The following is a 230,686-nucleotide window of genomic DNA, read 5'->3' as shown; positions in this document are numbered from 1 at the left end:
ATAAACATTGATATATTGGTATATTACCATAAATATAGGATTAGAAGTTATTTCATACACATAAAAACTTTTACTGTTAGGAGTGCTAAAAAAGTGAAAGGTATTATTCTCGCTGGAGGTAGTGGTACAAGGTTATATCCTTTAACAAAAACAATTTCGAAACAACTATTACCGATCTATGATAAACCGATGATTTATTACCCTCTATCTATATTAATGTTAGCTGGTATTAAAGAAATTTTAATTATTTCTACACCTGAAGACATTTCAAAGTTTGAACAAATTTTTGGTGACGGATCAAAATTAGGACTCTTTATTTCATATGCAACTCAGCCTTCTCCTGATGGATTAGCACAAGCATTTTTAATCGGAGCTGATTTTATCGGCAATGATAATGTTGCCCTCATTTTAGGAGATAACATTTTTTACGGTCAAGGATTAACCCCTCTTCTTCAAAGGGCTGTTACTAAAAATTCGGGCGCAACAATCTTTGGATATTATGTGAATGATCCTCAACGTTTTGGTGTTATTGAATTTGATAACAATCAAAAAGTAACCTCAATTGAGGAAAAACCTAATATACCAAAATCGAATTATGCAGTAACAGGATTATACTTTTATGATAATCGCGTTATTGACATTGCCAAAAGCTTAATCCCCTCTTCTCGTGGTGAGTTAGAGATTACAGACATTAATAAAAAATATTTACAACTAGACGATTTACACGTAGAAGTTTTAGGACGTGGTTACGCTTGGTTAGATACAGGGACACATGAATCTTTATTAGAAGCATCACAGTTTATTGAAACAATAGAGAGGCGTCAAAGTTTAAAAGTTGCTTGTTTAGAAGAAATCGCATTTCGTATGGGTTATATATCAAAAGAGAAACTGTTAACATGTGCTAAACAATTACAAAATAATCAATACGGACAATATTTGTTTAAAATTGCTCATGAAGTGAACATAGAAAAACATATTACATCTCATGTAGAGGAGTCATCATGATGAAATTATTAATAACAGGTGGGGCTGGCTTTATTGGAAGCAATTTCATTCGCTATATTATAAATAAATACCCGAGCTATCATATTATAAATGTAGATGCCTTAACCTATGCAGGTAATCTTGAAAATTTGAGAACTATTGAAAATAAAACATCTTACACATTTATAAAGGGTGATATTTCAAACAGTACATTTATTAACCATTTGTTTGAAACAGAACGATTTGATTATGTATTAAATTTCGCTGCGGAATCTCACGTTGATCGTAGCATTATACAGCCCGGTATCTTTGTACAAACAAACATTCAAGGTACCCAGAATTTATTACATGCAGCTAAACAATACAGGATAAAAAAATACATTCAAATTTCAACTGATGAAGTGTATGGTACTTTAGGCGATAACGGGCTTTTCACAGAAGAAACACCACTTGCACCAAACAGTCCTTACAGCGCAAGCAAAGCAAGTGCTGATTTACTCACACGTGCCTATTATGAAACATTTGGATTACCGATTAATATTACACGTTGTTCTAACAATTATGGACCTTTTCACTTTCCGGAGAAATTAATTCCGTTAATGATTATTAACGCTTTACATAACAAGCATCTCCCTATATATGGAGACGGACTACAAATACGCGATTGGCTACATGTAGAAGATCATTGCCGTGCTATAGACCTTATTCTACATAACGGTTGTATTGGCGAAGTGTACAATATTGGTGGAAATAACGAGTATACAAATATTGAAGTTGTAAAAGAGATCCTATCATACCTCAAAAAGCCGGAATCACTCATTCAATATGTAAAGGACCGTCCTGGACACGACAGGCGTTATGCAATCAACTCTACAAAGCTTCAAACAGAGCTAGGTTGGTTCCCTATTCATAACTTTCATACAGGGATACAACAAACAGTCCAATGGTATATAGAAAACGAACATTGGTGGCAAAAAATTATTTCAGGAGAATATAAAAAGCATTATGACACACAGTATCATTCAGTATAAAACATTCAAAAATCTTAATTTCAAAATAAAAAGATGAAAGGATTGTATACAATGGAAAGTTTCACACCTGTAAAAAGGCACCTAATGTTCCCTGAGCCGATACTTGTCGCTCGCCCTTCTCTGCCACCATTTGAAGAATATACAAATACAATTCGGCAACTTTGGGATAGTCACTATATTACGAACAACGGGCCGTTCCATCGACAATTTGAAGATGAGTTACATTCCTATTTATCCGTCCCACATAGTACTCTATTTGTGAACGGTCATATGGCCTTAGATATCGCGGTGAAAGCTATGCAATTAGAAGGTGAGATAATCACAACTCCTTTTACGTTTATATCCACCACCCATGCTATTGTAGCAAACGGATTGACACCCGTTTTTTGTGATATTTGTGAAACTGATTATAATATCGATGTTACAAAAATTGAAGCGCTAATTACAAAACGAACATCAGCTATTATGCCTGTCCATGTATTCGGACATCCTTGTAACGTATATGAAATTGAAAAAATCGCAAAAAAATACAATTTACAGGTAATTTATGATGCGGCCCATGCTTTTGGTGTACGTGTAAATGGCGAAAGCATCGGTTCATTCGGGGACATGAGTATGTTTAGTATGCATGCAACGAAAATTTTCCATTCAATTGAAGGCGGTGTGCTTACATATCGCGAACCTCAATATACAAAAACATTAAATCAATATAAAAACTTTGGTATATGTGGACCCGAAAATGTAGAGTTAGTTGGTTTAAATGCGAAAATGAACGAATTTCAAGCGGCAATGGGACTTACAAACTTAAAATATATAACTACTGAAATTGAAAAGCGAAAGCAAATTACAAAACTATATCGTGAAAAGCTAAAAAAGGTTCCTGGTATTCGTTATGTAGAAGAAGCCAAAGATATTCAATATAACTATTCTTATTTTTCAATTGAGGTGGATGAACATCTTTACGGTTGCACACGTGATGAATTATACGAAAGGTTAAAAGAGTATAATGTGTTTACACGAAAATATTTTTATCCACTTACGACTGATTTCACATGTTACAATAAACAATTCGATTCATGGGGGACTCCAATTGCAAAGCATATAGCAGAACGTATTTTAGTGTTACCTCTATATGGGGGATTATCATTATTTACTGTTAAACAAATTTGTAACATTATCGAAGACATACATTATAACAACTTATAAGACGAAAACAGAAAGGATTTATCAATATGCATAATATAGAGCAAATTAAAGAATCTATTAAACAAAACATTAATTTATTTATAGAACAGGATATGAATAACGAAGCCAACATGTTATTAGAACAATTACAAAAGATTGCACCAAATGATACTATTATTTATTCAATGCGAGCAAAGGTTTCTTTAAAAGAAGGTAAGTTAAAAGAAGCCAAACAATTACTACAAATAGGAATGAGAATTAACTTTAAAAACCCTGAATTATTATTCCAATTTGCACAACTAATGGAGCGTGAAAGAGAATGGGAAGAGGCCTCTTTTTACTATCGAAAAGCTGCTGAATATACAAACGATAGTTTATTACAAGAATGTATATCCCATTCCCTAATTCATGTGAATGAACATATAAAAAAAGCTAGTAATAAAAAGCTAGTATCTAACACTCACTCCCCTAAAGTTAGTGTTATTGTAGCTTCTTATAATATGAAAGGTTACTTACAAGAAACTGTTGATAGTATACTACGTCAAGACTATAAAAATATAGAAATTATCGTTTCTGATGATTGCTCTACTGATGGTACCGACGAAATGATGAAGCTGTATAAAAATAATTCTAAAGTAAGGTATATCCGTAATTCAATTAATTTAGGTGCCAAAGAAAATAGTCGTAAGTTATTATATGAACTGGCTCAAGGGACATACATATTAGGGATAAATCACGATGACTATTTAACTCAAGATGACTATATTAGTAAAGCGGTAACATTGCTAGAAGAAAACCCAAACGTTTCACTTGTATTTGCGAATTTAAAAATATTACATACAAGCTCAGGAAAAATAAGCTATACAAATGTGGATATACCAAAGATTACAAATGGGATTGATTACTTTTTACATTATGAAACAGAGAGATACCCTCATATTACTAGTGTATTAACATCAATGTATCGCCGTAAAGATGCTTTGAAAAGAAAATGTTTCTTAGAAGAGACAGAATGCCAAGATTTATTCTTGTATTTAAATATGATGCTGATAGGAGATATAGCTTTTATACCCGATTATGTTGGTGTATATCGAATACATGAAAATAGCATAAGTGCAAATATGCCGATGGAAACAGATCTTTCTACAATAACAGAGCTTGAAAAACTATATGATGAAGCTATACATATGGACCTAGATAAAGCTAAACTACAGCAATGGCTAACCAATCGGGTATATGCCTTCATCCAATGGCGTTTTCTTAGCATTTGGAGTAAAGACCGTTACAGCGCTTTACAGTTGCTTTCAAGTGTTTTTGAAATATATCCAGAAGTCTACCATGCAATCGCAAATCGTTTACACTGGAAAGATTAGACTATGAATCTTAACATTGGGAGGTTTTAATAATGAAAGTTGGTATCATGCAACCTTATTTTTTCCCCTATATTGGATATTTTCAGCTTATTCAACATGTTGATCACTGGGTTGTATTTGATGATGTCCAGTTTATTCGACATGGTTGGATTAATCGAAATCGTATTTTACATCCCACAGAAGGATGGCAATATGTTATCGTACCATTAGAAAAATATAATCATAAAGGGTTAATTAAAAATGTTCAAATTAATAATTCGACAGATTGGAGATTAAAAATTATTAATCAATTGACTCATTATAAGAAAAAAGCACCTTATTATACACAATGTATACATTTAATTAAGGAAGCTTTATATAATGATACAACAAGTATCACAGTACTAAATACACATATATTAAAAACAATATGTGACTATTTGGACATACCATTTTCACATGAAATTTCATCACATCGTAACTTTGATTATACAAATGTACAGGATGCAGGAGAATGGGCATTAGCTATTAGTAGACAATTAAATGCCACTGAATATGTAAATCCAATTGGTGGAAAGGAATTATTTGATGATCAAAAATTTAAACAGAAAGGAGTTAAGTTATCGTTTCTTCAAAGTAACATGGAACTTGTTAATTATAAACAAAGCTACCGTTCATTTGAACCTAATCTCTCTATTATTGACTTACTTATGTTTTGCTCAAAAGATGAAATAAAAAACATACTAAATTATTATGAGGTGACAAGTACATGATACATAAAGAGATTGGTGGTTTTTTTGAATTAGAGTTACCCAAAGCAGTCGAATACCATTCATCAGCTATTCGACTTAATAAGGCAAGAAGTGCATTATATTACTTATTAAAAGCAAAGAAAATTAAAAAAATATTTCTCCCATATTACATGTGCTATTGTATTTTAGAACCTATTTTAGATTTAAAAATAAATTATGAATTTTATAATATTGACGATAACTTTTATCCAATCTTTAATAGATCCTTGGGTAATGATGAATATCTCTTATATATCAATTATTTTGGAATTTGTTCAAGAAATGTAGAGGAAATCACCCATCATATTAAAAATGTTATTGTAGACAATACACAAGCATTCTTTGAGCAGCCAATTAAAAACATAGATACAATTTACTCGCCACGAAAATTTTTTGGTGTTCCAGACGGTGGATATCTATACACAAACGTAACATTAAATGAAAAACTCTCGAGTGATTATTCCTACAGCCGACTAAATTTTTTGGCAAAGCGAATTGATTGTTGCGCTAATGATAGTTACATATTATATCAAAAAAATGAAGAATTACTTATCAACGAAGAACCAAAGCGTATGTCAAAGTTAACGCAACGTATATTACAAAGTATTGATTATGAAAATGCGAAAAATCGTCGTAATGATAACTTTTTTTATATACATAATCAGTTAAAAGAAATTAATGAAATAACTTTAAATATAAATTCTTTAAATGGTCCAATGGTTTACCCCTTCTTCATCCGTCAAGAAGATGTAAAAAAGCGGTTAATTGAAAGAAATATATATGTCGCAACATATTGGAAAGAAGTCTTACAATACACAGATTCAAGTTGGTTCGAACACGAGTTAACTCGGTATCTCATTCCAATACCGATTGATCAAAGATATAATGAAAAAGAGATGACTCACATCATAGAAACTATAAAATACATACTCTTTTAAATAAACTTGGAGGATTATATATGAAATTTAACGTCCTTGTCTTTCCATGTGGTTCACAAACAGCCATTGACATAAACTTCGCACTGCGACACGCAGTACGAATTAATCTTTATGGTGCTTCCAGTGTGGATGATCATGGTAGCTATATTTATAAAAACTATATCGGTAATATCCCAAATATCTCAGAGGAAAATTTTTTCAAACAATTTAATGAGGTATTAAAAAATAATAAAATCGATTTTATTATTCCAACACACGATACAGTTGCTCTACATCTAAAAGAGCATGAAATGCAATTATCTGCTACTGTTATTGCAGCAGATGTAGACACTGTAAAAACATGTCGCTATAAATCATTAACCTATAAAAAATTTATGGATCATTCATTCACCCCAACAATATACGATTCTCCTTGTTCTATTACAAAATATCCTGTTTTTTTAAAGCCAGATGACGGGCAGGGTGGAAAAGGAACATATATTGCAAATAATATAAAAGAAGTAGAGTTTCATATTAACCAAAGTCCTAAATTATTAATTTGCGAATATTTGCCAGGCGAAGAAGTCAGTGTTGATTGTTTTACAGATCGGCACGGATTATTGCGTTATATCAGCCCACGCACTCGTAAGAGAATATTAGCAGGTATAAGTGTTAGCTCTACATTAATAGAGCTAACGGAAGATATTCAGTCTATTGCTGACACCTTAAACCACCATCTCTCATTCCGAGGGTATTGGTTCTTCCAATTAAAACGGGACAAACTAGGGAACTGGAAATTATTAGAGATATCTAGTAGAATGGCTGGAACATCTTCCTTAACTATTGGAAAAGATGTGAACTTGGCACTACTTTCTATTCTTGATTTTGCCAATTTTGATATTACCATTCAGCCAAATGAATATTCACTTGAGATTGATAGAGCTTTTATAAATCGTTATAACATTCGCATTCAATATGAACGTGTTTATATTGATTTAGATGATACTCTCATTATAAATGACAGAGTCAATACACAGTTACTACAATTCCTATATCAATGTGTAAATGATAAAAAGGAATTGTTGTTAATTACCAAACATGAATATGACGTACAAGAAACCTTACAAAAACATAAGATTTCACCTTTTCTATTCCAAGAAATTATTCATATAAGTATAAATGATAAAAAATACAAATATATGAAAACAGACTTACCTGCTATTTTTATAGATAATGCTTTTGCAGAACGACAAGAAGTACGACAGCAATTAAACATGCATGCCTTTGACGTAAACAATATTGAATGTTTAATTGATTGGAGAGGATGACATAACATGTTTCATATTATAAATAAAAAACAAATATTATTACAACAAAAACAACACTTATTCCAAAGACTCTATAATCCTTCTACTCCAATATATATTATGGGGAAAAATCATTATACTGATCAACTTTTACATTCCTTTTCAATTGAGGGAATAACCGTAAATGGGATTATTGATGATTATACAAGCAAGAAAAATCATAAAAATATTCCTATATATAAACTATCAGAAATTAATCCCACCAGTTTAATTGTCGTATGTGTACTTGATGGTAAGTTAATTACTGCACTAAATCATTTAAAAGTAAACAGATTTTCTCATATTTTAACATATTTTGATCTTGTTTCTTATAATAAAGAAAAATTTCCACAAGTTAATTTTTGTAAGAATAACGAAATAGATATAGAAACAAATATTGAACAATACAAATGGTTATACAATACATTAGACGACGATTTTTCTCGTCAAACGTTACTTCATATTACTGACTTTAGATACAATTTTGATCCAACATCATTGGAGTTTTTCTCCTATAAGTTACATGAACAATATTTTGATGTATTCGACTTTAATGAAAAAGAAGTGTTTGTTGACTGTGGAGCATACGATGGTCAAACAACAAAGCAATTTATTACATTAAATCCAAGCTACGAGGCGGTGCATGTTTTCGAACCTTCTCCCAATCAATATAAAACTACAAAAGGCTTGCTAGAAGCTCACTCAAATGTACATGTTTATCCGTTCGCAACATATAATCAAAGTATAAACATGATTTTTAACAACGATAGTGGCTCTGCAAGTGGAATTTCAAATGAAGGTGGTATCACTGTTGAAACAGCACGTCTTGATGATATAATTCATGAACGCGTTACATACATAAAGCTTGATGTCGAAGGTGCCGAATATGAAACATTAATTGGTGCAGAACAACTCATTAAGACATATAAACCGAAGTTGGCTGTATGTGTATATCATAATCAAGAGGACTTTTGGCGTATTCCACAGCTTATATTACAATATAACCCGAGCTATCGTATCCTTCTCAGACACTATACAGAAGGCTTTCTAGAAACCGTTATGTATTTTACATAAAAAAAAGGCTCCCTTCACTATTGAAAATGGAGCCTTTTTTTATTTATGTACACATTATCCTATTTCACTTTTAACCAGTTACTATCCGAAAATTGTTGAAGAGCTTCTAAAACAATTAAACTTCTATCTTTCGTCTCTAGATTAATCGCATATTTATAAAAACGAAAATCTTTCTTAAACAATGCTATCGCCTGTAATGCAATACGGTTTGCTTCTTCCTTATTATCTTGCGCAATTAACCATTCAATGATGTTTACATATCCTTGCTTCGAAATATGGTTTTCATCAGCTAACTGATAAAATTCTAAAGCAATATCTTCATAACCATTCTCATAAAATAAATCGGCTATTTTTGCATATACTTGCTTCGGGAATATATTTGCGTAAGAAATTAATCGTTCTGCAAACTCTGATTTTTTGAAGCGTAATGCTTTTTCTAAAATTGCTACATATTCACCCTGCTTTATTTTCTTTCCACGTTTTGTTTCAGTAAATAAATACTCAAACACATGCTTGAATTTAGAATTTACAATTAATTTTCTTACTTTTTCACTTTTTGTTTTTTCATATAACATAATAAGATCCGCAATATTTAATACGTTCTGGCGTACTCCATATATCAACTCTTCTTCATCAAAATCAAGCGTATCTTCATTCATAATCATTTTTGCTTTTAATTGTAATGCATGAACAATTGCATCAGTTTGATTTAAAAAGTCCTCTGTAAGCAATAATGTCAATTTCCCTAACCCTTGATTTAATAATTTTTTCAGTACTTCAATACGAATGTGATCTTTCTCAATAAGATTACGTGTATTTACAAAGTCATATATTTCCTCTGGCGTATGGAATTTACTCAATATCAACAAACTTTTTACAATTGCCTCTACACGTGAGCCACTTTCATTCAATACTTCCGCATAATATTTCAACGCTTCCAAATCTTGCTTTTCAACTTCGTATATTTGGGCAATCCTTGTGTATGGCAGAACAGCTTGCGCTCCAGCGTGGAAAATAACATTATCATATTTATCGCGCTGATTAATAATATTCATATATACTTCTTTTGCATCATCAAAGCGTTTTTGAGTAAAATAAATTTCTCCCTTCCAAAATGGAAAATCTGGTGCAGAAGGAAATATCTTCTCTGCATCAACAATAAGGTTCAATGCTTCTTCATAACGCTTTAATACTACTAAACTTTCAACAATAAAGTATAAACATCTCCCAACCCAATTTTGGTATACACTTTCTTTATGTTTAAAAGCCGTTAAAAATGCATCTAAAGCTTCCTTCGTTTTATTTAAAGCTCTAAGTTCTTGGCCGTAATTAAAATACGCAAATCCTTTGTTTTTTTCCGTCTTCAACATCGTTTTAACGATAGTCATATTTCTCGTTCGTTTATTTTTCTTCTCAACAATATGCTTTAGATAACCGTAATGATATATTTTTAAAGACAAAAGTGCTAACTGCTGATTTCCCTCTTGATTCATAAATTGTTCGTGGATAGCACCTTCATAACGAATTTCTTTATTATTTCTATATATACGCGCCATACGATTTACAGATACTTCTTCACCAAGCTCATCACTAAAACTTTGAATTTCTACTGCATATGCATCATATTGATTATGATAACCCTTCATTTCTTCAATAGCTTCTTTTAAATCTTCACGATCCACACACTCATCCGCATCAATTGCCAAAATCCATTCTCCATTTGCATGTGATGCTGCGAAGTTACGTGCAGCAGCAAAATCATCAATCCACTTGAAATCATACACTTTATCTGTAAACTCTTTTGCAATCTCTTTTGTTGTATCTGTTGATCCTGTATCAACGATAATAATTTCATCTACTTCATCTTGAAGAGACTCTAAACATCTTCGTAACATATCTTCTTCATTTTTTACGATTAAGCATGCTGATAAAAATGGTTTCATTTTTAATAATACTCCTTTTATATATATAAATTAAAATCCTATAATCATTATATTATTATTTAATGCTTTTTTTAATATTTTTTTATAAATACATGCTATTTCATTAAAAAAATGAAAAAAGCCACCTTTTCCAGGTGACTTCCTTCCCTCCTCAAGACATCGAAACAACTTGTCCTCTCGTCTCTACAACTAGCTCCATATTCGCTTCACTACCACTATTGTATAAACCAAGTTTCTGTAGATTCCCTTTACAACCATCTAAGAAGGATGGTAATGTACGAATTTGATCAGCATCAGAGCTCGTAATGAAATGAACGATATCGTTTGTTACGTCTTTCATTTCTAATAATAATTCAGCTTTTTCTTGTTTTAAACGCTCATTTTCACTTCTTAATGCGCTGATTTCACGCTTTAATTGTTTTATATCACTATCATCATGTTTTCTCGTAACAGCAATTGTAGATAGGTGATAAATCCCTTCCATTAGTTGCTCAAGCTGCACATCTTTTTTATCATGTTCCACATCAATAACCCGAAAGTTTTCTACAATCCCTGATAGCATTGCTACTAAATTCTTTTGTTTATTTCCTTTTGGTGTTTTCTTTACTTTTGCTTTCGATGCTACTTTCATTTCCTCTGCTTGTTTTCTTTTTCTACCTGGCTTTTGTTTCATCGTTGTTTCAAATAACATTTCACCACTTTTTAACTTATAATATGTGTTCTGCATTTGACTTGATGTCTTTGAAAAAAAGCCTAGTTTTCCTTTACTTAAATACGACGAAATATCCGCAACTTTCATACCATATTTTTGACAAAATTGGTATGTTAAGAATAAAAGCTCCAACTCCGATTTCAGCCACGTAATATTTTCTTTCTCGTAGCCGATAACTCCACCTATTTTTCTAATATCTTTTTGAAAGTCTTGTAGTTTCGTATATAGTTCTTGTAACTCATAAGTCGATATTAAAAATTCTTTTTCTATTTTTTTTATTTCTTCTTCGTGTTGTGCCTCATTCATTTCAGTAACCATATGTTTTAAATGTGGTAAAACTTCCAACGCTTTATTGTTACCCATTTTTTTTGCTTCCCCCTCATACTCCATAGTCCCCCATATCGTTTCTATCTATCTTTTTCTAAAAATAACATTTTTTTCATATATCCATATCATATAATATTTCTAAATTATCCGTCAAATAAAAAACATACAAAAATGTATGGAAAGTATAGTAACGTAAAGAAGAGACCTCCCCTCAAAGAAAGAAGCCTCTTTATACTTTTTATTTTATAAAACGTATTTATCTACAAGGCCAATTAATTCTTGAATATCCGGTTTACTTACTTGCGCATTTGCACCAACAGCTTCACCTTTATGGTATAGTTCATTTGTAATTAAAGAAGAGAAAATAATAACTGGTAGTTTATGCATCACTTCATGATCTTTAATCACTTTCGTTAAATGATGACCGTCCATTTTTGGCATTTCAATATCTGTAATAAGTAAGTTAATATGCTGGAACATATTTTCTCCTTGTTCCTTCGCTAACTTTTCAATTTGTGATAATGCTTCTGCACCATTGCTGAAGAAGTTAATTTTCGTATAACCTGCTGTTGTTAACGTTTCTTCTAACACTTGGCGAAGCATTGCTGAATCTTCTGCAATATAGATAACTTTTTCAGCTCGATCGAATTTTTCTGCAAGCCCGGACAATTTTTTCGTCTCATAGCCTGTGTTGCTAATGTCACAAACGATTTTTTCATAATCTAATAATAAAATAATTTTCCCGTCTAGTTTTACAATGCCAGACGTTGTTTCTTCTAATCCCATCGATAATGAAGCTGGTTCATCAATTTGTTCCCATGAAATACGCTGAATACGGTGTACTTCATCAACGCGGAAAATAACCTTCATTTGATTTAGCTCTGCAATAATAAACTTCGTATGTTCTAATTGCTTATTAGATTGTAAATTTAGTGCAGTCGCCAAATTAATAACTGGTAAAATTTCACCACGTACTTGCACAACGCCTTCTACCGCACCATGCGCCTCTGGAACTAATGTAACAGGGAACGGATTAATAATTTCGCGTACTTTCATGACGTTAATACTAAATAAATTTTCACCAATTGTATATGTAACAATTTCTAACTCGTTTGTACCACTTTCTAGTAAGATACTTTGTGCTTGTGACATAAAATCAATTCCCTTCGGTATTTATTCCTGTATAAATGAAGATAATGTATCTAATAGTAACTCTTGTGCTTCTACAATCTCAGTTGGTGATACTTCCCATTTTTTCAACAGCTCTTTTTCCACTTGAAAGCGTAATTGCTCATCCATCTCACATAAGACAATTTGCTTCGTCTCTTCATCAACATCTAATAATGCCAACGTATAAATTTCAACACTTCGAATTTTTTGGAATAGCTGATGTAAAACAGTTGGCGCAATATGCTTTAACTTCTCAACATGAATCGCTTTATCGGAAAATAACAATTCATATTGAATAAAAGAAATATTTTCCTTAATCACTTTAAAATAGCAGTTATTTTTTTTATCATTGACGAAATAACCATTTGGATCAGCTATAATACTTTCTACTTTGCGAATTAACTCTGGTAAGCTATTTGCTGACAAAACTGTACGCTGTTCAATAGCGTTTGGTAAAATAAATGTAACACGATATTTATTTTGAGTCATTCTGTCATCCCCCCATTTTCTATAAATAGGAAGTTAGCTAGAAGTATTGTTATACTTCTAGCTAACTTCTATTTTATGAAACAGATAGCAATTCTATATTATTAAACCAAAATGCCATTTGCTGCTCTTTAATACTTGGGAGCATAATGAAAAATTCACGACATTTCATTTCATTTGCAAATACTTGATACTTTGTATGCCCTTTACTTACAAGGCCGATAAAATAAAATTCATGAACGCGCCCAATGATAGCTTGTTTTTCCCCAAATGCATACGGTGGAACTGTTTTAACAGCAAACTGATCTGGTAAATAACAATGCTCTTCTTGTTCAAGCTTTATAATTTGCTTTGCTAAATCTTGTTTATCTTGAAAAAACGGTGTCTGTAAAATTCGTTCGTGTCTAGTCATTTGAAAAGAAGCCCTTTCTATCTATTTCACTGACTCCTTATTATCGAATTAAATTTACGATATCATTTAACACTTCGTCAGCTACTTTAATTACTTTTGTATTTCCTTGGAATCCACGCTGATATAACATTAAGTCAACGAACTCAACGGATAAGTCTACGTTTGAACCTTCTGTTGCTTTTCCTTTTACGTTATCAGAAACACTGATTGACCGCTGCCCTGTTGACGGTGTTTCAATATAATTTCCATTTCCTACTTTCATTAAACCGCCTTCATTTGGGAACGTTGCAACAGCAAGTTGTCCTAATGGCTTTGTACTTCCATCTTCATATGTCGCCATAATATAACCACCATCAGATATAGAGTAGTCTTCAATATACGTCGCACCATTTCCGTTAAATTCAGAAGGCTTTAACTGTGTCTTTGTTGGGTGATTCGTTAATTTACTAAGATCTAATGTGAAATCCTTTGTTCCATTAAACCTAAATGTTATTGGGCTCCCACTTGTAATTTCTCCAACATTGTTAAAAGCAATATTTCCACTCGCACCTGAAGATACTGGCTTATATGTCGTTTCACCTTTTGTAACGTTCATTTGTGATATATTGTAAGAATAATTATGATCACTCGTTTTCTTAATTTCTACCAATACTTTATATTCATTTCCAGCATCATCAAATACTTTTAAATCTTGTGTTATCCCCTCATCAACTGTATTAATATTCCCTCCAAGTACACCTTTTGTTGATTGCGTTCCACCGATTGCTTCCCCAACTGGAACCCTTAAAGGTCCTGCTTGGGCTGTCATATCAATTTCCCCTGTTTGAGGATTTGTAGGATATGCAAATACATATTGTCCTTGTGAATTTACAACATAGTAATCATCTGAAATACCAAATGTACCCTTTCTCGTATATTGAATGTTCCCACCATTACTATCTCCTACTGCAAAGAAGCCTACTCCTTCTATTGCTGCTTCCATCTTTCCACCTGTTAATGTAATTGAACCGGTATTAAAATCCGTTGATGTTCCACTTAATTTCACACCGTTACCAATACTTGTTGGGTTTGTACCAGCGGAGCTATCATTTCCTTTTGCACCGATTGTGTTGTTATATAGTAAATCATCAAACATTGCTTTTTGCCTTTTATAACCAACTGTTTGTGCGTTTGCAATATTGTTTGATGTTACGCTTAATGCGTTTTGCGTTGCGTTCATGCCTGTAATACTTGTATATAGTGCTTTAATCATATTATTTGTACACTCCTTTTATGAATTTGTAACTTCTGTTACGTCTTCGTTATTTTCTTCTTTCTCTTCTTCAGGTTTTTCTACAATAATTTCTTGATCTGACACACTTTCTACAAACTGTAATGGTACGATGCGCTCACCAATGACAAGCTGTACTTGATTATTCGCCGCTAAACGAACTGTATCCACTTGACCAACTACTTCTTTCCCTTCACCGTCAACGCCCCTTACATATTTACCAAGAAATTTCATCCCACCATCTAACGCTGTCATTTGCATCGTTGCTTTTAACGTATCAACAGCTTCTGTCATATTTTGGACTTGCTCCATGATAGACATTTGTGACATTTGGTTCATCATTTGGTTCATATCCATTGAATTGAATGGATCTTGATATTGCAAACTTGTAAGAAACAGCTTTAAAAAGTCATCTTTTCCCATAACGCCTTGATTTTTTTTCGTTGCTGCTTGCTCAGTCGCTGCATTTTTCGTTGCTTGCGTTTGAATATGATTTGTCGTTGTCGTATTTAAGCCTACACTTGGCACGGTTTATTCCTCCAATAATCCAGCAAAGTCTTGCTCTTGTTTTTGTTCATGCTTCATTACATCTTGCTTCTTCTTCTGTGATTGCTGACGTTCTTGCTCTTCACGCTTCTCATTCTTATCAGAATAACTTAGCTCAATATGAATCTCTTTTTCTTTTAATCTTAACTTTAATTCGTCCAATACAATTTCAATGCTCTTTTTCACATCGTGTTTATCCATTTCAACATGCACTTGAATTTGATCACCTTGTTTCCTCATGTAGACCGTTAGTGCACCTAACTTCTCTGGATTTAATTGAAACAAAACTCGCTCTTGCTTCACAACAAATCGTTGTAGCATATCGATTTTTGCTTCTAATTTCTTTCCTAACTCAGGAAGCGAAGCAGTTTCTGACTGCATTGTTTTATCACTTTTTAGCGATTGAAGATTATCGATGAAGCTGCCTTTCACTTGACTGTCAAGAGGAGCAATTCCTTCATCTACTTCTCCAGTTATATCATCTATAAGTGGCATTTGATGAATCTTTTCTTTTAACAATTCATCTATCTCATCCAATCCTTCTTTTCCGTAAGCCGATGACACTTCACCTTGCACATCTTCTGCATGATATGAGTTACTGTTTTTCATCAAACTGTGCATTTCTGTTTGTACAATCCCTTGAAACTGTAACAACTTTTGTAACGTTTCAACTTTGTTCAACATAACTTCAAGCGTATCTTCTAAACATATAGCTTTTTCGATATTCAACTTTCCTAAAAATGATTGAAGTGCCTCTATTTCATGTTGTGGTAACTCACTCATTTTTATATTGCCATATGACTGATACATTTCTTGTAATTTTTGTATGTATTGATATAACAATTCTGGTTGTACACGTAATTGTTCTAACGCAACAATTTGATCGGAGACAGACAATAATACAGCTTCTAACTCTTTATGACCAAGCTCTTCTTTTCTAGCAGAATCCCCTTCTACTTTTGGAAGTTTTGAGATTTTTGGAACTGCTTCTTGTTCTTTTTGTTCCTCTTGTTGTGCTTTTCTTTTTTCTACACCTGTCGTATCTTCACTCTGTTTTTCATTCATTGCATTTGCAAAAGGTGACAACTCATCTTTTTGCTGAACTTCCCGTTGTGAACTTTTTTGCGGAGGCAAATTTTGCTGCACCGGCAATACAGGCAGTACAGAATCAATCATCTTATTCACCTCATCCATTCATACACATTTTCAAGTCAAGTAATTGTTTCTCTTCTCGTTGTTCTTCTTGTTTTAAGAACAGTCTTGTATTTTCTTGAAACATATTTTCAATGACTCTTTCTTTTTCCTTCATTTGCTCTAACAAATTTTCATTTTTTTGAATAAAACTATTTATTTTTTCTATTTTCCGATTCCATTCTTCCATTCTCTCAGGCGAAAACGTGTGAGAAGATAACATCCCAGCTGAAACATGCATTCCAGTTTTCAACATACTACGAGAAGTAACAACATAACGATCGTATTCTTTCTTTTTCTCAATACTCCGTTTCTCTTCTGTTAATTCGTGTATCTCTTTTAAAATTTGCTCTTTTTCTTGCTCAATTTTCCACATAATCGTATTATACTGCTGCTTATTCATCTGTCGTTACACCCCTCTCTATTATAACGCTCTCCTGCTATATTATATAGTTTTTTCTAACAAAAACTATGAAAATTATAAGACAAAAGACCCCATAAATATGAGGCCTTTTATACAACAGATTCCATCGTTTTTATTATATCTGTAAACTTATAATAATCTGTTCGGCCTTGCTTTAAAAACGCATGAATACCATCTATTTTATTCTTACATTCAAAGATATACGCGTTTTCACTATTTTCTTGTATCGTTCCAAGTTTGAAATACAGTTCATTTTCTTTATAAATAGAGAGTGTCTTTCGTATTTCATTCGCAAGTTGCCAATGCTCTGGCGACACAATTTCTTCCATAATACGACTAACAGAATCTAGAACGGAAATAGCTGGGTAATGGTTTAATGTTGCAAGCTCACGTTTTAATACGATATGCCCATCTAAAATACCACGCGCTAAATCAGGTACTGGACCATTTAAATCATCTCCATCAACAAGCACTGTATAAATACCTGTAATAGAACCATGTTGTGTCTTTCCAGAACGCTCTAATAACTTTTTCATATAGCTTTCCATCAATAATGTTTTACCACCAATCGGTAGTTCTTTCACCGCAATATCAACACTACGACGTGCATCTGCAAATCGTGTTACCGAGTCCATCATTAACAGAACGTTTTTTCCTTGATCACGAAAAGACTCCGCAATCGATGTTGCAAGTTTTGCGGCCCGAAGCTGCATGAGATGACTCTCATCAGAAGTGGCTACAACAACAATGCTTTTTTTCATGCCTTCTTCCCCAAGCTCTTTATGAATAAAGTCTTTTACCTCACGTCCACGTTCACCAACTAAACTGATTACATTTATATCCGCTTTTGCATTTTTAGCAATCATACCAAGTAAAGTTGATTTCCCGACACCTGACCCAGCAAAGATTCCTATTTTTTGCCCCATACCAATTGTAAGCATGGAATCAATAGATTTAATACCTGTTTCAAAAACATCCGTAATCTTTTCACGTTCAAATGCATGAATTGGTGGTGCATCTAACTTTATTTTTTGAAACGGAACATGTTGTTCTCGTTCGTTCAACACTTGACCATTTGCATTTAATACTTTTCCAAGTAGATAATCCCCTCTTGGAACTGTAACATCTTCATCCATTAAAATGACTGCATCGCCGTAGCAAACTTTTTCTGTTTGCTCAAATGGTAATAACATGTTGTTTTCCTTTTCGATTGCGATCACTTCACAAAGAACATTATGCTCTCCAACAAGACAAACATCACCAATTTTTGCTTTTGGCCCTTTTGAAATAAAAAACTGCTCTTGCACACTATGAACTTTCCCTGCTTTTACATACAATGGTTTTTGCATAAATGCATGCCATTTTTCATGTTCTTTTCGCAATTGCTCTTTCATGTTAGTTGCTCCTCAAACATTTTCTCCTCTTCTCTTCTTTTACGAAGATTTTCAAAAATATCCAAGAACTGGAAATGGAAAAACTCTTTTTCTTCTTCTAATACAAATTCACCAAATTGTAATGAAAAATCATATTTCCATTCTACGAGCTGTAAAAGCCAATATTCTTTCGTTTGTTCTTTCTCTTTCTCAATCTGTTCAAACGTATCAGGATGCACAGTAATAATAAGTTTCTCAAACGATGTTGGTAATGTTTGAACAATCCCTGTTAAAATAGGGAGAACTTCAAGCTGACGAGCATCAATCGCTTGATTCACAATTTTTTCTGCAAGCTGAAATGATTGATCCCACAATAGATTGCCCCATTCATATACTGCCTTCTTCTTTTCCTGCTCTAACAAAATTCGCTCTTGTTCAAGCTCCCTTATCTCTTCTGCTTTCTGTTGTTCAAATAATTCACGTTCTCGCATAAACGCTTCGTACTGCATTTGTAATTGCTGTTCATTTTCTCTTAGCTGCTGCATTTCCATTTGCACCATTTGTTGCTGCTGCAAAAGCTCAGTCACGTCGATTTTCAACTCTTCTGCTTCTTCAGAAGTTATATCAGGGATCGCTTTTGGAAATTGCAACTCGTATGTTTCATGAGAAAAAGAAACAGAATTCTTCGGAATTCTGTTCTTAAATAAGGACATCATCATCACCTCTTTGAACGACAATTCTTCCTTCTTTCTCCAATCTCTTCACTGTACTTGTAATGATCTGCTGTGCTTTTTCAGCATCAGTTACTTTAATTGGTCCTATACCATCTAATTCTTCTAAAATCATTTCTTTACGATTAGAAGACATACAGATGAACAATTTCTCTTTAATTTCTTCTTTTGCAACTTTTAATGCTTTTGCAATAACTGCATTATCCGTAAGCTCTTCTAATACGCGGCGAAGCGCAATATCATCTAAGCGCAATAAATCTTCAAAGACAAACATGTTTTCTTTAATTTTTTCAGAAAGTTCATAGTCAAGTTGATCTAATTTTTCAAATACCGTCTTCTCAACACCACGAGATACGTTATTTAAAATGCTTACAATTGTTTTCAATCCATCTGTTTTATTAATCGCACTAAACGCCATGTTATTTAATTTCGCTTTTAATAAGTCACCAATTTGTTTAATTAGTTCGGCATCAACTTGCTCTAATTTTGCAATGCCTCGTACAGTTTCCACTCGTTTATGATCTGGTAGCCTTTCAATAAGTTGCGAAGCAAGTTGTGGCTTAATATACGAAGCGATAATTGCAATTGTTTGTGGTGATTCATCATTTAACACCGTTAACAATGGCTCTAAATCAGTGAGCGAGTTAAGAAACTCAAATGGATTATCTTTGTTGTACCACAGATCTTCTAACAACTTCTCCAAATCTTCTTCACGCATGTTTTTAAAAATTCGACGAATGTATTCTTTATCTGGCGTAACAAGATTTAATTCTTTTACATTTAATTCATATAAAAATTGTCCCAGTACATTCTCTAATGTTTCTGGCTTATACACGCGAAATTTTGCAATTTCGCGTAACAACACTTCTCTTTCCTCATCTGTCATATACTCAATGACTTTCGTTGCCACATCTTCCTCTAATACACGAACAAGAATGGCAGCTTTCTCTTTAGAGGATACCTCATCAAACATATTGTTTATCCTCCCTTATTGTCCATTTAACCACTTTTTAATAACTTTTGCTGTTCCTTCTATATGCTCTCTTGTTACTTCTTGCACTTCTGCATCAAGAGTCGGTTCTTTCGGTTCATCGGACTCCTCTTCGATCACAAATAGATTTTCTGACGTAGCAGCTATTTCTTCTTCTATTTCTTCTTCTTCAAACTCATCTTCCATTTGCTTCTTTTTCTTACGCTTTAGTACAAAATATGCAATTAAACTACCGATTAATAAACTAATACCTGTAATTGCACCAATTAACCATAAACTAATACCTGTTTCCTCTTTCGGTGCCGGCTCTCGTTTAGGCGGTTCTTCAAAATCAACTGTTACAATATTGACTTGACCATTTGTAAAGTTTCCATCTTGGTCAATTTGTAAACCAGCTGCTGTTCCAATTGCTTCTTTAAAAGCATCGATATCAATATTACGCTTTGCTAACGTTTTATTATCAACCCACACAACAACATTTGTTTTCGTTAACTCTGGATGCTTCTTTACTGTTTCAATTGTTTTATCAATCTCATAGTTTTCAATTTTATTTCCAGTTTGTTGGTCATAGACTGCATCACCATTGTTATTATTCCCATTACCGTAGTTAGGTGGCTGACCATTTGCTTGAATCCCCGCTGGATCCTCTTGCGTTCCTTCCGTTGCAGTAGAACGTTCTTCTTGTTCTTGTTTACTACGTAGAACACCTTCCTTACCATATGTCTCTGACTGTTTAGTAACTTCATCAAAATTTACAGCAACTTTTGTATTTACTTTAAATTCCTCTAACTGGAAAACTGTCGTTAACGTTGATTCAATATCTTGCTTTAATTTATTTTCAATTTGATGCTGCATTTCAAGCTCTTTTTCATAAGAAGAAGAACCACTATTGCTAGCCTCATCAGCACCTTTTGAAATCACACCTTTTTTACTATCAATCACGCTTACTTCCTCTGCTTTTACTCCCGGAACCGCTGCACTAATCATATGCTGAATACCAACTACTTGGTCATTTGTCAACGTTTGACCACGCTTTACACCAACTGTAACAGCCGCTGTTCCTTTCGCTTTCTCTTCATCAAAAATTGTTTCTTTTTCTGGTAAAGTGATTTGTACGTTTGCGCTTTCCACTAGTGGAAAGTTTCTAACAATATCTTGTTCTAGTTGTTTCTTCGTACCAATGATTTGTTTCATTTTTTTATCTTGTTCACTAGAGCCTAATGAACTCTCTAATAAGATCTCTTCCCCGCTCTTTGAATTAAACGGTAATCCCATTCCTGTCATTTCGTTTCGGACCCATGGGGCATCAGCTGTAGGAACACTGATGGATCCATCTTGCTCTAACCGATATTCGACGCCCAATTTTGATAGTTCGGCAATAATTTCTTGCTTGTCTGTATCATTTAAATTTTGATACACAGCAACATATTTATCTGGCAAGGTAAAATATAAAAGTATCCCCGTCACAATCGCTAAAAGCGCGGCACCAAATACCATCTTATGCCACATTTTTAACGATTGGAAAATGCTTTTTATCTTTTCCATTTACACACACCCGTTCATTTATCTATATTTGCATACTCATCAGCTGTTTATAGTTTTCAATTAAATTATCACGAACGAGAGCAGCTGTTTTCATTTGTGATTCTGCTTTCTTTTGTTGCATTAACACTTCATGTGTCTCTCCAACACCATGCGTTAATAAGTTATACACTGCATTTTGTGCATTACTTTGTGTTTGATTCATATCTTCCAATAATTCGATAAATTTTTTACCCTCAATAGCCTGTGAAGATGGTTTCTGCGTAGTAATTGGCTGAATCCCTTCAAATAACTGTGGATAGGATATTGGTTGAATCTTCATCTTATATCTCTCCTTTTAGCCGCGTCCAATTTCTAAATCTTTATCAAGCATCTTCTTGTTTGCATTTAAAACACTCATATTTGCTTCATACATCTTTTGTGCAATCATAATATTTGTCATTTCTGCTGTCATATCAACATTCGGATATCGAACATATCCCTCTTCATTTGCATGTGGGTGTGAAGGATCATATACTAAATTTTCATTTGGGTCTTGCTCGATTTTTTTTATTTCCACACCGGTATGTATATCATTTTGTAGCATACTTGCAAAGCCATCATTTTGTCCTAACACTACACTACGCCTGCGATATAATTCTCCATTTGGAGCTGCCGTCGTGTTTGCATTTACAATATTGTTTGAAGTAACTTCCATCCATTTTCTTGCCGCAGTTAATCCTGAACCACTGGCATTAATTGCATGAAACATGATATTCTCTCCTTTTCCTAACGTCCTCTTGCTGCTTGATTAATCGCGTACTGTGTATTAATCGCTTGTACAGAAATACCATATAATTGATTAGTTTTTAACAACTCAATCATTTCTTTTGAAGTATCTACACTATTACCATCTTGGTTTTTTGCAAGTGAGTTATGTTGGATTTTTGCATATGTATTCGTTGTGCTTGCTACTGGCAAATGCATATCGCTCGTTTGATAAAATGATGGATTTGTTTTTAAATCCGCTTCATTTTTTTTATACAAATTACCGCCGTTTTCCATTTGCTCAACAAATGTCACATCTTGCGCTTTATAGCCTGGCGTATTTGCATTCGCAATATTACTAGAAACGGTATTACGTTTTGCCACTAAGTAGCTCATATAATGGCCTACACTACTTGTGAAATCTGGCATTGGTTCACACCTTTCTCTTCTACCATCCAATGTTCATTCGTATACATCTTTTTTCTAAAATGGCTCCGAATCCCTTTCTTGAATGTTTTTCTATTATTTTTTTATATACATCTATTTATTAAAATAATACTTTATAGTCCATCTTTCAATACTTTATATCATTTTCCTAATATTTATCTTTTAAAATAATAAAATGAATCATAAAAATAAAAGAAAAGCGACGTGATAATTCTTTAAATACAATCGCTCTTCTTTTATTTTAAACGTCAATACTTTCCATAATGAGAGTTTGCTTTCATTCTACTGTCATTTACCAAAATCATTTCTTCTAAAACACTTTGTTTCATTTTAATTCCTTCTGCTGTCTTTGTAATGAGTTCCGTAACCTCATCCACAACTTGTAACCTTTTCTGTTCATCTAACGTTACGAGCCATTTATTAAATTGCTCACTTCTGTTTTTAAATTCTTCTTCCGATACAATTAGCTCATAACCCTCACTAAAAGAACTAACAAACGCTTCATACTCTCTACTATTCATGTTCCAATACTCCGCGATAACCATCAATTAAATCTTGTAAAACTTTCTCAATCGCATCGATTTCTTTAGCTTGACGTGTTATTTTCATTTCTGTAATTTGCTTACTAAGCCAATCATATAAATTATATAAACTATTATACAGATCTTCTGTAATATCAGGATTCAATTGTAACTTTAATTCTTCAAAGATAAGATCTAATTTATCAAGAACTTCCGATGCTTCTCTTAACTTAAAGTTATTTAATAGCTCCTCTGCTTTCCGAAACTCTACAATACATCGTTCATATACGAAAATTGTATTTTTAATTGGATTACTTGTCATAATATTATTTTGCATATATCGTTGCCACGCTTGCATACATTCACGTCCTTACTCTTTAATCCTCTTTCTTTTGACCTGTCATTGCTTTAATTGTTTTTAATTGCATATCTAAGAAAGCTAATTCACTTTCTAACTTTGAATATTTATCAATGATATCCCCTTGTCGCTGTTTATTCAGTTTATCAATATCATTTATTTTATCATCTAATTTCCTTACTTGACTTTCAATACTTTTAGATCGTTCACCAATGATTCCTTCATCACCAAATATTTTCTCTAGCTTCTTTTCCATATCATAACCAATTCCATTGAAACCAAAGAAAAATTGTTTTGCCTTTTCCGGGTCTTCTTTAAAAGCATTTGTTAGTTTCTCTTCATCTAATGTCATAATTCCAGTCTTATCAACTTGAATACCAAATGTTGATAAAAAGTCTTTATCCTTAGAATACGTAAACATACTTGTCATTGCATTACGAATGGTAAAGGAAACGGTAGATCCTTGCATAACCCCATTTTCACCTGCAAACAAGTCTAAAGTAGATACCGCTTTATTATATTCATCTTTCATTCTTTTAATTAAATCGATAGACTCTTTCACATCAGATTCCTGAACCGTTAGTTTAATTGGCTCTGTTGTTACTTTCTCCAGATTAATTGTAACACCTGGAAGTGAATCAATTTTGTTAGAATTCCCTTCTTCTTCCACACCATTAATCGTATATTTTGCATTTGTAGCAGCTGTTATTTCATGAGCAACTGTTGTACCATCATCTTTTACAAATCCCATCTCTTTTAATAGCCCTTCACTGCCATCAATTAGCTGAATTTGTCCACCTTTACCTGCTGTTGTTGATGTTAAAAATATTTGTCCACCTAAAGAATATGCAGATACACCGTAACCACCGTTATTAATTTTATTAATAAGATCTTTATAAGTCATATCCTTTGTTACTTCTACTTTTTCCCCACCTATTGTAAAACTAGCATCTTTATTAATCTTATCATCTAAATTAATTTTTTTTGTAGAATCGGTTGTAATTTGATGCCTTTGGGCAATTTGCGATACAGTAATTTCATACGTACCAGGAATAGCTTTCCCCTCAGCTTTTGCAGTTAGAAACCCATCTTTAGAAACTGTTGTTGCCTTTTCATTCCCCGTAAACTTTGTAAAGTCTTTAAACACTTGCATAAAACTATTGAATTCTTTTTTCATGCTTGCATAAATATTTTTTTCATCAGTTAATTGCTGTTTTTGACTCAAATACGGTGATTTCTTCATCTCTAACGTCTGCATTTCGAGTTTAACAAGATCCCCAACATTGATCATATTATTACCGAGATTCCAAATTTGTTGGTTACCACCTATATTCGTAATTGAACCAGCCATATTTATTCACTCCTCTTTTACATGTAATCTAACATACTTATTTTATTCATCGTACTAACTGCCTTTAATGTCGCTTCATACGTTGCGTTTGCATAAGCCAAATCAGTGATTGCCGAAGATAATTCAACATCTTCAATCTCTTTTTTCGTCTCATGAAGCGCTAAATTTTGTTCATTTAAAATTGTTGTAAACGTACTTAATGTATTTGTAATTGAACCCACTTCTGTTACTTTATTTAAAACATTATCAAAATTTTGTTTGTTTGCATCCATTAACGCTTCTGCTGCTGCTCTATCACCAGTATGAAGTGCATCTTTTAATTTTGTTAATGTTTGAATCGTAGGCGTCAATAAGCTCTCTCCATTTTGAAATGCCTTTACTTTATAGCCATCATTTAAAGTCCAGTATACATCTTCTACTCCACCTTGATATGTACCATCCTCTGCAAATGGTGGCTGTGTGGTACCTTCACCGCCAAATAAATAACGACCTTCTTCCTTCGTATTTGCTAAATAGACAACTTGTTTTAATAATTCATCAATTTCTGTACTAATTGCCTTTAACTCATCAGGGCCATTTGTTCCGTTTAACGCCTGTACCGTTAATTGATTCGTACGATCCAACGCTTTCGCAATGCCTTGTAATGAACTTTCCGTATGCTTTAAGATATTTTGTGAATCTGTTACATCTTTTTTCATTTGCCCAATATTTGATATAGAGTGTTCAATTGCAAATGATTTACTTGCTGAAAGTGGATCATCGCTCATCTTTAAATGTTTTTTCCCAGATGTAACTTGATTCCTATAATGTTGTTGCTGCATATTCAAATTCATGAGCTCACGCTTTGCCCAGCTCACATTTTGATACGTAGATACTCTCATAAAATCCCCTCTCATTTTATCTATAATTTTTTATCATTTTATGAGCTTGATTTATCTCATAATAGAAAACAGGCTGTCAAATACTTCATTCAAAGTATTAATCGCTTTTGAATTTGCGATAAAGTATCGCTGATATGTCATTAAATTTACCATTTCTTCATCTATATTGACGCCTTCAATTCCTGATTTTTGTTGTCCAATCCCTTCTAATAAATCACCATGAATCTTTTGAAAGTCAGATACCTTCTTTGCATCTGAGGCAACTTGTACAAGTTGTTTATCAAGTGTTTGCTTGAATGTCATATTGCCTCCATACTGCTCATCTCCCAGTACGGCAAGTTTATTCGCCGTTTCCACAGACATTTTCATTTGTGAGACGTCCTTTACAAATACCGGATTTAATTCTAACTTTGTTGCATTCTCTCCAACAAAAAAGTCTTTACCTGTTATTGTATTTACATTATCTTTTAAGGAGCTCATTAACATTTCAAAATCTTTTCTATAACCAGCTACTGTTTTTTTCGCATCCATTGCGGCTAGGATACTTCCCCCTTGCAGCGAAACAGTAACCCCTGAGATTTGAATCTCATTTGTCTTTGTATCTAAATCCAATTTATAAGTGTCTTGACCACTGACCGTTAACATACCGCTAATCCTTACAGAAGCAATTTCCGGATTTGTATGTTCGTAAGCAACCTCAATATTTGCATATTGTGACATTTCCTGAATAATAAGATCGCGTTCGTTTAATAATTGGTTTGGTATAGGTGAAATCGCCTGACCAATTTTTCGATTCGCTTCTGCCAAATTTTCTGCTAAACGATTAAATTCATCTGTATGACCTATAATATCTCGTCCTGCTGTAAGCTCTGCGTTTTCAAAGTCCTTAGCAATTCGGTTCACTTGATTTGTAAACTTACTCGTTTCCGCAATAAGTGTGTGATAATAGTTTGGATGCTCTGGATTTTTTGCAACTTCACGGAAACCATTGAAAAAATTGTCCATTAAACTAGATAATGAATTTTCTCCTGGCGTCCCAACCGCCGATTCTACTTGAGACATAAAGGAACTAAAATATGAATAATACGCTAAATGCGATAGCTGTTCGTTATATTGACGTGTTTTTACTTCATCTGTCACACGTTCTATATTTTCAGTTTGTACACCATAGCCAATTTGTCCCCAATGAGAACCTCCATTTGTTCCACCAACAGATTTATAATTCACCTGCTGCCTTACATAGCCAGGGGTATGAACATTAGAAAGGTTTTGCTGTGTTGCTTGTAACCCTAACTGCGCTGCTAACATACCAGATAACGGTGTGTTATAATCGGATAATCTCATTTGTTATTCACTTCTCCTTTTTTACAATAACTCATTTATAAAAACTTGTGAGTTATGGCTTCTCTCCATGTTATATTCAGAAACAGAATCGACAATACTTTCCGTAGTTCTTAATAGTACGTTTAAGTAATATTGATTTTTAGAAAGTACCATTTTTACGTTTTCCTCAAGCGTTGTCACACTCTTTTGTAATTCTTTTAGTTTTTCTATTTCTTCATTAGAGAAATATGAAAATAAAGAACTTATTCGAACATCTGTAATTCCCTTTTCTCTACAGTTTTGTTCCAAAGTCTCCTGAAACGATTGTCCAAGAGCCTTTACACGTTCAATAGATTGTAACTGCTCTAACTGCAACGGCTGTACCGCCTGTAAATCTCGTTGTTGTAATTCTTTATAAATATTATCTCCAAGTATGTTTATATTTTCATATATTTTTTTGATGTTGTGAAGCTGTTCATATATTGTATTGTACATGTTGATCTCCTTTTTATAGTACTAAATTGACAATCAGTCCATGAATTTCACCAATTTGATTTAGCATTTCTAAATGACCTGTTTTCGTATTAATGACATTTAAAATATCATCTAAATCTTTTAATCCATTTTCGACTTCTTGTACAACAGTCATTTTTTGTGAATAACCATAACGGGGATGGCGTGATGTAACGTCTTTATATTGAAGTAAATGATCCACATAAAAATTCAAAAATGACTTTACCGTACTTTTGTATTCCATCACATTATCAAGTGTCATTTCCAATTCAATTTTTTCTTTTATTGCTCCAATATTATCAACAAGCATTTCCATTTGTTCCAACAACTGGTCTTGCTTATTTTCCGTATGTAGATGGTTTTCAAAAGATACTCCTGCTCTCTGTCTTCCCTCTGTTTGCACTTGATTTGCAGGAGGAAGGTGCGATAAAACAGGATTATAAGTTACAGAACGTAGCATGTTATCACCTATCATTTTTTTATTTCTTAAATCGTAAAATCTATTTATTTATAATTATACTCTGTAAAACGTGAATTTGCAGTTATTTTTTATAAAAGATATGTTACAATTTAGCATGAGGTGGCACGTATTTATGAAAATTTTCCTTTGTGGTTCTAATCAATTATCAACATTTGACCGGGCAGAAATAAAATCTTTCTTACACGAATATGCTCACAAACATGAAATTCACATATTATGTTACAAAACTATCGAAAGCGAAGTACTACGCTTCTTTGTGGAAAATGAACACCTAGCATCACATTTGTTTATTTACACGATTCAACCGTTACATACGTTTACTGAGGAGTTTCAAAAAGTTGTCTCCTTTCTCTATGAACAAGGTGCTTATATCCGTTCTTTCGACCATGAAAATGCAGCAATTTACCGTTCAATATACGTGTCTTTTGTAAAGCAAATCGTCGAAGATATGGATTTAGTCATTTGCTTCTATAACGGTGATAAACATACAGCTATCATTCCTATTGATATCGCAAAAGAAATACAAAAAGATGCGATTATTTATGATTTACCTGGTACACAAGCAACAAAAGCAAACGAAACATTTGAACAAAAACTTCGCATGTAAAGCATATAAAAGGAGGGGGCACAATATTGTAGTATTGTGCCTATATACTTATGAATATAGAACACGATTATCAATATTTTGTAACGAACTTTAAACAACGCTTCAATATCGATATTTCACTATATAAACAGGATAGAATGCAACGGAGAATCGATTCTTTTATTCAAAGAAAAGGATTTTCTAATTACAAAGCATTCTTGCAAGAGTTACAGACAGATGCTACTCTTTTCATACATTTTATTGACCATATTACCATTAATGTTTCTGAATTTTATCGCAATAAAGAGCGCTGGCACACACTTGAAACGAAAGTGCTTCCGAAGTTACTCGCACAAAATCCTGGGAATTTAAAAATGTGGAGTGCTGCTTGCTCTTCTGGAGAAGAACCGTATACATTATCTATGATTTTAGAGAAAAATATGTATCAACGTCAGTTCACCATTCACGCAACAGACCTTGATACGCTCATTTTAGAAAAAGCGAGACGCGGCATCTATCATGAACGCTCACTAAAAGAAGTACCAGAAGCAATGAAAACAAAGCATTTCATAAAAGATAACGATACTTATACAATCAACCCTAATATAAAGAAAAACATCACATTTAAACAGCATGACTTATTAATGAAACCTTTCGAAACAAATTATGACCTTATTATTTGCCGCAATGTGATGATCTATTTTACAGAAGAAGCAAGGGCACACTTATATGAAAAGTTTAGCCGCTCACTAAGAAAAGGCGGCGTTTTATTTGTCGGAAGTACAGAACAAATTTTAACGCCTGAGCGCTATAATCTTCAGCGTTTCGATACATTTTTTTATGAAAAAATATAAAACTTCAATCAATAGAGAAAAAAGAAAAGGTCACATGTTACATGATGACCTTTTCAAATTGCCTATGATAGCTTATAGTTACTCATTAAAATGAACACTACACTCATTTTCATCCCCCGATTAATCTTAATATAAATATAAAAAGATTAAACCCCTACATAAATACATATACAAATCATCCAAATGAGTAGTAAAAATAATGCTGCTGACCATTTTCGTTCTTGCACTTCCTCTTTCCATTGCTGCATTAGCTTTGTCATAGACATCTCTGCTAATGCTCTCCACATCGCCGCATGCTTCTCAGTACGCCTAGTAGAAAGATCCTTATTCCATACCTCTTCCTGCTCTAATTCCTTTATGTACATCGTAACCAAAGATATAACGCGATACACTTCAGACGGATCACGTTCTACCATTTGCAAGAGTTGACTCACATCTAATAATGTCAGATTAAATTCCTTCCCTTTATGTGAAGCAAATATAAAATCATATGTACCATCTAATAACGGAATATCTTCCATTTGCGCTTGTTTCATCACTACTTGTATATGATTGAGAAGCTGTTTCGTTATCTGCTCGGAATGTTGCTTCGTTTGTAACATCATTTCAAATTGTGAAAATAACTTTACAATCGTTTGTAATTCTTTTGTGATAACATTTTTTGCGATACCTACACTAGAAAGATGATGTAAAACAACTCCTAGTTTGTTCTTTTCTGTAACGATATTATGCTGAAAAGCAAAGGTGACGTTTTCTTTTCTCACTACTGCTTCTTGTTTTTGCATTTGTAAGTAATGAGGATGCTTCACGGGATCAAACTTATTTTTTCCGGTAGTCATATTGTTGATTTCCATTTTGCATCCTCCCTTTCTTACACTTACTCCCACGACTTATTATGCTTTAAAGCAGCAAACAACAAAAACAAGCCCGCAACGATTGAAAATAAATAAGAAGGATTAAATCCATCTTCCTCCACTTTTTTTTCTTGTTGTTTTTTTTGCTCTGTTTCTTTATTTCCGTCATTCTGCTCGGAAATTACTTGCTTAGTCTCCTCTTCCTTCTGCTCTTGTTGTTCTTTCGCTTCTACTCGTCCATCCTTATCCTTTTGGACAGCAACCAACTCGTCTTGTTGCGTCTCCTTAGGCTCGGTTATTATAACGGTTACTTTTTCTTTTTCAGATGGTTCCTCACTTGCGTCTTTCTCATCATCCGGTTCTACAACTACTATCTCTTCTTCCTTCTGTTCAACGATCAATTTATAGCGAGTAGACACAATGGTACCATTTCCTGCAGCATCTTTCATTTCAACAAAAAGTTCATATGTACCTGGCTGTAACGCTTCTGTAACTTCATATGTACCAGTCCAAGAAGAATTCCCAAGGTTTTGAAGCGGGAATACAATATGCCCGCCTTCTCCCTCTATGTACATATGTACCTCTTGTACATTCGAAACACTATCCGTTACCTTTGCTTCCACCGCAAATGAATCACCTGTTGTTACTGAAACGATTTCTTCTTCATTCAAAATAAGAATTTGTTCCAAAATAGGTGGCTCTTTATCTAAAGTAGGCTGTTCATTAATGATTGTTATAAGATTTATTTCCTCTTCTTGTAACTTTTCTTCATTACTGAAACTTTTCATGTATATATACCAACTTCCGCCTAAATCGTATGGCGAAACAGTATAAGAAGCAATCCAACTCTTTGTTTGTTCGTCAAACACAAAAGATAGTACTCGCCTTTGTCCATATGGATGATCTTCTTTTTGCAATTGAAGAACTCCATTTATGTTTGTAACAAGCTCATTTTTTGGTTTCACAGCAATCTGCACCGTTTCTCCTACTTGAAACTTGTCTGCCGAAACGGTAACTTCGCCTATTTCCGTTTCAAATACTTGGTCATATTCATTTTCTTCAGTTGTGCTAGTATGTATCTCTACCGGTTCCGCGGCCGTACTTGGCACAGGGAACATGGAAAGTTGCGAAATGACAAACAACCCCATCAGAAAACACTTCACGCTTCTCATAATTCAAAACCTCTATAAATCTATTTTAAATGCCTCCACAACCAAACCTTTTCCATTAAAAAAGAAAGGAATTCAAGCTCATCCCTCTTTTTATAACATTTTCGTTACCTTCACACCAAAGAAGCCGCCTATATTTACGAGTTCTCCATATGCCATTAATAGACCATTAACGTGTATATGGATCGGCTCATCTATATCTTCGTCTAATGTCATTGCTTCATTTTCATGTAAACTTAAAATATCTTGAATCGTTTTGGTTGTACTTCCAAATACAAATTTTACATCTACCTCTACATTTTGCAAGAGGCTATTTAATGTTAAGGGTGTTTTTTTTTCTGTTACCTCTTGTAACATAACCGGTTCATATACTACTGCTGGACTTTCTGTCACTGGTTCACTGTCTACTGTTTCAGTTTCTTCCTCAATTTCCTCTGTCCCAAGAATCCTTCTTACCATAGCCTTTGCTTCTGATAATGGTAAAATTTGATACATTTTTGAATGAACACGATTTGCAATATCAAGGTTAAATGTAATTTGGACAAGTTCGTCCGTTTCACCGCCAATATATTGCATCTCTTCTTCTAACGTTATAAATTTAACAGTTGGTGGTGTAATATCCATTTTTTCACCAAACATTTCAGACATAGACGTTGCCGCGTGTCCCATCATTTGGTTCATAATTTCTTTAATCCCACTCATTTCTAATTCTGTCAACTCTTGATTTGGATCGATATCTCCTGTTCCCATCATCATTAAATCTACCATTGTTAACGCGACTTCTTTAGAAAATACAAACACATTTTCATGTTGTAATCCTTCTACAAAGTCGACATTCAAAATAACAAATGGTACAGGGACATCATTGTAATGACGAATATTAATTGTTTCTACATTCGGTACACTAATTACAACGGATTGATTTAATAAAGTCGATAAAACCGTAGATGCTGAGCCGATAGAAATATTCGCAATTTCTCCAAGAACATCCTTTTCCACTTGTGTTAATCGTTCTACTACAGTGGTTGCATTATTCAATTCTTGCTCAACACTTACTTCTACTTGTTCAGGTTCTTCAACTACTTCTCCTAAAAGCTTACCAGTCATTTTTTTAGCATGCTCTAGTGGAATAATTTGTACAAGTTTAGAACTAACAAGATCATCAATTTTCAAATCAAAGGCAACTTTTACAATGATATTACTTTCATCACCTGTAATCTTCTCGAATTCCTCAGTTAATTTCACAACTTTAATAGCTGGTGGTGACATATCAACTGCTTCTTGAAAGAACTCAGTCATAGATGTCGCTGCAAACCCCATCATTTGATTCATTGCCTCTTGTACTGCACTCAGTTCTAATTCTGTTAACTCTCTTCCTTCTTCTACTTCTCCCGTTCCCATCATCATTAAATCTGCGATTGCCAGGGCAACATTTTGTTTTAATACAAGTAAATTTTCCATATCCAATCCTTTTGTAAATTGGATATTTAATACAACATGAGGGATTTCCACTTCACTTGTATCGTATAAATCTACCGCTTCTACACGAGGTGCCGTAATACTTACTGGTTTATTTAATAATGTTGATAGTATGGTAGATGCTGAACCAAATGATATATTTGCAATTTCCCCAAGAATATCACACTCTTGTTGCGTTAATACATCCTCGTACTCTCGTTCAGCTACAAGTACACCACCATTTTCTTTTGTATACTGCTCAGACATTTGGCTAAGCCTCCTCATATCGCTTTCTCTATTTTTAAATCTGACTTATTTACAAACAATGTCCTTCTAAAATTAAATAAGAAACAAGATAAGAACACAACTATATTTTATATATTTTAACAAAACTATTACAAAATAATTATATCGAACCGAAAACTCCCCAACACTACACGTTGAGGAGCGATTGTTATATTATAAACCTTCAGGGTTTAAAATAAGGACTACCCGTCCGTCACCGAGAATTGTTGCTCCAGAGAAGTAGTTTGCACTATCTGTGAAGAAATCACCTAATGATTTTAATACTATTTCTCTTTGGCCAATAATTGTGTTTACAATCAATCCATAGCTACGATGTGTGTTTCGTACAATTAACACCGGAACCATTTGATCATCATATGAATCAAATACTTCGTTTAACGATTTTTCACCAAACACTACACTTAAATGCTTTACTTCAATAATTTGGTTGCGATAATTTAATACGTCTTTCCCTTGCAACGTTTGAATATCTTCTTTCCTAATACGAATTGCTTCCACAATATTTCCAAGTGGTACCGCATAACGCGTTTCATTCGTTTGCACTAACATCGATTGAATGATAGAAAGAGTAAGTGGTAATTCAATACGGAATGTACTTCCCTTTCCTTCTTCCGAATCAATAATTAAATAACCACCTAAACTGTGAATCGTATGTTTTACAACATCTAAACCGACACCGCGGCCAGAAAGATCTGATACAACTTCTGCCGTACTAAAACCTGGTTGGAAAATTAAATCATATATTTCACGGTCTGTTAGTTTATTTGCTTCTGCTTCTGTTACTACACCATTTGTAATTGCTTTTTTTAGTACTTTTTCTTTCGAAATTCCATTTCCATCATCAGTAATTTGAATTACAACATGATTTCCACTATGAAATGCCTCTAATTTAATAATACCTGTTTCGCTTTTCCCAACATTACGACGATTCTCAACCGTTTCAATTCCATGATCAATCGCATTTCGAATTAAATGGACAAGTGGATCACCAATCTCATCAATTACAATTTTATCTACTTCTGTATCTTCACCAGTAATTTGCAGGTCAATTTGTTTTCCTAGCTCTTTCGCTAGTTTGCGCACCATACGCGGAAAACGATTAAATACTGTTTCAATTGGAACCATTCGCATGTTGAGTAATACATTTTGAATATCTCTAGAAATATCCCCTAGTCTATTTAAATGCTCAATTAATTCTTTATTTTGAATAGAAGCTGCAAGTTCATCAACTCTTCCACGCTCGATGACAGTTTCTTCAAACATGTTCATTAATCGTTCAATTTTTTCTAATTGCACACGAATAGAACGGTTTTCTCCCCGTGTATTTTTTCCTTTTCCTTGCACATTAGCTGGTTCGTTTGTAGTTTTTTGCGGAGTCGTTTTTTCCTCTTGCATCGTATGTACAGGTTTTTCATTTTCTACAGTTTGTTCTATTTGTTTTATTTCTACTTTTTCAATCTCAGATACATGAAGAACAGTTTGCTTAATTTCTTCTTCACTTTCCTCTGTCTTCATATATACAGTAAATTCAAAATCAAATGTGTCTGCTTCAATTTCCTCTACTGTTGGAACTACTTTTACTACTTTTCCTAGATTGTGAAGCGCTTCAATGCACATAATGGCACGTACAGCTTTTAATATCGCTTGCTTTTCTATCGAAATATGTATTTCACATAGATCCTCAACAATTGTATCTTGTTCACCATTTATTTCAAGCGACTTTGCATCAGAAACTGCTTCTCTCTTTAGTAACGCTTCTAGTTTTCTCTTTGTACCATTAACGTCAATATTTCCCATACCACCCTGCTGTACATCCGCAACCATCTGCTCCAAGTTTTCAATACATTCAAAAATAACATCTACTACATCAGCACTCACACTAACATTCCCGTGACGAATTTCATCCAGTACATTCTCCATTTTATGTGTTAAATCGGCCATTTCCGTAAAGCCCATGCTTGCGGACATTCCTTTAAACGTATGTGCTGAGCGGAAGATTTCACTAACTACATCCACATTCCCTGGATTTTGTTCTAAAACAAGAACATTTTCATTTAGCGCTTGTAAATGTTCTTCAGATTCTTCGAAAAATATATTCAATAAATCAGTTTGCATCTTAATCCCCTACCTGTCTGTTCTCAAAAACCTTTAAATTTATGTATCGAGATTTACCGTTTTAAAAACTAATATTAAAGTAACATTACACTACATGGGATCATTTTTTCTCACAAAGTATTAATCGGCTTTCACAGGCTGTACATTCCAACTAAATTTTTTCGATTCCTCTCAATCTTAAAATTGGACTTCTACAGAGCAAAACTATCGTAAGAAATAGAAAAAAGAGGCACCTTCTTTTTTGCTTTTATCATACTTCTGCTATACTCGGTGCCTCATTCTCTATTTAACTTGCAGCTACTTTTGTTAATGCTTCAATTACGCGATCTGCCTGGAACGGCTTAACAATGAAATCTTTTGCCCCACTTTTGATTGCATCTAACACCATACCTTGTTGTCCCATTGCAGAACAAATAACAACTTTTGCATTTGCATCAATTGTAATAATCTCTTTTAGTGCTTCTAATCCATCCATTTCTGGCATTGTAATATCAAGAGTTACAATGTCTGGTTGTAATTCTTTATACTTTTGAATTGCCTCAATTCCATTCTCCGCTTCTCCAATCACTTCAAAGTCCGGACTACTCTTTAATAAATTCTTAATCATTGTGCGCATAAACATTGCATCATCTACAACTAAAATTTTGTGTGCCATTAACATTTCTCTCCTTCTATGTATAAAAATATCTTAATATTAAATGTTAGCATTCCTAACTATTATACAAAAGATAATGGATACATTTAAAGATTTTTTTAAAAGAATAACTAGATTTTTTTAATTTGCTTTAATCGAAAAGATTTTAACCCTAAGTTACTCTTTAATATAAATGACAACACGGCGATTTTTCTTCCAATTTTCTGGTGAGTCATTTTCAGCAACCGGCCTTGTATCAGCATAACCTACAGCTACTAAACGATCTGCAGCGATATTGTAATCTTTCGTAAGTAAGTGAATCATGTTTGCTGCACGTGCAGATGACAATTCCCAATTCGATGGAAATTTCTCTGTTTGAATAGGTCGACTATCCGTATGACCTTCTACAACGATTGAATTAGGGATAGATTGAAGAAAGCCTGCCAATTGTCCAATAATTATTTTTGCCTCTTCCTTAACAGTTGCATCTCCTGTATCAAATATTAAATTATCAACGATTACGATACTTACCCCATCATCTTCCCGATACACATTCACTTCATCAATTTGATTTTCAGATACATATACTTTTAACTTTTCATATAGTTCATCTAATCGTTTTTTCGAATCAATAATTGTAGAAACCCCATCATCTGGGATAAACTTATCATCCTTCTCCATCCCTTGTGAATCCACTGGTTTTGTCTCTTTAAACTGCTCTAACATTTTTGCAAATTTCACTGTATCTTGTGTTGATGTTGCAACTAACAAGACAAAAAAAGTAAGTAGTAACATTGTTAAATCAGTAAAAGTTGTCATCCATCGTGGTGATGTTTTCTCTTTTCTTTTAATCATCATTACACCCCTAAGATTAGGCCACCTTCTTATCTCGCATATCTTTTTGTACTTTATTTTCATATACAAATGCATCTAGCTTTAGTTTTAACTTTGATGGAATTTGACCTCGGTACAACTCCGAAATAGCTTCAATCACAAACTTTTTTTCAACATATATATCTTCAATTCCTCTATACACTTTATCAGCAAGTGGAATTGCAACCATATTCGCTATGACGGAACCATATAATGTCGTTAACATCGCAACTGCCATACCTGTTCCAATCTGAGCTGTATCTTCTAAGTTTTGCAGCATGAGAATAAGTCCAATTAACGTACCGATCATCCCCCACGATGGCGCAAAATCACCAATTTTATCAAGGAAATTAGCGCCTTTCTTGAGTTCATGCACTTCTGTTTCAATATCACGCATTAATACTTGCTTTAATTCGTCTTCATCGTAACCACTTAACATTAAAAGAATCCCTTTTTGAATAAACGGATTATTCATTTTCTCACCATCTGCTTCAAGGGATAACAACCCATGCTTTTTCGATTTTTTCGAAAAATCGACGAACAACTCTGTTAATCCTGTTAAGTCTTCCTCACGTCTGTTTAATACAAAAAAGATACTTTTTATACATTTTTTTATTTCATCAAACCTATATGCAACAACCACTGTCGCCAATGTCCCACCTATTACAATTAAAACAGAAGAAACATCCAAAAAGTTTTTAAAGCCTTTTACCCCACCCCCACCAATAATAATTGCTGCTGCAATAAGTCCAAAACCAACTACAATTCCAAATGGGCTCGAAATATCAATTCTGCGTTTTTTCTTATGTTGCCTTGCAAATAGTTCGTTTTCATCCCCCATACATCAAACCTACCTTTTCTGTTTTATAAAAAAATATTTTTAAATTAAATAATAGCTCTGTCTCTTATTATACGAACCTTATCTAGTTATCGCAATATACTCATAAAATTGCCACATTTAATTTTCGTGAAATTTATATTACAATAATGACAGTATGTATAGTAAAGAGAGGACGGTTTATATGGAAAAAAATATCTTACAAGTCATCGCACTAGCAGAAAAGTTAAAATACGAATTGCGTCACAGTTGGCTATCAAATGGCCGTCAAGAAAGTGTGGCAGAGCATACATGGCGTATGTCGCTTATGGCCGTTCTCGTTCAGCCATATTTGGATCAACCGGTGCAAATGGAAAAATTACTAAAAATGATTATTATTCATGATTTAGTAGAAGCAGAAGCTGGTGATATTCCTGCTTTTGATACGATGAATAGTGAAGAATTAAAGAAGCAGAAGCAAGAAAATGAACAAAAGGCAATTTTAAATATTAAACAAACATTATCTGGACCACTTGGCGAGGAACTATATGATTTATGGATGGAATTTGAGGAAAAAGAAACGTATGAAGCAAAAGTAGCAAATGCTCTCGATAAGCTCGAAGTAAAAATTCAACATAATGAGGCTCACATTGATACTTGGATTCCAATTGAGCATAAACTTGTCTTCCAAGTCGCTCAGCATACAGAATTTGATTCTTTCCTCTCAAAACTACAAAAACGAATTGAACAAGCAGGCGAACAAAAGTTAATTGCAGCTGGCATTGATGTCGAAGCGTGCAAACAGTAACAGCTCACACAATGTGAGCTGTTTTTTTATGTTGTTAAACCCCTATTGTCGAATAATAGCAAAATAAAGAGAATTCCTTTTGTTTACGTTCTAATTTTTTAGAATGTACAATAAATTTAGAATAAAGAAAGGAGTTCCTCTTATGAATGAGAACACAATTACGATTTCAGCAGAACAACAAAAGTTAATTGCCAGCGCAATTCGCATTCAAATTTTACATATTTTGAACGAAGAGCCACTCACTGCAAAGCAAGTAGCAACAAAATTAAACAAATCTCCTGGAAGTATTCATTATCATGTGCAGCTTTTATATGAAGGCGGGTTATTAGAATTAGTTGATACGAAAGAGAGACGGGGCATCATTGAAAAATATTACAAAGCAAAGGCCGTGCATTTTTCTATAGAAACAGATAAAGAAGTGAACAACGAAGCAGGCGTATCCCGCACCGTATCTCATCTCTTTTTAAACGAAGAAGAACATGCACAATTAATGTGGGAAGTGACACAAGTATTACTACGTTGGGAAAGTAAAGTCGTGCAAGAAACAGTTTGTAAAAAAGAATATCAGCTTACATTTGAAGTCAAACGAAAAAAGGAAGAAAGTGATTCATAATATGACAAAAACAAAATTTTTACTGTTATTCGGAAACGGTATTTCCCGCTTAGGAGATTTTATGTATCTTGTTGCGCTTAACTGGATGGTGCTTGAAGAAACTGGGTCAGGCACAGCAGTGGCCGGCTTATGGCTCATTGGTCCAATCGCCGCCTTTTGTACAAATTTTTGGGCAGGAAGTATTGTGGATCGCTCCAACAAACGTGCAATTATCATTATGATGAATGTCATACGTGCCCTTCTTGTATTCTGCATTCCACTATTTAGTTCCATCTGGCCAATTTATGCTTGTATTTTTCTTATTCATATTGCAAATTCCTTCTCGGGCTCAGCTTCTTTTGCTTATACAACAACGATTATCCCTCGCGAAGAACGACAGCAATTTAATGCTTGGAATAGTTTAGCGACCTCTGGCTCTTTCGTTACAGGACCTGCCATCGCTGGTATATTGATGGCCTTATATTCACCACAGTTTGTAATCTTTTGTAATGGAGCATCCTTTCTTATTGCAGCAATTGCGATATACTTTCTCCCTAACCTTTCGCCAGGGGAAATTGATAATAAGAATGATGAATCATCGATCTTTCAAAAACTGCACGAAGACTGGCGAGAAGTTTTTTCCTTCGCCCGTTCTGCAACGTACATTGTACTTATCTATGCACTATTTCAAATGACAATGCTAATTGCAACAGCGTTAGATTCACAAGAAGTTGTCTTTTCTAAACAAGTGCTTCAATTATCTGAAACACAATACAGTATGCTAGTTACCCTTACTGGAGCTGGTTACGTTCTCGGTTCGTTCCTCGCTTCTTTATTGGCAAAAAAATTACCTCTTCAATATGGTATAAGTGTTGGTATGGTCGTAACAGGGATTGGATACGTCATTTACGCCTTTTCTCAATCCTTTATTGTAGCAGTAAGTGGTTTTATCATTCTTGGCCTCTTTTCATCTATCGCTAACACATCGTTCTTAACATTTTATCAAAATAGCATTCCTCTTCCTATGATTGGAAGAATCGCTAGCGTGTTTGATGGGATACGATATATTTTACAAGCTATATTTGTTGTCATCATTGGTGCTCTTGCTGAAATATTATCTGTCCAAACCGCAGTAATTAGCAGCGCATTACTCATTTTACTTTGCTCTTGTATACTCGCATTTTCCGTTATGCTTCCTTCTCGGGGAAAACATTACAGTACGGAACAACCTTCAGTAGATGCTTCATAAAAAAAGCGGCGTATATATTAGCCGCTTTTTCATTATTTTTTATTAAATCCTCTCTTACTCAAAAACTCCTTCATATGAAGTCGCTTCTCCCCCGATATGAACTGACTCATCGATCCAGTCCACGTTACATTCTTCTTATTTGTTACTCTTGCTTGATAATATTCATTTGTCACTTCATCATACTGATCTAATAACTCACTATATTTTTCTTCATCATATGTATTTTCATGTAAAATTGCAGAAACCGGTAATCTTGGTTTCACCGCATTCGCTTCATCTGGCACACCAACTGTCATACCGAAGACAGGATATACTTTATCCGGTAAGCGAAGTAATTCACTTACTTCTTGTGGATTGTTACGAATACCACCAATGTAACAAATACCGTATCCTAATGATTCTGCTGCTAATGCTAAATTCTGTGCGAAAAGAGATGCATCAACAGTCGCAACAACAAAGTTTTCCGTTGTTTCATTTTGAATTTCCGTCTCATGCTTTTTACATGCATGCTCTAATCTTTTTAAGTCGGCGCAAATCACAAAAAATGCACTGCAATCCTTGACGTGACGATTCCCTGACAAATCTGCTAATTTTTCTTTCACCATTTCATCTGTTACGTAAACAACAGAATACGCTTGTACAAAATGCGAAGACGCTGCATGCTGCGCTGCTATAATCATTCTTTCTACAGTTTCCTTTGAAATCTCGTCTTTTTTATACTTTCGAACAGATGCATGACTCTCCATCTTCTGTATCACTTCATTCATCCTACTCCACCCCTATCTTCTGAATACTCAAAAATTAACATATCTTTTCTATATAAACAAACGATATGCTTATACTTACAAAAACATCTCATATTTTAAGGGCTGTATGGACATATTGAGTAACGTGAAACAATTATGAGAGGTGGGATTATTGATTCTTTTTATTTGCAAATTAATTTTCTTTTTTTTACTCTTTATTGTCGCTATTAAGCTACTCGGAAAATCGGCTCTTGCCCAATTAACACCTCATGATTTTGGTGCAATTATTTTCTTATCTTATTTAGCATTTGAAGGGGTTGAAGTACAGAGTGCGTTCCAAGGATTTCTCGGAATTCTTATCATCACAATCCTCCATCTCCTCATTACCAAACTAAGTCTGTTAAATAAGTTAAATCCTTTCATTCTCGGTCAACCAACGATTCTCATTAAACATGGGAAAATTTTATTTGAAAATGTAAAAAAAAGTAGATACCCGATTGCAGAGTTACTTTCTAACTTACGGGTGGCAGGATATCCAAATGTCGCTGATATTGAATATGCGATTTTAGAAGCAAATGGAGAAATTAGCGTTTTACCAAAAAGAGAGCTTATTCCACTTGCACCAAAAGATATTGGGATGGACGTACAATATGCCGGCTTACCAATTGCTCTCATTGTAGATGAGCAAATTCAACATGATAATTTAAAATTAATTCATAAAGATAAAACATGGTTACAAAGCGAGTTACATAAAAAGGGATACGAAACGATTCAAGGCATTGCATTTGCTTCTATTCGAGAAACAGACAACTCCTTAACAGTCAGCTTAAAAAACGAGGATGTTCCATAATTGGAACATCCTCGTTTTTTACTATGCTCTCTTCTTTTCTTCTACATACACAGGGACTGGATTAGACAATCTATTCAGCCCAAAAACAATGCACGCTGTTAACAATTCAGCAACAGGCATAACAAGCCAAATACCGTTTACACCAAATAACATTGGCATGATCCATAAAAGTGGAATAATAAAGACTAAACCGCGGCTTATAATGATAAACGTTGATTTTCTCGTTTGTCTTACCGACTGGAAATATTCTGCATATACAATGTTATATCCTAAGCATACATATTGTAGGAAGAAAAGACTAATTCCTGTTACTGTGAATTTTATCAATTGTTCCGACTGTATATCAAATAACAACGTAAAATATTCCCCGAAAAATAATCCGACGCAAACAGCGATAACTCCAAGCCCTAGCGCAATTTGAATTGCAAATTTTAACCCTTCTCGTAAACGATCAAACAATTTTGCACCATAGTGAAAACTTGCGATTGGCTGAAGTGCTGCTCCAACGCCAAAGAATAACAATAACGTCATCGAATGAATACTGTTAACAATTGCGTATGAGGCAACACCTTGCTCCCCTGCAAATCGAATGAATGCAATGTTAAATCCAATTGTTACGACAGCAACTGTAATTTCCGTCACAAAACTCGGAAATCCAATTATCATAATTTGCTTTGCTACAGGCCACTGTAAGCGAAATTTTGTAATCTTTAAAATGCTGCCCTTTCTAAAGAAATGGCTAAGTAAAACAAGGAATCCAATTGCTGCTGATAAAATTGTTGCTGAAGCGGCTCCTGTTACACCCCAGTCAAAAATAAAGATAAAGATGTAATCCAATACCATATTTAGTACAGCCGTCACAACTAAGCCAGCTGTCGCTAAATTCGGATTTCCATCGTTTCGTATAAATGTACTTAACACATTTTCTAATACATACACCATGCCAAACATTAATAAAATGTGTAAATAATCTAAAGCATATGGCAAAATAACTTCATTTGCACCAAAAATATATGCTAAATCTTCAATTCGCCACAATGAAATAATCATTAAAATACCAACAATTCCAATGGCAATTGTCATCGACTGCATAAAGATAGACTGTGCTTTCTTTATGTTTTTCTCACCTAATGCAATTGAAAACAAAGTACCTCCGCCCATTCCAATCCATAATGAAATGGAGAAGAAAATCGCAAATGCAGGAACAGCTACGTTCACACCCGCTAACGCTTCCGCTCCAACTCCGCGACTAATCATAATCGCATCGACAATAATATTAACCGACATTAATACCATACCAAGTACAACAGGGATTAAGTACGAAATAAATAATTTCTTTATCGGCGTTTCTCTTAATTTCTCAGTTGTTTCCATCATTTTTTGTTTCTCCTTTACCGCTCACTGTTTCATATTGTAAACCTTCAAGTAACTTGAAGGTCAATGAGTTAAAAAAGAAAATGTATATAATTATGATGGGAAAATTCTAAAACAAGAATACATGTAGAATTTACTACTATATCGCGCACTTGCAAACAGGTACTTGTATTTCAGTGACTTGCTGCAGAGGATCTTCTGTAACAGACCAATCAACGAGTCCTAATTCAATGGCATCCCCGCAAATTTCATAACCATTCCGCTCAATTTCCTGTAAAATCAGTTCATATGTAGCTCCCGTTTCCTCATATGAACCATGATGATATGCACAAGCATACATTCCCGCTTCAAATGTTTCTAACTTCTTTTCAATAGGCATATAATCAAGTAAAATAAAAACCTTTCCATACAATTGAAACTCTAAGTTTAATACAGCTTCTTTCGGCACTGTAACCCCAATATCTCCAGAAAATAAACTAACGTCTAATAATGGTAAATTGCTCTGCAAAGAATGAATGTAATACTCAAACATCTCATCCGTTGCATTTGGAGCGACTGGAAGAGATGTAATATTCCTTTTCGGCAACTGCTTAAACGAAACAACATTTGGCTCCCTACAAAGTGCTTCTGTAATTAAATCAATTTTATGATTCATTTTTGCTAGTATATATTCAATTTCTTTCTGCTTTTGTAACATCATGTTTCGTTGTTGTTCTAACATATTTACTGCAAGTGTTGGCGTCCGCTCATCAATATAAAGTTTAATATCTTTTAAAGGAATATTTAAATGTCGCAAAAACTTAATGGTATCTAACATTGAAAATTGATCAATTGTGTAATAACGATATTGTGTATTTTCATCAACAACTGCTGGCTGAAAAATCCCTTTTTCATCGTAATAACGCAAAGTTGACTGCGGAATACGATGCATTTTTGCCATTTCACCAATTGTAAAACGTTTATGTAATAACATAGGCATTTCTCCGTTCTTTTCTCATTTCTTTCATTATATCAAAAAAGAAAGCGAGCCTATCATAATAGACCCGCTTTCTCAATTAACGAATACGCTCCATTGCTGCTTTTAACGTCCCGACAATAAATGCAATTTCCTCACTTGAAATCACAAGCGGCGGCGCTAACGTTAATACATTGTTATAACCCGCTGTCGTCATTCCATTCCGCCCAATAATAAGCCCTTTTTCTTTACAAGCATTCACAACACTCGCAATTTTATCATTATCAATTGGCTCTTTCGTCTCTTTATTATTTACTAGCTCGATACCAACTAGTAAGCCTTTTCCACGAATATCACCAACAAAAGGATGATTACTCATCTCTTTCTTTATTTCTCCTAATAGTAGCGCACCCATTTGCGCAGAACGTTCGCTTAACCGTTCGTTTTCCATAATCTCTAAATTTTTCAGTGCAAGCGCACAAGCAGCAGGGTTCCCGCCAAACGTATTAATATGACGGAAAAATTCATATTCTCCTTTCCCTTGGAACGCTTCATAAATTTCTTTCTTCACAGCTGTTGCTGATAACGGTAAATAGCCACTCGTTAGTCCTTTTGCCATCGTAATAATGTCTGGCTGTACACCATAATTTTGAAATCCAAACGGTTTTCCAGTCCGTCCAAAACCACAAATGACTTCATCACTAATGAGAATTGCTCCATGTTTCTTACAAAGTTCATGAATTGCTTTCATATAGTCCTCTGGCGGCATTAAAATCCCTCCGCCTGTAATAAGCGGCTCCATAATAAAACCTGCAATTGTTTCGCTAAGCTCCCAATTCATCACGCGATCTACTTCTTTTACACATTCTACTTCCTCAATCGGCTGCTTATCAATGCCTGGCGTTCGGTAACAATCAGGAGCCGTAACATGTAAAAAGCCAGCTGCAAATGGCTCATATTGATATTTTCGCTGTGCTTGGCCAGTTGCTGCCATTGCCGCCATTGTATTACCATGGTAAGCGCGGTAACGGGAAATGAATTTAAAACGATGTGGTTCTCCTTTATATGCATAGTATTGGCGCGCAATTTTAAACGCTGTTTCATTTGCTTCTGATCCACTATTTGAGAAGAAAATGACATACTCTCCGCCAAGCCATTCATTTATCTTTTCAGCCAGTTGAATTGCTGGCTCATGTGACTGTGACATTGGGAAATAAGATAGCTTTTGTAACTGCTCATACGCCGCCTCTGCCAGCTCTTTTCTTCCATAGCCACTATTAACACACCAAAGGCCACTCATTCCATCTAAGTAGCGCTTCCCTTCGCTATCTTCAACCCAGCAGCCTTCTGCTTTTGATCCGATCATGACTTGCTTTGGACTATGTGGGCGCATTCCATGCCATACGTACTGTTCATCTTTCATTAACAGCTCTTCTGATTGCTTCGTTTTCACCATACATTCCACCTTCCATTACAACTTTGTATTTTTGCAAAGCTGCAGATGCCTCATGATGATGTAAAGTATGCTCTGCTTATTTTCATTCCACGAAAACAGCTTAAATCCTACTTATATCTTCACAAATTTTTAAGAGCTTTCCGAAAAACGGAAAGCTCTTGTTTTTAATGGGAGGACGCGTCACTTATACCATGACCTGTATTAGATTTCACAAGAATCTCATCAAATTTCTCTTCCTTCTCTTTCGTACTAGAGAAGATTGTCCCTAAATATGCCGCTAAAAAGCCAAGTGGAATTGAAATGATTCCTGGTGTTGAATATGGGAATATTGCTTCCCCAACAAAAATTGCTTTTCCTGCCTCTGGACTCCACACATTCGGGCTAAGTGCAACAAGTACAATTGCTGAAATTAATCCAACTAACATTCCGGAAATTGCTCCTGTTGTATTAAAACGCTTCCAGTATATTGTAAATAAAATAACTGGTAAGTTCGCACTCGCTGCAACCGCAAACGCAAGTGAGACAAGGAATGCAACGTTTAATGTTTGTGCAAACAACGCTAGCACAATCGAGAATACCGCAACACCGATAGAAGCATAACGTGCCATCGATACTTGCTCTTTTTCCGTCGCCTTACCGCGGCGAATAATTTCATTATAGAAATCATGTGCAAACGCTGATGCTGCTGTTAATACAAGGCCTGCTACAACCGCTAAAATTGTCGCAAATGCAATTGCTGATACAAAAGCAAATAAGAAATCTCCGCCTAACGCTTTGGCTAATAAAGGTGCTGCCATATTTCCAGCTGGATTTGCTTCTATAATAGCTGCGTTGCCAACAAATGCTGCAGCTCCAAAACCAAGGAAAATAGTCATAATATAAAACGCACCGATAAGCCACGTTGCATATACAACTGACTGACGAGCTGTTTTTGCATCGCGAACAGTAAAGAAGCGAACGAGAATGTGTGGCAAACCAGCTGTTCCAAGAACAAGCCCTAAGTTTAAAGATAATGTATCTAAACCATCTTTATACTTTACCCCTGGATTTAAAAACGACTCTTTTAATGGTGTTGCTGTTTTCATTTGCGCAAACATTTCAGTCACACTAAAGTTAAACTTCGCAAATACGATAACCGAAATAAGAAATGTACCAGCCATTAATAAAACAGCTTTTACAATTTGTACCCAGCTTGTCGCTGTCATACCACCAAAAATAACGTAAACTGTCATCAATGTCCCAACAATTAACACAGATGTTGTATATTCGATTCCTAATAATAATTTAATAAGTGCTCCTGCTCCAACTAGCTGTGCAATCATATAAAAAATTGAAATGGTCATTGTGTTTAAAGCTGCAACGCCGCGTACTTTCTTCGCATCAAATCGTGCTGCAATCATATCTGCTAACGTATATTTCCCTAAATTCCGCAGCGGCTCTGCAACAAGATATAACACAACTAAATACGCAACAAGAAAACCGATGCTATAAAAAAAACCATCAAATCCAGTTAAAGCAATCGCTCCTGCAATTCCAAGGAAAGATGCCGCAGACATATAGTCACCAGCAATTGCTAAACCATTTTGCCACCCCGTTAGCCCCCCACCAGCTGTATAAAACTCGCTAGCATTTTTTGTTTTTTTCGATGCAAAATATGTAATGACGAGCGTTCCAAGAACAATGACTAAAAATAGTAAAAATGCTGTTATATTCAAATGTTATCTCCTCCCCGTCTTTATGTTTTGAAGAATTTTTTCTGATAATCGATCAAAACTTTCTGCTTTTTTGCTATAAATCATACATAAAGCCCAAGTCATCACAAATTGGGCAAACGCAAACACCCAAGCCCACGTTACATCTCCAAATGCTTTGTTATTTAACACCGTTGTATACGATGTTAAAATTGGTAGTGAAATAAAAAATACAAAAAAGAAAATACTCATCGGTACAATAAATTTTCTTTTTTTCGCTAATAACTGCTGAAATTCTGCTGATTGCACAACTGATGTGTAATCAATTTCATCTTTCACCTTACGAGCTGATGTATCTTTACTCATCTCCGTTCTCTCCTTTCCTCCATACAATGCTTTAATTTTTAAATATTCTGAATCTTAAACCCATTGTAGACAATCTACCTCTTTCTGCAAACATTTTTCGATAGACAATTTTCGCTATTATCTCCCATTTTTTCAATATATTTTATTACTATAAACCACTCCTCTCTCTTGGAAATTTTCATTATAACGTTCAAACTCATAACCTTTGTTAAGATACTTTTATATTTCATACCCAAAATTAGAAAACGCTAGCATAGTATCTATTCAATATTATAAAATAGCGATAAAATGTTTTGTAGATAACATTTTTATTTCGAATACTATGCTAGACTAAAAGGAGCGAAAAATAATTAAATGAAAAGAGAAGACAGAGTACAACTTTTAGAAAGAAATATTTTTTATATGGATACATGTAATTCATTTGAGAACCTCATGCAAAAGGTTGAAAATGAAGCAGATATATTTGAATTGATTAATATAATGACTAATTTTATATTGAAGAACCAAATGTACTTAAATAGCAAAGAATTTAATGATTTATTTTTGACGATAGAAACGTTTGTTAATTTTTCTAATAGCAATAATTACTCAACTACTAATATGAAGGAGAAATACGAGGATATTAAAGTAAAATTCCGAAAACTATCCGAGTATATGAGAAGAAAAGTCCAAACCAATGTATACTTTTGGAGTACGGATCCATTGCAGTTAAACCTTCATGTGCGAAAAAAAAATTATTTAAATTGTAAAAAAATACATTCAAATTGCGATTTATCAATGTTAAAAAATAAAAATGAAGAGCTACATATATTGCTTGTTGATAAAATATATCATGAACAATTTTATAAGGATATTAAAAAAGTCGGTTTTGATAAAATCCTTATATATGAGGATTTTATTAATGAATTATATAACTCTACTATCCTTATGTATTATAAAAATTATGACTACAATTATTTAAAAAACATAATGGAATACACTAAAAAAAGTGTAGATATAGATACCCTAATAGTGGGCTTATCATATTCTTTATTTGGCATAGAAGCTGCAAAATTACGAAAACAAGCGGTAAACTTATCTTTAGCTTCACAAGATATGTACTATTCATTCAAAATTTTGAAAGAGCTCATTGATAAAAATAAATCTATTAAAAATTGTATTATCGGCGTTGCTTATTACAGTTTTCATTTTGATTTATCAAAAGGTAGTGAGGCATTCAGAATTAAAGATGTATATTATCCACTATTTAAAGATAGACATCACTATGAAATTCTTGATGAACAAAATAACAGAGAACATGATTCACTTGAAAAATTCGTCTCTAATGAATCACGAATACTTTTGGATATAAACTCTTTAGAAAGTAAGATAATGGATCTTTATTACAAAAACGAAGGGTTATCTTATTTTAATAGTCACATAGTTAGAAAGAATGCTAGTTTATTAGGAGATCAGAGTTTACTAGATTTAACTGTGGAGAAAAAAATAGTTTTAGGTAAAGATAGAGCACAGAGACATAATAAAGCGCTTAAACATAAAGAAACGGTTAAAGAAAATGAAAAAGTTTTTTCGGATATGCTAAAGTATTTAAATAAAAAGAATATAAAACCGATTATTGTTGTATTCCCTACAACAGTATATTATAAGGACCACCTTGATAGTGCATTCAAAGAAGAATTTTATAATAAGCTGAATACTTTTAAAAAAGAGCATATATTTAGCGTTGTTGATTTATTTGAAAGAAATGACTTCAATGAAAATGATTGCTTAGACTTAGATCACTTAGATTTAGAAGGTGCAATTAAGGTAACCAACATTTTAAATAACCATCTTACCTAATACATAATATCTTGTAAAATACTAGAGTTAACATAGTCATATGGACACAACTTAGTTAAGTCCTTACAATGGATTTCAAGAAGACGGTGTCCATATGGCAAACAAGAAATTTAAAGAAAAATTTAAAAGATGGTTGTTGAATTATATCATTCAGAACGTTTAATGAGGAAGAAATGACTCCAAAAGATCTAAAATGAATACAGAAAGAAACACTTCTCCTAAAAAAGGAAAATGAGATTAAAAAAGAAACACACTCTATTCGTACAATGTGTCAAACTCTTGGAATAGCGAGAGGTTCTTATTACCAATCTCAGCACAAAACAGATTCAAAACGTAGTTATAGAAATGAAGAATTAACCAAAAAGATTATACCATTTCATCAAAAGAGTGGAAATCATTATATTGTACCTAGGGTTTATCAAAGCCTATTAAAACAAAGGCTTCGAGTAAGTATACAATATGTACAACGGCTTATATAGAAGGCAAATACCCGTTCTAATATCTTTTAAACAAATACAAACCACATTCCTCAAAATCAACTATAGAAGAACGAATAAACCTATTAGAACAAGACTCTTCTACAACAACAATTAATAGGATATCACTTATATTCACACGCAAAAAGACTCATTCTACATACTGAGTTAGGAACACAATATACAAGTCAAGAATTTCAAGTCTTACTCCCGTAATTATAAAAATCAATCCTTATTTCTCACCATTCCCCCCCTTTTTTTAAAAATAAAATCCCTAATTATTATATAATATAGACGATAAAATATTTTTAAAATTTTTATAGGATAAATATTCCTTAAGCTTTTTCAAGCATTGTACGTGATCAAAAAACAAAAACCTACTCATCAGATGTTTTACAATACCTAATAAGTAGGTTTTACAACGTCCCCCCTAATTCAAAACGTAGAAGTATTGTTCTTTTCTTTCTCTAAATTCCGTGCTGTTTCACTCAGTTTTACATCTTTTCCTTCCTTATATGTCCCAAATAAAAAATCATAAAACGGATTCGATACACCAAACCAATAATTTTCATTTTTGTAATGATGCAATATATGTTGTTTTTTCAGCCATCGTCCAAAACGTGTTATGGGACGAATTGGACGATGGGCAATGTAGTGTTTCCATTCATACATGAGGAACATTCCAATCATACCAATGCCAAATGAAAGGACAATGGTTATGCTTCCTGTAAAAAGATACAGTGCATACAGCCAAATTGCAAAGAGTGGTAAACTATACCATATCGGTAAGAAAAGTAATCGTAAATCATCTGGATATACGTGGTGATCATAATGAAGACGTTTTAATAACTTTAATAAAATTGGATTTTTTGGCGGTTTTAAATGAAATAAAAAACGATGTGTTACATATTCATTAAGTGTATAAAAAATAATACCTACTAAGAGTGACAGCAATGCCGTTCCTGTAAATAACTTTTCTTGTAATACAATAAAAAAGGCAAGCATGATTCCAAACATAATGATAATATCATGTTGCAAAAAGAATTCTTTTATTACTCGCTTCATCTCATTCTCCTCCTTGTTCATGAAAACAGCCGTAACGAAAAGCGTTACGACTGGTCCAACTAACAATTCATGGATGATCAAGTCCCACGAATTAAATTTTTACTTTATAAATCTCTTTTACTGTTCATTTATATGAGGCAATTTCTCATCTGTAACGGCTGTAAAACTTCTATCTCCAAAAATATTATCTCTCGGAATAATATGTTCAACTGCAAATACAGTTACTTTCCCATGTTGCACTTCACCTATAATAAGACCAAATTCTTCATTATTCACAGCTAACGTTACTTGTTTCGTTTGAAGTACACGTTCGGTAACGGTAAGAATCGCTTCATATAATGCATCACGATTCGTAACCTCTTTTCGAAGTTTTGGTGACAATGTAATGATAATTTCTTTTCCTTTGACTATGGTTCGATACATAAAAATCTCCCCTTCATGTTATATAAACAATTGCAAAGCTTTGTAAGCGAAATGAATCGAATATGCTACTAAAATAACACCTGCCCCTGCTGTAATGTAACTCAGCGCTCTTGGACGAAATAATGTTCGTCCAAAATGAACCGAAAAAGCAATATTAAGGTTCCACAAAATGATTCCTACTACAATACAAAAACTATATAAAAGCGCTTCTGTTTGACTGACTTTTGTTAATAATGAGCTAAGTGTACTTCCATATACACCAAACCAAAACACAAGGTTAAGTGGATTCGATATCGCAATCAAAAATCCCATCATATACGAATGGTGAAGTCCACCTATCTCTTCTTTTTTATATTCCATATCTTCCTTAGAAATTCCTTGTTTTACATTTTGAAAACCGAGATAAAATAATAAAAAGAAACCGAAGCAATACATCACCGCTTGTACATATGTATACATAAACATAGAAGAAAGACCAAAATAAATAAGAAGCATAAATAAAATATCGGCGCTCATTCCACCAATTCCAACAATCCAAGCGTGCCAAAACCCTTTCTGAACACCACGTTTTATCATTTCAATATTAATTGGTCCAACGGGAGCAGCTAGTGAAACTCCAAGTACAATTTGCTGTATAATAACTCCAAACATCACGTTATCCTTTCTGTCCTTTTTTATTAATACATAGTGAGAACTTTATAAAAATATACACAATTAAAATTTCCTTTTTTACATAAAATATACAAAAAAGCGAGGCTATCCTCGCTTTTTGTATATGCAGTTTACTTTTCTATTTTATGATAAAATGGACATTTTCCTGCACTCGGCTCACAATCATCACCAATAAAGTATTGTTTCCATTCTCGATGATTCGGATCACCGTAGTGGCTAATGTTCGGATGCTTTGGTAACTGATCCCATTTCTCCACACGTTCTCGTACCATCTGCCTTGAATAAGCCCCTTTTGGACGATCACCTTCTAATCCATCGAAAATAATACGTGGCTGAAACCCAACGACCATGGAATCCCCAAGATTTCTCGTTCTTCTTTGTTTATAAGCAGGTGCATTGGCAAATGCAAACATCGCTTCTCCTCCAAAAGAAAATTCCCATAAATGATGATCTGGATTTTCTGGAATATGATTTGGCCACGGCCTTTCATCTTTTTCATGTAAATACTGCAGTATTCTCCAAAAGTATGCTCGGTAATATTCAAGAGAACATATTTCTTTTTCCGGCTCAACAAACAAGAAAAATCCCCTTCTCACACTCGTATCCTCTTCCATTAAACGCAAAAATGCAAGCATCGTTTCTGGTAAGTGCTCCCAATCGTTATGAGCTAAAAATGAATAACGTAACTCGTTTTTCTTAAGCGCCGTTAAACCAAAATAACAAGGAAATTCCTTATCTAATACAACGCTTGAAAATGTATGAAACTCTTCTCCTACCCAAGATGGAATATCTTCTCTTATTTTCATATCTGTATTATCCAATAAGTATGATTGTTTCATTTTATCACTCCCCTATGTAAAGCTCTCGTTCCACTATACGAATAAAACAGGTTGTACTATACCACCCCTAACATTTATGATATTTATGAACAAAATAAACAAAAAATAAAACGCTTACTTGACTAAATTCTCCCATATCGTGTATATTGGGATTATCATTTAGCAGAATATTCGAGAATATAGCAATTTTAATTTTTGAATTTGCTTATCTCCCTTTATTCCTTTAAATGAGAAAGTTATTTGTCTTTTAGGAGGAAATGTAACATGCAAGGAAAAGTAAAATGGTTTAATAACGAAAAAGGTTTCGGTTTTATCGAAATTGAAGGTGCTGAAGATGTATTCGTACACTTCACAGCTATCCAAGGCGACGGTTACAAAGCTTTAGAGGAAGGTCAAGAAGTTTCTTTTGAAATCGTAGAAGGAAACCGCGGACCTCAAGCTGCTAACGTAGTAAAACTGTAATTCGCTATATAACAGGAGGTTACCTTTTCGGTAACCTCCTTTTCGTGTTCTCTTGTATATTTCTTTTTGGCCAAGCGGAAACTAGTTGAGACGAGAATGTAAAGGAGGATATACAATGGGTTCACCTGTAAATGATTTTGAAGAAGTAAAGTTTCGCGTCGAAGCGGCTCAAAAAATGGTTGGTTCCGCAACAGTATCAATGGATCCTGAATCATTACAGTACGCTACAACGGTAGTAGAAGCAGCTCGCTCACAACTTGAAACAATGAAGGAAGTAGCAACCGATTTAGACACTCCATTCTTAACAGAACAAGAAGCAAAACTAGAGAAATGTGAACATCAACTTCATGAAGCAAAGCATTAAAAAACATCCAGAGACAATTCTCTGGATGTTTTCCTGTTTTAAGATAATCGTTCTCCGTACTCTTTTAGTTTCGCTCCAACTGTACACTCACGAATACAAAAGGAGTGGGCGTAATATTTATTATGTTCTTTTCGAAAGTGTTTTTGCAAAAAGCAACCATCGCAATACGTTTCTAATAAATCATTTACTTCTGTAATTAACTGTTTACGTTCCACTCCGCTTGCACTCCTATTCTGTAAGTTCTATATGACTATCAATACTTGTTCCTTCTAATGCTTGCGTTGCTAATTGATGGGCTTCTTTATTTTGTTTTCGAGAAATAGGTTCACATACAAGTTTTATCTTTAACTGTTCCCCAATTTGCTGAATTTGATCTAAATAATGATTAAAGCGCTCTTCATAACATGGCCATTCGCCAGATAATTGTTGTAAAACAACATGCGAATCGCCACGAAGAGTAACAGTTTCATACTTCACACCAACTTCTTCAAGCATATGCATACCATATAAAAGAGCTGCATATTCCGCTTCATTATTATCATATATTCCTTCTATGTAAGCATTACGGCGCATACGATAAGTCTTTTTTTGTTTTTGATAATACAAACTAACTCCAATACCTGCTTCTTTCGTATTAGTATCATAACCACCATCAAAGTATATAATGACTTCTTGTGGTTCTTCTTCCACTTGCTTACTTAATTTCTTCGCTTCCTTCTGTGTCCACTCTGTTCCTCTTTCATCATAAAAGAACAGCTCTTTCACTCTACCTGTTTTTTCAAAATCAACAGCCAATTGTAGCGCTTCTTCTAGTGAAAAGTAATCTGTTTCCAAATTTGTTTCTAAACCTGTTTTGGCACGATACAACCACGTAATTTTATATTTCATCGTACTTCCCCTTTTTCATGCAATTTAATAGCCCTCATTCCAAATATTACATGACCATTTTATCCTATTTTACCAGCCTACGTATCTTTCTATTCGAACAAAAAAGCTTTCCCCTTATTAAAGAGGAAAGCTTCCATTACACAAATCGTTTAAATTGTACACGTTTATTTAAATAATACATAAGCGGCGCACCAACTGTCATAACAATAAGTTCACCAGCTGCACATGTAAACCATGTAAAGAAAAATGGTAAATCAAATGCCATATTTAACTCAATTGCAATGAAGAACATCGTAAACGTAAAGACAAGTGTGTTAAAAGCCATACGTGCCCATACTCCTTCAATAAAACGCATCGAGAAAATTGTACAAAGTAATGCAACGATTGATTGTCCTACTCCAAATACAAGATCATATGCAACCATGGGTGAGAAAAATAAGTTTGTTAAAAATACACCTAATACGATGCCATAAATGTACTTTTTATTAAATACGATGAGATGGTTAAACATCTCAGAAACACGAAATTGTATATTCGTAAACCCAAATGGTTGAATTAGCATGGACACAGCGATATATAATGCCGCTAAAATTCCATTACCAACTAGTGTTTTAATATTCATGCTGCAAATCTCCTTAGTTTTTTTTACGTGGGATGGTTTCGAACCACGAAATAATATAGCAATACCGAATGTATATTTTAAGGGAAAGTCATACATCCGTCAACTACTCTTTTCATCGTAAAACTATTCTTTTTTTACATGAGAACGTATAATAGAATAAAGTGAAACTTCACTGAGTGGAGGTTTTCTTCATCCCCCACTGAGTGTCAGCCCGACTAATCGGGCTTTCACGGGCTGTTAATGCGGGATAAAAAAGATTTGTGTTTTAAATTAAAGAGAAGGTTACTCCATGCATTGTAGCTGTCATTATCTTTGACTGTCTCACAATGTATTTTCAAACATACGGAAATAATGAGAACCTACCTACTTTATTCTCTGTTTTCATGATTTTCTACATATTTATTAATCCTAGGAGGTTCCATTTTATGATCGCTACAATTGAAAATGAAAAAGTAATTGTTTCCATCTCTGCAAAAGGTGCAGAACTACAAAGTATTCGCTTAAAAGAAGACAATACAGAATATTTATGGCAAGGAGATGCAAAGTACTGGGGAAGACGAGCTCCTGTACTATTTCCAACTGTCGGTAGGTTAGTAAACGATACCTATTTCGTTGATGGTAAATCCTATTCATTAACGCAACATGGTTTTGCTCGTGATTTAACTTTTACAATCCTAGAGCAAACGGAAACAAACATTACATATAGTGTAACAAGCAATGAAGAGACGCTACAAAAATATCCATTTGAGTTTCAATTACTTATCTCTTACACATTAGAAGAAACATCTTTACGCGTTACATATGAAGTACGAAACAAAAATAAAAACAACATGTACTTCTCAATTGGTGGGCACCCTGGATTCAATTGTCCACTTCGTGAAGGCGAGACGTTTACAGATTATTATTTATCCTTTAGTGAACAAGAAACACTTGAAACAAGCATATTAGAAGGTCCATTTCTTTCAGATAAAAAGGTTGTAATTGCTGAAGAAACGACAGAGTTACCACTTACATACGACTTATTTAAGAATGATGCACTTATTTTTGAACATATGAAAAAACAAGAAATGACAATCCGTTCTCACAATCACAATAAATTTGTGAAATTTTCCTTTGAAGGATTCCCATTTGTTGGTGTATGGACACCCGGGGAAGGTGCACCGTTTTTATGTATTGAACCATGGTATGGTATCGCTGATGAAGTAAATCCAGCAAAAGATATAACAGAAAAGAAGGGAATTCAAAAGCTACAAGCGAATGAAGCATTTACATGCCACTATGATATAACAATCGGTTAATTGGAGGTTTTTCGTTTGATTGAAGTATACATTGATGGTGCATCAAAAGGAAACCCTGGCCCGTCCGGCGCTGGGGTTTTTATTAAAGGCACTGACAAGCCCGTTTCACTATCCGTTCCACTTGGCGTTATGAGCAACCACGAAGCAGAATATCACGCTTTTTTGCTCGCATTAAAATATTGCCGGGAACATAATTATAGCATTGTATCATTTCGAACAGACTCTCAGCTTGTCGAACGTGCTGTCGAAAAGCAATACGTCAAAAATCCACTATATGCACCCCTTTTAGAAGAAGCTTTAGCACTAACAAAAGAGTTTAATCTTTTTTTTATTAAGTGGATTCCAAGCAATCAAAATAAAGTTGCAGATGAATTAGCCCGTAAAGCCATTTTGCAAAATTAAAGGAGGGATTATTGTGAAGAAAGAGTGGATTGCACCTCTTGCGTTATTATTTGTTGCCTTCATTTGGGGGGCAACATTTGTTGTCGTTCAAAATGCGATGTCTTTTGTTGGACCATTTTCCTTTAACGGGGTCCGCTTTTTATTAGCTGGATTCATTTTACTTGCTATTCAGCTCATTTTAATGAGAAAGAAACGAGAGAAACATATTGGACATAGTGCACGAGCAGGATTCATCGTTGGTTTTTTTCTATTTAGTGGCTATTTACTACAAACATTTGGGCTATTATATACAACATCATCCAAAGCAGGATTTTTAACAGGACTTAGTATCGTAATGGTGCCAGTATTGTCATTTCTTTTCTTAAAACAGAAAGTAACTATTTCCATTATACTAGGAATTACTTCCGCTACAGCCGGTCTTTTTTTTCTAACAGCTGGTGACTCTTTTAATCTAAATAAAGGAGATTTTCTCGTGCTAGGATGCGCGGTTGCGTTTGCAGCACATATATTGGTTAACGGCTACTTTTCCAAAACAATTTCTCCGCTAATGCTAAGCACAACACAAGTGTTAGCAGTTGGAATCTTTTCATCTATTTGCGCTTTTTTATTTGAAGATTGGGAAAAGTTATTCTCCACCGCATTATGGACGAATGCTTCCTTTTTATTTGCTGTTTTATTAACAGCAATTTTTGCAACATCACTTGCATTTTTCATTCAAACATCAGCACAGAAACATACCTCTCCAACACGCGTAGCAATTATTTTTGCCATGGAGCCTGTTTTTGCTGCCTTTACTGGTGTCCTTGTCGCAAATGAACAATTATCAATCGCAGCGATTTTGGGTTGCATTTGTATTTTCTTAGGCATGATTTTTGTAGAGCTTCCTCATAAACAAAAAAAAGAAGCGCAGGCTGCATAAAGTTACGCTTGTAACTTTCGCATAAAAGCCTTAGCGCTTTTTTTATCGGTAATTTCCTCTTGTTTCAAACGTTCTAATAAAGCGATGAAGTAACTTCCATCAAACTCATATTGGTGCTGAATCGTAGCCTCAATCGCAACATTCACAATGATATCTGAAGCACCTGTATATCCTTGTCCAAACATAATAAATCCTTTTGCTTCATCCGATAGCTTAAATCCTTTTGTATGTAAAAATGACAGATAATCTTGTACAGTTTGCATGATGTCCCTCGCTTCACCAAAAATCCCCTACTTTTCTATCATACATCGTTTTTCAAGTGATGAGAATAAAATTTCACGAAAAAGTCCCACCAGCTATAAAAACCGATGAGACTTTTTCATGTACTACACACCTTGTATATTACTCCATTACAGGCTTCCTATTTGATATATGCCTTTTTTCGATTTTTTCTTCGATCGCTTTTATACTATCTTTATTATTTAACAACATTTGTTTATTTTCTAGTAATAATTGTTCAAATGATTTTCTTACTCTTCTTCTCATCTTCGCTTCCTCCTCCATTGTTAGAAAACTTATGAATACATTATCTATATAAAAGATAAATAATTATCTGATAACGTAATCATAAAGGACTGTTGTGAAATCCATTTGAACTCCCAATGAAAATCGCGAATTTTTTAATAAAAATGTCCAAAGTGTGAACACTTTGGAAAAAGGAAAATACATGGTTCATCACCATAAGTCGGGGTGAAAAATAGAGAGTAGTTCACTCCACTTCGAGTGGGCGCTTCCCTCCCTATTCCCGTAGGAGTCGCCACTCTCCGTTCCGTGTATGAAAAATGATTCATTTTCAAAAAATCACCCCATGTTACGATAATGGACCAAATACATATAACTCTTTCTTATTTATAGTAAATTGTGATGATTCATTTTATAATTTAAATAATCAGAATTTTCTTTTTCTGATTCAAAGGAGGTTCTTCTTGTGAATATTTCTTTTGGAAAAATAATTAACTTAGCTGCAATAATATTGAGTTGTATAGCGTTGGCTCTAACTATTGGTTCCATATTCGGTCAGTTATCATATTTTGGATACTGGGCGCCTGCGATATGGGGTGGTTCTTTGTTAGTAGCGATTTCTGTTACAATGTTTGGTCTTAAAAAAGAGGGAAGTAAATTGGCGATAAGATTTTTAAAGATTAGCTTAGGGGCAATTGCCTTATTGTATATAGGGACTTATGTTCTTTTTATTTTGCAACCTTTCTATTTACGTTGAACTTCTCCGTTGTCATAGGATAAAGTGAAACTTCAATCAGTGGGGTTTTCTCCATCCCCCACTGATTGTTAGCTCGACCAATCGGGCTTTTATATTCAAAAGCGAAGACGACTGTTCACACGACAAGCACAAGATAAACCTTGGCGTGGCGAAGTTTGCCACAGAAAGAATTATCTTGTGGCTCGGGTGCTTAGGAGTTGTAGCTAGATTCGGGCTGTTTATCTCCCACCTAAACTCCTCTGAATCCTCTAAGTTTTGAGGTGGAAGTCTTACAGTCCGTTAATGCGGGATAAAACAAGAATCTTTACATTTTTTTCAATATACAATCCAAACTTTATGCAATCTCTACTTTAAATCCAGATAGTTTTATATTAGATGTTTAGTTAATGATATCAACTACATCTTAGAAATACGAATCGCTATAAATACTGTTGTTTATTAAGTTTTTAATTCCCTCTGTATCTAAATGCCTTTTTATCGCATATGCCTCCTTAAAAATCTCCTAACTATAAAAGAGAAGAGAACGAAGGTTTCATCAAAATAAAAAAGAAAAAACTGATCGAATCAGTTTTTTCTTAAGGTTCAGCATTGACGCTGTTTGTATAACATATGTTGATGCCGTATTCCCATTAAATTTTATCGTAAAACGTTCCATTGAAAAGTAAAACAATATCACCAATCGCACCGATACAGAAAAAGACAAAATAATAACTTGCGGTTGTGATCTCTTTATTAAACAGTTCTTTAAATGCTTGTACAAAGATTTTCTCAAACTTAAACCAACTGAGTATCCAAGCAATCAGTAAAAAAGTAATAATGGTCATCTTCTTCTAGAACCACCCTTTTACAGCATATTCACAAATATCTCTGGTCTTCCCCAATTCATCTGCTCGCAAACAAATCGTATTTTCTCTTCACTAATTGTGTGCAGACTGTCTTCTAAGGAGCAAGAAACAGGAACTTCACAATGAATTTGTGCAAGCTGTAATGATATATGAAGATTTTCTAAATCGCCTTCAACCTTTGTACGCTGTGCTTTCGTTAGAGAGGCGATATTTTCTAAAACAGCTGCAACAGTACCGTGCTCTTGAATAAATTTATAAGCTGTTTTTTCTCCAATTCCTTTTACACCTGGGTAGTTATCACTTGTATCCCCCATAAATGCTTTTGCATGAACAATTTGCCACGGTTGTACACCCTTTTCCTCTACAATTCGGTCTGGTGTATAGTGCTCATAATTTCCAATTCCTTTACGAAGGAGCATCACAGTGATGTTCGTATCGACAAGCTGTAATAAATCTGTATCTCCTGTTAAGATGACAACTTCCGCTTCTTTTTCATACGCTTTCGCTAACGTTCCAATACAATCGTCTGCTTCATAACCTTTCATTCCAATTACAGGAATAGATAAATGAGATGTCATCTCTTGTACAAGATCAAATTGTGGAATTAACTCTTCTGGCGGAGCAGCTCGGTTTGCTTTATAGTTTGAAAATGATTCTGTTCGAAACGTTGTACTTCCCATGTCCCAGCACGTTATAATGTGCGTTGGTTCTACCGCTTTCGCCGCTGTTAATAAATGCTTCATGTAACCATGGATACCATTTGTTGGTGTCCCATCTTGACGCTTCATAAATTGCCCATATACACTCGTTGCATAAAAAGCACGAAATAATAATGCCATACCATCTACTAATAATACTTTTTTCATAATACCTCTCCTATTAACAAAAATAATAACCTCACGTCATGACGTAAGGTTATATATGAATGCAATCACCATGCTACATATCTTTTTTCAACTATATCCATTATACAACGTTTTTCTCCATTTAGCATCTGAATCGCTTCTAGCCATAATTTTTAGAAAATGAATATAAGCAAGTAAGAAATGAAATATTAAAGTGAGCGCAAACGAATAAAGTGAAACTTCACTCAGTGGGGGTTTTCTTCATCCCCCACTGAGTGTCAGCCCGACCAATCGGGCTTTTACAGGCTGTTAATCTCTCACCTAACCTTCTCTGAATCCTCTAAATTTTGAGGTGGGAGTCTTACAGCTCGCAAATAGCGGGATAAATAATCAATTCAAAGCAACAGAGGAGAAATGAAAGCAAATGAAAAACAAGACAGTCTTCAAACTCTTTACTTTTATTTTTATATGTAGTTGTTTTATCCCACAACTCGTACACGCACAAAAATGGGAAGATAGTAACACACCAATTAGTTTTCAAATTGAAATGCTACCTTGGAATGAGGTTAATAAAATCATTCCAAATAAAACAAAGTTCTCCGTCATAGACGTTGAAACTGGGTCATCTTTTCAAGTTCAGCGCAGAGCGGGAAGCAACCACGCTGATGTGCAACCGTTAACAAGAAAAGATACAAAAATTATGAAGAAAATTTATAACGGAAAATGGAGTTGGAAACGAAGAGCGATTATCGTATTAACAAATGATGAGATGCTTGCAGCCTCTATGCATGGTATGCCGCACGGTGCAGGTGCACTGCAAAATAATTTCCCCGGTCATTTTTGCATTCATTTTTATGGGAGCACTACACATCGCTTGAAAAAAGAAGATTTCGCTCATAAATTGATGATATTTAAAGCAGCGGGTAAAGTTGATGAATATATAAATACGGCGCATCCTGCTGAACTGATAAAGATTTTTGAATCCGCTGTGAATCAAAATGACAAGAAAATACTACAAATGACCCTCTCCAGTACAGGGAACACTAAAGAAATCAATAAGGTTATTAAAAAGATTACAAACATAAAAATTACCATTCCCCCTGCGACGTTGGAAAAAGATATAAATTCTATTGTACGTGTTGAAATTCCTGTCAAAATAAATATGTATACAAAGGAAAACGGAAAAGAAAAAAGAAGTGGCATATTAATCATAAAAAGAAATAGCATGACTCACCACTGGGGAATTGATCAAGAGTCGATATACACATGTTTAAAATAAAGTGAAACTTCACTCAGTGGGGGGCTTCATTCCCCACTGAGTGTTAGCCCGACCAATCGGGCTTTTACGGGCTGTTTATCGATTGAGGTGGGAGTCTTACAGCACGTTAATGCGGGATAAATAAAAACCTTACGTATAAAACGTAAGGTTTTTTTAAGCCCCACATATGCCGTTCTCTCCAGATGTCCATAAACCCGCTCTCGCAGGTGGATGTTCTCACAAATACTTTCATCTTCCTTTTCGATTGAAAGGCTTGATGGCTATATTCAAATATCGAACTTCCGTATTACACTCATTGGTTTAAGACATACAAAAAATTACGTACATCGTAGGAATATAAAAGTCATGTTAAGTAAAATAAATCCCCGCATGTGCCGCCACTCGTAAATGTCCAAAAACCCGCTACTCGCAGGTGGATGCCCTCACAGCTGCCTTCATCTTCCTCCTCAGCGGAAGGCATGATGTCGGCTACTAAATATTGAGCTTCCATATTACTATCATCGGTTTTAGACATAAATAAGTACGTACACCGCAGGATTTTTATTTATTTGTCGCTATCTTATCACATTGCACGCAATGTGTAAAATAGAATGTTTTCTTCGTATTTCTTGTTGGTGTACCTATTGTAATACAAATTTTTTACGTATGCAATAGATTACTTCGCCTCTTTTTCAATTTCATTTTCAGCGTAAGAAATCCAATCACTCCAGCTTCCTGCATATAGCTTTACATCTTCAAAACCAGCCATTTTTAAGGCAAGTACATTTGGACATGCCGTTACACCTGACCCGCAGTATACAATGATTTCTTTCCCTTTTGGTAATGAAGCGAAGCGTTCTATTTGCGCTTCCTTCTCTTTAAAATACCCTTCCTCAGTAAGACCATTTTTCCAAAAGTCGTTTTTCGCTGTTGGAATATGTCCAGCTATCGGATCAACCGGTTCCTCTACTCCTGCATAACGCTTTTCTTCTCTCGAGTCAATTAGCGTCATATCTTCTTGACGAGTTATTTTCGCTTTTAATTCATCCATAGAAACCAACAAGCCGTGCTGCACAGACGGTTTAAAAACCGCCCTATTAAATGATGGAATAGCATCTGTCACTGAAAACCCACGCTCTTTCCAAGCTGGAAAACCACCATTTAATACATATACCCGTTCATGCCCTAAATATGTTAGTAACCACCAAAGACGTGATGCCATTGCGCCACCTTGGCTGTCATATGCAACCACTGTTACATTTTCATCGATTCCGGCTTTAGATAATTTCTCAGAAAGCTGTTCTACATCCGGAAGAGGATGTCTTCCACCATGCTTTGTCACTGGACTTGATAAATCTTTATTCAAATCAAAATATAATGCCGATGGAATATGTCCTTCTTCATAACTATCTTTTCCTTCGTTTTCATTTGCTAAATCAAAACGACAATCGATAACACGAACAGAAAGATCATTCATATGCTCATACAACCAGTCAACGGTCACTAACATATTAGTGACCTTCTTTCATTTTTAAGCGTTCCACATATTCCATTACCATATCTTCTGTTACAATTTTACGCTGCGGTGCAACGCCTCTCTTTGCAAGCTCATTAATTTGTGTTGTCACCATATTAATTGTTTCTACCGAAAAAGACTGCCCTTTTACAGCAAGAGATACTGCCGCTTCAATCGCTGCCTCACGCTGCGCCTCTAATTGTAAAAAAGTTGTTACAATCTCATTTTGTTTACGTGAATGTGCTGTAATTGCTTTATGTACTTCTGCCATCATTAATCCCCCTAGCATAATCCATTGTTAGCCGAATTATGTCACGACAAACAATATCATTTTCAATAATCTCTTCTTCATAATGCTTCGAAAAGTAGTCAAAATCAATACAATTTATTCGAAATCCATAAATTTGTCCGTTCTTCTTTGTTCTAAACACCCCTTGTCTTCCATAAGTAATACAAAGGAGGGATTCACCATGGACAACAATGAAAAGAAATGCAACGTCATCGCAATCGATGGAAAGAAAAAGAAAAACGGCTCATATTCCTATCCTCAGCTAATGGTAGATGAGAGAACATATGAGTTCACTTCATTCGTCTTATGCGGAGATACTCCTGATGGTAGACGACTTGTGCTTACTCATATGCTTTCTACAGATGAATTTGCTGGATTTGTAAAATCGTTAGATGCTGTCTTACAAAAGAAAATAGAACGCATCTTTTTTTCATAATTATCCTTTTATATATTTTTCAATTTCAGCCAATTCTTTTTCTAGCTGCTGTTCCTTATGTTCATAGCTTGATACATCAATTGTTTCTACTAAAGCAAATAGTAAGCTCTCATAATACTCTGTGACACGTTCTTCCATCGCTTTTTGTACCAATGTAGAACTTTCTTCCCACTCTTTCTTATAGTGACCGCTAAACAATTGCTCTTCTTCCGTTATATAATCTGTTACAAATGGATCCAGTGTTTGCTTTACCTCTTCTTGCATCGCTGCTTTATCATTTTTTTCAAAGAAACTTTTTTCATTTTTAAAATGTGATAGTGCTTTTTTAAATGGCTTTTCATCAACGTGTGGAAACGGTTCATGATGCAAAAGCTTACGATACTCATATATTACTTCTACTTGTATTGGTAAGTCTTTATTATACGTCCTACACTGCGTGCTCATTTCCGTTTGCACTTTGTGTATTGCGTCATTCATCCACTTTTCAAGTCGCAATGAAGTCGCTCTCATTTCTTGCTGTAAGTCATGCTTCATAAATACAAGTAATTCAAGTAAGCATTCTGTTAATTTTTCTTTTACATTTCCATCTGTTCTCAGTGAAGCTGGATTAATAAATTCTGTAAACACATCATTGTAACGAAGGAATAAGCGTTGTTTTACATAATACAACAGCTCTCGCAATTCATTTTGCAGCGCTTTTTCCTCTGTTACAGTGCTATAAGATGCAATCATACGAAGAAGTTCTTCTCTTGTTCCTTCATATTGTTTTCGTTTTCTTTCCTTCTCTTCATTCCCTTGCTTTGCTCCGTCAATCATATCTACAATTAACTGCTTTGCACTTTGCACAGCCCCATATACAGAATGAACCGAAACAAGCATTAAATCTTTCATCATAAATGATGTAAACGATTGTTCAAACTTTGCAATACCAGAATCCTCTAATATACCGTACATTTCTTTCTGCACTTCTCGCTCTTGCTTTTCTTCTAAAGCGCATAAACTTGAGATTGCAAATAAACGTGGGTTACGAATACCATACTGAAGTAATTGATCGGCAATATATCCTTTTACCGTTTGTAACTCCTCTTGCGACTGCGCTAAATCAGCTGCATTAATTAAGAAGAACATTTTATCAAGAGCAAACGTATCTTTTACACGTCCAAGTTGAATTAAAAACTCTCTATCCGCTCTTGAAAAGACGTGATTGTAGTAGGTAACAAATAAAATTGCATCTGCATTTTTAATATACTCAAACGCAACATCTGTATGACGGGCATTAATCGAATCTGCTCCTGGTGTATCAACAAGTGCAACACCTTGCCTTGTAAGCTCACAATCATAATATAATTCCATATACTCAACAAAGCATGACTTCTCTTCATTTGCTACATAACCTGCGAACTCGTCTAATGTGACCCGTACCTTCTCTCCTAATCGAGTGCCCGCTTCTTTATAGCCGCGCTCTACTGCTCGAAGGAAACTAAATGTTGTCTTTTGTTTCCCATTTGGTGCTGGATACTGAAGTACATCATCAATTTGCTCAAGCGCTTCTTCTAATGATGTAACATCACGATGGAACATCTTATATACTGCTTTTAAATCTTCAAATAGTGCTTCTTTTGATTTAAATTGTATAACGACCGTTCCATGCGGATTTTCAGCTGTAACAGGTAAAATTTGATTAATTGTTGCTGTCGTTGGGTTTGGAGAGACCGGCAGTACTTTTTCTCCTAATAACGCGTTTGCAAAAGATGATTTCCCTGCACTAAATGCCCCAAATAACGCAACTGTAAATTGCTTCGTTTCAATTCGTTTTCGTTTTTCCAATATTTCTTTATATACATGTCGAAGAGCTGGAACTTGCTCTAGTGTTTGCTCTACATTTTTTACATGTTCTGTAATTCGAGCGATGTTTAGTTTTGTTTCGGAAGCTACTTCTCTTATAATAGGCTCGCTTTCCTTTGTTTCCTCAGATTCCATTTGTAGCTGAAACTTCGCGCTTTTCATACTTTTTGTTGTTTGCAACACTGTTTCAACATCAATAGGTGCTGAAGCTTCAACTCTCTCTTCCCATATGTCTTGTAAATATATTTCATATCGTTCATATTCTTCCATGAATTGTATTTTCATATCTTTCGCTTGTTTTAGCGCTTCATATTCTGCTACTTCTTCTACAACTGTCTTCATTTTAAAAGCAAGCTGCTTCTGCATTGCTGGCAAGCCTTCTTCTAATATAATTTGCGCTTCACGACGATATTGTTTTTTCAATTCATCCGCCACATCTTTTGTATATTGAAGTAAGTAATCTCCCGTAAACCCAGCACCTTGCTTAATCGTTCCTTCAAGCAAATTCGTACCAAATTCAATTTTTAAATCATATACCTTATTTCCAAGTTCATCTGTAAACGAATCTTTCTCTTTCAAAAATGATGCAATATATTCCTTTACATGAAAATCTAACTGCGTTTCTACAGTTTTTTGTAAAGCATCATAAAAAGCCCGTAAACGACGGTCTTTCTCTTGCTCTGTTTTTCCTTTTGCGAATAAGAAACCAACTTTAAATTTTGTTAATTTTGTTTCTAAATATTGATTTGCTAAATCACGCATTTCAAACGGCATTAAATATGCATCATCTAAAATCTTTTGTAAACCATTAAAAAACTGCTCTTTCGCTTCATCTATTTCTCGTGCCATCCCATTGTTTTTTTCTTGTAACTTCTCTAATCTATTTACAATTTCCTGAATCGATAATGTAGATGATAGCTCTTTTTGAAACGGTTCTAATTGTTTCTCATATCCTGAAAGTACAGAAGACATATGTTCTTGTAATAAATACGCCACTTCCCGTCCCATACCAATTTTCACATATGCTTCTTTTTCTCTTACAATCGAAGAGAGAAGACTTTCAAGTTTATTTAATTCGTTATGCGAATGATTTTGCATCCGTAGTGATGTGTAAAAAATCCCATCCACTTCTATATTCCAGTTCGCAAATGATTGTGAGACACTTTGCTGATAAGCATTAAATGATAATTCATTTTCTTTATGCTTATCAATTTGATTGATAACGAGATACACCGTTTTATCACGTTGTTTCAATTCTTTTACGAACTGCAAATTCACTTCTGATTGGACATGGTTGTAGTCCATCATATAAAAAATAATATCCGCAAGGTGAAGCGTTGATTCCGTTGCTAATTGATGAGCATCATCTGTTGAATCAATACCAGGTGTATCAACAAGCACGACACCATCCGGAAGGGTTGCGTCTTCCCTGTAAATATGTATACCAATGACCTCATCTCCATCTTTACAAAGACGCTTTAATTCATCAGCAGTATACATTCCATCATATTCATACTCTTCGCCCGATTTTAATGAAACAATAACCCGACTCTCGCCTTTCTCTATTTTCACAACGTTTGCGCTCGTTGGAATTGGACTTGTTGGCAACAATTGATCTTTATATAAATAATTCATCATTGTTGATTTACCAGCAGAAAAATGCCCACAAAACGCCATCATTAGCTGCTCTTTTTTATATTTTTTCGCAACTTCTAACAGCTTTTCACTATTTTCAATGTCCCCCTGTTTCTTCCATTGTTCATAAAAACAAACGAGTTTTTGTAGACTGTTTGTTTGCACTGTATTTGTCATCCCCTCGTGCCCCTTTGTCCCAAGTTGTATTCCTCTTTTATAATACTAAATTTTCCGTATCTTCTCACTAAAAAAATCCCTTTCATTTCAACTCTGTTCTGAAATGAAAGGGATTTTATGTATTTGTATTCATTTTGTTTCTCCAATTCGTTTTCGTACATATTTTGTAATGAGGACATATGAAACCAATGTTATCGCAATACATGTATATACCATATGCTTCACTCCTCACTTTTTTGATAATAATTATCATTTTTACAAATATTTTATTATTAAGAATGTATATCCATACGAAAAATAAACGGAGGATTTCTCCTCCGTTTATGAGAAGTTTGACAATACCTGTTTTGAAGGAGGTAGTAAACTTGCTGTGCATCATTATTATAACTCCTTAACATAACCTTAATTATACTTAAAAATTGGTAAATCCTCTTCTGATATCTATCTCTCATCATTTATAATAAAAGTGCTTTAAAACAAAAGGAGGCTTTTCATGATACAAAGTATTCAAAACAACGAAAGGATTCATTCCGTCGATATTATTCGCGGCTTTGCAATCCTTGGTATTTTCCTAGTAAACTGGCCAGTAATAGCTGGGATTGAGTCGCGTGAGTTAACCGGTGTTTACGAAGGAGTAGACAGCTATATCCGTCTATTTTACGATTTATTTGTACAGACGAAATTTTATACTATTTTTTCTTTCTTATTTGGACTTGGATTTTACATTTTCATGACGCGAGCAGAAGAAAAAACAGATCGTCCAAAGCTATTATTTGTAAGACGCTTACTTGTCTTATTGTTATTTGGTTTTTTACATTATGTATTACTATGGAATGGCGATATTTTACATACGTATGCACTATGTGGATTTTTCTTATTACTCTTTTATAAACGCCAGCCCGGAACAATACTTGTTTGGGCCATTATTTTATTAGTTTTGTCCCAAATTTTCATGTTCCTAACAAGCTTAATTTTATTCTTTATCCCACCTGAAGAGCTAGGTGAATTGGCAGCGCCTGTAATTCCATTACAAGATTGGATATTACAAGTACAAGATCGTTTTACTGAATTTTATTCCGAGGCACTTCCTAGTTTTCTAATCATGTTCCCTGAAATATTAGCACTATTTTTGCTTGGTTTATATGCTGGAAAAAAAGATATATTCCGCCGCGCGAAGGAACTTGATGCACAGCTAAAGAAGTGGCAAATTATCACTTTCATCGCTTCTTTACCGATTTTAGGAATTATGATTTTCTATTTCAGTAAAGTTGATTCTTATGCACCAATGAAAATGAGTGGTCTCACAATGTTAAGTGGAAAAACATTATTTATTTTCTACATCGTCACATTGCTACGTTTACTTCAACATGAAAAATGGCAAAAAGTATTTAAACCATTCCAATATGTTGGACGTATGGCATTAACGAACTATATCTCGCAAACAGTTATTACATTACTTGTGTTCGGTTTACTCGTAAAAATGGACATTGTATTCCCGTTATGGGGCGGAACACTGTTTTGTATCGCTCTGTTTATTTTACAAATATTCATTAGCCGCTGGTGGTTAGCACACTATCAATACGGTCCTCTTGAATACGTTTGGCGCCTTGGCACATACGGAAAGAAAATGCCATTGAAAAAGAAAAGCAACATCTCGTAATGAGATGTTGCTTTTTTACGCTTCAGACACTGCTCGCTGCAATGGAACCGTTTCTTCACTTTGCTTCTTTTGTCTGCTCGGTACCATATTAAAAATAATGTTCAGCAGAACAGCCGATGCACTTCCTAACACAATTCCATTATCCGTTAAAATGCGAATGCTTTCTGGAAGCTGCGAGAATAATGTTGGTACAACTGTCACACCAAGACCAATTCCAACAGAACAAGCAACGATTAATAAATTTTCTTGTTTTGCAAAGTTTACAGCACTCAGCATTTTAATACCATACGCCATAACCATACCAAACATTGCTAACATCGCACCGCCAAGCACTGGTTTTGGAATAATTGTCGTCAAAGCTGCAATTTTTGGAATGAATCCTAATACAATTAACATTCCACCACATGTATAAATGACAACCCTGCTTCGTACACCTGTTAATTGTACAAGCCCTACATTTTGCGAATATGTCGTATACGGAAATGCATTAAATACACCGCCGAGCACCATTGCTAATCCTTCAGCACGGTAACCTTTCGTGAGTTCTTTTTCACCAATCTTTTTCTCACAAATATCAGAGAGTGCAAAATATACACCTGTTGCTTCTACAATACCAACGCACGCAACGAGAATCATCGTAATGATTGGGGCAATTTCAAAAGTTGGCGTCCCAAAATGAAACGGCTGCACCCCATGAAACCAGTTTGCATCTGCTACTGCTTGTAAACTGACTTTCCCCATCATTGCCGCAATAATTGTTCCAAATAGTAAGCCTAATAAAATAGAAATAGAACGAATAAATCCATCAAAAAAGCGGTATATCATAATGATAAATAGTAAAACACCAAATGCTAACATTAAATTTTCTAAGCTTCCAAAGTCTTTACTTCCTACACCACCAGCCATATCATTCATCGCAGCTGGTACTAATGTAATTCCAATTACCGTTACAACAGAACCCGTTACAACAGGAGGGAATAACTTAACGAGCTTTCCAAAAAGGTTTGCAAACAGTAGTACAAACAATCCGGCCGCAATAATCGCTCCATATATAGAAGACACACCATACTGTTTACCGATTGCAATCATCGGTCCAACCGCTGTAAACGTACAACCAAGCACAACTGGAAGACCAATTCCGAAGAAACGATTGGATACTGCTTGCAAAATTGTAGCAACGCCGCACATTAATAAGTCAATCGAAATTAAGTATGTTAGCTCTTGTTGATTTAAGCCTAAACCGGTTCCAACAATAAGCGGAACGATAATCGCACCAGCATACATCGCTAACATATGCTGCATACCAAGTGAGGCAACTTTTAACGGGGTGTTTTTCATCCCTATTTCACCTCCGCAGTTTCATGCGAAACGAATGTGACCGTACCATGTTCTAACGATGCAATTTCTGCTAGTGATTCAATACGAATTCCGCTTTCTCGTAATTTCTTTCCTCCATCTTGAAATGCTTTTTCAATGACAATACCAAGTCCCACCACAGTAGCACCTGCTTGTTCTACTAAACTCATTAACCCAAGTGCTGCTTGACCATTTGCTAAAAAGTCATCAATGATTAATACACGATCTCTTTCATCAATGTGATTTCTTGATAATGAGATTTCGTTCGTTTCTTGCTTTGTATAAGAATATACTTTTGCCGTATACATATTATCTTGTAACGTTAATGATTTACGTTTTCTAGCAAATACAACTTTCACACCGAGCTCAAGCGCCGCCATAACAGCTGGTGCAATACCTGATGATTCAATTGTTACAACTTTTGTTATGTTTGCTTCTTTAAAACGCTCTGCAAACTCTTTTCCAATTTCTCGCATAAGCACTGGATCAATTTGATGATTTAAAAATGCATCCACTTTTAACACATCATCAGATAATACATTTCCTTCTTGTAAAATTTTCTCTTGTAATAATTTCATGGTAAGTCCCCCTCTTATGCAAATAAAAAACTCCAAAAGCCGCCACCACTCGTTACAAGTGAGAGACGTACTTTTGGAGTTTTGCAAAAGATATGAAACTACAAAAATATATTCGTCCTCACTCATAGTCAAAGCATTTACGGTGCTTCGGTAGAAACTTGCAGGCCATATTCCCGCGATTATATGAGTGTCGCTAACTTATTCAGTTATTTATAGAAGGATTATAACGTAGTCTTCTTACTTTGAAAAGCTTTTTTTAAGAAAAAGACGTACAAAATAAGAATTTCTTTACATTTTGTTCGTTTTCTGAAAATACATACAACAGTCTACTAACTGTTCTTTCTTAGCATGTATACATCATCTTTATAAATTCAAACCGACTTCCATTCGTTTGTTGCACAAACGTCCCAACTATTTCAAAGCCCGCTTTCTCATATACTTTTATCGCTCGTTCATTAAACGCCGCTACAGACAACGTTAAAAATTTCGGATTATATTTTCTCATACTAAACATCATCCCAGCTTTCACAAAAGAGAGTCCTTTTCCACTCCCTGTTAAACTCGGTGCCATACCAAGTCCCATGTCAATAATATTATCTTTTGCTTGATAAAAAGAAAAAAATCCAACAAGCTCTCCCTTATCCATAACCGTAAAGTATTGATCTCCACGCATTTCACTATTCAAAAACTCAGCTAAATCTTCTTCATCTGCTTCCATATTGTAAAACGCATATTTCCCGTCGTAGTGCCAATGGTATGCGATATGCTCCGCTTGCTTTTCTGTCATCTTTTGAAACGTGTATGGCATGCTACCACTCCTTTATCGAATATAAAAAGGGCGAATAAAGTTCCGCCCTTTTTACGCCTTTTATAATTTATAAATCTCTTTATACTTCGCTTCTAAGTAATCAGCTAAATAATTTGCATTTAGCCCTTCACCTGTTACATCTTGTAAAATTTCTAACGGTTTTTTCGTTTTACCATATTGATGAATATTGTTTGTTAACCATTCACGGATTGGCGCGACATTTCCTTCTTCTAACAACATATCAAAGTTTGGAATTTCTTCTAGCATCTTATGCTTAAACTGCGCTGCGTACATGTAGCCAAGTGCATAAGATGGGAAGTAACCAAATGATCCATCAGACCAGTGCACGTCTTGCAGTACACCTTGCGCATCATTTTCTGGGCGAATTCCTAGGTAACTCTCCATTTTATCATTCCAAGCAGTTGGTAAATCTTTCACTTCCAATGTACCATCAAATAACTCTTTTTCTAACTCATAACGAACCATAATATGAAGCGGATATGTTAATTCATCTGCTTCAATACGAATGTAAGATGGTTTTGATTCATTAATTGCATCGTAAAAATCATCTACAGACAAACCTGCAAACTGATCGCCCGCATATTGCCCCAGTAAATCATAGTTTTTCTTCCAAAATGACTTATTGCGACCAATGAAGTTTTCAAAGAATAACGATTGTGACTCATGGATCCCCATTGATGTTCCGTCACAAAGCGGTGTACCTTCTAATTCTTTTGAAATATTTTGTTCATACACAGCGTGGCCACACTCATGAATTGTACCAAACACCGCCATACGAAAATCCTTTTCATCATAACGCGTTGTAATACGAACATCACCGCGGTTTAATGTAATAGCAAATGGATGCACCGTTTCATCTAAGCGCCCTGCACCGAAGTTATATTGTAACTGCTCCAATAACTGCAAGCTGAATTCTTTTTGTTTCTCTTTTGAAAAATGTTTAAATAACACGTCTGTTTTTAACTGCTTATCAGACTTTGCAATGTCTTGTACAAGCGGTACAATACGCTCCCGCAATTGTCCAAATACACGGTCTAACACTTCTACCGTCACACCTGGCTCGTACATGTCTAATAATGTATTATACTTATATGTTTCATAGCCCCAATATGTAATAAATTTCTTTTTAAATTCAACAATTTTCTCTAAGTATGGGCGGAACATTTCAAAATCAGACTGATCACGCGCTTCTTCCCATACACTCTCCGCTTTTGCTTGTAACTTTACAAACTCTTCGTATTCATTCTTTGGAATCTTCTCATTACGATCGTACTCTTTGCGGCATTCTTCAACAATTTTTCTCGTCGTTTCAGACACTTTGCCTTCCGCAATTAAAGATTCTAATCCCGTAATATACGATAGCATCTCCTTTGATGTAGACATTTCAAATACTTCTGTCGAAAGCATACCAATTACTTCAGAACGCTGATCCACACCTTGCTTCGGTGCGCCTGTATGTAAATCCCAAAAGATAAGATTTAGCGCTTCCTCATAATTCATCATCTTCTTTACGTAAGCTAAAAACTGTGTTTCCATTTCATGTACAACTGCTGTCATATGTAAAAGCCCTCCTTTTTTACCCTCATTTCCTATTCGACAGAAACATTATAATTCCTTCTAAAATAGAAATAAGCTTGGCATACGCCAAGCTTATTGTAACACTTTCCCTTCAACAGGAAGTACGCGCTTTACAGGTTCGATTACTTTTTCATCTTCATTTTCCGATAAGAATAATGAAATATAACCACTATCTTCACTTGTACGAATTAAACGACCAATTCCTTGACGAAGACGTAAAATCATATATGGTACATCAACATCCCAAAATGGATCGTTCACATGCTTGCGCTTCGCTTCAAACACAGGATCGTTTGGAGGGAATGGAAGTGACCAAATGATTACATGAGATAGAGATGAACCTGGGATATCTAATCCTTCCCATAAGTGTACGGCACATAGTACTGTTTCTTCTTCATTTTGGAAACGAGAAACGAGCTGACTAATTTCTTGATCGCCTTCATATAAAAATGGTACTGACATTTGTTCTTTACTTACATATTCTTTAAACGCAGATAACTCTTCCTTCGTGCGGAATAAAATTAACGTGCGACCATTTGTCTTTTGAATTTCCTCTAATGCGTACTGACATTTTCTTTCCCATGCATGTTCTTCTGCATACGTTGGTAAATATACCTTCATTTGCTCTTCATATTCAAATGGAGATGCAACTGAGAATGATAAATAATCTTTTACCCCTAAACTATTTGCAATAAATGAGAACGATTCATTTTCTGATAATGTTGCTGAAGAGAAAATGTAAGGAATTTTTTTCGAGAATACTTTCTCTTGTAACACTTCCTCTACTGCACGCGGCATAATTACTAACGTGAAGGAATCATCATTTTCTTCTCCCCACGTAATAACATTTTTCTCATGCATAAATAAGCGAAGTGAATGTTCTAATACGTCTAAATGCTCATCGACAATGTTTAAATCGTATGTGTTTACTGTATGCATTTCGCTCTCGAACACAAGAGCATCTCCAACTTCCCCAATTTTTGCATAAAGCGCCTTAGCTTCTTTCGTAATTTTTTCTGATAGCGTCACTTTCAGGCGATCAGATCCCGAAATTTCTTCTACACTTTCCTTTAACGCATCAAAGAAGCGTTCTGTTTGTAAAATTGTTTCTTCCACTAAATGAGCAAATTCTTCACGAATATCATTTTGCAATAAACGTGTTAATAATTGCTCCATCATCGTTTGTTTCAAACGATATGTTAACGCTTTTTGTGCTGCATATTCTACTAAATGTCCTTCGTCAAAAATAACGCAGCTACTCTCTGGAAGAAGTGGAATTTGCCCTTCACGTTTACGGGCATCATATGTCCAAATATGATCCATATAGAAGTCTTGTGAACAAACAATTAAGTCTGCAGCTTTTCGGTAATGTTCACGTGATAATGTTTGCCCGCAGCGATGGCGTGATTCACATGTGAAACAATCTTGGAAATAGTCCCAAGATACTTTTGACCATTCTTCATCATTTAATGCTGGATATTCTTTACGATCTCCGTAATGAGTAAAGTTTTGCATCGTTCCATGATCAAAAACGAACTGTGGCAATTCATAATATAAATCTTCAATCACTTCTGGAGCTCGTCCGCTCATAACATCTTCTAATTTTTGTAAACATAAATAGTTATCCATCGATTTCGCTAATCTCACATCTACTGATAAACCTAATGCTTTCGATAACTTTGCAATATCGCCTTCTTCTTTTACAAGCTGCTCAATTAACGTTTCATCAGCACACGCGATAATTGCCGGCTTCCCTGTATAACGAGCGTAACAAATTGCATATAAAAGATATACAATTGTTTTCCCTGTTCCTACGCCAGCTTCTGCAAACATGACTTTCTTTTCTTGAAATGCTCTTTCTAATTGGAATGCCATAAAGATTTGCTCGTCACGCTCTTCAAATCCCTTTTCTGGCAAAATGTCATAAAAGACATCTCCAATCCATTCATTTAATTTATCATAAAAATTATCTTGCTTTCCAACTTCAAATGGCAACCTTTGCTTCGTAAACATCCTGACCCTCCAGCAACAAATTTTCTATCATAAAAGATGGAGCAACTGTAAAAACACAGCTGCCAGCCCCCCTGATCCATCTTAATGAGCGTAAAAAAGTTTTCCTGGAACCCAGGAAAACTTTTTAGCGTATTAATGATTGTAAATAACGCTTATCTATTAGCGTGTCGTATGATAGTGCTGATAAATATTCATCTTGCGCTCGTTCGATTCCTTCAGCAGCTATCCCTTGATTTATCATTTCTTTTTCTAGTTCGTCGCTCGTTCTATGAATGGCTTTTTGAATCATTGCAAATTGCGAACCGTCCATATCACTGCCTCCTTTAGATTATCGCATAATAACAAGTATATGCGCGCTAAAGAAGTTTTATACTACACGCGTGGCGGACGCTTTCCAAAGTATTGATAATAATCAGTACGAATAAACCCGTTAAATAACTTACGCTTTTTGGAAGCATCTTGACCATAACATTTTTCAAATGCTTCATAGCTCGTTAATAAGTATAAAGACCACGTATCAAGCGGGCGGAATACTTCACCAAGCTCTTTATATAACTGCTCCACAAGAGGCTTATCACTTAAACGTTCTCCGTATGGAGGATTCGTGACTACATATCCATATTCCTCTTTTGTTGTGAAATCTTTTACTTGCATTTGCTTAAATGTAATCAAATCACTAAGTCCAACTTCATCGGCATTATCTTGTGCTACGCGTACCATACGGTGATCGACATCGGAACCGATAATTTGCAGTGGTTGATCATATTTCGCTAAATCTTCAGCTTCTTGACGAGCTTCGTCCCAGTTTTGTTTACCAATCCACCCCCACTCATCAGAAGCGAACTCACGGTTAAATCCTGGAGCAATGTTTTGGCCAATTAATGCTGCTTCGATTGGAATTGTCCCAGAACCACAGAATGGATCCACAAATGGACGGTCTGGCTTCCAATTCGTTAGCTTAATTAAAGATGCCGCTAATGTTTCTTTCAATGGTGCTTCACCTTGTCCAACGCGGTAACCACGCTTATGAAGTCCAACACCACTCGCATCAATTGTAAGTGTTGCCACATCTTTTAATAGCGCTACTTCAATGCGGAATAACGGGCCATTTTCTTCAAACCACGTTGTGCGCTTATATGTGCTCTTCATTTTTTCTACAACTGCTTTTTTTACGATACGTTGACAGTCTGGCACACTAAACAATGTAGATTTGATCGACTTACCAATTACCGGAAACTCTCCATTTTCAGGAATGTAATCGCCCCAATTTAATGCTTTTGTTTTTTCAAACAATTCATCAAACGTTGTCGCTTTAAACTCTCCAACTTTAATCTTTACACGATCTGCTGTACGCAGCCATAAATTACTGCGACAAATCGCTTTCTCATCTGCTTCAAATATTACTTTTCCGTTCTCTACTTGACACTCATAGCCAAGATCACGAACTTCTCTCGCAACAAGGGCCTCAATCCCCATTGCTGCTGTTGCAATTAAAGTGATTTTTCCCATTTTCATTCTCCTTATATGTATCATCGTTTAAAATGATGGAGTTTTCTCATAGAGATGTCTTTACCATTCTAACTCACAATTCAATACTTCATACAAATAAAAAGCCCTCCTCTTGCAAAGGAGAGCTGATCAATTACATAGTTGGTTCATAACGTTTTGTAAGCCATGTTCTGTTCCTTTGTACTACAAACGGCCCACGCCTCGTACTCCGGTGGCAATCATCTATCTACAGAGAGAAAACTCTGTCCTTTTCCATCGTTCATTTCCTTGGAAAAGATTCCCCTACCATAATTTGGGTTTCTCGCTCGTGGGGTTTACCTCGTTCCACTCCCATCATTTCTTCTGGGACTTCGTCACTGTGGCACTTTAAAGGTAGTCAAGCCATATCCAAAGGACTTAGGCTTTTTCCCTGCCGTTAATCCAGCTTAACGCCAGAATACCCTAGCTTATGAATTCGCTAGGCACGAACACTACGACCATCTCAGGTCGTGCGAGCATGGACTTTCCTCTACAACATTTAAGTTGCAGCGATTACCCAAACGTTATGACAACCATTAGTATAGTAGAAACAAATCAATTTTGCAACGTTTTTTCGATGTAAAATGCTACAAATTTATTTAGTTTCTTCTATTATTCGTATAACTTGCTACCAAATACAGCTTTTTCTAGATTAGATAGACGTTTTAAAATGTCCGTATTTGTATTGTTGTACATTGGTTGTGGAGCTGGAGTAGCAACAGGCTGCACTACTTGATTTTGTGTTGCAACTGCTTTTTGTTGTTCCACTTCTTGTTTTAGACGGGCATTTTGTTGCTGTAATTGCTCAATTTCTTTATGGAATGCCTCATAGTCTTTAATGATCGTGTCTAAAAATTTATCAACTTCCTCTTGTTGATAACCACGCATTCCAATTTTAAATTCTTTTTCTAAAATGTCTTTTGCTGTTAATTTAATTTTATCCGAAATCATTTTTCCACCTCAAGTCTTTACGAAAACATTCATTACTTAAATTTTTTCAGAAACCATCTTTTTTGTCAACAACTTCCCTTATTATGAACAATGTTTTTATTACTCATTTTTCCACTGCTCCTCTTCTATTATATCTTGTAAATCTGAAAATGAAATGAAAGAACAGCGATAATTTTCTAACTCTGCCTTTTTCTTTGCTGCAGCCGCCATATATTTTGGACTTCCTGGCTTTTCTTCATCATAAAGGGCTAACAGTGCATCACTTTTCTCAATAAAAAATTGTGTCTTCAGTCGAAACTGTTCTGGATTCTCATATTTTCGTTTCGTAATACTATCAATATGATCAGCTTGCGATAAAATAAACTCATAATATTCTTTATTTTTTTCGTTCCAATTCTCCTCCTGTTCGAGAAATGGTGTAAATACACCAAGCTTTAAATCCGGATATTCCATTTGTAAATCAAAAACCACTTCGGCAGCCCATAACTCCACCCCTAATTGCCCACTAATAATAACCCACTCTATCCCTTCTTCAACAAAAGAAAGAAGCCGTTTATAAATCGCCTTTTTTATGTATTCTACGCCGGGATGATCATTTGAAAATGCACCGATTTCAAATGGCTTATATCCTGTTATGGCTACAACTTTCATTTCAACACACCTTTCACGAAAGAAAAGAACTAGCACAGCACTAGTTCTTTTTTCATTATACTTACTTTTTGAAAATGCCGCCTACATTTGGTCCTACATTTGGACCTGTCGGTAAAATTTGCGGACCGACATTTGGACCTACGTTTGGCATAAACGGTGAAATTTGTGGTCCTACATTCGGCATAAACGGTGAAACTTGTGGTCCTACATTATCCCATACTCCACCAACATGACCTGGATCACTTGGATCTACAACATTCACATTCGAATGTGTTTGCGGGAAGAAGTGCTGATTTTTAATCATTTGATGATGAACGTGTGTTGTGTGAGTTGGATGAATGTGAGGGACGACCGTTGTTGAGAATGTATGTGTTTCGCAATGTTTTGTCGGATGAACAATTGGTGGTGTCGTTGTTATTGGTGAAACAGGTTTATGCCCTCCAAAACATGGCTTACAAGGATGACAAGGATGACAATGATGATGCATAGTTTTTCTCTCCTCTCTCATATTCAAAATCTTCTTTCACTTTACAATATGAGAAAGTGGTAAAAGCTGTTTGTTATAAATACCTATTTCTATAGTAGAAAGTTGTGCACAAAACTGGTTTGGTACTTATTCATTTAAAAAGCAACTGTAGAAACGTGACGGTCACACCGTAAACTCTTCCTTCTGTCGTATGATGTTCATAACAACCCCACATATACGTCTGTCTCATTCAGCAATTTTTTCTTCCTATATTATCAATATGTTATCATTTCACAAAAAATCCGCCTACTTGTTTAATAATACCTGTAACTTGATTCATCGTGTTCATCATTTGCCCCGCTGTTCCTACCATTTTGTTAATGTCGTAATTTCCGTCCGATGTTTTAAACTGTGACATAATATTTGAGAACTGGTTCGGTTGCTGTTTCATTTGGTTTTTCTTATTCATCGCAGGATATGGCGTATACGGCGCGTATGGTGGATGTGGTGAATACTGATACGCAGAAGTTTGAAAAGGCTGTTTCGGCGGATAAAACATAGGCTGATTCATAAATGAAACTTGAAATGGTTGAAAATAATTCGCTTGATTCCCATAATACGGTGAAAAAGGATGCATATTATAACTGTAGTATTGATTTTGCTGAAACATACATTCTCCCCCCTCTGTAATTGTTTCTACCTATACAATATGAACAAAGAAAATAAAAGGTGTAATAATTCATATGTCTATCCTTGTCGGAAGTTTAAATTTTTAAAAAAATAAGAATTTAAACTTTTTTATGCTACGATGAATTGGAGAAGATTCTTATGAGGGGGAATCAATATGATGTTAAGGGAGTTAAAACAAGCGTTTTTAATGAAAAAGGGATATGTTCCAGAAAGTATGGATGAATTGCTCGATTTTGCAAGGCATCACTATTTATCAGGGAAAATTTGTTTATCTGATTACAGAACTTTAATTCGCGAATTAGAAATAAGCGGAGCAAAAATACCAGAAGAAAATATTGTCACTGAAGCATAAAAAACAAGAGGGGATTCCCCTCTTGTTATATACATTGATTCACAACAGATTGCAATGTATATAAAATAGCCTGATGCGTTTCATGAAACCTTTTCTCATTTGTCCTCTTTGCAAAACATTGCAACGCATTATTTTGCAGATTCTCATGTACTTGTTCAACTTGTGCGGGATGGATATATTTAGGTTTCTCACTCCTTATCCAATCTAGCGCTAACCCTTTCCATTCTTCTAACGCCGCATCAACTTTATTTACGAAAGGTTTTATTTCCTTATAAAAATCCACTTCGCGATCTATATCCATTTGCCTCTCTTGTCTCATTTCTATCGTTTCATCATTGTATTTTATTAATTGCTCTGTAATTTGTACTAGCTTTACATATGTCACTATTCCACCTACTTATGCTGTAACTACCACGTTTTGAAACGTCTGTAGCCAACTCCCTTTCTCTTCATGATGTACCATTTTTGACTCCATATGCTGTATATGCATTTCTGTTATCTCTACTTTATTATTTACAAACTCACGTTTATCTTTGAGTGCATGATTAACTCTAAGGGAAATATTCATTTCAAGCAAATCAAGAGTACTTAACATTTGATCCATCGTTTGTATAATCGCTTCTTTGGGAACTGCTTTCATCCTCAAACCGCCTCCTTCTTTGCCTTTGCTTTGCCATGTTAATTCGACGATATACATCTTACTCCTTCCACCTTGACAAAACTAGTTTTAATTCGGCAAAGAAAGTGATTTTTTGTATGAAAGAAAGTAAAATGGCAACGCTATAGACGAAAGGAGGTGCTCGTGATGGCAAAGACTAGAAATGAACAAAAGAAACCGCAGCAACGCTCACAAAAAACACCTGAAACAGGGAATCCGAAATTAGATGGCCCAAATCGTCCTGCTACATAAAGTGAAACTTCACTCAGTGGGGAGGTTCTCCATCCACCACTGAGTGTCAGCCCGACCAATCGAGCATTAACGAGCTGTTTATCTCCCACCTAAACTTCTTCGCTTCTCTCAAGTTTTGAGGTGGGAGTCTTACAGCTCGTTAATGCGGGATAAAATATAGTACACATGCCCGCTGTATAAAACAGCGGGCTTTCTTATTATATCATGTAAAAAAACTACTGAATGACGAAAATAAATGTAATTGCTGTTGCTTTTGTAAAAACCATCCCGTAATATCAACCTCTCCTTCTGGTTCTTGAAAAGTGAACCATTTCCCGACATCTATACTTTCATGAAACCAATCTTTCGTATTACTTCGGTGATGAGGGATAACAAAGAAAGCCTCACGCAGCTGTGGTGTATCTTGTTCTTTTTCAAGAGGAAAATACTGTTCATAATCCATCCTCGATCCTGTATGTACTGTTTGAGATGAAAACTTTTGAAAATACGTCTTATAACGTGGGTGAAATACAAGCCAAGCTAACTTCTTTCCTAGTTCAATTCTTTTCATTAACATTTCAAATTCATGTACTGAAAATCCGTACAAATTCCCTTCCATAGTTGGAAAGACAACCGCACTAAAGTGGAAGAGTTCTTGAAATTTAAATAGTAACGTTTGAAATACATTTTTCTTAAAAAATGGATGTTCAATAATAGGTTCTTGAATGATATTTTGTTCATTAATAATAAGCGAAGTAATCAAATGCTGCTCATTTTTTTCCTCCCAAAAATATTGCCACTCTCGTTCCATAAAAATAGATACAGAAAAAAATTGAAGCAAATGAAATAATGGCTGTTTCTTTTTCTTACTATACTCATACAATAAAAGTTGTGGATATGCATCCGCAAAAATGAGCCAATTTGCCCGCTCATACGTAAGAAATAGTTGATGGCGTACCCTTTCAGATAGAACTTTCGGATAGTATTTTCCCTCTAAATCTGTCATATTCCATCCTGCATTTCTTGATACCATACTCGCTAAAAATGACCAACCAACCTCATGGTTACGTCTATAATACTCCTGATAAGCGTGTGTACGGGAAACGTTATCAATATTAGCAAGAGCGGTTTGTTGTCGAATTCGAAAGACCAACTGCTTTTCTTCAGATGTACAAGAAAAAGCACCCCGTTTTTTCCTTATTTTCTCATATTCATTTTCTATGAACATCGCTATGCTTTTCACCTCTCTTGAAAAAAATCGCCTATTTCACATTTTTTTTGGTATAATCACCTTTGTAAGTGATTCTATGCAAGTTGGAGTGGATACAAGATGACCATTCGTTATCCAAATGGAAAAAGGTATATTCAAACACCAAAAACTCATAATCCACCGATAAAAAAACATACTTATAGTAATAGAGGTATGTCCCTTGAGGAGGAATTAAACGAAACGAATCAATATTACTTAACTCAAGGCGTTGCTTGTATGCATAAGAAACCGACCCCTCTTCAAATTGTAAAAGTAGACTATCCAGCTCGAAGCGCAGCTGTTGTAAAAGAAGCATACTTCCAGCAGCCATCTACAACGGATTACAATGGCGTATACAAAGGAAAATATGTTGATTTTGAAGCAAAGGAAACAAAAAATAAAACGAGTCTTCCTTTGCAAAATTTCCATCTTCACCAAATCGAACATATGAAACGTGTTTTGCTACATAAAGGCATTGCATTCGTTATTATTAAATTTACGCTTCATGATGAATTTTATTTACTAGAAGCAAAACATGTTATTTCATTTTGGGAACGAAAAGAGACAGGTGGAAGAAAATCAATTACAAAGAAGGAAATTGAAGAACACGGTTTCTTATTACCATCGGGTTATCACCCCCGTATTGACTATGTACGTGTACTAGACATGCTTTATTTTTCGTGATAGAGTCAAAAACAAGGCTCTTTTTTCGACTTTTGGGGGAGAAAATGAAAGGTAGGAGAAAGTATAATGTCAGAAAATTATCGTTCTCGTACAGAACGAAAACAAGTTCAAAAACAAAAAAAAGAACATAATAAACCAGAAACAAAAAAGAAAGAGAAGAAAACTTCCTTTTTTCGTAAATTTTTAATCGCTTGCTTACTAATTGGTATCGTCGGTCTTGTAGCTGGTGTTTCCGCATTCTTTATTATGATAAAAGACGCACCAAAATTAGATAAAGCAAAGCTCATCAACCCACTATCAACAAAATTTTACGACAAAGATGGTAACTTTATTTACGAATATGGAGCCGAAAAACGAACTAACGTCACTTACGATCAAATTCCAAAAGTAGTTGAGGGTGCCTTTTTAGCAACAGAGGATTCTCGCTTCTATGAACATAATGGAATTGACTACAAACGAACTGCAAAAGCTGTATTCGAAAACGTAACAGAAGGCTTTGGTTCTCAAGGTGGTAGTACGATTACACAACAAGTAATTAAAAACCACTATTTAACAAGAGATAAGCGGGTAAAACGAAAAGTACAAGAATGGTACTTAGCTTATAAATTAGAACAAGAGTACTCGAAACAAGAAATTTTAGAAATGTACTTAAACCAAGTCAATTTCGGAAACCGTTCATACGGTATTGCGACAGCAGCGAAAAACTATTACAACAAAGATTTAAAAGATTTACAATTACACGAAGCTGCGATGTTAGCTGGACTTCCGCAAAGTCCAAACCGTTATGACCCAACAAAAGAAGAAAATGTTCAAAGAGCAACAGAACGCCGTAATACAGTACTAAAACTAATGAATCGTCACGAATACATTTCAAAAGCTGAAATGGAAGCAGCGATGCAAATTCCAGTAACAGAAGGCGTTCAACCTCCACAAGAATTAAAAGAAATGCCATACCAAGCATTTTTAGATGCAGCAGTAAAAGAAATAGAAGCAAAATTAGAAAATGTAAAAATCGGTACAGATGGTTTACAAATTTACACAACATTAGACCCAGCAGCACAAGAATATGCTGACAAAATGTTAAACACAGAAGAAATCATTAACTATCCAAACGAAAAATTCCAAGGATCTTTCGTCTTTATGGATACAAAAACAGGTGAAGTTCGTGCACTTGGTAGCGGACGCGGTGAACATAAGGCGACATTTAAAGGGCATAACCAAGCGCTTGAAATGAGAAAACAAATTGGTTCGACAATGAAACCAATTTACTCTTTCGCTCCTGCTATTGAGTATTTAAAATGGTCAACATATCACCAACTTGACGCTTCTCAATATAAATATAAAAGTGGTCAAGTAGTTAGCAATGCTGGGCGTCAGTACGAAGGTACGATGTCGATGCGCAAAGCGTTAGAACAATCTGTCAACATTCCCGCTCTACATGCTGCTAACGAAGTGAAAAAAGAAGTTGGCGAAAAGAAACCACAAGAATTTGCAGAAACATTAGGTTTCTCCTTTGCATTTGAAAAAGACAAACAAGCTGTAGAATCTACGCCACTTGGTACGAATTCATCTTCCCCAACGGAAGTAGCTGGTGCTTATGCAGCGTTCGGTAATGATGGTGTATATAACAAACCACACTTCGTAAAGGAAGTAATCTTCCCTGATGGTAAAAAGGTTGACTTTACACCTGAAGAGAAACGTGTGATGAAAGATTATACAGCGTTTATGATTACGGATATGTTACGTGGTGCCTTAGAAACAGGAGGTACAGGTACAGCCGCAAATGTTCCATCTCTAGACGTAGCCGGTAAAACAGGTACAACAAACTATAGTAAAGAGGATTTAAGAAAATACAACTATAACTCTGGGGATGTTCCTGACAGTTGGTTTGCAGGCTATACACCTCAGTACACAATGGCTGTTTGGACTGGATATAATAGCATGGCAGACGGTTCTATTAAACCTAATCAAACACGTATTGCACAGCAAATGTTCAAATCTATGATGACGAAGTTTGGTACAGATAAGTCTAACTTTAAACAACCAAGCAGTGTCGAACGCTTAAATGGAGAGTTGTACATTAAAGGTGTTAAAAAAGATCACGTGAAAAAGACTGAAGTAGAACCACCAGCAGGCTTTAATGCTGCTTATGACGCTGCAAGTAAAACTGTTAACTTAAGTTGGTCTGCGTCGTCTGATAAAGAAGTATCATATAATCTTAGCTATAAATCAAGTGACGGTGAAAGCGGAAGTGTGCCAATAAATGGTACGAGTGCTAAGTTAGGTAACATTAGACCAGGTATCACATATACATTCTCACTTACTGCGAAAAAAGGAAATGGATCAAGTAAAGCAGTGACTGCGTCTGTAACAGTTCCTGGTGGTGAACCACCTAAAGAGGAAGAGGCAACTGACGAGGATAAAGAAGAACAAGAACAACCTTCGCCTCCTCAACCACCAGCTGATGGCCAGCAGAGTGGCGGCCAAGGTAATGGCCAGCAAAATGGCGGCCAAGGTAATGGCCAGCAAGGTGGCGGCCAAGGTAATGGCCAGCAAGGTGGCGGCCAAGGTAACAACCAAGGTGGTGGCCAAGGTAACGACCAAGGTGGTGGCCAAGGTAACGACCAAGGTGGTGGCCAAGGTAACGACCAAGGTGGTGGCCAAGGTAACGACCAAGGTGGTGGCCAAGGTAACGACCAAGGTGGTGGCCAAGGTAACGACCAAGGTGGTGGCCAAGGTAACGACCAAGGTGGTGGCCAAGGTAACGACCAAGGTGGTGGCCAAGGTAACGACCAAGGTGGTGGCCAAGGTAACGACCAAGGTGGTGGCCAAGGTAACGACCAAGGTGGTGGCCAAGGTAACGACCAAGGTGGTGGCCAAGGTAACGACCAAGGTGGTGGCCAAGGTAACGACCAAGGTGGTGGCCAAGGTAACGACCAAGGTGGTGGCCAAGGTAACGACCAAGGTGGTGGCCAAGGTAACGACCAAGGTGGTGGCCAAGGTAACGACCAAGGTGGTGGCCAAGGTAACGACCAAGGTGGTGGCCAAGGTAACGACCAAGGTGGTGGTGGTGGTACTACTACCCCAACCACTCCTGAAACTGGTAATAACACTACCGCTGAATAATAAAAAGGACATCTTCTCTAACGAGAAGATGTCCTTTTTTTCATAAGTAACGTTTTCGCATATAACTTTTCCATTTCTTCATACAACTGCACAAGCTGAATGAATGCATGATAATGGTCAGGATGTTCTATAATGTATACATATCGCTCTGTAAAATTGACTGGTTTTACTTGTAATTCTTTCACGTGATCTTCTAATTGCTTGATATTTATAACTGGTGTCTCATTTAGCCAGTGTACAATCGATAAAATGTGCGCGGCAAAATGAATGATTGGCTGCCTTGCTGCTTTTCGGTTACGATTTCGAAACAACGTACCGATTGCTGTTTTTTCCTCTTTCCAGACGTTCAATACTTTCACTATACTATGTTCTATATCATCCCACGGACTATAGTGATGCTTCATATCAAATAAAAAATAAGTATGACGAATTAACTCTTCAAATGAATCCCCTACTTCATATTCAATAACGGACATATTTTCGAAAAAAGGCGCACGCTGAAACTCATCCCTTACTTCAACTTGCTGCTTCACGTTTCTTCTCCTTCATACGCTTTTTCCCTTCGCGGCAAAGCTCTAATAGTGGGCATTCTCCGCACTGCGGTCGCTGTGCTTTACAGTGATAACGTCCAAAAAAGATCATACGATGATGCGTCACGCCCCACTCATCCATCGGTACTTTTTTCATTAATGTTTTTTCAACCTCTAATACAGAATCTTTCCAACGACAAATGGCAAGTCTCTTACTTACACGCTCTACATGAGTGTCAACTGCAATCGCTGGAATCCCAAAGGCCACTGATACGACAACGTTTGCTGTCTTTCTTCCTACCCCTGGTAACTTTGTCAATTCATCTCGATCTTGCGGTACTTCTCCCCCATATTCATCCATTAAAAGGCGGCATAGCTTTTGAATATTTTTCGCTTTGTTACGATACAAGCCAATCGAGCGAATATCTTGTTGTAATTCTTCTAAAGAAACACTTAAATAATCTTCTGGTTTTTTATACTTTTGGAATAGCTGTTTCGTTACTTTGTTAACAAGCACATCTGTACACTGCGCTGATAATGCAACCGCAATAACAAGTTCAAATGGATTGTCATGAACGAGCTCACAATGCGCATCTGGATACATTTCACCCATCACATCTAGACAATGTCTAATTTGTGTTTTATTTAACATCTAACTCCTCCTACTACTGCTCTAACCAATTGTAAAATTGAACTTTCCCTGTATATTTCGTTTCTTGCCTCGTCACTTGCTGCGTACGCTGTTGCTGATTCGCACGGAATTTCCGTCCTTGATCTTGTGCTTGATCAATGGTTTTTATTCCGTTTTTACGCCATTCAAATAAAATACGATCAATATAACGGAAATTCATTTTCCCGCTCATTACAGCCTCACGAAGAGCTGCTTGAATAAGCTGTGGATCGTGCTGATCTTGATCTTGCCACATCGCTAATGTCTCACATTCAAATGGCGATAATGGTCTTCCAAATTCTTTTTCAAAAATGACGTATAAATTTGTTTGCTGTTTCTTTTTTTCTTTTTGTTCTTCTTCTATATTCTCATTCATTAAAAAGTGCAAGATTTTTTCCCAAAGCGGCTGCAGAGAATAACTTTCACAAATCATTTCTGCCGATTTTTGCCCACCTTCTAAAGACAAAAAGCCTCTTTGAACTAGTGTTTGAATGATTTCCATACATTTCGTTTCCGTCACTGTCATACGTTCCGCTATTTCACCAGGGGTTGGGAACGAGTTCCCAGACTCTAAAAACGTATGAACATGAAGAAGCACCATAAATTCCAATTCATTTAAACCGAGCTTTTTATAATGAAGCATTAACAACTTTGGAATGACAATACTTCCTTGTTCGAACCATTCTAACATAATTTTTTTCTTCATAACGAAACACCTCGCTCTCTAGTATATCACACATGCCCGCTTTTCTTTTTGGCACAATTCGACAAAAAACCTCCCTGTATAAAAGGGAGGTCATTTTATTAAGAAAAAGCAGAATAACAACTTTTACTTTCCAAAGAAGTTAACCTTTAATTTTGTTATTCATGAACGTATGAATTCTCTCTAACGCTTTTTCTAATTGATCTAAAGATGTTGCATAAGATAAACGCACGTTATTTGGTGCTCCAAATCCCGTTCCTGGAACAAGCGCTACTTTTTCTTCTTCTAACAGCGCCGTTGCCCATTCATCAACCGTATTATAACCAGCTAATGCAACAGCTTCTTTTACGTTCGGGAACAAGTAAAATGCACCTTGTGGTTTAATGCAAGTGAACCCAGGAATTTGAATTAATTTATTATAAATGATGTTTAAGCGCTCTTCAAATGCCTTTCTCATCACTTCTACAGGTTGTTGAGAGCCTGCATAAGCCGCGATTGTACCGTATTGTGCAATCGAAGTAGGATTTGATGTACTATGACTTGCTAAGTTCGTCATCGCTTTAATAAGCTGCTTATTTCCTGCAGCATATCCAATGCGCCATCCTGTCATAGAGTGAGACTTTGATACACCATTAATAATAATTGTTTGTTCTTTTAATTCATTAGAAAGCTGAGCAATTGAAGTATATTGTGCATCACCATAAATTAATTTTTCATAAATTTCATCAGAAACAATTAAGATGTTATGCTCTAAACATACTTCTCCAAGTTGTTGTAATTCTTCTTTGCTGTAAATCATTCCCGTCGGATTACTTGGAGAGTTAATAATAACAGCCTTCGTCTTGTTCGTAATTACTTTACGTAACTGTTCTGGCGTAATTTTATAATCGTTCTCTTCTAATCCTTCTACATAAACTGGCTCTCCACCTGCAAGCTTTACTTGCTCTGGATAACTTACCCAATATGGAGTTGGAATGATAACTTCATCACCTTCATCAAGTAATACTTGGAATAATGTATACAATGCATGTTTTGCACCATTACATACAATGATTTCTGATGGATCGTATGTAATATGTTGATCACGTTCAAACTTTTTCACAATCTCTTGCTTTAGTTTTACTAATCCACCTGTTGGTGTATATTTCGTATGACCTTCTAACATCGCTTGATGAGCAGCATCCATAATGTGCTCTGGCGTATTAAAATCAGGTTCCCCCGCTCCTAATGCAATTACATCATATCCTTCTGCTTTTAGCGCCTGTGCCTTTGCTGTAATTTCTAACGTTGAAGACGGTGTTAAAGCTGATACTCGCTTCGCTAATTTCATCCTCGGTTCCCCCTGCATCTATTTTTCAATACTGTAAGATCCAGCATATTTCCCATCTTTAAATTCTAAATAATAATACGTATAACGATCCTCTTGATCAATATATGTAACTTCCCATAATGGAACATTGTTTTCAGCACCTAATTTCACTTTCACAAATTCTTTTGGCTTTGCTTCTGCTTCTGCCGCTACAATTTGTTTCGCTTCTTTTTCAGAAATGCCTTCATTCTTCTTATGAACAAGAACATCTCCTTTTTTCTCAGGCACCCAAACGATACATTGATCTCCCTTTTCATTCACACCTTCTACAACAGCATATGACGTTTTAAAGTGATAGTAATCGATATTTGTTACTTCTGTCAGTTTCCCTTTTTTCTTCGCAGTTTCAACTATTTTCGATTCTTTCGGCAACTTTTTATCCATCGTTGTGTTATAAAGGTATGCACCATATAAAATGACAACTAAAACAATAATACTAACTCCAAATATCCACTTTTTCATTGTATCACTACGTTCTATATATCGTAAATATTGCAGTTTCTTTGTCTTCTTTATCTAGCGCTAAACCAAACATTAAATCTTGCCTCTTTAATGTACGATTTAAGCTGTCAACAACTTTATACAAATCAGACGTATATGTAACACGTGTCGTTGATAGTACTTCAATTTTCTTTTCCATGAAAACTCCTCCGTTACACAAAATTTCTACTTATAGAAGAAGGGACTGTGGTTACAATAAGACTACATTCTTTACCCCTGCTTCATCACCCATCTATTATAGCAGGACATGAATTGCAAAAAAAGGTTTCAATGTGAAAAGCAATGTATTTGTATACATGATGTCAGAAAATAAATTTCCTCCTACCCACACAAAACGCCTGAAGCTTGTCCCTTCAGGCGTCCTTTTCTTTCTTTGACAACTATTCCTTGTCGATATGTTGTAATAATTCCTGTAATGATCCTTCATATAACGGAACATGAGGAATGGACTGTAAAAACTGTTTTCCATAGTAAGAAGAAGTGAGACGACGGTCTAATACAAATACCGTCCCCTTATCTGTACTACTGCGAATCAATCTGCCAAACCCTTGTTTAAAGCGAAGAACGGCTTGTGGAAGAGCAAGGGTCATAAATGCATCTTCTCCTTTTTCTTTTAGCTCCTCACTTTTGGCTTGCATCATTGGTTCTTTTGGTGATGTAAATGGCAAACGAACAATTACAAGACAACTCAATGCATCACCGCGTATATCAATCCCTTCCCAAAAACTACTCGTTCCTAGTAAAATTGCTTTGTCAAACTCTTGAAACTTTCGAAGCATACGACTACGACTACGATTATGTACACTTTGTGTTAATAATAAAAACTCAGCTAGCTCTTTCTCTTCTTTTAACAGTTCATATGCTTGCTTTAACATTTCATACGATGTGAATAAGACGAGCATACGACCATTGGTTGCTTTTGCAATCTTCATAATATGATGGGCAACTTCCCGCACATACTGTTGTTCGCTCGCATATTTAATATGCGGAACATCTGTTGAAACGAGTAACTTCACTTGTTCTTCATATAAAAATGGTGACGGAATAGACAGCATAGTTGGTATAAAATCCGTTAAACCAAGTTCATTCTCTATATATTTAAAAGAACCGTCTACAGTTAACGTTGCTGATGTGAAAATAACACTGCGCTTTTTTGCTAAAAATTGATCTGCAAACGTTTCACTTATATCTACTGGCTGTGCATATAAAATGGTCGAATGAATGGTTCCTTTTGCTTCTGCTTCTATCCATGTAACTGCATTTGTTTCCTCTAATACTAGCTTCCTAAGTGTATTTGTTTCTTTTTGAAGCATATCGATTAAATGTAAAAACTCACCTGTAATTAGGTGCATTTCCCATTCATTTTGTTGTTCTAATCGTTCACCTTGCACAGTTAACAATGTGAGTAATGATGAAACTTCATGTACAAAGCGATTTGTCAATTCTGTAATACTACTCCATAACTTTCCATGTTCTTTCTGTATATGATAACGGTAAACAAGCGGAACGTTTCCTTTACTATCCTCTTGATTTGTTTTCCGAAAAATAAATGTACGCAGCAAATGAAACAGTTCGTCTGCATCAATTTTTACTTCTTTTAACATTCGGTTAATCTGTTGAAACGCAGAACGATTTGCTATATGTGACTGCTTCATCATATCGTATACCCTATCAAGGATATCTCCTGTTTCTAACATACCTATCCTTGATAAAATTTGTTGGAAATACATACATGAAAACTGTTCCCCAAACGCCCGACTCGCAGCTTCTGCAATATGATGTGCTTCATCCAAAATAATATGTTCACAAGAAGCAAAAATCGGCTCTTCACTCACAAAGTCTTGGAACAATAACGTATGATTTGTAATGACAAGATCTGCAAATAGTGCTTTATTTTTCGCACGTTGGTAAAAACAACGATTAAACCAATAACTTTGCCCACCTTTTGGACTATAAGCATTGCTACAAATACGATTCCATAACAACTTTCCACCAGATGTAATGCTTAATTCATCACGATCCCCTGTTTCAGTCTGAAGAAGCCATACTAAAATCTTTGCTTTCGTTAACGCATCATCATAATGTCTTTCTTCTTCACGCAGGGCATGTTCAAATTTATGCAAACAAAGGTAATGCTTTCTTCCTTTTAACATCGCTACTTCAAAAGAAAACGGTACGTTTTTTTGTAAAAGCGGAATGTCTTTCTCAATTATTTGCTGCTGCAGTTGAACCGTTTGCGTACTAATCACAACAGGTTGATCATTTGCTTTCGCATGATAAATACTTGGCAATAAATAAGCTAACGTCTTTCCCGTCCCTGTTCCAGCTTCAATTAAGGAGAAACGCGAATCTCTTAGTGCCTCATGCACTTCATTCATCATGAGCTGCTGTCCTTCTCTTTTTTCAAAGAAGGATATATTTGTGCGTAAATGTTCTGTAACCTCTTCGGTAAATGACGAAAAGTTTGAAAGCTTTGCATCACTCATTTGTATATTGTAATCCCTCTTACGAAGTGCGATATTTCGATATATATCATATTGCTTATCATCATCTGTCCCATGCATCATTTTATGTAAAATATATTCCGACATAATGTCTCCAATATTACTTTGAAGTACATCACTTAATTCATATAACGATTGCAACGTCACGAGTGGTAAGCTTTTCATCTTTGAAAGAAGTTGCAAAAAGATTTCCGCTGTCACAAGAGCATCACTGTCTGCACGATGTGGCTGATCATGTGTAAATCCATACATGGTTGCTAGATCACGTAATTTATAACTATCAGCTGTTGGCAACAAAATGTGAGCCAGTTCCACTGTATCGATTTTTGGACATGTTATATTTTGAAAACCAGCTTGTTTTAATTCCTCTTGTAAAAAATTCCAATCGAAATGAACATTGTGGGCAACAAAATACGCATCTTGTAATAACTCAGCTACCATTGGAGCTATATCTTCAAATAAAGGGGCTTGCTTTACAAGTTCCTCATCAATTCCTGTTAATTCTGTAATAAATGGCGGAATGTCCCGCTTTGGATTCACAAAAGAAGAAAAGATTTCAAGGATTTCTCCATTTTCCACAACAACTGCTGCAATTTGTGTAATTTTATCTTTCCCATCTTTCCAGGCATTCCCTGTCGTCTCTAAATCGACTACGACATAACGCTTACTCATCTATGACACCTCAATTTCTTACATTCCCAAAGCAAAATACATATAGTGTTACTATACCACGTTTTCTGTTATCTTAATGGAAAGATACGAAAAAGAAATGGTTAAAAACTTAAAAAACTGTTCTTTTTTGGTGGGAGAGAGCATCACGCCGTGTGTAGTAACGGGCCTTTTTTCGCCACATCCCTTGTTTCAAACAAATAGTAGCCTGTGAGAGCGATTGTTTTTTATTTTCCATTACAGTTGAGATGCTTAAAAGTGCATAAAAAAATGTAACTGATAGTATCAGCTACATTTTTTAATCGTTTTATTTGTTTCGTATTATGAAGCAATCTCAAATTTCAGGCTGTTTCGATTTACTATGATATATTCACCTGTTGATTTATTCATTACTTGAGACACTTCCTTAGTATGTGTTATCTCAAACCAATCATTTTGTATATCCACCAATAATTTTATTTCTACATCATTTTCGCCATACTTTAAACCACTATAAGATAATTTCGTCATCGTCATCATTCCTTTCTTAATGACCAATACCCTTTTTACATTACCTACTTTATTATACTATACTTTCGTGGAATTGATATAAAGTACAACTACACTGAACTAGAAACCAAACGGACTTTTGCAGGCTGTTTATCACCCATACACTTCTTCGCATTCTCTTAAGTTTTGAAGCGGAATATTACAGTCTGTTAAAACGAGAAAGACTACCTCTAAAAAGAAGTAGTCTTTCTTACTTTATCTTATAAAATTGTTCCTGCCTTCTCTGCACCAAGCATTTCGACAATTTTATTATCGTCATCTAACACTGCAATTTTCGGTTCATGTGATGCTACTTGTTCTTCTGGTACTAAGCCGTAACAAATAATAATCACTTTATCACCAGGCTGAACGAGGCGTGCTGCTGCACCATTTAAACAAATGACACCTGTATTACGTTCTCCTTTAATTACATATGTTTCTAGACGAGCACCGTTATTATTATTTACAATTTGTACTTTTTCATTTTCCACAATGCCAACTGCGTCCATTAAATCTTCATCAATTGTAATACTTCCTACATAATTTAAATTCGCTTCCGTTACTGTACCACGGTGTAACTTCGCTCTCATCATCGTTCGAAACATAAAATCCTCTCCTTATTCAACCGTAAACGTTATATTATCAATTAAACGAGCTTTCTCAAACTTAACTGCAATGGCAATAATAATACGCCCTTCTATATGCTCTATCTTCGTTAAGTCCGGATACGCATATATATCAGCATAATCAACAGTACCGTTTGTATTTGCTTCGATATATTCTTTTATAAAGGTTGTAATTTGTTCTGGGCTTTTCTGCCCTTGCTCAATCTTCTCTTTTGCCAGACATAAGCTTTTATATAAATGCGGCGCTTCTTCACGTTCCTTTTCGGATAAATACACATTACGTGAGCTGCGTGCTAATCCGTCCTCTTCACGCACAGTCTCGACCGAAACGATTGTAACAGGAACATTAAAATCAGTAACAAACCCTTCAATTACTGCAACTTGCTGTGCATCTTTCATCCCAAAGTACGCACGATTTGGCATTGTAATATTAAATAGTTTTAGTAATACAGTTGCAACACCAGCAAAATGTCCTGGTCGTTTTTCACCGCATAATACATCCGTTCGTTTTACAACTTCAAGTGTGGTTGTTCGCTCTTTCGGATACATTTCATCAGCAGATGGATAAAATATATAGTCTACTCCAGCTTCCTTTGCAATTCGTTCATCACGCTCAATATCACGCGGGTAACGATCAAAGTCTTCATTCGGCCCAAATTGCAATGGATTTACAAACACGCTTAAAATAACGATATCATTTTCTTTTCTTGCTTGCCTTAGCAAGGTTGCATGCCCTTCATGTAAATACCCCATCGTTGGAACGAAACCGATTTGTTGTCCTTTACTCCGAAGTTCTATTGTAATTTGCTGCATCTCTTGTACTGTTCGAATCATTTGCATTATGCTTTTCCTCCGTATAACGCTAAACATTCTTCTTCCTTCATCGTAAAGGAGTGAGCCTCTTCTGGAAACGACCTCGTTTTCACTTCACTCACATACTGTCCAATGCTGCGTGCAATCTCTTCTTGTACAGATGTATATTGCTTCACAAATTTCGGAACGCGCTCGACGCCGTACGTAATGATGTCATGATAAACAAGTACTTGACCATCAGTTCCATTACCAGCACCAATACCGATTGTTGGAATCGATAGTTCCTCTGTCACAAGATTTGCTAATTGCTTCGGCACACATTCTAATACGAGCGCAATCGCACCTGCTTCTTCGCATCGTTTTGCATCTTCTAACAGCTTCTTTGCACTTTCTGCATCTTTTCCTTGTACTTTGTAACCACCTAATACGCCAACAGATTGCGGTGTTAAACCGAGGTGCGCAACGACAGGAATACCAGCATTCGTTAAGAAACGAATGCTTGACACAACCTCGTCTGCTCCTTCTACTTTCACAGCATGCGCACCACTTTCCTGTACAATACGGCGAGCATTACGCATCGTTTCTTCAATTGAAACGTGATAAGACATAAATGGCATATCCGTCACAATAAACGTATCCTTCGCACCGCGACGCACCGCTTTTGTATGATGAATCATATCATCCACTGTTACTGGAACTGTTGAATCATATCCAAGTACAACCATTCCAAGAGAATCACCAACTAAAATCATGTCCACTTCCGCTTTTTCAGCAAGCTGGGCAGATGGATAATCATATGCTGTTACCATCGCAATTGGCTCATTGCACGCTTTCATTTTCAAAAAATCAGTTTTCGTTTTCAATCATTTCTCCTCCTTTTGTACCGGAGAGAAGAGATGGGCCGTATGAAAAAAATCATATAAAAAACCCTTCTGTCAAATAGGCAGAAGGGTAGTATCATTCGGCAATTTTCATCCCTCTGTCCTAGTCCTGTTTTTGGATCAAGGCAGAATCCACATATTTTCATTTCACTTCATTTATTGTGGTGCAGTTCATTTCGATACTGCCCATGTTCGAACTAATTATAACAAACGCAGCTGTAAATTTTCTACACTTTTTTGAAAAAAGAAAATTCCTGTGAAAACCTTTTATTTTTGTTTTCTCGACTGAAATTTAATAGTGAACATAATAAAGTGAAACTTCACTCAGTGGGGTTTTCTTCATCCCCCACTGAGTTTCAGCCCGACCAATCGGGTTTTTACAGGCTGTTTATCTCCCACCTAAAATTCTCTGAATCCTCTAAGTTTTGAGATGGGATTCTTACAGCCCGTTAATGCGGGATAAAAAAGAGAGTTTCTATATCGAAACTCTCTTCTTCTTACTTCAGTTCAATATCAGCAGAGTGAATATGATGAATATTCCCTTCCTTATCTTCTAATAGAAGTACACCATCTGCTGTAATTCCTTTTGCAACGCCTGTAATTGTTTCCTTCATTGTGCGAGCAGCAATTTCTTTTCCAAGACTCGTCGCGTAACTCTCCCAAAGAAGTTTAATAACGCCAAATCCACGCTCTAAATACTCTTTATATAACTTTTCAATCTGTAAAAATATAAGCTGCATAAGTTCAGCTCGTACAAATGTCTGATCAGCTTCTATTGCTAATGAAGTTGCAATGTGCTGGATTTCTTCTGCAAAATGCTCTTGTTTTTGATTGACGTTAATGCCAATCCCAATAATAACAGCATTCACTTTATCTGGATCAGCTTGCATCTCAGTTAAAATGCCAACTGCTTTCTTTCCATTAATTAAAATATCATTAGGCCATTTAATACCAATAGATAACCCCGTATACTTTTCAATCGCCTGTGCAACACCAACAGCTGTTAATAACGTTAATTGCGGTGCTTGATGTACAGGTATAGCCGGACGTAAAATCATACTCATCCAAATACCAGTTCCTTTTGGCGAGTGCCACTTTCGGCTTAAACGACCGCGCCCTGCTATCTGCTCTTCTGCAACAACAACTGTCCCTTCCTCAACACCTTCATATGCAAGGCGTGCTGCAATTTGCTGTGTAGATTCAACCGATTCTTCAAAATATACCGTTCGTCCAAGAAACTCCGTTTGTATTCCAAGACCAATTTCATTAGCCGTTACTTTATCAGGTTTGTTTGCTATACGGTAACCTAGGCGTCTTACCGCTTCTAGCTCATATCCTTCGTTTCTTAACCCCTCCATATGTTTCCATACAGCAGTTCTTGAACAACCTAATTTTTCACTAATTGTTTGGCCAGATAAAAACTCACCGTTCGCTTCAGAAAAGATTTCTAACAATTGTTTCCTTATAGAAGATTGCATATTTGCAGCCACTCCTTTATGCGCCCTTTTTCATTCTCTAGTCGCCCTTCTACTACAGCCTCTTCAACTTTTTGTAACAACTGTGCAATCCAAGGACCTGCACCTTCACCTTTCCATTCTAGTAAATCAGTTCCTCCTACTTTTAGCTCTTTCCGGTTAAAAATAGGTAAAGAATCATATAATTTCTGCACATTTTGTACAGCGTCATTATCATAAGAAGAAGTAAGCATTTCATACACTCTTTCTGTCATCACCGCTGTCTCTTTCCCTACTTTATATAAAGAAAGTGCTTGCCACTTTTCTGTTTCCCTTAATTTGACTGCCGCAAGAACAGAAAGTATCTCTTTCGCCTTTTTATTTGAAAACTTCCAATCACGTAAAAAGGTCGCCGGATTTTCTACTTTCGTACAATACAAGAAAAATGCCCACGCTTCTATGTCATTTTGTAAAAAGTTAAACGTGTGCTGCGTAGCTTGTAAAATGCCGTCTCGAACTGTTTGTAAATGCGGTACATGCTTATATAAAGCTGTTTCCACAAAAAGATGAAGTGCTTTCTCACAATGTGTTCCAAGCAGCATTTTTTCAAACTCAATAACAATTCGCTCCATTGCAATGCGCTCAAGTAAATATGCATGTTCAATAATCGCTGTCTTTGCTGCTTCATCTAGTGTAAATCCTAATGAACTAACAAAGCGAATCGCACGCATCATACGAAGGGCATCTTCTTGAAAACGGTCTGCAGCACTTCCAACCGTCACGATTTCGTTCTTTTCAATTGCTTGCTTTCCACCAAACAGGTCAATGATTTCTCCCATCTCAGTCATAGCAATTGCATTCATTGTAAAGTCTCGGCGCTGCAAATCTTCTTGTAAAGAACGAACAAATTGAACACTACTCGGACGGCGAAAATCTTCATAATCACTTTCCGTACGGAATGTTGTCACTTCGTACGGAATTTCTCCTTGAAGCACAATCACCGTACCGTGCTCAAGCCCAACTGGAACGTTACGTGGAAAGATTCGCATCACATCTTCTGGCAACGCCGATGTGGCAATATCAATATCACCAATCTCTCTCCCAATGATATAATCTCGTACACTCCCACCAACAAAATAAGCTTCAAATCCATTTCCTTTTAATGTCTTGATAATTGAAGCTGCTTCTTTAAACCGTTCCATCTACTTCATCCTTTAATACGTCATAATAAATTTTTTCATACTGTGAAACAATGTTTTCTGAACGAAATTGCTCTTGCACCGCTTCCATAGAACGTTCCGCCATCTTTTCATGTAGTATTTCATCTTGAAGAAGAAGAATCGCTTGATTCGCCACAGCTTTTATATCTCCGACTTCGCATATGTATCCTGTTTCACCGTGCTGAATGACTTCCGGAATACCACCAACGTTCGTTCCAATGCAAGGAACACCGCATGCCATCGCTTCAAGAAGCACAAGCCCAAAGCTTTCTTTTTCCGATAAAAGTAACATTAAGTCACTCATCGCAAGCAACTCCGCTACATTATCTTGCTTTCCTAAAAATAGTACGCGATCTTCAATATCTAGCTTCTTTACAAGCTGTACAATTGTACAAAGCTCAGGTCCGTCACCAACAAGCAATAACTTCGCCTTGACTTGCTCTGCAATAAGTGCAAATGATTGCACAACATCTTGCGCCCGTTTCACTTTACGGAAATTTGAAATATGAATACACACTTTTTCATCATCAGCAATGTCATACTCTTTTTTAAACTGTGACATATCACGCTTAAAATACACACGCTCATCAATAAAATTATATACTGTTTGAATTTCTTTTTTCGGACGAACTAATTCATATGTTTCTTCAATCAATGACTGCGATACAGCTGTTACGACGTCTGATTGTTCAATGCCAAAACGAATCAAGTTATTTAAAGATGGATCAGATCCAAGTACAGTAATATCAGTACCATGTAATGTCGTAACAATTTTCACTTTGTCACCAATCATTTGCTTTGCTAAATATGCACAAATTGCATGCGGAATTGCATAATGTACATGTAAAATATCGAGCTGTTCACGCTCTGCCACTTCAGCCATTTTACTTGCCAACGCTAAATCATACGGGGGATATTGAAACACAGAATATTGATTTACTGTTACTTCGTGAAAATAAATATTTGGATTGATTTTATTTAAGCGAAACGGTAAACCTGACGTAATAAAATGAATTTCATGTCCGCGCTCTGCTAATAACTTTCCTAATTCTGTCCCAACGACACCAGAACCACCGACAGAAGGATAACAAGTAATCCCGATTTTCAGTTTCATTTTATTCCTCCTATTAAATCATCATCTAATAGAATTGGCTTTTTGCTCATAAAACCTTCAGCGTACGTCACACCAACTTCTTTTCCAAACATCTTTTCACGTGCAATAACCGTCTCGACATATCCCTCTGTTAATGGAGTTACGACACCTTCTACTCCCGTTTTAAATTGACTTTCATATGCTTCGAGCGCTGCCACTTTCTGTTTCATATACTCACTAATATTTATGCAGAAATTTGGTTTATGAAAACCATTAATCATATAAAAATAGAGCGATGAAACGCGGTGAGCAGGAAGTTCGGGCATATATTTACGTATACTTGCCGAAAAAACTGCTTCTTCTACTAACTTCGCACAATTTGCATGGTCTGGATGTCGATCTTCATAATATGGGGCAAAGACAAGCTTCGGTTTATATGTACGAATTACTTTTACAATCTCTTTTATATACGCTTCTTTCATGTATAAGCCGCGGTCTGGGAGCGCTAAATTAATGCGCTCCTTCACACCGATATGTCTCGCCGCAGCTAATGCTTCTTGTTTCCGAATTTCCACTGTACCATTTGAAGACAAATCTGCTTCAGTTAAGTCACAAATCCCAACTTCATAGCCTTCATTGGCATATTTGGCAATGGTACCTGCCATACCGATTTCAACATCATCAGCATGGGCACCAAACGCTAATATATGTAATTCTTTCATATCTTTCTCCTTATTTTCGCAACGCTCGATAATTTAAATCGCCTCGCTTTAGTGCATGAACTAAAATCTCTGCACTTGCCATATTCGTTGCAAGCGGAATTGAATATACATCACATAAACGTAACAGCGCACTTACATCAGGTTCATGCGGCTGTGCTGTTAATGGGTCTCGAAAGAAGATCACCATATCCAAATCATTTTTTGCAATCATCGCACCAATCTCTTGATCACCGCCAAGTGGACCAGATTGATATCTCGTCACAAACATTCCTGTCGCTTCCATAATGCGAAGACCTGTCGTTCCCGTTGCAAATAATGTATGCTGCTCTAACACTGGTTTGTATGCATACGCAAATGAAACCATATCATCTTTCTTTTTGTCATGTGCAATTAAGGCAATCTTCATTGTCGCTCTCCCCTTAGTCGATGATGTTTTCTAATCCATATACTAGATGATCTAACTGCATAACTGTTTCAATTGATAATTTTACTCCTGACATAAATGAAGCACGGTTAAACGAATCGTGACGAATTGTTAACATTTGGCCATCCCCGCCAAATAGCACTTCTTGATGTGCAATAAGTCCTGGTAAGCGAACGCTATGAATGTGAATACCATCAACGTTTGCACCACGTGCACCTTTTAATTGCTCTTCTTCATTTGGGTGCCCTTGTTCTTTAGGCTGACGATTTTGACGAATTAACTCAACTGTTTTTACAGCCGTCCCAGATGGTGCATCTAATTTTTGATCATGATGTAATTCAATAACTTCAACATCTTGGAAATATTTCGCTGCCATTTGAGAAAACTTCATCATTAATACCGCACCAACAGCAAAGTTAGGAGCAATAATTGTACCTACACCTTTTTCTTTTGCAACTTCTGTTAACTGCTTTAACTCTTCCTCTGTAAATCCTGTTGTTCCAATAACAGAGCGTAGTCCATGTTCTACAGCAAGCGTCACATGTTTTTTACCAACTTCCGGAGTTGTTAAATCTAACAATACATCCGCTTCTACTTCTTGTAAGCAAGTATGTAAATCACCGTAAATCGGCGTATCTAAATTTGGCATACCAGGAATATCAGCAATTTTTTCCCCATCATGCTTATAATCAATCGCTGCAACAAAATTAAAATGCGGTGTTCTTTCCATTAGAAGCACAGCTTCTTTTCCCATACGTCCTCTAGGACCTGCAATAATTACTTTTACTTCCTTCATTCCTTCTTCTCTCCCTCTTCAATACGTGTCCAACGATCTTTATCACGCGTATTAAATTTTTCCATTACGATGTTATGTGCTGTTTCTAAATCAATATTTAAACTATTTGCCATACAAATCATAACAAATAATACATCGCCAAGCTCTTCTTCAATCGTATTTTCTTTTTCCGTTGCTTTTTTCGGCTTTTCACCGTGATAATGATTTATCTCTCTTGCAAGCTCTCCCATTTCTTCTGTTAAACGGGCCAACATTGCAAGCGGACTAAAGTATCCTTCTTTAAATTGACCAATATATGCATCTACTTCTTGTTGCATTTCTTGCATTGTTTTTTGCTTCATAACTATTCACCTCAAATCCTTCATTTATCATGTTAGCCAATTCAGCCCGATTTGACAAATGTTATCCTACTTTCTCATGTGTTTGCCACGTTTTTTTGTATACACTATAATGAGGTGAAGTAGTTTAAAAATGAACAATGATAGGGGATAGTATATGAATTCGAAGTTGAAAATTCGCAATATTTTATTCATTTTAATCGGCTCCGCTATTTTCTCTTTTGGCATTGTAAATATTAACATGGAGAATCACCTAGCGGAAGGGGGATTTACTGGTATTACGCTACTGCTTTATTTCAAATTTTCACTCGATCCTTCCTACACGAACTTATTGCTAAACATCCCACTATTTTTTATCGGGTGGAAACTGTTAGGACGAACTACTTTTTTATATACGTTAATTGGAACGTTTAGCGTTTCATTCTTTTTATGGATTTTTCAGCGTTATGAAGTTCTGAATTTACATATTAACTTACAAAATGATATGACGTTAGCAGCTTTATTTGCCGGCCTATTCATCGGGGTTGGTCTCGGAATTATTTTTAAGTATGGAGGTACAACTGGAGGAGTAGATATCATTGCTCGCTTAGCGCAGAAATATATCGGGTGGAGCATGGGGAAAACAATGTTTTTATTTGATGCTCTCGTTATTATTCTCTCTATCGTAACTTACTTATCCTACCGCGAAGGAATGTATACGTTAGTTGCCGTCTTTATCGGTGCAAAAATCATTGATTTTATGCAAGAAGGGGCCTATGCAGCAAAGGGAGCTACAATTATTTCAAATAAAAATGAAGAAATCGCTGAAAAAATCCTCTTAGAAATGGAACGGGGGGCCACTTTCTTAAAAGGTGTTGGCACGTATACAAAGCTGGAACGAAATGTTTTATACTGCGTTGTCGCAAAAAACGAGATTGTAAAACTTAAAAATATTATTATTTCCATTGATCCACACGCGTTTGTTGCAGTTAGTGATGTGCACGATGTTATTGGGGAAGGTTTCACATTAGACGAAAATAAAAATCCAATCCATAATTAAAAGGCTATCAAAAATGATAGCCTTTAATCGTCGCTGCGCTGCATTCCTGTATAAATTAATACTAAACGTAATAATTCAAATACTGCAACCGCAGCTGCTGCAACATAAGTAAGCGCCGCTGCATTTAATACTTTACGAGCTTGCCCATATTCATCTGTCGAAACAATATGAAGTGCTTCAATTTGTTGCATTGCACGTTTTGAAGCATCAAATTCAACTGGTAATGTAACAAGCTGGAATATAACACCTGCTGCCATTAAAATGATACCAAGGAATAGCAAGCCAGACATGTTTGCTAACATCCCAATTAAGATGAAGATCCATGACATATTTGAACCAAAATTTGCTACCGGCACAAGTGAATGACGGAAACGCATGAATGAATAATCTTTTGCATCTTGAATCGCATGACCAACTTCATGCGCTGCAACTGCTGTTCCCGCAACAGAGTGACCATAGTAATTGTTGGTTGATAAACGAACTGTTTTTGACCTTGGGTCATAATGGTCTGATAAATGCCCTGGTGTTTCTTCTACCGCTACATTGTATAAGCCATTTTCATCTAAAATTTTACGAGCTACTTCAGCCCCTGTCATACCAGATGTCGAATACACTTGAGAGTATTTATTATACGCACTACGCACTCTCGATTGTGCATACAATGGTATGATCAGAATAATAGCAAAGTAAATCAAATAGAAAGACATGATAAACCTCCAGTGATGCTATATAGTACTATCAATTCTATTTTTTTATCATATGATTGTCAAATGATAAACCTTACAAATCAAGACCTATTTTTAGAATGGACTGTACTCTTCTTTTTATCCTTCTCCGCCTTATATTTTCTAAAACCAACATACGTTAATGTCAAGAAAATAATCAATCCTGTTATAATCATAAACCAAATCAGTGAAAAAGAAGCTTCATCTCTTTTTACTTCTTGAAAGACTTCTACAAAGTCTTCTTTAATTACTTTCAATTGCGTTTGTCCACTTTTATTTTTTAACATCATATGACGAAACTCGTCTAAATAAGACAAATGAGCATTTACTCTCTGTAATTGCTTCTCTGGCAGTGAAATCGTAAGACTTGGATAAATGATATCAAACTCATGCAAAAGTTTGTTTAACGAGCGCTGAAAGGAGATAGAATCCTCTTTTTCCATCGCTTTCTCTACATTTGCAAGTGCATCCATTACATTTTGTTTTCTCTCTAACCAAAGCGGCTGATATGTTGAAACTTCCGCGTCTAAAACAAGTCTTAACGCCAATATATTGTCCATTTTTAACTGCTTATCAATCCCTTCTGTCTCTAATGACTGAAGTGCCTCATCATAAGCAAGAGAAATTGTACGTAAATGTTCGGGTAACACTTTATTTGCATCCACACGCTCATGCTTTAAAAACTGCTGCGAAAAATACGTTAATACTTCTGTCGCTTTGTCATACTCTTCTTCCTGTACAAATTGAATTGAATTATCTAATAGAACGTCTAAACCATCCCAATTCTCTGCGTATATGCGAACAGGAAACAACATAATCATACATACTATGATTCCAGCGAGTATTCTCTTCATTCCGGTCCCCCCTATAGCTTCTACTACAATGTATGAAAGGGTGGACAAGAATAGACCTTGAATATGTTGTATAACTTTTTCGTAAAGATTAGTTTCTCTTTTTCTTAATAGCGCGGTACAACCAATAACAAAAGACACTTCCTAAAAGGACAATAAATAAAATAATGCAAGCTGCATGCATAAAAAATTCCTCTGGCAACATACGAATTACTGGATCTGTATTCGGATCAAATATCCAATAATCATTTTGGAAAAGAAGTTCATGAAAAAGCACAAAACTTTTTTCAAAATTTATCGCAATCGGAAGCAAAAGAGCAACCGGAAATAGCAATGTCACAACTGCGCTATATAAAAGAACCTTTTCTCTTTTCTTTTTCATTAAAGAAAAAATACCAACTACAGATATAACGATAGTGACACACATGACATACTGAATCGTAACTAAAATATTTTTCACATCAACAAAATGAATGCGTCCACCTTCTGACATAGCTAACGATGGAAAATGTAGCTCTCCACTATAAAAAGGAGATAAATATGTAATTAACGCATCATAATTTCGAATAATTTCTGCTTTATCCATACCAGAAATTTCAGGAATGTGTAACAAATCAATTTCTATGTAATAGATCCACTTTCCATATACTACAAACACAACTGCAATTGAAAGAATAGAAAAGGCAACACAAATTGGAACAATCCATAATAAAAGACGATGCCATATGTTTAATGGTGCACGATACGAATTCATTTCTTTTCCTCACTTTTTCTATATAAGACTTTTCCTCTATTATAGCAAATTTCAACCTCATAAAGTGAAACTTCAATCCGTGCAGCTGTTTAACAATCTACTCACCAACCGCAGAAAAATGCAAAACACCCTACTAATTGTCCTTTTCATAGTTTATCCCGCTATTTGCGGACTGTAAGACTCCCACCTCAATCGATTAACAGTCCGTGAAAGCCTGATTGGTCGGGCTTTCACTTTATTATCCACAACAAAAAGCTGATTGCTTATCGCAATCAGCTTGTCTATCATTCCAATTTACTTTTCATTATACTTTGCAATGAACTCGGACAACTGTTTTAACTCTTCATCTGTACCTTTAAAAATACCTTTTGGCATTGCACCTTTTCCATCTTTCGCAATCTTTGCGATTTCTTCTGGTGTTAACGTTAAGTTTTGTAATGCTGGTGCAGCCGCCCCACCTTGTAAGTTATCACCATGACAAGTTAAACATGTTTGTTTCTGAGCAACTTCATACCCTGCATCAGCTTTATCTACTTCAACCGTTTTTACAATTGCACCTTGCTTTTTCGCAGCCTCCCAGTCATGAGTAGCAACAGATTCCCACGTTAAAAATGTAATAGATGCGATTCCAAGAAGCATAAACCCTGTCGCAAGCGGACGCTTAAGCGGGCGTCTCTCTGGACCACGATCTAAAAATGGCGCTAACAAAAGTGCACCAAACGCAATACCTGGCATAATAAATGCACCAATTACCGTATATGGGCCTGCTGCATACGTATACTTCAACAATTGATATAAAAATAAGAAATACCAGTCTGGCAGTGGTATATATCCTGCATCTGTAGGATCTGCCATCCTTTCAAGCGGTGATGGATGTGCCACTGTTAAACATAAGTAACCAATTAAAAAGACCGCGCCTACCATCCATTCTTTTAATAGAAAGTTTGGCCAAAATGCCTCTGTTTTCCCTGGATATTCCGAGTAATCTTTCGGAATATTCGGTTTTCTAGCGGCAGGTACTCGCGAATCTCCGACAAATTTCATCCCTTTGCCGCGATGCATATGTCCCCCTCCTTCAATATACGAATTACCATATTATGACTCTTATACTCTAGTAGTTTTTATAGCGGGCCTGAAATACCTTGTTTGCGGATCATGATGAAGTGCATTGCCATTAATCCAAGCAGTGCAGCTGGTAAGAAGAAGACGTGAATAGCAAAGAAGCGAGTTAAAGTTTGAGCACCGATAATTTCTGAATGACCAGCAAGTAGTGTTTTAATATAAGGACCAATGAGCGGTGTTTGTTCTGCAATTTGAATTCCTACTTTTGTTGCAAATAATGCTTTCATATCCCACGGTAATAAATAACCTGTAAACCCTAATCCTAGCATAACGAAGAAAATAAGCACTCCAACAATCCAGTTCAATTCACGTGGTTTTTTATACGCTCCTTGGAAGAAGACGCGAAGTGTATGTAAAAACATCATAACAATAACAAGACTTGCTCCCCAGTGGTGCATACCACGAACAATCTGTCCATACGCAACTTCATTTTGCAAATAATAAACAGATTCCCATGCATTCTTTATATCAGGTACATAATACATTGTTAAAAACATACCAGATAAAATTTGAATAACTGTAACGAAAAATGTAAGTCCACCAAAACAATAGACAAATGCTGAGAAATGGTGCGCTGGGTTCACATGTTCTGGCACTTCATGGTCTGCAATATCGCGCCATAACGGCGTAATATCAAGCCGCTCATCTACCCAATCATAAATTTTATTTAACATCTACTTCGCACCTCCCTTTGGCTTCGCCTTCCCTAAATAAAGCGTGCCATCGTCCACCTTTGATTCATATACATCTAATGGTGCAAGTGGTGGTGTTCCTTTCACATTTGTTCCATCTTTCGTGTAACGCCCTGCATGACATGGACAAAAGAATTGATCCGGATGTTCCTTGTCCGATCCCCAGTTAACCGTACATCCTAAATGCTTACAAACCGGAGATAACGCTACAATGTCGCCGCTTCCATTTTTATAGACCCATGCTGATTTTGGCTCTTCGGACTTATACCATCCGTCAACTTGTTTTACTTTAAAGTCAAAGCGTTTCGGTTCCTTCGTAATATCTTTCACTTGTCCAACCGGCACCATACTTCCCGCTTCTTCTTTTCTTAAAACTGGGTCAAGTGCAAAGCGGGTCATTGGCATTAACATTCCTGCAGCCATGAATCCCCCTACACCTGTAAGTGTGTAGTTTAAAAATTGTCTTCTTGACACCCGACGCTTACTCACGAAAAATTCCCCCCTCTATCAGAAATTGTCCCCCCTGAAAAAGCAATAAACCGTAAAAACTAGGACACTATCATGATATAATAGCCTGTCATACTAGGTCAATATCATAATACTCTTAATAATACAAACTATCTTTTTATTTATTATTTTCCCACTTTTTAATCAATAATTCTGCAACCATCCCTACCTGCGTTTGAATAACCTCTCGTTTCGCTTGTTCACTTAACTGCTCCAGTGGCAATGCAGATACGTAAAACAGCTCTCCTGTAAGTTCTTCTTCAGCACTTTTCCAACTAACATCACTTGTTACGTATAAAACATGCTGAAAACCTTGTTTTTGCAAATAACTTGTCCATTCTTTCAAACGGTTACTTGTATTCTCTTCTACTTGTTCAATATAGGTGAAAGCTGGAAGTAAAAAAATTCTCCCTTTATACTCCCTTTCTAATTCATTCGCAAATGTTGTAAGAAACTCCCCTTCCCCTACCGTATTTCTCATTTTCTCAACAAGTGAAATGGATAACAGCGGGATAATAGCTGTATCAATATACTCTTTTGCTTGTTCATATTGTTTTGCGTCTGCTACAAGCCACTTCATAAAATCCCCCTCAAAAATCTTAAGATTCAGAAAAAATAAAATAAATTTCTCCTTACATACTCATTTACTTTATATATATTAAACCATATACATAAGGATAAAAAAAGAAAAACTACCATATCTAGGTAGCTTTTCTTTTTATCTGTCAAAAAACAGTCAAACTTATGCAAGACAGACATATCATAAACATTTTAATTCTGCTGTTAGTTTTTGAAATGCCTCTTTGTCTTGATTATCAAGCGCTTCATCAATCAATTTTAATAAACGCTCTTTCCGAAATGTGTGCACGCTTTCTTCTAAGAAGCGCTCTGCAAGTAGACGATCCTTTTCATTTACTTCAATATACTTTGGTAAATAAGGATTCTCTTCTAACACAGCTACATAATTTGCATTTTGAAACGAAGACTTAAAATTAAGCTGAATGTAAATATCTTCATCACGATTTAAACGAATATCATGAAATGACTTCTCAGCATCAGTTGTCATGACATTTTGCTTATAAAAGTGAAACGGTGAGTCTTTCACACAATTCGTTGACATGACCAAACCTCTTGGACAATATTTTGCATGCTCTACAAAATGAACTTTGTGCATGAGTTGATCATGACTCATTAAATAATTTAAAATCCATACACACTCTCGCTGTTTCAGCTGATAATTATTCAAGAACCATTTTACAAAATCCTTCTTCTCGTTTACAGAAACAGGGGTATTCATCGCACTTAATCCCTCCTCTGTCTTTCTTTTTTCTTTTTACATTCAAGAAGTAGCATTCAGTTTCCTTCAAAACTTATGAAAAATCCTCTAAATTATACAACAATTCTTCAATATGTGTTTGTGTCGGGTCAAGTTGCAATAAACTTGTAAATACTTCTTTCGCCTCTTTTCGCAAACCTTCTTCTAGTAAGAAGTAGCCATATTCCTCTAAGAAATCCGGATGATTCTTAAAAGAAGTATATGCACTTTCATAATGTTTTAATGCCTCAGAATACATTTCTAATTGTTTTTTTGCATAAGCTAAATCCCAAACTAACTGTGTATCTGTTTCACCACTGTCTATCGCATTTTCTACAATCGCAATTAGCTCTTCATATTTTTCTTGTTCTTTTAAAATATAAGCATACTTTAATGTCGCACCTAAATGAGATGGATCAAGCTTTAATGCAGTTTGCAATGCTCTTTCTGCCTCATCCATGTTTCGACATTTCGCTGCTATATTTGCAAATTCTACATAAAGCGGAACAGATAATTCATCTACTTTTATACCTGCTTGTAACGTTTCAAAGCTTTCCTCAAGCATTCCTTCTTTTTCATAACATTTTGCTAAATACATATATAAAGATGCATATTCTGGGTCAAGTTCTTTTAGCTCATTCCAAACTTGAATAGACCTCTGATATTGCTCTCCTTGATACAACGTAAATGCAAATCCAAACAGAGAATGAATATCTTTTTGTTCCTCTAATCCTTCTTCATAATAAGCAATCGCTTCTTCCCATCTTCCAAGCGCACTTAAACTCTCCGCCAAACGAAGTGCAATAACAACATCGGCCATTACTTTCTGTTCAGGAAGAAGCGCTTCATAATAAGCAATTGCTTTCACATCTTCTCCCTTACTACTATAAAGCTCAGCTAGTCCAAATGTGATAACAGGTTCCTCTGGCATTATTTCTTTTGCTTTTAACAGTTTTTGCTCCGCAACCTCATCAAATCCTTGCATTTGATATAAATCTGCCACAAGCAATAACGCCTGAACATATAGCTCATCATCTTCTTTAATATCATGAAGCACTTCAATGGCTTCATCCTCTTTATCAATATCAATATATAATTCCGCTAAAAATAACGAAAACTCACTTTCCTCTGGATATAAAAGGCGTAAATCTTCGACAATTTCTAATGCTTCATCTACTAAACCTAGTGTGTAGTAATAGCGAGCAATATGATATTTTTCTTCATCTGTCCCTGTCTTTACTTGCTCTTTTAATAGTTGTAATCCTTTTTCTAACTCCCCATTCTCAACATGGGTAACCGCTTGTTCAAACTTTTGCATATAAATCTCCTTTAAATCTATTTGTGAATCCATCATAACGAACAGTCATCATGTAAGCAACTAAGGAAGAAAAGAACCTTGCTGAAAAGCTAAAAACTCTTTTAACGTTGCAGCCCCTCTAATTGCGCAAAGAAGTTCGGATACGAAACTGCTACTGCATCACTATTTTCAATTTCTACTTCTCCATCGGCAATACATGATGCAATTGCAAGCATCATACCAATCCGGTGATCCCCGTAACTATTAACACAATTTCCTTGTAACTTTGTTTTCCCATATATCATCATCCCATCGTCTGTCGCTTCAATACGAGCGCCTAACTTTTGCAATTCATTTACAACAGTATCGATACGATTTGTTTCTTTTACCTTCAATTCTTCTGCATCTTTAATAATTGTTGTACCTTCTGCTTGAGTAGCAAGGAGTGCAATGATTGGAATTTCATCGATTAACTTCGGAATAAGCGCGCCCCCAATCTCTATCCCTTTTAAATGTGATGTTTGAATCGTAATATCTCCTGATGGTTCAAATTGTTCATTACGCTTATTCTCAATAGAAATATTTGCACCCATTTTTTCTAACACTTCTAAAATACCTGTGCGCGTTTCGTTTAACCCGACATTTTTCAGTACAATTTTGCTATTTGGTACAATTGCCCCCGCAGCTAAGAAAAAGGCTGCTGACGAAATATCTCCCGGCACTTCAACAATCGTACCTGATAATGTTTGACCACCTTTTACAGAAACTGTTAATCCATCTACATGAACATCACAACCAAACGCACGTAGCATACGTTCTGTATGATCACGAGACTTCATTGGTTCTGTTACAGACGTCACTCCTTCACCTTGCAAACCAGCGAGTAAAATAGCAGACTTTACTTGCGCACTAGCAACAGGAGAATCGTAATGCATACCTTTCACATCTCCACCACGAATGGATAGTGGCGTAAATTGGCCATCTTCCCTACCGTCAATTTTCGCTCCCATCTCACGAAGAGGAACTGTTACACGCTTCATTGGACGTTTTCCAATAGAATTGTCACCTATAATTGTGCAATAGAACGGTGCATTCGCCAATACCCCTAACATTAAACGAATTGTCGTTCCCGAATTGCCGACATCTAATATATCACTTGGTTCGATTAAACCACCAATTCCTCTTCCATACACAGTGACATCGTTACCACTTTGTTCAATTGTCACACCAAGCTTTTGAAAACAAGAAATTGTACTTAAACAATCTTCTCCCTCTAAAAAGTTGGAAATCTTTGTTTTTCCTTCTGCAATGGCACCAAACATAACTGCGCGGTGCGAAATAGACTTATCTCCCGGAATCTCAATCGCCCCGCGCAATCCACCTTCACACTTTGTTAATCTTTTCACTTCTATCACCTCTACTGCATCGTTTTTTATGTATATGCTAACTTATCATAATTTCAATCTAACTCTCTCTATTGTAACGCCTATGTTCTCATCTGCGCAAATATGTGCTATATCGTAAAGTAGTGAATTTCCTTTCATAGAAGCAACCCTCTTTTGGAAAATAGAACTTCTTACTAGTATACCTTTTCTATCTATTTTTCTTCGTTACATACAGATCCACAATTCCCAAAATGAAACATATATAAAAACGGCTCCTTTCATCAGAGCCGTTTTTGTATAACTAACTATAAATACGTCTTTTCTCTTTGAGATGTCTCTTTGACAAGTTCAGTAAGCAACTCAATAATCTCTGCATTCTCTTCTTTTTTGCCGACTGTGATACGAATACCATCAGGTAATCCTAACCCACCACCAGAACGAACAATATATCCTTTTTGTAATAATTTCTCAAACACTTCATCTCCAGGAATACCTAATTTCATGAAAATAAAGTTTGTTTGAGAAGAATAATAGAATACATTATATTCTTTACAGAAATCATAATATTGCTGTAATCCTTCATTGTTTGTTACGATACAATTTTGTAAAAACGCTTGATCTTCTAATGCAGCCAATGCAACTACTTGTGCAATCGCTGATGTATTGAATGGTAGTCTTGCAACTTCTAATTGACGAATTAACTTTTCATTCCCAATGGCATAACCAATTCGAAAGGCGGCTAGTCCATATGCTTTTGAGAACGTACGTAATACCATAAGGTTTTCATATTTCGCAAGAAGAGGCAATGTTTGCGGGTAATCTTCTGCCCCTGCATATTCATAATATGCTTCATCCATAATAACAAGTGTTGTTTTTGGGATATTTTCTAAGAAGGAAAGTAACTTTTGTTTCTCCACATATGTTCCAGTTGGATTATTCGGATTACAAATCCAAACAATCCGTGTTTGTTCGTCTACTTGGCCTTGCATTGCCTCTAGATCATGGACACCATCTTTTAATGAAACTTCACGCACTTCTGCTCCCTCAATTACCGCATGATGACGATATTGAGAAAATGTCGGCTTTGCCATAACAACGTTTGTTCCTTCTTGTAATAGAGCGCGACTAATCATTTGAATCACTTCATCTAATCCACTACCAAACAATAATTGCTGCTCTTTCACTTGAAGATGCGCTGCTAACTTCTCGCGAAGCTCTTGCGCTCCACCATCTGGATATAGTGCATATTGTCCTGCTAGCGATGTAATTGCCTGTACCGCATAATCAGAACAACCAAATGGATTTTCATTTGATGCGAGTTTCACAATTTTCGATAACCCATATTGCTTTTTCACTTCATCAATATGTCTTCCAGGTACATATGCTTTCAATGACAACAATTGCTCTTTCACTCTCATTTCAATTCCCCCCGTAAGTTTATCCCACTTTAACGGGCTGTAATATTCCTATCTCAAAACATAAGAAACAGAAAGAAACTTAGTCGGGAGATATACAGCCCGTTAAAGCCCGATTCGTTCAACTAACACTCAGCAAGGGATAGTGCTTCTTGCTGAGTGAAGTTTCACTTTATCTCGCTACTTACAGGCAATAACCTTCTCATCTTAACATTGCAGTATAGACAAAGGGGTGAGATGGATGGCCGCCCATAAAGACCTCATCCATAAGATGAACAATTTAGCTCGCTATTTGCGGACTATTAAGACTCCCATCTCAAAACTTAAGAGGAACAGCCCCTAAAAGCCAAATGTATTCAACTTATTAAATCAGGTCGTAGTTGCTTCGCCTTCTCTAAATATACATGCTCAATTTCTTGCTGCTTTTTATTTGTTGTGACCGTTATCATTACACGAATACATTTCTGCAGGGCACCTGGCACTTCCATTTCTTTCACACACATGACAGGCACATATATCCATCCGTCAATTTCTCGAACAGCAGTTGCAGGAAAACATGCATCTAAATCTGCTGTTGTCGAAATAAGTACAGATACAATATCAGTAGGCGAAAAACAATTTTTCTTTTCGATTTCTTTCACTAAACGCTCCGTTGCAGTCAACATTTCCTCTGCTATATTATTGTTGACTGTAATCGCGCCGCGAATTGCGCGAATCAAATCGATTCCCCCTCTCTTTGAAATGCTTCTAATGCAGTTTGAACGGTCTCATCTGAAATAGATACGACATCAACCACCCCAATTTCCTGCATAAGAACCATACGAATTGTTCCTGCATTAGCTTTTTTATCTTGTTTCATCAATTGTACAAGTCGATCTACCTTCAAATCTCTTGGCATAATTGGATAACCATATGATTGAAACCATCTTTTAAGCTCTTCATATCCAAGTTTCTTTTCATATAACTGCTCACTAAGAAAAATGGCAAATAACATGCCAATTGCTACACCATCACCATGTGTAATTTTCCCATAGCCTAGTTCTTTCTCAAGTGCATGACCAAGCGTATGTCCAAAGTTCAAATGTGCTCGTACACCTTTTTCCGTTTCATCCTCCGCAACGATTTTCGCCTTGACCGGAATCGCATGTTTAAGAACATGCGTTAGTTTATCACCACATAAATCACCGAGTGTCTTTATTTCACGGCGAAGCCATTCATATAAATTTACATCACCGATAAGCGCATGTTTGATAACTTCTGCGTATCCTGAGCGCCATTCATGTTCGGGCAGTGAATATAAAAATGGCGTATAATAAATAACCGCCTCTGGTTGATGAAAAGCACCAATCATATTTTTTCCAAGAGGATGATTCACAGCCACTTTTCCCCCAACTGCACTATCATGCGCCAATAATGTCGTTGGAACTTGTATAAAGCGAATGCCACGCATAAATGTCGCAGCAACAAATCCTGCTAAATCACCTATTACACCGCCTCCAAACGCAATAATAAGCGAATGACGATCCAATCCTTTTTCTAATGCAAATGTTTGTGCCGCATAATAATTTTCAAACGATTTTTCTGCCTCTCCGTTTGGAATAACAAACGAAAATACATCTAAGTCCGTTCCAAGTGTGTCCATCATCTCATCCATATGAAGAGAAGCGACCTTATCATCCGAAATTAGCAACACATTTGAAACAGCTGGTTTTATATTTTGAATAAGCGCTGTCAACTGTGACAACGCATCATCCCCAACAAACACATCATACTGCTTCGATGAAGTTTGAATATGTACTCTCTCCATTAAAAATCCCTCGCATACTCATTATGTTTTTCAATATTTTCACGAATGAGATCCATACGGTCTCCTCCAAATTGTTCAACTACTGCAGCCGCTAACTCCCAAGCAACAACCGCTTCTGCCACAACACTAGCTGCTGGTACCGCACAACTGTCTGAGCGTTCGATACTCGCTTGGAACGATTCTTTCGTATCAATGTCAACGCTATTAAGTGGCTTATAAAGCGTAGGTATAGGTTTCATAACGCCACGCACAACAACTGGCATACCCGTTGTCATACCACCCTCTAGTCCACCAGCACGGTTCGTTTTTCTCGTATAACCATTCTCTTCATCCCACATAATCTCATCATGTACAAGACTTCCCGGCTGTCGTGCAGCTTCAAAGCCAATACCAATCTCTACACCTTTGAAAGCGTTAATACTCATAATCGCCGCCGCCAATTTCGCATCTAACTTTCGGTCATAATGAGCATAACTCCCAACACCAATTGGCATTCCTTCTACAACAACTTCAACAATTCCACCAATGGAATCCCCATTTGCCTTTGCATCATCAATTGCTTGCATCATTTTCTTGCCCGCTTCCTCATCTAAACAGCGAACAGGTGATGCTTCAGTCACTTCTTGTAATTGCTCAATTGATTCATACGTCGTTTTCTCAGCTTGTACACCACCAATTTCAATAACATGACTAGCAATTTTAATGCCTAACTCTTCTAAAATACGTTTTGCAACCGCACCAGCAGCAACACGCACTGTTGTCTCACGAGCTGAAGAACGCTCTAGCACATTCCTTATATCACGATGTCCGTATTTAATAGCCCCGTTTAAGTCCGCATGTCCAGGACGTGGTCTTGTAATTTGACGTTTCATCGTTTTTGCCTCTTCTTCAGTTAAAGGCTCTACTCCCATAACTTTCGTCCAATGTGTAAAATCACGATTTTCCACGACAAGCGCAATTGGTGCTCCAATGCTGTAACCGTGACGAACACCGCTTAAAATTTGAACTTGATCTTTTTCAATTTGCATACGGCGTCCGCGTCCATAACCTTTCTGTCTTCTTGCTAGTTGTGTATTAATATCATCCGCAACGATAGGTAAACCGGCTGGAACACCTTCTAATATTGTTGTTAGCTGTGGTCCATGTGATTCGCCAGCTGTTAAGTAGCGCATTGATTACTCCCCTTTACTTAAAAATATTTATCCCGCATAATAAAAACGGTCAAAACTCGTCTCTACAACATGCCATGTGTAAAACATAAGAAAGAAATAAGTTCACATCTCATTCTATTTGTATAGCAATGGCTTTGCTGCAAAAATCAAAATAAGTTCCTATAGCTTATAAGAGTTTTTCATCTAAAGTACACCATACCATTATAGGCATAATACTTTATCCCGCATTAAAGAGCTGTAAAAGCCCGATTGCTAGGGCTACACTTAGTGGAGGGATTTTCCCCTACTCAGTGAAGTTTCACTTTATATTACACTATACCATAGCCTTTTTTATTTCGTAACTCATACACAACGAAAAAAGCACAAGAAGGATGTGTCCATCCATTCTTGTGCTTTTTTACTATATCCATAATAATTAAAGCGTTTACAAATTATTTTAAAATAATTAGTAAATCCACTCGTTCATTAACTTTGAATACTCAACTAACTCTTCTTTTTTGAAGAAAATACCGATTTCACGTTCTGCACTTTCAACAGAGTCAGATCCGTGAATAACATTTTTACCAACTGTTAAACCGAAATCTCCGCGAATTGTACCAGGAGCTGCTTCGTGTGGTCTTGTTTTACCCATCATGTTACGAGCTGTATCTACAACTCCTTCACCTTGCCAAACCATTGCAAAAACAGGACCAGATGTAATGAAATCTACTAGTTCTCCAAAGAATGGTTTATCCTTATGCTCACCGTAATGCTCCCCAGCAATTTCAGGTGTTACTTGCATAAGTTTAGCGCCTACTAATTGAAAGCCCTTTTTCTCAAAACGAGCAACAATTTCCCCTACAATAGCACGCTGTACGCCATCTGGTTTTACCATTAAAAATGTTTTTTCCATAATGAAATCTCTCCACTTCTTAATTATGTATGTAATTGTATATCCCCCAAAAACATAGTATCATCCTTGGTTGAATTGTGCAACAATTTTGAAATGAAGAGATTTTTTATTTCTTTAGAAAAATGATTAAAATTTCCTTTTCCCTATGTACTTCGCAACATTTTGCAGCGCATACTTCGCCTGATTACGAGGAAGTGGTTGAATGACTTCTAACGCTTTATGTAAGTAACGTTCACTAAATGCAAAAGCTTGATCAATCGCATCGCTATGTTTAATTGCTTCAATTATCTCTTTCATTTCAGCAGCAGATGTATTTTCATGTACAGAAACAATTTTTTCTTTTAGAGCCGCGTCTTCCATTGCATATAAAACGGGAAGAGTGATATTACCTTGTAATAAATCTCCACCAGCAGGCTTACCAAGCTTCTCTTCAGTTGACACGAAATCTAAAATATCGTCGATAATTTGATAGGACATTCCAACGAAATAACCATACCAAAATAAACGATTAACTGTATCCTTACATGCACCAGATGCAATCGCTCCTAACTGACAGCTCGCTGCAATTAAAAGCGCAGTTTTCCTTTTAATTCGGCGCAAATATGTTCTTAAATTTTGTTCAAAGTCATATTTGTCACGAATTTGTTCAATTTCACCTTTACATACTTCAAGAATTGTATGAGACAATGCTTTATGTGCTTCAGGTACTTCTATATTGGTAATGCATTCTAGCGATTTGGCAAATAAATAGTCGCCCGTGTACATCGCAATGCGGTCGCCCCACTTAGCATTAACAGTAGGACTGCCTCTTCGTACTAAAGCTGCATCAATTACATCATCGTGAACGAGTGAAGCCATATGAATAAGCTCTAAAGCAACTGCTACATGTTTCATATTATCTAGCTTATATTCCCCAAACTTACCAGCCAGCAAAACAAAAACAGGGCGAATTCGCTTTCCTCCCGCTTCAATAAGCTGCATTGCAGCATCTTCAATTAATTGTTGCTCCGAAGCAACAACCGCTTTTAATTCTTTCTCTATTTTGGAAATGTCCGATCGTAAAAAAGAGTACATAAGTTGTAACTTCATATTGTTCACCTTAACCTAAAACTTCTTTTTCTTTTCCCTTTGCTACTTACTAAAAATACCTTCTTAACTTTATAAAAAAATAAGAATTATTTATAGACTATTCACTAATAAACTTTTTACTTTTTCTTATACCCTAAATGCATCGCAGCAACACCAAATGTAAATGGCTTCACTTGTACACGCTCTAATCCAGCCTCTTCAAACATACGTGCTAATTCCTTCATTCCCGGAAATGTACTCGCAGACTCTTGTAACCATGAATATTCTTTATAACTTTTCGCAAACAGTTTACCAAATAAAGGCATCATGTATTTAAAGTAAATTGTATACAATTGCTTAAAACCAATCATTGTTGGTTGAGATGTTTCTAAGCAAATTACTTTTCCACCTGGTTTCACAACGCGTGTCATTTCTTTTAAAACATGCATGTAGTCCGGAACATTTCGCAGACCAAATCCAATCGTAACGTAATCAAATGTATCATCTTCAAATGGCAATTCCATCGCATTTCCATGAAGAAGTTCTACTTGATTTAGCTGTAGCTGCTTCACTTTCTCTTCTCCAACTGAAAGCATATTTTTACTAAAATCTAATCCGCACACTTTCCCTTTAGAGCCAACCGCATTTGCAAGTGCAATCGTCCAATCAGCCGTACCACAGCAAACATCCAAAGCCTTACTTCCTGGCTTCACATCCATAATACGCATCGTTTCATTACGCCATGCTTTATGTCTTTGGAAACTAATTACCGAATTCATTACGTCATATTTACCATAGATTTTTTCAAATACATCATGTACTCTTTCTTCTTTTGATTGTTGCATGCTCTTACCTTCTTCCAATGTAAATTCAATCGCTTCTAGTTGTTTTTTGTAAAATTGAAATTAACTCTTTTGTTTCCAGATGAGTTTGCAAATTACTTTCTATTTGAGCCTCTGCTTTTACGAGCCACTCTTTGTATACACTTTCTAATTCATCTTCTTTAGAACAAATTTTCTTCCACGCCTCAAATATAGGTGTTTCATTAATTTGTTGATAACATACATACTCTTTTTTCATTCTATTTATTGCTAGTACATCTTGCACAAAAGGCTTGAATGATTCCAAATGAAAATGATCGCATACTTTTTCAATCAAAGCAGACTCAATCGTTTTTATACTGCACACTATGTCATCTATTGTTTCATATGTTTGTTGATATAACTTAATCTTTTGTTCATTAATCTCTTTAATACCCGCAGCTAAAGCACGAATTAATAAAATATCATGGTTCATTGAAAGTAAATAGTAGTATAACCCACTATAATAATCCCCTGCTAACACAGTTAATTGCCGTCTTTTATGAAACCCATCCGTCTCTATATCCTTTTTTACAGATACCCTCTCATGTGTATCTAACGCAATTTGTACAAGCATAATCGTCACTACATAATGTTTCACTTGTTCGCTATGTACATTTGCATTTTTCAAAAGAGAATATAATAAAGCTAATTTTTCTTCATCCACATACGGCTCTTCAATATATTTTATAAAGTAAGGATGGCGTAATTGTTTATATAGCTGTTCTTTTATACCCGTAAAACTTCCGTAGATGTCACACACAAAAATCACCCTTGTTTTCTAATTCATAAAATTTATTATAACACATACATCCCTTTTTCTATAAAGAAAACTCCAAGAAACGGTACAAAGTAGCAATTAAAGGTAAATTGATGAGACTAAAAATTATTTCTCCTATAAAAAAAGAAAGCAGTTTCCCGCTTTCCTGTTAATTCGTCTTAATAAACGATAAAATTTCACTACGTGCTGCCGCATCATCTTGCAGCACACCTCGAACTGCTGTTGTTACAGTTTTCGCGCCTGGCTTTTTCACTCCGCGCATTGTCATACACATATGTTCAGCTTCTACAACAATCATTACACCATGTGGCTCTAGCACTTCCATAATAGAATCTGCTACCGTTGACGTAATACGCTCTTGTAATTGTGGACGACGTGCTACTGTATCAACTGTACGTGCTAATTTACTTAAACCCGTTACTTTTCCACCACGTGGAATATACGCAACGTGAGCAACTCCGTAAAACGGTACAAGATGATGCTCACACATAGAAAAGAATGGAATATCCTTGACTAATACAAGCTCTTCATGATCTTCACCAAATACTTTATGCAAATGCTCTTTTGGCTCTTCATGCATACCAGAAAATACTTCTGCATACATTTTCGCTACGCGTTTTGGTGTATCAAGAACACCTTCACGATTTGGGTCATCCCCAATTGCTTCTAAAATAAGACGCACTGCGTGCTCAATTTGTTCTAAATTTACGTTTGCCATCCGCTAACCCTCCCGTATAAAACCTAGACATACTACGAAAACATTCTAGCATATATATGTTTTTAAAAGCAAAAAGAAGAGTTTCCGAACGGAAACTCTTCTCCCCCATTAATTATGTAAGGATTATTTAACCGCATCCTTTAACGCTTTACCAGGTTTAAATGCAGGTACTTTGCTTGCCGCGATTTCAATCTCCTCACCTGTTTGTGGGTTACGTCCTTTACGAGCCGCACGCTCACGAACTTCGAAGTTACCAAATCCGATAAGTTGTACTTTATCACCTTGTTTTAAAGCTTCTAAGATAGAATCAAAAACAGCATCAACTGCTTTTGTTGCGTCCTTTTTAGAAAGGGAACTTGCTTCTGCAACAGCATTAATTAGTTCTGTCTTGTTCATGCCATTCACCTCCTCCCAAAGATACAGCTGTGTAATGATCATAAAATGAGTCTTACCTTCATTTGTAGGCAATTTTTTCAAATTCTATACTACAAAGTTGTAGATAAATCATTATCAACGCCTATATTATACGATTATCCTTTATAATTCAATATTTTTAAAGAAAATGTTGCCTTAAAAGTATGAAAAACTAGTGAAACTTGACAATATATAATAACTTGTTAGATAATAGCTTTTTGTTTTTTTATAGATAACAACCTATATCTATAAAATCTTATATTCAAAAAACATTCACCTTGGCTCTTTTTGCTTCTCTATTTAATACTTCTCTTAAAACATGGTGTTTCCTGCTAGAAACAAAAATAACTATTTTTTTCAATACGTACAACTAAAAAAAAACTCCTTAAACAAGGAGTCTTTCATCTATAAAATAATCGCGATTAATCCACCGGATCCTTCATTGATAATTCTTTCTAACGTTTCTTTTAGCTTATAACGCGCATTCTCTGGCATTAAAGACAATTTCGCTTGAATTCCTTCTCTTACTATGGAGCTTAATGAGCGTCCAAAAATATCAGAATTCCAAATTGAAAGCGGATCATCTTCAAAATCTTGCATTAAATACCGTACAAGCTCTTCACTTTGTTTCTCCGTTCCGATAATTGGTTCAAAAGTTGACTCCACGTCAACTTTAATCATATGAATGGATGGAGCAACGGCTTTTAACTTCACACCAAACCTTGAACCATGGCGAATGATTTCCGGTTCGTCTAGGCTCATGTCTGCTAACGCTGGCGCCGCAACACCATAACCCGTTTGTTTCACCATCCGTAGCGCATCTGCCACTTGATCATACTCTACTTTCGCATGAGCAAAGTCTAGCATTAGCTTTAACAAATGATCTTTCCCACGAATTTCCACACCAACAACTTCTTTTAAAATTTGATCATACAATTCATCTGGCGCGTACAAGTCAATCTCTGCCACACCTTGACCCATATCAATGCCAGCAAGGCTCGCACGATCAATAAAGTCATATTGACTAAATTGCCATACAACGCGATCCACATCACGAAGACGTTTAATATCCTTTACAGTCTCTTGTACAGCCTCTTGATAACTTTGACGTAGCCAATGATTATCTTGAAGTACCATTACCCAGCTCGGAAGGTTTACATTCACTTCTAAAACAGGGAACTCATATAATGCTTCACGTAATACGTTATAAACATCTGCTTCCCTTAATCCTTCCACACTCATTGCCAATACAGGAATATCATATTCCTCTACTAGACTTTGACGCAGCTGCTCTGTATCTGGATGGTACGGCTGTACCGTATTAATTACCATAATAAAAGGTTTTCCAACCTCTTTTAATTCTTCTACAACACGTGATTCAGCTTCCATATAATCTCTTCGCGGGATTTCACCGATTGTTCCATCAGTTGTAATAACAACCCCTATTGTAGAATGCTCTTGAATAACTTTACGTGTACCGATTTCAGCTGCTTCATGAAATGGAATTGGCTCCTCATACCAAGGCGTATTAATCATACGTGGACCATTTTCATCTTCATAGCCCTTCGCCCCTGGAACTGTGTAACCAACACAATCTACTAAACGAATGTTCACGTCAAGGCCATCATCAACGTGAATAGAAACAGCTTGGTTTGGAACAAACTTCGGTTCCGTTGTCATAATAGTGCGGCCAGCTGCACTTTGTGGCAATTCGTCTTGTGCCCTTTGCCGATCTGATTCATTGTCAATATTCGGAATAACAACGAGTTCCATAAATTTTTTAATAAAGGTGGATTTTCCTGTTCGAACAGCCCCCACAACCCCTAAGTAAATATCACCGCCTGTGCGCTCCGCAATGTCTTTGAAAATATCGATCTTTTCCAAGTAATCTCCTCCCTCAAAATTATTGGGAATTAAGTAGTGTCTTCAGCTGCATAGTTACTCCCTCCGAAGATAAGGAAGCATCCTTCTCACTTATTTCCATTCAAACGATTTACATATGGCTATTCTTGAAGTTCGGACAATATATCATATGAATTTATCTTTCATTCATATGACTATTTAAAAAGAACTTTTTGTTTGTAGTCCAAGTTGTTGAAAAGTAAAAAAACCTTTCTTCTAGAACTTATTCGTTAGAAGAAAGGTTCATGACTTATCATTCAAAAAAAATTGGTTCTCCACCTTTTGTTGTATAAGGTAACGAATACACCGGTACAAAAGGAGCTTCTTTCATCAATATGTAACGAATATCGTCTCCTTCCTTTACCTCATTACCATATTTTTGTAATGCGTCATATAAATCAATACGATAATCTACATAAATTTCTCCTTTTTCATCAATCACAAACGGCAAACTTTTCCCAGAGTATGGACTTACTACTTGTGGCACTTCTTTATAACCCATTTTCTTAAAATCAAGTTCATACACACCATTTGCAATCATCTTCTTAAAAGGTGGGTATTGATGTTCATCACGATACATTTTTAACTTCAATGTTATATCACGAAGCTGTTCTGCCATTCGAATATCAATTAATTTTACTGTAGGATTTGTTTCTACATCTATTAAAACATACTGATAGATGCCTCCACTTTCATAAGCATTCCCAGGAGGCTCTTGTAATAAATGCGGCGTTAACTTTTGAAAATCGATTGGGTACTTTTGATAAATAGGTGTATCCATATCTCTTGTTTTAATCGGAAGCAAGCCATCATTTTGTTCCTTATATGTATTCACTACAGTTTGAACCATTTGTAACTGCCCATCATGCGGCACTGTATTTTGAACCATCTGTTCTCTCGGATACAAACAACCTGACAAAATGCTCACAAAACATACAGTTACAACAACCAATATTTTTTTCATATACGCTCCATCCTTATCATCTCTATTCACCTTCTCCATTACTGCTCAACCGGACCACTAAATACAACAAGGAAAATGATAAGGCCAGATACAATCATACATCCATAAGCAAATAAAGCGATCAAACCTTTTAAAAATTTATTCTTCAATTTATAACGACTTAACAAAATAAACGCAACCGCAATAAACATAAGTGCAATTGCTCCTAATGAAAACCACATCTTCATTAAACCAATTGACATGCATATCCCCCCTTTTTATCCTAATATACCTTTCTATTATTTTAACAAATTATAACTTTCAAACAAATAAAAATAATCAAATTAATAATAAGGAACTATATAAAAACGACATCCCCTTTTTTAGGAGGGAGAGAGAATCTGACCATGCATAGGAGCCATCAGGGCTTCTGCCACATGCCAAGAAAAAACAAAAAGAGCAAACGAGTGTAGATTACTTTTTATTCTGCATAGCAGGCATTTTGATGCCGAAAAATTAAGATGGATTTATCCAAAATAAAGTGAAACTTCACTCAGTGGGGGAAAGCCCCCCACTGAGTATTAGCTCGACCAATCGGTATTTTACACCACTTCTAAACATTAACCTAACCTAAAAAAACCGTAGCGAAGACATCCCTCCGCTACGGTTGACCAAATATTCCTACAACAGCTCATATTTCTTCCTTCATTTTCATCTTATGCGCAATATACAATAGTTGCTTCTACAAGTTTATTTTTTAAACATTTTACTTAATGAGCTAAAATCTGCTGGCATATTGTTACTAATGATTGCATTTACGATTTGATCTTCTTTCTCCTTTGATACGTCACGCCCTGCCATTACAGAAACTTGATGGATTAATTGACGAAGTACTTTTTCATCCCGTAAATTCGCATTTTGTACAGATGCAGCCAATTTAAAAATATCGTCTTTATTTACTTTTGATTCTTTTTCAATATTATTGAATAAATTATTATCCATTTCGTTCACCCTCTCTTCTCCTTTACACTCCATCGTATGCAAAGCAATAGAAATGGTGAAAAAACCTATAAGCAAAAAAACTGTACAAATGTAAATATCACATTTGTACAGTTTTTTCTAAAGCAAATCTGGAATCGCTTCGACCTCATGCTTACGCACGCGTCCCATTAATGATCCAACTCCATCTTTTACATCTTTTCCATTAAACAAAACATCATATAACGCAGAAGTAATTGGCATTTCAACTTCCAGCTTTTCTGCCATTTCATAGGCTGCCTTCGTTGTTCTTACACCTTCAACAACCATGCCCATATTTTCTAGCACTTCGTCTAATGAACAACCTTTACCAAGCATGTTTCCTGCACGCCAGTTTCGACTATGTACACTTGTACACGTCACGATTAAATCGCCCATACCAGTTAAACCAGCAAAAGTTAACGGATTCGCACCCATTTTTCGTCCTAAACGTGCGATTTCAGTTAAACCTCGTGTCATTAACGCTGCTTTTGCATTATCACCTAGGCCAAGACCATCTGTAATCCCCGCTGCTAACGCAATAATATTTTTCAACGCTCCACCGAGCTCCACCCCAATAATATCAGGGTTTGTATACACACGGAAATAACTGTTCATAAATAAATCTTGTACTTCTTCTGCCGCTTCCATACGCTTTGCAGCTGAAGTAACTGTTGTTGCTTGACGTAGCCCTACTTCCTCCGCATGACTCGGTCCTGATAAGACAACAACATCTCGAATCAGATGTTCCGGAATTTCCTCTTCAATCATCTCTGAAATACGTTTTGACGTACCCGGCTCAATCCCTTTACTTGCATGAATCCATGTCATTGGTTTTGTAACAATTTCTTTCATCGTTTGCAGTAATTCTCGGTATGCCTTTGTTGGTACGACTAAAAGTACTGTATCTACATCCACTAATGCTTCTTCTAAAGAAGAATAGGCAACTATTGTCTCAGGTAGTCTAATACCTGGGAGATAACGACTATTTTCATGATTCTCATTAATTTCATTCATTAATGCTTCACGATGCCCCCAAAGCCGCACGTCATGGCCATTGTCAGCCAATACCATCGCTAACGCTGTCCCCCAGCTACCAGCTCCTACTACTGTGATTTTTTTCACCAAATCACATCCCCTCTGTTAATCTTAGTCTCGTGCCCTTGCAATAATTTTAATTGGTGTTCCTACGAAACCAAACGCATCACGCAGACGGTTTTGCAAGAAACGCTCATATGAGAAGTGAAGTAATTCTGGCTCATTTACAAAGATAACAAACGTTGGTGGCTTCACCGCAACTTGTGTTGTATAGAAGATTTTCAAACGTTTCCCTTTATGAGTTGGCGTTGGATTCATTGCCACCGCATCCATGATTACATCATTTAACACGTTTGTTTGTACGCGAATACTATGGCTCTCATTTACTTCATTAATAACTGGAAGTAATGTATGCGTACGCTTTCTCGTTTTCGCAGATAAGAATACGATCGGTGCATAATCTAAAAATTGGAAGTGAGCACGAATATTTTCTTCAAATTCTTTCATCGTTTTCTCATCTTTTTCTACTGCATCCCATTTGTTTACAACAATTATAACAGCTCGACCTGAGTCATGTGCATAGCCAGCGATTTTTTTATCTTGCTCGATAATACCTTCTTCACCGTCTAACACAACTAATACAACGTCAGAGCGTTCAATCGCACGAAGCGCACGAAGTACACTGTATTTTTCTGTACTCTCGTATACTTTTCCTTTTTTACGCATACCTGCTGTATCAATGATGACATAATCTTGTCCATCTTTACTATATGGTGTATCTACCGCATCACGCGTTGTACCAGCCACATTACTTACGATAACACGTTCTTGACCAAGTAATGCATTTACCATTGATGATTTCCCAACGTTCGGACGACCAATTAAACTAAACTTAATTGTATCATCATCGTAAGGCTCTTCATCAATTTTCGGGAAGTGCTTTGCTACTTCATCTAATAAATCCCCTAATCCTAAACCGTGTGTACCAGAAATCGGGAATGGCTCGCCATATCCTAACGCATAAAAGTCATAAATATCACTGCGCATTTCTGCATTATCAACTTTATTTACTGCAAGTACAACTGGTTTTTTCGAACGATATAAAATTTTAGCAACTTCTTCATCAGCTGCTGTTACACCGTCACGGCCATTTGTCATAAAAATAATAACATCCGCTTCATCAATCGCCACTTCTGCTTGTTGACGAATTTGTGCCAAAAACGGCTCTTCTCCAAGATCAATACCGCCTGTATCAATAATGTTAAACTCATGGTTTAACCATTCTCCTGCGCTATAAATACGATCCCTTGTTACACCAGGAATATCTTCAACAATCGAGACTCTCTCTCCAACAATTCTATTAAAAATAGTAGATTTCCCAACGTTTGGACGCCCTACTATCGCAACTACCGGTTTTGGCATATGCTTTCATCCCTTTCTATTTGCTTCTGCTATTATGTAAAAAACCCTTCTTTGTGCAAGAAGGGATTTGCATTCCAGAATATTTCTCATCTTATCAAAACATCTCATATTATAGCACATTTTAAGAATGTTTCACAATAATATATACGTTCTCTTGCAAGCGATGAGCAATTCCATCTAAAATCGCTTCTAATTGATTCGATACAAATTCCATCTCTTCAACAGAATGACATACAAACGAAGGTGCACCACCTGCAAACTTTTCTGGTGTTGTCGTAATGACAGCGAGAATATAACTTGTTAAATCTACACTCACGAATCTCCCCTCCCTTTAGGAGCCTCTGAAGACATATGAATTGCACTTTCTAACGTTGGTACATTCCCAATCACACCTATCGCCTTCTCAATATTTTGATCTTGCGGAAGGATAAACACACCAAGATTCCCATTATTTAAATCAAGCTTAGCTAAAGGTACTAGCGCTGGCGTCCCTGAATCACGATACACGCCTAAAGCAACCGAAATATCGTGTAAAATCGCTTGACGTTGTCCAAGGTTTGCAATCGTAATTTGCGCATCCATAGACTTCGGCTTTAAAACAAAGCCCATTCCGTGTTCCATAATTTCTTTTTGCCTCGCTGGTAAACCAATATTCATAATATAAATATTATCAATGTACAAACCCGCTCCATCAAACCGTAGTGGTCGATGTTCAACTTCTACAAGATCACGCAATCTCTTTCCTGACATTAATACCTTTGCAATAAAGAAGCAAACAATACCAGTAATAATACCAGCAATCCATGATTTGAAACCAACAAACGCGAAAGTTGTTATAAATGCTGTTAACATCGCTAAGTAATTCCGACTTTCAAATACAAGTGCAATTCCTTCAATATATGTATTTCCCCTTGAAACAAGTTCATAACCATCTAATTGTTGCAACGTATTGCGTTCCATATTACGCACATCACGAAATTGCGTAGCTGCTAATGTCAAAAACGTAATTGCTGAGAAGTCCTTTTTTAATATAGCTGGAATTGCAATCGCGCCTAACACAGCTGCAATAACACCCATTGAAATATGAATAATCTTCCCATGTAACCGCGTCGGGTATTGCCTCGCATCCGTACGCAGCATAAAAAGACGCGTTATCGTACCTACAATCACTCCAAGTAAGATCGCTGATGTATATTCACTCATAAGAAATTTCTACCCTTCTTTCGCTTGTTTTTTCTTAAACGGTCTACTATAAGGAAAAACATGAACAACACTATATAAAAGAACAAATAGCATCGTCGATACAGAGGCAGTATTCAAGAATGAAAAGCTGCCGATAGCATATGAAACATTCATCGCTTTATACATAAATGTTAAAAATAACTCTCCTTGTAGCATACCGATATACAAACCAAAAATACGCAACGTCCGGTTTCGATATAGTAAAACAGATGCATACACAAGAATGCCACCTAACATCCATGTACGGTCAATTACAATCCATACAGGGTCATACAATTCAATTACGTAAAAAATGGTATAAATCATTGCAATAATAAGCGTACAAACTACCGTGTACAACTTCATCCAAACGGAATAATGGGCAACTCCAAAACATGAAATTCCCATTATAACAAGGGCACTTCCTGATAGAGAAACAGAAAATATAGATAATTGTATTTGCGAACCGATTACAACCAATAGAAGAAATATACTCACACTTAATCGTAATCCATCTTTTTTCAATAAAAACGTTGTAACAATCCATCCTATCCATGCAAAAAAATAGAAATAACTTCCTTCCATTTCATCATCTCCTATTATTTCCAGTATAGGAGGTTTTTATGAAAATTAATCAAACTGAGCTTTTGCATAGTTTTTAAAAATAACAGCAACACTTTATAAGAAGGGGGTGGAAGAAAAATGGGCAAAGATCGTCAAGAAAAAAAACTAAAACAATCACGCCGCGTTGAATCCGACCGTGACCAATCGTTACAATATCCTGGTTCAACAAGGCTTGACACACCAGAGCAAGCAAGAGAACAAAATCGCCATTAAAAAACAGCCAACATATCGTTGGCTGTTTTTTCACATACAAAAGACTCTCATGTCTTGTCTCATTACAAAACTTCAATCAGTGGGGGTTTTCTTCATCCACCACTGATTGTTAGCCCGACCAATCGGGCATTTACATTCAAAATCGAAGACGACCGTTCAAGCACAAGCTAAGCCTTTCTGTGGCGAAGTTTGCTTAGGAGTCGTAACTATATTGGGACTGTTTATCCCTTCTTCGCTTCCCTCAAGTTTTGAGGTGAGAGTCTTACAGCCCGCAAATAGCGGGACAAATATAACTCCCCTTACCTTTGACTATATTTTGTCGTATCAATCCCGCGCTGCGTAAGCCAATGGTATGTATCACCTGCAATAATAAGTGGTACCCTTTGTAACTCAGCAATACTCTTCACACCAAGCGCTGTCATAATGAACTGCAAATCTGTATGTATAATATGAACTTCTTCTGCTAATTTTTCAATGCCTTCATGTATTAATATTCGTAAAAAATGTCCAGCAAATGCTGTAGCTGAAGCTCCTAAAGCTAATGACTTTGCCACATCCATTGCCGTTTGAATACCACCTGAAGCAATAATAGAGAGGTTGTTAGTTGCAGAGGAAACTTCTATTAATGAGGTCACTGTTGGTATACCCCAATCATTAAAATAAGTAAGTGTACGTTGACGGCGCTCATTTTCAATCGTCGCAAAATTAGTACCGCCATAACCGCCAATATCCACAGTTGCAACACCTATAGAAACTAGCTGCTCTGCGGTTTCTTTACTCATTCCAAAGCCTACTTCTTTCACAATAACCGGGACAGGTGCATGTTTTACAATTTGTTCAATTCGTTTTAACGCTCCAGTAAAATCACGGTCACCTTCTGGCATCGCTAATTCTTGAATAACGTTTAAATGAATTTGAATTGCATTTGCTTCAACCATATCAATTGCCAGCCTTGCTTGATCTACCGTCGCTTCACTTCCTAGGTTGGCAATAACAATCCCTTTTTCATTTCGCTTTCTCACAATTTTATAAGATGCTGCTTCTTTTTCATCTTTTAATGCTGCCATTTGTGATCCAACTGCAATTGGCAAACCGTATTCTGCTGCTACTTCTGCTAGTTGTTCATTAATACGTAGTGTCTGCTCTCCGCCTCCGCCAGTCATCGCATTGATAAAAATCGGCGAACTTAAAGAAAGTTCGCCGATCTCTGTTTGAAATGATATACTTTCATAATCTACATTCGCTAAGCTTTGATGAACAAAAGCGATGTCATGAAAACCATGTATACGAGACTGTCCAGTAGAAAGAGCATATTTTATATGATCTAATTTCCGCTTTGCTCTTGCCACACTATCCCTCTTTATTTCTTTAATTTTTTCAACTGTTCTCCAATTAAATCTCCTAATTGGAATGTTGTTGTATCAGAAGTTGGTTCATATTTACTATAATCTTCTGTCTCATTATTTTCTTCTAATGCTTCTTTTATACTTAAAGAAATGCGCTTCTCATCAGCATGAACCTCTAGTACCTTTACCGTTACCGTCTCTCCCATTTTTAACACTTCATTTGGGTTTTTCACATGACGATTTGCAATTTGAGAAACATGAACAAGCCCTTCCACTCCTGGAAGAATTTCAACAAAGGCACCAAATGTTACAAGGCGCTTCACTGTTCCTTCTCGTACATCACCAACTTTTACTGCTTCTCCAACATTTCCCCAAGGTCCAGGCTGTGCTGCTTTAATAGAAAGTGAGATACGCTGCGTATCTGCATCAACAGATAATACCTTCACTTTTACAGTTTGTCCTTGAGCTAGTACATCAGATGGTTGCTCAACACGTTCGTGAGAAATTTGTGAAATGTGTACTAATCCATCTACACCACCAACATTTACAAACGCACCAAAATCAGTTAAACGCTGTACAGTACCTTCTACAACATCACCTTCTTTTAAAGATGAAATTGCTTCTTTTTTTGTTGTTTCTAATTGTTGCTCTACTACTGCTTTATGAGAAAGAATCACACGATTCTTTTCGCGATCTAACTCTACAATTTTCACCGCTAATGCTTTTCCTTTATAGTCAGCAAAATCTTCTACATAGTGTAATTCTACAAGTGAAGCAGGAATAAACCCACGTACACCAAGATCCACAACTAATCCACCATTTACAATATCTTTCACTGTTACATCAAATACTTCACCTGATGTAAATTTCTCTTGCAATGCTACCCATGCTTTTTCTGCATCAACAGCTCGTTTCGATAATACTAAATCATCTTCTTCTAGCTTCGTAATTTTTAATTCAAGTGTTTGATTTACTTCTACAACATCACTTGCTTTTTCAATGTGAACATTTGCTAATTCACTAATCGGAATAACGCCTTCACTTTTACCCCCAACATCAACAAGTACTTGTTTTTCCTCAACTTTTGTTACTGTACCAGTAACAATATCACCAACTTGTAATGCTTTTGTTTCTAGAACTTCTTCATTCATTTTTTCTACCATGAAAATACCTCCCTACTGAAATGGCAAAGCACTTTATGTATATACGAAATGAAAACAAAAGTCTTCATTTGCATGTTATCTGAAATATCTAGAAAATATCCTCTTTTACTAACTTCTAATAAATCAGCAAATTTGTCAAGCAAATTGTCTTATATTATACATGAAACCATTTACGATTTTTATAACTTCATTCTCTATTAATATAATGAAGTTATACATTCTACAATTAAAAATAAGAGAAGGGCTAGTCCCTTCTCTTATTTTGCAACTGCTATTATAACAATACCCATGATTTTTTCTACCACTTCATCAATTGATAAAGAAGTCGTATCTAGTTCAACTGCGTCATCCGCCTTTTTTAATGGGGAAACTTCACGCTCAGAATCTAACTTATCACGAAGAGTGATTTCTTCCTTTAATTTCTCTAAGTCAGACGAGAACCCTTTTTGTATATTTTCTAAATGTCTTCTTTCTGCTCGTTCTTCTACAGAAGCTAACATAAAAATCTTCACTTCGGCGTTTGGCATTACATGTGTACCAATGTCACGTCCATCCATCACAACCCCACCTTGTTCGGCTAATAGTTGCTGGCGACGAACCATTTCTTCACGCACAAGACGATGTTTCGCAACAATTGACACTTGACTTGTTACTTCTGGTGTACGAATCACTTCCGATACATCTTGTCCATTTAAAAAGACAAGTTGCGTTGTTTCATTATACTGGAATGTAATATTCACATTTTCTGTAACTTTCATCAATTGCTCTTCATTCTCAAGATCAATACCTTGCTCTAATGCCGCATACGTTAATGTACGGTACATCGCACCCGTATCAATATAAACATACGAAAGCTTTCTCGCTACAATTTTTGCAACCGTACTTTTCCCAGCTGCAGCTGGTCCATCTATTGCGATCGAAATTCGTTTATTCATTTACGCCACCTCATTATTTCACTTATAAAACATAATGAAAAGCAGGTATATTCTCCCTGCTTCTCTCAGTTTGTTTTACACCGATTTTTATCCTCAACTATTTTAGCACAATCCTGACCATAATCAAACGAAAACCTAATCACCTCAAAAGCATCAATCATTTCACTTTTTAAAACTCCCTCATAATACACAACTTTTGATAAATGCTTTCTTATACTATCATTCATCTGAAGCGATTGTACTATTATTAAACATATCCCTTGGATGATTAACATACGAATGAAATATTTTTCAAGTTTATTCAACAAGGTCGCCCCCTTTACCTTAGTTTCATAATCTCTTATTACTTTTATACTTTTTCATTGTCGAAATATACGAAAACATGGTATGTTCATACTGTATTTTCCACAAGGGAGAGGAGTCACAACATTGAAAAAGATTTTAGTTTTACACACAGGTGGAACAATTGCAATGGAAGAGGATAAAGAAACGGGTGCTGTTCAACCTGGTGCAAAAAATCCACTTTTACAATTCATTCCGGATCAAGGTAAAGATATTGATTTAATAGTGAAGGATGCCTTCCACCTTCCATCTCCTCATATGACACCAAATGAAATGCTACAACTGCAAGTCATGATTGATGAGCGAGTAAAACACGATAACATCGATGGGGTAGTTATTACACATGGTACAGATACTTTAGAAGAAACAGCATACTTCCTTGATTTAACTGTACAATCTGACATCCCAATTGTCGTTACAGGCGCAATGCGTTCCAGTAACGAATTAGGCTCAGATGGTTTATATAACTTTTTATCTGCAGTTAAGGTTGCAAGTAGTGAAGAAGCAAAAGGAAAAGGTGTACTTGTTGTCTTAAATGATGAAATTCACTGCGCAACAAATGTAACGAAAACACATACAAGTAATGTTGCTACATTCCAAAGTCCACAATACGGACCAATCGGAATGGTGACAAAGCGTGGCGTTGTCTTTCACCATGCTTTAGTCCACCACGAAACATATAAAATAAATAAAGTTTCAAAAAATGTTGTCATTTTAAAAGCATATGCTGGCATGGATGATACTTTATTAACGGCTATTGAGCAATTATCAGTAGACGGCATTGTCATTGAGGCACTTGGGCAAGGAAACTTACCACCACGTACTTTATCTGCACTAGAGCGTTTAATCAAAAAAAATATTCCAGTTGTACTCGTATCTCGTTGTTTTAACGGCATTGTACAAGACGTTTACTCTTATGAAGGTGGCGGTAAACAATTAAAAGATATGGGTGTTATCTTCACATACGGATTAAGTGGACAAAAAGCCCGCATTAAATTATTAGTTGCATTAGAAAGTGCACAATGTAATGAAGATATTCAAAACGTATTTTTACATGAATAAAAAATAAGCTGTCGCATGACAGCTTATTTTTGTTCCCTCTCAGTAATCGTTCTCGTAATCCCATCGCCATGGAATCTTCCATTTTCAATAAAAATTTCATTTGCATTATTACCAGCAGCAATAACTCCTGCAATAAAAATACCTTCTATATTCGTTTCCATTGTTTCTTCATTATACAATGGTCTTCCCGTTTCACAATCAATTTCCACGCCCATTTTTGTTAAAAAGCCATGATCCGGATGATATCCTGTCATCGCAAATACAAAATCATTCGCAATTGTATATTCTGCCGAGTCCACTGTATATGTGATAGTGTGCTCTTCAATACATTTTACATGAGCATTAAATTCCATTTTTATCGTTCCATTTCGTACAAGAGCTTCAAACTCTGGTAGAATCCATGGTTTTACACTAGAAGAATACGTTTGCCCTCTATATAGTACCGTTACGCGTGCACCTGCTTTAACAAGTTCTAATGCTGCATCAACACTTGAATTTTTACCCCCAATAACAACTACATCACAGTTAAAGTACGGATGAGCCTCTTTAAAATAGTGCGAAACCTTTTTTAAAGTCTCACCAGGTACATTCATATAATTCGGATTATCATAATATCCTGTCGCTACAACAATATATTTCGCTTCATATTGTCCGCTCGTACCATCTCGTTTCAATGTTTGAACAGAGAAACACCCATTTACTTCTTTTTGCACACTTTGAACACGTTCAAACGTGTTCACACGTACGTCTTTTCTTCTTACCACTTCACGATAATAAGAAAGTGCTTGATTACGTACAGGCTTTCGATTTTCAGTAATAAACGCTACTCCGCCAATTTCTAATCTCTCACTAGAAGAAAAGAATGTTTGGTGAGTCGGATAATTATAAATTGCATTTACAATATTACCTTTTTCAATGACTAGTGGATTGATTCCAGCATTTTGCATGGCGATAGCCGCTGCCAATCCACATGGCCCGCCTCCGATAATAATCGCTGTTTCCCTTTGCATAGTTAACACTCCAGTCTTCTACTCGATGCTCCATTTATCCCGCTATTTGCGGCCATCTCAATCGATTAACAGCCCATAAATGCCCGATTGGCCGGGCTAACACTCAGTGGGGTATGGAGAAAACCCCCACTGAGTGGAGGTTTCACTTTATATCAAACTTGATACAAACAAGAAAAAAACCTACTCTCAGCAGTAGGCACCTATCTTTATTGTATTCATTTTTCATATATTTGTCATCTATACGATACATACATACGATAGACATCCGCTAAAAACTGTTCAAAAGTAATTCCCTGATGTTTCAATACATTTTCCGGATCAATTTTCCGAGTAGGATCCAGCTTTTTATGAGAGACAATATCTCTTTTTGGATTTAAGTTAAACGTATGACATATATGTGCATGATACCATGTAAAGCGTGTATATGCCTCCCAAAAGTTCACATTTCCTCCGTAACAAAGCTCTACGCCAATAGCAGCACTGTTCGCATCTAGTCCATACAATTCATTATCTGCTGGGACGCTATATCTAACGTGATAAGCTACTTCATTAATCGGAATAATCTCTAATATCGTTCGGTCATCTACAAATGTATGAGCTGATGCTTTCGGTTGCACCTCTTGAAAATAATCTCGATTACCAATCGCATTGCTCCCTGGATTACCAGTATCATGACTAACGATAAAACGAACTCTCGAAAGTGCACTTCCAGGACGAGAGCTTCCATGTCCAATATATCTTTTTTCTATCGGGTACATTACCATACAGTATCATCTCCGCTCTAGAAAATTCCCCCTCTCTTATATGTATTCATAAGGGACGTCCCGATAGCAACTTTATTCTTAATACAGAAAATTAAACATATTAGAAACAAAAACCATAAATAGGACAATACTAATCGCCGTTCCATAAAATCCATAAAACCAAACTTGATCTTGTTTCGTTTCTAATCCAAAAAACTTGTTAATCCCTTGTAAAAATGAAGTCTGTCTCTCTTGTTTTTTACGTAAAACCTCTACTCGTTCCATTACGTCAGTTGGCATTACAAAACGTTGTTCTGCAGTCGTCATTTTCATTACTCATCTCTCCCTTTATCTCTTCCGCTTCTCTCTTTAAGGAAATTTTAGCACAAACGTTCCATCAGAACAAGCGTTCTTTTTAGTTTTACATAAAATAAATGATAATCTCCTAAATAACGCCAATAACTGGACCAACAACAAGCAGATCAAATAACAACGAAACATATGCCTTTAAAAACGCTTGAACTACCGTGACTTTTTCAGGCCGACCTTCTTGTAACTATCTTTCTAACTCCATCACTCCTTTCTATATCTTCAACAAAAAAGCCGCAATCCCGATAAAAGGAATTGCGGCTATAGTTCATTTCTAGTATTATACCCAACCTCTGAAGCGACTTGCTTCAGCCATTTTACGTACACCAACCATATAAGCTGCTAAACGCATGTTCACTTTACGAACTTGTGAAGTTTCGTAGATTGCATCAAATGATCTTACCATTACTTTCTCTAGACGCTCTTCTACTTCTTCTTCAGTCCAGTAGAAACCTTGATTATTTTGTACCCATTCGAAGTAAGATACCGTTACACCACCAGCACTAGCTAGTACGTCTGGAACTAGTAAAATACCACGATCTGTTAAGATTTTTGTCGCTTCTAATGTCGTTGGACCATTCGCTGCTTCTACAACGATTTTTGCTTTAATATTCGCTGCATTCTTTTCTGTAATTTGATTTTCAATTGCAGCTGGTACTAAAATATCGCAATCTAATTCTAATAACTGTTCGTTTGTAATTGTATTATTAAATAATTTCGTTACTGTACCGAAACTATCACGACGATCTAATAAGTAGTCAATATCAAGTCCGTTTGGATCATGTAGCGCACCGTAAGCGTCAGAAATTGCAATTACTTTCGCTCCCGCATCATGCATAAACTTCGCTAAGAAGCTTCCTGCATTACCAAATCCTTGAACAACAACACGTGCACCTTTAATGTCAATGCCTCGTTTCTTCGCAGCTTCGCGAATGCAAATTGTTACCCCTTTTGCAGTTGCTGTTTCACGACCATGAGATCCACCTAGCACAAGTGGTTTCCCTGTAATAAAACCAGGTGAATTAAATTCATCAATTCGACTATACTCATCCATCATCCATGCCATGATTTGCGAGTTCGTAAATACGTCTGGAGCTGGAATATCTTTTGTTGGACCAACGATTTGGCTAATTGCTCTTACATATCCACGACTTAATCTTTCTAATTCACGGAATGACATTTCACGTGGGTCACAGATGATACCACCTTTTCCTCCGCCGTATGGTAAATCTACAATACCACATTTCAAACTCATCCAAATCGAAAGTGCTTTCACTTCATTTTCTGTTACGTTCGGATGGAAGCGAATACCACCTTTTGTTGGTCCCACAGCATCATTATGTTGAGCACGATAACCTGTAAAAATCTTAACTGTTCCATCATCCATACGAACTGGAATTTTTACTGTCATCATGCGAACTGGTTCTTTCAATAATTCATATACCTCTTGCGGATAACCTAATTTTTCTAAAGCTTCTTGAATAACAATTTGTGTCGAGTTCAACAATTCAAAATGTTGTTCCTTTTGTTGCGTTTGTGTTTGAGCTCCCTTTTCGGCTACCATAGTAAGTAAACCCCCTGTAATATCACTTGTTTAGTAAACCTTCATTGCTTAGTATACACCCTTAGAATAGGAATGCAAGAGAAAACGTTAACAAATATATACAATTATTTTTAAATTGCAATCGCTTTCATCGTTATTATAATCCTTTTCTTGTTTTTAGAAAAGTATAATAGTTAAAAATTTAATATTTTTAACATAAAATATTTTAATAGAATGATTGAAGGTACAAAAACAACAGTAAAGCCTCATCTAGATAAACTAGCTGAGGCTTTTTTTAGAAATGAAATATTTATAAATTTGTTCAATTGCACTATCATCCATTAACTCTTTTCCATATTCCATAATACGATAAATTGCTACAGTTGAAGAATTTCCAAACTCCGCTAAAATGGCAATCATATCTGCTTTTAATAAAGCCGGTGTTTCTTCTTCAATCCACAAATAAAAACGACCTTCCCAAGAATAAAGCTTGCCGCCGGTCACACCGAGGGGATATAGACGACTTGCTAAAGCAATAACATCCTCTAACGAAGCAAATTCATATAGTATATGTTCACTTTCATCTAAGGTAACTTGCATTTCAATAAATTCGTCACGAAACTCATCTTCAGTATCCGATTCATCATTTTCTTTCGTTACAATAACAACCATCCCTTGTGCTTGCAGTGAAAATACTTCAACTGCAATCGGGCCATCAGCTTCAAATCCAAGCTCTTTATTTGCTTCTTGCATCATATCACGAAATAATTGTTGCACTTTTGGAGCATCTTTCCAAAGGTCTTCTTTTGTAAGCCCTCGCTCTGATAAGTCATCAAACGTTAAAAAGATTTTTATTTTATTATAATTCAAGCGTTCCAACCTCATCTTGTAACCTCCTCACGTAACCGTTGTATCTCATGTTATTATATGAAATAGAGAATAGATGGTTCTTAATAAACAACTATTCCACTATTTCTAACTAGACAATCCAAGCTTTTTTTCATATCTCAAACAACCAAAAGTATTCATTCTGTTCATTTCTTTTCGATGATCAAAACATAGGATAAGCAGGAAAACTGATCATGTGTTCATGAATAAAAAACGAATATTTTTCATGTTATCTTTCACTTTCCTCAGGTGCTTGTCCGAGTATCAATAAAAACTTCTTTTTTCTTTGTAAGTAAATAGTAAAGCATAACAAGCCACATGTACATACCTCATTACATTTTAATAAAACATATATACCTACATAAAACGCTTAGTAAAAAACAAATTGTACTTTACATACTAAAAATGATGACTACCCATGCAAATCTTTCATTTGGAATCAGCTAACAACAAGAAAATTATCTCTTAGTTATATTATATTCTCTCTTCCATAAAGCGTGATTATAAAAATACAATTTTACTAATTCTATACACCGTACTTATTGCTCTTTTTGTAATGTAATCAAATGCGTTTGTGCCGGGGCACGAAACCGTAATGGCACAAGCGTCGTTCCGTAGCCATTACTGACAAATAAAGTTATATGAGAATAATTATAAATACCACCTTTTAAAAAACGCTTAGAAGGAAAAATTCGAATTTGTCCACCATGCGTGTGACCACTTAAAATAAGAGAAATATTCTCTTTTCCATTTATCTTATTTAAAACATCTGGATTATGGCTGACTAAAATACGAAATCCCTCTTCTTTACAATCTGCTAACGCTAAATCCAGACGATCTCGCTTTAATGTCGTATCATCAACACCTAATAGTGAAATCTTCTCGCCATGTTCAGACTCAAATACAACTCTTGTATTATCCAAAATCTTCACTCCACGCTCTAGTAAAAGAGCATCTAGCTCATGATAATCAATTTCATAATCGTTATTCCCCCATACAAAATACACTTGTCCAATCTCATTTAAACGCTTAATGTTTTCTGCTATTCTTTCTAAAGGGACACCTTCTTCAGCTAAATCCCCTCCAATGATAACTAAATCTGCCTCCCCTTTTACCTTTTCAATAATAGAACGAGAAACAATTCTTTTATGAATATCTGAAATAAAGAAAATTTTGACCTCATGAAAACTATCCGGAAAATGTTGGAACGACAATGTATGTTCTAGCACTGTATCACTCATCGCTGACTTATACATAAAATACAAGACAAATATACTCAATCCGATGCCTATACCAATCCAAATCATCTCAATCCCACCCTTCTGAAGAAACTTCACATTTGTAAAGTAAAAACCTTCTACATAAGTATAGAAGGTTCCTTGATAGTAAGAATTTAAAATTATAATTCTAACATAAATAGGTAAAGTATTTTATTTATGTTAGGCCCCCGTTCTTTTTGGAATTTTAAGCACCTGTCCTTGCTCTAATTCATCCCATTCTAGCTCATTATATTTTTTAATAATCTTTGCACCATCTTCATTTGGAAAATACACCTTGCCTATACTTTCTAATGTTTCCCCTTCTTTAACAGTGTGAAATTGAAATTCCCCTGGTTGTCCAGGTTCCTTCACATTTTCCACTCCATCTTTAGAATCGAAAAAAATCTCCTCAAATGCACTTTTTGCAAAGTCATCTTCTTTTTTTTCAGATTTCTTCCAAATATATTCTTCCGTATACCATAGCATACTAATTGGCAATAAAATAAATAATACTGTTAACACACGAACAAAAAAATGTTTAATCTTAAACTTCTTTTTCTTATCCTTGTGTACCTCACTTCGTGGCGGTAAACCTTCTGCTGCAGGTTCTTTTTCTTCATGTTCTTCAAATTGAACAGCTTGTCTCATCACTATGGTCACCATCACTTTCTGTTTGTTTCCGCAATTGAAGCCCCATAATAAAGTCCACAAGAAAATGTGCAAAAATTGTAACTAGCAAGTTACTAGTATATTCAAATACAAATCCAAATAGGGCACTGATGGTTAACACAAAGCAAAACAAAAACGGTTTCGATATATAACGAATATGCAAAACAGCAAATACAATAGTAGCAAATACAAATCCAAAGTGTGTTTGTATTACCCCTCGAAATAAAAATTCCTCAGCGATCCCAATAACAAGCGTAACGATAAACAATTGTATCACGGATATTCCCTGAAATACTCGACTATTAATCCCACCATCATCGAACCATGATTCCGGAAACACCCTCATTGCCACATAATCAAGTAAGATAATAATACCAGCAATTCCGCCTCCTATCAAAACAATACGTAACGGTTCCCAATGTAATAACATAAAAATACTTTGCAGGTTCGGAAAAAGTATATAAGCTAATAGTAAACCAATACAGATAATTATACATTGTGTAATATATAAATTAAGCCGAAGTTCTTTCGGACTTATATTTTCAATACTCCGCTTACGAATACCCATCATTCCTCCGTTCTTTCATTCCAAAAAGCAATTGTAATTCTGTCTCCCAATTATAGCCGAAAACACTTTGTTTTGTCTGACTTTTTTTATACGCTTGTATGTCAATCCCACAATAATCACAACAGTTTTCTAGCCCTTGTCCCTTCTCATAGCCAAACTGCTCTAAAATAGCAGTCCTTCTACAACTCGTTACTTGTAGCCACTTTTTCATGCTCTCTAACTTGTTATACTTACTAAATAAGCGCTTATCGACTTCTTTAATTATATAGCGCATCGCTTCGTCTGATAACAACTCTACAAACAATTGGCTTCCTTGTATAATCCCTATTTTCTGTAAATGATAACGGATAAACCGCCAGTGCTGTTCACTTAATCGTGCAACACCATAACAAATTTCTTCTACACTCTCCATCTGTAATACTTTTTGTAACATCAACTTTTCTTGTAAGAGAGAAAATAAAAATTGAATCTGTTGTTCTCTTGGTAACTCCTCTTCAATAATTGAAATTGGCAAATCATGATCCAATGGACTACATAATAAAATCGCGATACTAGACTCCCCGTCTCTTCCTGCTCGTCCGATCTCTTGTAAATATGACTCTATATTTGTTGGATATTGAAAATGAATAACATAACGTGTATTTGGTTTATTTACCCCCATACCAAATGCACTTGTGCACACAACAACCTCAAGTTGATCCTCCATAAACTGCTGCTGAATTAACATTCGTTCTTCATGATCCATGCCACCATGATAATAAGCAACAGTTCCTACTCCTTCATGACGTAAATACTCCGCCAGTCGTTCTGTCCAAGCGCGACTCGAACAATAGACAATGCCAGGTCCTTGTAAATACTTCACATGTTGCAGTAGTACTTCTTGTTTCTCTTGCATCGTTTGTACAAAATCTACTTTCATTGCAATATTGGGACGATCAATAGAATATACATGTTGTTTAACATCGGTAAGTTTTAAACTACTAACAATATCTTGTAATACTTCTTTTGTTGCTGTCGCTGTTAATGCTAATGTAGGCGGATTCCCAATTGCAGCGATGACACTATCAAGTTTTTTATAATCTGTGCGAAAATCATATCCCCACTGCGAGATACAATGTGCCTCATCTACTACAAATAAAGAAATATGAATTTTTCCAATCTCCTGTAATAACATTGAAGACTGTAACATTTCAGGTGAAACAAATATAAACTTATAGTAGTGAAGCCGTTTTATTGCCTCTTTCTTTTCTGCTACTGTTCGAAAGCTATTTAAAGCAATCGCTCGGTCCTTCACAACATACTTCAGCTGTGATACTTGATCTTCCATTAAAGATAGTAACGGAGAAACAATCAGTACAGTACCGTCTTGTATGAGGCCCGGAATTTGATAACAAAGAGACTTACCTCCACCAGTTGGCAACATTGCAACAACATTTTCTCCATTTATCAAATCCTCAATTACTTCTTTTTGTCCTTGACGAAAAGTATGATAACCAAACCATTCATATAGCACATCCTCAAGTTTCATTTCCATCCCCCATCCTCGCCAGTACAAGACGAATTTCAAAATAGGAGACATCTTCTCCCGTCACTTGTTTCAAAACTCGAAGCTTTCGCGTTTGCAGCTTTTCTATCGTACGCTGTACTTGTTCTATTTTGTCTTTCTCTATAAACTCTTCAATCGAAAAATCATTCTCACGTAACGCAATTTCAACGATGTGATCTTCAATAGTGGCAACTTTTAACTTTCGAATGACTGAAATTTCATCAATGGTTCTTCTTTGTTTTAAGAGCTGATATGTTTTTTGAGTCGAAAAACTTAATAAATTTTCATTTTGCTTTGGATAAGCCATAATGGTTGTTAACAAAGGAAATTCATGCTCCTGTTCTTTCACTGTTTCGATACAAAAATGCAATGTCCCTAACAATACGAGTTGTACGCGAAACGCATCTTGCTCTGTCATATCTCCAAGTTGCTCAGCTGTATAGCCAATACGTTGATATCCTGTTAAACGATATGTAAAGATAACTGCTTCTAACGGCGTAACTTTTTTCAATATACAGTGCAGTTCGCTGTATAGTCTTTCCGCTAATTCTCCTCTCACATACGGCAAGCTAATCAGGAATTTCTTAACCCATGCTGTAACTTCTATATCTTGTTGGATTGGAATAAACCGCTTATTTTCTCTCTGTAAGTTCGATATTGTTTGTACAACAAGTGAAAGCCTTCTCCACAAGTTCCCATCAATTTTTCCGTATTGTAAACCATGTAAATATCGAGGAAAAGAATACGTATCTTTCCATTCCCATAAGCGTTCTTCTCCCTTTTTTGTTAATATATAAGTATTTTCATGTATCATTTCAAGAAATTGTTCGTTTAATAACCACTCAATCTGTTTATCATAATCATGACGTTTTAAAGATTTGTGTACACCAAATAAGAAAGAAATGTGAAACATATTTCCATCCTGCAACGTCTGTGAAGAACGCTTTCCCTTTAAAAGGTGATACACCGAAGATACAGAGCGCTCACCCTTTAATTGCTTTAAACAATACAAAATTGTATAGGCTAACTGCAATACTGTTTCCACCTTTCTTTTTTCATCTTCTTTTATTGTAACAAACTACAAGCTGTTTCGATATTTTGAAAATATGATAAAAAACTAAGAAATCAGTTGACAATCACAATTGATAAGCATTATCATTATAATTTTGTATTGAAAAGTTGAACAAACCGTTTTACAATAAGATTATCATTTATTATGGAATTTTTCTTATTTACTTTTTAGGAGGTAATATAACATGGCAAAATATACAATTGTTGATAAAGACACTTGCATTGCATGTGGAGCTTGCGGTGCAGCTGCACCAGATATTTACGATTATGACGATGAAGGTATTGCATTCGTAACATTAGATGACAACCAAGGTATCGTTGAAATTCCAGATGTATTACTTGAAGATATGATGGATGCAGTTGAAGGCTGCCCAACAGATTCTATCAAGGTTGCAGATGAGTCCTTCGATGGCGATGCATTAAAGTTCGAATAGCCTTTTTAAAAAGCTCCTCTACCGTAAGAGGAGCTTTTTGCATACAAAATAACATCGGTGAGTTCACCGATGTTATTTTTATTTAAGCATTTTTCATTTTTGTAAATACCCATACTTTCAAACGAGAAAATAACGGGATACATACGATTGTTACAACAATTCCTTTTATTATATTAAACGGCAAAATTGCCGTTACAATCATTTTACGCATTCCTTCACTAGACATAGCAGGATAATCTAAAAACCAAGTGTATGCTGGTAAGATAATGAAGTAATTTAACACACTCATAATTACAGTCATTACAATAACACCTAACATAAGCCCTGTTGTTAAGCTTTTTACTGTACGATGCTTACGGAATAAATATGCAGCCGGTAAAATAAATAGACACCCTGCAATAAAGTTCGCCATTTCCCCAATCGGAACTCCCGTCAGACTCCCTTGAATTCCATAGTACAGAATATTTTTAATCGCCTCTACCATTACACCTGCAAGTGGAGTAAAAATAATCGCTGCTAGTAAAGCAGGTATATCACTAAAATCAATTTTTAAAAATGGAGGAAGCCCCGGAAACGGAAAATCCAACATCATTAGTAAATATGCAATACTACTCAGCATTGCTACACTCACCATTTGTACTACACTTCTCTTTTGTTTCATCTTTCTCTCTCCTTTTCCACCGATCTTCTCATGGAAAATGGAAAGGTCATGTTATACCATACAAATTCATCAATAAAAAATCCCTTTGTATATATACAAAGGGGAGAATTCATAGGCATCACAAACAAACGTTCAAGATAGTATCTTTTTTGAACGTTTCAACCTCCATCTTCTCCCATCCAGACTGTACTGTCGGCTTTGGAATCACACCAAATCCTGCCTTAACGGCTCGCGGGCTTAGAACGAAAAATATTTGCTTGTTCATCACCGCCGGTCGGGATTTTCACCCTGCCCCGAAGATAGACCGATATTCTATTTTCCTCCCCATTATACACTAACGAAAAAGAGATGTGAATAAAAAAGCTTATTAAGAATTACAACTTTCAATAAAGTGAAACTTCACTCAGTAGGGGTTTTCTTCATCCCCCACTGAGTGTCAGCCCGACCAATTGGGCTTTTACATGTAAAAGCGAAGACGACTGTTCAAGCACGACAAGCACAAGATAAGCCCTGGCGTGGCGAAGTTTGCCACAGAAAGGATTAACTTGTGGCTCGAGCCCTTAAGATTCGGGCTGTTTATCTCCCACCTAAACTTCTTCGTATTCCCTTCATTTTTGAGTCAGGAGTATGACAACACGCAAATAGCAGAAAAAAACTTGAAAATGCGACAAGAACAAGTAAAAATTCTATTGCTATACACTTCCTTTTTTTGTGAGATTTTGTAGTCTTTTTCCCATGAAAATGTTATGATGTGTTATTGTTACAGTAAGCAAAACTATTTCGCGACCCTTGAATATAAAAAACTTATTGTCCATTCAAAATTCGGTCAAAATGTTTTCTTATAGCGGAGGAACTACAATGAAGAAAGATAAAAAGCAACCAATTCGAGAAATTATGAAAAAGAATCTTAGAAAAGAGTACTTTTATTTGAAAAAAGAACTTCTTTTTTATGCCCCTGTTGTGTTTGGGGAGTTTTCAAACAACACATACTACGCGGCATTTGACACAGATGGTATTAGTATCTACCAATACGATAAACATTCAGAAAGCAAACTAAAATTATGCGAGCGTCATGCTTGGAAAAAGTGGAAAAAAGTTAAAATTGATTATTATTTAACAAAATCACAATTTGTATTTCAAGGAGATCAAAACTTTATTATTTCTATACTTCAAAAAGGTAAAGAGGCGGAGCAAGTTATTGCTGAACAAACCTCTTTAGAAACAGACATTGTTTCTAGACCATTTTGGAGGAAGTTACCCGGGTTTCGTTCAGACACTACATTAAATATGTACATCGGAAGCATCTGTTATACAGCAATCATTGCATTTATATTAAAACTCCTTGTTACGCATAATGCACAAATTGCACTATTTTCTTTTTCACTTGGCTGTATGCTCCTTGGTCTTCTCTGTTTAACGATCGGTTTAATCGAACCAACAATTGTCTTATTTAAAACAGAAGAAAAAACAAGAAAAAAAGTTTTTTATTACTATAGCTATTTAGCTATTTCAGGATTTATATGTGTATTTATTTTTTGGTAAACGTAAAATGAGCTACAATTCGTAGCTCATTTTACGTTTAATTTATATATAACTTTTGTGATGGATATATAGTATCTTGCTGTAAGTGATTTTTTACTTTTAATTCACGAACTGTCATTCCAAACTGATTCGCAACACTATACAACGTATCACCTGCTTGTACAATATAAACAGATGTAGATGCGACTTCATGACGCTGTTCTTCCATTACAAGCAATGGATTAATGGCATGCGTTTTCGCCAATGTCCAACGTCCTTTATGAATCTCCAAATGCAAATGCGCCCCGTAAGATTCGCCTGTGTTTCCAACATCTCCAATAATATGCCCCTTTTTAACTCGCTCTCCTTCTCGAACATATCGCTTATTCATGTGAGCGTACACAGCTTCATATTTTCCATGCTTTATAAACACAACATGGCCGTAGCTATTTGAAAAATATGATTTTTTTACAATACCATCTTGAATAGAAGCAATTGGCGTTCCAACATCAGCAGCAATATCAATACCATAATGCTTACCATCTCTCGTTCCAAAGTAATCACTAATACGTCCATTCACTGGCCATTTCCACTGTTTTTCTTCCGCAATACCGTACGGTTCTCCAATAAAATAAGTACACAAAAAAAACAATATACATGCAAAACGTCTCATGATGAATCCTCCATTGTAAAGTGAAACTTCAGTCCACCCAATCAATTGGGCTTTTCAAAAGCGAAGACGACTGTTAATCTCCCACCTAAACTTCTTCGCATTCTCTCAATTTTTGAGGTGGGACCGCAAATAGCGGGATAAAATAGCCCTTACACCTTCTCTATTGTGGTTCACAGATTGGAAAATTATACAAAAAAAAAGAAAGGATACCCTTTCTTCCTCACTGCTCTTTTTTATTCTGAAAGACAGCCGCACTTCTTTCATACTCTACATCTTTCACATAAGAACGTACATTAATAATCCTAGCTACTGCAAATAAATAATCTGATAATCTATTCATATATTGTAAAACAAACACATTTATGTTATTCGTGTTTTGCAGCGCTACAACTGCTCGTTCTGCTCTCCTCACAACTGTTCTTGCCATATGTATACTTGCCGCTCCTTGACTACCTCCCGGGAGAATAAAACGTTGTAAAGGTGGAGCCTCTTCAGTATATACATCAATCCGTTCTTCCAAAAACAAAATCATGTCGGCTGTTACTTTATAAGAAGCATCCCCTTTTACAATTGCCAAATCGCCTCCACAGTCAAACAATTCATGTTGTATCCTTTCCAACTCCTCATATATATCTTGAAACGTTTCGTCTTGTAACAATGTCATTGCGTAACCAATAAAAGAATTCGCTTCATCAATCGTACCATAAGCCTCTACTCTTATATCATCTTTATTCACTCGGCCACCTACAACACTTGTTTGCCCTGTATCGCCTGTTTTTGTGTACAATTTCATTACTTGATCTCCTTTCTTATACATTCTTTCTTTATACTACCATCCCTACCCTAAAATACAAAAGGCTCTAACATTTGTTGTAAGTGGCCACCCGGCCATACAAACAAAAATGTTAGAGCTTTTCACTAGTAAATTTATATTTTATCCTGCATTAACAGGTTAACAATCAGCAGGGATGAACCCCTTACCAATTGAACTTTTTGTTTATAATACCTTTTCTGGCAAATACACAGAGAAAGTTGTCCCTTCACCAACGACACTGGATACTGTGATTTTCCCATCATGTCCTTGTACAATATTTTTCGCAATCGCTAATCCAAGCCCTGTACCGCCTGCTTTTCCACGTGTACGAGCTTTATCAGCTTTATAAAAGCGTTCAAATAAAAATGGAATGTCCTCTTCTGGAATACCAGAACCTGAATCTTGTACTTCAAATACGATTCCGTCATTTCTTTCCTCAATAATTAACATGACATTTCCATCAACACCGGTATGACGAATTGCGTTATCAATTAAATTTGTTAACACTTGCTCTATTCGATCTTGATCAAATACATGCTGTGTTACCTCACTCCGAAATTCAACACATAATTGGACTTCTTTTTCCTTTGCAATCCCTTGGAACTTACGAGAAATCTTTTCAATAAACGGAATGACTTCTACATCTGACATATGCAGCTCAACACGACCACTTTCCATTCGTGCCAGATCTAACAATTCATTGACAAGCCTTCCTAACCGAAGTGATTCATCATAAATAATTTGAACAAATTCATTTACTTCTTCCTTCGTTTGTACGATATCATCTAAAATTGCTTCACTATACCCTTGCAGCATGACCATTGGTGTCCGTAATTCATGGGATACGTTTGCAATAAAGTCTTTTCTCATTTTTTCAAGACGACGCTCTTCGGTCATATCGCGCAGTACTGCAACAGCACCACGAATTTTCGTTTGATTATAAAGAGGTGTCATCAATACAACGTAATTTCCTTTTTGCAAATTAATTTCGATAACTTGCTCTTGTTCACTTTCTACAACAAGATGGAATAACTTCACAAGCTCAAATGGTAAATTACCGCTAAATTCTTGTTCTTTTTCCTCATGCCATACTTGTAAAAAGTGTTCAGCAGGTGGATTTATAACAACAACTTCCCCTTCTTGATTTAACGTAATAACACCATCAGCCATGCTACTTAAAATACTAGAAAGTTGCTCCTTTTCTTGCTGAAGTGCATTAATATTAAATTTCAATTGCTTACCCATTTGGTTGAAAGCTGTTGCTAATTCTCCAATTTCATCTTGTGAAACCATTGGGGCTTTTGCATCAAATTTACCGCGAGCCAATTCGAAAGCAACCTCACGCATTTTACGAAGAGGCGCTGTAATTCTTGTAGATAAAAAGAAGGCAAATACGGTTGTTAAAATAATTGCAATTCCTGCTGATAAAAAGATAAAATCTGTCGCCTCTTCCATACCTTGTTTTGGTACTTGTAACGACTGATATACAAACACTGCTCCCTCTTCTGATCCACTAAGCGGAATACCAACAATCATAATATCATTTTCAGGATTTCGTTTCGTGTCTCCATCAGGCATCGTCTTCATTTTTTTTACTACTTGTTTGTCTGTCAATACAGATGCCAATTCTTCATCTTTTTTTATATCGGCTAACGTTAAAGTTACTAGTCCTTCTTGTTCTGGTGAAGCTGATACTTGACCATTTCCTTTTACAACGATAATACGAGATAAGGGATCGACGAACTTATAAGCAATGTTCTCAATCGTATGTTCATCTGTGCCTTCTTCAATTAATTCTGAGACACTTGTTGCAACCGTCGTAAGTCTTGTTTCTCCCATTTTTACATAATACGTATCAAAAAACTGAGAAAGTAAAATCGCAACAAACCCTAGCACGAAGGAGACGAGAAGTAAAATTGTCATCCATAACTTTCCAACAACACTTTTCCAAAGCATCAATCGTTCACAACCTCAAATTTATATCCAACACCCCATACAGTTACAATCATTTTTGCCGCATTTGCTGACTTTTTACTTAACTTTTCACGAAGACGCTTCACATGTGTATCAACTGTGCGTAAATCTCCAAAGAATTCATACTGCCATACTTCTTTTAACAATTGTTCACGATCGAACACTTTATCTGGAGCTTTCGCTAAAAATAGTAATAATTCATATTCTTTTGGTGTTAAGCCAACTTCTTGTCCGTCTGCTGTCACCCTGTGTGCATCATTATCAATCGTTAAATGTGGAAAAACGATAACATCTTTTGATGTTGTATCTTGTGCGAAAAATGTTGTTGTTGCAGAGCGACGTAATACAGCTTTTACACGTAAAACCACTTCACGTGGACTAAACGGTTTCACAATATAATCATCAGAACCTACTTCGAACCCTTGAACGCGGTTTACTTCTTCGCCTTTAGCTGTCAACATAATAATCGGTGTCGCTTTTTTCTCACGAATCCCTTTACATACTTCAATTCCATCTTTACCAGGCATCATAATATCTAACAGAATTAAATCATAATCATTTTGCAGTGCTTTTTCTAACGCAATATCCCCATTATCAGCTTCATCAATTATATATTGTTCTCTTTCTAAATACATTTTCAATAAACGACGAATACGTTCTTCATCATCTACAACTAAAATTTTCAGTGTTTGTTCCATTACAAGCCGCTGTGCTCTCATAAGCCACAACGGTTTTACACCTACCTTTCCATCATATCTTGCTGAATTTTCTCGTATTCTTGCTTCTGAGCTGTTAGTTCAATTACATATAAATAATAAAAAGCAAAAGTACCCTTCTATTATTTCACAAGAATACTTAAATTTGTTCTCTTTTTTTCCAATTATATGTATATTTTTTGAACAATCCAGCTCATTCTCGACATCATTTTACAAAATCACCTTCTATTTTGTCACGCTTTTCTCAAAAAAGAAAAGAAATTGACAAAAATAAAATAGGAAAGTGAAATTACTTTCCTATTTTACCTTGCATTATGCATATGAATGTAAACCTGCAATTACTAGATTTACTACAATAAAGTTAAACATAATAATCGCAAATCCGATTACTGCAAGCCAAGCTGACTTTTCACCGTGCCATCCTTTTGATAAGCGTAAATGTAGAAATGCTGCATAAAAGAGCCACGTAATAAGCGCCCATACTTCTTTTGGATCCCATCCCCAAAAACGAGTCCATGCAATTTGTGCCCAAATCATCGCAAAAATAAGTGCACCTAACGTAAAGACAGGAAATCCAATCGCAACAGAACGATAACAAATCTCATCAAGAAGATCACTGTTAGCCTTCTTTACAACCGGCTGAAGAGCTGCCGAAACTCGCTTTCGTAAAATAAGCCTTAGTACAATATAAAGAATTGTCCCAACAAACACTGACCAAATAACAGTGTTTAACTTCGCAGCATTAATAATTGCTGGCATTTCAACAAACGGCTCTAATTTATTTGTTGTAATTAACTTCCCTTCATTTGGCCCAACAAGCGCTGGCAAATGATATACTTGCTCTGCTTGTTGTCCTTCTTTATTTATCCACTCAAACTTCGCTTCATACTTTGTGCTAGAAAAGGCTGTTGTTATCCCGATAAATCCAACTGTACATACAAGAGCATATAATACTACTTCAAGCCAAAACGTTCGCTTACTCCTTACAGATTGATCAACATTTTTTAGTAAGTAAATCACACCTGCAACAAAGCTAATTCCTAAAATAGCTTGTCCCGCGGCAGCTGTCGTTACGTGAATATGTAACCAATAACTATTAAGCGATGGAATTAATGGCGTAATTTCTCTTGGAAACATACTTGCATAAGCAATAAGTAGTAAAGCAACTGGTAATGCGAACAATCCTAGTATGCTTACTCGGTACATAAAATAAATCATAATAAAAGCACCAACAATCATCATTCCGAAGAACGTACCAAACTCAAAGAAATTACTAACTGGCGCGTGACCTGATGCAATCCATCTTAATACAAAATACACCAATTGTGACAGAAATCCTAAAATTGTAATACCAATCCCGATATTTGCCCATTTTTGCCCTTTCTCTTTAATTGCTCCTCCAAAAAAGAGAGTCCCAATTAAATAAAGAATGAACGCAGCAAATAAAAAATTCCCGCTTAGTTCTGCCATAGTTTCTCCCCACCTTAGCTAATTTTTTTCTCATTTACTTTGTCGATCGGTTGTGGAATACTTGTTCCTTCTAATACTTTTTCAATATCTTTTTTCAAACCGAACCAATTTTTATTTGTATGTCCGGCAATCCACCACTCATCTCCTACACGTTGTATCCAAATACGGCGATGATTCCAATACATTCCTTGAACAACACCAATCATAAAGATAATCCCGCCAAGCGCAATAATCTCAAGCGTTAAATCCTTTCGCACAGTAATACCTGTTGCATTTCGCATTTCTACACCTGCAAAGGACATCTTATACAAATTATCACCTTCAGGTTCAATGTTTTGCTGAATACCAACAAAACTTACTTCTCCATCTGGCGTTTCAGGTGTAAACATTTTAAACACAAACGCTGGGTTATTCGGAAACTTCGATTTCGTATTCGGTTGCCCATTTTCATCAAAATAAAAATCTGGGAAGTAAGTTACTAGTTGCAGAGAATATCCGTCTCCTAAATCGTACGATTGTTGTGGATTTGTTAAGTCAACTGTAATTGGGCCCCATTTTTGTCCATCTCCTTTTCTTTGCAAGTGAAAGGACATTGTATGAAATTCACCTTCTTTATAGTTCAGTTGATACAACGCAAAGTTTTCAAACTTAAGCGGTTTATTTACACGAATTTTATAATCTTTTACTTTCTCTAGCTTCGGTTCTTTTCCTGGTACTCGTTCTCCAACCACTTTATATAACACTGCATTCGTTTGATAGTTTTTTGAAAGCATGTTGTTACCTACACGATCAATCGCTTCACCATACACTTCTTTTTCTTTTTCTTTGTTATATACTTCTTTTACAAATTTTTCGTTTTTCAAATAATATTGACCATTCGTTCCTGGAATCACTTTCGTCTCCCCGTCACGAAGCCACATTCCTTCATCTATGTACATACCAGGTACAAACCTGAGCATCGTGCCAAATAAAAAGATAATAAGACCAACATGATTCACATAAGGACCCCATCTAGAAAACCGTCCTTTTTCAGCTAACACATTTCCATCTTCTATACGCACATTATAATTTTTTTTCTTTAAGTTTTGCTCAATATGTGCGATTTCTTCCTCACTCGCTTCCACCGCTCCATATAAGCGCTGCCTCTTTAAAAAGCTCGGATGCCTCTTCACACCTTGCTTATTAAGCGCTTTATATAAAGGAACAACGCGGTCCAAACTACATATAACGAGAGAAACACCGATAGATGCTACTAAAATCATATACCACCAAGAACTATATAAATTATTAAACCCTAGTTGGTAATATACTTGTCCTAAAAATCCGTATTGTTCCTCATAATATTCAGCTGGTGTAACATTTGGTGGAATATACATTTCTTGCGGGAAAATCGTTCCAATTCCTGATGCCACTAACGTAATTACAATAAGCCACACGCCCACCTTCACTGAAGAAAAGAAACTCCAAATTTTATCAATAAATGTTCTCGTATGCGTTAAAGAACGGCGTGCACTTCCTTCATATCTCATATCTAGTAATGTAGTCTCTTTTCCTTCTTCAAACGGCTTTCCGCAAGCTTCACAAAAGATGGTTCCAATTGGATTAATATGTCCACATTCACATTTTACTTCTTTCAATTCGCTCACCGCCTTCTACACTTTCCATAAAATATGTATCTATCATTTACAGTACTCATTATAAATTCTATTTTTTTGTACTACAATTCAATTTACCGAAATACTCAGAATTTTCAAGAGCGATTTTTATTTCACTCTAAAAACTTTACGGTGTAATGAGCTGTAGATACTCCTCAAGTTGCTCTTTTGTTAATGTTCCTGTAATCTTTTTTACAATTTTCCCATCTTTATCAATTAAAAAAGACGTTGGTAACGGTGTTACATTATATGTTTTTAAAATTTCTTGTCCTTTATCAATTGCAACCGGAAATTTCAAATCATAGCGCGCCACAAAGTTTTTCACTGCAAGCTCTGTCTCATCCGCATCCAATGCTAAAATTTCTACACCTTTCTCTTTATACTCGGGATATAATTCATTCATATATGGCATCTCTTTTTCACAAGGCTTACACCATGTTCCCCAAAAGTTTAAGAATACACCTTTCCCTCTAAGGTCTTTTAATTCAATTTCATTTCCATTCAAATCCGTCACAGCAAAATTCGGTGCCTCTTTTCCAATTTGCGCTTTCTCTGTGTCTTTAAAAACACCTTGGTATAGTGTAAAACCAATTGCTACAACTAAAATGGATAAAATTGTAATCCTAAACAATAACCGACTATTCATCATTCTCTCCTCTCTTACATGTGCAAATTAAATTTTCACTTTATTAAAATTGATAATTATTTCATAAAGTGAAAATTTATATACAATCAGCAAGGTAACAACCTCGCCGATTGTATACAATGTTACATACTATCTTGGCTTTGTAGAAGCTAGAGCACGCAGCTGCTTTACTTCATGCGGGGATAGTTCTCTTTTATCTCCCGGGCGAAGTGAACCTAAATGTAAAGAACCATAGCTTTCACGTTTTAGCTTCATTACTTTACAATCTAGCGCTTCAAACATTCTACGCACTTGACGATTTCTTCCTTCATGAATCGTCAGTTGGACAATCGCTACTTCTTTACGACGATCCCATGACAAAATTTTCACACGTGCTGGTGCTGTTTTTCCGTCTTGTAACATAACACCTTTCTCTAACATGCGAATTTTCTCTCCAGTTAATGGACCTTTCACTTTCGCTACATACGTTTTTTCTACTTTATATTTCGGGTGCATTAATATATTTGCAAATTCACCGTCATTTGTCATCAGTAGTAAACCCGATGTATCATAGTCTAATCTTCCAATTGGGAAAATACGCTCTGGAACGTGCTCAAAGAAATCTGTTACCACTTTTCTACCTTTATCATCTGCTACTGTGGAAATAACACCTGTTGGTTTATATAGTAAAAAGTAAACTGATTCTTCTTTTTCAAGAGGAATATTATTTACTTCAACTTTATCTTGAGAAGTTACTTTTGTACCTAGTTCCTTTACAATCTTTCCGTTAACTTTTACTTTTCCTTGTTGAATTAACTCTTCTGCTTTTCTTCTTGACGCAATACCAGCTTGCGCAATTACTTTTTGTAGACGTTCCATTTCTTTTTCACCTCAAATTTATCTTACCTTCATTAGAAAGAGTTGGCAACCATCGCAACCGCTTGGAAAACCTCTTCCAACTTAATAAACCACATAGACATCGTAATAAACTTATAAAGGAAGAAACATGTTCTATTCTTCATTATTCCTTATTTTCTCACAATAAATGTTCATTATTTTGTCAAAAATACACCATGAAAAAACCACTATTAAGCACATACTTAATAGTGGTCATCTTTTCATTATAAGCGAAAGGCGACTACAAATGGAAGGGTTATTGAAACATTAGCGAAACAAATACAAGTGAGCATACAATACCAATAAAATCAGCAAACAATCCTACCTTTAGCGCGTCACCCATTTTTCGTATTCCAACTGCACCAAAATATACAGTTAAAATGTAAAATGTCGTATCTGTACTACCTTGCATTGTTGACGCAAGTCTTCCAATGAAAGAATCTGGTCCATATGTTGCAATTAAATCTGTTGTAATGCTAAGACCTGCAGATCCAGAAATTGGGCGAATAAGAGCTAGTGGGACAATTTCCGCTGGTACGTGGATAAAATCTAACGCTGGCTTTATAACACCTATCATCGCATCTAGTGCACCTGATGCACGAAAAATAGAAATAGAAACGAGCATCCCAACCATAAAAGGTAAAATAGAGATGGCAATTTGAATGCCCTCTTTCCCCCCCTCTACAAACGTTTCATATGTTGGCACTTTTTTAATTGTCCCATATAAAAGAATAAATCCAATTACACATGGAATGACCCATAACGAAATTGTATTTACAATGCTCATTTTTTTCGCCCCTTTTTACTTCGTCTTTTATAAAAATAGCGGTCAATCCAAATGGCTCCAATCATTGATAACACTTGAGCAATAAATGTCACTCCAACAATTTCCGTTGGATTGGCTGAATCATACGTCATTCGAATTGAAATAACTGTCGTTGGAATTAATGTAATTGCTGACGTATTTAGCGCTAAAAACGTAATCATTGAGCGACTTGCATAATCTTTTCCACCATTTAATTCTTTCAAATGTTCCATCGCTTTAATGCCAAGCGGTGTTGCTGCATTACCTAAGCCAAAAAAATTCGCCATCATATTTGATAAAATAAATCCCATTGATGGATGATCTTTTGGTATTTCAGGAAATAGCTTTTTGACAACTGGCATAAAAAATGTGACTAACTTCTTTAATAATCCCGCTTCCTCAGCAATTTTCATTAAACCAAGCCAAAACACAAGTACACTAATTAATCCAATACAAATTGTTACCGCATCTTTTGATCCATCAAAGACAGCTTTATTTACTTCCTCCATCGTGCCATTTATCATCGCATATACAATACCAATTAACGCCATTGCCACCCATACGAGATTAACCATCAGTCCCGACACCTAACATATGAGAAAATACTTCTTTAAAATCGGTCCAAAATAAACCCGTGGTCGCAACTAATTTTTGCTTACTATAAAATATGTTACGCTCACCAAGTTCCTTGCCATCTAAATAGAGAACGGCTCGCCCCACTTTCTCTCCATCTTTAAGCTTCGCTGTTTTATCAAACTCAATCCCTAATGTTACCTCGTCTCGTTCATCTTCTGCTAACGGCAACAATAAGCTATTTTTCGTATAGACATGATTCACATAGTTTTGTTCCTCTACTCCAGAAAGTGCACCTTTTTTTAACACCATTGTTTCTTTATATCTTTTAAACCCTTCATTAAATAAGTACATATGATCATTCCAATCACTAGACGCATGAATCGTTACAACAATTAAATCCAGTCCGTCTTTTGAAGCAGTTGTCACAAGTGTTCTTCCTGCCTTCTTCGTAAATCCCGTTTTACCTCCTGTAGCATACTCATATTTAAATGTCACAAGCTTATGCTTATTTTTCCATGGATAATCCCATGCTTTTGATTGGTATGATTTTGTACCAAAAATTTTTCGAAACTCCTTATAATTCATAGCATATCTCGTTAATAGCGCCATATCATACGCCGATGAATAATGTTCCCCATCACCATCTAGGCCATGTGGATTAGAAAAATGCGTATTTTTCATACCAATTTCTTTTGCTTTCTCATTCATCAAATACACAAACCCTTCCATACTTCCTCCTACATGCTCAGCAATAGCTTGTGCAGCATCATTACCGGACCTGAGCATTAAACCGTACACCAAATCTTCTAAGGGAACTTTTTGCCCTGGCTTTAAATAAATTGCTGAACCTTCCACACGCACAGCATTATTACTAATAGATACCGTATCTTGTAACTTCCCAGATTCAACAGCCAATAGTGCTGTCATAATTTTTGTTATACTTGCTATTTTTTCTTGATTATGTTCTTGCTTTGCATATAAAACACGCCCTGAGTGTTGCTCCATTAAAATGACATTGCGAGCGCTTGTTTCATTTATTTGTGCATATGTATAACTCGGAAACATACTTACACATAAAAAAATAAGAGCCACTACAATACATGTTTGCCTCATATATTCACGTCCTTTTGGTACTTTTTGTACAAGTGTATGCTTGGACATTTAAAATATGAATGAGGAATTGAACTTCTCTATCTAAAGAAAATCATCGATTCCTAAAGCTACTTCACTTAGCAGTCACAAAAACAATTTTTACAAACGAAAAAAGACGCATATAGATGCGTCTAATAAGGTACCCATTGAAGCTCTTTTGCATTTTGAAATCGTTTCATTACATCATCCCAATTCACAACATTCCACCAGTTTTGAATATATTCTTCTTTTCGATTTTTATATTGTAAGTAATAAGCATGCTCCCAAACATCGATTACTAAAAGCGGAATTGTATCCCACTGTGTAAACAGTTGATGAAGTGTACTTTGTAAAATCTCTAAACGCCCAGCCCTAGGAGCCCACACAAGAATTGCCCAACCTGATCCTTCAACTTTAGAAGCAGCTTCTGTAAAATGTTTTTGAAAGCGTAAAAAACTTCCAAAATCTTTTTCAATTTGTCTCGATAAGTCTCCTTTTGGTCTACCTCCCCCACCTTTTTTCATATTGTTCCAAAAAATTGTATGCAAATAATGTCCCGAACCGTGAAAAGCCGCCTCTCGCTCCCAATGTTTTAATAAATCATATTGATTTGTACTTCTCGCTTTTTCCATCATATTCTCAGCTTTATTTAGTCCTTCAACATAGCTTCGATGATGTTTATCATGATGTAACATCATAATCTCTTTCGAAATATATGGCTCTAACGCATGATATGGGTAAGGAAGAGGAGGAAGCGTATGTCCACCAATTGGTACAGAAGGGGAGGCGTAGCTTCTTTCATATACAGCATAATGCCTCGAATCCACAGTTAATGCTTCCTCTAGATAATGCTGTATATGTTCCACGTCATCACTAATCTCATATACAAACTCTACATCACGCTCGCAATTATCCTCTCGAATCCGTTCTAATAACATTTGAATTTTAGAGGCAAGCATGTGTACATCATACACTTCAGCTGCTCGGTTATCTAACACATGAAGCACACTTTCACACCAATGCTCCACCTCATGAAAATAATCTACAAATACTTCTTGCTGTCCCATATGTCACCTCCTCGGTGCTACTTTAAATGTATTCAAAATAAAATTTGTATATGCCGCCGTAAAACAGAAAAGAAACCTACAGAATAACTTTCCTTTCCCTGTAGGTTTCTTTTCTGTTTTAGTAAGAAATCTCATTTATTACTTTTGTACCATCTTCGTATGATAGTCTGTCTCATAATACTCTAGTTCCTCACGCATTTCTTGAAACTTTCCTTCTAAATGTTTCATAACATTCTCTATAGAACGCGGCGGCTTTTGTTGAAATGTAATTGAATTTTTTCCTGTATAAGCAGAGCGACTATTTTCATACCAATGATCATTTTTAGGTGAAAAGAATTCTGCAATCACTTGATGATAAATTTTATACAATGTACGTTCTGCTGCACTTTTACGAAACGGCTGCCCATGCTTTAATACAAGACAAGCGTCTAATCCCTCTTCACAAAACACAAGTAAGCGTCGTAAAGATGCTAATAAGCCCGCACAATAATTTGAATCCCCATCCTCACATTCTTCTATTAAAGCAGGTAAAGTATGATAATTGACGTAATCTGTCATAATCATAATAACTTCTTGTAAAAAAACCGTCACTTGCTCCGTTTGATTCTCCACCATGGAATTCGACATCTTCATTCCTCTCCTTCGCCTATTTTGGCTCAATGCCTTTTTGTCCTTCTAAGTAACAATTTAATTTATGTAACTTACATACGATATGCGCTATTTTTCTATATAACAAAATAAGTTCAAACACTTTCCCTATTTTTTCTGCGAGAAAAAAGCACCGCCATAAACGTAAATATATGTGTTCTCTTCGATTTAAAAACCTCAATTTCCTTCAAAAGAAATGAAAACTTAAATTTTTTATCCCACATTAACAGGCTGGCAATCAAAGGGATGAAGTTTCACTCTACCTCCTCTGTTACACAAACACCATTTATACAAAACGGAACACCTACCTCTTAGCAAAAAAAGCGGGCTTTTTCCTTTTCGTTTTTCAATTCAGCTTTTTATTTTCCTTGAAATTTGTCATAATAAAAATATTGTCGCAGTTTTTCATCCCGCTATTTGCGGTCTGTAAGACTCCCACCTCAAAAGTTAAGAGAATACGAAGAAGTTTAGGTGGGAGATTAACAGCCTGTAAATACCCAATTGGTCGGGCTAACACTCAGTGAGGAGATGGAGCGCCCAACTGAGTGAAGTTTCACTTTATACAAGGAGAGTTGTATTTTATGTCGTTCTCATGGAAACGCATGCTACAAATCGGAAAAATTATTTTCCCTTTTGTTATATTAACAATTGTATTTTTTCAAGCACGAAAAGAATTAGCTGGTATCTCGTTTCAAGAAGCAATAGAAACGATAAAAAACATTCCAACAGGTGGATTTTTCTTAGCAATTACGCTCGGCGCATTAGCCGTTTCTACTATGTTCTTTTACGATTTTGTGATGCTCCGTTCATTGCGTGCAGATGTGCCGATTCAAAAAATATTTAGAGTTTCTTGGATTTCAAATACGTTAAATGGTTTTATCGGATTTGGAGGACTTGTTGGAGCTGGCATACGTACAATGTTATACAGACCGCATGTAGAAGAAACTGGTAAGCTTATTAAAAGTATCGCTTGGATGACAACTGCATTTATTAACGGATTAGCCATTTTATCATTTCTTGGGCTAATCAAAATTTTAGATACAGGCATCCTTTTACAGGAAAAACCTTGGTTATGGCCTGTTCTCATCTTTTTCGCCTTGTTTGTACCACTATACATCGGCTTCTCTAAAATAAAAAGTCGAAAAACAAGAAAGATAGATGCAGAAACAGAAGAGAAAAACCCAACCATTCTTTATTCAATCGTTTCTCTTGTGGAATGGCTTTCTGCTGGAGTTGTGATGTATGTCATTTTAATTTTATTTGGCATCGAAGTACCATTCCAAGCATTTCTTGGTGTATTTGTTATCGCTGCATTAGCTGGTGTTATTAGCCTTGTACCAGGAGGACTTGGTTCCTTTGACCTTATTTTTTTACATGGTATGGAACATTACGGAGTAGATACGGGTGTCTTATTACCTGCTATGTTACTCTATCGTCTTGTCTATTATATTTTGCCATTTGGACTTGGACTCATTTTTGCCGCGTTTGAAATGACTGGTGCTGCTCTAAAAAAAATAGAAAACAAACCTTTCATTGCACCTGCTCTTGAAACGACGGGAGTTATTTGGACACTTCAGCGTGATTTTATTAGCAAACTAGGCCCTTGGGCTTCTGCTGTTTTAACTATTTTTGCTGGTATTATGGTCATTTTATCAACAATATTACCAACAAGTACAACTCGAGCTGATGCTATACATATTTTAGTTCCAAAACAACTTATTGAACTTTCATTTAGTCTATCATTAACATTTGGTATTTTACTCGTTATTTTGTCACGTGGTATTTATCACGGTACGAAGCGCTCTTATTACATGACGATTATTTCTCTGATCGGCGCTGCTATTTTTAATACGTTAAAGGGAATTGACTTAGAAGAAACATTTATTTTACTAATTGTACTAGCTGTATTATATATGCTGCGTAAACGGTTTGTTCGCGAGAAAATGGAAGTTACATTTTCCGATATTGTAAAAGTACTTTTACTTTTACTCGTTACACTCTATCTTTATAAAAATATAGGAATTATTTTTGCAGAAGCAAAAGAAGTTTTCCAGCCTGATTTTGTTGTACGAGACATCGAGCAAGTACAACGGAGTGCACTTGCTGCAGCACTTTTTGTTCCTATTTTCTTACTGATTGGCTCTATTATTGCAAATCGTTACCGTTCATCCTTTCCAGGACAACCTGCGAACGACAAACGACTGCAAAACTTTTTAGATTCGTACGGTGGGAATGTATTAAGTCACTTAGGTTTTTTAGGTGATAAACAATTTTTCTTCAGCAGTGATGGAAAGGCTCTCCTACTGTTCTCTCCTGCTGGTAAGCGGCTTGTTGTGCTTGGAGATCCAATTGGCGATCCATCTTCATTCCGTAAAGTACTAGAAGAGTTTCTTAAAGAGGCCGATCGATTCGGTTATATTTGTGTCTTTTATCAAATTGAAAGTAAATGGATGAGCTTATACCATGATTTTGGTTATAACTTCTTTAAGTTAGGGGAAGAAGCTGTTGTTGATTTACACACGTTCACGATTTCAGGAAAGAAACGAGCCGGCCTTCGTGCAACGTTTAACCGTTTTGAGCGAGAAGGTTATACATTCGCTATTCACGAGCCACCATTTTCTGATGATTTATATAATGAATTACTAGAAGTATCAAACGTTTGGCTAGGTGGAAAAAAAGAGAAGGGATTCTCTCTTGGATACTTTAACCGTGAATATATTAACCGAGCACCTGTCGCAACTTTATGTGATAATACCGGAAAAATCATTGCTTTTACTACGTTTATGCCGGTTTATCAAGATGGTGAGCTATCTATAGATTTAATGAGATATTATCCCGATGCACCAAGTGGTATTATGGATGCAATGTTTATCCATTTATTCCACTGGGCGAAAGAAAACAATTACAGTTCCTTTAATATAGGAATGGCTCCGCTTTCTAATGTCGGTCTCTCAGCTCACTCATTTTGGTCGGAACGTGTTGCAGCTGCTATTTTTAATAACGTTCGTTACACATATAGTTTTAGCGGTTTGAGACATTTCAAAGAAAAATATAAACCCACTTGGAGTGGTAAATATTTAGTATTCCGAAAAAATCACTCCCTTCCCATTACGATGCTTGCTGTTACAAAGTTAATTGGAAAACGAAAAGAGAGCTGACATTAGCTCTCTTTTCGTTTTTTCACTTGTAATGTGAACTCCTGTTCATGTTTCTTTCCGTTTATATAAAAAGTACCCCATATTTTATATATTCCCTCTACTGGAAACGTGATATAGTACTGTAATTGTCCACCTTCTTCACTTACTGGCACTGCATATAAAAAATGCTTTCTCTCATCATCAACAATAGAAAGCGAGGCTTTTTCACCAGCATTAGAACGTAATCTAAGTTTCTCCCTTTCTTCTGTTTGAAATTGAAATGTTAATGTCGCTGCTTCATTTTCATATAATGTGCGAAATAACAATGATGCTTTATATTCACCTATCTTTTTTGTGAGGAGCGCATCTGTTTTTGATACAGGTTTCGTTTTTAATTGCTTGTCTCCTTTTATAAAAATTTTTTTCGCAAATTGCTTTACTGTTTCCTCATCATTTTCATATAAAAACACGGTATATGAGCCTTCTTTTTTTGGCTTATACGACATTTGATATGTTCCGTTCCCTGAAAACCGTGGGTTGATATGCTGAATTGTTTGTAATTGTTCATCCGTTATAACTGCTAAAATATGATCATTTACCCCTAAAACCTCATCTCCACTTTGATCATACAACTGAAACTTAATGTTCACACTTTGATTACTTTCTTTATTCTTTATATCCCACTTTACCTCTTCAATCTTACCTGTTGTTTTTGCTACATTCTTATATTTTTGCATGTAAAATCCACCAATAACAATTAACAATAACGCAATCATTCCTATTACAAGGTTTTTCATGCAATCACCCTCGCATTTTCTTTAAATTGTAACATAATTCAGAAAAGTCAACATATAAAAATCAATTATTGTTTGTAATTCCATGAGAAACACTATTGAAAACGCTCAACATCGTGTATACTACAAGAGTAGTTCATTTTATTCGACAACATTCGCACTATGGGATGGTGTTGATTTTACATAATAAGGAGGCAGATTATGAGCGTTCATATTGGAGCAAAACAAGGTGAAATTGCTGAATCTATTTTACTACCAGGAGATCCGCTACGTGCGAAATATATTGCAGAAAACTTTTTAGAAGACGTGACATGTTATAACAATGTTCGTGGTATGTTAGGATTCACTGGAACATATAAAGGAAAGCGCGTATCTGTTCAAGGTACAGGTATGGGTGTCCCTTCTATTTCGATTTATGTGAACGAATTAATTCAAAGCTATGGCGTGAAAAACTTAATTCGCGTTGGAACATGCGGTGCGATTCAAAAAGATGTAAAAGTACGCGACGTTATTATCGCAATGACATCTTGCACAGATTCTAACATGAATCGTTTAACATTCCCTGGATTTGACTTCGCACCATGTGCAAACTTTGATTTATTAAAGAAGGCATATGATGCTGGTACAGCAAAAGGCTTACAAGTACGTGTTGGTAACGTATTAACTGCTGATGTATTTTACCGCGAAAGCATGGACATGGTGAAAAAACTTGGAGAGTATGGCGTACTAGCTGTTGAAATGGAAACAACTGCACTTTACACATTAGCAGCAAAATACGGTGTAAATGCTTTATCTGTACTAACTGTAAGTGATCACATCTTTACAGGTGAAGAAACAACTGCTGAAGAGCGTCAAACAACATTTAATGAAATGATTGAAATTGCTTTAGACGCAGCTATTCAATAATTACGACAAAGAACTCGTCATACGTCCGGCGAGTTCTTTTATTATATTTTACTTTTCCTATACAAACTATAGAAATACAAGCTAGATTTCTCCCTATATTTTATGTATTCGTTTGTTATAATAAAGTGAAACTTCACTTAGTGGAGATTTTCTCCATCTCCCACTGAGTGTTAACCCGTTAATGCGGGATAAAGTAAAACTTTCAGCGTGAAACTATCCTTCTCACTATGTATAGAGTAAACTCATCAGACCATTTATAAGTAAGTTTTCTTTTAGGTCATGGGGTTTGCTAATTTTTAAAGTAATCATTACCGCTCGCTGAAACAATGAAACGCAGCTATTATTTGAGAGGTGAAGAAGTGAAAAAAAGAAGCATTGTTTTCAAACTTTTTCTATTAACATCAGCACTTTTTACTGTTACATTTTTACTCTTTTTTATTGGTCAATCACTATATCTTGAAAAGTTTTATAGCAGTAAAAAAATCCAAACAGTCCAAACAGCTTTTGAGAAATTTGTGGCAGGTTATGAAAAAGAAGGTATAACATTTGAAGAGGTTACGAAGCTAAAACGTGAATTTCAAGAAACAACAAACTCCGATCTTGTTTTACTAGATGAAAATGGAATTATTAAAGATGAAAATACTTATTATATTGAAATAATCGATAGAGACCGTGAAACATTTTTTATTCCATTAAATAACATTTTAACGAGTGAGCAATATATTTCCCTTATGAAACTAAACTTACAACCTGCTGATCGTATTATAGTATATGGAATACAGAAGAGAGATATGCTCATCCCTATTACAATTAACAAAGGGCAGCAAACTTGGCGCAATGACCATATCATATCAGACTCTAAAGCATTTGGGGTTGAATGGAAAATCGAAAAAGGTAACCCTTATAGAAAAGATCTTGGACTTAGCATTGAGGGGCGTCCAATAGAAGGTACCATATCTAAGGTACACCTTCCTTCAAAAAGTGACTTCCTTCTTGCAAATAATGTGGATACACTGCAAGCTATACAGCAATGGAGCATTTCTGTCATGCTTGGAAAATCAAATATAGATGAACCAACAACGCTTATATTAGGTGATGAAGATGATGTAAAAGGACAAATTTTCGTACAACCGATATTCGAAAAAGGAGAAATAAAAGAGTATGCCTTTGCTATGACATCATTGCAGCCGGTCGATGAGGCGATGCTTGTCTTAAAAGATTATTATGTGTATGCTTTAATTGTTGTCTTTATTGTCATTATTTTATTATCCTTTTATTACTCGAAAATCATTGCAAAACCATTAATTAAAATCAATCGTGTGACTCGAAAAATGGCAAACTTTGATTTTTCCGAAAAGCTTCCGGTATCAAGCGATGATGAAATTGGTGGATTATCAAGCAGTATTAATAAATTATCAGTCAATTTAAAAGATCGTATTGATAAATTACATGTTGCAAATACAAAATTACAACAAGATATTGAGAAGGAACGACGACTAGAAAATACACGTAAAGAATTTATTTCTGGTGTATCACATGAATTAAAAACACCTCTTAGTGTGATACGTAGCTTTGCAGAAGGAATTCAAGATGGTGTTAGCAAAGATACAACATACTATACAGATGTCATTTTAGAAGAAACCGATAAAATGAATCGATTAATTATCGAAATGCTAGAACTTGCTAAACTCGAGTCTGGTACGTATAAATTACAAATGGACACCTTCTCAATTGGAGAATTGATTCAGCAAGTTTATACAAAATTATCCTTTAGTATTGAAGAAAAACAATTACAAGTAAACATAGATGTTGATTCCAATATTATTGTACAAGCAAATCGCAGCCGCATTGAACAAGTTGTTGTGAACTTGCTCAGTAATGCAATTCGCTATACACCTGATAATGAACAAGTTCAAATTCGTTTATTAGACGATGAAGATCGAGTAAAAGTAGAAATTGAAAATAATGGGACACCAATTCCAGAAGAAAGCCTAAATCGAATATGGGATCGCTTCTATCGATTAGACGCATCGCGTAGTCGACATACAGGTGGAACAGGTCTTGGCTTATCTATTGTAAAAAATATTTTAGATCTACACCATGCAAACTACGGTGTATATAATAAAGAAAATGGTGTTGTCTTCTATTTCGATTTACAAAAATATAAGGACGACGAGAATTTGTCCTGATTTCACGAGGAGTTCACACGAAATTCACATACTCCCTTTATAGTAATAGGTAAGTTAATCCTTTCCTTTACATACACATAAAGAGGAGAGTGCGTAAAATGAAAAAAGCAGGACAACCTATTCAAAATGAAAAACAATTAGAAACAATAAAAAATATACTATTACAATCATCAAAGCGTGATGCATTATTATTTGTATTAGCTGTTAATTCCGGATTAAAAGTTAGTGAAATTTTACAGCTAAAAGTCAATGATATTATGGACGAAAATGATAATGTTCGTCACTCCATTTTATTCTACAATGAAAAAATGAAAAAACATAAGTGGTTTGCTGTAAACGAAGAGTTACAACAAGCTATTGAAGATTACATGAAAGATCGAAAGTCGTGGCGCCGAAATGAACCGCTCTTAAAATCTCAAAAAGGTACAAAATCTATTACGAGACAACATGCATGGTACATTTTAAATAAAGCCGCAAAAGAAGTTGGTTTAGAAGGGATTAGCTCACATACACTTCGAAAAACATGGGGATATTGCGCTTATAAATCTGGTGTAGATATTGCATTTTTACAACATTTCTTTGAACACAATACCCCATCAAAAACATTAAAGTATATCGGTATCGCCTAAAGATACTGATAAAAAAAGACCGCTATAGCAGCGGTCTTTTTCCATTTCTCTCTCGATTAGTGAAGCATTTATATGCTGTTTATCTACCGCCTTACCTTCTTCGTATCCTCATAAATTTTGAAATAGAAGTATTACAGCACATGGATGCGGAATAAAGTGAAACTTCACTCAGTGGGGTCTTCATCCCCCACCGAGTGTTAGTTGAACCAATCGGGCTGTAAGATTCCCACCTAAAATCCTCTAAGTTTTGAGATGAGAATCTTACAGCCCGCAAATAGCGGGATAAATGAAAGCATTTTCATTAAATCTATTCTCTTTTCTTGTATCTCTTATATTGTAATGGTACTCTAATAATTGGGAGGGAGAAATATGAACACACTAACAGTTGAACTACCGGTAGAAACATTAGAGAAGTTGCATTTATTACAACAAGCATACAAAAAGAAAACAGGTGCAAGTATTACAGAAAGTACACTTATTCAGTCGCTAATCTCCAAAGAGTTTATTCAAGAGATTACACCATTTGATTTACAACAATATGTACAACAAGAAGAACAGCGATAATTGCTGTTCTTTTTCTATTTTCCCTTCATTTACACTCTGTAACGGGCTAATCATTAATTAAGTGATACCCACCACTAATTAAAATTTCACTTTATTTTTAATAAATTTCAGAAAAAGTATTGACTTTGATAATGATAACCATTATCATTTATTACGAAGCCAACAATTGATGAATCAACCAAACGCTCAGTAACATTGTTACCCCTCTTTTTCATAACGAAGCCCATTGTACATTCCCCCTGTTTGTACAGTGGGCTTCGTTTTTTCATTCAAATAGGCGTAGCTGCTCTGGTTTAGGTTCTCCGTATGTAATACCCAACATATCCATAAGTTGTTTTGCATTATCAGCAGCGTCTCCACCAGAATTATTATTAAATAACAAATAAATATGCTTTGTTTGCCGTTCTAACTCTCTTAGTCTTTGTACCCATTCCTCTAGCTCTTGCTTATTGTAACGATATAAACACCTTACTGCTCTCCAATTTTCTCCCGTATGCAACCAGCCATGAACGTTACGTCCATGAAATCGAATTAATGTTACCTCTTCATTTGTAGCTTCTAATACGATAGGTACCGATCCTATACCAGCTTGTGGTTCATCACAAATCGTATGAATCCATCCCTCTTCTTTCATAAATTGTAATGTTCTCGCTCTAAATGGTGATTCGAACCATGTTTGATTACGAAATTCAAGCGCACATGGAAAACCTCTCATCTTTTCTTTCGTATACCGAAGAAAGTCCACATTTCTTTTTTTGCAATCAAACCAAGGTGGATATTGAAATAAAATCATTTTCAGCTTACCTGCTTCTTGTAACGGCGCAATAGATTGTTTAAAAATATGAAACATCTCATCTATACTAGAGAATGGAATGTCCCCTTTCATATGCCCTGTCATTCCTTGATACGCTTTCACAATAAATGAGAAGTTATCCGGTGTATCTGTAGCCCATTTCACGTAATTTCTCGTCGGCTGCATCGCATAAAAAGAACTATCAACTTCTACAATTGGAAAAGACTCACTATATGTCCGTAATTTATTTTTATTTTCATAAGTATCCGTATATAAAGACGGGTGATCTCCCCACCCTGTAAGTCCAACCGAAATCAATTTTCCTCCTCCTTCTCTCTTCTTTACATTTCTTTACTTTAAATTAACGCTTCCTTAACGGTTGTTTTGTATGATGATATTGAAACTTCATATGAAACGAGGGATGAAAGATGAAGCTTTTCTCATCAATACGCTTTTGGAATCTTTTTATGTCATTCATCATCTTTGGCTGTGCACTTTTTGTAATAGGAAAATACAATCAACCAAAAGCTGCAAAAGTAAATGATATTCCTCCTTATGAAATGATTTATACAAAACCAAATCATATCCTTCCTACCCTTTCTACAGAAAAAGAGAGAGTAGTCTTAAAAGGGATGCTTACAACCGATGCTTCTTCCTATGAACAACTTTATGCGATTGCAAAGCATATTCAAGGAAGCTATAAAGGAAAACAATTTGATACAATCGAACTGACTATCCATAACAATAATAATGGACAATATGAAGAACTTCCATACGAACCGATTAGCAAAGGAAATATTGTGATTCATTATACAACACATACAAATGCTCGTGATAATATAATTCTTCAATTAAATAACCGTCCTTAACGATGTAGGACGGTTATCTTTCATCTTCAACATATGAAAACAGAGCTATGTTAAAAAGGCCACCACTCTTTTAACTTATTAAGCCATTCTTGTTGCTCCTCTTCTCTCTGCTTTTCTTCTTCTAATCGTTTCTTTTCCTCCGCTTTTCTTCTTTTCTCTTCCTCAATTGTTTCAAGCTGCTTTGTATAATCAGCTACTGGTATAAGCGATAAATCAAAGGCTATTTGAGCTGGTTCTTGCACTGCTTTTTTCATAATATTATGGAACATTCTTGTTGTAATTTGTCCTCCGCTCGGAACATAATGTTCATTATCTGTTTTATCATATCCAACCCAAATCGCTCCAACTATATCCGGTGTATAACCGACAAACCAAGAATCTTTTGCACCGCTACTTGGTCCACCTACGATTTGTGTTGTTCCAGTCTTTCCAGCTGTTTCTACTGATTCAAGTTTCGCTTTTTTTCCTGTTCCATCTTCAACGACACCTTTTAATAAATAAGTCATCTTTTGTGCTACTTTCTCACTCGTTACACGCGTTTCTTTTTTATACCACTTTCCAATTGTTTCTCCTTCTGCGTCCTTAATCTCACGAATGGCGTGGCCTTCTACTTGTACTCCATCGTTAGCAAACGTAGCATACGCTTGTGCCATCACAAAAGGTGATGTACCTGTACTCATCCCCCCTAAGGCGATTGGTGAATGTGCGCGGTCACTCTCTTCAAATGGTATACCGAACTTTTTTAATGCACTTACTCCTTTTTCTACTCCAATTTGATCTAATAACCAAACAGCAGAAGCATTGTATGAATTTGCAACTGCTTCATACATTGTTACATCACCATAAAACTGATGGCTACTATTATTAATAGGATGACCATTCACTGTAATCGGTTCATCTTTTAATAAATCGTATACTTCATACCCTTCTTCTAATGCCGGTGTATACACAGTAATTGGCTTTAATGTTGACCCTGGCTGACGCTTTAATTGTGTTGCATGGTTAAATTGTAAAAACTGATACGCTCCTCTTCCACCTATAAGTGCAGGAACCCCTCCAGTTTTCGGATTCATCAATACAATGCCTGTTTGCATCACTTGATCAGATGGGGATTTTGGAAAATAACTTTCATTATTCGCAACATCTTCAACAGCTTGTTGCATATTCGGATCTAATTCAGTATAAATATGGTATCCACCAGATAAAATTTCATTTTGGGTTAACTCATATTTATCCATTGCTTCTCTCACAATATAATCAACATATTGTGAATATTTCCCTTTATATTTATCCTCCACCCCACGCTTTAATGTAAGACCTACTGCCGTTTCTGCTTTTAATTGTTCTTCTGTAAGGTAACTTTGCTCATACATTAACTTTAAAACAATATTACGTCTCTCTATAGATTTATTAAAATTTTTATATGGTGAATATGTCGACGGAGCTTTAATTAATCCTGCTAACGTAGCAGCTTCTGAAATATTCAACTCATTTACCTCTTTATCAAAGTAAACTTTTGCTGCTTTCTTGATGCCCCAAGCACCCTCTCCAAAATAAATTTGATTCAAATACATTCCAATAATTTCATCTTTTGTATAGTTTCGTTCAATTTTCTTTGTCAAAAAATACTCTTTAAATTTTCTTGAAAACGTGCGCTCCTGCGTTAAAAACACATTTTTCGCCAGTTGTTGTGTAATTGTGCTGCCCCCTGCTACAACTTGTCCGGCTGTTATATTTTTAATTGTTGCATTAATAATTCCACTATAATCAATTCCACGATGCTCATAAAACTCCTTATCTTCTACAGCAATAACTGCTTGAATAACATGCTCGGGAATCTCCTCTCGCTTAATTCCTTCTATTTTTGAAGAAGATAATTTTGCAGCTACTTGTTCATCTTTATCATAAATAAGCGTTGGCTGTGGCACTGCTGTTTTTAAAGCCGATATATCCTGAAACGCAATAATGACATTAATTGCAATCAAAAGAAATATGACAAACCCACCTAAAAATAGAAGTGAATTTCGCAATTTTTTTCTTGTTTCAAACCAATTCGACATTTTTTTTATGTATTCGTTGTTCCATTTCATCCGGTCACTTCCTTTACCATTTTTTCAAATATATAGGTACAAATTACTTTTATCTTTACAAATTTTCTATGATACCACTGCAATTCGTCAAGTTTAAGCATAGTACGTTCGACTCATATTTTTTGCAAAAATGGGACATTCTATAAACAGAACATCATATTAAAAATTCTTTAATATTGCTAATTATTCAACAGTAATAATGTTAAGCTTTTGTAAACTTTCGATAAAACATTTGAAAAAACGACAACTTTTGATAGAATGAACTAGCTAATATTCTTTATATCATTTTTTTTGTTGGAGGTAACAACATGGTATTCAAATCGAAAAAAGATAAGTTTTCGGAAATGCTCGGTAATATTTCGGAAAATTTAAAAGAGAGCGCACAGTTTTTTGTAGAGTACAAAATTAAAAGTGCAAGCGATTTAAAAGAATTCTCCGTAAGAATGAAAGAATACGAAACGAAAGGCGACTCCTATATTCATGAGATTATTATGGAGTTAAACAAAGCGTTTATTACACCGATTGAACGTGAGGACATTTTACAACTAGCAATGAGTATGGATGATGTATTAGATGGCCTAGAACATTGTGCTGCGATGTTTGAAATGTATTCCATTACAGAAGCTGATGAATACATGATTAAATTTGTAGACGCAATCAATGCTTCTGCAATTGAAATCGCATATTCTATCGACTTAATGGCAAAGAAAAAGCTGCTTGATATTCGTACACATGCAATAAAAATTAAAGATTATGAATCAAAATGTGACGATATTTTAAGACACTCAATTAAGCATCTATTTTCTCGTGAACAAGATCCTATTAAAATTATTCAATTCAAAGAAATTTATGAGGAATTAGAAGAAATTGCAGACAGCTGTCAAAGTGTTGCAAACGTTTTAGAAACAATCATTATGAAGAATGCGTAAGGGGTCTTAATGATGGATACACTTTTTATTCTAACAGTTTTAATTGTCATTTTTGCTCTAGTCTTTGACTTTATCAATGGCTTTCATGACACAGCCAATTCAATCGCAACATCAGTTTCGACAAAAGCTTTAAAGCCACGTCATGCGATTATTTTAGCTGCTGTTATGAACTTCGTAGGAGCTATGACATTTACAGGTGTGGCAAAAACAATTACAAAAGATATTGTCGATCCTTTCACATTAAACAATGGATCCGTTGTAATTTTAGCTGCCTTATTAGCAGGTATTTCTTGGAATTTAATTACTTGGTACTACGGTATCCCAAGTAGCTCTTCTCATGCAATTATTGGTTCTATTGCTGGTGCAGCGATTGCAGCTGCTGGTTTTGGCGCGTTAAATTATGCTGGATTTTTAAAGATTTTCCAAGCATTAATTATTTCGCCAATCTTAGCATTTTCACTTGCATTCATTGTATATAGTATTTTTAAAATTTTCTTTAAGAACTTTAACTTAACCAAAACAAACCAGAGGTTCCGCTATTTGCAAATCGGAACAGCAGCTTTGCAAGCCTACACACATGGAACAAATGATGCTCAAAAAGCAATGGGAATTATCACGATGGCTTTAATTGCAAATAACTATCAAACATCAACTGACATCCCATTTTGGGTACAATTCTCTTGTGCTCTTGCAATGGGTCTTGGTACTTCCGTTGGTGGATGGAAAATCATTAAAACTGTCGGTGGACAAATTATGAAAATTCGCCCAGTAAACGGCGTAGCAGCGGATTTAACATCGGCTAGTATTATTTTCGGTGCAACACTTATTCATTTACCGGTAAGTACAACGCACGTTATTTCTTCCTCTATTTTAGGGGTGGGAGCTGCACACCGTGTAAAAGGTGTTAAATGGGGAACTGCTCAGCGTATGTTAATTACGTGGGTTATTACACTCCCTATTTCAGCTTCATTAGCAGCATTATTTTATTATATTTTAGATTTAATCTTCTAAATTCAAAAAAGTCGTCCTGATTTATATCAGGACGACTTTTTTGTGAACTTTCATTATTTCTTATAAAAACGTTGTATAATAAGGAATGTAGTTGTTACAAAAGAGGAGATGTTTAAATTTGGAATATTTCACATTGTTAATAATTGGTTTAGTAGCTGGGACAATTGGCAGTCTAGTGGGACTTGGAGGTGGGATCATTATTGTTCCTTTACTTGTTGGTTTACACAGCCTCTCTCCACAGTTGGCAGTTGGAACCTCTATTGTGACAATTGTGTTTACAGGACTGTCGTCCACTCTAACCTACATGAAGCATAAACGAGTCGACTATAAAAGCGGTCTTATTTTATTTATCGGGAGCGGTCCTGGCGGAATTGTAGGATCGTGGGCAAATAAATTTTTAAATGGAGATTCTTTCTCTTTATACTTTGGAATTTTTCTTATTTTTGTATCGATTATTTTAATGCTTCGTGATAAGATGAAGCCTCTCTCTTTAACAAATGCCTCTGTTATAAAGCGTACATTTGTAACAAAAGAAGGGCAGACCATTCATTATGAATTTCCACCTATTCTTGCAATTATCATCGCATTTTTCGTCGGTTTTATTTCTGGGCTATTTGGTATTGGCGGCGGAGCTTTATTAGTTCCAGCCATGATGCTTCTGTTTGCCTTTCCAGCACAAATTGCTGTTGCAACGTCTATGTTTATCGTCTTTTTGTCAGCAGTTGTAAGTTCTATTACCCACATTTCTTTAGATAATGTAAACTGGCTATATGCACTTATTTTAATCCCTGGTGCTTGGTTTGGTGGAAGGATTGGGGCTTATATTAATACAAAACTAAGCGGAAATGCCATCATTCATTTACTACGCATTACACTAATCATTATCGGTATAAGAATGATTGTAACTTCTCTCTTTTGACGCATTCTTCTTAATAGAATGCGTTTTTTTATCGGCTCCCGACATTCATCTCCCACTTCAAACAAACCGTAAGAGTATTAAGTGACGAGTAATTTAAGTACAAGAATATAAAAAGATGCCAAATACCATACTTAACAACGAGCATATTACCATTAAAATAAAATTTGATAGATGTAATTTTTCCAAACGAATCACTCTTTTCTAAACACGTTATATCTCTATCTTTATCATAGCGAAAAAGAGCTACTCGTGCGTTTACAATACACTTACAATAGGAAAATGATTGTTACAATTTATGTGCAAATGTTGCAAAATAATACAAAAAAAGATGTCATATTGACATCTTTTAATGAACAAGAGACCACCCCATAAAGTCCTCATGTACTTGTCTCGCACGCCTATCATTTCGATCATATAATTCGGCATAACTATCCGTTTCTTCATCATATGCCATTGTGTAAATAATTTGGCCCTCTAGCTCAACAGATACAACAACTCCGCCTTTCATTTCTTCTACATGTATCACTGCATTAGCCGGAGCCCTCATCTCTATCATCTTCTCATCTAACATGGCTGCCCCCTACAAATCATTATTTACTTTGCCATTGGCAAACATCTATCACTATATTTTCTCTCTATCACGTTATTTCATTGCTATATATGAAACAATATACCACTTCAATATAGTATAATGCAGCTATAGAAGCAACGCTATAAAAACTTGCTTTTTGGAAAAGAACGTCAAAAAAGGAGAAAGCTATGATTTTACATAAAGGAGAAATATTATTTCGACAAGGCGAGGAAGGACCCCTATACTTCATTAAAAGCGGTTTGCTAAAAGTGGTTCGGCTACAAGAAGATGGCACATCTTTTTTATTTAACATTATTGTCCCTGGTGAAACCATCCCTCATCATTCTTTAATTTCAGCAAAAGATTATCACGGAACAGCCATTGCTTTAATGAAAACTGAAGTAGAGCCAATCATAAGCCATGCTTGGTATGAAAAACTACAATCAGATCCAAAGTTATACGCTAATATCGCACTGCAATTACAGACGAAATTACGAATGATGCAAGAACGAACAGATTTACTTACACTTGTTTCTCCAAAAGAACGGCTACTACGGTTGCAAACATGGTTTGCAACATATTTGGGTGATGTTCCAGTCCATGATATTTTAACCCAAGCAGAAATTGGACAGTTAATCGGTATTCGCCGTGAAACGGCAAATCGGTTACTTCGTGAGCAAACAAAGAACGAGGTGAATTAACACCCCGTTCTTTGTTTGCATTATTTTTGTAAACTAGTAGCTGGACCAAAGAATTCAAAATGGATATGCTCTTCAGAAACGCCCCATTCTGTTAAAATCTCATTAATATGTCTCATAAAAGGGACTGGACCACAGAAGTAAAACTCTGCCTCTTTAGAAGGAACAATAGATTGTAGCCATGATAAATCAATGAATCCTTCTTTATTATAATTTTGTATTTCTCTATCTCTCTCCGTTGGTTGTGAATAACAAGTATACATCTTCACTTCTTCATGTATTTCTGTCAATTGTTTTACTTCTTCTTTCATTGCATGCACGTCACTATTTAATGCGCCATGAATGAAATAGATCGGATGATTTGGCATCTGCTGGACAGCTGTATGAAGCATGCTCATCATCGGTGTAATTCCAACACCTCCGCTAATCAACACAATAGGAGTTTTACTTTCCATGTTTAAGACGAAATCTCCGGCTGGTGCACTTAATGGAATTACGTCCCCTTCTTCCACATGCTCATGTAAATAGTTTGATACAACCCCGCGAGCTTCTCTTTTTACACTGATGCGATAATATTCCTTATTAGGCGCATCTGATAAACTATATTGACGGTGATGTGTATACACTTCACCTTCTATTTTAAGTTGCACTGTTACATACTGACCCGGTAAAAATGAAGACAAACCTCCACCATCAGCTGGTCTCAAATAAAAAGATGTAATAACATCACTTTCTCTTTCTTTTTTCACTACAATAAAATTACGGAAATCTTTCCAACCACCTACTTTAGAAGCGGCTTCTTCATACATCTCTGCCTCTACACTAATAAATACATCAGCAATCACTCCATATGCCTCGCCCCATGCATCTAACACTTCTTTCGGAGCTTCTACCACCTCGTCAATTGCTCGTAATAAACATGTACCTACAATAGGATAATGTTCTGCTTTCACGCCTAAACTTCTATGCTTATGAGCAATTTGTTTCACTACTGGAACAATAACTTCTAAACGATCGATATACTGCGCCGCAGCATACACAGCATTTGCTAATGCTTGTTGTTGTCTCCCTTGCTTTTGATTCATATGATTAAAAATGTTAAGTAACTCAGGATACTCCGCAAATAAAATTTCATAAAAACGTGTTGTAATTTGCACACCTTTTTCTTGTAATAATGGTACTGTTGATTTTATAATGTCAATTGTTTTTTCTTGTAACATCGTTATGATCCCCCTATTTGTTTTATTCGCTTATCGCCATTATAAATGATAGAAACAAAGCGCGTTGTGATTATAATCACTATAAACATGATGATTTTGTGAAAAAATAAAAAGGATGTCCATAAAGAAGGATATTTCCCACTTTATAGACACCCTTCTACTCCGTCTTTAACGCCTCTTCCACTACTTTCATATCTTTTCCATTACCAAATTCCGTATACCCCCATATATTCGTTTCCCCAGTGTAATCATTTACGAAAATGTCAAGATCATGATAAATACGATGAGCATACACAACATACTCGATATTGCGATTTATCATTCCCTTTTTCATTATTTCATAGCTGCGCTTCACATCTCGCTTTATTTTTTTGTTCTTCACTTTTTTATCGATGGTTTGCAATGCCCCTTCTTGTTGTTGGAACCATCCACTTAATTGATTCCAATCACCATCTGTATAATTCTCAGATTTCCCGTAATTTAAAAAATCATTATAGCTTTCGTGTGTCATGCGGATGAACTGTAATACTTCTTCAGTTTCTACAACCTTTTCTGTTGTCGGAATTGCAGCCGTACCAACTGGCTTATTTGCATAGTATACAAATATTTTTGTCAACCCATACGTTGCGATTACCATAAACACAAGAACAGTTACTAGACGCCACACTCTTTTCATACAGGGAACCCCTTTTCTTATGTATCATGTTACATTTATTTCTACTGCAAGTCATATTTGTAACATTCTTCCAAAGAAGAGAAGTTCCTTTATAAATCATTCCAATCATTTCGACATCATTTTTTTACAAATCTCATCGTGGCAAATGTTGCTCCAAAATACTATACCCTTCATATGCAATAAAACCTAATACAGCAAGTAATGCTAAGTAGGCTATGAACACTACAATACGTGTTTTCATGTCCGCATTATAATATCTTTCATGCTTATCCTTCTCAACTTCCCACTCAGCTATTTTCTTCTCTGAGACCTCCAATGCATCTTGCATACGAAGAAGATATTCTTCTTTTTCATCTTCATAAGGTACAAAGTCAAAAGGCATAAATCTAGGAAGAATGTATTCTAGAGCTTCTTTTTTTTGCTGTTCCTCTCGAGATAAATCTTTATTTTGAAATGCATTCATCTCATAATGCATCAAATGAAGCGTACGGTGAACGGCTTTTGTTTCCTGAAATTCTTCTTTCATCTTTGCAATATACTGTTTAGCTACTTCTATCTTCCAACCAATCTCTTCAATTGGACGATCTCGTTTTAACACACGATACCATTCCATACATCCTATGATAAAAATAAAACCAAGAAACATACTTTGCTGTACAATTGCTACACCTAGTAATATGACTAAACCAAGCGCCCATATTTTTGTACTAACTACGGAAACAATTCGCCCTCCATCTAACGGCGACACAGGAATTAAATTAAAGAAATTAATCATACTTCCAAGTAAAATAACAAGTGCCCAAAACGGCTCTCCTGTCATCATATAAAGTGGAATTGCTGGTAAAAAAGAAAGCAATCCAAATAACGGACCCATATATGCCATAAACGCTTCGTCTTTTGCATTTTTAGGCATTTCCTTCATCCCGATAAGAGCCCCCATAAATGGGATAAAAATAGCTGGTGAAGTTGGAATCCCTTTTCTTTTTGCTGCCCATAAATGTCCCATTTCATGAATCAACAATAAATAAACAAGTGCTACTCCAAATTTCCATCCGTATACCATTGCATACGCACCCAGTGATAAAAACATACTGAATACAGTAGAAAACTTTGCTAACTTAAAGATTGCTAGTACCCATTTAAATTTGGAGAATAATAAAATTCCTATTGCTGCGATGACTCCCCATAATCCTTTTTTGTTCTTCTCCATATTTCTCTCCTTCTTTATCTCTTTTTTTCTATTATGCCATAAATCGTTTTCATGTTGGAAAATGACGTTTAAATTATCCATTTTTAGCCAACACTAATGATACAAGGAGGTGAACATCATGACACTACAATCTCTTATGATTGGAACTCTTTCTTTTTTAGCTTCCACACTTATTTTCTATACGCTCGGACATGTATGGCTTTTGGACTTATTACCAAAGGATTTATTTGTTGCTCTTATTATTCTTTCTGCTCTTATGATTGCTTACTTTATTACAAGAAAATCAATGAGTGAACCGTCTGCAAAAACAAAATAAAAAAGCGGTGCTTTTTAGCACTGCTTTTTTATTTATAAAGTGAAACTTCAATCAGTGGGGGTTTTCTCCATCCCCCACTGATTGTCAGCCCGACCAATCGGGCTTTTACGGGCTGTTTATCTCCCACCTAAACTTCTTCGCTTCTCTCAAGCTTTGAGGTGGGAGTCTTACAGCCCGCAAATAGCGGGATAAACAATATCCTTCCTATTCATCTTTGCAAATCCATCTTTTTCCCATATTCTTTTACAATATTAATGATGTTTTGAAATAGACCCATTTCTTCTTTTTTAGCATTCAATATCTTTAAATCATAATCGTCATAATATGTTTGTAACGTTTGTAACTGCGAGCTTGATAAGTTATCCGTCGAAATAAAAAAGTTTACTTCATATTGTTTATAATTTTCTTTTACAACTTCCCCTTGTACAAGCTCACTTTCTTTTTTTCCAATCATATTTTGTACTTTTTTTGGAAAGCTTAATTGAAAATAATACATATTATTCATATTTAACCACTTATACAACGAATCAGAAATTGTGTAAAACACAGTATAATGTAACTGACCTTCTGTTTCTTTAATATGAAAACGAGTAATTTGTAAATCTTGTTTTGTTATTTTTGTAAACGGTATAACAGCCCCCTCTTCACTTTCTGTTAAATTGGGCTTAGGGAATATAGAAAGAAGGGTTGCTGTATCCTCTTTTGATACAATATAAAATACACGTTCTTCACCTTCTTTTTGTAACCATCCTTCTCTTGTTTCTCCGCGGAGCCAAGCATTATAAATATCCTGCTTTCCAGCCTCTTCAACCTTTATTTTGTAATCTGCCGTTCCTAAATTTCCTGTTATATTTTGTTTTCGTGATTTCTTTATAATTGCTGCAGCGACTTTAGCAGCTCTCTCATCCAACATGCTTTCTTGTCCATTTTTAACTTGTACACTTACTTTCAAAGCTTCTTCCATCACACGACCAACCTCTTTCGTTTGTTCATTATTCTTTTTCTCCACTTGCATACATGCGGCTAGTGTAAATACTAATACTAACAATAAGAACAACCTCTTCATTCCTTACACTCCTCTTTCTCAAAAAATAAGAAATTCTTATGTTTATAATAAAAAAAGCAAAACAAGATTTCCCTAAAAATTTGCTATACTATGTATGAAAGGAGAGATTTCATATGGCAATTAACTTTCATGACCATAACAACAAATATACATATTCACATCGGCAAGCTGATTCAACATGGCGTTCTGCTATCAAAACAATTGTAAATGTAAAAGGAAAGAAAATACTTGATGTTGGCTGTGGTGGTGGAATTTACACGAAAGAACTTACTCACATGGGAGCGAGTGAAGTGATTGGGTTTGATTTTTCAAAAGAAATACTTGAAGCTGCTCGTGAAAATTGTGCTCATTTACAAAATGTTTCATTTGTTCAAGGCGATGCTCACAATATAAACTTTCCAAATGAAACATTTGATATTGTTATTTCTAGAGCCGTCGTCCATCACCTTAAAAATGTATCACTATTTTTACAAGAAGCTTATCGTATATTAAAACATGATGGTGTTCTTATTTTACAAGATCGTACAATTGAAGATTGTACACTTCCTGGCAATCCAGATCATATCCGCGGGTACTTCTTTTCTTGTTATCCGAAACTCATTCCTACAGAAAAAGAGCGCAGACCTACAACACAACAGCTTCAACACGAATTAGAAAACACCGGATTTCAAACCTCATCTATTCATACATTATGGGAAACACGAAAAATTCATTCTTCAACAAAAGCATTACTGCAAGATTTATCCCCTCGTACTGGACGTTCTATTTTACATGAACTAAGTGACGAAGAGCTTTCACACCTCTTACACCATATTCACGTAGAGCTTGGTGATAAAGAACATATCGTAGAGCGCGATCGCTGGACAATTTGGGTAGGTTATAAAGCGAAACTTTAATCAGTTTAACGTTCTAAATCCCGATCAATTGGGCTTTTGGTGATAAAATCAAGTAAGCCTCACATCTATGTGAGACTTATCCGTTTTAGCTTCTATTTACAAATGAATGTAACTAGCAATCGGTGGAGACAACACCTCTCCACCGATTACTAGCTCACTTTATCCCGCATTAACGGGCTGTAAAACGCCCACCTCAAAACTTGAGAAGAAACAAAAAAGTTTAGACGGGAGATGAACATCCCGTAAAAGCCCGATTGGTTCAACTAACACTCAGCGGGGATAGATACCCCCACTGAGTGAAGTTTCACTTTATAACCGTGTGCGACAACACTCTTGATACCCTCCACTTCTGGCTTGGGCTCTTCCACATTTCGGGCATACTAAAAATCTGGATTGACTTGTCAACAAACTACCTTTATCAAAGAGTAACACTCCTGCTTGTTTAAACGTGCGCGAATAATATAACCATATAAAACCAGAAACAATGATAACTCCTAACAATACACTCATCGCAAGCATTTTAGTCACCTCTTCTTGTCTGTTTTCCAGCAAGTGGATTGCTATATAATTCGGCATATATATATAAATCCCTTCTCCTCTTTATAAAATGTAATATTTCTCAAAATCTAAAATTATAAATCCCTCCCTCATACTATAAGTAGGTACTAAAAAATACATTGGAAATTTTGTTATTTTTTATTTCTTTGAAAAAGCTATGAAAACCGTATGTTCACTCATTTTTAAACATAAAATATCACTTTAAAAGCTGCTTCTTTTTCGTCATTTTTCGACAAAAAATGTTGACTTTATTTGAAAAACATGTTAAAAATATTTTGAAAATACTTTTAAAATTCATTGACGAGAACGAGTAGGTTATCAATATATTCTCCAGAGAGTTGGCATTTTGCTGAAAGCCAATGTTTACATTTGTAACCGAATATCATCTCCGAGAAGTAGAACTGAACAACGTAGTAAGTTCTAACCGGTCACTCACCGTTATTAAGAGCACGTATAATTATGTACGTTGTAAAGCCGCACGCATATACATTATATGCGTGAACAAGGGTGGTATCGCGGGTAAATTCAACCCGTCCCTTTCTTTTAGGGACGGGTTTTTTATTTTTATAATTACATTTTGATATAAGGAGCAAAACACAATGAATACCGTATCCCAAAAGCATATTTTTTCTACAGGACTTATGCTATTCTCTTTATTTTTTGGGGCAGGCAACTTAATTTTCCCACCAATGCTAGGCCAACAAGCCGGTGAACATTTTTGGCCTGCAATTACTGGATTTTTACTTACTGGTGTAGGATTACCTCTACTAACTGTCATCGCAATTGCTTTATCTGGTAACGGCATGCAACAATTAGCAAGTCGTGTACACCCAATATTCGGAATCTTATTTACGATTGTTATTTATATCGCAATTGGGCCGACCATGGGAATTCCTCGTGTTGCTAACGTTGCTTATGAAATGGGAGCCAGCCCATTTTTGCCAACTAGTATGAGTACAAGCAATGTCGCGTTATTGACTTATACCATTATTTTCTTTGCTATTGTATATTGGATTAGCTTAAATCCTTCCAAGCTCGTTGATCTCATTGGAACTGTTGTTACACCAATTCTACTTATTTCAATTTTCTTATTATTTGTAAAAAGTGTAATGACTCCTCTTGGAGAGACTGGGCAAGCAACTGAGGCTTATACAAATTCACCTGTATTTAAAGGATTTATGGAAGGTTACTTAACGATGGACACAATCTCTGCGCTTGTATTTGGAATCATCGTTGTTCATGCAATCCGTTCTGGAGGAATAGACGATAAAAAGGCAGTTGCTATTGCTACAACAAAAGCTGCTCTTATCGCTGCTGTTGGACTTGCCCTTGTCTATATTGCTCTTGGCTGGTTAGGAACAACAAGCGTAACTTTAGGATATGCAGAAAATGGTGGCCAATTGTTAACAGCAATTGTACAACAATTATTTGGTCCATTTGGATTAGTCTTACTATCTGTTATCGTAACTCTCGCTTGTTTAACAACGTGTGTTGGACTTGTTACCGCTTGTAGTCAATATTTCTCAACTTTATGTGGTAACGTTTCCTATAATACTTTCACACTGATTATTTGTGCCTTTGGATTATTCATCGCAAACTTAGGTTTAACAAATATTATTTCCATTTCAATCCCTATTTTACTTGTGTTATATCCGATTGCAATTGTATTAATTTTGTTATCATTCGCACATAAATACTTTCATGGTGCTCCATCTGTATACATCGGTGCATTAACTGGTGCAGCAATGGTAAGTATTATGGATGGATTGAAACAAACGAACCTTTCACTTACAGCAATTGATTCGTATTTTATGTACATTCCTTTATATAAAGATGGTATCGGTTGGTTATTACCAGCTATTATAGGGGGATTCATTGGATATGCATTTTCAAAGAAAGCAAGAACAGCTACAAAGCAACAAAAGGCTGCATAAACAAGCTAAAAACACTCCTGATTTAGGAGTGTTTTTAGCTTGTCAATTGATGACGAAACGCATAAATAACCGCTTGTGTTCGATCACTGACATGCAACTTATTTAAAATGTTACTTACATGTGTTTTTACAGTTTTTAATGCAATAAATAACTCATCTGCAATCTCTTGATTGCTTTTTCCCTGTGCCATAAGAAGTAACACTTCAAATTCTCTCTCAGTTAAATCCTCATGTAGCGGGTGCTCTTGTTTTTGACGCATGCGAGACATCATTTTCCCCGTTACTTTTGGCTCTAATACCGTTTCACCTTCATATGTTGCACGCACGGCCTCAGCAATGTCGCTCGCTCTTGATGTTTTCAATAAATAGCTCGTTGCACCAGCTTCAATAACTGGATACAATTTTTCATCATCTAAAAAACTCGTTACTACAACAATTTTTGCTTCAGGCCACTCTTTTATAATTGCACGTGTTGCTTCAACACCATCCATCTCATCCATCACAAGATCCATTAAAATAATATCTGGTTTTAAAGATAGTGCAAGCTCTGCACCTTTTCTCCCGTTTTCTGCCTCTCCAACTACTTCAATGTCTGGCTGTGTTGATAAGTAGGCTGATACGCCCATCCGAACCATCTCATGATCATCAACAAGTAATACTTTAATCATTCCACTTCCTCCTCTCTTGCTTCTATAATCTATACACTTTTCACAAACCATAAAAGAAGGAGTCTATGTTAAATGCGCATCCACATTATACAACTACTTTCATGCCTCTCACATACAACAACTTCTTCTCTCACTTCATCCCTTTGTTCTGCAAACTGGACTCGTGGTACAAAAGGGCACTGACTATTACTACACATAGTCAGTTCCTCTCTTCCAACCTTAAAAAAGAGGTTTTTAATCTTTATTTAAATAATCGGCACCTTCACTTCAATTTGCGTCCCCTTTCCTGGGAAACTTAATATTTTTAAAGTCCCACCAATTTCATGGACACGTTCTTGAATAGACTGTAAACCATATGAACCTGCTTTACTTATGTTAACATCAAATCCAACACCATCATCAATAATTTTTAAAATTGCATACTTTTCGATTTGACGTAGTCGTACTTCTGTTTTTTGCGCTTTTGCATGACGTAGTGTATTTGAAAGCGCCTCTTGTACAATGCGGAATAGATGATCTTCTACACCTTTTTCAAGCTGAACACCTTCAACAAACCATACAATTTTCATATGCTGTTTACGTGACAGCTCTGTCAATAATTCTTCAATTCCCTCTGTTAGTTTCTTTCCTTCTAACTGGACAGGTCTTAAATGAAGTAATAACGCTCTCATTTCTGACTGTGCATTGACAACCATATTTTCAACAAACTTCAATTGTTTTTGAGCTGCTTCTGGTACACTATCAAGTTGCTCATTAATGGCCGACATCATCATCGACATCGCAAACAGCTGTTGACTCACCGAATCATGAAGCTCTCTCGCTAATCGGTGACGTTCACCAGAAATTACTTCTTGTCTCATCTCTTCATTCCAATCGGCTCGTTCATTCGTTAACTTTTGAAACAAACTTGCTTGCTCTTCTAAACGGTGTGCTAACGTCATTACCTTCTTTTCGACCTCATGAAATTCATCATCTGCTGCAAAAGAGATCTCTTTCGGAAAGTTGCCACGTTCTACTTCAAATAAAAAAGTCGTTAAACCATGAATACGTTGCTGCATGTAATAGCCAACGACATATCCAACAATGCCCCCTATTAAAAGGCTCGTAATGATAATAAACAAACCGATTGGAACAGAAGCGATGGTTTCTTTCCATAAAAAATCATATATGTGTTGATTACTTTTCCATATATATACTCCAGTCGATATCATTGTAATCGTAATGGATGATAAAATAGAATAACGAATGTACATCCAAGAGATATTTTGTCGTTTCATTATATTTTCCTCACTTCCGTATCGCCAACGAAAAGCGAAGAAATAATTTTAATACGGCGCGGGGCTTCTTTATATTGTTCTGTTTTTAAAATCACATTTCGATTTAATCCACTTTCTTCATGACCTGGAAGTGAAATCGTTCCAACTAGAACAGAATGGTTTAATGATAATTCGATATCATAAGGTACGTATAAACGAATATTCCCAACCGCACCGCGAATAACAACAACTGTTTCCCCTTCTGGAATCATCGCTGTTGTTAAATCAATTTCAACATCACCAATTCCATACTGAATATTAATATCTTCCAATTCGTATACACAATCAATCATTCGCAAACTGCCAATCATCATATTTTTTATATATGGCTGTGTCCGGTATACTTGCTTTCCTTCTGACTCTTCCTTCATTTCTACTTGTACCGCTTTCGGGTTCTCTTTCCCTGTAAATAACTGATATCCAAAAAAGGCTAAGCATGCAAATATAACAAGTGCAAAGGCCGCTGAAGCAAACAAAGAGAAAAAGAAGATAAGAGCTCCTGCAAATAAAAACACATTTCCTCTTACATGTCGCTTCTTTTTACGATATTTTCGTCCAATTAAAATTAAGACAAAAGCAAATATAAGCGTACCAGGTGCAAAATTTCCAATTATCATATCAATAAAAAGTCCAACTGCAAACAATATAAGAAGAATACCTAGTAATTGTATTTTGGAGTAATCTTTCATCATATCAGCGCCCCCCTTTCTATGAAGTGAAATTTTTCTTCTATCCCAAACCATTTTCTCATTAGAAATAGAAGAAAAAGGCATTGCTTTCCAACACCTTTTCTTCCATTACTATATCATAAGCCCATTTTATAATATACTACTATTCAATTACTTTTTAAGCTCTAATTCTTCTTTATCTTTTAATTCTCTTTCCAGCTTTGCAATCTTTAAATCAAATGTATCACGTACATCATCTTCATCGATGCGAAGCTCTAAATTACGAATGTGATTTTCAATTTCTTCAAATCGTAAAAATGGATTATTTTCACTCATCTTATTCACGGCTGTATGAATGCGACGATTTGCATGCGCCATTAATTCCATTCGTTTTGCATGCATCTCTTTTAGTTTATTTTTCATATCTGCAAGCTTTTGCTCTAGCTCATCAATTTGTGCTACAACAGCTGCATGCATTTCTTCTAATTTCCCTACTTGCCCTTCAAAATAAGCAACTTCTTCTAAAGCACGCTCGTGTAGTTCCATTACACCAGCCTCTTTTGCAACTTCTGCTTGTTTCGCTCTTTTTGCTACGAAGTAACGAGCTTCTTCTAATTCACGTAAAAAGTTTGTTTTTAATGTTTTATGACGTTCAATTAACTTTTCAATTTTCGTTACTTCACGTTCACTATCACGTAAATATTGATTTAACATCGCAATTGGATTTTTTCTTTCTTTTTCATCTAATAAGTTGTGCACATCTGCTAAGATTGCATCTCGTACGCGTCCAAATAAAGATTGTTTCATTATAAATCTTCCTCTCTCAGATTATTATTTTTATTAGTTTTTCATTAATTTATCCCATTCATCATCAAAGTTGCTGTATGATGAATAGCCACTACCTTGTTCTGTTACTTCTACATTTTTTTCTTTTTTCCACTCACGGTATCCGTAATACAGAATTCCAATTGCCGCCACACCAATTAACGCTGGTGAATGTGAAAGAGCAATGGATAATCCGATTAAGCCAACAATACCAAAAGCTAATTTCCCGAAAAATGATTGTGCACGCACAAATGATTTATAGCTCCAGTACGTAATTCCAGCTCCAATTGCAAACCCAATCATACCACCAAGGCTACCAAGAGCAATTAAAACGAGAATTCCCGCTGCAACAAATGCTAAAAATTGTTTCATCTTGTGCTTGCCTCCCTTCGTTTTGATACTTCTATCTTAACTATTTCTCATACTTTCCATAACGAGCTTAAGAACCGTTTTGTTCTCAGACTTTAGACTGATAGTTAGCTACACCTTAGAGAAAAGAGGCTTAAAGCTTTTCACATGAGAGCTTATTTGCTTTGCATAATAACTTACCTAGATCCTTTTCCTAATGCATTCATATAACAAAAAACAACCCTCATCACAATATTGTGATGAGGGTTGTTTTTTGTTATATTATGAAGCTGTTGTTTGATATTCTTTCTTCTCAATGATTGGTGAAAAACGTGGAAATCCAGTTAGAATCGCAATTACACCGCAAACTCCAACTAATATTGGATAAAATGCATACGGCAATAATTCAACCGGTGATAATGCTGCAAACCCAGCTGCCGTTAACATTTGTGCACCATAAGGTATTAACCCTTGCACGCTACAAGAAAATAAGTCTAATACGCTTGCTGATTTTCTTGGGTCGATATCGTACTGAGTTGCAATGTTCTTCGCTAATGGTCCTGCGAAAACAATTGCGATTGTATTATTTGCTGTACATACATTTGTCAAACTTACAAGACCCGCAATTCCAAATTCTGCTCCCTTTTTCGAGCGAATATTACGTGTTAGTACGTACATTAAATACTGAATGCCACCATTATATTGAATAATCGCTAACATTCCACCAATTAAAATTGCCAATAATACAAGTTCCATCATACCGTTAATTCCAACTGTTATACCTTTTAAAAACGTAGAAAGTGTATAACTTCCATCTACGATACCAATAATTCCAGTAAATAAAATTCCACCCATTAATACAACCAGTACATTAAAACCAAGTAATGCAAAAATAAGTACACTTGCATATGGTAATATTTTCACCCAGTTAAACGCTTGTGGCGTTATTTCCGTGTGGTTTCCTGCCGTTAATACAACTAGCAAACTCACCGTAATAATAGCTGCTGGTAATACAATAAGAAAATTTGTTTTAAACTTATCTTTCATCTCTGTCCCTTGCGTTCTAACAGCCGCAATTGTCGTATCAGAAATAAAAGATAGGTTATCTCCAAACATTCCCCCACCTACAACTGTTGCCATTGCCAACGCCACCGAAATGTCTGTTTGTTCGCTAATTCCAACAGCAATTGGTGCTAACGCTGCAATCGTTCCCATCGATGTTCCCATCGCTAATGAAATAAATGCGCCAATTATAAATAAACCTGCAATTAAAAAGCTTTGTGGTAAAACAGAAAGAGCTAAGTTTACTGTTGCATCAACTGCACCCATTCCTTTTGCTGTTTCTGAAAAAGCTCCTGCTAATATAAAGATTAAAACCATGATCATAATATCTTGGTGTCCAGCACCTTTAGCGAATCGTTCTACTTTCGCTGTAAATGTTTCTTTTCTATTCATCACTAAAGCAACCGAAACTGCAATTAATACCGCTACAAGAATCGGTAATTTATAAAAGTCACCCGTAATAACGCCAGAACCGATGAATAGTGCTAAAAATATACCAAGCGGTAATAGCGCCCACGCACTCCCTTTTGTTTGTTCCACAATAACATCTCTCCCTATTATAAACCTTTCCTTCGTAAGAACGAAAAAGACCTCTTCCAAAGGAGAAGAGGTCTTATATACATCATATAAGAAACGCTCTTCTCATCTATCAAGCATATCGCTTGCTGGATTTGGCACAGCACTCTCTATTGAGTCCGCTGCCGAGGCATCGTAGGGCCAGTCCCTCCGCCTCTCTTGATAAGAAGGTTTCGTATTTATTTTTCATTTAAATAAGTCTTACCTTACTTTACTCTGTAGGAATCAAAAAGTCAAATAGTATTTTGATGAAAATAGTGGGTATTTTTATTTTTCGTGCAATTCTATAACTTCTAACGAAGAAACTTAACCTAACCGAATTCCAAACTTCCCTAATCCTCCCAAATCCCCTTTATACTGTAATTGCCCTTTTTGTATTAAATAATGAACTCGAAAAGCTAAATATGTATCACCTATACATTGTTCATTCGTTCCCATCACTTCGCCTACAACACGAGCTGCTACTTCATATTCATTTGATACAGTTTGTAAGATAGCTGTATCGTAATAGTCTTCAGAAACAGCCACTACTTCTTCATTTAATAGTATTCTTAATATCTCTTTCGCTCCAGACCACTTTTCCCAATTCTTTATTAGCATCTGAACTTCTATATTCGACATGCTCTTTTTCATTTGTAAAACATCTAAAATCAGCTTTGGTGGTGTCGCACCCACACTGTTTAACATATGGGGAATTTCTTCACCATGCATATCTCTTATCATGTAATTAATATGATGACTGTACTCCGTAACATTCACTTCTTCAAAGTATACATTTTTATCTTGAAGTAAAAACGCTACAAACATCAAACCAATCTTATCCGATGTATTACTACCATGCCATAAAACAATTTTGCTATCATTTGGAATTTCCGTTACTGATTGCAAATTACTCCTCATCGTTTCTGCAATCCACTCAAAATCATCACTATCTTTTATGAAATGCGGATCAATCGTTTTCAGCACCTCTCCTAGCCATTTTTTTCTCACTTGTATTCCTTCATCACACTCTAGTTTAGAAATAGGTCCTATAGAGAAGTCTTCCTTCATACAAATCACTTTCTCACTTTTATGCTGATTACTTTTGCGTAAAGCAGATGTTACATTCTCGGCCGCAGAATCTCCGAAGACAATATGTACTGTATTCATAATCGTATTCTCCTTATTTTTATAACTATTATAGCTGACTTGAACGCATACACACGAAAGAAATCTTACAATCAACAATGCTTATTTTTCCTGAAATCTAAAAAAAGAATATGTTCATTGTCACACTACTGTCACAAAGTACTTATATAGTCAGTAGTGGAGGTGCAAAAATGAAAAAAACAATAAAATTATGTCTACTCTTCACAATGACCACTTCTATTTTCACGGGGTGTGAATGGAACAGTGAACAAACGAAGCGTCAACAAACAACAACGAAAGTGACATATAAAGATTTTACGTACGAAGTAAACCCTGAAACTTTTGAATTAACGGTCATTCAAGATGGAATAAAAGAAAAAGCTTCAAATCCGTTACCGAAGATGAATGTATCAAATTTAAAAGAAAACAGAAATCAAACATCTTGGGAATATCCCGATCAAAAAATGAAAGTTCAGTTAGAGAAAAAGAAAAACTACTTAAATATTGAGCTCGAGTCAACTGGAGCAGAAAGCTTCACTTGGCCAAAAGTACAAGCTAGTAGCTACACACTTCCATTATGGGAAGGAAAGCATATTCCAAGTAACGACCCACACTGGAAAAACTTTTTAAAAGACGAAACGTTTTCATTTGCTGAGTCTTTCTCTATGCGATTTTTCGCATTAAATACGAAAGAATATTCAATGGTATATATTGCTGAAAATATGTTTAACAATGAAGTAAAGTTTCAAGTAGATCCTGAAATCGGCTTTGATTTCACCCATGAATTTCCAAGTATTAATAAAGATAAAACGTATAGTTTTAGACTATATGTTACAAATAATAACGCTGTAGATATTGCGAAGCTTTATAAAAACTATATTGTAGAAAAAGATGAATTTAAAACACTAGAAGAAAAAGCAAAACAAAATAAAGAAGTTGAGAAGTTATATGGAGCACCACATATTTACTTGTGGAATACACAATTTTTATCAACAAATAGTGTGAAGTGGGATAAACTGCGGCAGGAAATGAATAGCCCCCTTTTCACTTGGATTAAAGAGCTTATTCAAACATATAGCCCAGAGCCTGAGGAACTAGTCGTGTTCGACCAAATAGCAAACCAAGACTTTATTGATAATTATCAAAAACAAGTTGTCCTTCGTTATATTAACGAAGTATTAAAAATGAAAGAGTTTTACAACCCTGATGTTTTCCCCGAAGTTGATAAGGAGGCTAAGGATTTATTAGAAAAAGGGATAGATAATTTAACAGAGATCGAATTATACAAACTAAATAAACATCTTCTAAAAAGTGTACTACAAGATAGCGTAGACGAAATTAACAAATGGGGTAATGAAGACGGAACCGATATTTTAAAAGATATGAAACAAAGCGGAATTGACCACGCATGGATTGGCTTACAAAATTGGGAGCAAGGATTTATGCACCCAGATGCTGTAAAAGAAGCTGAGAAAATGGGATATTTGGTTGGCCCATACGATTCGTATCATTCTATCCAAGAAAAAGAAGATACATCATGGAATACAGCTTACTTCGAAAATCCAACTTTATTTGAAGAAGCTACAATTGAAAATAAGAACGGTGAGAAAATAAAAGGATTTCTCGGTAGAGGTCGTAAATTAAATCCAACTCTATCATTGCCAAGTGTAGAAGCACGTGTAGCCGGTATTCTACGCACTGGTGTGGCTTTTAACTCATGGTTTATTGATTGTGACGCGACAGGAGAAATTTATGATGATTATTCTCCTAGCCATCCGACAACACAAAAACAAGATTTACAAGCTAGATTAGCAAGAATGGATTATATCGCAAAAGAAAAAGGCATGGTTGTAGGTTCCGAAGGCGGGAATGACTTTGCGAGTGAAGTTATCGCATTCGCACATGGCATTGAAACACCTGTTATTAAATGGGGCGATGAAGATATGAGAAAAAATAAAACAAGCCCTTATTACGTTGGAGCATACTGGTCTGCAAAACAAAATATTCCTGAAAGATATGCAAAACAAGTACCTGTTAAAGATGAATATAAAGAAATTTATTTAAACCCAGTATATTCTGTACCTCTTTACAAACTTGTATACAACGATTCTGTTATTACGACTCATCACTGGGAATGGGGGAGCATGAAAATAAAAGATGAAGTAGGAAATCGAATGTTGAATGAACTGTTATACAATATTCCACCGCTTTATCATTTAGATAGTCAAGAGTGGAACGAACATAAAGAAGCAATTATACACCATGTCCAAACGTGGGAAGCGTTCCATAAAAAAGCAGTAACAGAGGAAATGTCTAACTTTACGTACCTTTCAGATGATCGTCTTGTACAATCTGCACAATATGGAGAAGACTTAAAAGTAATCGTCAACTTCTCGAATAATGAGTTCAAAAGCAAGAACGAGACAATACCAGCAAAATCAGCGATTATTTATGATCATGGTAAGAAGAATGTATATAGACCGATTAGCAATTAAAAAAGACCGTCCAACTCGGACGGTCTTTTTTATAGTTACGCAGCTTGACGCTCTGCCTCAATCTCTTTCAAATAAGCTTGTCCTTTTTCATCATCATATTGGCCTTCCCACTTCGACATAATAACAGCCGCTAATGAGTTACCAACTACGTTTACTGCTGTACGTGCCATATCTAAAATACGGTCAACACCTGCAATAAACGCTAAACCTTCAGCTGGAATTCCAACTGTACCAAGCGTCGCTAATAATACTACGAACGATACTCCCGGTACACCTGCAATACCTTTTGAAGTTACCATTAATACAAGTAATAATGTAATTTGCTCGCTAATTGATAAATCAATACCGTACATTTGCGCTAAGAAAATTGCCGCAATTGCTTGATATAATGTTGATCCATCTAAGTTAAATGAATAACCAGTTGGAATTACGAACGATGTAATTGCTTTCGGGCAACCGAAGCGTTCCATCTTTTCCATAACTTTCGGTAATACCGTTTCTGAACTTGCTGTAGAATACGCTAGAATCAGTTCATCTTTTAAAATCTTAAAGAATTGGAAAATATTAATTCCAAATATTTTCGCCGTAAGTCCTAATACAACAACAACGAAGAAAATCATCGCCCCGTATACAACAACAACTAATTTTCCAAGTGGAATTAGTGAGCTTAAACCAAACTGAGAAACGGTTACCCCAATTAAAGCAAATACACCAAATGGTGCAAATTTCATAATTTGGTTTGTTACATAGAACATCGCATCCGCTACACCTTGGAAGAAGTTAAGAACAGGCTTACCTCTCTCTCCAATTGCTGCTACACCTAGACCAAATAATACAGAGAAGAAAATAATTGCAAGCATGTCACCCTCTGCTAGTGACTTTATAATATTAGTTGGAACGATATTTACAAATGTGTCTGCAAACCCGTGATCCTGAACTTCACTTGTTGTAGATTCATATTGGGAAATATCTGACTTTTCCAACTTCGACATATCTACGCCATTACCTGGTTGGAAGATATTCGCTATTAATAAACCAACAATAATCGCAATTGTTGTAATGACTTCAAAATAGATAATTGTTTTTCCGCCAAGTCGGCCAAGCTTCTTTACGTCACCAACGCCTGCTACACCAACGATAAGGCTCGCTACTACGATTGGTACAACAATCATTTTAATTAAGCGAATAAAAATGTCACCGATTGGTTGTAAATACGAAACAACCTGGTCGTTACCATAAAAGATTGCCCCAACTGCAATACCAGCTGCCAGACCAATTAAAATTTGCCATGCAAGTCCAATTCTCTTCATACTTGCTGCAACCCCCTTCTTAGATGTTAATTTCTTATTTCTGTCTCTCTATGAAATAAGAACATAAAAGCATGAAGTATAATCAATACTTTTATCCCCTTAAAAATGATATAGGAAAAATTGCAGTCTGACAACAAAATAAATTTATAATAGTGTAAATATTTCACTTGACAAAAAAAATCTCCATGTCAGAAAACCTAACATGAGAATGATTCCAGAAACATGCTATTTCATATTTTAAAACCAATTATACGTATGATAAAGTGAAACTTCACTCACTACTTCTTCACAACTTATAGAAAATAATACCTCTATCCATCTTTCACAATATAGTATGAAAAATGATAGAAAATATCTTGTACGACTACTTACACACCTTGAAAATCATTCCATTCCTAGAGTTATACATACGCAACAAAATAACATTTCTTTATATAGAAACAAAGAAAATTCCCGAATAATAATTCCAAAATCTATGAAAAAATTCGATATTTATATAGCAAATACATCATTTCTTTTACATTATGGTTACAACAATAGACACTTTCCGAGTTTATATGATATATACAATCATAGGGAAAGGAGTTTTATACATATTATGAAAACAAAATTAACCGCCGTTAGTGTATTAGCAGCTGGTACTCTTTTTGTTTCTCCGTTACTTTCACCGGTATATGCGGAAACAAATCAAGATAAATTATCTGACATTCAGTCACAATTAACTGAAAAACAAGAAGACCTAAATACGAAAACGGTAGAAAAAGAAAAAATTGAGAAAGAAACTGCAGAATTACAAAAGAAAATTGATGAATTAACAACTTCTATTAATAAAAATGAAGCATCTTTAAACGAAACGAAAGCTGAAATTGAAAAGACACAAAAACAAATTGCTGAGAAAAAACAATCGATTGAAGACTTACAAAAGGAAATCGATACGCGTCATGAGTTAATTAAAAGTCGCTTACAAGGAATGCAAGAGCAACCTCGTACAAATTTAGTGACGGAAGTATTAACAAATACGCAAAGTATCGCTGAGCTTATACAAAATATGCATTCTGTTAGCTTAATCATTAATAGCGATACAGATATTATGGACAAACAAAAAGAAGCGCAAGAAAATGTAAAAAAAGAGAAGGAAGCTGTTGAACAAAAAGAAGCGCAATTAAAAGAAGCTGAAGCAACTTTACAAACACAACAGCAACAACTAGAAACGCAGCAACAAGAACAAAAAGCGTTAGTTGCTGATTTACATGCAAAACTTGCTTCCATTGATTCTGAGATTGAAGGTTTAGAAGAAACACAGCAAATTCTTGAAAATCAGCGTAAAGCTGTCCAACAAGCAATTGAAGAAGAAAAACGTGCTGAAGAAGCTCGTAAAGCTGAAGAAGCGAAAAAAGCTGAAGAAGCAAAAAAAGCTGCTCAGCAAAAGAGTTCAAATAATAACGTAGCGGTTCAACAAGCACCATCTAAACCTTCCACACCAAGTGTAAGTACTGGTGGTTTTATTCGTCCATCAGCTGGAAGAGTTTCGGATAGCTTTAACACTCGCGGTGGTACTCATAAAGGTATTGACATTGCTGCGCCTGGTACAGTTCCAATTGTAGCTGCTGCTGATGGTGTAGTTATTCGCGCAGACTTTTCTTCCTCTTATGGAAATGTTGTCTATGTATCACATCGTATCAATGGACAAACTTACACAACTGTTTACGCGCATATGAGTAGCTTATCTGTTTCTAATGGACAAACAGTATCACAAGGACAACAGCTCGGATTTATGGGGAATACTGGCGATTCCTCCGGTCAACATTTACATTTTGAAATTCATGTTGGTGAATGGAATGCAGGAAAAACAAACGCTGTTAATCCAGCAAGTTATATCTAAATAAGAAAACCTCGGCAAATGCCGAGGTTTTTATCAATTATCTACCACAAATCTACTATTATATATACAAAATACAATCTCTTCTGTCACATTATTCTACTTCATAATCTTAAAGACACCAATCACATTTAAAAATACAATAATAACTGTAATCGGGATGATATAACGTAATAAGAAGAACCATATATCAAACAATATCTTCCCTATTCCTTCTTTTACTTCTAATTCCTTCATTAATAATTCTTTTTTCATTTTATTTGGTACGAATAATGAAATTGCAAGTACACCTAACGGAAGTAATACGTTACTTACTCCAAAGTCTATAAGATCAAAAAATGTTTTTCCAAATAGCTTCACATCACTCATTACTCCAAATGATAACGCTGCTGGAATCCCTACTGCAAAAATTAAGATTCCAATGATAAGAGATGCTTTCGGACGCTTTTTCGTATCTTCTTTCGCAACGGAAGCAACGACAATTTCAAGCATAGAAATCGCTGAAGTTAATGTCGCAAAGAAGAATAAAATTAAGAACATAATGAAGAAGAATTGCCCAAATGGAATTTGTCCAAATACAGCTGGTAATACAATAAATAAAAGTCCTGGACCTTCAGTTGGCTCTACACCTAAAGCAAAAATTGCTGGGAAGATTGCTAATCCTGCAAGAACAGTAATAAAGACTGTTAAACTAACAATTGAAGTTGCCGATTTTGCTAAATGCTCTTCTTTCTTTAAATATGAGCTATACGTAACCATAACAGAGGCCCCAACAGTTAATGAAAAGAACGACTGTCCCATCGCATATAAAACTGTTTCACCTGTTAATTCCGAAAAATCTGGTTGTAGGAAGAAAACAACACCTTCCCAAGCGCCATCTAGCGTAAGCGCGCGAACGATAATTGCTATAAATAAAATAAATAAGAGCGGCATCATATACTTACTTGCTTTTTCAATCCCTTTTTCTACACCTTTACTTACAACAAAAATAGTACAAAGCATAAATAAAAACTGTGCGCCAACCGCGCTAAGTGGATTCGAAATCGTTTCGCTAAATATTTTTCCATAGTCCGCGTTTCCATCCCAAAATCCACCTGTTACACTGTAAAATAAATAAAGTAAAATCCATCCTCCAACAACGCTATAAAATGATAAAACACTAAAACATGTTACAACACCCATACGGCCAATCCATGGATATAACTTACTGTTTGGTACTAATACTTTATAAGCTGTTACTGCTTCTTTTTGTGTACTACGCCCAATCACAAATTCCGCTAACAACAGTGGTAAACCGATAAAGAACGTTAATAGTAAAAAGACGAGAAAGAAAGCTCCACCTCCACTATTACCAGCAACGTAAGGAAACTTCCATATTGCTCCAAGTCCTACTGCTGCCCCGGCTGCTGCGAGTACAAATCCAATTTTCGACGTCCATTGCTGCGACTCTTTCATCTTTACTCCCTCTTTTCTGAATATTTTCATTTTTCTTAATTATACACGTTCATTTCATACTCGCCCACCACCTTTCGAAAATAAAAAAAGTCCTCTACACGCAGTAATGCGCATAGAGGACGATATATGTAATATAATACCGTGGTACCACCTCGATTGGATATAACTATCCCACTTTTCAGATACAGGAAATACTTCCGATATCCTATCCTTGTAACGGCGGAACCCGGGTTGCCTACTAATCGTTCAACATACCTCTCGCAAGCCCATTCTGTATATTTTATCGTACCGGGCTCACACCTTTCCCCAGCTCTCTGAACGCCTCAAATATACGTACTCTTCTTGCTCATCGATTTTACATTTAAAAGTTACTTGTGATTATAGAGTAGATTGCTAGCTTTGTAAAGTATTAATTTACATCCCCTAAATATACTTCTACTCTTTCTCCCTTCACAAAATGCTTCTTTAACCTTTCTCCTAACGCTCTTGGATATAAACGATACTCTTCAATTTTAGCTAAAGGAATCCACTCTATCCCAATTTGATCCGTATCTAACTCCGTTGCTTTATTTACATCCGGCTCCGTAAGAAGTGTACACGAAAACATATACTCAACTTGATGCGTATTATAATCAAATGCTGCATGTTCATGATTTTTACCAATATACTCACGAATGAATAATAGTTCATGCGGCTGAACTTCCGCACCAATCTCCTCTACACATTCTCGTTTTACCGTTTCTAAAAATGTTTCTCCCGGTTCTTGTCCACCACCAACTAGCACGTAATAATAACCGTCATCATCTCTTTTTTTAATTGCTAAAATGTGCTCATCTCTTACAATTAATGCTTTTACTGAGTTTCTAACTTTCAAGATTTATCCCCCTTTTCAATCACGTATTTTCTATTGTATTGAAAAGGGTGTAATATTTCAATTATTCAATTAACAATATTTCATCTAGTGATTGTAAAAGATGAAGACGATGATTTTCACTTTCTATATAAACGGCATCTAGCACTTCCTGTAAGATAGATTGTTTCTTTTCTCGCTCTAAACCTTTCACTTTCAAGCGAACTTCATATAAAAACTGTAAATATTCTTCGTAACGTTCGTCGTATTGCTGTGCAATTTGATCACGGATTTTTTTTGCGAGCTTTGGACTTGCCCCGCCCGTTGAAACTGCAATATTTAATTTCCCCCGGTGAATTGCTGCTGGAAAATGAATATTTCCGCTCTCTGGATTTGTAATCACATTTACAAGCTGATTTGGATGTGCGTCATCTGCAACTTTTTCATTTAACTTCGAATCATTTGTTGCTGCGACAACTAAAAAAGCATCTAATATGTCACTTGCTTCATATTCTTTTTGTAACCAACGAATCTTTTCTTCCTCTACAAGTTGAACTACGCGAACATCAAGTTCTTTACTAACCACAACAACATCTGCACCAGCACGTAATAACGGACCAATTTTAAAGCTCGCTACACGTCCGCCGCCAACCACAACTACTCGCTTATCTTCTAACCGTACTGTAAGTGGATACATAGTCAACCCTCCTTACCATTTCATTTGTATGCTGTATTAACCTGTCCTGAAAAGCACGATTTCCACCTAAGTATGGACATACATATATATTTTTCGTTTCAACTTTACGAATCTCTCTCTCAATTCGCTTCATTAATAAACCTGTAAATAGTAAATATGGAAGAACTGCAATTTTCCCATGTTCTTCTTGCAATATACTTTGTAGTTTTTCTTCAAACTGCGGATCAGCAGCAGCTAAGTAACACACTTCTACTTTCTTCACTTCAGATTCTTCACCAATTAACGAAGCGATTTCATCAATATTTGCTAATGTCTCTCGGTCACTGCTTCCTCTTACGACGAGTAGTAACGTCACGTGTGTGCCAAGCTCTTTCACTCCACTTCCTCTCATTACGGCAGAAACGAGTGACTTCGATACACCAAATGGACTACCATATACAACTGATACGTCCGGGTACTTCCGTTTCATCACTTCTAATTCAGCTGGAATGTCTTCCTTCACATGAACGGCTGCCAGTAAAAAAACAGGCACAACAATAATTTCCGTTGCGCCTTTCCTAACACAGTTTGCAAACCCTTCTGAAATAGATGGATTTGCAAGTTCTAGAAAACATACTTCTTGCACTTCGGCACATACTTCCTTCATACAAGCTGACACGAAAGAAATCGCTTCATCACGCGCTGCCTGTAAACGGCTACCATGACATATATATAAGACAGCTTTCATACTACAACGCTCCGCTTACTGGATATTCAGCGGCCATCGTTCCTTCAAACCACTGTATCTTCTCACGAAAACGTACCACTTCACCAATCACAATCATACTTGGATTTTTAATCTCTTCTTTATTCGCAATTGTTACGATCGTACTTAATGTCCCTACAACCGTACGCTGCATAGATGTTGTTCCCCATTCTACAATAGCTGCTGGCGTGTGTTCATCTTTTCCATACTTTAGTAGCTGTTCACATATATACGGAAGATTACTGACTCCCATATAAACTGCAAGTGTGTCAACACCTTTCGCTAAATTCTCCCACTTCACTTCCTCTTGCGCCCCGTCCTTTCGATGCCCTGTTACAACAGCAAAGCTTGCACTGGCATCTCTATGTGTAACGGGAATACCAGCGTAAGCAGACGCTGCAATACCAGCTGTAATGCCTGGCACTATTTCAAATGGAATACTATGTTTCGCTAACGCTTCCGCTTCTTCACCGCCCCGGCCAAATACAAATGGGTCCCCACCTTTTAGCCGCGTTACAACCTTTCCTTTTTTCGCATATTTGACAAGAAAAGAATGAATCGTTTCTTGTTTCATTGTGTGATAGTTTGGTAGTTTCCCGCAGTAAATTAAGTCTGCGCCTTGTTTTGCATAAGAAAGCAATTCTTTATTTACAAGGCGATCATACAAAATGACATCTGCCTCTTGAATGCACTTTACTCCTTTTACAGAAATTAAATCTGGATCACCAGGTCCTGCGCCAACGATATACACTTTTCCCATCTTCTCTTCCCCACTCCTTTTCTTTGCGGAAGAGAAGCCGACTCATTCCTCCCGCCTTAGTTATACATGTAATTCCTTAATCTGATAAAATTGTTTCTTGCTCCCCAATAACAAACGCTGCGCTTTTTCGAATTTTCTTTTTCTCATATAGCGAAATTTCTTTTACTTCCGGTAACGGTAAAAAATATTTCTCAAGTTCTACTTCCACAAGGCGAAATGCTTGTTCCTCACTTTGAGCGACCACAACAACAGGAACAACTTTATTTGCTACAACAGCTTCAAATCGGTATAAATCCATACTAACCCCTCCTATGATGCAATCCCCTCTTCTAAAATTACCGTTAACGCTACTTGTAATTCGGCAACTCCAACGCGGCCAACAAATTCATAAAATGTTTCTGCCGGTAACTTATTCTTTTTAAAATATGTTAATAACTGGACTAGCACGTTTGGCAAATCGTCTCCATCAATTTTCCCTTTTAACTTTTCATTATAGGCTCCACCATCTAACAGCGTCCCTCCAACATATAGTTCAAATGCTTCAACAAGTCCTTTTTCTTTCATTTTCATTTTGACACCTTGCAAACCAATATCAGCAATTTGTCTTTGACCACATGAATTTGGGCAACCAACCATGTGAATACGTACCGGTACATCTAATACAAGCTGTGTATCTAAATAATCAGCAATATTACGTAATCGTTCTTTCGTCTCAACTAACGCTAAATTACAGTATTCGATACCAGTGCAAGAGACAGCATATCCGATAAATGATTTTGGGCTTGCTGAAATCGCTTCAAATAAAGGTTCACTTAGTAACGTCGCAACATTTTCCTTTGGAACGTTTGGAATAATAAAGTTTTGCGAATTACATGTACGAATTTCACCACTTCCATACTGCCTTGCAATTCTAGCAATCTCATACATTTCTTCTGCATGTAAGCGACCAACCGGTACATTAAAACCAACATAATATAGCCCATCTTGTTTTTGCTTATGAGCACCATAAAAGTAGCCGGCATTCCATTCTTTGATGGCAGAGACTCCTTTATCATGAAGCACTCCTGTATACTCTAATAACTTTTCTTTAAATTTCTCTGGTCCCCAGTCTGCAACAAGAAACTTTAAGCGTGACATGTGACGCTTTTCTCGGTATCCAAAGTCTCGGAAAATCGTAGCGATTGCGATTGCTACATCTTTTACTTGCTCGCGTAACACAAAAATATCAAGTTCCTTCGCTAAATATGGACGAGCCGATAGACCACCGCCTACTTTCACATGAAAGCCCTTCACTGTTTCTCCATTTATCTCTTTTGTTGCCGGTGTAAATGCTACACAGTTAATTTCAGCATTTGCTGAGTTATATATATTTGAACTAATCGACATTTTAAATTTACGCGGTAAATTGGAGAAATCTTCGTTATGCTGGAAGAACTCATACACTTCATTTACGATGTCTCTCGTATCAAACAATTCATCATTATCAATTCCCGCAAGTGGATTTCCTGTAATATTTCTTGTAATGTCACCACAAGCACCAGCTGCTGATAGATTCGCTCTTGCAAGGCGCTCTAAAATATCTGGAATTTGTTCAATTTCAAGCCAATGGAATTGAATTGCTTGACGCGTCGTAATGTCTAACACATCACGGCCATAATCTTCAGCAATCGAAGCCAACGTTTCAATTTGCTTATTCGTTATAATGCCAGATGGTATATTCACACGCATCATGAAGTATCCGGCTTCTTTCGGGCGCTGTAAATAAAGACCTGCCCACTTAAAAGAATCCCATTCTTCTTTCGGAATAGACGAGAAGCCATTTGCTGCATAATACGGAATATCTTTAAAGATTTCTAAACCATCTTTTTGTAATTTCTTTTTTTCGGTTGCATTTAGTTTTTCATTGTTCGCCCACACTTTTTCATAACCCATCATGTATCCCCCTCTATTTAAGCCCTCTTCTCAAGCAATGAAATCAAGCCACGTTCTTGTAAATATGAAATTACTTGCTCTGCACATTTTTCTACCGAATATCGGTTTGTTTCTACAACCACTTCAGGATTTAGCGGTTCTTCATACGGAGAATCAACCCCTGTAAACTGCTTAATTTCTCCGCTACGCGCTTTTTTATAAAGACCTTTCGGATCACGTTTTTCACACTCTTCAATTGGACATTTTACAAATACTTCAATAAACTCTTCTACTTCTAATATGTCACGGACTTGTTTACGATCTTCTCGAAACGGGGAAATAAACGCTGTTAACACAATCGTCCCGTTATCTACAAACAATTTTGCGACTTCCCCAATGCGGCGAATGTTTTCTGTACGATCACTCTCTGAAAATCCTAAATCTTTATTTAAACCGTGCCGAATATTATCACCATCTAATACGTAATTTCCAATTTTCTTCTCAAATAATTTACGAGCGACCGCGTTAGCCACCGTAGATTTTCCAGAAGCCGATAATCCTGTAAACCAAAGTACAAAGCTTTCGTGCTTATTTTGCTGCCTGCGCTCTTCTTTTAAAACAGATGCATCATGCCAAGTAATATTTGTCTTCATTCTTTTCTCCCCTTATTTTGTAACTGCTTCTTTTTGTAATCCTTGAATTAATACTTCAATCACTTCTTTACGGCTAAATGTACTTGGCGGTAGTTCACCATTTCGAAGCATCTCTCTCACTTTCGTACCCGATAAAATAACATGGTCTTCTTTACGATGCGGACACGTCTTTGTGGAAGCCATTCCTTCACATTTCTTACAGTAAAAACTATGTTCAAAGAAGAGCGGTGTAATCCCTAATTCTTCTATTGTAAAGTTCGTGAAAATCTCCTGCGCTTCATATGTTCCGTAATAATCACCAACACCTGCATGATCGCGGCCAACAATAAAATGCGTACAGCCATAATTTTTTCGGACAAGCGCATGAAAGATTGCTTCGCGTGGACCCGCATAACGCATCGCTGCCGGAAATACAGCTAGAGTAACACGGTCGCTTGGATAATAGTTTTCTAACAGCACTTTATAACTTTCCATTCGGACATCTGCTGGGATATCATCTGACTTTGTTTCTCCAACAAGTGGATTCAGCAATAATCCATCCACGATTTCAAGCGCTGTTTTTTGAATATATTCATGCGCGCGATGAACAGGATTTCTCGTTTGAAAACCAATAATCGTTTTCCAGCCTCTCTTTTGAAACACTTTTCTCGTTTCAAATGGATCTAAATAATATTCAGCAAACGCTTCTTTTTGAATGCGTTTCACAAGCTTGATTTCTCCGCCTACATAGACGTTTGGACGCTCAAATAACTTATTCACACCCGGGTGCGCTTCTTCCGTCGTTTTATAAACAAGTAATGCTTCTCTTTCTTTATTTGGTGTGTAAATTTCTTCAATTACAATTGTTCCGTAAGTTATACCTTCCTTTACGAGACGAACTTCTTCGCCTACCTGTAACTTCTTCGCTACTTCTTCTGTTACAGGCAATGTAATGGGAATACTCCATACAGTGCCGTTTTGTAATCGTATTGTTTCTACAACAGATTCATAATCTTTTTTCCCTAAAAATCCCGTAAGCGGACTATATCCCCCGATAGCAATCAATTCCAAATCACTTAACGCGATCCCATCTAATTCAATTTCCTTTTCAATATGTGTTGTTTTATACGAAGTATCAATTCGGTTTATTAACGTATTTCTCTCGCTCATTTTCACTTACCCCTTTTTATTTATTCATGAAGCCCACATTCTGTTTTTGTTTTCCCTGACCAGCGTCCATCTCTTGAACTTCCTCCATCTTGCACTTTCACCGTGCATACTTCACATCCGATACTTGGATAGCCAATATCGTGAAGCGGATTGTACGGTAAGCTATGTTTGTAGACATAGCGCCATACTTCTTTCCAAGTCCAATGAATAAGTGGACAAATTTTAATAGATTGAAAGCGTCCATCTCGGTTCACAAACTGCGTATGTTTACGCGATTCAGATTGTTCTCGTCTTAAACCAGATATCCACGCTTTCTTTCCAGATAACGCTTCTTCTAGTGGTTTAATTTTTCTTATATTGCAACAAAGGTTTGGATTACGCTCCCACAGTGCTTCACCATGTTCTTTCGCTTGCTCTTCTAATGTAAGCGCTGGCTTCTTTTCAATAATGTCGAGCTGTGGAAATCGTTCTCTTACTCTTTGAATTAAACTGTATGTTTCTTGAAAGTGAACACCTGTATCTAAAAAAACAACCTTTGCAGATGGATTTACTTGGTTAATCAAATGCAACAAAACCATTCCTTCTACTCCAAAGCTACATGCATATACAATTTCATCCTTATATTGCGTATACGCCCACTTTAATACTTGTAGCGCACCTTTCGTTTCATCATCCTCTTGAAAAGAAACGAAATTATCTTTCCACGTTTCATACGTTAACATCACTTTTCCCCCTGTAACGCAAAAAGACGGTTTTAACCTAATCAACACACATTAGGTTAAAACCGCCTCTAGTTTTTCTAGTCAGCGCTTTTTTACTTTAAACGTACTTTTTCACTTTTTTCAAGTTGAATCACTTTTCCATCTTGCACCACAATTGTGATCGACCCATACTTCATATCAGCAAGCATCGTTTGAATCTTCTCTGCTACCTCTTCAAATTGTCCGCGCACTCCCACGAACAGCCCCCCTTTTTTCATAAAAAAAATCTTTTCCCATTTCGAAAAGACTGTTCCGGCAACATATGTACCTTATCTTTCAAAATGGACACCATTTTGCTGGAATTAGCACCTTACTCCTTTCAGTAGGTTGCCGGGCTTCATTGGGCCAGTTCCCTCCGCCACTCTTGATAAGCTTTGTAAATGTATTGTATCACAATTCTGATTTTTTACAATCCTAGTTTTCCGATAAACTTTATATTTTTTAAAAAGCGGAGCTGCTCGAAGCAACTCCGCATCATAAGCTTGTTTTCAAATTGTTATATTAAAAAGAACCATAGCTTCTTTTACCATATGTCTATATAAAAAGAACTGTTCCTCAATCCATCATATAATAAGCTCTCATCACTATGCACAAAGTGACACGTTCTCCTCTTTAAAAGAAGAGAACCTTTCTTTTACACAAGCTCTTTTAATCTTATGCGATCGTTCCCAATCAAACTTTCATAAGACTCTCGCTCAACAACAACTTGTGATTTTCCATTTTTCGCAAATACAACTGCTGGTCTTCGAATCCGGTTATAATTATTAGCCATTGAATACCCGTATGCCCCTGTACAAGAGATCGCCAGTATATCCCAAGCCATCACTTTTGGTAAGTTAACATCCCACACAAGCATATCGCCACTTTCACAACATTTCCCTGCAATTGATACAACTTCCTCATTAGATTCATTAGCTCTGTTTGCTAACATCGCTTCATAACGAGCGCCATATAAAGCTGGGCGTAAATTATCTGTCATTCCCCCATCAACAGATACATATTTGCGAATCCCTGGAATATCTTTAATCGCACCGACTGTATAGAGTGTTGTCCCTGCATCCCCAACAATACTACGGCCTGGTTCAATCCAAATTTCTGGAAGTGGATAATGACAAGAAGTAAATTGGTCACGCACAGCTTCCGTGACAGCTTTCACATACTCTTCAAGCATAAGAGGAGTATCTCCTGCTGTATAGCGGATACCAAAGCCACCACCAACATTTAATACACGAGCTGTATAATTTGTTTCTTCTCTTACTGTTTCTAAGAAGTCTCCTAATACTTCAATTGCACGAACAAATCCTGCTGTTTCAAAAATTTGTGAACCAATATGAGAATGTATACCAAGTACACGATAATTAGATTTCCGAATCGCTAGTTTTAATGCTTGACTAGCATGCCCCGATGCAATGCTAAAACCGAATTTCGAGTCATCTTGACCAGTTGTAATATATTCATGTGTATGTGCTTCTACCCCTGGAGTCACACGAATTAAAATATTCACTACTCTGCCATGCTGCTCCGCTAGGTCATGTAACACTTCTAACTCAAAGAAATTATCGACAACAAAACAACCAATATTGGCTCTTAATGCCATTACGATTTCTTCTTCAGTTTTGTTGTTGCCATGAAAGTGAATACGTGAAGCAGGAAATCCGGCTTCTAGCGCTGTATACAACTCTCCGCCTGACACAACATCTAATGACATATTTTCTTCATAAGCTAACCGACACATTTCCATGCACAAGAACGCCTTACTCGCATATGCTACTTGGTAAGAGAACCCGCTTTCTTGAAAAGCTTGGTGAAAAGCTCGACATTTCCCACGAATGGCTGCTTCATCATAAACATAAAGTGGTGTTCCGTATGTTTTTGCTAATTCTGTAGCATCGCACCCTCCAATTTCTAAGTGCCCTTGCTCATTAATGCGGCTTGTGCCGTGTAAATACATTTGAATTCCTCCCTTAATTTCCCTAACTCCTTTACCTAAAACACTATTCCACACAATTGATGGTTATACATATAAAGTTCAACTAACATTCAGTAAGAGCTTTTCCCACCTCTCACTGAATGTTAGTTGAAGCAGGATAAACAAAAAACGCGTGGAACAATGTTCACACGCGTTTCTTATTAGAAAAAGATATTATGAAAAAATAAACTTGTTGTTATTTTTTCAAATAAGAAACCGCATCAAACATCTCCCAATAGCTCTCCATAAGTAACCCTTACGACAGTACTACATTTATTCAATGCAGTCCCAATATATGAACAATATGGACATTCATATATTTCGGCGATAAATCCTTTCGAACTATGATCATTGATACCACTTTATCTCCCATAGCCTACTCTTTTTTATCGCGGCCTCTATCTTTGAGTGTAGATGAGGTAAAACTATTTAATTTTCAAACAACTTTTTTTGTTGCTATTAACAATAACAAACGAATAAATTATTTGTCAAACAATTTTTTAAATTGGTTTTGGGCATTTTAATTTTGTATCATTCGGTAAGCGCTTTACTTCTAAATTTTTCACTTCCCATTCCCCTTCGTCATTTTCAAATGTAATACGTACCCTTTCAAACGGAGGAAGAATCTGTCCTCCAGTTCCTGGCTCATATTTAATAACTTGAATGACAGTGCGAAACATATATGTTCCACTATACACCTTTTTCATACTAACTAATTTAGGACATTCATATGGCTTTTGCTTTCCGTAATGCTTTTGAATTGCTTGATTAATTTGTGGAAATAAAACCGAGTACAGTGCATCTTCTAATAACAGAGGCGAATACTGCGCAGAAGGTACCGCTGGATTTCCTAATAAAACAAACAAGCAAAACAATATGCTACAAATTTTTTTCATCGTAACCTCCGTATGTAATATTCATGCTTTTATCCCGCATTAACGTGCTGTAATACTCCCACCTCAAAACTTGAGAGAAAACGCAGAAGTTTAGGTGGGAGATAAACAGCACGTAAAAGCCCGATTGGTCGGGCTGATAATCAGTGGAGGATGGAGACCCCCCACTGATTAAAGTCTCACTTTATTTTGTCCGTCTTCTTTTTTTCTACCCGATTACATAAAATTATCTGCAATTCTTCTTTTGTTTTTGTATAATAGTACACATAGTATAATAATCATATCGGTTCATTATCACTCATATAAATAAAAAGTACGTTTTTATCAAAATACAATCCACGATACATCCCTTTTGATTTTCAGACAGCAAAGTCAGTACCATAAAAACAAAGATAGCAGTCCTTTTTGTTTTTATACGGTAAGTGGCAGAACAGCTTTTAACCGTTTTTATGCGTATACAAGTATGCTCTCTCACAAAAAAACTTTTTGTCTGTTTTTTATTTTTTTGATAGAATCGTTACTTGTGGGTAAGAGAGGAGTAAACTATGTCACAAACATTCTTTCCAAAAGTACGCTTTGCACTTTTAGCTGTTGTACTTTTATGGATCAAAACATATATTGTGTACAAACTAGCTTTCGATATAAAGATTGATAACGTCTTTGAAGAGTTTATGTTATTTTTCAATCCAGTAGCTGCTTTACTATTATTTATTGGTCTCGCTTTATTTGCATCAAAGCGACGTAATCGACTAATCGTTGGAATTAGCATGATATTATCCTTCATTTTGTTCGGTAATGCCATGTTTTACGGATTTTACGACGACTTCGTAACATTCCCGGTATTATTCCAAACAAATAATATGGCAGACTTAGGGACAAGCATTAAAGAATTACTTACGTATAAAACGTTACTTTTATTCGCCGATACGATTATACTAACGTTTATCATGCGTAAATTCCCGAAGTTTTGTAATCCAACGCCTTTAACGAAACAAGAAAAGAAAGTGTTCTTTGGTAGTACAGCAGCTTTGCTTGCACTTCAAATTACAGTTTCTGTTATTTATAAACCGCAGCTATTTTCACATTCATTTGATCGTCAAACTGTAGTGAAAAACTTAGGTCTATACACATACCATATATATGACATTGCACTTCAGTCTAGATCTTCCGCACAGCGCGCTTTTGCAAGTGGTGACGGATTCTCTGAAATTGATAACTATGTGAAAACAAAAGATAAAGAGCCGGGGAAAGATTTATTCGGAGCTGCAAAAGGAAAAAATGTGATTCTCATTTCTATGGAATCCACGCAAAATTTTGTTATTAACCAAAAAGTAAACGGACAAGAAATTACTCCGTTTTTAAATGATTTTATTAAAGAAAGTTATTATTTTGATAACTTCTACCATCAAACAGGGCAAGGAAAAACATCCGATGCTGAATTTATTGTAGAGAATTCATTATATCCACTTGATCGTGGCTCTGTGTTCTTCACACATGCAGACAATGAGTATACTGCCACACCTGAACAATTAAAAGATCATGGCTATTATTCAGCAATGTTCCATTCAAACGATAAACAATTTTGGAATCGTGATGTCATGTACCCTGCTCTTGGATACGATCGTTATTTTAACCAACAAGACTTTATTGGTACAGAACAAACATCTGTTGGCTGGGGATTAAAAGATAAAGAGTTCTTTGAACAATCTATCGATAAACTAAAATCATTGCCACAGCCGTTTTACACAAAATTTATTACATTAACAAACCATTTTCCATACTATTTAGATCCTGAAGACCAATACATTGATGAATATACATCTGATAGTGGTGTTGTAAATCGATATTTCCCAACTGTTCGTTATACGGATGAGGCAATTAAACACTTTGTTGAGCGCTTAAAAGAAGAAGGACTATATGAAAACTCCATTATCGTTCTATACGGAGATCATTATGGTATTTCTGAAAACCATAACGCTGCAATGGCTCAGTTTTTAGGTAAGGAAGAATTGACGCCATTTGATGTAATGCAGCTACAACGTGTCCCGCTTATTATTCACATTCCAGGACACGAAGGGAAAACAATTTCAAAAGTATCAGGGCAAATTGATATTAAGCCGACTCTTCTTCATCTACTTGGTATAAAGACAAATAAATCTGTTGAATTTGGTACCGATTTATTTGTAAAAGAAGATGATCCATCTGTCATTATGCGTGATGGTAGCTTTGTAACAAACGATTACATCTATACGAAAAATATTTGTTACGATACAGCAACAGGGGAACCAACAGATATTGGCATGTGTCAACCTTACATTGATAAAGCAAAAATTGAACTAGATTACTCAGATAAGCTAATTTACGGAGATTTGTTACGATTTGATCCTTATAACAAACATGTAACAGGTTCAATGACAACACAGTTTGAGTAACTTTATACTTCGTTATTGATCGACCATCTTAAAACCTCGAACACTAATACCCGTTCGAGGTTTCTTTTTATCAATAATTTGTGATATCATTCAAGTTAATCTCCTCATATGAAATCTTTCTCAAATTGGGAAATTTTTCGTACAAGCAAAGAAATTTTATGTTATGATAAAATAAGTAAACTTTCATACACTAATTAAGAATTCATAATAGAAAGCAAGGGATCAGATTTTGTATAGAGCAGCAATTCCTAACTTATTTACGCTCGGAAATTTATACAGTGGCTTTTTAGCAATTGGCTACGCTTCGCTTGGTTATTACAAACCAGCCGCGATTTTAGTTTTAATTGGGATGATGTTAGATAGTCTTGATGGCAGAATCGCACGCCTACTCCGCGTTGATTCACAATTAGGCAAAGAACTAGACTCATTAGCAGATGTTGTAACATTCGGTGCTGCACCTGCTGTATTAATGTACTATACGTCATTTTCAGATCACGGAATTATTGGATTATACATAGCAGGATTATTCCCTCTCTTTGGAGCTTATCGCTTAGCACGCTTTAATGTAACACCTTCTTCAACATCAATGAAATACTTTACAGGTGTACCAATTACTGCGGCTGGAGGACTTGTTGCTTTCTTAACGTTATTTTCACATGTGATCCCCAAAATTGTTCTTGTCACTGTGTTTGTAACATTTGCGTTCCTTATGGTTAGTCGCATTCGTATTCCAAGCTTAAAAGATGTACCAATGCCGCGTTATAGCATTATCGTTACACTCTTTTTAATCGCAAGTATTTATACAATGTACAAAACAAGTTTTGGTAACATTTCAGAATTTCTATTTATTGCTATTCCACTATACATTTTGTACATGCTATCACAGTTCATTAGACAAAGACCGTCTAAGAAGAACCGAGCAAATAAAGAATAGAAAAAACCTTCCTGTCGCCAGGAAGGTTTTTTTATTTTACAACAAGCTCTTTTTTGTAAACCGGTGTAATCGGCTCTTCACCATCTAATACTGCTAAAATGTTACGCACTGCCATTTCCGCCATCGCATCTCTCGTTTCAATTGTCGCATTTCCGATATGTGGCGTGAGAACAACATTGGATAACCCTTTTAATTTCTCTGTAATTTGTGGTTCAAACTCAAATACATCAAGAGCAGCTCCTTCAATGCTCTTTTCTTCTAATACATTTGCAAGCGCCTCTTCATTTATAATTGGTCCACGAGCTGCATTTACAATATAAGCCGTTTTCTTCATCATACGTAACTGTGGTTCATCAATCATATGATGTAAGCTTGGATTGTATGCGCAATTAACTGTAATGAAATCAGCGTGTTGTAATAATTCATCAAGTTCACTATACGTTACCTCTAACTCATTTTCCGCATCAAATTTACGATTCGGCCCTGTGTAAATGACATTCATACCAAATGCTTTTGCACGCTTTGCAACAGCTTTTCCAATTTCGCCAAGACCGATAATACCAATTGTTTTTCCATATACTTCTCTTCCTAAAAAGAAAAGCGGCGCCCAGCCAGTAAAGCCCGTTGTTCGGCATAACGTATCACCTTCTGGAATACGACGGGCTGCTGCTAATAAAAGTGCAAATGTTAATTCAGCTGTCGCTTCTGTAGAAACGTGCGGCGTATTCGTAACAGCAACACTTTTTTCTTTCGCATACATATAGTCAATATTGTCATACCCAGCACCGTAATTAGCTACAATTTTTAAATTTGGTGCTGCATCAATTACTTCTTTCGGTACTTTTGTTGAAAGTAAACTTAACAGCGCATCTTTATTTTGTACCTTTTCTATTAATTCTTCTGTTGAAATTAATCCTTCTCCGTCATACATTTCTACATCATGGTCACGCAATAACTGTAGTCCGATTTCTGGAATCTTACCTGCTACTAATATTTTCGCCATTCTTCAGCACCCTTTCGCATAAAATACAAGCAAGCATACATCATCTAAGAAGCTTGTATCTCTATTGTACAAAAATATACGAAATTTTTTAAATAAAAAAGGAGATGACATACTCATCTCCTTTTCTCATTGTTGCTCTTCAGATTGTTTTCCTAATTTCACATCAATTGTTCCTTCTGCTACTGTATCACTAATTTGCTCTGATGTAATGGAATGATTTTGCTCTTGACTTTGCATTCCAGTTTGTTCATTCGTTACTTTTTCTGCACCAGCATACGGTTGTTTTTTCATATAAAAACCTCCTTTTCACTCTCTCCTATTGTGAGCAAAAAGAAGGTATTTCATCCTGCTTATTTATTCATCATCTTCTCTTCCTGTTCAAGAGGTTTCATTTTCCGAACACGCTTTTCAAATGTGGCAATATGCGTCGCACCATGATTACGCAATGTTCTTATGTTTTCCTCTACATAGTTTCCTAAATCATTTGGAAAATGTGCATCTGAAGAAACTGTAATCGGTACCTCATACTTCATTAGCATTTGTAAATATAACGGACTTGGACACATTTCTCTTACAGGATAACGATAATACAATCCTGCATTTACTTCCGTTGCTGTATCCGTGTCTATTAATGCTTTTGCAATCTTTTCATAATATGGGAGCTGCTCATTTTCATCTAAACGGTAATTAAATACTTTTATGTTATCAAGGTGAGCAACTATATCAAATAAGCATGAACGAACTGCCATTTCAACTGTGTCAAAAAACTGATTGTATAACGTATGTAACTGATGTGTTTCAAAATAGACTTTTGTATCTGGATTATCAAATCCCCAGCCATTTATAAAATGAACAGAGCCGATTACATAGTCCCAGTCACCTAATTGCAGTAGTTCTTCTAACTCTTGTTCACCGCCAATAAAATAATCAGCTTCAATTCCAAGTCGAAGTGTAACCCCCCGCTTTGCCCAGCGCTCTTTCGCATGTTGAATTGCCTTTGTAAACTGATGAATCGATGTGACACGCACTTGATTAAGCCACTCTTTTTGCAGACGCCCAAGCTCTGTATCATCAATTTGCACATACCGCTCATAATACGCTTTTGCTTCATCAAAGCGGTATAAATGATCCACAATACCAACTTCCTTTATTCCTTTTCGAATTGCCTCTTCTAAATAAAGATCAATCCACTCTTCAGAAAACGCTCCCTCCTTCACACGCTCTAATAATCGTTCTTGCGATTTCATCAACCACTGTAGTGAATGCTTCTCTTCTTGAATCGGTTCATATTGTTCTAACGCTTCATTTGTTCTTGCTAACCATCTAAGTGAATATGGGCCTTCTTCTAAATGAAGATGATAGTCAACTTTCATAACACTCCCCCTTACAACAGATTAATATCACTTCTCTCTCCAACCTTTGATAATTTCCCGCTTCTCTCTTTCATTTCATTACATATGTCTTCTAAGGAAACCCCTTTTTCTACCAATAAAACTAGACAATGATAGGTTAAATCTACCATTTCCTTCACAAGTTCTTCATTATCATCCTTTTTTGCCGCAATAATAACTTCTGTACACTCTTCCCCAACCTTTTTTAATATTTTATCTTCTCCCTTTACAAACAAGTAGTTTGTATAAGAATCCGCAATTGGGGTCTCTTTACGTTGTTGAATAGTTTCATACAACGTACGAATTCTATCTTCCATGTTCATTCCCCCTATATAATTTTATGATGAAAACACGATACTTCTCCTGTATGACAAGCAGGACCAACTTGCTTTACAAATATTAAAATAGCGTCTTGATCACAATCTAAGTACATAGACTGCACATACTGTGTATGACCTGATGTTTCTCCTTTATTCCATAACTTCTTCCGGGAGCGAGAATAAAACCACGTTTGCTTTGTTTCAATCGTCTTTTCGTACGCTTCTTCATTCATATAAGCTAACATTAATACTTCCTTCATTTTTTCTTCCATGACAACAGCTGGTAACAACCCTTTTGAAAAATTAGGTTTCATAGTCTCACCTCAATACTTGCTTCTTTTAATTTCTGCTTTACTTCTTGCACTGTCGTTTCACCATAATGAAAAATAGAAGCTGCTAATGCGGCATTTACACTTGTTTTTTGAAATACTTCGACAATATGATCGCCACTTCCGCATCCACCTGAAGCAATAACCGGAATAGACACAGCTCTCGCAATCGTTTCCGTTAGCTTTACATCATACCCATCTTTTGTGCCATCCGCATCCATACTCGTTAATAAAATTTCACCTGCTCCTAATTTTTCAGCTCGTTTCGCCCATTCTACAGCATCCACTTCCGTATCAATTCGACCACCATTTATATAAACATGCCACTTATTTTCTGCTACTTTTTTTGCATCAATCGCTACAACAATGCACTGGGAACCAAACTGCTCTGCTCCCTCTTGAATTAGATTTGGATTGCGAAGCGCAGCCGAATTTAATGAAATTTTATCTGCACCCGCTCTTAAGAGAGCATACATATCTTCCGTAGAAGAAATACCACCACCTACTGTTAGCGGAATAAATACTTGTGAAGCTGTTCTTTTTACAACATCCAGCATTGTTTTCCGCCCATCATGCGTTGCTGTAATATCTAAAAATACAATTTCATCTGCACCAGCATCGTTGTATTTTGCTGCACTTTCGACTGGATCACCTACATCTTTTAGCCCTATGAAGTGGACTCCTTTTACAACACGACCATCTTTCACATCTAAACAAGGAATAATCCGCTTCGCTAACATATGCTCGTCACCTGCAATGCTTCTTTTAAATCGACCGTTTTCTCATACAGTGCTTTTCCGATAATAACGCCATATACGTTCATATCATGTAACTTTTTTACATCTGAAAGCGAACATACACCACCTGAAGCAATAATGCGTACTGAAACCGCATCTTGTAATTGTTGTAATTGCTCAAAATTTGGTCCTTCTAGCGTTCCATCCTTTGAAATATCCGTAAAAATAATCGTTTGTACACCAACATTCTCCATTTCCTTTGCTAGTTCGATATAAGAAACGTTTGATACATCTAACCAACCTCTCGTTGCAACATACCCTTCCTTCGCATCAATACCAACAATAATATTTTCTTTATATAAATGAACAGCATTTTCTAAAAAAGCACGGTCATATAAAGCAGCTGTTCCTAAAATAACTTTTTGTACTCCTACTGCTAATAATGCTTCGATTGTTTCTAAAGAACGTACTCCCCCGCCTACTTGCACCGGAATACGAACTGCTTTACATATATTTTCAATGACTGAAAGATTGATAGAATAACCGGTAACGGCCCCATCTAAATCCACAAGATGAAGCATTCGTGCACCAAGCTGTTCAAATAATAAGCTTTGAGCAACTGGGTCTTCATTCATTACCGTCTCCTTTTGAAATTGCCCTTGATATAAGCGCACACAGCGTCCTTCTTTTAAATCAATTGCTGGGAAAATTTCCATTCCTCTACCACTCCTTTAAAGTTTTTCAACATTTGTATACCAACATCACTACTTTTTTCCGGGTGAAACTGTGCGCCATATATATTGTCTTTTGATACAAGCCCTGGAACTAAAACACCGTAATCACTTACACCACATACAATATCACTCGGACAATCTACGTAATAAGAATGAACGTAGTACATAAATGCATCGTTTTCTATGTCACGCCATAACGGTATTTCTTTCACTTTATTTAATTGATTCCAACCCATGTGCGGTATTTTATATGATACATTTAACTTCTTCACTGCTCCTGGCAATAAACCTAACCCTCTAGTAAGCTCAATTTCCTCACTTTCTTCAAACAACAACTGCATCCCTAAACAAATCCCAAGCAGCGGCTTTCCTTCAGCAGCAGCAACTTTTAGCACAAAATCAAGCTCTTTTTTTTGAAGAATATCCATCGCCTTTGGAAAAGCGCCTACTCCCGGTAAAATAATACCGTCACTTTGTAATATGTGTTCTATATCATCCGTTACAGCATACGCTGCCCCAATACGTTTTAAAGCTTGTTCTACACTATGAATGTTACCCATGCCATAATCTACAATTGCAATCATGCTACAACATTCCTTTCGTAGAATTTACGCCAACAATCTTTTCGTTATAATCAACAGCTTCCCGAAGCGCACGACCAAACGCCTTAAACATCGCCTCCACTTTATGATGCGTATTACTTCCATATAGAACGCGCATATGCAATGTAATATTCGCAGCGTGTGCAACTGCTCGAAAAAACTCTTCCGTTAGTTCTGTATCAAAATCCCCAAGCTTTGGATTTGTCAATTCCCCTTGAAATACAAGGTAAGACCTTCCGCTAATGTCAACCGCTGCGAAACCTAACGCTTCATCCATCGGCACATAAGATGATCCATATCGATTAATTCCAACTTTATTCCCAAGCGCTTCTTTCAAACAATTTCCAAGTACAATTCCTACATCTTCAACTGTATGGTGCGCATCAACATACACATCTCCCTCAGCCTTCACCTGGAGTCCAAATCGTCCATGTCTGGCAAATAACGTTAGCATATGATCGAAAAATCCAACACTGGTTTCAATAGATATATTGTCACTATCATCTAATCGTAAAGAAAGTGTGATTTTCGTTTCAGTTGTTTCTCTTATTTGTGTTGCGACTCGCATTCTTTTCCCTCCTCAAATCGAATTTGAATTGCTCTTGCATGCGCATGTAGTCCTTCTTTTTCAGCAAGTGTCACAATATGATGATTTACACGTTGCAGCGCTTGTTTTGTATACGAAACAAAACTGGATTTCTTTACAAAATCATCGACAGATAATGCTGAGAAAAATCGTGCTGTTCCACTGGTTGGTAGTACATGATTGGGACCAGCAAAATAATCTCCAAGCGGTTCTGGAGCGTATGGGCCAATAAAGATTGAACCAGCATGACGAATGTGTGATAATGCACTCATCGGCTCTTCTATATGTAACTCTAAATGCTCTGGTGCTATTTCATTACATAACTGAAATGCATACTGTAAAGATGGAACGACGAAAATAGCGCCATTTCTTTCAATTGATTGACGAGCAATTTCGCTTCTTGGCAAAGACATCAATTGTTTTTCTAATTCATTCTTTATTTCCTCGGCAAGTACAGCGCTCGTTGTAATACACATAGCGGATGCATTTACATCATGTTCTGCTTGTGACAATAAATCCGCTGCAATGAAAGGGGCTTCTCCTGTTTCATCCGCAATTACAACAATTTCAGACGGGCCCGCAATCATATCAATGTGGACCGTTCCAAATACCTCACGCTTTGCAAGAGCAACGTACATATTTCCGGGACCAACGATTTTATCAACCTTTGGAATCGATTTCGTTCCATATGCAAGTGCAGCAATCGCCTGTGCGCCTCCAATTGTATATATCTCATCAACTCCTGCCATCTCAGCAGCAACTAAAATATGCGGATCTATTCCATCCTTTCCTGGTGGTGTCACCATGACGATTTTTTGTACACCCGCAATCTTTGCAGGTAATATGTTCATAAGTACAGATGAAGGATACGACGCTGTTCCGCCCGGTACATATACACCGACAGTTTCAAGTGGCCGAACAAGTTGGCCACGAATAATCCCCTCTGTTTCACAATCTACAAATGATTGTCTTTTTTGTTTTTCATGATAGGAAATAATATTTTTCTTTGCTTCTTGAAGAGCTTCTAAAAAAGAGTCTTCTACATATAAGATTGCTTCTTTCATTTCTTTTTTTGGAACACGAAATTCTTTTATGTCTACACCATCAAATTTTTTCGTATAAGTAATTAATGCTTTATCACCATGCTCTTTCACGTCTTTAATAATCTCTTTCACGCTGAGCAGTGCGACCTCTTCAATTACTTGTGCCCCTTCTCGTAATTGCTTCATTTTCTGTAACGTAATTTCGTCTTTCATATCAATTACTTTCATTCCATATCCCCCTTTCCTTATTTACTATGAGCAGCTAATTGTTCTAGCTTGTTTATAATGCTGAATATTTCGTCTTTTTTTGTTTTTAAAGCCGCTTTGTTCACAATCATTCTTGCTGATATAAGATGCATCTCTTCAAAAACTACTAGCCCATTTTCCCGTAACGTATTTCCCGTTTCTACAATATCAACAACAGCATCTGCTAATCCAAGTATCGGGGCAATTTCGACAGAACCTTCGATTTTAATAATCTCTACATCTTCACCTTTATTACGAAAGTACGTAGAAGTAATGTTCGGATATTTCGTCGCAATTCTTTTTTTCTTATAACTGTCCGGAGTATATGACGGCAATGAGGCGACACAAAACCGGCACTTTCCTACTTCTAAATCTAGCATTTCATATACATCTTTCTCACACTCTAACAAAATATCTTTTCCAACAATTCCAATGTCAGCCACTCCATGTTCCACATAAGTTACAACATCAACAGCTTTTACAAGAATGAACGATATATTTGCCGCTCTGCTTTGGAACACTAGTTTTCTTCCTTTATCCTTTAACTCGGAACAATCAACACCAATCTGCTCAAATAAAGAAATGCAATGTTTCTCTAATCTTCCTTTTGTTAACGCAATTTGGATATTGTACATGGAGATTCTCCTTTTCTTTGTATCATCCAATCCTGTTCCCATTTGTACTCTACAAAGATGTCTTTTGATATATCAACAACTTTCTTCACCTTGGTGTCTCTTGCAAATCGAAGCGTTTCCTCTAATTCATCAAACATTGACAACTGGACGATTTTCTCTTCTTGTTCCAAAAGTAGACGTAACTGTTCTGCATGCTGAGCATGTTGCAAAGAGTAATGAATAAGCGTATCAATTTGCTTTCTTGAAAAACGTTTTGCCTTTACCACCCTTACAAGTTGATCTATTTGTATCGCCAATCCAACAGCTGGAATTGGCTCCCCAAAATTTCCAATTAATTCATCGTAACGTCCACCACTTACAATCTCTTCTCCAATGTCACATATGTAACCACGAAAAATAACACCAGTATAGTAGTGGAGGTATTGAATCATCCCTAAATCTATCGAAATGTAAGAAGCATATCCAAGCCTTTCAATTGTTTCATAGATTACTTTTAACTTCGTAATCGCATCTTTTATATCTTGATGAGATGCTAATTGCTCCGCTTCTTCAATTACTTCTAACCCACCAAATAATCGTGGCAACTTATGAAGTAACTGTACCGTACTTTCTTCTATATTTAATTGCTTCTCCTTTATAAACTGTGAGAGAGCTGCATAATTTTTACTTTCAATACATTTACGTAATTGTTCCTCATCTACTTCTTTTAATGACAATTTGCTCACAATCGCTTTATACAGCTCTACTTGACCAAGCTCAATTTTAAAGTCCCCTATACCAGCTGCTCGAATAGCCTGAATGCTACTTACAATACACTCGACTTCTGCGCGTATATTCGAAACCCCTATAATTTCAATACCGACTTGCGCTACTTCATCATATTTTCCGGACAATGATTCATTCGCTCGAAAAACATTCCCTGCATATGTCAGTTTCAAAGGCCCTTTCATCCCCCTCGTTCCAATAACACGAGCTAGCGGAATCGTCATATCTGGCCGTAACACAAGAATCCGTCCTTTATGATCAAAAAATTTATACATTCTCTCTTCGTCAATTGGACGATTTCGAAAACAAAACACATCATAAAATTCAATAAGAGGTGTTCGTACTTCCTCATATCCCCTCTCAATAAAAGTAGCACGCAACGTTTGTTCTACAGTCTCTAATGCCGTGCATTCATCAAATAAAAAATCACGTGTACCATTTGGATTTGCTCCCTTCCATTTCGTCACATTTTCCTCCCCCTTTACACATGTTATTCGTGCAACAAAAAAAGAGCTATGTAGATAAGAATACCTACATAACTCTTGAGAGAATGTAGGCGCAACGGAAAAATCCCTTGTACCTACACGTGTCTTCACGTTAGGTTCAAGGGTTTACGTATGATGATGTTTTTTTTCAGAAATTTGGAATGTACACAATTGAATAACTCCCTTTCCCCACTGTTTTTTCATAGTATAAACTAATTTTATCTAAAAATAAAGAAAATTAAAACTTCAAACCCGTTTCGTATGCTTCGATTTCTTTTTCATATTGAAGTGTAATTCCAATATCGTCTAGACCGCTTAGGAGCTTTTCTTTCCACATCTTTTCAATCGAAAAGGAAAAACTCTCCTCTGCTGTTTTTATTATCTCTTGCTCTAAATCAATTTCCATTATCGATTCTGGCCCTAAGTTTGCAAGTTTGTTACGAATTTCTTTTTCTAATGTAATAGGAAGAATTCCGTTTTTTGTACAATTCATATAAAAAATATCCGCAAAGCTACCCGCAATAATTACTTTAAACCCGTAATCTGCTAACGCCCACGGAGCGTGTTCACGTGAAGATCCACACCCAAAGTTATCACCTGTAATTAAAATGCTCGCACCTTTTCGTTTAGGGTCATTAAGTGGGAAGTTAGGGTTATCCTCACGATTTTCTAAATAACGCCATTCATCAAATAAAAACTCACCAAATCCTGTTCGCTCAATTCGTTTTAAATATTGCTTCGGGATAATTTGATCGGTATCAATATTATCATTTAATAGTACAGCAACTGTTCCTTTATGAATACGAAACGGCTCCATCGTAATTCTCCTTTCTGACATCGACAAAATGACCGTAAAGCGCAGCTGCTGCTGCCATTGCAGGGCTAACGAGATGCGTTCTTGCTCCTTTTCCTTGTCGTCCTTCAAAGTTTCGATTAGAAGTCGACGCACAATGTTCACCATCCGGTACTTGATCTGGATTCATCCCAAGACACATCGAACAACCCGGTTCTCGCCATTCAAATCCAGCTTCCTCAAAAATATGATGTAGGCCTCTCTTTACAGCAGCATCTCTTACCCTTTTTGACCCAGGTACAACAAGTGCTCGAACACCTTCCTTCACTCGTTTTCCTTTTACAATTGCCGCCGCAATTTCTAAATCTGATAGTCTCGAATTTGTACAAGAGCCAATGAATACATGACGAATTGGAATATCTCCTACACTTTTTCCAGGTTGAAGATTCATATATGCGTACGCTCTTTCATCATTTATATCATGTACAAGAGGGAGTTTCTCATCAATACGCACTCCCATACTAGGATTCGTTCCCCATGTTACATATGGAACTAATTCATTTACATAAACTGTAATGCTCTGATCGTATAACGCTCCTTCATCTGTATATAATTCACTCCACACTTTCATCGCTTCCTCAAACTTCTCAGGTGCATACCGTTTTCCTTTTACATAAGAAAACGTTGTTTCATCAGGAGCGATCATTCCAGCTTTTGCTCCGCCCTCAATTGCCATATTACAGAGCGTCATTCTTTCTTCCATCGTCATCTTTTGCACCGCTTCGCCATAAAATTCCATTACATATCCTGTTCCAACAGCGATGCCATATTTTGCTAGTATATGTAAAATAATATCTTTTGCATATACACCTTTTGGAAGTTGACCTTTTAATTCAATCCCCATTGCTTTTGGTTTTCTTTGCCATAATGTTTGCGTAGCTAACACGTGCTCAACTTCACTCGTACCAATTCCAAACGCTAATGCGCCAAAGGCTCCGTGCGTTGCGGTATGGCTATCACCACAAACAATTGTTTTTCCTGGTTGCGTAAGTCCAAGTTCTGGACCAATTACATGTACAATACCTTGATCCTCATCGCCAAGATCTGCTAATGGCACCCTAAACTCATGACAATTTTTACGAAGCGTATCAATTTGCTTTTTAGCAATTTCATCTGTAATATTCCACACATCTTTTGTAGGCACGTTATGATCCATCGTTGCAAATGTTAAATCTGGCCTTCTCACTTTCCGATTTGCAAACCGCAAGCCTTCAAAGGCTTGCGGTGATGTTACTTCATGCACAAGATGTAAATCAATATATAATAGATCGAGGCCATTTTCATTACTCGCTACAACATGCCGTTCCCACAACTTATCTAATAGTGTTTTCTTCATGATTGCCCTCTCCCTACTAGTGCCTGCGCTTCCATCGTTTGTAAAACAAGATTCGTAAATGACGTTGTTGTCTCATTTCCACCTAAATCTGCTGTACTTTTTCCAGAACGGATGACAGCAGAGATTGCTTCTTCAATTGCTTCTCCTTCTTGCTTTAACTCAAACGACTGTCCAAGCATCATTGCAACTGAACGCATCATCGCAATTGGATTTACTTTATTTTTCCCAGCAATATCCGGTGCTGATCCATGGATTGGTTCATATAAAGAAGGGCCAAATTCTGAATGACTTGCTGAAGGAAGCATACCAAGTGATCCCGCTAATACAGACGCTTCATCACTTAAAATATCACCAAATAAATTTTCCGTTACAATCACATCAAACCTATTTGGATTTCGAATAAGTTCCATTGCAGCTGCATCTACTAATAAATGCTCCAGTTCTACTTCTGGATAACGAGACGCTACCTCTTCTGTAATTTGTCGCCATAGTTTACTAGACTCTAAAACATTTGCCTTATCAATAGAAGTAACTTTTTTACGACGCTTTTTCGCTAATTGAAATGCGTATGAAACAATTCTTTCAATTTCACGTCTATGATACGTAAGTGTATCTGTTGCAACTACTTCGGTTCTCTCTTTTGGGAATGAAAAATAAATGCCACCTGTTAACTCCCGTACAACTACAAAGTCAATTTCCTCAACTGTTTTTAATGGTGATAAATGTGCTGTTGCTGCTTCTACCGTTACAGGCCGGACATTGGCAAATACACCTAATCCTTTTCGAAGAGTAAGTAACCCTTTTTCAGGTCGCTCTTTCGTATTATCCCAACGTGGTCCTCCTACTGCTCCTAGCAACACTGCATCACTAGCTAAACAGGCAGTTAACGTTCGGGATGGTAGCGGTTGGCCACAACTATCAATTGCCGCTCCTCCAAATCGTTCATCTTGCACATAAAAACGATGACCATATAGTCTTTCTACCATTTCTAATACTCGCTTTGCACTTTCCATAATTTCTGGGCCTACTCCATCACCTGCTAAACAAACAATTCGCTTTTCCATATAAGAAGCACCCCTTTACAATTTAGTCACCTTCTGCAATACTTTTAATTTCCCTGCTGCATATACGTAGGCACGCGCTGAAGCTTCTAATACATCTTGAGCTACACCAAAACCAGACACGCGCTGATTTCCATCTTTTAGCTCAACATGAACATGAGCGAGTGCATCTTGCCCTTGCGTGATAGATTGAATACGATAATCCGATAGTTCACATTGTAAATGAAGGATTCTTTGAATCGCATTATAGATTGCCTCAATACTTCCAGCACCAGTTGCAGCATCTTCTAATTCATTTCCTTCAACATCTTCTAAACAAACAGTTGCGCTCTGGATACTACTTGATACGAAATGCACTTGCAAATGTTTAACGTTATATTGCTGCTTTGTAAATACAGTTTCTCCTAACACAAGTGCTCTTAAATCTTCCTCTGTAATCTCTTTCTTTCGATCTGCTAGGCTTTTAAATGTACGGAAAGCTATGTCTCGTTCTTCTTCTGTAAATTCATAGCCAAGCTCTTTCATTTTTTCCGTAAAAGCATGACGTCCAGAGTGTTTTCCAAGAACAAATTTATTTTCTACTTCACCAACTAAAGATGGTGAAATAATTTCATATGTTGTCACTTCTTTTAATACACCATCTTGATGGATACCTGATTCGTGTGCAAATGCATTAGCGCCAACAATCGCCTTATTCTTCGGAATTACCATCCCTGTTAAATGGCTTACAAGTGTACTTGTCGCTTTAATTTCCTTTAACGTTAACGATGAGCTTGCTTCGTAATAGTCTTTACGAATATGAAGAGCTACAGCAACTTCTTCAAGCGCAGCATTTCCAGCGCGCTCTCCAATTCCATTTATCGTTCCCTCAACTTGGCGAGCTCCTCCTTCAATTGCTGCTAATGAGTTAGCTACTGCCATACCAAGATCATCATGACAATGACAAGAGAAGATCGCTTGATCATAAGATGGCACATGCTCTTTTAAATATTGAAATAAAGAATAGTATTCCTCTGGGTTTGTATATCCAACTGTATCTGGGATATTAATTACACTCGCCCCTGCACGGATTGCTATTTCAGCCGCTTCAGCTAAAAATGAAGGTGTCGTTCTCGTCGCATCTTCTGCTGAAAACTGCACAACTGGAAATAATGATTTTCCTAGTTTTACAGACTGATAAATTTGATCTAACACCTCTTCTTTTGACATACGAAGCTTGTATTTCATATGAATATCACTTGTTGCTAAAAAAATATGAATACGTGGAAACATCGCTCCTCTTAATGCCTCATATGCTGTATAAATATCACTTTCTTTCGCCCTCGCCAAACTCATTACCGATACATTTTTTATTTCACATGCAATGCGCTGAACAGCACGAAAGTCACCTTCGGAAGCAGCAGCAAAGCCTGCTTCCATGACATTCATACCAATCTTTTCTAACTGCCTTGCAATTTGGAGTTTTTCTTGTTCATTTAAGTTCACTCCTGGTGACTGTTCGCCGTCACGAAGCGTCGTATCCATGAACAAAATATCTTTCATAATTATTTAACCTCCATTTTCACTTTCGGTTTTACAAACGGCATCATTTCACGCAACTTACGTCCTACTACCTCGATATCATGCTCATTTTCTTTCGCGTTAATTGCATTGAAGTGAGGCTTACCTGCTTTATGCTCTGCAATCCACCCCCTTGCAAATGTTCCATCTTGAATGTCTTGTAAAACGCCTTTCATCGCTTTTTTCGTCTCTTCTGTTACAACGCGTGGTCCTGATACAAAATCTCCCCACTGCGCTGTATCAGAAATGGAATAGCGCATATTTTCTAGTCCACCTTCGTACATAAGGTCAACGATAAGCTTTAATTCATGTAAACACTCAAAATAAGCAACTTCTGGCTGATATCCAGCTTCTACAAGCGTCTCAAATCCAGCCTTTACAAGTGCTGTCGCTCCTCCGCAAAGCACCGCTTGTTCCCCAAATAAATCTGTCTCTGTTTCTTCTTTAAATGTTGTTTGCAGTACACCCGCTCTTGTTGAACCAATTCCATCTGCATACGATAGTGCCTTTTCTGTTGCTGATCCTGTTGCATCTTGATATACAGCAAATAATGCTGGAACTGCCCCTCCTTCTTCAAATGTACGACGTACAAGATGTCCCGGTCCTTTTGGCGCTACAAGAAATACATCTACATCTTCTGGTGGGGAAATTTGATTAAAATGAACATTAAATCCATGAGCAAACACAAGTGCATTACCAGCTTCTAAATATGGTGCAACTTCTGCTTCATACACTTCCGGCTGCAACTCATCTGGTAGTAAAATCATTACAACATCTGCATATTTTGCAGCTTCAGCTACTGTATAAACTGAAAAGCCATCTTCCTTTGCCTTATCCCATGATTTCCCTTGGCGAAGCCCAATTACAACATTAAAACCGTTATCACGTAAATTTTGCGCATGCGCATGACCTTGTGATCCATAACCAACAATTGCAATCTTACTTCCTTTTAATACATTTACCTTTACATCTTTTTCATAGTATACTTTTGTCATTTTCCTTCTCCTCCTAATATTTAAAAATTAATGGATAAGCAACACTTGTTTTTCTTGCTTTTTCATGCTTCTTGTAAATGCAGTAACACCTGTTCTTGCAATCTCTTTTAATCCGTAAGGTCTCAGGAGTTCAATAAGTGCCTCAATTTTGTCTGGCGTTCCTGTTGCTTGCACAACGATAGACTCCTTTCCAACATCTATAACCGCTGCGCGAAATGGTTCAATTAAACTATATAAATCAGACCTAGAAACAGATGTCGTTGCTACTTTAATTAGCGCTAGTTCTCTTACAATTAAAGATTCTTCTGTAATATCAGAGACTTTCAGTACATCGATTTGTTTATGAAGCTGCTTAATTAACTGCTCCACTTGCTCTTCATGTTCAACATGAACAACAAATGTCATTCTTGAAATATCCGCTGATTCTGTATGACCAACTGAAATACTTTCAATATTAAAGTGTCTACGCGTCATCACACCTGTAACGCGATTTAACACTCCACTTTGATTTCGGACAGTCGCTGTCACAATTCGCTTCATACGTCAATCCCCTCCATTTGATGAACACCTTTTCCTGGCGCAACCATTGGCATTACTTTTTCCGATTGTAAAACGCGACAATCAATGACAACTGCTTCATCATAAGAAAGCGCCTCTTGTAGTTGCTCTTTCAGCTTTAGTGGATCTTCAATTCGGACACCTTTTAACCCATATGCTGCTGCAAGAGCAACAAAATCTGGTTGACATGAAAGAAGTGAATGAGAATAACGTTTCTTGTAAAACTCATCTTGCCACTGCCTTACCATTCCAAGTGCTTCATTATTCATAATAAGTACTTTGACAGGAAGTTTATGTTCCTTTAATACACTTAACTCTTGCAATGTCATTTGGAAACCAGCGTCACCAACAATCGCAACAACGAGCTCGTTTGGCTCAGCAATTTGAGCACCAATCGCTGCTGGTAAACCAAATCCCATCGTACCAAGACCACCAGAAGTAACCCATTTATTTGGCTCTTTAAAGGAATAGTACTGAGCAGCCCACATTTGATGTTGACCAACGTCTGTTGTTACAATCGCTTCTCCATTTGTAATCTCATGAAGTGTATCAATTGCTGCTTGTGGCTTAATTTCTGTACTATCTGTTTTATATGCAAATGGATAACGCGCTTTTCTACTATTTAAAACTGCCAGCCATTCCCCATGGTTCTCTTTTTTGCCTTTTTCAATTAGCAATGCTTGCAGTGCATGTTTTGCACTTGCTACAATTGGAATCTCTGTTTTCACATTTTTTCCGATTTCTGCTGGATCAATGTCGATATGAGCTACTGTTGCTCCTTTTGCGAAATACTGCAAGTTACCGGTAAGGCGATCATCAAACCTTGCACCGATATTGATTAATAGATCGCATTCATATAACGCCATATTTGCTGCGTATGATCCGTGCATCCCTCCCATTCCTAAAAATAGCGAATCCTCTGGTGGAAATCCTCCTAATCCAAGTAATGTATGAACAACCGGGATTTGATACATACGAGCAAACTTTGTTAATTCTTTCGAAGCCTTTGCGTGTAATACACCTGCACCAGCTAAAAGAATTGGTTTTTTCGCAACTTTAAGCGCTTGTAATAATTTGTTGACTTGTAGTTGGTTTGGATAATAATTCGGCTGATAGCCTGGCAAATCCATCTTAACTTCTAGTTGCTCCTCTCCTGTTTCAATAACGATATCTTTCGGAAGATCGATTACGACCGGTCCCGGTCTACCTGTTGCTGCAATATGAAATGCTTCTTTAATAACCCTCGGTAAGTCAGACGCTTTTCGTACTTGATAATTATGCTTTGTTACTGGCATTGTAAGCCCAATAATATCTGCTTCTTGAAATGCATCGCTACCAATAAAGGCGGTAGAAACTTGCCCTGTAAATACAACAAGTGGCAAAGAATCCATCATCGCATCCGTTAAACCGGTAATAACATTTGTTGCACCTGGACCACTCGTTGCAATCACAACTCCCGGTTTTCCTGTAATGCGAGCATATCCTTCTGCTGCGTGTATTGCTCCTTGTTCATGTCTCGTTAAAATATGTGGAATTTCACAATCGTAAAGCGCATCATATAAAGGTAAAACTGCTCCTCCTGGATACCCAAAAATTACTTCTACATTTTCATTTCTAAGCGCATCTAACAACAAACTTGCACCAGTTGCCATTTTCTCTTCCGTTTTTGAAGACATTTTGTTTGCAAACCTCCTTTGAAAGTACAATGTGTCCAAATTCTCCATAACCACAAGAAAATTAAATTTTCAGAAATAAAAAACCAAAAAATCTTTCGCCCACACTCCAGCTATGTGCTGAAGGGACGAAAGATTTCGCGGTACCACCCTTCTTCGCAAGAAAAACTCCTTGCCTCAGTAACTCTAAACGAGTTTAGCTCATAACGGTGCCACCGTCCAAACCTAGGCGCAATAGCTTCAGCTTGGCACTCAAGGGCGATGTTCGTTAATGTGAACCATCGGTTTCCAGCAACCACCGACTCTCTGTGAGGCTTCACAATCAACTACTCCTCCCTATCAACGCTTTTTCAAAATTAATGTAGCTTTATACTTTCATAACTCCTCCTGTATTTGCCGAAGTCACAAGCTTTGCATAACGTGCTAAATATCCGCTTTTCACTTTTGGCTCTGGAGGATGGAATAATTTCTTTCGTTCTTCTAGTACTTCATTAGAAATCTCCCAATGTATTGTTCCATTTATTAAATCAATAACAATTGGATCACCATCTTCAACATACGCTATCGGACCACCTTCTGCTGCTTCTGGTGACGCGTGGCCAATTGCAATTCCTCTAGTTGCACCAGAAAAACGTCCATCGGTAATTAAAGCTACCTTCTTCCCAAGACCCCTTCCTACAATTGCTGAAGTTGGGGCTAACATTTCAGGCATCCCAGGTCCTCCCTTTGGACCTTCATACCGGATGACAACAACGTGACCTTCTTTCACAATCCCACTATGAATTGCTGCTACAGCCTCATCATGAGAGTTAAAACAAATTGCCTCTCCGTGAAACACTTCAATCGATTCATCTACTCCACCAACCTTTAACACGGAGCCATTTGGTGCTAAGTTTCCAAACAAGATGGAAAGTCCACCTGTTGCACGATACGGGTTTTCTTTAGAACGAATTACTTTTTCATCTAAAATTTTTCCGTCTTTTACCGTCTCATAAATTGTCTTTCCTGAGATTGTAATACGGTCTGGATGAATAGCACCTGGAATTTTTGTTAATTCATGAACAATGGCTGCCACTCCACCTGCTTCATGCACATCATGCATAGAATAATGTGAAGCAGGACTAATTTTCGCTAAGTACGGAACACGCTTTGCAATATCATTAATACGTTGCAAATCATATTCAATTCCAGCTTCATAGGCAATCGCTAACATATGTAACACTGTGTTAGTAGAGCCACCCATTGCCATATCTAGTGCAAATGCATCATCAATCGATTCTTTCGTAATAATATCGCGTGGCTTTATGTCCTTTTCCACTAAATCCATTAGATGAAACGCTGCTTCGCGAATTAAATTATGCCGTTCTTCACTTGTTGCTACAATTGTCCCATTTCCAGGCAATGCAACACCTAGCATTTCCATAATCGTATTCATAGAATTTGCAGTGAACATCCCCGAACAAGAACCACATGTTGGACATGCCGAACGTTCCATTTCAATGAGTTGTTCTAAACTCATTTTCCCCGATTTATGGGCTCCAACTCCTTCAAATACAGAAGCTAACGAAAGAGGGGTACCATCTTTGGCTTTTCCCGCTTCCATCGGACCACCGGATACAAAAACAGCTGGGACATTCGTACGAACGGAAGCCATCAACATACCAGGTGTAATTTTGTCACAGTTTGGCATATACATAACACCATCAAACCAGTGTGCTTGAATAACTGTTTCCGCTGCATCTGCAATAATTTCACGACTTGGTAACGAATATCGCATTCCAATATGTCCCATTGCAATCCCATCATCAACACCAATTGTGTTAAATTCAAAAGGAACACCACCAGCTTCGCGAATCGCTGCTTTTGCAACATCTGCGAGTTGTCTTAAATGAATATGTCCTGGAACAATATCAATATATGAATTACAAATTGCA

237 protein-coding genes, 3 other RNA genes, 3 pseudogenes, 6 riboswitches and 3 other annotated features (1 of these 252 running past the window's edge) are annotated in these 230,686 nt (G+C 36.0%); of the genes and pseudogenes, 50 read left to right on the top strand and 193 right to left on the bottom strand.

Going from position 1 to position 230,686, the window contains the following annotated elements; genetic code table 11:
* Positions 1-93: 93 nt before the first annotated feature.
* From rfbA to BAMA_RS05455, 8 genes are read left to right on the top strand one after another with little or no spacing between them, the layout of a single operon-like run.
* Positions 94-1,005, top strand: a complete 912-nt coding sequence (gene rfbA / locus BAMA_RS05490) for a glucose-1-phosphate thymidylyltransferase RfbA (RefSeq protein ID WP_034636923.1) — start codon at positions 94-96, stop codon at positions 1,003-1,005.
* A complete protein-coding gene (rfbB, locus tag BAMA_RS05485) occupies positions 1,005-2,015 on the top strand; it encodes a dTDP-glucose 4,6-dehydratase (RefSeq protein ID WP_034636921.1) in 1,011 nt (336 codons plus the stop codon). Before rfbA ends, rfbB begins: the two co-directional genes overlap by 1 nt.
* Positions 2,016-2,066: 51 nt before the next feature.
* Positions 2,067-3,221 (top strand): DegT/DnrJ/EryC1/StrS family aminotransferase, encoded by a 1,155-nt coding sequence (locus BAMA_RS05480; RefSeq protein WP_235184415.1) that lies wholly within the window; start codon positions 2,067-2,069, stop codon positions 3,219-3,221.
* 26 nt (positions 3,222-3,247) lie between these two features.
* On the top strand, positions 3,248-4,573 hold the full coding sequence (locus BAMA_RS05475) for a glycosyltransferase (RefSeq protein WP_034636919.1): 1,326 nt from the start codon (positions 3,248-3,250) through the stop codon (positions 4,571-4,573).
* Positions 4,574-4,605: 32 nt separating this feature from the next.
* A complete protein-coding gene (locus BAMA_RS05470; RefSeq protein WP_034636917.1) occupies positions 4,606-5,325 on the top strand; it encodes a WbqC family protein in 720 nt (239 codons plus the stop codon).
* Positions 5,322-6,281, top strand: a complete 960-nt coding sequence (locus BAMA_RS05465) for a hypothetical protein (protein WP_034636914.1) — start codon at positions 5,322-5,324, stop codon at positions 6,279-6,281. The genes BAMA_RS05470 and BAMA_RS05465 overlap by 4 nt, the downstream gene beginning before the upstream one ends.
* Before the next feature lie 20 nt (positions 6,282-6,301).
* Positions 6,302-7,588, top strand: a complete 1,287-nt coding sequence (locus BAMA_RS05460) for an ATP-grasp domain-containing protein (protein ID WP_034636911.1) — start codon at positions 6,302-6,304, stop codon at positions 7,586-7,588.
* Between the two features lie 6 nt (positions 7,589-7,594).
* A complete protein-coding gene (locus BAMA_RS05455) occupies positions 7,595-8,680 on the top strand; it encodes an FkbM family methyltransferase (RefSeq protein ID WP_034636909.1) in 1,086 nt (361 codons plus the stop codon).
* Between the two features lie 59 nt (positions 8,681-8,739).
* Here the strand turns inward: BAMA_RS05455 and BAMA_RS23430 are convergent, their stop codons facing one another.
* The 23 genes from BAMA_RS23430 to BAMA_RS05340 all read right to left on the bottom strand — a co-directional run bounded on the left by BAMA_RS23430 (position 8,740) and on the right by BAMA_RS05340 (position 28,399).
* A complete protein-coding gene (locus BAMA_RS23430) occupies positions 8,740-10,623 on the bottom strand; it encodes a glycosyltransferase (RefSeq protein WP_051758869.1) in 1,884 nt (627 codons plus the stop codon).
* 151 nt (positions 10,624-10,774) lie between these two features.
* Positions 10,775-11,698, bottom strand: coding sequence for a DNA-binding domain-containing protein (locus BAMA_RS05445; protein ID WP_034637157.1), 924 nt, complete (start codon positions 11,696-11,698; stop codon positions 10,775-10,777).
* Positions 11,699-11,905: 207 nt separating this feature from the next.
* Complete coding sequence (locus BAMA_RS05440; protein ID WP_034636907.1) at positions 11,906-12,814, bottom strand: chemotaxis protein; 909 nt, start codon at positions 12,812-12,814, stop codon at positions 11,906-11,908.
* A gap of 21 nt (positions 12,815-12,835) precedes the next feature.
* On the bottom strand, positions 12,836-13,321 hold the full coding sequence (locus tag BAMA_RS05435) for a hypothetical protein (RefSeq protein WP_034636904.1): 486 nt from the start codon (positions 13,319-13,321) through the stop codon (positions 12,836-12,838).
* Between the two features lie 73 nt (positions 13,322-13,394).
* Positions 13,395-13,730 carry a DUF3964 family protein gene (locus tag BAMA_RS05430; RefSeq protein WP_034636902.1) on the bottom strand — a complete coding sequence of 112 codons (336 nt, stop codon included), beginning with the start codon at positions 13,728-13,730 and terminating at the stop codon, positions 13,395-13,397.
* A gap of 40 nt (positions 13,731-13,770) precedes the next feature.
* Positions 13,771-14,982 carry a flagellar hook protein FlgE gene (locus BAMA_RS05425; protein ID WP_034636899.1) on the bottom strand — a complete coding sequence of 404 codons (1,212 nt, stop codon included), beginning with the start codon at positions 14,980-14,982 and terminating at the stop codon, positions 13,771-13,773.
* A gap of 18 nt (positions 14,983-15,000) precedes the next feature.
* The gene (locus BAMA_RS05420; protein WP_034636897.1) at positions 15,001-15,528 is read right to left on the bottom strand and encodes a flagellar hook capping FlgD N-terminal domain-containing protein; all 528 of its coding nucleotides are present in this window, start codon (positions 15,526-15,528) and stop codon (positions 15,001-15,003) included.
* Positions 15,529-15,531: 3 nt separating this feature from the next.
* The gene (locus tag BAMA_RS05415; protein ID WP_415782949.1) at positions 15,532-16,740 is read right to left on the bottom strand and encodes a flagellar hook-length control protein FliK; all 1,209 of its coding nucleotides are present in this window, start codon (positions 16,738-16,740) and stop codon (positions 15,532-15,534) included.
* Entirely contained in the window at positions 16,733-17,140 is a 408-nt protein-coding gene (locus BAMA_RS05410) for a hypothetical protein (RefSeq protein ID WP_034636891.1), read from the bottom strand. Before BAMA_RS05410 ends, BAMA_RS05415 begins: the two co-directional genes overlap by 8 nt.
* 110 nt (positions 17,141-17,250) lie before the next feature.
* The gene (locus BAMA_RS05405; RefSeq protein ID WP_034636889.1) at positions 17,251-18,555 is read right to left on the bottom strand and encodes a flagellar protein export ATPase FliI; all 1,305 of its coding nucleotides are present in this window, start codon (positions 18,553-18,555) and stop codon (positions 17,251-17,253) included.
* Entirely contained in the window at positions 18,552-19,247 is a 696-nt protein-coding gene (locus BAMA_RS05400; protein WP_034636886.1) for a FliH/SctL family protein, read from the bottom strand. Before BAMA_RS05400 ends, BAMA_RS05405 begins: the two co-directional genes overlap by 4 nt.
* The gene (locus BAMA_RS05395; RefSeq protein WP_034636885.1) at positions 19,234-20,238 is read right to left on the bottom strand and encodes a flagellar motor switch protein FliG; all 1,005 of its coding nucleotides are present in this window, start codon (positions 20,236-20,238) and stop codon (positions 19,234-19,236) included. Before BAMA_RS05395 ends, BAMA_RS05400 begins: the two co-directional genes overlap by 14 nt.
* 15 nt (positions 20,239-20,253) lie before the next feature.
* Entirely contained in the window at positions 20,254-21,801 is a 1,548-nt protein-coding gene (gene fliF / locus BAMA_RS05390) for a flagellar basal-body MS-ring/collar protein FliF (RefSeq protein ID WP_034636882.1), read from the bottom strand.
* 22 nt (positions 21,802-21,823) lie between these two features.
* The gene (gene fliE / locus BAMA_RS05385; protein ID WP_034636881.1) at positions 21,824-22,120 is read right to left on the bottom strand and encodes a flagellar hook-basal body complex protein FliE; all 297 of its coding nucleotides are present in this window, start codon (positions 22,118-22,120) and stop codon (positions 21,824-21,826) included.
* Between the two features lie 15 nt (positions 22,121-22,135).
* Positions 22,136-22,549 carry a flagellar basal body rod protein FlgC gene (gene flgC, locus BAMA_RS05380; protein WP_034636879.1) on the bottom strand — a complete coding sequence of 138 codons (414 nt, stop codon included), beginning with the start codon at positions 22,547-22,549 and terminating at the stop codon, positions 22,136-22,138.
* A 17-nt stretch (positions 22,550-22,566) separates the two neighbouring features.
* Entirely contained in the window at positions 22,567-22,974 is a 408-nt protein-coding gene (flgB, locus tag BAMA_RS05375; RefSeq protein ID WP_034636877.1) for a flagellar basal body rod protein FlgB, read from the bottom strand.
* A 266-nt stretch (positions 22,975-23,240) separates the two neighbouring features.
* Positions 23,241-23,513 (bottom strand): hypothetical protein, encoded by a 273-nt coding sequence (locus BAMA_RS05370; protein ID WP_034636875.1) that lies wholly within the window; start codon positions 23,511-23,513, stop codon positions 23,241-23,243.
* On the bottom strand, positions 23,506-23,871 hold the full coding sequence (locus BAMA_RS05365) for a flagellar export chaperone FliS (RefSeq protein WP_034636873.1): 366 nt from the start codon (positions 23,869-23,871) through the stop codon (positions 23,506-23,508). The genes BAMA_RS05370 and BAMA_RS05365 overlap by 8 nt, the downstream gene beginning before the upstream one ends.
* Positions 23,872-23,890: 19 nt before the next feature.
* A complete protein-coding gene (locus tag BAMA_RS05360; protein WP_034636871.1) occupies positions 23,891-25,222 on the bottom strand; it encodes a flagellar hook-associated protein 2 in 1,332 nt (443 codons plus the stop codon).
* 17 nt (positions 25,223-25,239) lie between these two features.
* Positions 25,240-26,103: a flagellar hook-associated protein 3 gene (locus BAMA_RS05355; protein WP_034636869.1), complete on the bottom strand. Its 864-nt coding sequence runs from the start codon at positions 26,101-26,103 to the stop codon at positions 25,240-25,242.
* A gap of 51 nt (positions 26,104-26,154) precedes the next feature.
* Positions 26,155-27,447, bottom strand: a complete 1,293-nt coding sequence (gene flgK, locus BAMA_RS05350) for a flagellar hook-associated protein FlgK (protein ID WP_034636866.1) — start codon at positions 27,445-27,447, stop codon at positions 26,155-26,157.
* Between the two features lie 21 nt (positions 27,448-27,468).
* Complete coding sequence (locus BAMA_RS05345; RefSeq protein ID WP_034636864.1) at positions 27,469-27,921, bottom strand: hypothetical protein; 453 nt, start codon at positions 27,919-27,921, stop codon at positions 27,469-27,471.
* A 13-nt stretch (positions 27,922-27,934) separates the two neighbouring features.
* Positions 27,935-28,399, bottom strand: a complete 465-nt coding sequence (locus BAMA_RS05340; RefSeq protein ID WP_034636862.1) for a YaaR family protein — start codon at positions 28,397-28,399, stop codon at positions 27,935-27,937.
* Between the two features lie 133 nt (positions 28,400-28,532).
* On the opposite strand from BAMA_RS05340, the gene BAMA_RS05335 reads away from it, so the two are divergent.
* Positions 28,533-29,027: a hypothetical protein gene (locus BAMA_RS05335; protein WP_034636861.1), complete on the top strand. Its 495-nt coding sequence runs from the start codon at positions 28,533-28,535 to the stop codon at positions 29,025-29,027.
* Positions 29,028-29,077: 50 nt separating this feature from the next.
* Positions 29,078-29,860, top strand: a complete 783-nt coding sequence (locus BAMA_RS05330; protein ID WP_034636859.1) for a CheR family methyltransferase — start codon at positions 29,078-29,080, stop codon at positions 29,858-29,860.
* Between the two features lie 146 nt (positions 29,861-30,006).
* On the opposite strand, the gene BAMA_RS05325 is transcribed toward BAMA_RS05330, so the two are convergent.
* From BAMA_RS05325 to BAMA_RS05295, 7 genes are all read right to left on the bottom strand, one after another.
* Positions 30,007-30,714: a hypothetical protein gene (locus BAMA_RS05325; protein WP_034636858.1), complete on the bottom strand. Its 708-nt coding sequence runs from the start codon at positions 30,712-30,714 to the stop codon at positions 30,007-30,009.
* Positions 30,715-30,737: 23 nt separating this feature from the next.
* The gene (locus BAMA_RS05320; protein ID WP_162176054.1) at positions 30,738-31,886 is read right to left on the bottom strand and encodes a hypothetical protein; all 1,149 of its coding nucleotides are present in this window, start codon (positions 31,884-31,886) and stop codon (positions 30,738-30,740) included.
* Between the two features lie 90 nt (positions 31,887-31,976).
* A complete protein-coding gene (locus BAMA_RS05315) occupies positions 31,977-33,608 on the bottom strand; it encodes a flagellar motor switch protein (protein ID WP_034636856.1) in 1,632 nt (543 codons plus the stop codon).
* A gap of 192 nt (positions 33,609-33,800) precedes the next feature.
* Positions 33,801-35,762, bottom strand: coding sequence for a chemotaxis protein CheA (locus BAMA_RS05310; protein WP_034636855.1), 1,962 nt, complete (start codon positions 35,760-35,762; stop codon positions 33,801-33,803).
* A 286-nt stretch (positions 35,763-36,048) separates the two neighbouring features.
* Positions 36,049-36,417, bottom strand: coding sequence for a response regulator (locus BAMA_RS05305; RefSeq protein ID WP_034636854.1), 369 nt, complete (start codon positions 36,415-36,417; stop codon positions 36,049-36,051).
* Positions 36,418-36,573: 156 nt separating this feature from the next.
* On the bottom strand, positions 36,574-37,251 hold the full coding sequence (locus tag BAMA_RS05300) for an OmpA family protein (protein WP_034636852.1): 678 nt from the start codon (positions 37,249-37,251) through the stop codon (positions 36,574-36,576).
* A gap of 16 nt (positions 37,252-37,267) precedes the next feature.
* Positions 37,268-38,110, bottom strand: a complete 843-nt coding sequence (locus BAMA_RS05295) for a MotA/TolQ/ExbB proton channel family protein (RefSeq protein WP_034636849.1) — start codon at positions 38,108-38,110, stop codon at positions 37,268-37,270.
* Between the two features lie 181 nt (positions 38,111-38,291).
* Here BAMA_RS05295 and BAMA_RS05290 point away from each other — a divergent pair, with 181 nt between their 5' ends.
* The 3 genes from BAMA_RS05290 (at position 38,292) to BAMA_RS05280 (ending at position 40,735) form a co-directional block, all read left to right on the top strand.
* Positions 38,292-38,894 carry an HD domain-containing protein gene (locus BAMA_RS05290; protein ID WP_034636847.1) on the top strand — a complete coding sequence of 201 codons (603 nt, stop codon included), beginning with the start codon at positions 38,292-38,294 and terminating at the stop codon, positions 38,892-38,894.
* A 142-nt stretch (positions 38,895-39,036) separates the two neighbouring features.
* Positions 39,037-39,507: a winged helix-turn-helix domain-containing protein gene (locus BAMA_RS05285; protein WP_034636845.1), complete on the top strand. Its 471-nt coding sequence runs from the start codon at positions 39,037-39,039 to the stop codon at positions 39,505-39,507.
* A 1-nt stretch (position 39,508) separates the two neighbouring features.
* On the top strand, positions 39,509-40,735 hold the full coding sequence (locus tag BAMA_RS05280) for an MFS transporter (protein WP_034636842.1): 1,227 nt from the start codon (positions 39,509-39,511) through the stop codon (positions 40,733-40,735).
* A gap of 32 nt (positions 40,736-40,767) precedes the next feature.
* Here BAMA_RS05280 and nfsA read toward each other — a convergent pair whose 3' ends face one another.
* Positions 40,768-41,502, bottom strand: a complete 735-nt coding sequence (gene nfsA, locus BAMA_RS05275; RefSeq protein WP_034636840.1) for an oxygen-insensitive NADPH nitroreductase — start codon at positions 41,500-41,502, stop codon at positions 40,768-40,770.
* 151 nt (positions 41,503-41,653) lie between these two features.
* Here nfsA and BAMA_RS05270 point away from each other — a divergent pair, with 151 nt between their 5' ends.
* A complete protein-coding gene (locus BAMA_RS05270; RefSeq protein WP_034636837.1) occupies positions 41,654-42,331 on the top strand; it encodes a DUF421 domain-containing protein in 678 nt (225 codons plus the stop codon).
* 21 nt (positions 42,332-42,352) lie between these two features.
* Here the strand turns inward: BAMA_RS05270 and BAMA_RS05265 are convergent, their stop codons facing one another.
* From BAMA_RS05265 to BAMA_RS05245, 5 genes are all read right to left on the bottom strand, one after another.
* Positions 42,353-43,708 (bottom strand): MATE family efflux transporter, encoded by a 1,356-nt coding sequence (locus BAMA_RS05265; RefSeq protein WP_034636835.1) that lies wholly within the window; start codon positions 43,706-43,708, stop codon positions 42,353-42,355.
* Between the two features lie 136 nt (positions 43,709-43,844).
* Positions 43,845-44,678 (bottom strand): MerR family transcriptional regulator, encoded by an 834-nt coding sequence (locus tag BAMA_RS05260; protein WP_034636833.1) that lies wholly within the window; start codon positions 44,676-44,678, stop codon positions 43,845-43,847.
* Between the two features lie 82 nt (positions 44,679-44,760).
* Complete coding sequence (locus BAMA_RS05255; RefSeq protein ID WP_034636831.1) at positions 44,761-46,116, bottom strand: aspartate aminotransferase family protein; 1,356 nt, start codon at positions 46,114-46,116, stop codon at positions 44,761-44,763.
* A gap of 164 nt (positions 46,117-46,280) precedes the next feature.
* A complete protein-coding gene (locus tag BAMA_RS05250) occupies positions 46,281-47,831 on the bottom strand; it encodes a solute symporter family protein (protein ID WP_034636828.1) in 1,551 nt (516 codons plus the stop codon).
* Positions 47,832-47,834: 3 nt separating this feature from the next.
* Complete coding sequence (locus BAMA_RS05245; RefSeq protein ID WP_034636825.1) at positions 47,835-48,173, bottom strand: DUF485 domain-containing protein; 339 nt, start codon at positions 48,171-48,173, stop codon at positions 47,835-47,837.
* Between the two features lie 354 nt (positions 48,174-48,527).
* Here BAMA_RS05245 and BAMA_RS05240 point away from each other — a divergent pair, with 354 nt between their 5' ends.
* Positions 48,528-50,012, top strand: a complete 1,485-nt coding sequence (locus BAMA_RS05240) for a hypothetical protein (protein ID WP_034636822.1) — start codon at positions 48,528-48,530, stop codon at positions 50,010-50,012.
* Between the two features lie 94 nt (positions 50,013-50,106).
* Positions 50,107-50,698, top strand: a pseudogene (locus tag BAMA_RS23805) (transposase family protein); the annotation flags it as partial.
* Between the two features lie 225 nt (positions 50,699-50,923).
* Here BAMA_RS23805 and BAMA_RS05235 read toward each other — a convergent pair.
* From BAMA_RS05235 to BAMA_RS05220, 4 genes are all read right to left on the bottom strand, one after another.
* Positions 50,924-51,553, bottom strand: a complete 630-nt coding sequence (locus tag BAMA_RS05235) for a sterol desaturase family protein (protein ID WP_034636819.1) — start codon at positions 51,551-51,553, stop codon at positions 50,924-50,926.
* A 117-nt stretch (positions 51,554-51,670) separates the two neighbouring features.
* Positions 51,671-51,976 carry a hypothetical protein gene (locus BAMA_RS05230; RefSeq protein WP_034636816.1) on the bottom strand — a complete coding sequence of 102 codons (306 nt, stop codon included), beginning with the start codon at positions 51,974-51,976 and terminating at the stop codon, positions 51,671-51,673.
* An 18-nt stretch (positions 51,977-51,994) separates the two neighbouring features.
* The gene (locus BAMA_RS05225) at positions 51,995-52,627 is read right to left on the bottom strand and encodes a LysE family transporter (protein ID WP_034636814.1); all 633 of its coding nucleotides are present in this window, start codon (positions 52,625-52,627) and stop codon (positions 51,995-51,997) included.
* A 131-nt stretch (positions 52,628-52,758) separates the two neighbouring features.
* Positions 52,759-53,487: a YqcI/YcgG family protein gene (locus BAMA_RS05220; protein WP_034636811.1), complete on the bottom strand. Its 729-nt coding sequence runs from the start codon at positions 53,485-53,487 to the stop codon at positions 52,759-52,761.
* A 264-nt stretch (positions 53,488-53,751) separates the two neighbouring features.
* Here BAMA_RS05220 and cspD point away from each other — a divergent pair, with 264 nt between their 5' ends.
* Positions 53,752-53,949 carry a cold-shock protein CspD gene (cspD, locus tag BAMA_RS05215; protein WP_034636808.1) on the top strand — a complete coding sequence of 66 codons (198 nt, stop codon included), beginning with the start codon at positions 53,752-53,754 and terminating at the stop codon, positions 53,947-53,949.
* Between the two features lie 115 nt (positions 53,950-54,064).
* Complete coding sequence (locus tag BAMA_RS05210) at positions 54,065-54,313, top strand: DUF2564 family protein (RefSeq protein ID WP_034636806.1); 249 nt, start codon at positions 54,065-54,067, stop codon at positions 54,311-54,313.
* 38 nt (positions 54,314-54,351) lie between these two features.
* Here BAMA_RS05210 and BAMA_RS23800 read toward each other — a convergent pair whose 3' ends face one another.
* The 3 genes from BAMA_RS23800 to BAMA_RS05200 all read right to left on the bottom strand — a co-directional run bounded on the left by BAMA_RS23800 (position 54,352) and on the right by BAMA_RS05200 (position 55,823).
* Positions 54,352-54,528, bottom strand: a complete 177-nt coding sequence (locus BAMA_RS23800) for a zinc-finger domain-containing protein (protein WP_084157893.1) — start codon at positions 54,526-54,528, stop codon at positions 54,352-54,354.
* A gap of 13 nt (positions 54,529-54,541) precedes the next feature.
* Positions 54,542-55,201, bottom strand: a complete 660-nt coding sequence (locus tag BAMA_RS05205) for a ribonuclease H family protein (RefSeq protein WP_034636805.1) — start codon at positions 55,199-55,201, stop codon at positions 54,542-54,544.
* Positions 55,202-55,337: 136 nt separating this feature from the next.
* On the bottom strand, positions 55,338-55,823 hold the full coding sequence (locus BAMA_RS05200) for a QueT transporter family protein (RefSeq protein ID WP_034636803.1): 486 nt from the start codon (positions 55,821-55,823) through the stop codon (positions 55,338-55,340).
* A 7-nt stretch (positions 55,824-55,830) separates the two neighbouring features.
* A riboswitch (PreQ1 riboswitch) is annotated at positions 55,831-55,876 on the bottom strand.
* A 372-nt stretch (positions 55,877-56,248) separates the two neighbouring features.
* Here BAMA_RS05200 and BAMA_RS05195 point away from each other — a divergent pair.
* The 3 genes from BAMA_RS05195 to BAMA_RS05185 are packed head-to-tail and all read left to right on the top strand — an operon-like array spanning position 56,249 to position 58,442.
* On the top strand, positions 56,249-57,121 hold the full coding sequence (locus BAMA_RS05195) for an aldose 1-epimerase family protein (RefSeq protein ID WP_034636801.1): 873 nt from the start codon (positions 56,249-56,251) through the stop codon (positions 57,119-57,121).
* Between the two features lie 15 nt (positions 57,122-57,136).
* On the top strand, positions 57,137-57,523 hold the full coding sequence (locus tag BAMA_RS05190; RefSeq protein WP_034636800.1) for a reverse transcriptase-like protein: 387 nt from the start codon (positions 57,137-57,139) through the stop codon (positions 57,521-57,523).
* A gap of 13 nt (positions 57,524-57,536) precedes the next feature.
* Positions 57,537-58,442, top strand: a complete 906-nt coding sequence (locus BAMA_RS05185) for a DMT family transporter (protein ID WP_034636798.1) — start codon at positions 57,537-57,539, stop codon at positions 58,440-58,442.
* A 2-nt stretch (positions 58,443-58,444) separates the two neighbouring features.
* Here BAMA_RS05185 and BAMA_RS05180 read toward each other — a convergent pair whose 3' ends face one another.
* The gene (locus tag BAMA_RS05180; protein WP_034636797.1) at positions 58,445-58,705 is read right to left on the bottom strand and encodes a DUF6123 family protein; all 261 of its coding nucleotides are present in this window, start codon (positions 58,703-58,705) and stop codon (positions 58,445-58,447) included.
* A gap of 139 nt (positions 58,706-58,844) precedes the next feature.
* A complete protein-coding gene (locus tag BAMA_RS23795; protein ID WP_084157892.1) occupies positions 58,845-58,988 on the bottom strand; it encodes an FbpB family small basic protein in 144 nt (47 codons plus the stop codon).
* A gap of 442 nt (positions 58,989-59,430) precedes the next feature.
* Here BAMA_RS23795 and BAMA_RS05175 point away from each other — a divergent pair, with 442 nt between their 5' ends.
* Positions 59,431-59,721 (top strand): hypothetical protein, encoded by a 291-nt coding sequence (locus BAMA_RS05175; protein WP_034636795.1) that lies wholly within the window; start codon positions 59,431-59,433, stop codon positions 59,719-59,721.
* Positions 59,722-60,350: 629 nt separating this feature from the next.
* Here the strand turns inward: BAMA_RS05175 and BAMA_RS05170 are convergent.
* A complete protein-coding gene (locus BAMA_RS05170; protein WP_034636792.1) occupies positions 60,351-60,545 on the bottom strand; it encodes a hypothetical protein in 195 nt (64 codons plus the stop codon).
* Between the two features lie 20 nt (positions 60,546-60,565).
* A complete protein-coding gene (locus BAMA_RS05165; RefSeq protein WP_034636791.1) occupies positions 60,566-61,432 on the bottom strand; it encodes a 5'-3' exonuclease in 867 nt (288 codons plus the stop codon).
* A gap of 403 nt (positions 61,433-61,835) precedes the next feature.
* Here BAMA_RS05165 and BAMA_RS05160 point away from each other — a divergent pair, with 403 nt between their 5' ends.
* On the top strand, positions 61,836-62,690 hold the full coding sequence (locus BAMA_RS05160; RefSeq protein WP_051758866.1) for a hypothetical protein: 855 nt from the start codon (positions 61,836-61,838) through the stop codon (positions 62,688-62,690).
* Positions 62,691-62,843: 153 nt separating this feature from the next.
* On the opposite strand, the gene ssrS (BAMA_RS23790) is transcribed toward BAMA_RS05160, so the two are convergent.
* From ssrS (BAMA_RS23790) to BAMA_RS24420, 5 genes are all read right to left on the bottom strand, one after another.
* A non-coding RNA gene (gene ssrS, locus BAMA_RS23790) (6S RNA) lies at positions 62,844-63,028 on the bottom strand.
* 20 nt (positions 63,029-63,048) lie between these two features.
* Positions 63,049-63,231, bottom strand: a non-coding RNA gene (gene ssrS, locus BAMA_RS23785) — 6S RNA.
* Positions 63,232-63,345: 114 nt separating this feature from the next.
* Positions 63,346-64,179 (bottom strand): sulfurtransferase, encoded by an 834-nt coding sequence (locus BAMA_RS05155; RefSeq protein WP_034636790.1) that lies wholly within the window; start codon positions 64,177-64,179, stop codon positions 63,346-63,348.
* Position 64,180: 1 nt separating this feature from the next.
* The gene (locus tag BAMA_RS05150; RefSeq protein ID WP_034636789.1) at positions 64,181-64,456 is read right to left on the bottom strand and encodes a DUF2533 family protein; all 276 of its coding nucleotides are present in this window, start codon (positions 64,454-64,456) and stop codon (positions 64,181-64,183) included.
* Entirely contained in the window at positions 64,440-64,616 is a 177-nt protein-coding gene (locus BAMA_RS24420; protein ID WP_157405954.1) for a hypothetical protein, read from the bottom strand. The genes BAMA_RS05150 and BAMA_RS24420 overlap by 17 nt, the downstream gene beginning before the upstream one ends.
* 39 nt (positions 64,617-64,655) lie before the next feature.
* On the opposite strand from BAMA_RS24420, the gene BAMA_RS05145 reads away from it, so the two are divergent.
* Positions 64,656-64,910: a DUF3931 domain-containing protein gene (locus BAMA_RS05145; protein WP_034636788.1), complete on the top strand. Its 255-nt coding sequence runs from the start codon at positions 64,656-64,658 to the stop codon at positions 64,908-64,910.
* Here BAMA_RS05145 and BAMA_RS05140 read toward each other — a convergent pair whose 3' ends face one another.
* Positions 64,911-68,567 carry a dynamin family protein gene (locus tag BAMA_RS05140; protein WP_034636786.1) on the bottom strand — a complete coding sequence of 1,219 codons (3,657 nt, stop codon included), beginning with the start codon at positions 68,565-68,567 and terminating at the stop codon, positions 64,911-64,913.
* A gap of 493 nt (positions 68,568-69,060) precedes the next feature.
* Here BAMA_RS05140 and BAMA_RS05130 point away from each other — a divergent pair, with 493 nt between their 5' ends.
* Positions 69,061-70,227 (top strand): DUF418 domain-containing protein, encoded by a 1,167-nt coding sequence (locus BAMA_RS05130; RefSeq protein ID WP_034636784.1) that lies wholly within the window; start codon positions 69,061-69,063, stop codon positions 70,225-70,227.
* Positions 70,228-70,242: 15 nt separating this feature from the next.
* Here the strand turns inward: BAMA_RS05130 and pbuX are convergent, their stop codons facing one another.
* The 12 genes from pbuX to BAMA_RS05075 all read right to left on the bottom strand — a co-directional run bounded on the left by pbuX (position 70,243) and on the right by BAMA_RS05075 (position 80,846).
* Positions 70,243-71,565, bottom strand: a complete 1,323-nt coding sequence (gene pbuX, locus BAMA_RS05125; RefSeq protein ID WP_034636783.1) for a xanthine permease PbuX — start codon at positions 71,563-71,565, stop codon at positions 70,243-70,245.
* Positions 71,566-71,567: 2 nt separating this feature from the next.
* The gene (locus BAMA_RS05120) at positions 71,568-72,161 is read right to left on the bottom strand and encodes a xanthine phosphoribosyltransferase (protein ID WP_034636782.1); all 594 of its coding nucleotides are present in this window, start codon (positions 72,159-72,161) and stop codon (positions 71,568-71,570) included.
* A 105-nt stretch (positions 72,162-72,266) separates the two neighbouring features.
* A riboswitch (purine riboswitch) is annotated at positions 72,267-72,368 on the bottom strand.
* 136 nt (positions 72,369-72,504) lie between these two features.
* Entirely contained in the window at positions 72,505-72,969 is a 465-nt protein-coding gene (locus BAMA_RS05115; protein WP_034636781.1) for a GNAT family N-acetyltransferase, read from the bottom strand.
* A 60-nt stretch (positions 72,970-73,029) separates the two neighbouring features.
* Positions 73,030-74,547: a carboxypeptidase M32 gene (locus BAMA_RS05110; RefSeq protein ID WP_034636780.1), complete on the bottom strand. Its 1,518-nt coding sequence runs from the start codon at positions 74,545-74,547 to the stop codon at positions 73,030-73,032.
* A 93-nt stretch (positions 74,548-74,640) separates the two neighbouring features.
* The gene (locus BAMA_RS05105) at positions 74,641-76,581 is read right to left on the bottom strand and encodes an ATP-dependent DNA helicase (protein ID WP_034636779.1); all 1,941 of its coding nucleotides are present in this window, start codon (positions 76,579-76,581) and stop codon (positions 74,641-74,643) included.
* 124 nt (positions 76,582-76,705) lie between these two features.
* Positions 76,706-76,891, bottom strand: coding sequence for a DUF3921 family protein (locus BAMA_RS05100; protein ID WP_034636778.1), 186 nt, complete (start codon positions 76,889-76,891; stop codon positions 76,706-76,708).
* A 62-nt stretch (positions 76,892-76,953) separates the two neighbouring features.
* On the bottom strand, positions 76,954-78,090 hold the full coding sequence (locus BAMA_RS05095; RefSeq protein ID WP_034636776.1) for a THUMP domain-containing class I SAM-dependent RNA methyltransferase: 1,137 nt from the start codon (positions 78,088-78,090) through the stop codon (positions 76,954-76,956).
* 154 nt (positions 78,091-78,244) lie between these two features.
* An RNA gene (gene rnpB / locus BAMA_RS23775) (RNase P RNA component class B) lies at positions 78,245-78,633 on the bottom strand.
* Positions 78,634-78,720: 87 nt separating this feature from the next.
* Complete coding sequence (gene gpsB / locus BAMA_RS05090) at positions 78,721-79,059, bottom strand: cell division regulator GpsB (RefSeq protein ID WP_034636773.1); 339 nt, start codon at positions 79,057-79,059, stop codon at positions 78,721-78,723.
* A gap of 99 nt (positions 79,060-79,158) precedes the next feature.
* Positions 79,159-79,710 (bottom strand): SLOG family protein, encoded by a 552-nt coding sequence (locus BAMA_RS05085; protein ID WP_034636770.1) that lies wholly within the window; start codon positions 79,708-79,710, stop codon positions 79,159-79,161.
* Between the two features lie 61 nt (positions 79,711-79,771).
* Positions 79,772-80,218: a CotD family spore coat protein gene (locus BAMA_RS05080; RefSeq protein ID WP_084157889.1), complete on the bottom strand. Its 447-nt coding sequence runs from the start codon at positions 80,216-80,218 to the stop codon at positions 79,772-79,774.
* Between the two features lie 244 nt (positions 80,219-80,462).
* A complete protein-coding gene (locus BAMA_RS05075; RefSeq protein ID WP_051758865.1) occupies positions 80,463-80,846 on the bottom strand; it encodes a YppG family protein in 384 nt (127 codons plus the stop codon).
* A 174-nt stretch (positions 80,847-81,020) separates the two neighbouring features.
* On the opposite strand from BAMA_RS05075, the gene yppF reads away from it, so the two are divergent.
* Entirely contained in the window at positions 81,021-81,218 is a 198-nt protein-coding gene (gene yppF / locus BAMA_RS05070; protein WP_034636763.1) for a YppF family protein, read from the top strand.
* 25 nt (positions 81,219-81,243) lie between these two features.
* On the opposite strand, the gene BAMA_RS05065 is transcribed toward yppF, so the two are convergent.
* From BAMA_RS05065 to BAMA_RS05055, 3 genes are all read right to left on the bottom strand, one after another.
* On the bottom strand, positions 81,244-81,603 hold the full coding sequence (locus tag BAMA_RS05065; protein ID WP_034636760.1) for a YppE family protein: 360 nt from the start codon (positions 81,601-81,603) through the stop codon (positions 81,244-81,246).
* A gap of 12 nt (positions 81,604-81,615) precedes the next feature.
* Positions 81,616-81,858 carry a hypothetical protein gene (locus BAMA_RS05060; RefSeq protein ID WP_034637151.1) on the bottom strand — a complete coding sequence of 81 codons (243 nt, stop codon included), beginning with the start codon at positions 81,856-81,858 and terminating at the stop codon, positions 81,616-81,618.
* Between the two features lie 472 nt (positions 81,859-82,330).
* Positions 82,331-83,335 (bottom strand): DUF2515 domain-containing protein, encoded by a 1,005-nt coding sequence (locus tag BAMA_RS05055; protein ID WP_034636757.1) that lies wholly within the window; start codon positions 83,333-83,335, stop codon positions 82,331-82,333.
* A 102-nt stretch (positions 83,336-83,437) separates the two neighbouring features.
* Here BAMA_RS05055 and recU point away from each other — a divergent pair, with 102 nt between their 5' ends.
* Complete coding sequence (gene recU, locus BAMA_RS05050; protein WP_034636754.1) at positions 83,438-84,040, top strand: Holliday junction resolvase RecU; 603 nt, start codon at positions 83,438-83,440, stop codon at positions 84,038-84,040.
* Positions 84,041-84,106: 66 nt separating this feature from the next.
* Positions 84,107-87,166 (top strand): PBP1A family penicillin-binding protein, encoded by a 3,060-nt coding sequence (locus BAMA_RS05045; protein WP_051758864.1) that lies wholly within the window; start codon positions 84,107-84,109, stop codon positions 87,164-87,166.
* A gap of 17 nt (positions 87,167-87,183) precedes the next feature.
* Here BAMA_RS05045 and BAMA_RS05035 read toward each other — a convergent pair whose 3' ends face one another.
* The 18 genes from BAMA_RS05035 to BAMA_RS04955 all read right to left on the bottom strand — a co-directional run bounded on the left by BAMA_RS05035 (position 87,184) and on the right by BAMA_RS04955 (position 103,010).
* Complete coding sequence (locus BAMA_RS05035; protein WP_034636750.1) at positions 87,184-87,699, bottom strand: YpoC family protein; 516 nt, start codon at positions 87,697-87,699, stop codon at positions 87,184-87,186.
* Positions 87,683-88,348 carry an endonuclease III gene (gene nth, locus BAMA_RS05030; RefSeq protein ID WP_034636747.1) on the bottom strand — a complete coding sequence of 222 codons (666 nt, stop codon included), beginning with the start codon at positions 88,346-88,348 and terminating at the stop codon, positions 87,683-87,685. Before nth ends, BAMA_RS05035 begins: the two co-directional genes overlap by 17 nt.
* Positions 88,349-88,361: 13 nt before the next feature.
* A complete protein-coding gene (dnaD, locus tag BAMA_RS05025) occupies positions 88,362-89,072 on the bottom strand; it encodes a DNA replication protein DnaD (protein ID WP_034636744.1) in 711 nt (236 codons plus the stop codon).
* 139 nt (positions 89,073-89,211) lie between these two features.
* Positions 89,212-90,399 (bottom strand): pyridoxal phosphate-dependent aminotransferase, encoded by a 1,188-nt coding sequence (locus tag BAMA_RS05020; RefSeq protein ID WP_034636741.1) that lies wholly within the window; start codon positions 90,397-90,399, stop codon positions 89,212-89,214.
* 18 nt (positions 90,400-90,417) lie between these two features.
* Positions 90,418-90,900: a cell wall elongation regulator TseB-like domain-containing protein gene (locus BAMA_RS05015; RefSeq protein ID WP_034636738.1), complete on the bottom strand. Its 483-nt coding sequence runs from the start codon at positions 90,898-90,900 to the stop codon at positions 90,418-90,420.
* Between the two features lie 7 nt (positions 90,901-90,907).
* On the bottom strand, positions 90,908-91,078 hold the full coding sequence (locus BAMA_RS23770) for a YpmA family protein (RefSeq protein ID WP_084157887.1): 171 nt from the start codon (positions 91,076-91,078) through the stop codon (positions 90,908-90,910).
* Between the two features lie 241 nt (positions 91,079-91,319).
* Complete coding sequence (gene dinG, locus BAMA_RS05010; protein WP_034636735.1) at positions 91,320-94,115, bottom strand: ATP-dependent DNA helicase DinG; 2,796 nt, start codon at positions 94,113-94,115, stop codon at positions 91,320-91,322.
* Positions 94,116-94,433: 318 nt separating this feature from the next.
* Positions 94,434-94,622 carry a hypothetical protein gene (locus BAMA_RS05005; RefSeq protein WP_034636733.1) on the bottom strand — a complete coding sequence of 63 codons (189 nt, stop codon included), beginning with the start codon at positions 94,620-94,622 and terminating at the stop codon, positions 94,434-94,436.
* 239 nt (positions 94,623-94,861) lie between these two features.
* Positions 94,862-95,245: an aspartate 1-decarboxylase gene (panD, locus tag BAMA_RS05000; RefSeq protein WP_034636730.1), complete on the bottom strand. Its 384-nt coding sequence runs from the start codon at positions 95,243-95,245 to the stop codon at positions 94,862-94,864.
* 12 nt (positions 95,246-95,257) lie between these two features.
* Positions 95,258-96,106, bottom strand: a complete 849-nt coding sequence (gene panC / locus BAMA_RS04995) for a pantoate--beta-alanine ligase (protein WP_034636727.1) — start codon at positions 96,104-96,106, stop codon at positions 95,258-95,260.
* A complete protein-coding gene (gene panB, locus BAMA_RS04990) occupies positions 96,106-96,942 on the bottom strand; it encodes a 3-methyl-2-oxobutanoate hydroxymethyltransferase (protein ID WP_034636724.1) in 837 nt (278 codons plus the stop codon). Before panB ends, panC begins: the two co-directional genes overlap by 1 nt.
* A gap of 515 nt (positions 96,943-97,457) precedes the next feature.
* Positions 97,458-98,438 carry a biotin--[acetyl-CoA-carboxylase] ligase gene (locus tag BAMA_RS04985; RefSeq protein ID WP_034636722.1) on the bottom strand — a complete coding sequence of 327 codons (981 nt, stop codon included), beginning with the start codon at positions 98,436-98,438 and terminating at the stop codon, positions 97,458-97,460.
* Positions 98,423-99,616 (bottom strand): CCA tRNA nucleotidyltransferase, encoded by a 1,194-nt coding sequence (locus tag BAMA_RS04980; protein ID WP_034636719.1) that lies wholly within the window; start codon positions 99,614-99,616, stop codon positions 98,423-98,425. The genes BAMA_RS04985 and BAMA_RS04980 overlap by 16 nt, the downstream gene beginning before the upstream one ends.
* Complete coding sequence (bshA, locus tag BAMA_RS04975; RefSeq protein WP_034636717.1) at positions 99,603-100,748, bottom strand: N-acetyl-alpha-D-glucosaminyl L-malate synthase BshA; 1,146 nt, start codon at positions 100,746-100,748, stop codon at positions 99,603-99,605. The genes BAMA_RS04980 and bshA overlap by 14 nt, the downstream gene beginning before the upstream one ends.
* Positions 100,745-101,449, bottom strand: coding sequence for a bacillithiol biosynthesis deacetylase BshB1 (bshB1, locus tag BAMA_RS04970; protein WP_034636715.1), 705 nt, complete (start codon positions 101,447-101,449; stop codon positions 100,745-100,747). The genes bshA and bshB1 overlap by 4 nt, the downstream gene beginning before the upstream one ends.
* A gap of 10 nt (positions 101,450-101,459) precedes the next feature.
* Positions 101,460-101,855, bottom strand: coding sequence for a methylglyoxal synthase (gene mgsA, locus BAMA_RS04965; RefSeq protein ID WP_034636714.1), 396 nt, complete (start codon positions 101,853-101,855; stop codon positions 101,460-101,462).
* 13 nt (positions 101,856-101,868) lie between these two features.
* Positions 101,869-102,669 carry a 4-hydroxy-tetrahydrodipicolinate reductase gene (gene dapB, locus BAMA_RS04960; RefSeq protein WP_034636710.1) on the bottom strand — a complete coding sequence of 267 codons (801 nt, stop codon included), beginning with the start codon at positions 102,667-102,669 and terminating at the stop codon, positions 101,869-101,871.
* Positions 102,666-103,010, bottom strand: a complete 345-nt coding sequence (locus BAMA_RS04955; protein ID WP_034636708.1) for a nucleotide pyrophosphohydrolase — start codon at positions 103,008-103,010, stop codon at positions 102,666-102,668. The genes dapB and BAMA_RS04955 overlap by 4 nt, the downstream gene beginning before the upstream one ends.
* A gap of 154 nt (positions 103,011-103,164) precedes the next feature.
* On the opposite strand from BAMA_RS04955, the gene BAMA_RS04950 reads away from it, so the two are divergent.
* Positions 103,165-104,046 carry a YitT family protein gene (locus tag BAMA_RS04950; protein WP_034636706.1) on the top strand — a complete coding sequence of 294 codons (882 nt, stop codon included), beginning with the start codon at positions 103,165-103,167 and terminating at the stop codon, positions 104,044-104,046.
* Between the two features lie 23 nt (positions 104,047-104,069).
* On the opposite strand, the gene BAMA_RS04945 is transcribed toward BAMA_RS04950, so the two are convergent.
* The 29 genes from BAMA_RS04945 to BAMA_RS04805 all read right to left on the bottom strand — a co-directional run bounded on the left by BAMA_RS04945 (position 104,070) and on the right by BAMA_RS04805 (position 129,949).
* Complete coding sequence (locus tag BAMA_RS04945) at positions 104,070-104,753, bottom strand: zinc metallopeptidase (RefSeq protein ID WP_034636704.1); 684 nt, start codon at positions 104,751-104,753, stop codon at positions 104,070-104,072.
* Between the two features lie 80 nt (positions 104,754-104,833).
* Complete coding sequence (ypjB, locus tag BAMA_RS04940) at positions 104,834-105,625, bottom strand: sporulation protein YpjB (RefSeq protein ID WP_034636703.1); 792 nt, start codon at positions 105,623-105,625, stop codon at positions 104,834-104,836.
* A gap of 88 nt (positions 105,626-105,713) precedes the next feature.
* Positions 105,714-106,376, bottom strand: a complete 663-nt coding sequence (lit, locus tag BAMA_RS04935) for a lipoprotein intramolecular transacylase Lit (protein ID WP_034636700.1) — start codon at positions 106,374-106,376, stop codon at positions 105,714-105,716.
* 294 nt (positions 106,377-106,670) lie between these two features.
* Entirely contained in the window at positions 106,671-107,438 is a 768-nt protein-coding gene (locus BAMA_RS04930) for a menaquinol-cytochrome c reductase cytochrome b/c subunit (protein ID WP_034636699.1), read from the bottom strand.
* Positions 107,439-107,497: 59 nt separating this feature from the next.
* Positions 107,498-108,172, bottom strand: a complete 675-nt coding sequence (gene qcrB, locus BAMA_RS04925) for a menaquinol-cytochrome c reductase cytochrome b subunit (RefSeq protein ID WP_034636698.1) — start codon at positions 108,170-108,172, stop codon at positions 107,498-107,500.
* Positions 108,173-108,613: a QcrA and Rieske domain-containing protein gene (locus tag BAMA_RS04920; RefSeq protein ID WP_084157903.1), complete on the bottom strand. Its 441-nt coding sequence runs from the start codon at positions 108,611-108,613 to the stop codon at positions 108,173-108,175.
* Positions 108,614-108,815: 202 nt separating this feature from the next.
* On the bottom strand, positions 108,816-109,277 hold the full coding sequence (locus tag BAMA_RS04915) for a YpiF family protein (RefSeq protein WP_034636696.1): 462 nt from the start codon (positions 109,275-109,277) through the stop codon (positions 108,816-108,818).
* Positions 109,278-109,457: 180 nt separating this feature from the next.
* On the bottom strand, positions 109,458-109,994 hold the full coding sequence (locus BAMA_RS04910; RefSeq protein ID WP_034636694.1) for a ReoY family proteolytic degradation factor: 537 nt from the start codon (positions 109,992-109,994) through the stop codon (positions 109,458-109,460).
* A gap of 73 nt (positions 109,995-110,067) precedes the next feature.
* A complete protein-coding gene (locus BAMA_RS04905) occupies positions 110,068-111,330 on the bottom strand; it encodes a tetratricopeptide repeat protein (RefSeq protein WP_034636692.1) in 1,263 nt (420 codons plus the stop codon).
* 101 nt (positions 111,331-111,431) lie between these two features.
* Positions 111,432-112,715, bottom strand: a complete 1,284-nt coding sequence (aroA, locus tag BAMA_RS04900; RefSeq protein ID WP_415782876.1) for a 3-phosphoshikimate 1-carboxyvinyltransferase — start codon at positions 112,713-112,715, stop codon at positions 111,432-111,434.
* A gap of 284 nt (positions 112,716-112,999) precedes the next feature.
* Positions 113,000-114,112, bottom strand: coding sequence for a histidinol-phosphate transaminase (gene hisC / locus BAMA_RS04895; RefSeq protein ID WP_034636691.1), 1,113 nt, complete (start codon positions 114,110-114,112; stop codon positions 113,000-113,002).
* 353 nt (positions 114,113-114,465) lie between these two features.
* Complete coding sequence (aroH, locus tag BAMA_RS04890; RefSeq protein WP_034636690.1) at positions 114,466-114,828, bottom strand: chorismate mutase; 363 nt, start codon at positions 114,826-114,828, stop codon at positions 114,466-114,468.
* A complete protein-coding gene (aroB, locus tag BAMA_RS04885) occupies positions 114,825-115,916 on the bottom strand; it encodes a 3-dehydroquinate synthase (protein WP_034636689.1) in 1,092 nt (363 codons plus the stop codon). The genes aroH and aroB overlap by 4 nt, the downstream gene beginning before the upstream one ends.
* A complete protein-coding gene (aroC, locus tag BAMA_RS04880) occupies positions 115,916-117,088 on the bottom strand; it encodes a chorismate synthase (RefSeq protein ID WP_034636688.1) in 1,173 nt (390 codons plus the stop codon). The genes aroB and aroC overlap by 1 nt, the downstream gene beginning before the upstream one ends.
* Before the next feature lie 445 nt (positions 117,089-117,533).
* Complete coding sequence (gene ndk / locus BAMA_RS04875) at positions 117,534-117,980, bottom strand: nucleoside-diphosphate kinase (RefSeq protein ID WP_034636687.1); 447 nt, start codon at positions 117,978-117,980, stop codon at positions 117,534-117,536.
* Between the two features lie 126 nt (positions 117,981-118,106).
* Positions 118,107-119,069 carry a heptaprenyl diphosphate synthase component II gene (gene hepT, locus BAMA_RS04870; protein ID WP_034636685.1) on the bottom strand — a complete coding sequence of 321 codons (963 nt, stop codon included), beginning with the start codon at positions 119,067-119,069 and terminating at the stop codon, positions 118,107-118,109.
* 116 nt (positions 119,070-119,185) lie between these two features.
* Positions 119,186-119,893: a demethylmenaquinone methyltransferase gene (locus BAMA_RS04865; protein WP_034636684.1), complete on the bottom strand. Its 708-nt coding sequence runs from the start codon at positions 119,891-119,893 to the stop codon at positions 119,186-119,188.
* A 25-nt stretch (positions 119,894-119,918) separates the two neighbouring features.
* Entirely contained in the window at positions 119,919-120,671 is a 753-nt protein-coding gene (locus BAMA_RS04860) for a heptaprenyl diphosphate synthase component 1 (protein ID WP_034636683.1), read from the bottom strand.
* Between the two features lie 166 nt (positions 120,672-120,837).
* The gene (gene folE, locus BAMA_RS04855) at positions 120,838-121,407 is read right to left on the bottom strand and encodes a GTP cyclohydrolase I FolE (RefSeq protein ID WP_034636681.1); all 570 of its coding nucleotides are present in this window, start codon (positions 121,405-121,407) and stop codon (positions 120,838-120,840) included.
* Positions 121,408-121,530: 123 nt separating this feature from the next.
* Entirely contained in the window at positions 121,531-121,803 is a 273-nt protein-coding gene (locus BAMA_RS04850) for an HU family DNA-binding protein (protein WP_034636680.1), read from the bottom strand.
* Between the two features lie 423 nt (positions 121,804-122,226).
* Complete coding sequence (gene spoIVA / locus BAMA_RS04845) at positions 122,227-123,705, bottom strand: stage IV sporulation protein A (protein ID WP_034636678.1); 1,479 nt, start codon at positions 123,703-123,705, stop codon at positions 122,227-122,229.
* A gap of 271 nt (positions 123,706-123,976) precedes the next feature.
* The gene (locus BAMA_RS04840; RefSeq protein ID WP_034637140.1) at positions 123,977-124,687 is read right to left on the bottom strand and encodes a hypothetical protein; all 711 of its coding nucleotides are present in this window, start codon (positions 124,685-124,687) and stop codon (positions 123,977-123,979) included.
* 38 nt (positions 124,688-124,725) lie between these two features.
* Complete coding sequence (locus BAMA_RS04835; protein WP_034636676.1) at positions 124,726-124,929, bottom strand: DUF2768 domain-containing protein; 204 nt, start codon at positions 124,927-124,929, stop codon at positions 124,726-124,728.
* A gap of 487 nt (positions 124,930-125,416) precedes the next feature.
* Complete coding sequence (locus tag BAMA_RS04830) at positions 125,417-125,668, bottom strand: stage VI sporulation protein F (RefSeq protein WP_034637138.1); 252 nt, start codon at positions 125,666-125,668, stop codon at positions 125,417-125,419.
* A gap of 117 nt (positions 125,669-125,785) precedes the next feature.
* Positions 125,786-126,808 carry an NAD(P)H-dependent glycerol-3-phosphate dehydrogenase gene (locus BAMA_RS04825; protein WP_034636674.1) on the bottom strand — a complete coding sequence of 341 codons (1,023 nt, stop codon included), beginning with the start codon at positions 126,806-126,808 and terminating at the stop codon, positions 125,786-125,788.
* 24 nt (positions 126,809-126,832) lie between these two features.
* On the bottom strand, positions 126,833-128,143 hold the full coding sequence (gene der, locus BAMA_RS04820) for a ribosome biogenesis GTPase Der (RefSeq protein WP_034636672.1): 1,311 nt from the start codon (positions 128,141-128,143) through the stop codon (positions 126,833-126,835).
* 121 nt (positions 128,144-128,264) lie between these two features.
* On the bottom strand, positions 128,265-128,459 hold the full coding sequence (locus BAMA_RS04815; protein ID WP_034636670.1) for a capping complex subunit for YIEGIA: 195 nt from the start codon (positions 128,457-128,459) through the stop codon (positions 128,265-128,267).
* Positions 128,456-129,346 (bottom strand): YIEGIA family protein, encoded by an 891-nt coding sequence (locus tag BAMA_RS04810; RefSeq protein ID WP_034636667.1) that lies wholly within the window; start codon positions 129,344-129,346, stop codon positions 128,456-128,458. The genes BAMA_RS04815 and BAMA_RS04810 overlap by 4 nt, the downstream gene beginning before the upstream one ends.
* Positions 129,347-129,355: 9 nt before the next feature.
* Entirely contained in the window at positions 129,356-129,949 is a 594-nt protein-coding gene (locus BAMA_RS04805; RefSeq protein ID WP_034636665.1) for a YphA family membrane protein, read from the bottom strand.
* 117 nt (positions 129,950-130,066) lie between these two features.
* Between BAMA_RS04805 and BAMA_RS23765 the strand changes: the two genes are divergently transcribed.
* Positions 130,067-130,201: a YpzI family protein gene (locus BAMA_RS23765; RefSeq protein ID WP_084157883.1), complete on the top strand. Its 135-nt coding sequence runs from the start codon at positions 130,067-130,069 to the stop codon at positions 130,199-130,201.
* A 299-nt stretch (positions 130,202-130,500) separates the two neighbouring features.
* Here the strand turns inward: BAMA_RS23765 and fni are convergent, their stop codons facing one another.
* The 4 genes and pseudogenes from fni to BAMA_RS25360 all read right to left on the bottom strand — a co-directional run.
* Positions 130,501-131,550, bottom strand: coding sequence for a type 2 isopentenyl-diphosphate Delta-isomerase (gene fni / locus BAMA_RS04800; RefSeq protein WP_034636662.1), 1,050 nt, complete (start codon positions 131,548-131,550; stop codon positions 130,501-130,503).
* Positions 131,551-131,561: 11 nt separating this feature from the next.
* Positions 131,562-132,710 (bottom strand): 30S ribosomal protein S1, encoded by a 1,149-nt coding sequence (gene rpsA / locus BAMA_RS04795; RefSeq protein WP_034636659.1) that lies wholly within the window; start codon positions 132,708-132,710, stop codon positions 131,562-131,564.
* Positions 132,711-132,967: 257 nt separating this feature from the next.
* On the bottom strand, positions 132,968-133,645 hold the full coding sequence (cmk, locus tag BAMA_RS04790) for a (d)CMP kinase (RefSeq protein WP_034636657.1): 678 nt from the start codon (positions 133,643-133,645) through the stop codon (positions 132,968-132,970).
* A gap of 134 nt (positions 133,646-133,779) precedes the next feature.
* A pseudogene (locus BAMA_RS25360) lies at positions 133,780-133,950 on the bottom strand (DUF5359 family protein); the annotation flags it as partial.
* A 124-nt stretch (positions 133,951-134,074) separates the two neighbouring features.
* On the opposite strand from BAMA_RS25360, the gene BAMA_RS04780 reads away from it, so the two are divergent.
* The gene (locus BAMA_RS04780; RefSeq protein ID WP_157405953.1) at positions 134,075-135,049 is read left to right on the top strand and encodes an asparaginase; all 975 of its coding nucleotides are present in this window, start codon (positions 134,075-134,077) and stop codon (positions 135,047-135,049) included.
* A 23-nt stretch (positions 135,050-135,072) separates the two neighbouring features.
* On the opposite strand, the gene BAMA_RS04775 is transcribed toward BAMA_RS04780, so the two are convergent.
* The 10 genes from BAMA_RS04775 to BAMA_RS04730 all read right to left on the bottom strand — a co-directional run bounded on the left by BAMA_RS04775 (position 135,073) and on the right by BAMA_RS04730 (position 144,677).
* The gene (locus BAMA_RS04775; RefSeq protein ID WP_034636650.1) at positions 135,073-136,059 is read right to left on the bottom strand and encodes a YpdA family putative bacillithiol disulfide reductase; all 987 of its coding nucleotides are present in this window, start codon (positions 136,057-136,059) and stop codon (positions 135,073-135,075) included.
* A gap of 233 nt (positions 136,060-136,292) precedes the next feature.
* Positions 136,293-136,823 carry a peptidoglycan recognition protein family protein gene (locus BAMA_RS04770; protein WP_034636647.1) on the bottom strand — a complete coding sequence of 177 codons (531 nt, stop codon included), beginning with the start codon at positions 136,821-136,823 and terminating at the stop codon, positions 136,293-136,295.
* A gap of 78 nt (positions 136,824-136,901) precedes the next feature.
* Positions 136,902-137,135, bottom strand: a complete 234-nt coding sequence (locus BAMA_RS04765; protein WP_034636644.1) for a DUF3961 domain-containing protein — start codon at positions 137,133-137,135, stop codon at positions 136,902-136,904.
* Positions 137,136-137,451: 316 nt separating this feature from the next.
* Positions 137,452-138,735, bottom strand: a complete 1,284-nt coding sequence (gudB, locus tag BAMA_RS04760) for an NAD-specific glutamate dehydrogenase (protein WP_034636642.1) — start codon at positions 138,733-138,735, stop codon at positions 137,452-137,454.
* 258 nt (positions 138,736-138,993) lie between these two features.
* A complete protein-coding gene (locus tag BAMA_RS04755) occupies positions 138,994-139,599 on the bottom strand; it encodes a genetic competence negative regulator (RefSeq protein WP_034636640.1) in 606 nt (201 codons plus the stop codon).
* 542 nt (positions 139,600-140,141) lie between these two features.
* Positions 140,142-140,909, bottom strand: a complete 768-nt coding sequence (locus BAMA_RS04750; RefSeq protein ID WP_034636637.1) for a metallophosphoesterase — start codon at positions 140,907-140,909, stop codon at positions 140,142-140,144.
* Between the two features lie 132 nt (positions 140,910-141,041).
* On the bottom strand, positions 141,042-141,524 hold the full coding sequence (locus BAMA_RS04745) for a LysM peptidoglycan-binding domain-containing protein (protein ID WP_084157879.1): 483 nt from the start codon (positions 141,522-141,524) through the stop codon (positions 141,042-141,044).
* A complete protein-coding gene (locus BAMA_RS04740) occupies positions 141,487-142,101 on the bottom strand; it encodes a CPBP family intramembrane glutamic endopeptidase (RefSeq protein WP_415782877.1) in 615 nt (204 codons plus the stop codon). Before BAMA_RS04740 ends, BAMA_RS04745 begins: the two co-directional genes overlap by 38 nt.
* A complete protein-coding gene (locus BAMA_RS04735) occupies positions 142,085-143,626 on the bottom strand; it encodes a RecQ family ATP-dependent DNA helicase (protein WP_034636631.1) in 1,542 nt (513 codons plus the stop codon). Before BAMA_RS04735 ends, BAMA_RS04740 begins: the two co-directional genes overlap by 17 nt.
* The gene (locus BAMA_RS04730) at positions 143,616-144,677 is read right to left on the bottom strand and encodes a YpbB family protein (RefSeq protein WP_034636628.1); all 1,062 of its coding nucleotides are present in this window, start codon (positions 144,675-144,677) and stop codon (positions 143,616-143,618) included. Before BAMA_RS04730 ends, BAMA_RS04735 begins: the two co-directional genes overlap by 11 nt.
* A gap of 223 nt (positions 144,678-144,900) precedes the next feature.
* Here BAMA_RS04730 and BAMA_RS04725 point away from each other — a divergent pair, with 223 nt between their 5' ends.
* The gene (locus tag BAMA_RS04725) at positions 144,901-145,149 is read left to right on the top strand and encodes a ferredoxin (protein WP_034636627.1); all 249 of its coding nucleotides are present in this window, start codon (positions 144,901-144,903) and stop codon (positions 145,147-145,149) included.
* Positions 145,150-145,231: 82 nt separating this feature from the next.
* On the opposite strand, the gene BAMA_RS04720 is transcribed toward BAMA_RS04725, so the two are convergent.
* Positions 145,232-145,810 (bottom strand): ECF transporter S component, encoded by a 579-nt coding sequence (locus tag BAMA_RS04720; protein WP_034636625.1) that lies wholly within the window; start codon positions 145,808-145,810, stop codon positions 145,232-145,234.
* Between the two features lie 163 nt (positions 145,811-145,973).
* Positions 145,974-146,115, bottom strand: a riboswitch (FMN riboswitch).
* Between the two features lie 553 nt (positions 146,116-146,668).
* On the opposite strand from BAMA_RS04720, the gene BAMA_RS04715 reads away from it, so the two are divergent.
* Complete coding sequence (locus BAMA_RS04715; protein WP_034636622.1) at positions 146,669-147,352, top strand: hypothetical protein; 684 nt, start codon at positions 146,669-146,671, stop codon at positions 147,350-147,352.
* A gap of 37 nt (positions 147,353-147,389) precedes the next feature.
* On the opposite strand, the gene BAMA_RS04710 is transcribed toward BAMA_RS04715, so the two are convergent.
* The 13 genes from BAMA_RS04710 to BAMA_RS04650 form a co-directional block, all read right to left on the bottom strand.
* Positions 147,390-148,004 (bottom strand): peptidoglycan DD-metalloendopeptidase family protein, encoded by a 615-nt coding sequence (locus BAMA_RS04710; RefSeq protein WP_034636620.1) that lies wholly within the window; start codon positions 148,002-148,004, stop codon positions 147,390-147,392.
* 220 nt (positions 148,005-148,224) lie between these two features.
* The gene (locus BAMA_RS04705; protein WP_034636618.1) at positions 148,225-148,797 is read right to left on the bottom strand and encodes a cob(I)yrinic acid a,c-diamide adenosyltransferase; all 573 of its coding nucleotides are present in this window, start codon (positions 148,795-148,797) and stop codon (positions 148,225-148,227) included.
* A 204-nt stretch (positions 148,798-149,001) separates the two neighbouring features.
* Complete coding sequence (locus BAMA_RS04700) at positions 149,002-150,741, bottom strand: ATP-binding protein (protein WP_034637135.1); 1,740 nt, start codon at positions 150,739-150,741, stop codon at positions 149,002-149,004.
* A 32-nt stretch (positions 150,742-150,773) separates the two neighbouring features.
* Positions 150,774-151,490 (bottom strand): response regulator transcription factor, encoded by a 717-nt coding sequence (locus BAMA_RS04695; protein WP_034637133.1) that lies wholly within the window; start codon positions 151,488-151,490, stop codon positions 150,774-150,776.
* 330 nt (positions 151,491-151,820) lie between these two features.
* On the bottom strand, positions 151,821-152,978 hold the full coding sequence (gene ccsB, locus BAMA_RS04690; protein WP_034636616.1) for a c-type cytochrome biogenesis protein CcsB: 1,158 nt from the start codon (positions 152,976-152,978) through the stop codon (positions 151,821-151,823).
* 14 nt (positions 152,979-152,992) lie between these two features.
* Entirely contained in the window at positions 152,993-154,615 is a 1,623-nt protein-coding gene (locus BAMA_RS04685) for a cytochrome c biogenesis ResB family protein (RefSeq protein ID WP_034636615.1), read from the bottom strand.
* A gap of 145 nt (positions 154,616-154,760) precedes the next feature.
* Positions 154,761-155,282, bottom strand: a complete 522-nt coding sequence (gene resA / locus BAMA_RS04680; RefSeq protein ID WP_034636613.1) for a thiol-disulfide oxidoreductase ResA — start codon at positions 155,280-155,282, stop codon at positions 154,761-154,763.
* 126 nt (positions 155,283-155,408) lie between these two features.
* The gene (gene rluB, locus BAMA_RS04675) at positions 155,409-156,137 is read right to left on the bottom strand and encodes a 23S rRNA pseudouridine(2605) synthase RluB (RefSeq protein ID WP_034636611.1); all 729 of its coding nucleotides are present in this window, start codon (positions 156,135-156,137) and stop codon (positions 155,409-155,411) included.
* 274 nt (positions 156,138-156,411) lie between these two features.
* Entirely contained in the window at positions 156,412-156,942 is a 531-nt protein-coding gene (gene spmB, locus BAMA_RS04670) for a spore maturation protein SpmB (protein ID WP_034636609.1), read from the bottom strand.
* The gene (locus tag BAMA_RS04665; RefSeq protein WP_034636607.1) at positions 156,939-157,535 is read right to left on the bottom strand and encodes a nucleoside recognition domain-containing protein; all 597 of its coding nucleotides are present in this window, start codon (positions 157,533-157,535) and stop codon (positions 156,939-156,941) included. Before BAMA_RS04665 ends, spmB begins: the two co-directional genes overlap by 4 nt.
* Entirely contained in the window at positions 157,528-158,649 is a 1,122-nt protein-coding gene (locus tag BAMA_RS04660; RefSeq protein ID WP_034637131.1) for a D-alanyl-D-alanine carboxypeptidase family protein, read from the bottom strand. The genes BAMA_RS04665 and BAMA_RS04660 overlap by 8 nt, the downstream gene beginning before the upstream one ends.
* Positions 158,650-158,819: 170 nt before the next feature.
* Entirely contained in the window at positions 158,820-159,734 is a 915-nt protein-coding gene (locus BAMA_RS04655) for a superoxide dismutase (RefSeq protein ID WP_034636605.1), read from the bottom strand.
* A gap of 138 nt (positions 159,735-159,872) precedes the next feature.
* Positions 159,873-160,361, bottom strand: a complete 489-nt coding sequence (locus tag BAMA_RS04650; protein ID WP_034636603.1) for a YpuI family protein — start codon at positions 160,359-160,361, stop codon at positions 159,873-159,875.
* 602 nt (positions 160,362-160,963) lie between these two features.
* On the opposite strand from BAMA_RS04650, the gene mprF reads away from it, so the two are divergent.
* Positions 160,964-163,540, top strand: coding sequence for a bifunctional lysylphosphatidylglycerol flippase/synthetase MprF (gene mprF / locus BAMA_RS04645; RefSeq protein WP_034636602.1), 2,577 nt, complete (start codon positions 160,964-160,966; stop codon positions 163,538-163,540).
* A gap of 2 nt (positions 163,541-163,542) precedes the next feature.
* Here mprF and BAMA_RS04640 read toward each other — a convergent pair whose 3' ends face one another.
* A complete protein-coding gene (locus tag BAMA_RS04640; RefSeq protein ID WP_034636599.1) occupies positions 163,543-164,316 on the bottom strand; it encodes a hypothetical protein in 774 nt (257 codons plus the stop codon).
* A gap of 198 nt (positions 164,317-164,514) precedes the next feature.
* Here BAMA_RS04640 and deoD point away from each other — a divergent pair, with 198 nt between their 5' ends.
* The 4 genes from deoD to BAMA_RS04620 all read left to right on the top strand — a co-directional run bounded on the left by deoD (position 164,515) and on the right by BAMA_RS04620 (position 168,601).
* On the top strand, positions 164,515-165,219 hold the full coding sequence (deoD, locus tag BAMA_RS04635) for a purine-nucleoside phosphorylase (protein WP_034636597.1): 705 nt from the start codon (positions 164,515-164,517) through the stop codon (positions 165,217-165,219).
* Positions 165,220-165,578: 359 nt separating this feature from the next.
* Positions 165,579-167,408 carry a sensor histidine kinase gene (locus BAMA_RS04630; protein ID WP_034636594.1) on the top strand — a complete coding sequence of 610 codons (1,830 nt, stop codon included), beginning with the start codon at positions 165,579-165,581 and terminating at the stop codon, positions 167,406-167,408.
* A gap of 98 nt (positions 167,409-167,506) precedes the next feature.
* The gene (locus tag BAMA_RS04625; protein WP_034636592.1) at positions 167,507-168,037 is read left to right on the top strand and encodes a tyrosine-type recombinase/integrase; all 531 of its coding nucleotides are present in this window, start codon (positions 167,507-167,509) and stop codon (positions 168,035-168,037) included.
* 369 nt (positions 168,038-168,406) lie between these two features.
* Positions 168,407-168,601 carry a DUF3924 family protein gene (locus tag BAMA_RS04620; protein ID WP_034636590.1) on the top strand — a complete coding sequence of 65 codons (195 nt, stop codon included), beginning with the start codon at positions 168,407-168,409 and terminating at the stop codon, positions 168,599-168,601.
* A gap of 265 nt (positions 168,602-168,866) precedes the next feature.
* On the opposite strand, the gene BAMA_RS04615 is transcribed toward BAMA_RS04620, so the two are convergent.
* A complete protein-coding gene (locus BAMA_RS04615; RefSeq protein ID WP_034636589.1) occupies positions 168,867-169,712 on the bottom strand; it encodes a DUF72 domain-containing protein in 846 nt (281 codons plus the stop codon).
* A 110-nt stretch (positions 169,713-169,822) separates the two neighbouring features.
* Here BAMA_RS04615 and BAMA_RS04610 point away from each other — a divergent pair, with 110 nt between their 5' ends.
* Positions 169,823-170,263: a hypothetical protein gene (locus tag BAMA_RS04610; protein WP_034636586.1), complete on the top strand. Its 441-nt coding sequence runs from the start codon at positions 169,823-169,825 to the stop codon at positions 170,261-170,263.
* A 50-nt stretch (positions 170,264-170,313) separates the two neighbouring features.
* Here the strand turns inward: BAMA_RS04610 and BAMA_RS04605 are convergent, their stop codons facing one another.
* Entirely contained in the window at positions 170,314-172,353 is a 2,040-nt protein-coding gene (locus BAMA_RS04605) for a transglycosylase domain-containing protein (RefSeq protein ID WP_034636583.1), read from the bottom strand.
* A gap of 308 nt (positions 172,354-172,661) precedes the next feature.
* On the opposite strand from BAMA_RS04605, the gene BAMA_RS04600 reads away from it, so the two are divergent.
* From BAMA_RS04600 to BAMA_RS04590, 3 genes are all read left to right on the top strand, one after another.
* Positions 172,662-173,282 carry a DUF47 domain-containing protein gene (locus tag BAMA_RS04600; RefSeq protein ID WP_034636581.1) on the top strand — a complete coding sequence of 207 codons (621 nt, stop codon included), beginning with the start codon at positions 172,662-172,664 and terminating at the stop codon, positions 173,280-173,282.
* Between the two features lie 12 nt (positions 173,283-173,294).
* Positions 173,295-174,293: an inorganic phosphate transporter gene (locus tag BAMA_RS04595; protein WP_034636578.1), complete on the top strand. Its 999-nt coding sequence runs from the start codon at positions 173,295-173,297 to the stop codon at positions 174,291-174,293.
* Between the two features lie 118 nt (positions 174,294-174,411).
* Positions 174,412-175,212, top strand: a complete 801-nt coding sequence (locus BAMA_RS04590) for a sulfite exporter TauE/SafE family protein (RefSeq protein WP_034636577.1) — start codon at positions 174,412-174,414, stop codon at positions 175,210-175,212.
* A gap of 346 nt (positions 175,213-175,558) precedes the next feature.
* On the opposite strand, the gene BAMA_RS04585 is transcribed toward BAMA_RS04590, so the two are convergent.
* Positions 175,559-175,783, bottom strand: a complete 225-nt coding sequence (locus BAMA_RS04585; RefSeq protein WP_034636574.1) for a hypothetical protein — start codon at positions 175,781-175,783, stop codon at positions 175,559-175,561.
* A gap of 188 nt (positions 175,784-175,971) precedes the next feature.
* On the opposite strand from BAMA_RS04585, the gene BAMA_RS04580 reads away from it, so the two are divergent.
* On the top strand, positions 175,972-176,484 hold the full coding sequence (locus BAMA_RS04580) for a Crp/Fnr family transcriptional regulator (protein WP_034636572.1): 513 nt from the start codon (positions 175,972-175,974) through the stop codon (positions 176,482-176,484).
* Between the two features lie 20 nt (positions 176,485-176,504).
* Here the strand turns inward: BAMA_RS04580 and hmpA are convergent, their stop codons facing one another.
* The 3 genes from hmpA to BAMA_RS04565 all read right to left on the bottom strand — a co-directional run bounded on the left by hmpA (position 176,505) and on the right by BAMA_RS04565 (position 179,587).
* The gene (gene hmpA, locus BAMA_RS04575) at positions 176,505-177,701 is read right to left on the bottom strand and encodes an NO-inducible flavohemoprotein (RefSeq protein ID WP_034636570.1); all 1,197 of its coding nucleotides are present in this window, start codon (positions 177,699-177,701) and stop codon (positions 176,505-176,507) included.
* 157 nt (positions 177,702-177,858) lie between these two features.
* Positions 177,859-178,377 (bottom strand): hypothetical protein, encoded by a 519-nt coding sequence (locus BAMA_RS04570; protein WP_034636568.1) that lies wholly within the window; start codon positions 178,375-178,377, stop codon positions 177,859-177,861.
* Positions 178,378-178,510: 133 nt separating this feature from the next.
* Positions 178,511-179,587, bottom strand: coding sequence for a site-2 protease family protein (locus BAMA_RS04565; RefSeq protein ID WP_034636566.1), 1,077 nt, complete (start codon positions 179,585-179,587; stop codon positions 178,511-178,513).
* Positions 179,588-179,705: 118 nt separating this feature from the next.
* On the opposite strand from BAMA_RS04565, the gene BAMA_RS04560 reads away from it, so the two are divergent.
* Entirely contained in the window at positions 179,706-179,903 is a 198-nt protein-coding gene (locus BAMA_RS04560; RefSeq protein ID WP_034636564.1) for a hypothetical protein, read from the top strand.
* A gap of 208 nt (positions 179,904-180,111) precedes the next feature.
* Here BAMA_RS04560 and BAMA_RS04555 read toward each other — a convergent pair whose 3' ends face one another.
* Entirely contained in the window at positions 180,112-180,969 is an 858-nt protein-coding gene (locus BAMA_RS04555; protein WP_034636559.1) for a hypothetical protein, read from the bottom strand.
* Between the two features lie 113 nt (positions 180,970-181,082).
* Here BAMA_RS04555 and BAMA_RS04550 point away from each other — a divergent pair, with 113 nt between their 5' ends.
* Positions 181,083-181,865 carry a class I SAM-dependent methyltransferase gene (locus BAMA_RS04550; RefSeq protein WP_034636556.1) on the top strand — a complete coding sequence of 261 codons (783 nt, stop codon included), beginning with the start codon at positions 181,083-181,085 and terminating at the stop codon, positions 181,863-181,865.
* 309 nt (positions 181,866-182,174) lie between these two features.
* On the opposite strand, the gene BAMA_RS04545 is transcribed toward BAMA_RS04550, so the two are convergent.
* Positions 182,175-182,384: a hypothetical protein gene (locus BAMA_RS04545; RefSeq protein ID WP_034637128.1), complete on the bottom strand. Its 210-nt coding sequence runs from the start codon at positions 182,382-182,384 to the stop codon at positions 182,175-182,177.
* Positions 182,385-182,711: 327 nt separating this feature from the next.
* Positions 182,712-182,964: a binding site (T-box leader), on the top strand.
* 58 nt (positions 182,965-183,022) lie between these two features.
* On the opposite strand from BAMA_RS04545, the gene brnQ reads away from it, so the two are divergent.
* Positions 183,023-184,357: a branched-chain amino acid transport system II carrier protein gene (gene brnQ, locus BAMA_RS04540; protein ID WP_034636554.1), complete on the top strand. Its 1,335-nt coding sequence runs from the start codon at positions 183,023-183,025 to the stop codon at positions 184,355-184,357.
* Between the two features lie 34 nt (positions 184,358-184,391).
* On the opposite strand, the gene BAMA_RS04535 is transcribed toward brnQ, so the two are convergent.
* The 7 genes from BAMA_RS04535 to BAMA_RS04505 form a co-directional block, all read right to left on the bottom strand.
* Positions 184,392-185,024, bottom strand: coding sequence for a response regulator transcription factor (locus BAMA_RS04535; protein ID WP_034636552.1), 633 nt, complete (start codon positions 185,022-185,024; stop codon positions 184,392-184,394).
* Positions 185,025-185,269: 245 nt separating this feature from the next.
* Positions 185,270-186,304, bottom strand: a complete 1,035-nt coding sequence (locus BAMA_RS04530; protein WP_034636549.1) for a sensor histidine kinase — start codon at positions 186,302-186,304, stop codon at positions 185,270-185,272.
* Positions 186,301-187,032, bottom strand: coding sequence for a cell wall-active antibiotics response protein LiaF (gene liaF / locus BAMA_RS04525; RefSeq protein WP_034636547.1), 732 nt, complete (start codon positions 187,030-187,032; stop codon positions 186,301-186,303). Before liaF ends, BAMA_RS04530 begins: the two co-directional genes overlap by 4 nt.
* Positions 187,033-187,179: 147 nt before the next feature.
* Positions 187,180-187,815: a PspA/IM30 family protein gene (locus BAMA_RS04520; RefSeq protein ID WP_034636544.1), complete on the bottom strand. Its 636-nt coding sequence runs from the start codon at positions 187,813-187,815 to the stop codon at positions 187,180-187,182.
* Between the two features lie 33 nt (positions 187,816-187,848).
* A complete protein-coding gene (locus BAMA_RS04515; RefSeq protein WP_034636542.1) occupies positions 187,849-188,205 on the bottom strand; it encodes a lmo0954 family membrane protein in 357 nt (118 codons plus the stop codon).
* 258 nt (positions 188,206-188,463) lie between these two features.
* On the bottom strand, positions 188,464-189,783 hold the full coding sequence (locus BAMA_RS04510) for a Na+/H+ antiporter NhaC family protein (RefSeq protein WP_034636539.1): 1,320 nt from the start codon (positions 189,781-189,783) through the stop codon (positions 188,464-188,466).
* Between the two features lie 99 nt (positions 189,784-189,882).
* Positions 189,883-189,988: riboswitch (SAM riboswitch) on the bottom strand.
* Between the two features lie 137 nt (positions 189,989-190,125).
* Positions 190,126-190,968 carry a DUF1835 domain-containing protein gene (locus tag BAMA_RS04505; protein ID WP_034636536.1) on the bottom strand — a complete coding sequence of 281 codons (843 nt, stop codon included), beginning with the start codon at positions 190,966-190,968 and terminating at the stop codon, positions 190,126-190,128.
* A 170-nt stretch (positions 190,969-191,138) separates the two neighbouring features.
* Here BAMA_RS04505 and BAMA_RS04500 point away from each other — a divergent pair, with 170 nt between their 5' ends.
* On the top strand, positions 191,139-193,442 hold the full coding sequence (locus BAMA_RS04500; RefSeq protein WP_034636535.1) for a glycoside hydrolase: 2,304 nt from the start codon (positions 191,139-191,141) through the stop codon (positions 193,440-193,442).
* A gap of 35 nt (positions 193,443-193,477) precedes the next feature.
* Here BAMA_RS04500 and gltP read toward each other — a convergent pair whose 3' ends face one another.
* Positions 193,478-194,752, bottom strand: a complete 1,275-nt coding sequence (gltP, locus tag BAMA_RS04495) for a glutamate/aspartate:proton symporter GltP (RefSeq protein WP_034636534.1) — start codon at positions 194,750-194,752, stop codon at positions 193,478-193,480.
* A 958-nt stretch (positions 194,753-195,710) separates the two neighbouring features.
* Here gltP and BAMA_RS04490 point away from each other — a divergent pair.
* Positions 195,711-196,634: pseudogene (locus BAMA_RS04490) on the top strand (M23 family metallopeptidase); the annotation flags it as partial.
* Between the two features lie 96 nt (positions 196,635-196,730).
* On the opposite strand, the gene BAMA_RS04485 reads toward BAMA_RS04490, so the two are convergent.
* The 13 genes from BAMA_RS04485 to BAMA_RS04430 form a co-directional block, all read right to left on the bottom strand.
* Complete coding sequence (locus BAMA_RS04485) at positions 196,731-198,086, bottom strand: sodium-dependent transporter (RefSeq protein WP_034636530.1); 1,356 nt, start codon at positions 198,084-198,086, stop codon at positions 196,731-196,733.
* Between the two features lie 112 nt (positions 198,087-198,198).
* Positions 198,199-198,445, bottom strand: a binding site (T-box leader).
* A 50-nt stretch (positions 198,446-198,495) separates the two neighbouring features.
* Entirely contained in the window at positions 198,496-198,960 is a 465-nt protein-coding gene (locus BAMA_RS04480; RefSeq protein ID WP_034636528.1) for an NUDIX domain-containing protein, read from the bottom strand.
* Positions 198,961-199,021: 61 nt separating this feature from the next.
* Positions 199,022-199,633, bottom strand: a complete 612-nt coding sequence (locus BAMA_RS04475; RefSeq protein ID WP_034636525.1) for an NAD(P)-binding protein — start codon at positions 199,631-199,633, stop codon at positions 199,022-199,024.
* A complete protein-coding gene (locus BAMA_RS04470) occupies positions 199,602-200,360 on the bottom strand; it encodes a sirohydrochlorin chelatase (protein WP_034636523.1) in 759 nt (252 codons plus the stop codon). Before BAMA_RS04470 ends, BAMA_RS04475 begins: the two co-directional genes overlap by 32 nt.
* Before the next feature lies 1 nt (position 200,361).
* Positions 200,362-201,138 (bottom strand): uroporphyrinogen-III C-methyltransferase, encoded by a 777-nt coding sequence (gene cobA / locus BAMA_RS04465; RefSeq protein ID WP_034636521.1) that lies wholly within the window; start codon positions 201,136-201,138, stop codon positions 200,362-200,364.
* A 76-nt stretch (positions 201,139-201,214) separates the two neighbouring features.
* The gene (locus BAMA_RS04460) at positions 201,215-201,436 is read right to left on the bottom strand and encodes a DUF3906 family protein (protein ID WP_034636519.1); all 222 of its coding nucleotides are present in this window, start codon (positions 201,434-201,436) and stop codon (positions 201,215-201,217) included.
* 11 nt (positions 201,437-201,447) lie between these two features.
* The gene (locus BAMA_RS04455; protein WP_034636516.1) at positions 201,448-203,070 is read right to left on the bottom strand and encodes a nitrite/sulfite reductase; all 1,623 of its coding nucleotides are present in this window, start codon (positions 203,068-203,070) and stop codon (positions 201,448-201,450) included.
* 17 nt (positions 203,071-203,087) lie between these two features.
* Entirely contained in the window at positions 203,088-203,702 is a 615-nt protein-coding gene (gene cysC, locus BAMA_RS04450) for an adenylyl-sulfate kinase (protein WP_034636515.1), read from the bottom strand.
* Between the two features lie 12 nt (positions 203,703-203,714).
* Positions 203,715-204,851: a sulfate adenylyltransferase gene (gene sat / locus BAMA_RS04445; protein ID WP_034636513.1), complete on the bottom strand. Its 1,137-nt coding sequence runs from the start codon at positions 204,849-204,851 to the stop codon at positions 203,715-203,717.
* Between the two features lie 20 nt (positions 204,852-204,871).
* Entirely contained in the window at positions 204,872-205,573 is a 702-nt protein-coding gene (locus BAMA_RS04440) for a phosphoadenylyl-sulfate reductase (protein WP_034636510.1), read from the bottom strand.
* Positions 205,574-205,665: 92 nt separating this feature from the next.
* Positions 205,666-205,809, bottom strand: coding sequence for a YezD family protein (locus tag BAMA_RS23760; protein WP_084157877.1), 144 nt, complete (start codon positions 205,807-205,809; stop codon positions 205,666-205,668).
* A 69-nt stretch (positions 205,810-205,878) separates the two neighbouring features.
* Positions 205,879-205,986: riboswitch (SAM riboswitch) on the bottom strand.
* 260 nt (positions 205,987-206,246) lie between these two features.
* Complete coding sequence (lysA, locus tag BAMA_RS04435; RefSeq protein ID WP_034636508.1) at positions 206,247-207,563, bottom strand: diaminopimelate decarboxylase; 1,317 nt, start codon at positions 207,561-207,563, stop codon at positions 206,247-206,249.
* Between the two features lie 246 nt (positions 207,564-207,809).
* Positions 207,810-207,990, bottom strand: a riboswitch (Lysine riboswitch).
* Positions 207,991-208,081: 91 nt separating this feature from the next.
* A complete protein-coding gene (locus tag BAMA_RS04430; RefSeq protein ID WP_034636505.1) occupies positions 208,082-208,477 on the bottom strand; it encodes a DUF3888 domain-containing protein in 396 nt (131 codons plus the stop codon).
* A 542-nt stretch (positions 208,478-209,019) separates the two neighbouring features.
* On the opposite strand from BAMA_RS04430, the gene BAMA_RS04425 reads away from it, so the two are divergent.
* Positions 209,020-210,906, top strand: coding sequence for an LTA synthase family protein (locus BAMA_RS04425; RefSeq protein ID WP_034636502.1), 1,887 nt, complete (start codon positions 209,020-209,022; stop codon positions 210,904-210,906).
* Positions 210,907-211,135: 229 nt separating this feature from the next.
* On the top strand, positions 211,136-211,840 hold the full coding sequence (gene pssA / locus BAMA_RS04420) for a CDP-diacylglycerol--serine O-phosphatidyltransferase (protein ID WP_034636499.1): 705 nt from the start codon (positions 211,136-211,138) through the stop codon (positions 211,838-211,840).
* Positions 211,841-211,871: 31 nt separating this feature from the next.
* Here the strand turns inward: pssA and BAMA_RS04415 are convergent, their stop codons facing one another.
* The 20 genes from BAMA_RS04415 to ilvD form a co-directional block, all read right to left on the bottom strand.
* Complete coding sequence (locus BAMA_RS04415) at positions 211,872-212,843, bottom strand: NAD(P)-dependent oxidoreductase (protein ID WP_034636496.1); 972 nt, start codon at positions 212,841-212,843, stop codon at positions 211,872-211,874.
* Positions 212,844-212,969: 126 nt separating this feature from the next.
* On the bottom strand, positions 212,970-213,134 hold the full coding sequence (locus BAMA_RS23755; protein WP_084157875.1) for a DUF4025 domain-containing protein: 165 nt from the start codon (positions 213,132-213,134) through the stop codon (positions 212,970-212,972).
* 59 nt (positions 213,135-213,193) lie between these two features.
* Entirely contained in the window at positions 213,194-214,216 is a 1,023-nt protein-coding gene (locus BAMA_RS04410; RefSeq protein ID WP_034636493.1) for a histidinol phosphate phosphatase domain-containing protein, read from the bottom strand.
* 11 nt (positions 214,217-214,227) lie between these two features.
* Complete coding sequence (gene hisE / locus BAMA_RS04405; RefSeq protein WP_034636489.1) at positions 214,228-214,551, bottom strand: phosphoribosyl-ATP diphosphatase; 324 nt, start codon at positions 214,549-214,551, stop codon at positions 214,228-214,230.
* 11 nt (positions 214,552-214,562) lie between these two features.
* Positions 214,563-214,868, bottom strand: a complete 306-nt coding sequence (gene hisI, locus BAMA_RS04400) for a phosphoribosyl-AMP cyclohydrolase (protein WP_034636487.1) — start codon at positions 214,866-214,868, stop codon at positions 214,563-214,565.
* Positions 214,865-215,623 carry an imidazole glycerol phosphate synthase subunit HisF gene (gene hisF, locus BAMA_RS04395; RefSeq protein ID WP_034636485.1) on the bottom strand — a complete coding sequence of 253 codons (759 nt, stop codon included), beginning with the start codon at positions 215,621-215,623 and terminating at the stop codon, positions 214,865-214,867. The genes hisI and hisF overlap by 4 nt, the downstream gene beginning before the upstream one ends.
* On the bottom strand, positions 215,617-216,336 hold the full coding sequence (hisA, locus tag BAMA_RS04390; protein WP_034636482.1) for a 1-(5-phosphoribosyl)-5-[(5-phosphoribosylamino)methylideneamino]imidazole-4-carboxamide isomerase: 720 nt from the start codon (positions 216,334-216,336) through the stop codon (positions 215,617-215,619). Before hisA ends, hisF begins: the two co-directional genes overlap by 7 nt.
* Positions 216,309-216,938 (bottom strand): imidazole glycerol phosphate synthase subunit HisH, encoded by a 630-nt coding sequence (gene hisH, locus BAMA_RS04385; RefSeq protein WP_034636481.1) that lies wholly within the window; start codon positions 216,936-216,938, stop codon positions 216,309-216,311. The genes hisA and hisH overlap by 28 nt, the downstream gene beginning before the upstream one ends.
* A gap of 1 nt (position 216,939) precedes the next feature.
* Positions 216,940-217,524 carry an imidazoleglycerol-phosphate dehydratase HisB gene (gene hisB / locus BAMA_RS04380; protein WP_034636479.1) on the bottom strand — a complete coding sequence of 195 codons (585 nt, stop codon included), beginning with the start codon at positions 217,522-217,524 and terminating at the stop codon, positions 216,940-216,942.
* Complete coding sequence (gene hisD, locus BAMA_RS04375) at positions 217,503-218,813, bottom strand: histidinol dehydrogenase (RefSeq protein WP_034636477.1); 1,311 nt, start codon at positions 218,811-218,813, stop codon at positions 217,503-217,505. Before hisD ends, hisB begins: the two co-directional genes overlap by 22 nt.
* A 17-nt stretch (positions 218,814-218,830) precedes the next feature.
* On the bottom strand, positions 218,831-219,466 hold the full coding sequence (gene hisG, locus BAMA_RS04370; protein ID WP_034636475.1) for an ATP phosphoribosyltransferase: 636 nt from the start codon (positions 219,464-219,466) through the stop codon (positions 218,831-218,833).
* Positions 219,442-220,698: an ATP phosphoribosyltransferase regulatory subunit gene (gene hisZ / locus BAMA_RS04365; protein WP_034636472.1), complete on the bottom strand. Its 1,257-nt coding sequence runs from the start codon at positions 220,696-220,698 to the stop codon at positions 219,442-219,444. The genes hisG and hisZ overlap by 25 nt, the downstream gene beginning before the upstream one ends.
* A 256-nt stretch (positions 220,699-220,954) precedes the next feature.
* Entirely contained in the window at positions 220,955-221,533 is a 579-nt protein-coding gene (gene leuD, locus BAMA_RS04360; RefSeq protein ID WP_034636469.1) for a 3-isopropylmalate dehydratase small subunit, read from the bottom strand.
* Positions 221,511-222,905, bottom strand: coding sequence for a 3-isopropylmalate dehydratase large subunit (gene leuC, locus BAMA_RS04355; protein ID WP_034636467.1), 1,395 nt, complete (start codon positions 222,903-222,905; stop codon positions 221,511-221,513). Before leuC ends, leuD begins: the two co-directional genes overlap by 23 nt.
* Positions 222,902-223,969 (bottom strand): 3-isopropylmalate dehydrogenase, encoded by a 1,068-nt coding sequence (gene leuB, locus BAMA_RS04350; protein ID WP_034636464.1) that lies wholly within the window; start codon positions 223,967-223,969, stop codon positions 222,902-222,904. Before leuB ends, leuC begins: the two co-directional genes overlap by 4 nt.
* Positions 223,970-223,984: 15 nt before the next feature.
* Positions 223,985-225,508, bottom strand: coding sequence for a 2-isopropylmalate synthase (locus BAMA_RS04345; protein ID WP_034636462.1), 1,524 nt, complete (start codon positions 225,506-225,508; stop codon positions 223,985-223,987).
* 2 nt (positions 225,509-225,510) lie between these two features.
* Positions 225,511-226,521, bottom strand: coding sequence for a ketol-acid reductoisomerase (gene ilvC, locus BAMA_RS04340; RefSeq protein ID WP_034636460.1), 1,011 nt, complete (start codon positions 226,519-226,521; stop codon positions 225,511-225,513).
* Between the two features lie 27 nt (positions 226,522-226,548).
* Complete coding sequence (ilvN, locus tag BAMA_RS04335) at positions 226,549-227,061, bottom strand: acetolactate synthase small subunit (RefSeq protein ID WP_034636459.1); 513 nt, start codon at positions 227,059-227,061, stop codon at positions 226,549-226,551.
* Entirely contained in the window at positions 227,058-228,755 is a 1,698-nt protein-coding gene (gene ilvB, locus BAMA_RS04330) for an acetolactate synthase large subunit (RefSeq protein ID WP_034636457.1), read from the bottom strand. Before ilvB ends, ilvN begins: the two co-directional genes overlap by 4 nt.
* 118 nt (positions 228,756-228,873) lie before the next feature.
* Positions 228,874-229,104 (bottom strand) — a binding site (T-box leader).
* Between the two features lie 15 nt (positions 229,105-229,119).
* On the bottom strand, positions 229,120-230,686 hold the 3' portion of the coding sequence (gene ilvD / locus BAMA_RS04320; RefSeq protein WP_034636453.1) for a dihydroxy-acid dehydratase. Its footprint extends 101 nt past the window's final position; the window shows 1,567 of its 1,668 coding nt (coding positions 102-1,668); its start codon lies beyond the right edge, outside the window — the gene reads right to left on this strand; the stop codon is at positions 229,120-229,122.

This window comes from Bacillus manliponensis (genome assembly GCF_000712595.1).
Classification (GTDB): Bacteria; Bacillota; Bacilli; order Bacillales; family Bacillaceae_G; genus Bacillus_A; species Bacillus_A manliponensis.
The sequence above is the reverse complement of the archived record's forward strand: the minus strand, read 5'-3'. Positions and strand labels throughout refer to the sequence as shown.

What these genes read in the sequence shown, in the direction of transcription:
- hisA (WP_034636482.1), bottom strand. Translation starts at nt 216,336, where the DNA reads ATGGAAATTTTCCCAGCAATTGATTTAAAAGAAGGACGCTGTGTGCGC.
- BAMA_RS04460 (WP_034636519.1), bottom strand. Translation starts at nt 201,436, where the DNA reads ATGGATTTATACCGATTTGAAGCTGTTGTAGCAAATAAAGTTGTTCCT.
- BAMA_RS05020 (WP_034636741.1), bottom strand. Translation starts at nt 90,399, where the DNA reads ATGAAATTAGCGAAGCGAGTATCAGCTTTAACACCGTCTTCAACGTTA.
- BAMA_RS04475 (WP_034636525.1), bottom strand. Translation starts at nt 199,633, where the DNA reads ATGTATCCACTTACAGTACGGTTAGAAGATAAGCGAGTAGTTGTGGTT.
- BAMA_RS04830 (WP_034637138.1), bottom strand. Translation starts at nt 125,668, where the DNA reads ATGGATAATAATTTATTCAATAATATTGAAAAAGAATCAAAAGTAAAT.
- dnaD (WP_034636744.1), bottom strand. Translation starts at nt 89,072, where the DNA reads ATGAAGAAAAAAATTATGTTAGAATGGTTCGAACAAGGAAGTATTGTC.
- BAMA_RS04605 (WP_034636583.1), bottom strand. Translation starts at nt 172,353, where the DNA reads ATGAAATGGAACAACGAATACATAAAAAAAATGTCGAATTGGTTTGAA.
- BAMA_RS05410 (WP_034636891.1), bottom strand. Translation starts at nt 17,140, where the DNA reads ATGAATAAGCAGCAGTATAATACGATTATGTGGAAAATTGAGCAAGAA.
- BAMA_RS05455 (WP_034636909.1), top strand. Translation starts at nt 7,595, where the DNA reads ATGTTTCATATTATAAATAAAAAACAAATATTATTACAACAAAAACAA.
- BAMA_RS04805 (WP_034636665.1), bottom strand. Translation starts at nt 129,949, where the DNA reads ATGGAAGGAAGTTATTTCTATTTTTTTGCATGGATAGGATGGATTGTT.
- BAMA_RS05285 (WP_034636845.1), top strand. Translation starts at nt 39,037, where the DNA reads ATGAATGAGAACACAATTACGATTTCAGCAGAACAACAAAAGTTAATT.
- BAMA_RS05100 (WP_034636778.1), bottom strand. Translation starts at nt 76,891, where the DNA reads ATGGACGGTTCGCAATTTGCAATGATTCAAAAAGCCATTCATAGAACG.
- hmpA (WP_034636570.1), bottom strand. Translation starts at nt 177,701, where the DNA reads ATGTTACAAGAAAAAACAATTGACATTATAAAATCAACAGTACCATTA.
- sat (WP_034636513.1), bottom strand. Translation starts at nt 204,851, where the DNA reads ATGAGCGAGAGAAATACGTTAATAAACCGAATTGATACTTCGTATAAA.
- BAMA_RS05240 (WP_034636822.1), top strand. Translation starts at nt 48,528, where the DNA reads ATGAAAAGAGAAGACAGAGTACAACTTTTAGAAAGAAATATTTTTTAT.
- BAMA_RS05345 (WP_034636864.1), bottom strand. Translation starts at nt 27,921, where the DNA reads ATGTACAATACAATATATGAACAGCTTCACAACATCAAAAAAATATAT.
- der (WP_034636672.1), bottom strand. Translation starts at nt 128,143, where the DNA reads ATGCCAAAACCGGTAGTTGCGATAGTAGGGCGTCCAAACGTTGGGAAA.
- BAMA_RS05140 (WP_034636786.1), bottom strand. Translation starts at nt 68,567, where the DNA reads ATGACAAATACAGTGCAAACAAACAGTCTACAAAAACTCGTTTGTTTT.
- BAMA_RS04715 (WP_034636622.1), top strand. Translation starts at nt 146,669, where the DNA reads ATGAAGAAAGATAAAAAGCAACCAATTCGAGAAATTATGAAAAAGAAT.
- brnQ (WP_034636554.1), top strand. Translation starts at nt 183,023, where the DNA reads ATGAATACCGTATCCCAAAAGCATATTTTTTCTACAGGACTTATGCTA.
- gpsB (WP_034636773.1), bottom strand. Translation starts at nt 79,059, where the DNA reads ATGATTTCGGATAAAATTAAATTAACAGCAAAAGACATTTTAGAAAAA.
- BAMA_RS05015 (WP_034636738.1), bottom strand. Translation starts at nt 90,900, where the DNA reads ATGAAAAAGTGGATATTTGGAGTTAGTATTATTGTTTTAGTTGTCATT.
- fliE (WP_034636881.1), bottom strand. Translation starts at nt 22,120, where the DNA reads ATGAAGATTCAACCAATATCCTATCCACAGTTATTTGAAGGGATTCAG.
- BAMA_RS05235 (WP_034636819.1), bottom strand. Translation starts at nt 51,553, where the DNA reads ATGAAGCGAGTAATAAAAGAATTCTTTTTGCAACATGATATTATCATT.
- BAMA_RS04415 (WP_034636496.1), bottom strand. Translation starts at nt 212,843, where the DNA reads ATGGCGAAAATATTAGTAGCAGGTAAGATTCCAGAAATCGGACTACAG.
- BAMA_RS04580 (WP_034636572.1), top strand. Translation starts at nt 175,972, where the DNA reads ATGATTTTACATAAAGGAGAAATATTATTTCGACAAGGCGAGGAAGGA.
- ypjB (WP_034636703.1), bottom strand. Translation starts at nt 105,625, where the DNA reads ATGAAGAGAATACTCGCTGGAATCATAGTATGTATGATTATGTTGTTT.
- BAMA_RS05400 (WP_034636886.1), bottom strand. Translation starts at nt 19,247, where the DNA reads ATGTCCTTATTTAAGAACAGAATTCCGAAGAATTCTGTTTCTTTTTCT.
- panD (WP_034636730.1), bottom strand. Translation starts at nt 95,245, where the DNA reads ATGTTTCGAACGATGATGAGAGCGAAGTTACACCGTGGTACAGTAACG.
- cobA (WP_034636521.1), bottom strand. Translation starts at nt 201,138, where the DNA reads ATGGGAAAAGTGTATATCGTTGGCGCAGGACCTGGTGATCCAGATTTA.
- cmk (WP_034636657.1), bottom strand. Translation starts at nt 133,645, where the DNA reads ATGAATAAACGAATTTCGATCGCAATAGATGGACCAGCTGCAGCTGGG.
- BAMA_RS04560 (WP_034636564.1), top strand. Translation starts at nt 179,706, where the DNA reads ATGACACTACAATCTCTTATGATTGGAACTCTTTCTTTTTTAGCTTCC.
- BAMA_RS04770 (WP_034636647.1), bottom strand. Translation starts at nt 136,823, where the DNA reads ATGGTAATGTACCCGATAGAAAAAAGATATATTGGACATGGAAGCTCT.
- BAMA_RS04500 (WP_034636535.1), top strand. Translation starts at nt 191,139, where the DNA reads ATGAAAAAAACAATAAAATTATGTCTACTCTTCACAATGACCACTTCT.
- BAMA_RS05220 (WP_034636811.1), bottom strand. Translation starts at nt 53,487, where the DNA reads ATGAAACAATCATACTTATTGGATAATACAGATATGAAAATAAGAGAA.
- gltP (WP_034636534.1), bottom strand. Translation starts at nt 194,752, where the DNA reads ATGAAGAGAATTGGACTTGCATGGCAAATTTTAATTGGTCTGGCAGCT.
- BAMA_RS04910 (WP_034636694.1), bottom strand. Translation starts at nt 109,994, where the DNA reads ATGAATACCCCTGTTTCTGTAAACGAGAAGAAGGATTTTGTAAAATGG.
- BAMA_RS04955 (WP_034636708.1), bottom strand. Translation starts at nt 103,010, where the DNA reads ATGAAGCAAAAAACAATGCAAGAAATGCAACAAGAAGTAGATGCATAT.
- BAMA_RS05205 (WP_034636805.1), bottom strand. Translation starts at nt 55,201, where the DNA reads ATGAAATATAAAATTACGTGGTTGTATCGTGCCAAAACAGGTTTAGAA.
- hisB (WP_034636479.1), bottom strand. Translation starts at nt 217,524, where the DNA reads ATGCGAGTCGCAACACAAATAAGAGAAACAACTGAAACGAAAATCACA.
- BAMA_RS04410 (WP_034636493.1), bottom strand. Translation starts at nt 214,216, where the DNA reads ATGAAAGTTGACTATCATCTTCATTTAGAAGAAGGCCCATATTCACTT.
- BAMA_RS04725 (WP_034636627.1), top strand. Translation starts at nt 144,901, where the DNA reads ATGGCAAAATATACAATTGTTGATAAAGACACTTGCATTGCATGTGGA.
- hepT (WP_034636685.1), bottom strand. Translation starts at nt 119,069, where the DNA reads ATGAAGTTACAACTTATGTACTCTTTTTTACGATCGGACATTTCCAAA.
- BAMA_RS05290 (WP_034636847.1), top strand. Translation starts at nt 38,292, where the DNA reads ATGGAAAAAAATATCTTACAAGTCATCGCACTAGCAGAAAAGTTAAAA.
- BAMA_RS05095 (WP_034636776.1), bottom strand. Translation starts at nt 78,090, where the DNA reads ATGGGAAAAATCACTTTAATTGCAACAGCAGCAATGGGGATTGAGGCC.
- BAMA_RS05310 (WP_034636855.1), bottom strand. Translation starts at nt 35,762, where the DNA reads ATGCAAACTGATTTATTGAATATATTTTTCGAAGAATCTGAAGAACAT.
- ilvB (WP_034636457.1), bottom strand. Translation starts at nt 228,755, where the DNA reads ATGTCTTCAAAAACGGAAGAGAAAATGGCAACTGGTGCAAGTTTGTTG.
- BAMA_RS04740 (WP_415782877.1), bottom strand. Translation starts at nt 142,101, where the DNA reads ATGATGGGTATTCGTAAGCGGAGTATTGAAAATATAAGTCCGAAAGAA.
- BAMA_RS05480 (WP_235184415.1), top strand. Translation starts at nt 2,067, where the DNA reads ATGGAAAGTTTCACACCTGTAAAAAGGCACCTAATGTTCCCTGAGCCG.
- BAMA_RS04430 (WP_034636505.1), bottom strand. Translation starts at nt 208,477, where the DNA reads ATGAAAAAAATTTGTAGCATATTGTTTTGCTTGTTTGTTTTATTAGGA.
- BAMA_RS04850 (WP_034636680.1), bottom strand. Translation starts at nt 121,803, where the DNA reads ATGAACAAGACAGAACTAATTAATGCTGTTGCAGAAGCAAGTTCCCTT.
- BAMA_RS05430 (WP_034636902.1), bottom strand. Translation starts at nt 13,730, where the DNA reads ATGACTAGACACGAACGAATTTTACAGACACCGTTTTTTCAAGATAAA.
- BAMA_RS05365 (WP_034636873.1), bottom strand. Translation starts at nt 23,871, where the DNA reads ATGCAAGCGTGGCAACGATATATGCAAAATAATATTATGACAAGTAAT.
- hisD (WP_034636477.1), bottom strand. Translation starts at nt 218,813, where the DNA reads ATGAAAGTAATTGATATGAAAGACGAAATTACGTTACAGAAAATGAAG.
- flgB (WP_034636877.1), bottom strand. Translation starts at nt 22,974, where the DNA reads ATGCCAGATTTCACAAGTAGTGTAGGCCATTATATGAGCTACTTAGTG.
- ilvC (WP_034636460.1), bottom strand. Translation starts at nt 226,521, where the DNA reads ATGACAAAAGTATACTATGAAAAAGATGTAAAGGTAAATGTATTAAAA.
- BAMA_RS04915 (WP_034636696.1), bottom strand. Translation starts at nt 109,277, where the DNA reads ATGAAGTGGCTTGTAGCAGACGCAAAACAATATGAACAAGCAAAAGAG.
- BAMA_RS05305 (WP_034636854.1), bottom strand. Translation starts at nt 36,417, where the DNA reads ATGGCACACAAAATTTTAGTTGTAGATGATGCAATGTTTATGCGCACA.
- BAMA_RS04945 (WP_034636704.1), bottom strand. Translation starts at nt 104,753, where the DNA reads ATGTCTTTCTATTTGATTTACTTTGCTATTATTCTGATCATACCATTG.
- BAMA_RS05160 (WP_051758866.1), top strand. Translation starts at nt 61,836, where the DNA reads ATGAAAAACAAGACAGTCTTCAAACTCTTTACTTTTATTTTTATATGT.
- BAMA_RS05395 (WP_034636885.1), bottom strand. Translation starts at nt 20,238, where the DNA reads ATGTTTGATGAGGTATCCTCTAAAGAGAAAGCTGCCATTCTTGTTCGT.
- BAMA_RS05245 (WP_034636825.1), bottom strand. Translation starts at nt 48,173, where the DNA reads ATGAGTAAAGATACATCAGCTCGTAAGGTGAAAGATGAAATTGATTAC.
- bshB1 (WP_034636715.1), bottom strand. Translation starts at nt 101,449, where the DNA reads ATGAAAGAATTACATATATTAGCGTTTGGTGCCCATGCTGATGATGTT.
- BAMA_RS05335 (WP_034636861.1), top strand. Translation starts at nt 28,533, where the DNA reads ATGAAAATTTTCCTTTGTGGTTCTAATCAATTATCAACATTTGACCGG.
- BAMA_RS05210 (WP_034636806.1), top strand. Translation starts at nt 54,065, where the DNA reads ATGGGTTCACCTGTAAATGATTTTGAAGAAGTAAAGTTTCGCGTCGAA.
- BAMA_RS05225 (WP_034636814.1), bottom strand. Translation starts at nt 52,627, where the DNA reads ATGTTTGGAGTTATTATACAGCAAATTGTACTTGGAGTTTCACTAGCT.
- BAMA_RS04700 (WP_034637135.1), bottom strand. Translation starts at nt 150,741, where the DNA reads ATGACAATTTTACTTCTCGTCTCCTTCGTGCTAGGGTTTGTTGCGATT.
- BAMA_RS05460 (WP_034636911.1), top strand. Translation starts at nt 6,302, where the DNA reads ATGAAATTTAACGTCCTTGTCTTTCCATGTGGTTCACAAACAGCCATT.
- mprF (WP_034636602.1), top strand. Translation starts at nt 160,964, where the DNA reads ATGTCGTTCTCATGGAAACGCATGCTACAAATCGGAAAAATTATTTTC.
- BAMA_RS05180 (WP_034636797.1), bottom strand. Translation starts at nt 58,705, where the DNA reads ATGCAAACTGTACAAGATTATCTGTCATTTTTACATACAAAAGGATTT.
- BAMA_RS05470 (WP_034636917.1), top strand. Translation starts at nt 4,606, where the DNA reads ATGAAAGTTGGTATCATGCAACCTTATTTTTTCCCCTATATTGGATAT.
- leuD (WP_034636469.1), bottom strand. Translation starts at nt 221,533, where the DNA reads ATGGAGCCGTTTCGTATTCATAAAGGAACAGTTGCTGTACTATTAAAT.
- BAMA_RS04535 (WP_034636552.1), bottom strand. Translation starts at nt 185,024, where the DNA reads ATGATTAAAGTATTACTTGTTGATGATCATGAGATGGTTCGGATGGGC.
- qcrB (WP_034636698.1), bottom strand. Translation starts at nt 108,172, where the DNA reads ATGTTAAATAAAATTTATGATTGGGTAGATGAGCGGCTTGATATTACG.
- BAMA_RS04980 (WP_034636719.1), bottom strand. Translation starts at nt 99,616, where the DNA reads ATGGAACGGTTTAAAGAAGCAGCTTCAATTATCAAGACATTAAAAGGA.
- BAMA_RS04515 (WP_034636542.1), bottom strand. Translation starts at nt 188,205, where the DNA reads ATGAAACAATTTTTAGCATTTGTTGCAGCGGGAATTCTCGTTTTAATT.
- BAMA_RS04865 (WP_034636684.1), bottom strand. Translation starts at nt 119,893, where the DNA reads ATGCAACAATCAAAAGAAGAAAGAGTACATGATGTATTTGAAAAAATC.
- hisC (WP_034636691.1), bottom strand. Translation starts at nt 114,112, where the DNA reads ATGAGAGTGAAAGAGCAATTGTTGTCATTGAAAGCATATGTACCTGGA.
- bshA (WP_034636717.1), bottom strand. Translation starts at nt 100,748, where the DNA reads ATGAAACTGAAAATCGGGATTACTTGTTATCCTTCTGTCGGTGGTTCT.
- BAMA_RS05475 (WP_034636919.1), top strand. Translation starts at nt 3,248, where the DNA reads ATGCATAATATAGAGCAAATTAAAGAATCTATTAAACAAAACATTAAT.
- recU (WP_034636754.1), top strand. Translation starts at nt 83,438, where the DNA reads ATGACCATTCGTTATCCAAATGGAAAAAGGTATATTCAAACACCAAAA.
- panC (WP_034636727.1), bottom strand. Translation starts at nt 96,106, where the DNA reads ATGCAAATGATTCGAACAGTACAAGAGATGCAGCAAATTACAATAGAA.
- leuB (WP_034636464.1), bottom strand. Translation starts at nt 223,969, where the DNA reads ATGGAAAAGCGAATTGTTTGTTTAGCAGGTGATGGAGTAGGCCCAGAA.
- BAMA_RS23765 (WP_084157883.1), top strand. Translation starts at nt 130,067, where the DNA reads ATGGGCAAAGATCGTCAAGAAAAAAAACTAAAACAATCACGCCGCGTT.
- BAMA_RS04545 (WP_034637128.1), bottom strand. Translation starts at nt 182,384, where the DNA reads ATGCTTGCGATGAGTGTATTGTTAGGAGTTATCATTGTTTCTGGTTTT.
- BAMA_RS04905 (WP_034636692.1), bottom strand. Translation starts at nt 111,330, where the DNA reads ATGCAAAAGTTTGAACAAGCGGTTACCCATGTTGAGAATGGGGAGTTA.
- BAMA_RS05340 (WP_034636862.1), bottom strand. Translation starts at nt 28,399, where the DNA reads ATGCTACGTTCTGTAACTTATAATCCTGTTTTATCGCACCTTCCTCCT.
- BAMA_RS05145 (WP_034636788.1), top strand. Translation starts at nt 64,656, where the DNA reads ATGGACAACAATGAAAAGAAATGCAACGTCATCGCAATCGATGGAAAG.
- BAMA_RS04470 (WP_034636523.1), bottom strand. Translation starts at nt 200,360, where the DNA reads ATGAAAGCTGTCTTATATATATGTCATGGTAGCCGTTTACAGGCAGCG.
- BAMA_RS05130 (WP_034636784.1), top strand. Translation starts at nt 69,061, where the DNA reads ATGATACAAAGTATTCAAAACAACGAAAGGATTCATTCCGTCGATATT.
- BAMA_RS04920 (WP_084157903.1), bottom strand. Translation starts at nt 108,613, where the DNA reads ATGGCTGCAGGAATGTTAATGCCAATGACCCGCTTTGCACTTGACCCA.
- BAMA_RS04840 (WP_034637140.1), bottom strand. Translation starts at nt 124,687, where the DNA reads ATGAAAAAAATATTGGTTGTTGTAACTGTATGTTTTGTGAGCATTTTG.
- deoD (WP_034636597.1), top strand. Translation starts at nt 164,515, where the DNA reads ATGAGCGTTCATATTGGAGCAAAACAAGGTGAAATTGCTGAATCTATT.
- BAMA_RS04710 (WP_034636620.1), bottom strand. Translation starts at nt 148,004, where the DNA reads ATGAGACGTTTTGCATGTATATTGTTTTTTTTGTGTACTTATTTTATT.
- hisG (WP_034636475.1), bottom strand. Translation starts at nt 219,466, where the DNA reads ATGTACAATATCCAAATTGCGTTAACAAAAGGAAGATTAGAGAAACAT.
- aroB (WP_034636689.1), bottom strand. Translation starts at nt 115,916, where the DNA reads ATGGAGAGAGTACATATTCAAACTTCATCGAAGCAGTATGATGTGTTT.
- BAMA_RS05055 (WP_034636757.1), bottom strand. Translation starts at nt 83,335, where the DNA reads ATGTTCATAGAAAATGAATATGAGAAAATAAGGAAAAAACGGGGTGCT.
- BAMA_RS04775 (WP_034636650.1), bottom strand. Translation starts at nt 136,059, where the DNA reads ATGCAAAGGGAAACAGCGATTATTATCGGAGGCGGGCCATGTGGATTG.
- BAMA_RS05295 (WP_034636849.1), bottom strand. Translation starts at nt 38,110, where the DNA reads ATGGGGGATGAAAACGAACTATTTGCAAGGCAACATAAGAAAAAACGC.
- BAMA_RS04640 (WP_034636599.1), bottom strand. Translation starts at nt 164,316, where the DNA reads ATGAAAAACCTTGTAATAGGAATGATTGCGTTATTGTTAATTGTTATT.
- fliF (WP_034636882.1), bottom strand. Translation starts at nt 21,801, where the DNA reads ATGGAAAAGATAAAAAGCATTTTCCAATCGTTAAAAATGTGGCATAAG.
- BAMA_RS04950 (WP_034636706.1), top strand. Translation starts at nt 103,165, where the DNA reads ATGAATTCGAAGTTGAAAATTCGCAATATTTTATTCATTTTAATCGGC.
- BAMA_RS05045 (WP_051758864.1), top strand. Translation starts at nt 84,107, where the DNA reads ATGTCAGAAAATTATCGTTCTCGTACAGAACGAAAACAAGTTCAAAAA.
- BAMA_RS05075 (WP_051758865.1), bottom strand. Translation starts at nt 80,846, where the DNA reads ATGTTTCAGCAAAATCAATACTACAGTTATAATATGCATCCTTTTTCA.
- BAMA_RS05435 (WP_034636904.1), bottom strand. Translation starts at nt 13,321, where the DNA reads ATGACTCAAAATAAATATCGTGTTACATTTATTTTACCAAACGCTATT.
- BAMA_RS05320 (WP_162176054.1), bottom strand. Translation starts at nt 31,886, where the DNA reads ATGAGAAGCGTGAAGTGTTTTCTGATGGGGTTGTTTGTCATTTCGCAA.
- BAMA_RS05255 (WP_034636831.1), bottom strand. Translation starts at nt 46,116, where the DNA reads ATGGTGAAAACGAAGCAATCAGAAGAGCTGTTAATGAAAGATGAACAG.
- BAMA_RS04745 (WP_084157879.1), bottom strand. Translation starts at nt 141,524, where the DNA reads ATGGTGACCATAGTGATGAGACAAGCTGTTCAATTTGAAGAACATGAA.
- BAMA_RS05120 (WP_034636782.1), bottom strand. Translation starts at nt 72,161, where the DNA reads ATGAAATTATTACAAGAGAAAATTTTACAAGAAGGAAATGTATTATCT.
- BAMA_RS23770 (WP_084157887.1), bottom strand. Translation starts at nt 91,078, where the DNA reads ATGGAAAAGAAAATTGAAGTACTATCAACGACACGTGTTACATATACG.
- BAMA_RS04810 (WP_034636667.1), bottom strand. Translation starts at nt 129,346, where the DNA reads ATGAGTGAATATACATCAGCGATCTTACTTGGAGTGATTGTAGGTACG.
- BAMA_RS05155 (WP_034636790.1), bottom strand. Translation starts at nt 64,179, where the DNA reads ATGTTAGTGACCGTTGACTGGTTGTATGAGCATATGAATGATCTTTCT.
- ilvN (WP_034636459.1), bottom strand. Translation starts at nt 227,061, where the DNA reads ATGAAGCGAATTGTGACAGCGACTGTCCGAAATCAAAGTGGAGTGTTA.
- BAMA_RS05085 (WP_034636770.1), bottom strand. Translation starts at nt 79,710, where the DNA reads ATGAAAGTTGTAGCCATAACAGGATATAAGCCATTTGAAATCGGTGCA.
- BAMA_RS04600 (WP_034636581.1), top strand. Translation starts at nt 172,662, where the DNA reads ATGGTATTCAAATCGAAAAAAGATAAGTTTTCGGAAATGCTCGGTAAT.
- hisF (WP_034636485.1), bottom strand. Translation starts at nt 215,623, where the DNA reads ATGTTAGCGAAGCGGATTATTCCTTGTTTAGATGTGAAAGATGGTCGT.
- BAMA_RS05150 (WP_034636789.1), bottom strand. Translation starts at nt 64,456, where the DNA reads ATGGCAGAAGTACATAAAGCAATTACAGCACATTCACGTAAACAAAAT.
- BAMA_RS04660 (WP_034637131.1), bottom strand. Translation starts at nt 158,649, where the DNA reads ATGAGGCAAACATGTATTGTAGTGGCTCTTATTTTTTTATGTGTAAGT.
- liaF (WP_034636547.1), bottom strand. Translation starts at nt 187,032, where the DNA reads ATGATGAAAGATTACTCCAAAATACAATTACTAGGTATTCTTCTTATA.
- BAMA_RS04625 (WP_034636592.1), top strand. Translation starts at nt 167,507, where the DNA reads ATGAAAAAAGCAGGACAACCTATTCAAAATGAAAAACAATTAGAAACA.
- BAMA_RS23755 (WP_084157875.1), bottom strand. Translation starts at nt 213,134, where the DNA reads ATGAAAAAACAACCGTATGCTGGTGCAGAAAAAGTAACGAATGAACAA.
- BAMA_RS04655 (WP_034636605.1), bottom strand. Translation starts at nt 159,734, where the DNA reads ATGGGACAGCAAGAAGTATTTGTAGATTATTTTCATGAGGTGGAGCAT.
- BAMA_RS04695 (WP_034637133.1), bottom strand. Translation starts at nt 151,490, where the DNA reads ATGGAACAAACACTGAAAATTTTAGTTGTAGATGATGAAGAACGTATT.
- BAMA_RS04440 (WP_034636510.1), bottom strand. Translation starts at nt 205,573, where the DNA reads ATGTTAACGTATGAAACGTGGAAAGATAATTTCGTTTCTTTTCAAGAG.
- BAMA_RS04720 (WP_034636625.1), bottom strand. Translation starts at nt 145,810, where the DNA reads ATGAAACAAAAGAGAAGTGTAGTACAAATGGTGAGTGTAGCAATGCTG.
- BAMA_RS04765 (WP_034636644.1), bottom strand. Translation starts at nt 137,135, where the DNA reads ATGAAAATGACGACTGCAGAACAACGTTTTGTAATGCCAACTGACGTA.
- BAMA_RS04930 (WP_034636699.1), bottom strand. Translation starts at nt 107,438, where the DNA reads ATGCATCGCGGCAAAGGGATGAAATTTGTCGGAGATTCGCGAGTACCT.
- hisI (WP_034636487.1), bottom strand. Translation starts at nt 214,868, where the DNA reads ATGAAACCTAATTTTTCAAAAGGGTTGTTACCAGCTGTTGTCATGGAA.
- dapB (WP_034636710.1), bottom strand. Translation starts at nt 102,669, where the DNA reads ATGAAGGAAGTAAAAGTAATTATTGCAGGTCCTAGAGGACGTATGGGA.
- nfsA (WP_034636840.1), bottom strand. Translation starts at nt 41,502, where the DNA reads ATGAATGAAGTGATACAGAAGATGGAGAGTCATGCATCTGTTCGAAAG.
- BAMA_RS04520 (WP_034636544.1), bottom strand. Translation starts at nt 187,815, where the DNA reads ATGAAACAATCTTTATTTGGACGCGTACGAGATGCAATCTTAGCAGAT.
- ndk (WP_034636687.1), bottom strand. Translation starts at nt 117,980, where the DNA reads ATGGAAAAAACATTTTTAATGGTAAAACCAGATGGCGTACAGCGTGCT.
- pbuX (WP_034636783.1), bottom strand. Translation starts at nt 71,565, where the DNA reads ATGAAAAACACCCCGTTAAAAGTTGCCTCACTTGGTATGCAGCATATG.
- yppF (WP_034636763.1), top strand. Translation starts at nt 81,021, where the DNA reads ATGATGTTAAGGGAGTTAAAACAAGCGTTTTTAATGAAAAAGGGATAT.
- BAMA_RS05445 (WP_034637157.1), bottom strand. Translation starts at nt 11,698, where the DNA reads ATGGGTAACAATAAAGCGTTGGAAGTTTTACCACATTTAAAACATATG.
- BAMA_RS04735 (WP_034636631.1), bottom strand. Translation starts at nt 143,626, where the DNA reads ATGAAACTTGAGGATGTGCTATATGAATGGTTTGGTTATCATACTTTT.
- BAMA_RS05110 (WP_034636780.1), bottom strand. Translation starts at nt 74,547, where the DNA reads ATGACAGCAGTTGTACATGAAATGGAAACACAGTTTTTAGCTTACGTA.
- flgC (WP_034636879.1), bottom strand. Translation starts at nt 22,549, where the DNA reads ATGTTTCATGCAATTAATGCCAGTGGTTCAGGATTAACTGCGGCAAGA.
- BAMA_RS05195 (WP_034636801.1), top strand. Translation starts at nt 56,249, where the DNA reads ATGATCGCTACAATTGAAAATGAAAAAGTAATTGTTTCCATCTCTGCA.
- hisE (WP_034636489.1), bottom strand. Translation starts at nt 214,551, where the DNA reads ATGGAAGATAGAATTCGTACGTTGTATGAAACTATTCAACAACGTAAA.
- BAMA_RS04750 (WP_034636637.1), bottom strand. Translation starts at nt 140,909, where the DNA reads ATGATTTGGATTGGTATAGGCATCGGATTGAGTATATTTGTCTTGTAT.
- BAMA_RS23795 (WP_084157892.1), bottom strand. Translation starts at nt 58,988, where the DNA reads ATGAGAAGAAGAGTAAGAAAATCATTTGAACAATTATTACTAGAAAAT.
- BAMA_RS04665 (WP_034636607.1), bottom strand. Translation starts at nt 157,535, where the DNA reads ATGGTTAATCTCGTATGGGTGGCAATGGCGTTAATTGGTATTGTATAT.
- dinG (WP_034636735.1), bottom strand. Translation starts at nt 94,115, where the DNA reads ATGAGTAAGCGTTATGTCGTAGTCGATTTAGAGACGACAGGGAATGCC.
- BAMA_RS05115 (WP_034636781.1), bottom strand. Translation starts at nt 72,969, where the DNA reads ATGCCATACACGTTTCAAAAGATGACAGAAAAGCAAGCGGAGCATATC.
- BAMA_RS05425 (WP_034636899.1), bottom strand. Translation starts at nt 14,982, where the DNA reads ATGATTAAAGCACTATATACAAGTATTACAGGCATGAACGCAACGCAA.
- BAMA_RS05105 (WP_034636779.1), bottom strand. Translation starts at nt 76,581, where the DNA reads ATGTTTACGAAGCAAAGGTTGCCATTTGAAGTTGGAAAGCAAGATAAT.
- BAMA_RS05440 (WP_034636907.1), bottom strand. Translation starts at nt 12,814, where the DNA reads ATGTCACAAGCACAAAGTATCTTACTAGAAAGTGGTACAAACGAGTTA.
- BAMA_RS04345 (WP_034636462.1), bottom strand. Translation starts at nt 225,508, where the DNA reads ATGAAAGATATTTTGTTCATGGATACGACGCTTCGTGACGGCGAACAG.
- BAMA_RS05165 (WP_034636791.1), bottom strand. Translation starts at nt 61,432, where the DNA reads ATGAAAAAAGTATTATTAGTAGATGGTATGGCATTATTATTTCGTGCT.
- BAMA_RS05405 (WP_034636889.1), bottom strand. Translation starts at nt 18,555, where the DNA reads ATGAAAGAGCAATTGCGAAAAGAACATGAAAAATGGCATGCATTTATG.
- BAMA_RS05330 (WP_034636859.1), top strand. Translation starts at nt 29,078, where the DNA reads ATGAATATAGAACACGATTATCAATATTTTGTAACGAACTTTAAACAA.
- BAMA_RS04585 (WP_034636574.1), bottom strand. Translation starts at nt 175,783, where the DNA reads ATGTTAGATGAGAAGATGATAGAGATGAGGGCTCCGGCTAATGCAGTG.
- BAMA_RS04505 (WP_034636536.1), bottom strand. Translation starts at nt 190,968, where the DNA reads ATGAATACAGTACATATTGTCTTCGGAGATTCTGCGGCCGAGAATGTA.
- folE (WP_034636681.1), bottom strand. Translation starts at nt 121,407, where the DNA reads ATGGCAAACGTAAATTTAGAACAAATTGAGCACGCAGTGCGTCTTATT.
- BAMA_RS04570 (WP_034636568.1), bottom strand. Translation starts at nt 178,377, where the DNA reads ATGAAAAGAGTGTGGCGTCTAGTAACTGTTCTTGTGTTTATGGTAATC.
- BAMA_RS05200 (WP_034636803.1), bottom strand. Translation starts at nt 55,823, where the DNA reads ATGAATATTAAAACACTAGTTGGTAATGGAATTTTAGCGGCATTATAT.
- ccsB (WP_034636616.1), bottom strand. Translation starts at nt 152,978, where the DNA reads ATGGCAGAACTAAGCGGGAATTTTTTATTTGCTGCGTTCATTCTTTAT.
- BAMA_RS04620 (WP_034636590.1), top strand. Translation starts at nt 168,407, where the DNA reads ATGAACACACTAACAGTTGAACTACCGGTAGAAACATTAGAGAAGTTG.
- BAMA_RS04650 (WP_034636603.1), bottom strand. Translation starts at nt 160,361, where the DNA reads ATGTCGAATTCCATGGTGGAGAATCAAACGGAGCAAGTGACGGTTTTT.
- BAMA_RS04755 (WP_034636640.1), bottom strand. Translation starts at nt 139,599, where the DNA reads ATGAGGTTGGAACGCTTGAATTATAATAAAATAAAAATCTTTTTAACG.
- BAMA_RS04550 (WP_034636556.1), top strand. Translation starts at nt 181,083, where the DNA reads ATGGCAATTAACTTTCATGACCATAACAACAAATATACATATTCACAT.
- BAMA_RS05005 (WP_034636733.1), bottom strand. Translation starts at nt 94,622, where the DNA reads ATGACGAAATTATCTTATAGTGGTTTAAAGTATGGCGAAAATGATGTA.
- hisH (WP_034636481.1), bottom strand. Translation starts at nt 216,938, where the DNA reads ATGATTGCAATTGTAGATTATGGCATGGGTAACATTCATAGTGTAGAA.
- BAMA_RS04555 (WP_034636559.1), bottom strand. Translation starts at nt 180,969, where the DNA reads ATGAAGAGGTTGTTCTTATTGTTAGTATTAGTATTTACACTAGCCGCA.
- BAMA_RS05080 (WP_084157889.1), bottom strand. Translation starts at nt 80,218, where the DNA reads ATGAGAGAGGAGAGAAAAACTATGCATCATCATTGTCATCCTTGTCAT.
- rpsA (WP_034636659.1), bottom strand. Translation starts at nt 132,710, where the DNA reads ATGGTAGAAAAAATGAATGAAGAAGTTCTAGAAACAAAAGCATTACAA.
- BAMA_RS05325 (WP_034636858.1), bottom strand. Translation starts at nt 30,714, where the DNA reads ATGGAAATCAACAATATGACTACCGGAAAAAATAAGTTTGATCCCGTG.
- BAMA_RS05230 (WP_034636816.1), bottom strand. Translation starts at nt 51,976, where the DNA reads ATGTATCGAACCATAGTCAAAGGAAAAGAAATTATCATTACATTGTCA.
- BAMA_RS04425 (WP_034636502.1), top strand. Translation starts at nt 209,020, where the DNA reads ATGTCACAAACATTCTTTCCAAAAGTACGCTTTGCACTTTTAGCTGTT.
- BAMA_RS04985 (WP_034636722.1), bottom strand. Translation starts at nt 98,438, where the DNA reads ATGCAATCTTCTATAAGGAAACAATTGTTAGAAATCTTTTCTGAAGCG.
- BAMA_RS05170 (WP_034636792.1), bottom strand. Translation starts at nt 60,545, where the DNA reads ATGACCATTATTACTTTTTTACTGATTGCTTGGATACTCAGTTGGTTT.
- BAMA_RS05265 (WP_034636835.1), bottom strand. Translation starts at nt 43,708, where the DNA reads ATGATGGAAACAACTGAGAAATTAAGAGAAACGCCGATAAAGAAATTA.
- gudB (WP_034636642.1), bottom strand. Translation starts at nt 138,735, where the DNA reads ATGGTAGCCGAAAAGGGAGCTCAAACACAAACGCAACAAAAGGAACAA.
- BAMA_RS05060 (WP_034637151.1), bottom strand. Translation starts at nt 81,858, where the DNA reads ATGAAAGCAGTTCCCAAAGAAGCGATTATACAAACGATGGATCAAATG.
- cspD (WP_034636808.1), top strand. Translation starts at nt 53,752, where the DNA reads ATGCAAGGAAAAGTAAAATGGTTTAATAACGAAAAAGGTTTCGGTTTT.
- BAMA_RS04565 (WP_034636566.1), bottom strand. Translation starts at nt 179,587, where the DNA reads ATGGAGAAGAACAAAAAAGGATTATGGGGAGTCATCGCAGCAATAGGA.
- lysA (WP_034636508.1), bottom strand. Translation starts at nt 207,563, where the DNA reads ATGTATTTACACGGCACAAGCCGCATTAATGAGCAAGGGCACTTAGAA.
- BAMA_RS04595 (WP_034636578.1), top strand. Translation starts at nt 173,295, where the DNA reads ATGGATACACTTTTTATTCTAACAGTTTTAATTGTCATTTTTGCTCTA.
- BAMA_RS05300 (WP_034636852.1), bottom strand. Translation starts at nt 37,251, where the DNA reads ATGATTAAAAGAAAAGAGAAAACATCACCACGATGGATGACAACTTTT.
- BAMA_RS05355 (WP_034636869.1), bottom strand. Translation starts at nt 26,103, where the DNA reads ATGAGAGTATCTACGTATCAAAATGTGAGCTGGGCAAAGCGTGAGCTC.
- mgsA (WP_034636714.1), bottom strand. Translation starts at nt 101,855, where the DNA reads ATGAAGATTGCCTTAATTGCACATGACAAAAAGAAAGATGATATGGTT.
- BAMA_RS23430 (WP_051758869.1), bottom strand. Translation starts at nt 10,623, where the DNA reads ATGAAACCATTTTTATCAGCATGCTTAATCGTAAAAAATGAAGAAGAT.
- BAMA_RS05370 (WP_034636875.1), bottom strand. Translation starts at nt 23,513, where the DNA reads ATGAATAGTAGAGAGTATGAAGCGTTTGTTAGTTCTTTTAGTGAGGGT.
- BAMA_RS05280 (WP_034636842.1), top strand. Translation starts at nt 39,509, where the DNA reads ATGACAAAAACAAAATTTTTACTGTTATTCGGAAACGGTATTTCCCGC.
- spmB (WP_034636609.1), bottom strand. Translation starts at nt 156,942, where the DNA reads ATGAGCATTGTAAATACAATTTCGTTATGGGTCATTCCATGTGTAATT.
- BAMA_RS05465 (WP_034636914.1), top strand. Translation starts at nt 5,322, where the DNA reads ATGATACATAAAGAGATTGGTGGTTTTTTTGAATTAGAGTTACCCAAA.
- resA (WP_034636613.1), bottom strand. Translation starts at nt 155,282, where the DNA reads ATGATGAATAGTCGGTTATTGTTTAGGATTACAATTTTATCCATTTTA.
- BAMA_RS04610 (WP_034636586.1), top strand. Translation starts at nt 169,823, where the DNA reads ATGAAGCTTTTCTCATCAATACGCTTTTGGAATCTTTTTATGTCATTC.
- BAMA_RS05315 (WP_034636856.1), bottom strand. Translation starts at nt 33,608, where the DNA reads ATGTCTGAGCAGTATACAAAAGAAAATGGTGGTGTACTTGTAGCTGAA.
- BAMA_RS04835 (WP_034636676.1), bottom strand. Translation starts at nt 124,929, where the DNA reads ATGTCAATTGGTTTAATGAAGATGTGGTTTTCATTAGGAGCAATTGCA.
- BAMA_RS04455 (WP_034636516.1), bottom strand. Translation starts at nt 203,070, where the DNA reads ATGGGTTATGAAAAAGTGTGGGCGAACAATGAAAAACTAAATGCAACC.
- rfbB (WP_034636921.1), top strand. Translation starts at nt 1,005, where the DNA reads ATGAAATTATTAATAACAGGTGGGGCTGGCTTTATTGGAAGCAATTTC.
- BAMA_RS04485 (WP_034636530.1), bottom strand. Translation starts at nt 198,086, where the DNA reads ATGAAAGAGTCGCAGCAATGGACGTCGAAAATTGGATTTGTACTCGCA.
- BAMA_RS05260 (WP_034636833.1), bottom strand. Translation starts at nt 44,678, where the DNA reads ATGTTATTACATAAACGTTTTACAATTGGTGAAATGGCAAAAATGCAT.
- BAMA_RS05360 (WP_034636871.1), bottom strand. Translation starts at nt 25,222, where the DNA reads ATGGCTGGTTCAATTACGAATATAGGTGGTAACCAACAAATTTGGAAT.
- aroC (WP_034636688.1), bottom strand. Translation starts at nt 117,088, where the DNA reads ATGCGCTACTTAACAGCTGGCGAATCACATGGACCACAGCTAACAACA.
- nth (WP_034636747.1), bottom strand. Translation starts at nt 88,348, where the DNA reads ATGTTAAATAAAACACAAATTAGACATTGTCTAGATGTGATGGGTGAA.
- rluB (WP_034636611.1), bottom strand. Translation starts at nt 156,137, where the DNA reads ATGGAACGTCTACAAAAAGTAATTGCGCAAGCTGGTATTGCGTCAAGA.
- leuC (WP_034636467.1), bottom strand. Translation starts at nt 222,905, where the DNA reads ATGAAGAAAACACTATTAGATAAGTTGTGGGAACGGCATGTTGTAGCG.
- BAMA_RS04705 (WP_034636618.1), bottom strand. Translation starts at nt 148,797, where the DNA reads ATGAAATTGTACACAAAAACAGGCGATACAGGGCAAACAAGTGTTGTA.
- BAMA_RS05415 (WP_415782949.1), bottom strand. Translation starts at nt 16,740, where the DNA reads ATGGATGAGGTGAATAAGATGATTGATTCTGTACTGCCTGTATTGCCG.
- flgK (WP_034636866.1), bottom strand. Translation starts at nt 27,447, where the DNA reads ATGAGATTATCCGATTATAACACACCGTTATCTGGTATGTTAGCAGCG.
- lit (WP_034636700.1), bottom strand. Translation starts at nt 106,376, where the DNA reads ATGAATTCGTATCGTGCACCATTAAACATATGGCATCGTCTTTTATTA.
- cysC (WP_034636515.1), bottom strand. Translation starts at nt 203,702, where the DNA reads ATGAAGACAAATATTACTTGGCATGATGCATCTGTTTTAAAAGAAGAG.